Below are 229,361 nucleotides of genomic sequence, written 5' to 3'. Positions count from 1 at the left end.
CGCGACGACAACTGAGCGTCAGCGTTTGAGCAGCCAGGCCAGCACTCCGGGCAGTTGCCGGTCCCAGAACTCCCAGGTGTGCTCGCCCGGCTCGAAACCGGCGTCCAGCTCGACGCCGGCGGTCGCGCACGCGGCCACGAACCGGCGGTTCTGCGCCACCAGGTGGTCGTCGCTGCCGCAGCGCAGCATCAGCCGCGGCAGCGACGACGGATCCGATACCCGTACCAGATGCATCAGATCCTCGTCGCCGCCGGCGACGATCCGGTCGGCGAAGACCCGGGCGACCAGGGCACGGATGTGCGGGCGACGATCATGTTCCTGGATGTACGCCAGATCGAGCGCCCCGGACAGCGAGGCTGCGGCGGCGAACCGCTCCGGTTCGAGCAGCGCCCACTTCATCGCGCCGTAGCCGCCCATCGACAGCCCGGCCACGAAGGTGTCCGCCCGGTGCGTCGACACCCGGAAGAACCGCCCGACCCGCTCCGGCAGCTCGGCCGACAGGAAGTCCCAGAACCGCATCCCGTACGCCTCGTTGGCGTAGAAACTCCGGTCCACCGACGGCATCACCACCGCCACGCCCAGGTCATCGGCGTACCGCTCGACCGAGCTGTACCGGCTCCACGCGGTGTGATCGTCGGTCAGTCCGTGCAGCAGATAGACCACCGGCGGCGGATCCACCGCGTCCCCATCCGGCAGGATCACCGTCATCGCGGTGCCCATCTCCAGCGCCTCGGACCAGAAATCACAGCGGATCAGTGCCATCGGCCCATTCTCCGCCGCGACGACCGGAGATCACTCGACGAACTGCCGGAAGTCGTCGAAGGCCGGCTCGAACCTCTCGTCCGGCAGGCGGATCGCACGGCAGCGCGGATTCCCGGTGACGGTCCCCGAGCCGCGGACCATCTGCTCCCCGGTCACCGCCCCCTCGATCACCCTGGTGCCGCCGTCGAACGCGCCGGTCAGCACGGTCCAGCCGAGGTTGCGCTCGAAGTAGCGGACCGCGGTCCGGATCGACGGCGCCCAGTCGTCGTCGAGGACGATCAGGCCGCCCGGCTTGACGATCTTGCGCAGGTAGTAGAGATCGACGAAGACCTCGTGGAACCGGTGGCTGCCGTCGACGAACGCGGCGTCGGCGACCAGGCCCTCGGCCTGCAACCTCGGCAGAGCCTCGGAGGAGGGCCGGCGGATCAGCTCGGCGATCCGGTCCAGGCCCGCGCGGGTCAGCAGATTCCAACCCACGTCGTGGTACGCGTCCCGCTGAAACGGATCGATGATGACGTGTCGTGGCGTACCGCCGCCGGCGACCAGTGCCTCCCCGATCGCCAGGGCGCTGCTGCCGTAGGCGAGCCCCACCTCGACGACGGTCTCCGCGCGGTCCGCGATCAGCAGGTCGCGCAGCCGATCACAGTCGCGTTCGGGCAGGGTGACCGTGGCGAAGTCGTGCTCCCGCCTGGTCCACTCCGGGCCGTCCTCGGCCAGTCGGCGGCGCGTCTCACGTACCCGATCGATGAGCTCCATGCCCTTCATTCTTCCGCCGGCGGGTCAGCACGGCCGCACCCAGACCTCCTTCTGCACGTACTCGACGTCGGGGTCGTCACGCAGGGCCGTGATCTGCTCGTCGGTGAGCATCGCGAAGAAGGCGCCGAAATTCGTGAAACCGGTCGGTTCGATGTGGTGGCGCTCGGCCACCACGCGTGGCGGGGTCACGTCCTTCACCTCCACGATCCAGCCGTCCGGGCCGTCCGCACCGGCCGAGAGGTAGGGCGCGGGCTCGGCACGCGGTTCGCGGACCATCGCGGCCGCCGTCGCCTCCAGCCGGGCATGTTTCGCCAGGATGTGTCGCGGGGGCCGGCCCAGCCGCTCGACGAGCCGGTCCAGCGGCATGCCGGTGACCGCCCGGCCGCCCCACAGGATGTCTTTCGCGTCCTGCTCCCGCCAGGGTTGATAGGCCATCCGGTAGGTCCGCGCCAGGTCGGTCAGATCGGCGGGAACCGGCCGGAGGTCGAGCCGCCCGGACGTGATGTCATCCAGCCGCACGTGGTGCACGACTCTGGTCTCCCGGTAACCGACACCGTCCTCGGTCAGAGCACAGTGGTCCGGGGGCATCCCGTCGAACACCCCCGAGTCACGCAGGTCCAGGTGGATCCGGCAGTGCCAGTAGACGGTCGGATCATCGGCGTGTGCCTCCGCATACCACGGTGGCGTGCCGGACCGGCGATGGACGGTCGGCTGCCGAAGGTCACCCAGGCGCGGGAAGTGCGGCGGCGTCATCGGCTGGGCTGACTGACGGGCCGCACGCAGCAGCGCCTCCACCCGGTCGGCTCGGGCCAGGATGTGCTCCGGGGGACGCCGCAGGCGCTCCGCGATCTCCTCGGCCGGCTCACCGCCCCGGATCCAGTGGTGGACCGCGATGGTCTCGCCGGACTCCCACATCCGATACGCCCACGGGTACCGCTTCCGCAACTCCGGCAGATCCTCCGGAACCGGTACGACGTCGACGTGGCCGGACGCGATGCCGGTCAGCGGGACACGCTCCTCCGACTCGGGCCCGACCGCCACTCCGTCGGCACGGCCGACCCGGACCCACAGCGCCGGGACGTCGACGACGACGCCCGACGTGAGGTCGAGCCGAACCCGGTAGGGAACGTGCACGGTCCGGTCCGACCTCAGGTCGAAATCGAACCAGGACCACGGATCCCCGGGGTACGGCGACATCGCTCCATTGTGCCCCCGCGGACCCCGGTTTCCGCGTTGGGAATGTCGTACCCGTCGATTAGAATGTATGTACGAAAGAGGGGACCTGAGCTGCGGATCTTCAGGCCTTCGGAGGCCCCTTGCGGCCTGATTTCCGCAGTGCGAGCGAGGAGACGACGTGACTATCTCGACCACCACCCCCGTGCCCGTGATCCCTCCCTACGCGACGATGCTCGGCTTCACCCGCTACGTGTCGCGCACCGGCCCGGCCAAGGCCACGTTCGTCGGCGGCCTGCGCAAGCAGCGGGAGCGCCGCAGCGGTTTCAACCCGCACGGCCAGCTGGTGAAAGCGCTGAAGGCCGACATCGCGTTCCGCACCGGCGGCAGCTACCTCGGTGGCGTCGTCGACGTGGTGAAGGACCGTTGGAAGCCGCTGTATGGGGCTCTGCAGACCGGCGCCCGCACCTACCTGACCTCGCTCGGCGACCCCGAGCAGGTCAATCTCGCCCAGACCAGGGACGCCATCGCGACCGTCGGCCCCCTGGCCGTGAAGATCAATCCGCACTTCGGCCTGCGCTATGACGACGGCCGCCGCGAGGCCGTCCGCATCCACTTCGACGAGGAACCGCCGAGCCCCGAGGCCGCCACGGCGATGCTCCACCTGATGGCCCGCCACATGGACCAGATCCTCCCCAACGCCGAGCCGGTCCTGGTCGACCTGCGCCGGGGCGTCGCCCACCGCATCGACCGGTCGGCCCGCCCGGGCGACGTCGAGAGCTGGCTGGCCGGCGAGGCGGCGGCCTTCACCGCGATGTGGGCCGCCACCGGTTCCCCAGCCGCCTGACCCTCTTCCCCAGTCTCCGGCCGGGCACGAACCACCCCTCGTGCCCGGCCGGCCCCACCGGCCTGCACTCACGCCAGGCACACCCCGCGGCCCGCACCCGCGCAGGCTCACCCCCGCGGCCCGCACCCGCACCCGCGCAGGGCGCACCCCCGCGGCCCGCACCCACCCCAGGCACGCCCGCGGCCCGCACCCGCACCCGCGCAGGGCGCGCCCCCGCGGCCCGCACCCACGCCAGGCACTGCGCGCACCCGCGCAGGCGCACCCGGCGGCCTGCACCCGCGCCCGGGCCACCCCGCGGCCCGCGCCAGGCCCACCCTGCGACCCGCATCCGCGCCAGACTTGCCCTATTTATCCCGCCACGCCGACCCCCTCGACCGCATCGCACCGGCCGCCCGGCCGGAGGTCGGTGCGGCCGGAGGTCGGTGCGGCCGGAGGTCGGTGCGGCCGGAGGTCGGTGGCCCATCGGTGCCCACTCGCGGGGAGAGCCGGGTCGCTGTGGTGCTTGTCGCCCTCTGCGCTGGTGACGCCGGGCAGCGGCTAAGCTGCCGGGCGTGAGTCCCTTCCCCGGCGTTCTTCCGCCGCCGCGCTCCTGACCGGAGCGCTGCCGCGCCGATTCGGCTCTGCCTGATCGGCGGCTCTGCTGTGCGCTCCGTCGCCGTTCTCTGACGACTCACTCTTTTCGGAGCGCATGTGTTCACCTCTTTCTTCTCGTCGGCTGCAGCCGGCGCCCGGCTCAGCCTGATGCAGGTGTCCGCCGCCGGGATCCTCTGGGGCACGGCCGGTGTCGTCGTCCAGATCGTCGCCGAGCAGACCGGGCTCGGGGCGCTGGCGATCGGCTTCTACCGGCTCGCCGTCGCCGCCGTCGTCATGTCCGCATTGGGGTTCCCGGCCCGGCGCCGGATCTGGGCGGCGTTCCGGGCCGCGCCGGTCGCGGTGATCGCGGCCGGTGTCGGGCTCGCCGCCTACCAGGGCCTCTACTTCGTGGCCGTCCGGCTGAGCGGCGTCAGCATCGCCACCGTGGTCAGCCTCGGCATCGCGCCGGTGCTGCTGAGCGCCTGGGAGACCTTCCGCACCAGGCGACGCCCCGGGACCGCGACCCTGCTCGCCTCCGCCGCGGCGATCGGCGGGCTGGTCCTGATCGGCGGCGCGACCGTCGAACCCGGCGCCACCACCGTCGCAAGCCTCGGCCTACTGGCCGCGATCGGTTCGGGCATCGTCTACGCCGCGTCGACCGCGATCAGCCGGCACACCACCCAGGGTATGGAACCACTCATCCTGACCACCCTGTCCTGCGCGATCGGGGCGGTCGCGATCCTGCCGATCGCCGCCGTCGAGGGCCTGGCCTTCACTCCACACGCGGGTCCGATCGCGCTGCTGGTCTACGCGGGCGCGATCACCACGGCCCTGGCCTACGCGCTGTTCTACACCGGCCTGCGGCGGATCTCCGGCAGCGTCGCCGTGGTGGTCACCCTCCTCGAACCCCTCACCGCGGCGCTCCTGGCCGTGCTCCTGATCAACGAGCCGCTCGGTCTCACCACGATCATCGGCGGCCTGCTCCTGCTGGGCGCCGTGGCCACCCTCTACCTGGACGCAGGTGAATCCCGGGAACACGCGGCCCCGGCCACCGACGCAACGGATCTCTCCGGCGAGATCCCGTCGTCCGCGCCGACCCGAGGCTGACCCAGGCTGGTCGGCACCGTTGTCTCGCACGGCTAGAGACAGCGGTGCCGACCAGCCGAGAAGCGCCGGACCGGCGCCGAGTCTGCGCCTGGCCGAGCCGGGCCGGGTTTCCAAGTTGCGGGCCGCGCTTCCGACGCCAGGCCGCGCTTCCGACGCCAAGCCGCACCACCGGACGCCGGGTCGCGCTTCCGACGCCAAGCCGCGTCTCCGGACGCCGGGCCGCGTCTCCGGACGCCGGGCCGCGCTTCCGACGCCAAGCCGCACCACCGGACGCCAGGGCGCGTCTCCGGGTTGCGGGTCGGGAACGGCTTAGGTGCGGGGCGGTTGCGACGATGACTCCTGTTGTAGGTGAACAGAGGCGGGACCTCGGGGGGCGTTCGGCCATGGGAAAGCTGGGTCAGATTGCGGGAACCGTGACGCTGGCGGCGACGGTGGTTCTGGGTGGGTCGCCGACCGCGGCGGTGGCGGCGGAAGCGGCGGCGGGCGCAGCGGGCCGGGCGGGACGGACGGCGGCGGGAGCCGGGCTGCCGGGTCTGGTGGCGTTCGTTCGGGACGGGGACGTCTTCGTCAGCAAGGGACCCGGTGAGCAGCGGCTGACCAGCGGAGGCGGGCATGCCCGGCCGCGGTGGTCGCCGGATGGGCGGCGGCTTGCCGTTCTGAAGCGGGGGCAGGTCTGGGTCATGCGGGCGGACGGGACCGGGCAGCGGCGGCTCACCACCCGGCCGGCGGGCGGGCCGTCGTGGTCGCCGGACGGCGGGTGGATCGCGTTCGCGTCGCTGTCGTGCACCGGCGGGCCCGGGGTGTACCGGATCTCGGCCACGGCTGAGAACGCGCGTCCGGAGGTGCTGTTCCCTCGGGATTGTCGTGGCGCGGAACTGCCGGAGGAGACCACCGCCGGCCCGGTGACCGGGTCGTTGCGGGAGCGGCTCCAGTACGACAACGCGGTGGCCTGGTCCCCGGACGGCGCTCGGGTGGCGTTTCGGGGCGGGGACTGCGAGTCGGTGTACGACGCCTGCCTGAGCATCGGCACGGTGGCGACCGGGGAGGAGCGGACAGTGGCCGCCTTCGGTGGCGGGGGCAGCCAGAACCGGGGGTTCGCGGCGGTGCCGAGCTGGCGTCCGGATGGGGCGCGGTTGTCCTGGACCGCCTACCAGGAGGGCGAGACGGCGACCGAGAACAGGCCGGTCCACCTCGTCGAGTACGACACGGCCACCGGGACGGAACGAACCGTCGGCGGCACACTCGACCGCGAACTCGCCTATGTCGACGCGGGCCGCGCGGTGGTCACCAGTCGCAACAACAAGGGCTCGTGGCTCACCGTGCTCAGCCTGGCCGACGGGAGCCGCACGCTGCTGCGATCCGGCTCCCAGCCGAGCGTCCAGCCCCTGCCCCACTGACCGACCGAATACCGCAGGGCCGACCGAATACCGCAGGGCGGGATTTCGCGGTGGGCCGGGGCGGGTTCTATCGTTGGCCGCGCCATGAGTGACACCGAAACCGCCGCCGCGCGCCCCATTCGTACCTTCCATCCCCGCCGTGGCCGGATGAGTAGCCGCCACGCCGACGCGCACGAAACGCTGTGGCCGAAACTCGGGCTGACGGTGACCGATGGCGACCGTACGCCGCTGGATCTGACCGATCTGTTCGGCCGGGACGCACCGGTGGTCCTGGAGATCGGCTTCGGCATGGGCGACGCGACAGCGGCGATGGCCGCGGCCGACCCCGGCCGTGGCTATCTGGGGGTCGAGGTGCACACCCCGGGTATCGGCAATCTGCTGGCCCTGGTCGGTGAGCTGGGTCTCGACAACGTGCGCGTGGCCTGCGGAGACGCGATGCAGCTGGTGCACCGGATCAGTCCGGCGGTATTGGACGCGGTGCACGTCTTCTTTCCGGATCCGTGGCCGAAGGCCCGCCACCACAAGCGCCGCCTGATCCAGCCGTCGAACGTGGCGCTGCTGCGTGAGCGCCTGCGCCCGGGAGGCGTGCTGCACTGCGCGACCGACTGGCCGGAGTACGCCGAGGCGATGGCCGAGACCCTGGACGCCGATCCGGGCCTACACCGTCTGCCGGCCAACCCGCACGCCCGCCCGGAGACGAAGTTCGAACGCCGCGGCACGCTGGCCGGTCGCCCGATCACCGACCTGCGGTACGAACGACGCCTGCCCCATCGACGCCCTGAAGAACAGCCCTGAAGAACAGCCCTGAAGAACGGCCCTGAAGAACAGCCCAAAGGGTCGGGCGACACCGGCCGACACTGAAGGGTGTGGGGTGGTTGGTTGCGCCCCGGCACGAAGGGGCCGAGAAGGCGTGCCGCGTCATTTGCCGGTTTTAGCCCTTTCGCGCATCTAGGCTTGAGGTGGAGGTCGGCCATGCGGCGAGAAGGCCCCGGCGATGCCGGGCGATCCGGACGGACGCACGCGGCGGAAGCCGCGACTCCCGCGCGCACGGCTGAGCCTTACGGGGGGACGGCCGTCGACGAGCACGCACGCTCGCCGGCGGCCGCCGGTTTTTTCGGGCCCACTCCGCATCGTGGTGTCCTGACCAGCGGATCCGCCGACCAGTTGGCCGCGCTGACGGCCCGGGCCGCGGCCGCGCCCAGCGCCTATGTCCAGTTCGTCGAGGGCGACCGGCTCCGCCTGTACGGCAGTTGGGGTGTGGCCGCCGACTGGGACGAGGTGAACCACACCGACCTGGACTCCTCACTCGGCGGGATCGTGGCGCGTACCGGGCAGACCCTCGTGGTGACCGACGCGCAGGCCGACGACCGGGTGCCGGCCGGAGTGCTGAGTGAGCACGGCGGCGCCTATCTGGGCTATCCGGTGCACGATCGGATGGGCATGGTGCTGGGAGTGTGCTTCGCCTACGACCACCGGCCCCGGGAGTGGACACCCGGGCAGCTCGCCGCGGTGGCCGAGGCGGCCGATGTGGCGACGCTGCTGATCGGCGAGCAACTGGCCCGGCACGAGCTGGAGCAGCAGCACCGGTTTCTGGACGCGGTGCTGGACAGCCTGCACGACGGGGTGACCGCGTGTGACGCCGACGGCCGGGTGGTGTTCGTCAACGAGCGGATGCGCCGGCTGTGGGGCGACTCGCCGGTGGCGGACGTGACCGGGCTGGTCGACGGGTCGGGGGTGTCGCTGCAGCGCGACGAGCTGGGCCTGTTCCGGGCACTGCGTGGGGAACGGGTCCGGGACGAGCCGATCGCCGCACACGGTCGGGGCCGCCGGACCCGGTTCTTCCTGATGGACGCCCAGCCGATCCGCGGGTTGGACGGCCGGGTGGTGGGTGCCGTGCAGGCGGTGCAGGACGTGACCCGGCAGCGACGGGCGGAGCGGTTCCGCAGTTGTGAGCTGGCGGTGACGACGGCGCTGGCCGGGACACCGAGCATCGAGGCGGCCGGCCCGCGGGTGCTGGAGGCGGTGGTCGCGACCCTGGACTGGGTGCACGCCGAGCTGTGGATGGTCGACGACGGGACGATCCGCGCCGCGGCCCGATGGAGCGCCCCCGGCTGGCCGTCCGGGATTCCGGTGCCGGAACGATTGGCGTACGGCCAGGGCCTCGCGGGCCGGGCCTGGCAGGTGGACAAACCGCTGTGGATCCGGGACGTGGGCCGCCCGCAGAGCCTGATCTCCCCGGACACGTCGGCGGACCGGCTGCACACGGCGCTGGCGATCCCAGTGCACGACGGCTCGGGGCCGATCGGGGTGCTCACCGTCTTCGCCGATTCGGTCGAGGACCCGGAGGACGAGCTGGTCGCGCTGATGTCGGGGATCGCCGCGCATCTCGGGCAGTTCGTGGAGCGGCGCCGGGTGGAGGATCTGCAGCGGCAGCTGACCCGGAGCAAGAACGAGTACCTGGCACTGATCGGGCACGAACTGCGCACCCCGCTGACATCGATCAGCGCCTACACCGAGCTGCTGCGTGAGGCGGACGAGCCGACTCTGGTCCGGGACGGGCCGCGCCTGATCGCGGTGATCGAGCGCAACACGAATCAGCTCCGGGAGATCATCAACGAGCTGCTGGAGCTGTCCGCGCTGGACGCCGGGCACGCGGACGTACGGCGTACCCCGATGGATCTCGCCGAAGTCGTCCGTGAGGTGGTGGACCGGGCGCGGGTGGCGATCGACGGCGCCCCCGTGGTGATCGACGCGGACCTGCCCGGCGAGCTGATCCTGCCGGGCGATCGGGACCGGCTACGGCACATCGTGGAGAACCTGCTGGGCAGCGCGGTCCGGTTCAGTCCGGACGGCGGTCACGTGGCGGTGTCGCTGCGCAGCACCGGGCGGGCCGCCGAGCTGGCCGTGTCGGACGCGGCCGGGGATGTCCCGCACGCCGAGCGGGAGCAGTTGTTCACCGGGCACTTCCGGACCGCCCGGGGCCATGACCGGGTGCTGCCGGGCAGCGGGCTGGGCCTGACGCTGAGCCGGGCCGTGGTGGAGAAGCACCACGGCAGCATCGAGTTGACCGGCGGCGACTCGGGCACGACGGTGCTGGTCCGACTGCCGCTGGAGGCCCGTTAGGGTCAGAAGACGGGCCGGGCGAGGCCCTCGATCAGCCGGGTGAGTCGGGTCCGGGTGATCAGGACGTCAGCGATCAGCGCCGCCACTCCGACCGTCCGCACGAGGGCACCGATCCCGGCGGCGGACCTGGTCTCGCCGAGGTACTGAAGACCGAGTCCCACCACGACGGACAGCCACCAGACCCGGATCCCCCACTGGATGACGTAGCTGCGGCTGTCGGCACCGAACTGCTCGACGGTCTGCCGGGTGGCACGGCCCCAGAGCACCGCCGCAACGATCATGACGAGGGTGGCGAGTCCGGCGATGAGCACGAACGGTGCGGTGGTGACCAATGGCGCCCCGGCGAGGTGCAGCGCTCCGAGAACCGCTGTGGAGAGCGCGACGACCACGCCGGCCGTGACGCTCACCCAGGTCGAGACGACCCAGTTGTGCGGCGGCTGGGCGACCGGGACGTACGCCGGCCGGCAGTCGTGGCCTTGACCTGGATGTTCGAGGACGGTTCCGCACCGCTGACATTGCACCGCGGGACATTAACAGAGGTCAGTCGGTGGGGCGGCCGCGGCGCTCGATGTCGCGGTGGACCTCCGGGTCCCACTTCGAGGCGTCCCAGTCGTCGCTGCTCAGGATGGTGCGCGGGCGGCCGCCGAGGTCGGGGCGGCCGGTCTCCCGGCGGATCCGGGCCCGGGTCAGCACCACCCCGGCGATCAGGGCGGCCCAGCCGAGGAGCCGGAGACCGGCCCCGGCCAGCAGGGTCAGCGGCAGGAGATAGCTGAGGCTGAACAGCATCAGGGTCGCGAAGAGGCCGCCGTATCCGGCCGCACCGGGGCCGGTCGGTGACACCTTGTGGGCGCTGACGATCCAGACGATCGTGGAGATCAGCAGCCCGACCAGGCAGACCCAGGTCAGCAGCCCGAGGGCGGACATGGCCAGCACCAGCCCGGCCTGTGTGCCGGGATAGCTGAGGTCGACCGTGCCGCGCTGCACCGCGTTCGTCCCGGCGAGCACGAAGCCGGCGGTGATCAGGACGATCACCAGGAAGCCGATGCTGAAGCGGATGACCCGTCGGGTGGCCAGGCCGAAGGTCTCCAGGTTGCCCTGGTGCGGCGCCATGTTCTCGAAACTCATCGCCTCTCCCCGATCGGTCGCACCATGATGGCCGACCGATCGGGGGGCCGCCAAACTCAGCGGGCCGGCCGGACCACCCCGGCGGCGCCGCCACCTCGGCGGACGGGCTCGGCGGTGGCGATGAACCCGCCGCCCCGGGTGAACTCGATCGCGGTCGCCGCGCCGAGTTCCGGTGCGTCGGCGGCGAACGTGTGGCCGAGCGGGGTGAGCACCGGGCCGTACTGGACGCGGAACGCGGCCTCGGCCTGGATGCCGGCGCTGTTGCGCTGGGAGGCGCGCGGCGCGGCCATCGCCGCGGGCAGGCTCATGCCCAGGTCGAGGCGGTTGAGCAGCAGTTGGGTGACGGTGGTGATGATGGTGGCGCCGCCCGGCGAGCCGAGCGCGAGGAACGGCCGGCCGTCCTTGAGCACGATCGTCGGCGACATCGAGCTGCGCGGGCGTTTCCCGGGACCGGGCAGGTTGGGGTCGGGCGCGGTGCCCTGGGTGGGTGCGAAGTTGAAGTCGGTCAGCTCGTTGTTGAGGATGAACCCGCGACCGGGAACGACCATGGTGTTCCCGCCGGTCGCCTCGATCGTGAAGGTGTACTCGACGACGTTGCCCCACCTGTCGGCGACGGTCAGGTTGGTGGTGCTCTGCCCCTCCTCGACCGGCCGGCCCGCCGCCGCGACCGCGCAACCGGCGCCGTTCAGGTCACCCGGCGCGACCGGTTTGACCAGGGCCTTCGTGCGGTCGATCGAGCAGGCCCGCTGTTCGGCCCAGGGATCGGAGATCAACTTCTTCAGGACCGACGGCGAGGTGTACGCCCCCACGTACCGATTCCGGTCGGCGAACGCCAGGGCCGTCGCCTCCAGGTAGTAGTGCAGCTTCTCGGTCGACGTCGCCGCGGTGGGCAGCCCCGCTTCCAGGATGTTCAGCGCCTCCCCGACCGCGACGCCGCCGCTGGACGGCGTGGACATGCCGTAGACGGTCAACCCGCGGTAGTCGGACCGGGTCGGCGCCGGGTACCGCAGCCGATAGCCGGCCAGGTCCTGGCGGGTCAGCACACCGGGCCGGATGGGGTACGCCCAGGTGCCCCACGGATCGGCGGCGACCGGCGGGTGCTGGACCGTGTCGACGAGGTCGCGGCCGATCGCCCCGCGGTAGAACACCCCGGTCCCCCGCTCGGCGATCAGCCGGTAGGTGGCCGCCAGGTCCGGGTTGCGCTGGACACTGCCGACCGCCGGTGGCGCCCCGCCCGGCAGGTAGAGCTCCCGGCTCGAGGTGAACTGCCCGAACGCGGCGGCGTTGTCGGCGACCTGCTGGCGGAACGTGGCGTCGACGGTGAAGCCGTGGTCGGCGAGCCGGGCGGCCGGTTTCAGCGAGGCGGCCAGCGATCTGGTGCCCCAGCGGTGCAGAGCCGCCTCCCAGGTGGCCAGGGTGCCCGGCGCGCCGGCGGAGAGGCCGCTGACCCGGGCCTCGGTGAAGTCGTACGGCAACCCGTCCGCCGGGTCGATGAAGTACCTGTCGGTGGCCGCGGCCGGGGCGGTCTCCCGCCCGTCGATGGTGGAGACCCGCCCGCTGCGCGCGTCGTAGTACACGAAGAAGCCGCCACCGCCGATCCCGGCCGAGAACGGTTCGGTGACGCCGAGGGCCGCGGCGGCGGCGACCGCGGCGTCCACCGCGTTGCCGCCACGGCGCAGCACGTCCAGCCCGATCGCGGTGGCGTCCGCGTCGACCGTGGCGACCGCTCCGCCGTACCCGATGGCGGTCGGTTCTTTGATGGCACCGCCCGCGAAAGCGGGTGGGGAAGCGGCGACGAATCCCAGGGTGGTGAGTGACAGCGCTGTCAGCGCGGGCAGGAACCGCATCGGCCCTCCAGGTTGGACATAGCCGGTCGTCCATACTTGCCTACCCGGCGGCGACCGGAAGAGCAACGGTCAGCCGACCCCGAACGGCTTCGGCTCGACCGCGGGGCAGGTCAGGTCGGACGGCAGGGTCAGGTCGAGGAGGAAGCGGTCGGCCGCCGCGCTCACACATTCGCTGTGCTTGTAGGCCACGTGCCCCCAGCCCTGGTAGGTGAGCAGCCGCGCGGACGGGCCGAGCTGCCGGGCCACCTGCTGCGCCCAGGGGTAGGCGGTCGCCGGGTCGTACCGGGAGTTGACCACCAGGACCGGTCCGGTGGCCGCCGGGATGGGCCGTTGCGGGTTGACCGGCGTGGCGTCCCGGCCGAGGCAGGAGGAGACGGCGGTCAGCGCGAGCGGTGAGGCCCGCATCTGCGGCGCCCGCTCGGCCAGGGCGCGCAGCCGGTCCCGGTATCCGGTGAAGCCGCCGACCGGCAGCGACCAGTCCTGGCAGATGACGGCCGGGAAGCTGTGCGGGGTGAGGTCCTCCAGGCGGGGTACGGCACGACGGGCCAGCGGGGTGGGCGCCGGGTCGTACGCCTCCTTGATGTAGTGCGCGAACGAGTACCACTGCGGGTCGTAGAACGCGCTGAACGCCGCCGAGATCAGCTCCCAGGCGCCGATCTTGCTGGGCGGGTCGTACGGGTCGACGAGTTCTCCCGTGGTGGCCCGCCGCATCAGCTCGGCCCACATCGCCCGGATGTCCCGCCCGCGCAGCACGCATCTGGTGTCCCGCCCGCACCAGGCGACGAACTGGTCGAACGCCGCCTGTACGGCGTCCGCGGTCTGGCCGAGGAACGCGTCGACCCCGGCGCTGTGGTCCATCACGCTGTCCAGGACCAGGGCACGGACCCGGTCCGGGTGGCGCTCGGCGTAGAGCTGGCCGAGCAGGGTGCCGTAGGAGGCGCCGAAGAAACTGATCCGGTCCGCGCCGAGGGCCATCCGAGCGGCCTCCATGTCGCGGACCACGCTGCCGGTGTCGGCGTGCTCGTAGACCGGCCCGCTCCGGCCGGCGCAGTCCGCGGCCAGTCGCCGGTTGTAGTCCTCGGCCTTCTGGAACTCGGCCTCGGTGGTGTAGAGCGGTGACGGTTTGGCGTCGACCAGGTCCTGGTCGCAGAGGATCGGGGCGCTGCGGCCGACCCCGCGCGGGTCGATGCCGACGATGTCGAACCGACGGCTCACCTCGGGGTCGAAGAAGTCGTGATCGAGGGCCAGATTGACCGCCGAGACCCCGGGGCCACCCGGGTTCACCATCAGGACGCCGAGCTTGCGAGCCTGGTCACCGGCCGGGCTGCGGGCCAGTTGGACGTCGATCTGCGGGCCGAGCGGGACGGTCCAATCCACCGGCACCCGCATCAGGCCGCACTGGACGGTCTCGTCCTCGGGACAGGGCGACCAGCGGATCGGGTCGGCGGCGGCACCGGAACGCAGGCCCCGGGGCGGCACACCGATGGACCGGTCGGCCCGGGCCGGCTGTGGCGCGTACCCGAGAAGGGTTGTGAGGGTGAGGATCGCGGCCGTGACCGGCCGTCCCAAAGCTCGCATCGGACTCATCTTGGTCCGAATCCCGGCGCGGAATACGGCAAACAACATCATTTACCGCAGACGAGTCATGCCGATAGGCCGGGGCCGTGGCACGGTTGGTGGATGACCATCACGCGACTCGCCGCGGCAGCCGCCGGTCTGGCCGTCCTGACCGCCTGTTCGTCCGACGGCTCGTCGGCGGCGCCGACCGTCGCCCCGGTGCCGTCGGTGACCGGCTCGGCGCCGCCCGCCCCGTCGGCCGCCGCCACCGGCACACCCGATCTGGGCTCGCCGGAGACCATCGCGACGGGCATCGACGTGCCCTGGGGGCTGGCTTTCCGGCCGGACGGCAGCGCGCTGGTCGCCGAGCGCAACAGCGGCCGGATCCTGGAGATCGTGCCGGGGAGCGAGCCGCGCGAGGTGTACCGGGTGCGCGGTGTGGAGTCCGGCGGCGAGGGCGGACTGCTCGGCCTGGCCGTGCGCGACGACTGGGTCTATGCGTATTTCACCGCGGCCGACGACAACCGGATCATCAGGTTCAAACCGTCCGGCGGCGACCCCGAGGTGATCTTCGACGGGATCACCCGGGGCGGGCGGCACAACGGCGGACGGATCGCGTTCGGCCCGGACGGCATGCTCTACGTGGGCACCGGCGACGCGAGTGAGGAATCCCGCTCGCAGGACCGCGACGACCCGTCCGGCAAGATTCTGCGGCTCACCCCGGAGGGTCGGCCGGCGCCCGGCAACCCGTGGGCGGGTTCACCGGTGTGGAGCCTCGGCCACCGCAACGTGCAGGGGATCGCCTGGGACACGCAGGGCCGGATGTACGGCATCGAGTTCGGCCAGGACCGCTGGGACGAGGTCAACGTCATCGAGCCGGGGAAGAACTACGGCTGGCCGGAGGTCGAGGGCCGCACCGACGACGACAGGTATGTGAACCCGATCGTGCAGTGGGGCACCGACGACGCGTCACCCAGCGGCGCGGCCGTGGCCGGCGACACCCTCTACGTCGCCGCCCTCAAGGGCGAACGACTGTGGACGGTGCCGCTCGGCGGCGGCTCGACGAAGGCGGAGTTCACCGGGAAGTACGGCCGGCTGCGCACGGTCGCCGTGGCGCCGGACGGTTCGTTGTGGCTGACCACCTCGAACACCGACGGCCGCGGCGACACCCGCGACGGAGACGACCGGATCCTGCGATTCCCGGCGAAATGACGGTTCAGCCGGTGGGTGGTAGTTGGGGCAACGCCGAGATCGCCGTCGCGTACTGACTCACCTGGCGGTTGTTGGGCACGACGCCGTAGACCCGAAGCTGGTCCTGGATGGCCTGCTTGACGGCGTCTTCGGACTGGCCGCGATGCGTTTGCATCACCTTGTTGACGACGTAGTCGACGCGGAGCTGCACCTGCCAGCCGATGGGCCGACGGCTGGCCTCGGTAGCGAGGCCGCTGATTGAGGCGAGGGGATTCATGCCCGGGTAATCGGTCGGACCGGGGCCCGGGTTGACGATTCGCGGGCCCCCTCTAACCCGATCGCAACCCGGGCACACCGAGCCGGTAATCAGGCCGCCTGGTCCGACTCTTTCGCGGCGTCCTCCTCCACCGCCTCCGGCGGCGGGTTCAGACGCAGCCAGAGCAGCATCAGCAGACCCAGCGCGAGCATGCCGAGACCCATCCAGAGATTGATGCGTACGCCCTGCGCCTTCTCCAACTCCGAGGGCCCGTCGAGGACGCCGATCAGGGTGACGATCACGCCGTACACCACGAACAGGCCGCCGATCACCCGCCGCACGTCGAACAGCCGGGCCAGTTTGCGTTCCGCCACGGTTCCGCCTCCTCTACCAGACCGGGATGTACAGGAGAATGGCCAGCACCACGGCGATCACGCCGAGCAGCACCGGGTTACGCCACCACACCCGGTCCGCGGCCAGCACGTCGCCGGTCTCGCCGCCCAGGCCGTAGACCAGACCCTGCAGCTCATCGTCGCGTTTACCGGGAGTGAACGGGGTGATCAGCAGGGCCACCCCGACCGCCACCACGAAGGCCAGGCCGGCACCCCAGAAGCTCTGCTCCAGGTCGGAGTTGAACTTGACGACCTCGGTCAGATGCAGGATGTACAGCACGAACGCGGCCAGGAAGCCGAGGAACAGCGACCAGAAACCGGCCCAGGCCGACATCCGCTTCCAGAACATGCCGACGATGAACGTGGCGAAAAGCGGCGCATTGAACAAAGAGAACAAAGCCTGGATATAGTTCATGATGTTGTCGAAACCGGCCGCGATGAACGCCGTGCCGATACCCACCACGATGCCGGCCACCGTCGCGATCCGGCCCACCCGCACGTAGTAGGCGTCGTCGCGGTCCTTGCGGACATACGCCTGCCAGATGTCGTAGGTGAAGACGGTGTTGAAACCGCTGACGTTCGCCGCCATACCGGCCATGAACGACGCCACCAGACCGGTGACCGCCACCCCGAGCACCCCGTTGGGCAGCAGGTCCCGCATCAGCAGCGGAATCGCGTTGTTGTAGGTGAGGTCACCCTCCTCGGCACCCAGCCCCTGCACCGTGACCAGGGCGATCAGACCGGGAATCACGGTCACCGCCGGGATCAGCAGCTTCGGGAAGGCGCCGATGATCGGGGTCCGTCGAGCCGCGCTCATGTCCTTGGCACTCAAGGCGCGCTGCACCTCGGCGAAGTTCGTGGTCCAGTAGCCGAACGACAGGACGAACCCGAGACCGAAGACGATCCCGATCCAACTCGCGCCGAGCGGGTTGTCGGTGCCGCCGGTGTCGGCCCAGGTGTGCAGGCCCGCCTCGCCGAGAGGGCTCTGCCGTACCTTCTCGAACAGGCCGTCGATCCCGCCCACCTTGACCAGGCCGATGATCGTGATCGGCAGCAGGCCCGCGATGATCACGAAGAACTGCAGGACCTCGTTGTAGATGGCCGAGGACAGACCGCCGAGCACGATGTACGACAGCACGATCGCCGCACCCACCACGATCGACGTCCACAGCGGCCAGCCCAGCAGCGCCTGCAGGATCAGCGCCAGGGCGTACAGGTTCACACCGGCGATCAACACCTGCGCCACCGCGAAACTGACCGCGTTGAACAGGTGGGTGGGCCGGTTGAACCGCAGCCGCAGGAACTCGGGGACGCTGCGCACCTTGGAGCCGTAGTAGAACGGCATCATCACGATGCCGAGGAAGACCATGGCCGGCACCGCGCCGATCCAGTAGTAGTGCAGCGTCATCAGGCCGTACTGGGCGCCGTTGGCGGCCATGCCGACGATCTCCAGGGCGCCCAGGTTGGCCGAGATGAAGGCCAGACCGGTCACCCAGGCGGGCATCGACCGCCCGGAGAGGAAGAAGTCGGCGCTGCTCTTGATCGCCCGACGCGCAGCGAAACCCACGCCGAGAACGGTGACGAAATAGATCGCCAGAATCAGATAGTCGACGAACCCCACGTCGAGCCGGAGTCCCGTCACGGGCCACCTCCATGAGTGTGACCCGCGGGGTACCCCTATCGATGAAGGTTTGAAACCGCTTCGGGTGTCACCTCGGTGACCGCTTTCACCACGAGCGTCGCCCCGGCCAGGGCGTCGTCGGCGGGCGGATAGACACCGTGCGGCACGGCGATCACCGTCAGGCCGGCCGCGGCCGCCGAACGCAGACCGTTGCTGGAGTCCTCGACCGCGGCGCAGACGGCCGGAGTCAGGCCCAGTTTCGCGACCGCGGTGAGGTAGACGTCGGGCGCCGGTTTGCCACGCGGCACCTCCTCGGTCGACAGCGTCACCTCGAACACGTCGGTCAGCCCGGCCGTCGCCAGCACCTGGTCGATCAGGATCCGCGCCGACGAACTGGCCAGCGCCAGCCGGTAGTCGGCGGCGAGCGCCCGGACCGTCTCGACGGAGCCGGGAATCAGTGGCAGGGCTTCCCGATAACGCTCGGCCATCCGGCCCAGGACGTCCGCGGCGACCTCCTCAGCGGTACGGGATACGCCCACCTCGTCGGCCAGGTGCGCCGACCACTCCCCGGTGCTCATGCCCATCATCCGATCCTGGGAGTCGGGGAGGAACTCCCGGCCGTGCTCGGCGACGTAGCCGCGCCTGACCTCCTCCCACACCTCCTCGGTGTCGATGATCACGCCGTCCAGATCGAAGACGACCGCCTCGATGCGTCCCTCGCTCACAGTCCCGCCACCGCTTCCACAGTCCGCTTGAACTCCCCGGTCTTCTCCCACGACTCCCGGACCGGGCCGTGCATCACCGTGACACCCAGCGCGGCCAGCCGACGGGCCTCCCTCTCGGTCTCGGCGAGATCGTCGGTGAACCGGTAGAGCACCGTCTTCTCGATCTCGTCGTAGTCGCGCCCGACCGCGTCGCAATGCCGTTTCAACACGTCCAGCTTGTGCGGCAGCTCGTCGGTGTTCATCAGGTTGCAGGCGTCGGCGAACTCCGCGACCAGCCGCAGCGTCTTCCTCTCCCCACCGCCACCGATCAGGATCGGCGTCCGACGCAGCGGCAAGGGCGAGTTGAGCAGCCGGTCCAGCCGATAGTGCCGGCCCGCGAACGCGGTCTCGTCACCGGCGAACATCTGCCGACAGATCCGCAACGCCTCCTCCAGCCGCTCGAACCGCTCGGCGGTCGGAGGGAACGGCAGGCCCAGCCCGAGCGACTCCTCCTCGTTCCACGCGGCACCGATCCCCAGGATCGCCCGCCCCCCGGACAACACGTCGAGGCTGGTCACCGCTTTGGCGAGCAGGCCCGGCTCGCGGTAGACCACGCCGGTCACCAACGTCAGCAACTGCGCCCGGCTGGTGTGCGCGGCCAGGAAGCCGAGAGCCGTGTAGGCCTCCAGCATCTCCATCTCGGGCGGACCGTTCACGTGGATCTGCCACACGTGGTCCATCACGCTGATCCGGTCGAAGCCCGCCTCGTCCGCGGCGGAGGCGATGTCGGCGAGAACAGGACCCAGACGCTGTGCGCCGCCGGGCCAGCTGAAGGTGGAGATGTGCAGGCCGAGTTTCACATCGATCACCCTACCCAATTTCGGTACGGTCGGTGACGGCCCGGCAACGCACACGGGCCGTCACCGGCGGTTCGGTCCGCGTAGATGATCACCATCAACCGATAGGCCAGGGTGCAGGCCGGTTGCGGGCCGGTAGCTTCGGGCCCAGCAACGCCGCCGAGCCGGGAGCCGTATCACATGTCAGTTCCGCAGTTACCCTCCGTGAGCGTTGTGATCCCCCTGACGACCGTCGGCCGCCTGCCGCTCCTGTTCGCCGGACTGCCCCCGGTGGGCGAGATCATCGTGGTCGTCGGACCGGACGAGGACACCGTCCTGCCGCTGCCCCGGGCCGCCCGGGTGATCCGCCAGACCCGGTACGGGACCGGCAACGCCATCGCCTGCGGAGTGGCCGCCGCGACCGGCGACGTGATCGTCACCCTGCCCGGCGACGGCTCCTGCGATCCGGCCCACCTGCCGCACCTCGTCGAAGCGCTTGCCACCTCCGCCGGCCGGCCCTTCCCCACCGCGGACCCGGCCGCACCCACGGTCCGGGCCGACGTGGTGGAAGGTGTCCGGACCGCCCGGCGTACGGACCTGTTCCTGCTCTGGTTCATGAGCGTGCTGCTCGGCTGCCGCCCGTCCGGCGCGGGCACCGGCTTCCGGGCCTTCCGGCGTGCTCACGCCGACCGGCTGGGCCTGCCGCGCGTCGCCGGAACCGATCCGGTCCGAGGCGACGGCCGGGACGTCGAGGTACTGCTCGCGGCCCGGTCCCGGCGTGCCGGGCTGCGGGTCGCCGAGGTACCCGTCGGGTTCTACCCGCAGCGCGGCGGAACCGCCCTGCCGGCCGGCCTGGCCGCGATCGTCCGGGAACGCCTGGCCCTCCGCCGGGACGGCCACCCGGGAGCCACACCGGACAGCATCGTGGTCCTGACCGGCGGCACGTCCGCCCGGGCGGCCACCTCGGTTTCGACCGGCCCGATCCCGGCTCCGCTGTTCGTCGGTCCGAACCGCCGCGCCGCCACCCCACCGGCCACCGGCCTGACCCGCCGACCCCCCGCACCGTCCGGCCTCGGCCCGGCCCGCCGGAACGCCACGTCCTCCGGCACCGGACCGGCCCGCCGGGAACCCGCGTCCTCCGGCACCGGACCGGTCCGCGGAGACTCGGCGGCCGTCTTCTCGGTACCGGCCCAGCGGGATGGCGCGTCGTTCTTCGCCGGGACGGTCAACGCTCCACGCAAGCCGGGGGCCGACCACCGACCCACCGACCCGGCCCTGCGTCGCTGGCCGGCCCCGAACCGGTCCGCCGCCACGAACCCGGACCACCCCAACAGCGCCGGTATCGGTATGACCGACCGCCGGCGCGGGGCTGATCGGCGCGGCCCGGAACGCCGCCGCACCGACCCCACTCCCGATCGCCGTGCGTCCACCGGCCGCCCCGGCAACGACCGCCCGAACACCGACTCCCCGCACCGCCGCCGCTGGCGCGACGGCCAGAACGACCTGAACCTCGGCCGCCGTCCCGACCTGCGAGTGATCAACGGCGAGGGCACCGGCTCGGGCGGCTCCCGCGGCCACCTCCGGTCGGTGTAGACCCCACCGTCGGGCCGTCGCTCACCGCGGTTTCCGGTATCGGAGGACAGCGCGTTTCCGGTAGCGGAGGACAGCGCGGGGCGACGACCGACGTCCCGGCTCTAGGCGCGCCCGCGGAGCTGCGGGAGGATCTGCTCCGAGTAGAGGCGCAGGAAACGCTCCTGGTCCGGCCCCGGCGCGTGGAAGACCAAGTGCTTGAAACCCATGTCCAGGTACTCGGCGACCTTGGCGACATGCTCGTCCGGGTCGGAGGAGACGATCCACCGGGTGGCGGTCCGCTCGACCGCGAGCGCGTCGGCGAGCCGCTGCATCTCGACCGGGTCCTCGACGCCGGTCTTCTCCTCCGGCGACAGCGCCAGCGCGCCCCAGTAGTGGGTGTCGTTGCGGGCCCGCTCGATGTCGTCGTCGAAGGACACCTTGACCTCGATCAGCAGGTCCAGGTCGTCGATCTTGCGGCCGGCCTTCTCGGCGCCCTCGGTGACGGCCGGGAGCAGCGTGTCGGTGTAGAGCGCGTGCCCCTTGCCGCTGGTGGTGATGAACCCGTCGGCGATGCGCCCGGCGAGCCGGGTGGCGGCCGGGCCGGAGGCGCCGATGTAGATCGGCACCGGCTGATCGGGCTTGTCGTAGATGGTGGCGTTCTCGGTCTTGTAGAACTGCCCCTCGTACGTCACCCGGTCCTCGGCCCACAGCTTCTGGATCAGCAGGACGGCCTCCTTGAGCCGGGCGAACCGCTCCTTGCCGTCCGGCCACTGCGTGCCGAGGAGCACCTCGTTGAGTGACTCGCCGGAGCCGACACCGAGAATGGCGCGGCCCGGCGCGAGGCAGCCGAGGGTCGCGAACGCCTGCGCGACGACGGCCGGGTGGTAGCGGAAGGTCGGGGTCAGCACACTGGTGCCGATCAGCACCCGCTCGGTCCGCGCGGCCAGCGCCCCGAGCCAGGGCAGGGCGGCCGGGGCGTGGCCGCCGTCGTGCCGCCACGGTTGCAGGTGGTCACTGACGAACACCGAGTCGAAGCCCAGCTCCTCCGCCAGAATGCCGTACTTGAGCAGCTCAGCCGGCGCGAACTGCTCCGCCGACGCCTTGTACCCGAACCGAATCATGAACGAAGACTAAACCCGCCCCGGCAGCCTCCGATGTGGAAAGGGTCACCCCGCCGCCCGGTAGGCCTTCCCGGCCGCCGTCGGGCTGTCCGCGTCGAGGTAGAGCCCGAAGTCGACGCTGTCGCCCACGGCGGGCAGCCCGAAGTAGGCGTAACGCTCGACGTACGAGCGTTTCTCCAGTCCGGCGGTGGTGCCCTTGATGAAGGCGACCTTCTGCGCGTCACTGGCGTACTTGGGTGACCCACTGAAGTTGATCAGACCGAACTCGGTGATCCAGATGGGCTTGCCGTACCGCTCGTGCACGGCGTCGACGTAGCCGAGGAACTGGTTGACCGAGGCGGAGCTGAAGTCGGAGCCGTACCAGTGCAGGGCGATCGCGTCGACCCGCAGACCCTTCGATTTCGCGCCGGCCATGAAACGGTCGAGCCAGCCGCCCGCCGTGTCGCCACCGAACGCGACGGCCGGGCTGACCAGCTTCATCCCGGTCGCCTCGAGCTTGGGCCAGGCGGCCAGGGCGGCCTCGACACTCATGTTCGACTGCTCGGCGAGGTCCGGCTCGTTGAAGCCGAGCAGCACGTCGCCCTCGGCCTTGACCTCCTTGAGGGTGGCGTCGGTGACGTTGGCGGCACCCCAGATCATCGGCACGAAGTCGACGTTCGCCGGGCCGGGCACCTCGTTGTCGTCGGCCGACCAGGAGTAGTACCAGGACGCGCCGACATCCTTCAGCGCGCCTTTCGCCCCGGCGAACTTCCACACCGCGGCGCCCTTCTTGGCGGAGACGTTCACCACCGGCGGCGCGGCGGGCGCCGACGGCGACCGACGGGAGGGCGACGGCGACGGTTTGGTCACCGACGGCGACGGCGTGGGCGCGGCCGACGCGGGTGGTGGCGATGCGACGACGGCGGCGTTGGTGATCGGCTCCGCCGGGGTCTGGTACGACCAGACGGCCGCCCCGCCGCCCGCCACCACGCCCGTGGCGAGTAGACCGGCGAGCACCTTCTGGGCCACGACACCGCCCGCCTTGGCCACTATCTGGGCGGGCGCCGCCGCGGTCGTCGCCGCGGTGGAGACGGCGCCGGTAGCCGTACCCCCGAGGGTGTTGATTTTGAAGATCGCAAGTCCCGGAGGCAGTGGGATGAGCGCCATACCGGCCAGCAACCGCTCCGCCTCGACGAGGTTCTGCCAGGCCGGCGCGCAGAGCCGGCAGTCGCGGGTGTGCCGTGCGATGCGTTTGCGCCAGAGCGCGCTGGGATGCCCGTCCCAGGCGGTGAGAACGCCGGCCAGCTCCGCGCAGTGCGGGCCGTGCAGCGCCCGGACCACCGCCCGGGCCGTCTCCAGCTGCGCCTTCATCCGCTGGATGCGGACCGCCGCGTGCTGGCGGCCGAGGCCGCTGGCGTCGACGATCTCATCCCGGGTGAGTTCGCCGGAGGCCTCCAGCCACCAGAGCGAGAGCAGCTCGCGGTTGTCGTCGTCGAGCCAGCGGGTCGCCTCGGCGGTCTCCCGGCGCTGGCCGGAGAGTTCGAGCCGGGTGATCGCCAGGTCGGTGAAGTCGGCGCCCGGATCGCGCAGGTCGGGGTCGAGCGGGTCGGCCGGCGGACGGGCCCGGAAGCGTTCCCGGACCTGGCGCACGGTGATCGCGACCAGCCAGGATCGGAACGCCGTGGGGTCGCGCAGCTCGCCGAGGTTGCGCAGCACCCGGAGCATGACCTCCTGGACCACGTCGTCGACGTCGGCGTGCCCCTCCAGGGCCCGGCCCACGATGGTGTAGACCAGCGGCAGATATCCGGCGACGAGCCGGTCGACCGCCCCCGGATCGCCGGCGCGGGCCGCGATGACGGTCGCCGTGTCAGGTTGTCCCACCATGTCTCTCCACTCCGTGTATCCGCTGCACAGGGAGACGGGCGCGGCAGACATGGATAACACGAATCGGGGACGGGGTCATCGGCGTCACGGTTAGCCGGGCGGCCGATCGGGCACAGAAAACGGCATGCGCATGTCGGTTCGGCTCAATCTGCCCCGCGAGGTGGACAGCGTTCCCGCCGTGCGCCGGCTGTTGCGGTGCGCCCTGACGATCCTTCGTGTGGATCGCCAGGCCGGCGCCGATCTGGAGATCGCCCTCACCGAGGCGTGTGCCAACGTGGTCAAGCACGCCGCCGGGGCGGAGGACTTCGAGGTCCGCCTGGACGTCGGCGAGGACCGCTGTTCCATCGATGTGGTGGATCACGGTTCCGGCTTCGACCCGGCGGCGGACGCCGTACCCTCGCCGACCAGTGAGCGTGGGCGAGGCCTTCTCCTGATCAAGGCGCTGGGCGAGAACGTTCGCATGCACTCCAGCCCGCGCAGTGGAAGCCTGATCCACTTCGAGAAGTCCTTCGCCTGAGGGCTGTCGCGCCGGGCCACCCCTGGGTGGGTTGTCCCGGCGCGATTTGCTTGCCGTATAACAAATAACCGGTTGCTGTCCCTCGCTGCCCGCTGTCGCTCTGCACGTCGCTTCGTGGAAGGAGTCTGGAATGTCTGATCAGCCGGCACCCCTCGGCTCGCTCCTACGGGCCGCGCCGCCCGACCGCCTGCCCGAGATCGCCGCCGAGCACCTGCGGCGCCACTTCTCCGCCGGAGCCGTCGAGGTGCTCGTACCCGACCTCACCGGCACCCGCCTGCATCCGCTGATCGGTGAGCCCGACCCCACCGACGCGACCACCGCCATGCGTTGTTTCGGCAGCCAGCAGCCGAGCACCGAGCGCGCCCCGGCCGGACAGGTCCGGTTACACCTGCCACTCACCTGCTGGGGTGAGCGGGTCGGCGTGCTCCGGGCCGACCTGCCCGCGGCACCCCCCGCGGAGATCGCCGAGCGGCTCGCCGCCGACAGCGACGACCTGGCCATCGCGCTCCGGGCCGCCGAGACCGCCACCGACCGCTACCACCAGGCCCGGCGCCGCGGCCGGCTCACCATGGCCGCCGAGCTGCAATGGGACCTACTGCCCGGCCGGGCACTCGGCGACGATCGGTTCCTGGTCGCCGGTCAACTGGAGCCGGCGTACGACGTCCGCGGCGACCACTTCGACTGGGCGCTGGACGGCGACCGGCTGACCCTGACCGTGCTCAACGGGGACGGCGACGGGATGGAGGCCGCGCTGCTCACCTCGCTGGCCGTCAACGCCATGCGCAACGCCCGCCGCTTCGGCGCCGACATCGTCGAGCAGGCCGAACTCGCCTCCGACGCGGTCCACGCCAGATATTCCGGCGGCGTGCACGCCGCCACCCTGCTGCTGGAGATCGACCTGGTCAGCGGTGGAGTGGCCGCGGTCGACGCCGGATCGCCGCACTGCCTGATCGCACGCGGCAGCGGCATCGAGCAGGTCCCGTTGGAGCAGCAGTTGCCGCTCGGCATGTTCGGTGAGGCCCACTACGAGATTCAGCGATTCCAGCTCGAACCGGGCGATCGGATGCTCGTGGTCAGCGACGGCGTCCACGCCGCGACTCCCACCGGGCTCCCCCGATTCGGGGAATCCGGACTGCTCAGCGCACTTCGCCGGACACGGTTGCAGCCGGCCACCGAGGCGGTCGGTACGGTGTTGCGGAGCCTGCGCGAATATCATGCCGGAGCCGAGCCGGATGATGACGCGGTCATGGTCTGCTTGGATTGGCGTCGCTGATCGTTGTTTCCGGCGCCACCGGACCGGGTATACATGCAGGTTCACGGGTCCGCCGACTGCCGATGACGGGGATACGAGATGAATCGTGCCACCGAGATCGCCGCGGCTGTCGAGTCGTCGGTGGAGGCGCTGGTGGACGTCCTCGAACGGGCCCGGGTCGCACAGCAGCCGACCGTACCGCCCGCCCAGCTGCGGGTGCTGACCATCGTCGCCGGTAACCGGCACACCAACATGAGCCGGCTGGCCGAGGCCCTCGACGTCGTGCCGTCGTCGGCGAGCCGCCTCTGCGACCGGCTGGAGGCGACCGGGCTGCTACGCCGGGTCGCCGACCCACGCGACCGTCGCGAGGTGCGGTTGCTGCTCACCTCGGCGTCCCGGCGGCTCCTGGCCGACCTGCGGGAGCGGCGGCAGGCCGCGCTCGCCGAGGTGCTGGAGCGGATGCCCGCCGCCGCCCGGCAGGACCTGCTCCAGGCACTGCAGGCGTTCGAGTCGGCGGCCACCGTGCCCGGCGACACCGGCCGGCAGGACCGCCGGAGCGCCTGATCCCGTCCCGGTAGGCTTCGGCGGGTGCGTATCGGCATCGTGATCCTTCCCGACCAGCGCTGGGCCGTCGCGAGCCGCCGCTGGCGCCTGGCCGACGAGTTCGGCTTCGACCAGGCGTGGACCTACGACCACCTCGGCTGGCGTGACCTGGTCGACGGCCCGTGGTTCGACCCGGTGCCCACCCTGACCGCGGCCGCCCTGGTCACCACCCGGATCCGGTTGGGTACGTATGTGGCGACGCCGAACTTCCGGCACCCGGTGCACTTCGCCCGGGAGGTCACCGCCCTCGACGACATCTCGGCCGGGCGGCTCGTCCTCGGCCTGGGCGCCGGTGGCATCGGGTTCGACTCGGCGGTGCTCGGGCAGCCGGAGCTCACCCCGCGCGCCCGGGTCGACCGGTTCGCCGAGTTCCTGGAGCTGCTCGACACCATCCTGCGGCAGCCGGCCACCACCTGGTCCGGCGAATGGTTCTCCGCGGTCGACGCCCGCAGCATTCCCGGCCCGCTCCAGACGCCCCGCCCGCCGTTCGTGGTCGCCGCCAACGGCCCGCGGGCACTGCGGCTGGCCGCCCGCTACGGCGACGGCTGGGTCACCACCGGCCCGCAGCAGTTGGACAGCGCGGAACTGTGGTGGAAAGAGGTGACCGTGCTCCGCGACCGGTTCGACGCGACCCTGGAAGCGGCCGGTCGGCCACTGGACTCGGTGGACCGATATCTCAACCTGGACACGTCACCGATCTTCTCGATGAGCAGTGTGGAGGCCTTCACCGACGCGGTCGGCCGGGCCCGGGAACTCGGATTCACCGACGTGATCGCGCACTGGCCGCGCGAGTCGAGCTGGTACACCGGCGACGAGAAGGTGCTGGAGGCGGTGGCCGCCGAACTGCCCCGCCTACGCCTTTGACAGGCGCCTTACCTTTGATGCTCGCCGTCCGGAAAGTATTTCCTCGTCCAATTCGGACTGTTAACGATTCGCCGAAGATCGAGTGGGATTTCTCACCCGGGGCCGGTGGGCAGCGGCGGCCACTCGCCGTGCCGGCGCAGGACCGGCACGGCGACAACGGCGCGAATCAGCGGCCGTGCGCGGCCCGGTACGCGTTGCTGACCTCCTGCGGAATGCGGCCCCGCTCGGAGATTTTGTGCCCGTTGCTGATCGCCCACTCGCGGATCAGCCGGTTCTCGTCGCGAGAGCCGGCGGTGCGGACCGGAGCAGCGCCACGCGACGGGATGCGCCCCGACGTGGTGCGGCCCAGACGAGTGCCCGCGCTGATGAACGGATCCAGAGCCTTACGCAGCTTTCCGGCATTGGACTCGGAAAGGTCGATCGTGTAGCTGACGCCGTCGAGACTGAACTCGACAGTCCGATCCGCCTTGTTGCCGTCCAGATCGTCGATCAGGGTGGTGATTACCTGCCGCGCCATAACGACTCCCGAGAAGAATAATTCAACCGCGCCCAGTCTGGCGCGCAACCGGTCGCCGGCGCAACTCCTGACCGCGATCCGGCAATTCTTTCCCGTCGGTTATCGGAATGGGACCGGGAATGGGAGCCGAATCCGTCAAAGCCCGGTTGGCCGAGGGACAGGTTCCCACGTTAGGGTCGGCGCCATGCAGGACGAGCAGGCCGCCTGGCGGGAGCAGCAACGGCACGCCGTGGCCGTTCGCGCCGCCGCTCTGGAGGCCGACCGGGCCGCGGAGACCCGCCGGGCCGAGGCGCTGCTCGACGACTTCGTCCACCGGGCCGGTGAGCTCGGGCTGCGCCCGCACGTGCTGGTCGCACGCAGCCTCGACGGGCGATCGACGTACAAGACGCATGTCCGCGGGTGGTATCTGAAATCCGATCGGTCGGTCGCCGTCGGCGAGGACGGTGGTTACTACGTGCTCACCGTCGCGCCGTCGCTGCGGGCCCGGTTCGCCGGGGCCGACCTGTCACCGAGCGCCGCCCGCCTGATCGTGGGCGCCGGTGGCGGCGACGGCGACCCGATTCCGCTGGCCACCCTGCTGGAGCGCCGACTGACCGCGGGCGAGCGATGGCCGTGAGGCTCCTGGCGGCGGCCGCTTCGCTGCTCGCCGTCGTGCTGTCCGCCCATCCGGCGGCAGCCGTCGGCCCCGCCACCGCTTCGTTCGCTTCAGCCTCGCGCGACGCCGCCGCACTCGGTTCCGCTTCGCTCGGCGCCGCCGCACTCGGTTCCGCTTCGCTCGGCGCCGCCGCACTCGGTTCCGCTTCGCTCGGTGTCGCCGCTGAGGTGCCGTGTCCCAAGCCGAAGATCGCCAAGCCGAGTGCCCCGCCGCGGCCCACCCCGCCGGCCGAGGTGGCCGAGGACATGGCGGTCGGCGGGCCGGCCCTCGCCACGCACGGGCTGATCGTCCCGGCCGGCAGCCCCAGCCCACCCGCGCTGACCGCGACCACCTGGCTGGTCGCCGACCTCGACACCGGTGAGGTGCTCGGCGCCTGCGGCCCGCACGTGCACCAGACTCCGGCCAGCGTGCAGAAGATGCTGCTCGCCGCGACCGCGATCGATCAGCTCGACCCGACACAGAAGATGCGGGTCACCAAGGGCGACCTGGACATCGAGCCGAACAGTTCGGCGGTCGGCCTGGTGGTCGGCGGCACCTACACGATCTCGACGCTGTGGCTGGGCCTGATGCTCAACTCCGGCAACGACGCGGCCAACGCGCTGGCCCGGCTGGCCGGTGGCGGCGGTGCCGACGGGCTGCAGAAGACGGTCGCCGCGATGAACGCCAAGGCCGCCTCGATCGGCGCGCGCCAGACACACGCGGTCACCCCCTCCGGGCTGGACGGCAAAGGGCAGTTCACCAGCGCGTACGACTTGGCGCTCATCGCCCGGGTCTGCTTCGCGAGCGCCGACTTCCGCAAGTATGTGCTGACGAAGACCGCCCAGATGCCCGCCCAGAAGAACCCGAAGGTCGGCGGCTTCCAGTTCCAGAACGAGAACAAGCTGATCTACAACTACCCGGGCGCACTCGGCGGGAAGACCGGCTTCACCACCCTGGCCCGGCACAGTTACGTCGGCGCGGCCACCCGTGACGGCCGTACCCTGGTGGCCACCCTGCTCGGCGCCGAGGCCCGGCCGTTGCGCGGCTGGGAACAGGGCGCCGCACTGCTCGACTGGGGGTTCGCCCTGCCCGCCGGCACCTCGGTCGGCAAGCTGGTCACCCCGGAGGAGGTCGCCGCCGCCGCGAAGGCCGCGTCGGCCACCCCGGAACTCACCGGCGCCGTCGCGGGTGCCGGCATCCAGGCCGCCCACCCGGGCGGTCCGACCGGTTTCACCGTGATCGCGGCCGTCGCGGTGGCGGTGGCGCTGATCGCGGTGCCCCTGCTGCTCCTGCTGACCCAGCGCCGGCAACGCCGGTTACAGAAATCCGACTGACCCAGCGCCGACAGCGCCGCCTACAGAAATCCGACTGACCCAGCGCCGGCAACGCCGTCCACAGAAAATCCGACTGACCCCGCAACGGCGGCCACCGACTCACCGGATCGGCGACGGGCGGCCGTGGACGACGAGGTGTACTCGCCGGATCGGCGACGGGCGGCCGGTGGACGACGAGGTGTACTCGCCGGATCGGCGACGGGCGGCCGGTGGACGACGAGGTGTGGTCGTCGGGCGGGCTAGGCGAAGGCCAGGCCGAAGAGCCAGAGCACGGCGATCAGTAGGGCCGAGGCGAGTTCCACGAGCAGGGAGAGGCCGACCGCGCCGATCGCGGAGCGGGTCGAGGGCCAGGCGCGGTCCGGGCCGAGACGGCGCAGCTCCATCAGCCAGACGCCGAGGATGAAACCGAGCACCAGGCCCACGAACGGCACCACGAAGAAGCCGATCAGGCCGAGCACCCCGCCGACGATCACGGCCGAGCCGGGCACGCCGGTGTCCTTGAGCTTCTTGCCCGGCCACACGAATTTGACCACCATGCCGATGCCGGCGATCAGCGTGGCGAGCACCGCGACGAGCAGCCGGGCGCTGCCGGAGCCGTCGCTGAGCAGCGCCCAGAGCAGCACCCCACTCCAGGTGAGCAGCAGGCCGGGCAGGATCGGCACGATCACGCCGATCACCCCGGTCAGGATCACCAGGCCGGAGATGAGGGTGATGGCCGCGCTCGTGTCGCTCAATTCCATGCGGCACACCTTGCCCCACCGCCGCCGGAACTCTCAACCGGGCCCCTCCGCCGCCGATGGAAGGGCCATCGCGGAACCGAGCGACCGAGGCCGAGCCGCGAGGCCGAACAAGACCGCGAGCAGGGCCGGATTCGAAGCAACCGGTAGGCAACTGTCCGTGACCGGAACGTGCACCCTCCGCGCTTGAAAGTTTCTCCTGTCAGCCGGTGCCCACCCAGCCAGGGGCGCCGACGAGCAACCGGGGGAAACAAACATGACCAGCACCGTGACGACCGCTGCCGACCTCATCGCCGACACCGCTTCCGCCACGCCCGTGCTCACCGTGCGCGAGCAGGAAGACCTGATCCGCACGCACATGCCGCTGGTCGGCCACCTGGTGCGGGACATGCTCAGCCGGATCCCGAACCACATCCACCGCGACGACCTGACCAGCGCCGGCCTGCACGCCCTGGTCACCGCGGCCCGCGGCTGGGACCCGCAGCGCGGCGTCCCGTTCCACCGCTTCGCCGGCACCCGGATCCGCGGCGCCCTGCTCGACGAGCTGCGCGCGCTGGACTGGGCGACCCGTTCGGTGCGGTCGAAGGCCCGCAACACCGACGTCACCCGTCAGCAGCTGACCACCACGCTGGGCCGCACCCCCACCCCGGAGGAGCTGGCGCAGGCGCTCGGCACCACCACGACCGACCTGCACCAGACCGACACCGACGTGCAGCGGGCGACCGTACTCTCGCTGCAGGGTTTCACCACCAGCAGCGCCGACGACCTGGTCACCGAGCGTGACCCGGGCCCGGAGGAGATGCTGCTTCGCCGCGAGCAGATCGGCTACCTGCACCACGCGATCGACTCGCTGCCGGAGCGGCTGCAGACGGTCGTCAACGAGTACTTCCTTCAGGAGCGCCCGATGGCGGAGATCGCCGCCGACCTGGGTGTCACCGAGTCACGGGTGTCGCAGCTGCGCGCCGAGGCGCTGTCGCTGCTGCGCGACGGCCTGAACACGCACCTCAACCCGGAGATGGCGCCGGTCCCGGACAACCCGGAGAGCATCACGGCTCGTCGCCGCGCCACCTACTACGCGAACATCGCCAGCAACACCACCATGCGCAGCCGCCTGGCGATGACCAACGCGCAGGGTCACACGGCGCTCGGGCGCGGCGTCAAGCCGGCCACCGCCGCCTGACATATCCGACATCGAATGGGCTCGGCGTCTCCGGACGCCGAGCCCGTTCCCCTTCCCCAAGATCAAACCCCTCCGGCGGTACGGCCACGCGCCCCCACCCGACATGAGGCATCGCCCCGTCCCGCGGTGAAGGCGGAAGGCACTCACCCCCATGGCCGACGGCCGGGCCGGGGTCAGCCGAGTTCGAGGGAGGTGACCGCGTAGATGCCCGGGCGGTCGATCTGCGGGACGCCGCCGGTGTACATCCGTGCCGTGTCCCAGGTCGCTTTGAGTCCGGCCCGTTCGGCCAGTCGATTGGCCATCTGATGATCAGCCGGCACGTCGATCATGACCGGAACGTCGTCCCCGGCTGCGGGCACCACACCGCCGCCGAGCAGGGCGGTGCCGCCGCCGATGAGTTCCGCGCCGCTCGGCCGGACACCGCCGGGCACAGTCAAGGCGGCCAGCAGTGTCTCGGCGATCTCCGGCGAGTCGGCGAAGAGCGGCCCGATCCGGTCCACGTCACCGGCCGGTCGACGGGCCGCGAACCCGACGATCGTCCCGCCTCGCCGCGCGACCACGGCCCGCCGCCCGGGCAGAGTGATCCACAGGGCGAGGAAGGCGTCCCGCTCGGCCGGGAAGAACCGCCGATCGTAGGCGGCCAGATCACCGAACCCGACGCTGCGCGCATCGGTCACCTCGATGCCGGAGTCCCGGCGCAGCCCACCGAGGACACCCTGGTAGCGGGTGGTGGTCCAGGCCGCCTGAAAGCCTGACCTGCGGTAGTTGTCCTGCTGGGCGACCACTCCGTCGAGCCCGATGTCGCGTCCGGCGAGCCGCTCCATGCCGGCCTGCCAGGTCCGGTACCCGAACCCGCGCCCCCGGAACTCCGGAACCGTCAGATAAAGCCCGATAAACCCGTGCCCGGTTCCATACCGGATCGCGGAGATCGAGGTGATCGGTCGCCCGTCCAGCCGCCCGACGAGGAACCCGCCCGGGTCCGTCGGGTAGAAGGCGCTCTCGTCACCGTCGCCCGGATTCCAGCCTTCGGCCACCGCCCACCCGGCGATCACGCGCACGTCGTCAGCACTGGCCGCCGACACTCTGAATTCAGCCACCCGGCCACTCTAATTCGCAATACCGACAAACCGGTCAGCCCCGCCGCAACCGGACGCGAGGAGGTGGGGGCACGAAGCGGAACAACGCCATCAACCGGGCGCGAGGAGTGAGGGCGCGAAGCGGAACGACGCCGCGATCCGTGTGGTGGCCTGTGCGGCGGTCCGCGGTACAGGCCACCACCTCGGGTGGTGGTCAGGCCAGGGAGGCCAGGACCTTCGGGAGATCGGTGGTGTGCAGGACACCGAGGCGGCGGGTGGCCCGGGTGACCGCCACATAGAGGTCGGACAGTCCGCGGGGCGACTCGGCGATGATCTCGTCGGGGGCGACCACCAGCACCGAGTCGAACTCCAGCCCCTTCGCCTGGCGAACGGTCATCAGCGCCACGTGGTTGAGCAGGTCGGGCTGCTCGCCGATGGCCGCGCCGGGAACCGCGGCGACCAGGTCGGCGCCGAGCGACTCCTCCAGCCGCTCCGGCACCAGGATGCCGAGACGGCCCTCCTCGATGAGGGCGGCCTCCTTCCGTACCGCAGCGATCAGGTCTTCGGAAAGGGTGTCGGCCGGCACCCGCCGCGCCCATGGGGTGACGCCGGCGGACCGCACCGACCGCGGCGGCCGCAGCGCGGGATCGACCGCGGCGAGCACGTCGGCCGCGACCGCCATCACCTCGGCCGGGGTCCGGTAGTTGACGCTGAGCTCGACGATCCGCCAGCGCTGTGCGACATAGGGCTCGAAGACCTGCTCCCAGCTGTTGGTGCCGGCCAGTTCGGAGGTCTGGGCGACGTCACCGACGGCAGTGACCGAGCGGCTCGGGCAGCGACGCATGAGCAGGCGCCAGGCCATCGGGGACAGTTCCTGCGCCTCGTCCACGATGACGTGACCGAAGACCCAGGTCCGGTCGGCGGCGGCCCGTTCGGCGGCGGTGCGGGTGTCGATCACCTCGTGGCGCTCGACGAACGCGCCCGCGTCGACGACGTCGAGAGCGGACAGGATCTCGTCCTTCTCGGCGCCCTCGTCCTCGAAGTCGAGCGACCGGGAGCCTTCGACGATTTCGAGGACGCCTTCCGCGTACTCGATGGCGGCCTTTCTCTGCCGTTGTTGTTCGCGGACCTTGAGGGTGTCGTCGACGCCGAGGAGTTCGGCGAGTTCGTCGAGAAGCGGGACGTCGGCCGGGGTCCAGCCGGCCGACCGGGCGCGCAGCAGTTCGGCCGGCAGCCCGGCCGACTCCAGCCGGTCGGCGTCGCTGAGCAGATCGCGCAGCACCTGACGCGGGGTGAGGACCGGCCAGAAGTCGAAGAGGGCCAGCTGGACGTCGACGTCTTCGCGTAGTTCGCGGCGGGTCTCGGCGAGGTCGGCCTCGGAGAGCAGGTTGTCGCCGCCGAGCGGGTCGGCGCCGATCCGCTCGGCGATCTGCTGGGAGAGCTGGTGGATGGCCTCGGTGACGAAGATCTGCCGGGCGACGTTGTGCGGGCGTCCGGAGCGGCGGGCCGCGGTCCGGGCGGCGAGCAGCACCTCACGTTCGATGCGCAGCGGGTAGCCGTCGTGGTCGACCTCGACGAAGTCGTCGGGCAGGGTCTGCCGGTCGGCGACCGCGTTCTCCAGGGCGTCGAGCATGTCGGTGCCGCCCTTGATCGCGGCGACCGCCGGTGACTCGGCGGCGTGCGCGCGGACGCCGGGGAACATGTCGCCGAGGGTGGCCAGCAGCACACCGGTCTCGGCGAGGCCGGGCAGCACCTGCGAGATGTAGCGCAGGAAGGTGGTGTTCGGCCCGAGGATCAGCACACCGCTGCGGGTCAGCTGTTCGCGGTAGGTGTAGAGCAGATAGGCCGCCCGGTGCAGGGCGACCGCGGTCTTGCCGGTGCCCGGACCGCCCTGGACGACGAGGACACCGGGCAGCCCGGAGCGGATCACCTCGTCCTGTTCGGCCTGGATGGTCTCGACGATGTCGCGCATCCGGCCGGTCCGGTTGGCGGTCAGCGCGGAGAGCAGCGCCGCCTCGCCTGTCACATCCTCCCGCCCGGTGCCGTCGCCGGCCTCGATGTCGAGGGTCTCGTCGTCGATGCCGGTGAGGACCCGGCCGCGGGTGCGCAGGTGTCGGCGGCGGGTGACCCCCTCCGGGTGCACGGCGGTGGCCAGGTAGAACGGCCGGGCGGCGGGGGCCCGCCAGTCCACCAGGAGCGGACCGGCGTCGCGATCCTCGGCGAAGAGGCCGAGCCGCCCGATATAGCGCGGACTGTCCGCGGAGAAGTCGAGTCGCCCGAAACAGAGGCCGTTCTCGACGGAATTGAACTGCGCCAGTTGTTCGGCATAGTGGGCGCGGGTGGCTTCCCGCTGGGTGCGGCCCTGTGGAGTGCCGCCCGCCTCCAGGAGGATCGCGCGCAGCCGGTTGTCGGCCTGCTCACGCAATTGATCCAGGCGCTGGTAGAGCGTGGTCAAGTACGCCTGCTCAGACTCGATGTCGGCGCTTGAGCTTGACAAAGTCGCCCCTTTTTGTGGTATCATTCCGGCGTTCGGCAACCATTCCTATGGTTGCCTTTTTGTTTGCCCGTAGAGCATTCGGCAAACGACCAGAATAGCCGAGGCGCGGCGGGTTACGGGCTGGGGCGCAAGTGTCCGGAACCCGTCATCGACACGCCGGGGCCGTTACGCCCGATGGGCGGCCGTCATTAACCGGGACATGGACAACAGCCACCCGAAGCTCCTGCGCCTGGGTGCCGTGGCCCTCGCCGCGGCCACCACTCTCACCGTCGCCGCCTGCACCGAGGAGGAGAACCCGGAGCCGGCCGGCAACGCCGCCGCCGCGGTCCAGGGCCGGCAGGCCGCCGGTCCCCAGCCGAAGACGCTGGACGGGGCCAAGGCCGCCGCGCAGACCGTGTTCGACAGGTTCAGCGGCGGCGACTTCGCCGGCGCCTGGGACATGTACACGGCGGCCGGCAAGAAGGCGATCACCAAGGACGACTACGTCAAGCTGAACACCGCCTGCTCCCGCAAGGGCCTGGCGATCCAGCTGACCAGCGCCCGGATGGAGGGCGCCGACAAGGCCGTGGTGATCGCGAAGCAGTTGGTCGCGGCCCAGTCGTACACCATGGTCTACGAGCAGGACGCCTGGAAACTGGAGCCGGCCAAGGAGGGCCTGAGCCTCTACAAGATGGGCGCCACCAAGGCGATCGCCGCCCAGAAGAAGGCCGGCACCTGCGCCAACTCATGAGTTTCGGGGGCCCGCCGCGAACCGCGGCGGGCCCCGCTCTCCCGCGATGTCTAGGCGGCCACCACCGGCAGGCCGTCCGGGCCGGTCAGCGCCAACCGGGTCCGCAGCGTGCCCCGGCTGGCGATCTTGTCGTAGTACGCGGCCCGCCGCCGGGCCACACAGCCCTCCTTGGGCGGGTTCTCCGCCGCCAGGGCCGGGTCCAGGTGGGTGTTCAACCCGTCCCGGAGCAGCAACAGCGCCTCGGCTCGCAACTGCGACACCCGGGACTCGCTGACACCGAGTTCGGCGGCGATCTGGGCCATCGGCCGCTCGGCGTAGAAGTAGCCCTCCACCACTACCCGCAGCCGCTCGGGCAGCGCGTCGACCGCGTGCCGCAGGTAGCCGAACCGCTCCCGGCGCAGCAGCATGTCCTCCGGGCCGAGACCCGGCTCGGTGACGATGTCGTCGGCGGTCGCGGTGGCGAAGCCCTGCAGGCTGAAGACCGTCGCGCGGTGCACGTCGCCCTCGCCGTGCTCGATGTCCTCGACACTGCAGCCGAGCTTGTCGGCCACCTCCTGCACGGTCGGGGTCCGGCCCAGCTCGGCCATCAGCTCCTCACGGGCCGAGTCGGTACGTCGGGCCCGCTGCCGTACCGAGCGGCTGGCCCAGTCCAGACCACGTAGCTCGTCCAGCAGCGCGCCGCGGACCCGGGCCGCCGCGAACCGCGGGAACGGCACACCGCGCTCGGGGTCGAATCCGCGGGCCGCCGCCACCAGCGCGGCATAACCGGCGGACAGCAGATCGTCCCGGTTCACGTGCGAGGGAACCCGGGCCAGCATCTCGCGGACCAGGTGCCCGACGAGCGGCATGTTCGCCCGGACGATGTCCTCGCCACGCCGCTCGATCGCAGGTGTCTCAACACTCATCGGGGGTCTCCTCAGGTACCGGCCGGTCAGGGGGGATGTCCGGCGCTGAGGAGAAAGATGGGGCGCGCTGAGTGCGGACCGGTTCGCCTTCGGGTGCGAAGCGGTTGCAGAGGGTGCCGAGCTAGAATGATCAGTAATCGACCACTCGGAGTTTCCATCTTCATGACTTCCTTCACCGAGCTCGGCGTGCCCGCCGTCCTCAACACGGCGCTCGACCGGCTCGGGATCACCACCCCGTTCCCCATCCAGACGGCCACCCTTCCCGACACCTTGGCCGGCCGGGATGTGCTGGGTCGGGGGCGTACCGGTTCCGGCAAGACGTACGCCTTCGTGATCCCGCTCGTGGCCCGGCTCACCGCCGCGGCCCGCAAACCTCAACCCGGCCGTCCCCGGGCGCTCATCCTTGCGCCCACCCGGGAGCTGGCCACCCAGATCGAGGCGACGCTGCGCCCCCTGGCCGACGCGGCCGGCCTGCGTACCCTCGTGGTCTTCGGCGGTGTCGGGCCCAACCCGCAGATCAAGGCGCTGAAAGCGGGCGTCGACGTGCTGGTGGCCTGCCCCGGCCGGCTCGACGACCACATCCGTGGCGGCCACGCCTCCCTCGACGCGGTCGAGGTGACCGTTCTCGACGAGGCCGACCACATGGCCGACCTGGGCTTCCTGCCGGTGGTGCGGCGGCTGATGTCGCAGACCCCGGCCGGCGGTCAGCGGCTGCTCTTCTCGGCCACCCTGGACAACGGGGTCGACGTGCTGGTGCAGAAATTCATGCGCCGCCCGGTCACCCACCACGTCGACTCGGCCGCCCAGGCACCGATCGAGATGGACCACCACGTGCTGCACGTGCGTGACGACGACCGGTTCGGCATCCTCGTCGAACTGCTCGCGGCGCCCGGGCGGACGGTGGTGTTCACCCGCACCAAGCGGCGTGCCAAGGTGCTGACCCGTCAGCTCAACGCGGCCGGGGTCCCGGCCGTCGAGCTGCACGGCAACCTGGCGCAGAACGCGCGTAACCGCAACCTGTCGGCGTTCTCCGACGGCTCCGCGGGCACGCTCGTCGCCACCGACATCGCGGCCCGCGGCATCCACGTCGACGACGTGAGCCTGGTCATCCACGCCGACCCGCCGGTCGAGCACAAGGCCTACCTGCACCGCTCCGGCCGGACCGCGCGGGCCGGCAACCGCGGCACGGTGATCACGCTGATGACCGACGAGCAGCAGGCCGATGTACGCGATCTGGCCCGCAAGGCCGGCATCCGCCCGGTCACCACCCGCACCCGGCCCGGCGACGCGCTGCTGGCCGAGTTGGCGCCGGGTGAGCGGACCTTCGTGGCACCGGCTCCCCCGGCCGCGCCGTCGACACCGGCCACGCAGTCACGGCCGGCGTCGCCCGAGGACGGCACCGGTTCGGCCGGGCGGTCTCGCTCCCGTCGTCCACGTCGTGGGCGCGGTCGCTCCACTGCGGACGGCGCCACGGCGGCCACCGCGGCGCCCGCGACACCGGCCGCCGGTCAGAACCGGCAGCGCGCCGCGGCCAAACCCGCCGACAACGGGCAGGGTTCTCGTCGGCGGACGTCCGCGTCCGGCTCCGGCCAGGGCCGTGGTTCCGGTTCGGACCATCGCTCCGGTACGCCGCAGCAGCGCACCACTCCGGCCGGCAACGGCACGCGTGCCGCCGCACCACGGACCGCCGCGGCGTCCACCCGTTCCGGTACCTCGGCCTCGCGTTCCGGCACCTCGGCCACGCCGCGTTCCACCTCGGCCGGGGCGGGTGCGGCCGCTTTCTCGGCTCGCGGCGGAGGCCGTCGCGGCGGCCGTTGACCGCCAATCACTGATCGCACCACCGACCGCCGGCCGTCTCCAACGGCCGGCGGTCGCCGTTTCACCCCGCCCAGCCGCGCGCCCTCCCAGAGACCCCGTCCGGCCGCGCGCCCTCCTGAGACCCCGTCCGGCCGCGCGCCCTGCACGCAGGACCTCATCAGGGCTGATGATGGCCGTCTCGGAGGCGGGCCGCCAGCTGGGTGCGGTTGGTGACGCCCAGCTTGGCCAGGGTGTTGCGGACGTGGGTCTCCACGGTTCGTTCGGAGATGTGCAGCCGGGCCGCGATCGCCCGATTGGCCAGGCCCTCGGCGGCCAGCACGGCGATCTCCCGTTCCCGGGCGGTCAGGTCGTCGCGGGACAGGGTGGCGGCCTCGGCGGCGATCGCGGGCAGGTTCAGGCGGCGGGCGATGGCGAGCGCCTTCCCGGCCAGGGTTCGACTACGGTGCGTGTCCGTTTCGTGGACGCTCCGGGCGTACGCCAGAAAAGCGAGTGCGGCGAAAGGCGCGGCACCGGCGTCCCGCTCCAGGGTGATCGCGTCGGTGAAGTGCCGCTCCGCGGCCGCCCGGTCGCCGATCGCGGCGGCGATCGTGCCGAGCGGGCGGGCCAGCACCCCGTAGCAGGCGGTGGTCATGTTGAGGAACCGGTTCGCGAACGGCAGCAACCGTAGGTAGCCGTCGGCGGCCAGATCGACGTCGCCGGTCCAGGCCGCCACCTCGGCCGCGCTCAGCACCACGAACAACTGCCGACTGTCCGGCGGCAGATCCGGCATCATCGTGCGGAACAGGCGGACACAGTCGGCGGCGGTCTCCCGGTCCCCGGCGAGCACCGCCAGCCGGCCGATGTTGGCCGCCGCGATCGGCTCGGCACCGTACCGGGCCGCCGCCTCACGCAGGTCACCCGGCCAGTCGGGCAGCTCACCCGTGAACGGCGCCAGCGAACCGACGAACGCCGAATGCAACTCCCGCATCGGCTGCTCCTCGAACGTCCCGGCCAGCGCGAACGCCTCGTCGGCGGCCTCTCGGGCGGCGACGAGCCGACCGCCGAGGAAACGCCGGGCGGCCCGCGCCCGCAGCAGATGCCAGCGGGCGACCGGCCGGCCGATCCGCTCGGTCAGCACGGCCAGCCCGGACACCTCGGCATCGAAGGATGCCAGGTCACCGAGAGTGAGCAGCCCGTCGAGTCGCCACAGCCGGCCCCACAGTTCGGCGTCGGCCCGCCCGGAGGCGACCGCCAGGTCACGGCTGCGCCGGGCCAGATCGAGCACCTCTTCGGTCGCCGCGTAGGGGTCCAGCACCTCGTGGCGCGCGTGCACCGCGGCGGCGAGCGCACCCGGGTCGCCGATCTGCTCGGCCAGATCCATCGCCTGCCGGCTGACCACCTCGGCCCGCGCATGATCCCTGGTCTCCACCAGCAGATACGCATAGTGCGCTAGCAGTTCGGCGTGGGCGGCGTCCGGATCGCCCGACGGCGACAGGGCCAGGGCGCGTTCGCAGAGGCGCAGGGCCGCGGGAGCGACCTGTCCGCCGTGGCCGCGCACGACCAGGGCCGCGGCCGTGGCGAGTCGCGGATCACCGTCGCTCTCGGCGGTGTCGAGGACGGCGGAGCAGTCGGCGACGGCGAGGGCGAGGCGTCCGTCACGGCAGGCCGCTTCGGCCCGGGCCAGGCGTAGCCACGGGTCGCCCGGCAGCAGATCGAGGGCCTGGCCGAGCCAGGTGGCGGCGGCGTGGTGGTCGAGCCGACGGGTCGCCTCGGCCGCTGCGGCCTCGCAGGCTTCGCGGGCGGCCTGTCGGGACATCTCGTCGACCGCGGACCGCACCCGGTGCCGGGCGGTCTCCTCGGAACGCGCGCCCGACGCGCACAGGACGTCGGCGATCCGGCGGTGGGCGCCGATCCGCTCGGCCCGGCTCAGCCGCGCGTAACACGCCTCCCGGATCAGTTCGTGCACGAACCGCAGCCGGGCCGGCGCCCACGGATCCTCGGCGAGCACCCCGGCCCCGATCGCCTCGGCCAGCAGCGACTCCACGCAGGCATCGGCCGGACGGCCCGGATCGGCGGCGGTGAGGTCGGTCAAGAGGACGGCGTCGACGTCCGGGCCGAGAGCGGCGGCCAGGCCGAGCAACTCGCGGCAGGCCGGGGTGAGGGCCGCGGTGCGACGGCCGGCGAGACGCAACAGACCGTCGGGCAGATCAAGATCGATTGCCGATTCCCGCGGTACGGGCACCAACCTCGCCAGCTCCCGGGTGTAGAGCGGGTTGCCGCCGCCGAGCCGGTGCACCAGCGGCGGCCAGGTGGGGTGTACCGGGCCACCGGCGTGCAGCGTCAGGTAGCTCGCGACGGCCGCCCGGTCCCAGGGCTGCAGGACCAGCGGCACCGGGCCGGCCAGGTCGATGTCGAGGGCGCGAGCGGTCACCACGACGAGCATCGGGATGTCGCTGATCTCCCGGGCCAGGGTGGTCAGCAGGGCCAGCGAGGCGGGGTCGGCCCAGTGCATGTCCTCCAGGACGAGAATCAGCCCGCCGTCACTCCCGGCCGGTGGAGCACACACCGCCGGTTCGAGGCCGTCGGGACAGCGGCGGGCACTCCACCGAAGCGCGGCGGTGCGTAACGCGGCGACCGTGGCGCGGACGGCACGGAACCGGGCGACCGCCGGTGGCTCGCCGGTGTCACCGGTGACGAGAGTCTGCGGTCCGAGTCCGGGCAGCCCGCAGTCGAGCAGGCGCAGCCACGGCCAGAACGCGGGTGCCCCCTCGTCCGGGTCGGCGCGGCCGGTCAACACGACGGCGCGGGCCGCGGTCGCCCGGGACACGAACTCCTCGACCACCGCCGTCTTACCGATACCGGCCTCGCCGATGATCAGCACCACCGCGCCGGACCCGGTGGACGCCTCCGCGCGCAGCCGGTCCAGGGTGGCCACTTCGGCCACCCTGGCGACCAGGCGTGCGGATCCCATGGGCACATCCTGCCGGTGCGGTGGACGCGGAGGACGTACCCGAGCGGGTCTTTCTCGAACGGGCGGTGAGCCGCCCGGGGTCGTCAGATCTCGGGAACGCTGACCGCGATCTCGTCGCCCAGGGCGAAGCCGGCGCAGAGCTCGAGTTCGTCGCCGCTCCAGAAGCGGCCCGGGTCGTACCAGTTGGCCTTGCGGCCGGTCGGCAGCAGGCCCATGTCCTCGTAGGTGACCGCGACCACCTCGGCACAGTACGCCTTCTCCAGGGTGGCCTCGCTCTCCTTGCTCTCCTGCCAGGGCATCCGGATCTGCGGGACCCGGCCGCGCACCCATCTGGCGGCGAGCTGCGACGTCGACGGGAAGGGGGTGCCGTCCAGGCGGGCGACGGTCTTGAGGGCCTTGTCCTCCATCGCCCGGGTGACGCCGGGGTCGAGCTGGCGCAGCCAGCCCCGCTGGCCGTAACGCCGAGCCCAGACGGTGACCGCGTCGCGTAGATCGTGCAGTTGGACGCCGCGCTGGAACCTGCCGGACCACATGTCCGGGAGCGACCTACCGAGCTCGGCGTGCCACATCAGGGGCGGCATGTCGTCGATCACCAGGGACATGCCGACGTGGTTGACCGGGCTGTTGGTGAGGGTCTGGATGGCCCGGTCCGGCCCGGATCGTCCCCGAAAGATCCAGATGTCGCCGGTACGGGTCAGGTCGATGGCCTCATCGAGGCTGAGTTCTGCTCCCACATGTCTATTCTCGGCTGATGCGTTGGTGGAAGATAGCGGGACTGGCGGGGCTGGCGGGAGTCGCGGCGACGGGCGTGGTGGTGGCCCGGGCCGAGCGCAAGCGCCGGGCGTACACACCTGAGGAGATCCGGGGCCGCCTGCATGAGCGGGCGGCCGAGGCAGCGATCAAGCCTGAGCTGGAGAAACCCTAGTTTTTCGGCTTGCGGACGAGCTCTGTGTCGCGCAGCAGCGACCACAGACCGGCACCGTCGGGGGCCGAGAACCAGGTCTTGCCACCGGATGGCACGACCTCGGCGGTCTCCGACGGGCCCGGGATGGCACCGGCGAGCACGGCCTGGGTCGGTGACAGCCGGCGGATCGCCACGGCCGCCACATTTTCCGGGTGCTCGCGGGCGAACTCGGAGTAGATCTCCTGGTCGTGCTGGCCGTCGTCGCCGATGAGCAGCCACCGCACGTCGGGGAACTCCTCGGCGAGGCGGCGCAGTGACTTGCGCTTGTGCTCGCGGCCGCTGCGGAACCAGCGGTCCGGGGTGGGACCCCAGTCGGTGAGCAGGATCGGCCCGGCCGGGTAGAGGTGGCGGCTGAGGAACCGGGTGAGGGTCGGTGCCACGTTCCACGCGCCGGTGGAGAGGTAGACGACCGGGGTGCCGGGATTGGCGTGCACCAGTCGCTCGTAGAGGACCGCCATGCCGGGGACCGCGGCGCGGGCGTGCTCGTCGAGGACGAACGTGTTCCACGCGGCGAGCAGCGGGCGCGGCAGTGTGGTGACCATCACCGTGTCGTCGATGTCGGAGATCACACCGAATTTGACGCCGGGGTCGATGACCCGGATCGGCGCCTCCACCGGGACGGTGCCCTCGGTGGAGAGTTTCGCGCTGCCCCAACCGGGGTCGAGGTCGCCCTTGACGCGGACGTCGAGATAGCCGCTGCGGTCGGTGCGGGCCTCGGTGATCGTGCCGCCGAGCTCGATCCGGACCAGCGCGCTGCTCACCGGGGTGGTGGTGAAGCTGCGCCAACCGCGGACCTTCTCCCGGCGTCGGCGGACCATGCCCGGCCTGGCCAGCAGCACCCGGGCCATCACACGGGCCCAGCCGGGGGCGCCGTAACCGGTGTACGCGGTGATGTACGGCTTCCAGCCGCGACCGCGCAGCCGGCGCTCGACGATCTCGTGGACGGCGTCCTCGATCAGGGCGGCCCGGTGAATCCGGACCACGGGCGAGGATCCACCCGCGGGAGTTATCGTCACCATCGCCTCCTTGCCGTTCCGTACCGCCCGCCCGGCCACGTTACCCGGCGCTTGTCACGGTCCGCTGGGAACGGTCGGCGGATCCAGGGTGGACATCAGGCGGCGGCCGGAAGTTCCGCCGGTGTCCAGTGCTCGGCGAACACCTGCTGCTCGCCGGCCTCGGTGACCGGGCCGTGCAACCGGGCGGCGGCCGCCTCGGCGCGCAGGCCGCGCAGGGTCTCGGCGGCGGCCTCGGCGCTGCGCCAGGTGGCCCGCTCCTTCTCGACGGCCCGCTGGTAAGCGTCGAAGCGGTGCGCCCGGACCGCGTTGAACAGGACCGGCTCCTGCTGGACCGGGTGCAGCCGGGGATTCCAGCCACGGTGCGCGTAGACGTCGTTGAGCTGAGCGATCGACAGGCTCTGGGAGCGGCACAGCTCGGTGGCGGCGCGGTGCAGGTAGCGCTGGCGGTCGACGTTCTCGCCGGGCTTGCGACGGCGGCTCATCAGCGGGAACGCGGTGGTGGCGCCGATCCGGCGGGCGTCGTCGGAGGCCTGCTCGTAGGCGGCCCAGGTCTCGTCGACGGTCTGCTGGGCGGCGAGCCATTCGGTGCGGCGGCGCTCGGCGACTCCGGCGGCCTCGGCGGCGGCCGCCTCCAGCCGGTCGGCGAGCCGGTTCTCCTCGCTCGGCGGTGCCGGTGCGGTCACGCCCCGGGGCAGGGCCGCGACGGCGACCGCGACAGCCAGGACGAGGAGGATGGCGAGCCAGATCACGGTCGCCTGCGGGACCGCGCTCAGAAAGGTTTGCAGGACGGATTCCATGGAGCACCCCAGTGGTAGGTCGATCTACGGCCGGCGGTGACGGGTCCGCTAGGGGCCCGTCAGCGAGCCGGGGGTGCGCGGGGGCCGGTGGCTCCCGGGGTCTCGCCACGCGGGATACGGGTGGTGAACGTCACGGCTGCGGGGGCCTCGGCGGCCTCACCGACCGGCTCCGGCTCGATCCGCTCGGCCTCGTAGACCATCGGGTCGGGGGCCGGCACCTCGGCCGGGGCGACCGCGGCGGCGACCGCCGGAACGGGGGCGGCGGACGCCGCGACCGGGGCCGGAACCGCAGGTCCGGGCAGGCGCAGGGTGACCGCCAGGGCGAGCATGGCCAGCCCGGTCAGGAAACGCAGAATCCGCTGCCCGTCCCAGGGACGAGCGGCCGGCTGCGCCACCGTGATCACGTCCATCAACCTACTCGCCGACCCCTGGGGGCGCATCGGACGAACTCGGCTCCACCACTCGTACGGGTTGCCCGCACGGTCACCCGGACGAGGGACCATGGACGCCATGGACCTCGAGATGGTGGAACAGGTGGCCCGGCTGGACGAGTGGGTCGCCGAGGGCGATGTGGTGGTGCTCAGTGGCGCCGGCCTGTCCACCGACTCCGGGATCCCGGATTACCGCGGGCCGTCCGGGTCGGCCCGGCGCGGTTCGCCGATGACCTACCAGACGTTCACCGGCGATCCGGTGGCCCGGCGGCGCTACTGGGCGCGCAGTCATCTGGGCTGGCGAACGATCGGCGACGCGCGGCCCAACGACGGGCACCGCGCGGTGGCCCGACTGCAGGAGCGGGGTCTGCTGGCCGGGCTGATCACGCAGAACGTGGACGGTCTGCACCAGGCGGCCGGTGCCCGGGACGTGATCGAGCTGCACGGCAACCTGGCCCGGGTGGTGTGTCTGGGGTGTGGCGCGGGTTCCGGTCGCGACGAGCTGGAGGAGCGGCTGTCGGCGGCGAATCCGGGGTTCGCGGCGGTGGCGGCGACCGTCAATCCGGACGGTGACGTGGAGCTGGACGATGCCGAGGTGGCCGGGTTCACCGTGGTGGACTGCCTGGCCTGCGGCGGAGTCCTGAAGCCGGACGTGGTCTATTTCGGCGAGACCGTGCCGCCGGACCGGGTGTCGCGGTCGTTCGCGCTGGTGGCGGGCGCGCGGACGCTGCTCGTTCTGGGTTCGTCGCTGACCGTCATGTCGGGGCGCCGGTTCGTGCTGCGGGCGGTCCGGGACGGGATCCGGGTGGCGATCGTGAACCGGGGTGTGACCCGCGGCGAGCCCTATGCCGACCTGGTGATCGACGCACCGCTCGGGGTGATTCTCCCGAATCTTGCCCCACTTACCGTTTAAGACTGTTTACCGAAGTCGGTTACCGTCTTGAAATCGAAATAGCTCGCTCGGCCCGTTGACGTGACGGCTCTCACTGAGGTTGACTGCCGAAACCGGTCCCGAAACCGGTTCCGAAACCCCGGGGCAATCAACCGGTAGCAACTGAGGGAGCGAGCGTGCCGATCACCATCGCCGACGTGGCGGCCCGGGCGAAGGTCAGCAAGACCACCGTGTCCCGGGTTCTCAACGGCAAGGGTGAGCTGGACGAATCGACCGCCGCGCGGGTCCGCGCGGTGATCGAGGAGCTCGGTTACGTGCCCAGTGCCCGTGCGGTCAACCTGGCCCGCGGCCGCACCCGGGTGGTGGCCATGCTCGTCCCCTCGCTGACCTGGCCGTGGATGGGCGAGGTGGTGCAGGGAGCGGTCGACGTCCTCGAAGCCGAGGAGTACGGCCTGCTGCTGTTCACCTGCAACCGCGGCGAGGACTCGATGCGCCAGTTCGGCGCCCAGGTCGCGGCCAAGTCGTTCGATGGGCTGCTGGTCATCGAGCCGGAGGGCACACTCGACTACATCGCCACCCTGCACGCCCGCGGCCTCCCGATGGTCCTGATCGACGATCGCGACCAGATGTCGGGGCAGATCCCCAGTGTGGGGACGACCAATCACATCGGCGCCGGCGCGGCCGCCCGGCACCTGATCGAGGTGGGCCGGCACCGGCCGCTGATGATCACCGGGCCGTCCCGGTTCGGTTGCACCCAGCAGCGCCGGGACGGGTTCACCGCGGTCTACGCCGACGCCGGCCACCCGGTCGGCGACGAGCGGATCCTGCTCGGCGACTTCACCTTCGAGCAGGGCGCCGAGGGGATCCACCGGGCGATCGCGGCCGGCATCGAGTTCGACGCCGTCTTCTGCCACAACGACGTCTCCGCGGCCGGTGCCATGCAGGCGCTGCTGGAGCACGGTCGGCGGATCCCGGAGGACGTCTCGGTCGTCGGCTTCGACGACATCCCGATGGCGGCGCACACCCAGCCGCCGCTGACCACGGTCCACCAGCCCATGCGCGAGATGGGTGAGGCGGCGGCACGTGCGCTGCTGGCCCATTTCGAGGGAACACCGCTTCCGAACCGCCCGACGATAATCCCGGCGACTTTCACCGTCCGAGAGTCAACGGTCAGCTCCTCCTAGTACGACCCGACACCCGATAACGCATCGACCGGCCGCTGCGACGGCCGGGGATCGGTGGCACCCGGGGCCGGCCGACGGCCGGTCACGCGATGCCGCACGCCCTCGTGGCACCCCTCTCACCCGGTTTCACCTCTCTCACCCCTCTCACCCGCAGATGAATCCTCCGAGGAGAATTTCGATGCAGCGACGCAAGCTCTTCGCGGTCGCCCTGGCCGGCGTGCTGGCCGGTGGCGGGCTCGCCGCGTGCAGCGACTCGCCGAACGCCAACAACAACGCGAACAACGCCAAGCAGGCCGAGTTCCTGTCGATCGGCATGCCGAACGGCACGGTGACCGAGAACAACAACCCGTTCATCGGCACCTCGGCGGGCGCCTCGCTCGGCTACCGGTGGATGATCTACGAGCCCCTCGGCCAGTGGAACAACACCAAGCCGGCCGACCCGCTGACCCCGTGGCTGGCCAGCGAGATCAAGTGGTCCGCCGACTACAAGACCGTCGACCTGACCATCCGGGACGGCGCGACCTGGTCCGACGGCAAGCCGCTGACCGCCGAGGACGTCGTCTACACGTACAACCTCGTGAAGAGCAACGAGGCCCTGAACATCTTCGCCATCCCGTTCGACGCCATCACGTCGGAGGGCAACAAGGTGAAGATCACGTTCACCTCGTCGCAGTTCACCACCCAGCACAAGGTGATCGGGCAGATCCCGATCGTGCCGAAGCACATCTGGGAGAAGATCGCGGACCCGGCCACCGACCCGATCAAGGAGCCGGTCGGCAGTGGCCCGTACGTCCTGAAGTCGTTCAGCCAGCAGGCGACGATTCTCAGCGTCCGTGAGAGCGGTTACTGGCAGGCGCTGCCCAAGGTGAAGGAGCTGCGCTACACCTCCTACGCCGACAACAACGCGATGTCGACCGCGCTGGCCACCGGCCAGGCCGAGTGGAGCTTCGTCTTCATCCCGAACTACCAGCAGACCTTCGTCGCCAAGGACCCGGAGCACTACAAGGTCTGGGCGCCGGGCGTGCTGGGCATCCACGGTCTGTACATCAACACCACCCAGAAGCCGTTCGACGACCCGGCGCTGCGCCGCGCGATGAACATGGTCATCAACCGCAACGACATCTTCGTGCAGGCCGAGGCCGGCTACTTCCACCCGGAGATCAAGAGCGTCACCGGTCTGCCGGAGGGCGCGGGTGACGCCTACATCGCCGACGAGTACAAGGGCAAGACCTTCTCGGTCGACGTCGAGGGCGCCAAGAAGCTGCTCACCGACTCGGGCTACAAGCTGGAGGGCACGACCCTCAAGGACAAGACCGGCAAGCCGGTGTCCATCAAGCTGAGCGACCCGGCCCCGTGGTCGGACTACCAGACCACGCTCGAGATCATCAAGAGCAACCTGGCCGAGATCGGCATCGAGGCGATCGTCGAGAAGCCGAACCAGAACGTCTGGGACGCCAACGTCCAGAAGGGCGACTTCGGCGGCACGATGCGCTGGACCAACGGTGGCTCGACGCCGTTCGACATCTACCAGACGGTGATGGACGGCGACCTGATGAAGCCGATCGGCACCGCCGCCCAGCAGGGCAACTTCGGCCGCTTCCAGAGCCCGGAGGCGACCGCCGCGCTGAAGGCGTACTCCAACGCGACCGACGAGGCGGCCCGTAAGACCGCGCTCGCCACGATCCAGAAGATCTTCGTGGAGCAGGCCCCGATGCTGCCGGTCGGCTCGGACAACGTCGGTGGCGCGTACAGCACCAAGAACTGGGTCGGCTGGCCGTCGGACGCGGACTCCTACGCCCCGATGCAGCCCACGCAGGCCGGCGCTCTGACCGTCGTCCTCAAGCTGCAGCCCGCCAACTCCTGATCGCCCCGCGGGCGCCTCGGTCACCGACCGGGGCGCCCGCCTCAGCATGCAAGAAGGACACCGGCATGACGTCGATCCCGGAAGCCAAGGCGCCGGCCGACGAGGTGGTGCTCGAGGCGATCGGCCTGACCAAGCACTTCCCCGTCCGCCGGCGGTTGCGCGACCTGTTCTCCAACCGGCACGACGCGGTGCACGCCGTCGATGATGTGCACCTCACCCTCCGCCGCGGTCAGGTGGTGGCCCTGGTCGGTGAGTCCGGCTCGGGCAAGTCCACGGTCGCCCGCCTGCTCGCCCAGCTCTACCCACGGACCGGCGGTGACATCCGGCTGCACGGGCAGTCGACGAAGGTCAAGTCGGGCTCGGCGTTCCGCGCCTACTGCGCCCGGGTTCAGATGATCTTCCAGGACCCGTTCGCGTCGCTGAACCCGGTGCACACCATCAGGTACCACCTGACCCGGGCGCTGAAGATCCACGGCAACGCCGGGAAGACCGACGCCGACCTCGAGAAGGCGCTGCACGAGCTGCTCCAGCGGGTGTCGCTCACCCCGCCCGAGCGCTACCTGGACAAGTTCCCGCACGAGCTGTCCGGCGGTCAGCGGCAGCGTGTGGCGATCGCCCGGGCGCTCGGTGCCGAACCGGAGGCCCTGCTCGCCGACGAGCCGGTCTCCATGCTCGACGTGTCGATCCGGCTCGGCGTCCTGAACCTGTTGCGTGACCTGAAGGAACGCTTCAACCTGGCGATCCTCTACATCACCCACGACATCGCGTCGGCCCGGTACTTCGCCGACCAGACGATGGTCATGTACGCCGGCCGGATGGTCGAGGGCGGCGACAGTGAGACCGTCACCCAGTCGCCGGCTCACCCGTACACCCGTCTCCTGATCGACTCCGCGCCGGACCCGGACCGGCTCACCGGTGTGTCCGACGTCGAAGACGAGGACCGCGGCAACGGCGAGCCGCCGAGCCTCATCCACCCGCCCGCCGGGTGCCGCTTCCACCCGCGCTGCCCGATGGCGATGGCGCGCTGCTCGACCGAGACGCCGGTCCCGCTGGAGATCGGTGACGTGCCCGGGCACTGGGCCGCCTGCTGGCTGTACGACTCAAGCGAGGTCGCGAAGTGAAATACTTCCTGCAACGGCTCGCCTTCTACCTGTTCACCGCGTGGGCCGCGATCACCCTGAACTTCTTCATCCCGCGGATGATCCCCGGCGACCCGGTCCAGGCGCTGATCACCAAGTACCAGGGCCAGCTCAGCAGCCAGGCGATCGACTCCCTCTACGTGCTGTTCGGCCTGGACAGGGACGCCAGCCTGTGGTCGGAGTACGTCAGCTACTGGGGGCAACTGCTCTCCGGTGACCTGGGCCTGTCGTTCACGTTCTTCCCGACGCCGGTCTCCGAGATCCTCGCCAAGAGCCTGCCCTGGACGTTGCTGCTGGTCGGCATCACCACGATCATCAGCTTCTTCCTCGGCACCGGCCTGGGCATCCTGGCCGGCTGGCGGCGCGGCTCGTGGACCGACGGTCTGCTGCCGGTCACCACGTTCCTGTCCTCGGTGCCCTACTTCTGGCTCGGCATCATCGCGATCTACCTGCTCACCGGCCCGGACAGCTTCTTCCCGTCATCGGGCGGCTTCGACAACGGCCTGGTGCCGGCCTGGGACCAGTACTTCATCCCGAGTGCCATCCAGCACAGCCTGCTACCCGCCCTGACCATCCTGATCTCCTCGGTCAGCGGCTGGATCCTGAGCATGCGGAACATGATGGTGACCGTGTCGTCGGAGGACTACATCACCGTCGCGCACGCCAAGGGCCTGTCCGACCGCCGGGTGGCGATGAGCTACGCGGCCCGCAACGCGCTGCTGCCGAACGTCTCCGGCTTCGCGCTGTCGCTCGGTTTCATCGTCGGCGGCACGCTGCTGGTGGAGATCGTCTTCTCCTACCCGGGGGTCGGGTTCCAGCTGTTCCAGGCGCTGGGCGCCTCGGACTACCCGCTGATGCAGGGCGTCTTCCTGATCATCACGATCTCGGTGCTGGTGGCGAACCTGCTCGCGGACATCGCGTACCTGCTTCTCGACCCGCGCACCCGCAAGGAGGGCTGAGAGAATGACGATCCCCACCTCAAGCATCGAGCAGGTCATTCCCGGCCAGGGCTCGATGGCCCAGCCCCAGAAGGTCAAGCGCCGCAGCTTCCGCTTCGTGGCCAACAAGAAGGCGGCCACCGGCCTGGTCATCCTCGGCATCTACCTGGTGCTGGCGGTGATCGGCCCGTGGATCACCCCGTACGACCCGGGCGCCCGCGGTAACGACCTGGTCCAGCCGCCGTCGGCCGACCACTGGATGGGCACCACCCACCTCGGCCAGGACGTGTTCAGCCAGCTGCTGGCCGGCACCCGCAGCGTGATCTTCGTCGGGTTCTTCGCCGGCATCGTGGCGACCGTGCTGTCGGTCATCATCGGGGTGACCGCCGGCTACGTCGGCGGCAAGACCGACGAGGTCCTCTCCGCGCTCTCCAACGTCTTCCTGGTGATCCCGGCCCTGCCCCTGATCATCATCATCACCTCCACCCTGGAGAACGCCGAGGACTGGCTGATCGCCCTGGTCATCGGCCTCACCTCGTGGTCCTGGAACGCCCGGGTGCTGCGTGCGCAGACACTGTCGCTGCGGCGTCGAGACTTCGTCGAGGCGGCCCGGGCCAGCGGCGAGCGGACCTGGCGGGTGATCGGTTTCGAGCTGCTGCCGAACCTGACCGCGGTGATCGCCTCCGGTTTCGTCGGCACCGTCATCTTCGCCGTCCTCTCCGAGATCACCCTGGCCTTCATCGGCGTCACCTCGGCCACCACCTGGAACTGGGGCACCATCCTGTTCTGGGCGCAGGGCCAGCAGGCTCTCGCGCAGAGCGCCTGGTGGTGGTTCGTACCGGCCGGTCTGGCCATCGCGATCCTCGGCACCGCACTCGCGCTGGTCAACTTCGGCATCGACGAGTTCGTCAGCCCCCGCCTGCGCAGCGCCGGCAAAACCAAGATCAAGACCGCTTCCGGTCGTACGGTCCGGATGCGCATCGGTTTCACCCCGGTCCTGGACAACCGGGCCCAGCACACCCACGCCACGTCCACGCCGGTGGTGCGGCAGGAGGTCACTCAATGAGCCAGCCGGTGATCGAGATCCGCAATCTCAACGTCGGGTACGGCCTGGGCGACCAAGGGGTCCGCGCGGTCCGTGACGTGAACCTCACCCTGCATCGGGGCGAGGTGCTCGGGCTGGCCGGCGAGAGCGGCTCCGGCAAGTCGACCCTCGCCTACGGGATGACCCGGCTGCTCGCCCCGCCCGGGGTGATCACCGGCGGCGAGGTCATCTACCACCCGGAGCAGGGTGACCCGTACGACGTGCTGTCCCTCTCCGACACCCAGTTGCGGCAGTTCCGGTGGAACGAGACGGCGATCGTGTTCCAGGGTGCGATGAACTCGCTCAACCCGGTGCACAAGATCTCCACCCAGCTCACCGACGTGCTCAAGGCCCATGAGCCGAAGATGAGCGAGACCCAGCGCAACGCCCGCGCCCGGGAGATGCTCAAGCTCGTCGGCATCGCCCCGGACCGGATGGACGCCTACCCGCACCAGCTCTCCGGTGGCATGCGCCAGCGCGTCATGATCGGCATGGCGCTGATCCTCCAGCCGCAGGTCGTGATCATGGACGAACCGACCACGGCGCTCGACGTGGTCATGCAGCGGCAGATCCTCGGCCAGCTCATCGAGCTGCGCGAGCGGCTGGGCTTCTCGGTCATCTTCATCACCCACGACCTGTCGCTGCTGGTGGAGTTCTCCAACCGGATCGCCATCATGTACGGCGGGCGGATCGTGGAGGAGGCGCCGGCCTCGGCCATCTACCGGGACGCGCTTCACCCGTACTCCAAAGGTCTGTTGGGGTCCTTCCCGGCCCTGAAGGGCCCGCGGCGGGAGCTGAGCGGCATCCCGGGCTCGCCGCCCGACCTGAAGGGCATGCCGACCGGGTGCTCGTTCCACCCGCGGTGCCCGAAGGCGTTCGAACCGTGCTCGTCGCAGATCCCGGTGCTCGAACAGAAGGACAGCCGTTCGGTGGCGTGCTGGCTGGTGAACGACTGATGGACTTCACCTGGGGGGTCGCCACCTCGGCCTACCAGATCGAGGGCGCGGCCGCCGAGGACGGGCGGACCGCGTCGATCTGGGACACCTTCGCCCGCGACGTGGTGGGCGAGACCGGGGACGTGGCCTGCGACCACTACCACCGGATGCCGTCGGACGTGCAGCTGATCAAGAGCCTGGGGGTGAACGCCTACCGATTCTCGGTGTCGTGGACCCGGGTCCAGCCGAACGGACGCGGCCCGGCCAACGCCAAAGGGCTCGACTTCTACGACCGGCTCGTGGACGAACTGCTGGCCAATGGCATCGACCCGTGGCTGACGCTCTACCACTGGGACATGCCGCAGGAACTGGAGGACGCCGGCGGCTGGGGAAACCGGGACACCGCCTACCGGCTCGCCGAGTACTCCGAGATGGTCTTCGCTCGTCTGAACGACCGCGTCCGCAACTGGGGCACGGTCAACGAGCCCTGGTGTGTGGCCTATCTCGGCTACGAGTACGGGGTGTTCGCGCCCGGGCGGCGGGAGCCGGCGGTCGCCGCGGCCGCCGCACACCACCTGCTGCTCGCGCACGGCTTGATCGCCGACTCGATCAAGCGGCCGGACAACGACATCTGCATCCCGCTGAACATCGGCACCGCCACCCCGGCCTCGGACGATCCGCTGGACGTGGCGGCGGCGTGGCGGGCCGACGGCAACGTGGCGCGGATCTTCCTCGACCCGCTGAAGCACGGCCGATACCCGGAGGACGTGCTGGCCGACCTGGCCGTCCGGGGCATCGAACTGCCGGTCCGCGACGGCGACCTGGAGATCATCTCCCGGACGCAGATCGACACACTCGGGGTCAACTTCTACTTCGGGCAGGACTTCGCCGGACGCGACCTGGACGGCAACACCGTCGACGCATCCGGGCTGCCGGTGGTGCGGGAGATCAAGCCCGACGTGCCGCAGACCGACCTGGGCTGGCCGATCACCCCGGACCGGTTCACCACGCTGCTGCTCCGACTGCACCGCGACTACGGTTATCCGCTGGTCGTAACCGAGAACGGGGCGGTCTACCCGGACCACCCGGACGCGGACGGCTTCGTCGAGGACACCGAGCGGACCGCGTACCTCGCGGACCACGTCGACGCGGTCGCCGCGGCCCGCGCCCAAGGCGCTGACGTGCGCGGATACTTCGCCTGGTCGCTGATGGACAACTTCGAGTGGGCCGAGGGTTACGCGAAGCGGTTCGGCCTGGTGCACGTCGATTACCAGACCCAGCGGCGTACGCCTAAACGCAGTGCGCTGTGGTTCCGGGATCGCATATCGTCCGCCCCATGACGGACTACCTAGAGATCAACCGTGCGAACTGGGACGAGCGGGCGGCGCCCCACGCGGCGTCGCCCGGCTATCAGGTGCAGAGCTTCGTCGACGACCCGTCCTATCTGAGTGACGTGGTGCGGTTCGACCTACCTCGGCTCGGCGACGTGGCCGGGCTGCGCGGCGTGCATCTCCAGTGCCACATCGGCACCGACACCCTGTCGCTGTCCCGGCTCGGCGCCTCGATGACCGGACTGGACTTCTCCGGGGCGGCCCTGGAGCAGGCCCGGTCCCTCGCGGCCCGGGCCGGCGCCGACATCGAGTACGTCCAGAGCGACCTCTACTCGGCTCGCTCCGCCCTGGATGGCGACTTCGACCTGGTCTTCACCGGCATCGGGGCACTCGGCTGGCTGCCCGACATCAAACGGTGGGCACAGACCGTGGCGTCGCTGCTCGCCCCGGGCGGCCGACTGTTCCTCCGGGAGGGTCACCCGGTGCTGTGGTCGCTCGACTATTACCGCACCGATGGGCTGCTGTCGCTCACCGAACCCTACTTCGAGCAGAAGGAACCGCAGATCTTTGACGAGCCGGGCACCTACGTGGAGTCCGACCACCAGTTCCAGCACACACTCACCCACGAGTGGAACCACGGGCTGGGCGAGATCGTCACCGCCGTCCTCGAGGCCGGGCTCGTGCTGACCGGGCTCGAGGAGCACCAGAGCGTGCCGTGGGAGGCCCTGCCCGGCCGGATGCGCAAACTGGACACCAAGGAGTGGCAGCTCACCGAAAAGCCCGAGCGACTGCCGCACACCTATACCCTGCAAGCCCGCAAGCCCGTTTAGTGATCGCCTCCGCCGGGGTATGAGCCGCTCATCCCCGGTTTGGAGGCTCTCAATGCGTATCGGCGCGGTCATCATCGTCATCTGGCTCGTCCTCGGCGCCATCGCCGCGTACGAGCGGGGCTACTTCTCCGACAGCGAGGACGCCAGCTGCGCGGAGGCCGGCACGGTCATCGTGACCACGGTCGCCGGCCCCCTCAACTGGATGGGCGTCAACCCGAAGATCACCTGTGACGTGCCGGAGCCGAGCAAGTAGGACACGTCACCGCTTTCGCTCACCGCAGGAAACCCCGCTCGTCGATGTGCCGGGTGGGCTCGCCGAAGAACAGCTCCGGATCGGCCGGGCCCACCGCGATGTTCAGGGTGTCCTGCCGGTAGTCCCAGCGGCCGCCGTCGATTCGCGGGCCGGACGACCGGTAGTTCACCTGCCAGCGCAGCCACTCGCCCGGCGCCAGCCAGACTGCCGCCGGGCGGGTTCGCGACAGGTCGCCCCTTCTGGCGTCGCCCAGCCTGGTGTCGCTCAGCCTCGCGGGGAGCAGCTCTACCCGTACCCCCTTGTCCGCCCGGACCAATCGCAGACCGGAACGCGCGAAGCTCGGCTCGCGCTCCGGAGGCTCCGCGCCGAACGACTCGATCGGCCGGAAATCATTACGTTCGGTGATCATCACCTCATGCACCACGCTGCGCCTCCTCCCGGGTAGACGGAAGCCCTGCGGCACCGCGCTGCGTAGTGCCGCTCCCGGACCGCCCCGGGAGCGCCTGGTCCACTCGGTAGTCACCCACTGCGCCACGACGTCCACCGCTCCCCCTTTCCCGCAGGCGCCATCCTCCCTGGTTGAGGCGCGCGGAAGCACGGATTATTCACGTGCTGGACACCTCCGCGCCGACGGCGCGCCGAATCGACAACATGACTTGATCTGGAGCGCGCTCCAGGTTCTACGGTCGATTCGGACAGCCGGGAACGAAGAGGAGAACATCATGGAACAGCGGGCCTTCGGCCGACTCGGCCGTGTCAGTGCGCTCACTCTCGGTGGCGGCGGAATCGGTGGCGTGTGGGGCACCACCAATCGCGCCGAAGCCGTCGCGACAGTCCACGCCGCACTCGATGCCGGCATCACCATGCTCGATCTGGCGCCCAGTTACGGCACCGGATTCGAATCCGAGGTGGCCGTGGCCGAGGCGCTCCGCGGCCGCCCCTCCGCCGCGATGATCACCAGCAAGGTGCAACTGCCGGACGACGACGGCCGCGACTTCGCCGTCCGTATCCGGAGAAGTCTGCACGCCAGTCTCACCCGGCTGGGTCGCGAGCACCTCGACGTGCTCGTGCTGCACACCCAGTTCCGCCGCCCGGGAACCGTCCTCTCCGGAACGATCGACCCGGCCGGATATCGCGACGAGATCGTCCCGGTCTTCGAGTCCCTGCGCGACGAGGGACTCATCCGTGCCTGGGGGATCACCGCGGTCGGCGATCCGGTGCCGCTGCTGGACGCCTTCGGTGCCGCGCCCCGGCCGGACACCGCGCAGATCGTGGTCAACGCCCTCGACCAGAGCGGTGACCTGTGGATCCACGGAGATGGCGTCCGGCCGGACAACGCCGGGCTGGTCCGGGCGGCCGAGGCGGCCGGGGTCGCGGTCACCGCGATCCGGGTCGTCGCCGCGGGCTCGCTCACCGACGGGCTCGACCGCTCGGTTCCCGCCGATCACCCGGCGGCCGCCGACTTCGCGCGGGCCGCGCCGTTCCGCGCCCTGGCCGCCTCGTTCGGTGAGAGCGCGGCCTCACTCGCACACCGCTACGCCCTCAGCGTCCCCGGCGTCGCCACGGTCATTCTCGGCGTCAAGAATCGCGCCGAACTCGCCGAATGCCTGGCCGCCGAGGCCCGGGGCCCGCTCACCGCCGACGAACTCAAGGCGATCGACGCCCTCACCGACTGATCGCCCCGCCCCTTGATCGCCTCACCCTTTGATCGGCCCGCCCTTTGATCGGCCCGCCCTTTGATCGGCCCGCCCCTTGATCGGCCCGCCCCTTGATCGCCCCGCCCTTTGATCGCCCCGCCCCGCCGCGGTGGCCGCTCAGCTCACCCAGGGCGGGGTGATCGTGGTGCCGTCCGGCAGGGTCGCCTCGAAGCCGGCGCTGGTGGTCACCCAGGCCGCGGCGGTCTCGGTCCCCTCGTTGTCCACCCGGAACTCGGTCCCGGACGGCACCAGCAGCACATCCCCGGCGGAGACCCGGCCGGCGACACCGTCGAGGCTGACCGACAGCTCGCCGGCCGAGACCATCAGAACCTCGTCGCGCCCCACCCGGTGCGGCACACCGGACACGCCGGCCGCGATCTCGACCCGCCAGGCGCACAGCTCCCGGCTGCCCGTCGACGGGGACGCGAACGCGTGGAACACGCTCCCGTGCAACCGGTGAACCACTGCTTCGGTACCGCGATAGATCGCCATCTCCACTCCCCAAATTAGTCAAGCTGCTTGACGATATAGTCAAGCAGCTTGACTGCCATGTCAAACTCCTTCCGTGCGCGACGATCTCCACGACCTCCCGGTGCTCCTGCTCAGCGCTGCTCGCGCGCTGGTGGACGGCATCGACTCCGGGGTGCGGGCCGGCGGTTTCACCGACCTGCGGCCCGCACACGGCTTCGCCTTCGCCCGCCTGTCCGGCACCGGCGCCACCGTCACCGACCTGGCCGAGCACCTGGAGATCACCAAACAGGCGGCCAGCCAGATGGCCGAGGAACTGATCCGCAAGGGCTACATCGAACGCCGCCCGCACCCCACCGATGCCCGCGCCCGCCTCCTGGTCCTGACCGAAAAGGGTCACGCCTGCACGCGGGCCGCCGAAGAGGCCGCCGCCCGGACCCTGGCCCCCCTGGCCGCCACCCTGACCCCGGCCCAGACAGCGGCCCTGCGAACCGCCCTGACCCGGCTCGCCACCCCGGGCCGAATCCGCCCCATCTGGTAGCCCCGGCTCCGTCGTCACCGGTGGCCTCGGCTGGCCCTGGGTGCTGTCCCGGCCACCGACCCCCAGCCCGCACAACCAGCCGCCCGGACCGGCCTCGGCCCGCGGGCTCGCACTCAGTCGATGGAGTGGTCGCCGTGGACGGTGCCGGCGTGGGAGGGTTTCGGCATGGGTGAGACTCGTGCTGAATCAGTCGTCCGAGAGCTGTACCGGGAACTACTCACCGCCTGGAACGAGCGGGACGCGGAACGATTCGCGGGCCTGTTCGCGGACGACGGCGTCCTGATCGGATTCGACGGCAGCCAGGTGGACGGGCCCGAGATCGGCAAACACCTCACGCCGATCTTCCAGGACCACCCGACCGCCGCCTACGTGGCCAGGATCCGGGAGATTCGTGTCCTCGGCCCCGGAGCCGTCCTGCTCCGATCGATCGCCGGCATGATCCCGCCCGGCACGGACACGCTCAACCCGGCCACCAACGCGGTTCAGACCCTGGTCGCCGAACGACGGCTCCCCGGCTGGCGCGTCATCCTCTTCCAGAACACCCCGGCTCAATACCACGGCCACCCGGAAGCCACCGCCGCCCACACCGCCGAACTGGAACCGCAGGCCGCCGAAGCCCGACTGCTGACCTGATCGATGACGATCGGCCGGGCGAAGCCGCGCCCGCCCGGCGAAGCCGCGCCCGCCGGGCGGCAGAGAACCGCCCGGCGATCGGTGTTAGAACCCGTCAGTCCCGTTCGATCAGATGCCCGATGAGCTGCGGCCCCATGATGACCGCGTTGCCGGACCCGTCGCGGCGCGCGTCCGGTTCGGGGAGCTCGACCGGATCGCCGGTGTTGGAGGCGCCGACCGGCCGCGGCCCGACCCAGGCGACGACGAGCTGCGTCTCGCCCTTGAGGAACCGCTGCACCCGGACACCGCCGGTGGCGCGGCCCTTGGCCGGGTAGGACGCGAACGGTGACACCTTGACCTGGGTACCGGTGGAGGTGACGACCATGGGTTCGCCGTGGGCGCTGTCGGACGTGACGACCGCGTTGAAGGAGATCACCTCGGCCTCCGGGCCGACGTTGACCCCGGCCATGCCGCCGCCCTTGAGGCCCTGTGGCCGCACCAGTTTCGCCGGGAAGCGAAGCAGGTTGGCGTCGGACGTGACGAAGACGAGGGACTCGGCGCCGTCGGTGAGCCAGGTCGCCTGCAGGACCTCGTCACCCTCCTTGAGCGTGATCACCTCGAACTCGTCGGACCGGACCGGCCACTCCGGGGCGCACACCTTGACGATGCCGAACTTGGTGCCCATCGCGATGCCGGGCGACTCGCCGCCGCCGAGCGGGGCCATGCCGACGACCCGCTCGCCCTTGTGCAGGGGCACCAGCTCGGACGCGGACATGCCGCCGCGCAGCGAGACGGTCCCCGACTGCTCGGGCAGGACCGGCAGGGTGAGCACATCGGTCTTGAACGCCCGGCCCCGGTTGGTGACGAGCAGGATCCGGCCGCGGGCGGTGGAGTGGATGATCGCGCGGACCGCGTCGTGTTTGACGCGACCGCTGCGCTTACGGGCCTCGGTGGACTCCTCGCTCTCGGCCGCGGTCCGGGCGATCAGACCGGACGCGGAGAGGATCACCTGGCAGGGGTCGTCGGCGACCTCGAGCGGACCGGCCGGCACCGAGGCGGCGAGGACCTCCTTCAGGTCACCGTCGATCAGGGTGGTCCGGCGGGCGGCCCCGAACTCCTTGGCCACGGCGGCCAGCTCGTCGGAGACGACCTTCTTGAGGACGTCCTCGTTGTCGAGGATCCGGGTGAGGTCGGCGATCTCGCTGCGGAGCCGGTCCTGCTCGGCCTCCAGCTCGATCCGGTCGAACCGGGTGAGCCGCCGCAACGGAGTGTCCAGAATGTAGGTCGCCTGGATGTCGGAGAGCCCGAACTCGGTCATCAGACCGGCCTTGGCCGCGGCCGCGTCGTCGCTGGCCCGGATCAGCGCGACCACCCGGTCGATGTCGATCAGGGCGATGAGCAGGCCGTCGACCAGGTGCAGACGGTCCTCGCGCTTGGTCCGCCGGTAAAGCGTGCGCCTGGTCACGACGTCGTAGCGGTGCTGCACGAAGACTTCGAGAAGAGCCTTCAACCCGAGCGTACGGGGCTGCCCGTCGACCAGGACCAGGTTGTTGATGCCGAACGAGCTCTCCAACGGGGTGAGCCGGTAGAGGTCGGCCAGCAGGGCCTGCGGGTTGACGCCGACCTTGCACTCGATGACGAGCCGGGTGCCGTGCTCGCGGTCGGTGAGGTCCTTGACGTCGGCGATCCCGGTCAGGCGGGCCGCCTGGCGCTGGCCACGCCGCGGGCCGGAGGTGATGACCTTGCCCTTCACCTCGTCGGTGATCGCCTCGATGATCTTCTCGGCGCCGACGCCGTAGGGCAGCTCGGTGACGGTGATGGCCTGCCGGCCGCGGCCGCCCTCGAGCAGGCCGGTCTCGGCGCGGGCCCGGATCCGGACGACGCCGCGACCGGTCTCATACGCCCGGCGCACCTCGTCGAGCCCGAGCAGCTGGCCGCCGGTGGGCAGGTCGGGGCCGGGCACGAAGCGCATCAGCTCGTCGAGGTCGGCCGCGGGCTTCTTGATCAGGTGCCGGGCGGCCGCCACGACCTCACCGAGGTTGTGCGGGATCATGTTCGTCGCCATCCCGACGGCGATCCCGGACGTGCCGTTGACCAGCAGGTTCGGGAAGGCGGCGGGCAGCACCTTGGGCTCGGTCTCGGAGCCGTCGTAGGTGGGCTTGAAGTCGACGGTGCCCTCACCGAGCTCGCCGACCAGCAGCATCGCCTCGCGGGACATCCGGGCCTCGGTGTACCGGGCGGCGGCCGGACCGTCGTCGGGCGAGCCGAAGTTGCCGTGGCCGTCGATGAGCGGCGTGTTGAGCGAGAAGTCCTGGGCCAGCCGGACCAGGGCGTCGTAGATCGCGACGTCACCGTGCGGGTGGTACTTACCCATCACGTCGCCGACGACGCGGGCCGATTTCACATAGGGCCGGTCGGGGCGCTGCCCCTGCTCGGACATGGACCAGAGGATCCGCCGGTGCACCGGCTTCAGCCCGTCCCGGGCGTCGGGCAGCGCACGTGAGTGGATGACCGAGTAGGCGTACTCCAGGTAGGAGTCCTCCACCTCGGTGGTGAGCGGGTTGTCGATGACCCGGGCGCCCGCCTGGTCGAACGCGGACAGGTCGACGCGCTTGTCGGATTTGCGGCGTGCCATTGGTAGCGGACCTCTCAGGCGTCGATCGTCTCTTGGTCGATCCGGCCCGCGGCCTCGATCAACCAGTTCTTCCGGGGCTCGACCCGTTCACCCATGAGCAGCTCGAGGGTGGCTTCGGCGCGCTCGGCGTCCTCGATGGTGATCCGGCGGACGGTGCGCTCGGCCGGGTTCATCGTGGTGTCCCACAGCTCGTCGGCGTCCATCTCACCGAGACCCTTGAACCGGGGCACCGGTTTCTGCACCTGCCGGCCGGCCCGCTCCAGGCGGCCGACCGTGCTCTCCATCTCCTGCTGGGTGTACGTGTAGAGGGTCTCCGAGTTACGGCCCTTGGTGACCACCTTGTGCAGGGGTGGCATCGCGGCGAAGAGCCGACCGTTCTCGATGACCGGCCGCATGTACTTCGCGAAGAGCGTGATCAGCAGGGTCCGGATGTGCGAGCCGTCGACGTCGGCGTCCGCCATGATCATGACGCGGCCGTAGCGCATCGAGCCGATGTCGAACGTGCGGCCCGAGCCGGCCCCGAGGACCTGGACGATCGCCGAGCACTCGGCGTTGTCGAGGACCTGCTGGAGGCTCGCCTTCTGCACGTTGAGGATCTTGCCGCGGATCGGCAGCAACGCCTGGTATTCCGAGGAGCGGGCCATCCGGGCGGTGCCGAGCGCCGAGTCACCCTCGACGATGAACAGCTCGGACCGGTCGATGCCGATCGCCCGACAGTCGACCAGCTTGGCCGGCATCGACGCGCCCTCCAGGGCGGTCTTGCGGCGGGCCGCGTCCTTCTGCTGTTTCTGGGTGAGCCGGACGCGGGCCGCGTCCACCACCTTCTGCAGGACGGTGCGGGCCTCGGTCTTGGTCCGCCGGCCGTCGATCCACTCCTTCAGATACGCCTCGACCAGGCTCTGCATCACCCGGGCGACACCGGCCGTGGACAGCTCGTCCTTGGTCTGCGAGGTGAACTGCGGCTCCGGCACCCGCACGTGGATGACCGCGGTCATGCCCTCCAGGAAGTCGTCCAGGACGGGCGGCTCCTCCTTGGGCTTGAGCAGCCCCCGGGCGTTGCGGATGGCCTCGGTCAGGGCCCGCACGAGAGCGCGCTCGAAGCCCTTGCGGTGGGTGCCGCCGTGCATGTTGCGGATGGTGTTGGTGAAGCACTCGACGGTGCGCTCGTAGCCGGTGCCCCAGCGGAAGGCCACCTCGACCTGCGCGTGCCGGACGACGTTGGACTGCATCACGCCGTTGGCGTCGGCGGCATTCTCCTTGTAGGTGCCCTCGCCGGTGACCAGCAGCGTGCCGGAGACCGGCTTGTCCGAGGCCGGAGTGAGGAAGTCCACCATGTCGGCCAGGCCGTTGGGGTAGTGGAACGTCTCGGTGGCCGGCTCCTCGGCGCCCGCGTCGAAGAGTGTGTACTGCACGCCGGGGACCAGGAACGCGGTGTTGCGCAGCTTGGTGCGGACGGCGTCGACGTCGAGCCGGGCGCCGGTCTCGAAGTAGCGGGCGTCATACCAATACCGGATCGAGGTGCCGCTGGGCTCGCCCCGCTTCATCCGGCGGGCCACCCGCAGGCCGGGCTCACGGGTGAACGGCGCGTCCGGCCCGGGGCCGTCGAAGACGCCGGGCACGCCCCGCTGGAACGAGATCTCGTGGACCTTGCCGTCCCGCTTGACGGTCACGTCGAAGCGGTGGGCGAGCGCGTTGACCGCGGACGCGCCGACGCCGTGCAGGCCGCCCGACGTCTTGTAGCCGGAGCCGCCGAACTTGCCGCCGGCGTGCAGCCGGGTCAGCACCAGCTCGACGCCGCTCAGCCCGGACTTGGCGTGCACGTCGGTGGGGATGCCCCGGCCGTCGTCGTCGACCTGGACCGAGCCGTCGCTGTGCAGCGTCACGGCGATGCGGGTGGCGTGGCCGCCGACTCCCTCGTCGGTGCAGTTGTCGATGATCTCGTTTGCGAGGTGGTTGATGCCTCTGCTGTCGGTGGACCCGATGTACATGCCCGGGCGTTTGCGGACAGCGTCGAGCCCTTCCAGGTGCGTGAGGTCGTCAGCCCCGTACAAGGTCTCTGGTTGCGCGGTCACGAGGCGGCACTCCCGGTCAAGCCATGGTGGTCAAGGACGGCGCGAGCCTACCCGGCGCCTATGACACTTCTGCCCCAGGCGAGGCAGGTCTAGACCAGTCCGTGGCCAAAATAGGGATGATCCACCCCAAGAAGTGCGCTACGCCACAGTCGCAAAGGACACGGTCTGCGGCTGGAGTGCCCGGAAGAGGTCCAGCGGATAGGGCTTGCCCGGAACCGACACCGGTGGCAGCTCCTGGTAGGCGATGAGCGCGTCGGTCACGTCCCGGGTGGCCGAGCAGACCACGACGGTGTCGTGCGGCGCATAGGCCTGGAGACGGGCCGCCGTACTCACCACGCTGCCACTGATCATCCCGTAACCGCCGTCGAAGGCGGCCATCGGGTCGACGATCACCTCGCCGGTGGCCAGACCGACCCGGGTCCGGACGGGGAACCTGCCGGCCAGGAGACGCCCCCTCAACGACTCCTGAACCGACAGGCCCGCCTGGACCGCGGAGGCGGCCGCCCCCGGCCCGAATCCCCCCTCCGCGGCGCCGAACACCGCCATCACCGCGTCCCCCACGTACTTCTCGACGATCCCGCCGTTGTCACGGACCACGGCCGAGACGGCCGAGAAGTAGTCCCTCTGGAGCGCCCGCACCTCCGCGCAGTCCAACCGGTCCACCAGAGAGGTGAACCCGACGATGTCGATGAACAGCACGGTTACGGTCTGCCTACGCTCCTGAACGGCACTGCTGACGGTGCTCATGTCTTCGCTCCCCCAGATCACTGCGTTGACCGGGAGTACGGTGCCAGCCTCGGACAAGACGCGGATCCGCAGAACGACGTATCTCTGACAGCATCGAATTCCGTCGTTTTTGTGACGCAGAACAGTCCGAACCGACGACATAGTGATAGGCGGATACGGATTAGGCTGCCGGGCATGGCCAGACAGGGGGACGAGGGGCCGCTTGTCGGGCGCACCGGCACGCTGGCCGACGTTCAGTCAAACCTCCGCAACGTCGGTACCGGCGGCACCGCTGCGGTGTTCGTGACCGGGGAGAGCGGTGTCGGTAAGACACGGCTGCTGCACGAGACCGCCGACGCGTTGCGCGAGACGGGCTTCTCGGTGCTGTTCGGCACCTGCCTGGACATCGGTGACGCCTCGCCGCTGCACCCGGTGCTGCAGGCGCTGCGCCGGCTCGACGGCTCGACCCCGGCCGGTGCCGCCGACGACGCCGGGGCGCTGCTCGAACGGGTGTCGCGCGACCTCCGGGCGATCGCCGGTGACCAGCAGCTCCTGCTCGTCCTGGACGACCTGCAGTGGGCCGACCGGAGCACCCGTCAGCTGCTGCTCTATCTGCTCGCCGGGCTCGGTGACGTCCGGGTGTCGGTGCTCGCCGCGATCCGGGCCGAGGCGCTGCACGGCACCCACCCGCTGCGCCGGGTGCTGGCCGAGCTGCGGCGCCTGCGCTCGGTCCGGGTGGTCGACCTGGCCCCGCTGAGTCAGGAGCACACCCACGAGCTGGTGACCGCGATCGTCGGCGGCACGGTGGCCCTGGAGGACGCCGACCGGGTCTTCAAGCGCAGCGGCGGCAACCCGTTCGTGGTCGAGGAGCTCTCCCGTGACCTGCGCGACGGCCGGGTCGAGCTGTCCGACACGCTGCGCGAGATCTTCCTGTCCCGGGTCGACGAGCTGCCGCCGCACGCGCACACCGTGGTGCACGCCATCGCGGCCGGTGTCGAGCCGGTCGAGCACGCGGTGCTGGCCGGGGTGGTCCCGCTGCCGGAGGACCAGCTGATCGAGGCGGTCCGGGCGGCGGTCACACACCGGTTCGTGGCCAGTGACCCGGACGGTTACAAGCTGCGGCACCGGCTGGTCGCCGAGGTGCTGGAGCAGGAGGTGCTGCCGGCCGAGGCGGCGTCGCTGCACCGGCGCTACGCCGAGACCCTGGAGTCGGTGGAGGGCGAGCCGGACAACGCGCGCCTGGCCCACCACTGGCAGCGGGCCGGCGAGCCGGATCGGGCGCTGCCCCCGGTGGTGGCCTCGGCCCGCGCAGCCGAGCGGATGTACGGCTTCGCCGAGGCGCACCGCTACTGGACCATCGCGCTGCAGCTGGCCGGTGAGGCCGACGAGCGCCGCACCGAGTTGCTGGGGCACGCCGCCGAGTCGGCCCACCAGTGCGGCGAGCATCTGCTGGCGCTGGCCCGGCTGGAGGAGCTGGCCGGCCGCCCGGACGCACCCGGCCAGTCCGAGCTGCACCTGCGGCGGGCGCGTTATCTGGCCGCGGCCGGGCGTTCGGCGACCGCCGAGGTGGAGTACCAGCGTGCTCTGGAGGCACCGGACTGCACCCCGCGCCGGCGGGCGTCGGCTGCGGCGTACCTCGCTGAACTGCTCTTGCATCTCGGCCGCTATGCGGACGCCAACCAGCACGCGCGGGAGGCGCTCGAACTGGCCGCGGTGAACGGGGCCACCACCGACCTGGTCCGGGCGAGCGCCGCGCTGGGTTTCAGTGCCGCGTTCCGCGAGGACCCGGACGCCGGGCTGGCCGTGATCAGGCACGCCGTGGAGATCGCCGAGCGGTCCGGGCACCCGGACGACCTGGGCGTGGCCTACCTGCACCTGGCCGAGCTGCTGGCCGGCCCGCTGAACAGCATCGAGGAGGGTGTGCTGGTGGCCCGCCGGGGCGCCGACCTGCTCGCCGCCCGCGGGGTGGGCCGCACCTATCAGACCCGGCTGCTGGCGATCGCCGCCAAGGGGCTGTTCCGGAACGGTCAGTGGTCCGAGGCGTACGCCGTGCTGGAGACCGCCATGCGTTACCACCCGTCCGGCGCCGACGCGGTCGAGTTGCTGCTCGCCCGCTCCCAGCTCTGGGTCGGTTTCGGGGAGGTGGACAATGCCCGCCGCGACCTGGACGCGGTGGCGACCCTGCTGGCCGGTGGCGGAGCGCGGCACGTGCTGCCGATGCTGACGCTGCGGGCCGGCCTGGCGATGTGGCAGGGCGAGCACGCCGAGGCGCGGGCCGCCGTGCAGCGTGGCCTGACCGAGACCCGCTCCGACGACCTGGTGCTGCTCGGCGTGCTGGCCTGGCACGGCCTGCGGGCCGAGGCGGAGGCGCACGTGGCCGGGCAGCCGACCGATCCGGGGGCCATCCGCCGCCTCCGGACGGTGATGGATCGCCTGGTCAAGGGTGTGGGCGAGGCACCCGCGCCGGTTCGTGCGGTGGTCGACGGCTACCTGGACCTGTGCACCGCCGAGCTGAGCCGGGTCGAGGACCGGCAGGATCCCGAGCCGTGGGCCCGGGCGGCCGCCATCTGGGACCGGCGCCAGCAGCCGTACCCGGCGGCGTACTCCCGCCTCCGGCACGCCGAGGTCTCGTTGCAGCGCCGGGTGCGGCGGACGTCGGCGATCACCGGGCTGCGCCAGGCGTACGCCACGGCGACCGCGATGGGCGCCCGCCCGTTCGCCAACGAGATCATCGGGGTGGCGCAACGGTTCCGGGTCACGCTCGGCGACGACGTCCAGGTGCTGCCGGCCGGGCCGGAGCGGGCCGCCGACGAGCTGTCCGCACTGACCGGGCGGGAGCGGGAGGTCCTGGCCGCGGTGGCCGAGGGCTTGACCAATCGCGAGATAGGTGAGTTGCTGTTCATCAGCGAGCGCACCGTCGGCGTGCATCTCGGGCACATCTTCGACAAGTTGCAGGTGCGCACTCGCGTGCAGGCCAGTCGCGTCTATCTGACAGCGGCCTGACCAGGGGATCGTTACGCTGCCGTGACATACGTACACGGAATACGTCGTTCTACCGATCCGATGACGGACCCCCGGTGGAAGTGTAGGCGCCACGGGGGAGCACCGCCCGGCGACAGGCTTCGCCGGGCGGTGCTGGGGGCCCTCCGTTGCCTTTGCATCACCCACGGAGGAACCCATGACCCAGCCCATCTGGGGCCCCGTACAGCAGGAGATGTCCGACCTCCTGCAACGGCACCCCGACGACGTCCCCGGAGTGGTCGACCTACTCGCACAAGTACAGGTCGTGCTGTGCCGAGTGCCACCGTTGCTGGATAGCAACCCGCTGGCCGACTTCAACAGGCTCTATCTCACGATCACCGAGAACGTGCTGGAGCGTCTCTACGCCGGCAAGTTCAAGGACCCGGCCTTCCTGGCCCGGCTCGATGTCGAATTCGCCGCCCGCTATTTCGACGCCCTGCGCTACTGGACCGAGGGCAGCCCGGCCTGCCCGGGCGTGTGGGCCGGCCTGTTCACCCGGATCCCCGGGCCGGACGCGCGTGCTCTGCCCTCGGCGGTCGCCGGGGTCAACGCGCACATCAACTTCGACCTGCCGTTCGCGCTGGTGACCACCTTCGACCACCTGGGCAGCGACCCGGTCGACGGCAGCGACCAGCACCACGACTACCTCCAGGTGAACGACATCTTCGCCGAGGAGATCCCGGGTCTGCGCCGCGGCTATCTGGACCGTTGGCAGCTGCTCATCGACACGATGAACGGTGATCTGGACGACTGGTGGCAGGGCGAGATGGTGGAGTACACGCGCAATGTCGCCTGGCGCAACGCCCAGAAGATCTGGGCGCTCCGACACGATCTGAGCGCGCTCGACAAGGAGCGTCGCCGTCTCGACCACACCGCCACCGGCCTCGGCAAACTGCTGCTGTCGCCGTTCGGCAGCTTCCTCCAGTAAGGGCGTCGGTTCACTTCACGATGATCAGCCGGGCCGTGACGGCCGAGCCGTCACGGACCCCGCCGACGCCCACCTGCACGCCCGCCTTCACCGCGCTGCGCTCGGTCTTCTCGCGATTCTGGGCCACCCGCAGCGGGTCACCGAAGGTCCAGGTCAGCACGTAGCCGTCGGACGACTTCACGGTGAAACCCTTGTCGTCCGCGGTGGTGACCTCACCACGCTGCACCACGATGGTGCGGTCCTCGCCCTCCCGGGTCCGCACCACGACCTCGCCGTGCAGCGTGTTCTGCCGCAGCAGCCGCCGCACGGCCCGAGGCCGCACGCCGGGCGAGTCCGAGGCGGCGGGTCCGACATCTCCGGCGTCTCCGGCGTCGAACCCGACCTCCTGGAGAGCCGCCATCTCGATGGCGGCGTCGGCGACGTGGGCGGGCGCTTGCGCGCCGCATCCGGTCACCGCGAGAGCAACAGCGAAGATCAAAACCTGCACGGATGTACGAGCCATGCGATCGATGTTCGACATGACGCGATCGGGCCGTATCAGGCAGATGTTCGAGTTCGGTAAGAACCCCGCGAGCCGAGGTCGACCACCGCCACGATGACGAACCCACCATCCGGGCCGCATCGGCGAGGCCCGAGGCTACGGCGGTGGGGATGGGCTGGAGCCGGCCGGACGGTAGGGCAGCTCCACCCGGAACATCGCCCCACCCTCGGGGGCGTGAGCCGCGGTTATCCGGCCGCCCAGACGGGTCACCAGGCGGGCCGCCAGGGCCAGACCCAAGCCGCTGCCGACCTTGCGGACACCCCGGTAACGGCGGTTCAGTTCGCCCCGTTCGAAGGCCACGGCCAAGTCGTCGTCGGTGAAGCCGGGGCCGCCGTCGCGTACCTCGATGATGCCGCCCTGATCGCCGGGTCGGACCGCCAGGACCAGTGGCGCGCCGGCCGGGACCACCCGCAGCGCGTTCTCGCACAGGCCGTCGAGGACCTGCCGGATCCGGCCCGGGTCGGTGCCGACGACGACCGGCATGTCGGGGATCTCCACGGTCAGCGTCGGGCCGCCGTCGGCGCATCGCGCGGCCCACGCCTGACCGGCCTGCCGGACCAGGTCGCCCAACTCCACGTCGGTGACGTCGAGCGGCAGGTCGGCGGCCTCCAGACGGGAGAGCACCAGCAGGTCGGAGATGAGCCGGTCCAGGCGCTGTGCCTCGGCCAGGACCGTCGATCCGGCGGCGGTCGTGTCGTCTCCGGTGATCACCCCGTCGGCCAGCGCCTCGGCGTAGCCACGGATCGTCGCGAGTGGAGTCCGCAGTTCGTGTGACACCGACAGCAGGAAGTCGCGTTCCCGGCCCTCGCTCGTCTGCAGGGCGGACGCCAACTGGTTGAACGCGTCGGCGAGCCGGACCGCCTCGGCCGGACCGGCGCGGGCGATCCGCACCGAGCGGTCCCCGGCGGAGAGCCGGCCGGCGGCGGCCGCGGCCAGTCCGATCGGCCGGACCACGAACCGGGCCAGCAGGGCTCCGGCCAGCACCCCGCCGAGCAGACCGGCCACCAGCGCCACCCAGACACCGCTGAGCACCCGCAGCGCGACGCCGGAGGCGACCCGGCGGGTGAGGATCACCCCGGCGGCGGCACCCGGGAGCGGGCGGCCGGCGATGAACGAGGGCCGACCGCCGACCGGGCCGCGGATGTCGACGGTCTCCCCGTCGAGAACCCGGCGGACCACCCGGGGCGGCAGCCCCTCCCGATCGATCCGACCGTTTCTGATCAGGTAGATCTCGATGTCCTGCGCGCGTAGCCGGTCGGTGATCCGCTTGCGGGCGGCCGGCCGCTCGTCGGTCAGCGACTCGACCGCGAGGACCGTCTTGTCCATCAGCTCGGCGCGGATCTGGGTGTTCACCGAGCGGATCGCGATCGGCACGGCGACCAGGGCGGTCACGATCACGGCGACCACCGCGGTCGCGGCGGTGACGAGCACGGCCCGGCCGGTCAGGGTCCGGAAGAAGTCACGCATCGGCGGTGTACCCGACCCCGCGGACGGTCCGGATCAGACCGGCGGACGGGCCGAGCTTGGCCCGCACCTGCGCCACGTGCACGTCGACCGTACGGGTACCGGCATGCGACGCGTAGCCCCACACCGCGGCCAGCAGCTCCTCCCGGGTGAACACCCGACCCGGGCGGCCCAGCAGGTGGGCGAGCAGGTCGAACTCGGTGGCCGTCAGAACCAGCGGGGCGCCGTCCACGGTGACGGCCCGGCGGCCCGGGTCGAGGGTGAGGGGGCCGAGGGTTCGCACCCGATCGGTCTCCCCGGCGACCGCCGCGCGCCGCAGCAGCGCCTTGACCCGGGTCACCAGCTCACGCGGACTGAACGGTTTCGTCACGTAGTCGTCGCCGCCCAGCTCCAACCCGAGGATCCGGTCCACCTCGTCGTCGCGCGCGGTCAGGAAGATCACCGGCGTCCAGTCGCCGTCGGCACGCAACCGGCGGCAGATCTCGGTGCCGTCCAGGCCGGGCAGGGCGATGTCCAGGATGCAGGCGACCGGTCGAAGCCGGCGGGCGGCGGCCAGCCCGGCCGGGCCGTCCCGTTCGACGTGCACACCGAACCCCTCGCGGCTCAGATAGAGCCGAACCAGGTCGGCGATCGGCCGTTCGTCCTCGACCACGAGGACCAACCCTCTGCCCGGCGCGTCCGTCACCGGCCCATCATCGGCCCGCCCGCCTATCGTCACCAGGTCATCATGCCGCCGGGCGGGCCTCCGGAACGTTCGGGGAAGGTAAGGGATCGGCTGACCCGACCGGGTGATGTGTGCGTGTCGCACCGGGCCGGGCGACATCGACCGTCTCCGGGCCATGACCAGCGGACGATCGATCCTGGGCGCGCTCCCAGAAAGACTCGGGAAGCGCTTTCCCAACGTGCTATAAAGGCGACAGCCGGGGCTACGAGCAGGGGCGAGGCGTCGAGCACGGGGGGATGCCTCGCCCCTTTCCCCACCGGATGACCGGTTATGACCGTCACCGGATAACCGGGTATGACCGTCTCCCCGGGCCACCGCCCGGCGGTCGCGTTTCGGCGGTGACCGGCCGCCCGCTCGCGTGGCACACCACGGGCGGAGTGGATTGCGGGTGTGGGCGGCCGACGGCGTACCGGAAAAGGGGGTTCGGGTTCTGTCGTTCGGGAACGATGGACGGCATGGCCTATGTGAATCCGGCGGGTGAGTTCACCCGCGATCAGCGGTACATCGCCACCCGGATCACCGCGGACGGGCGGGATGGTTTTCCGGTCGAAGCGGGGCGTTATCGGCTCGTGGTGGCCCGGGCCTGCCCGTGGGCGAACCGCGCGATCATCGTGCGGCGGCTGCTCGGAATCGGCGACGCGCTGTCGATGGGCATCTGCGGGCCGACGCACGACGAACGGAGCTGGACGTTCGATCTGGATCCGGGCGGACGTGATCCGGTGCTCGGAATCGAACGGCTCCAGGACGCTTTCCTGGCCCGTTTCCCGGATTACGACAAGGGCGTCACAGTGCCCGCGATCGTGGATGTGACCAGCGGAAAGGTCGTCACCAACGACTTCGCCCAGATCACCCTCGACATGTCGCTGGAGTGGACCGCATTCCACCGGCCCGGAGCACCGCTCCTCTATCCGGCGCACCTGCGGGACGAGATCGACGAGGTGAACGAGGGCGTTTTCGCCGACGTCAACAACGGCGTCTACCGGGCCGGCTTCGCGGGCACGCAGGAGGCCTACACGAAGGCGTACGACAGGTTGTTCGCCCGGCTCGATCAGCTCTCGGAGCGCCTTTCCGGACAGCGTTATCTGGTCGGTGACACGATCACCGAGGCGGACGTCCGACTCTTCACCACCCTGGCCCGATTCGACGCCGTCTATCACGGCCATTTCAAGTGCAACCGGTCCAAGCTGACCGAGATGCCGGTGCTGTGGGCCTACGCGCGCGACCTGTTCCAGACGCCCGGGTTCGGGGACACGATCGATTTCACGCACATCAAACGGCACTACTACGAGGTGCACCGGGACATCAATCCGAGCGGCATCGTCCCGTCCGGGCCGGACCCGCGCGGCTGGCTGACCCCGCACGGCCGGGAGGCCCTGGGCGGCCGCCCCTTCGGCGACGGCACTCCCCCGCCACCGCCGCCGCCCTCAGAGGCCGTTCAGAAGGTCGCGTAACAGTTCGCCGATCTGGGCCCGCTTCGCCGGGGGAAGATGGGCCAGCAGGCGCTGCTGCTCGGCCAGGCCGGCGGTGACCGCCTCGTCGGCGATGGCCCGGCCCTCCGGGGTGAGGCGGACCAGGATGCCCCGGCGGTCGTTCGGGTCGGGGGAACGGGCCACCAGGCCGGCCTTCTCCAGCCGGTCGAGGCGGGCCGTGGTGCCGCCGGTGCTCAGCATCATCGACGCGGCCAGCGCGCCCGGCGACAACTGGAACGGGGCGCCTGAACGCCGCAGGGTGGCCAGCACGTCGAAGTCGGCGCGGGCTATCCCGAACCTGGCGTAGGCGCGCTCGGTGGCATCCCCGGCCAGGCGGGACAGGCGGTAGATGCGTCCGAAAACGCCCATCGCCTCGGTGTCCAGGTCGGGGCGTTCGTCGGCCCACTGGGCCAGGATCCGGTCGATGTCGTCGGTCACGTTCTCCATTCTCTTGATGACAAGCTTCTCGGCAAAGTTTATCTTTACGTCGAGATACTTTCTGTCGAGGGAGTTGGGTCTCATGCGGACACTGATGGTCACCGCCCTCACGCCGGTGCTGTGGGGGACGACGTATGCGGTCACCACCGAGTTCCTGCCGCCCGATCGGCCGCTGCTCAGCGGGATGCTGCGGGCGCTGCCGGCGGGTCTGGTGCTGCTCGCCATCACCCGCCGGTTGCCGCGCGGCGCCTGGTGGTGGAAGTCGGCGGTGCTCGGTGCGCTCAACATCGGCATCTTCTTCGCGCTGCTCTTCGTCAGCGCCTACCGGCTGCCGGGCGGGATGGCGGCGGTCCTCGGGGCGGTTCAACCGCTGCTCGTGGCCGGCCTCAGCGTGCTCCTGCTGTCCGAGCGCGTCTCCGGCCGTACCGTCGCCGCGGGTTTGATCGGGGTTTTCGGCGTCTCCCTCGCGGTGCTGACCGCCTCCGCCCGCCTGGACCCGATCGGTGTCCTCGCCGGCCTGGCCGGCGCCGGCTCGATGGCGTTCGGCCTGGTCCTCACCAAGCGCTGGGGCCGCCCCGGCGTCTCATTGCTCACCGTGACCGGCTGGCAATTGACCATGGGAGGTCTGCTGCTGGTCCCGGTCACCCTCCTGGCGGAGGGTCCGATTCCCGCACTGTCAGTGACAAACCTCTGGGGGTACGGCTACCTGAGCCTGATCGGGACGGCGCTGGCCTACACGCTCTGGTTCCGCGGGCTGGATCGCCTACCGGCGGCGCGGGTGTCGCTGCTCAGCCTGTTCGCGCCGCTCACCGCGACGGTGGTCGGCTGGGCCGCGCTCGGCCAGACGCTGACCCCGGTGCAGCTGGCCGGGATGACGCTGGCCTTCGGCGCGGTCGTGTGGGGACAGTCGTCAGTGCATGTCCGCCGTCGTGACGATGCGCTCGACGTAACCGCCGCGGGCGGCACGCAGCATGGCCCGGCCGAGCTCGTCGGTGGTGGTGATGTAGCGCGGCGCGACCCGGCGGATCAGCGGGACCAGCGGCGCGATCACCGTGTAGGCGGTGTCGTACCAGCCGGTCTTCGCGCGCACACCGTGCGTGGGCTGGATGAACCCGGGACGGAAGGCGAAGCCGTTGCGGAACATCGCCATGATCTCCCGCTCGGTGCGGGCCTTCACCCGGGACCACATCAGACGGCTGTCCGCGTCGGTGCCCTCACCGGAGACGTAGACGAAGGTCAGGTCCTCGCCGAGCGGGGCCAGCAGCCGGGCCGCGGCCATCGGGAAGTCGTAGGACACCCGGGTGTAGGCCGCCTCGTCCATCCCCACCGATGACACGCCCAGGCAGTAGAAACAGGCGTCATAACCGGTGAGCTCGCCGGCGATCGGGCTCAGGTCGGCGAAGTCGTCGAGCATCACCTCACGCAGTTTCGAATGCTCGACACCCGTCGGGCGGCGGGTCACCACCAGCACCTCGGTCACATCCGGCGCGAGCAGGCACTCTCGCAGCACACCCTGACCCACCATCCCGGTCGCCCCGAAAACGATCACCCGCACGTCACCAGTGTGCCGCGTGCGGGGGCGGAAAAACGTCGTACCCCGGGCCTAGGGTCGTCGTGTGTCAGTTGAACGGTGGTCCGCCGCCCAGGTCGAGGCGCTAGCGCCCGATCCCGCCTCGCTGCGCAACGCGCGCGGAGCCGCCGGCCAGTTCTCCACCACCGGCCGGACCGGCGACATCCTCTGGGGACTGTGTCGGGGTTACCAGGTCGCCGCCGACCTGACCGGGCCGGCTTTCAAGTGCTCCTGCCCGAGTCGCAAGATCCCCTGCAAGCACGTGCTCGGCCTGTTGTTGCGCTGGTCCGAGTCGGGTGCCGCCGATCTCCCGGCGCCCGACTTCGCCGCCCGGTGGCAGGCCGCACGGGCCCGGCCCAAAGCGACCTCCACCCCCGATCCGGTGGCCGCGGCCAAGCGCGCCCAGGGCCGCGCCGACCGGGTCGCCGGTGGTCTGGCCGAGCTGCGGCGATGGCTCGACGACCAGATCGAGCAGGGTCTGGCGGTGGCCGGCCGGTCCGGTCCGGAGCCGTTCGAGACGATGGCGGCCCGGCTGGTCGACGCGCAGGCCCCCGGGGCGGCCGGCGCGGTCCGTCGGCTCGGCGGCTTCGCCGGGGTCGGGCCACACTGGGCCGACCGTCTGCTCGGCGAGCTGGCGCTGCTGCGGCTGCTGGTCGCCGGTCATTCCCGGCTGGGCACGCTCGATCCGGGGCTGGCGGCCACCGTCCGGTCGCGGATCGGTTTTCCCACCCCGTCCGAGGAGGTGCTGGCCGGGCCCCGGGTCAGTGATCGCTGGCAGGTTCTCGGGCAGGTGGAGACCGACGAGGGTTCGCTGACCAGCCGCCGGACCTGGCTGCACGGTTCGGCCGGGCGATTCGCGCTGGTCCTGTCGTTCGCGGCACCCGGCCAGCCCCTGGCCGTCGATCTGGTCCCGGGCACCGAGTTCCGCGGTGACCTGTGCTTTCATCCGAGCGCGGCGCCGCTGCGGGCGCTGGTCGCCGAGCGCGTCTCGGCGGCCGAGCCGTTCGGCTCCCCCGACGGCGCCGGGTCGATCCGGGCGGGCTTGTCCCGGTCGGCGGCACTCATCGCTGCCGACCCCTGGCGGTACGACGCACCGATGCTGCTGTCCGCGGTCCGACCGACGGCGGACGGCTTCCTGGTCGACGCCGAGGGATCCGCCCTGCCCCTCGCGCCGGGCCACCGCGAGCCGTGGTGGCTGCTCGCGGCCGCCGGTGCCGCTCCGGCCACCGTCGCCGCGGAGTGGTCACCGGCCGGGTTGCGACCACTCGCGGCCTGGGCGGAGGGGCGATTCGTCCCGGCCGCGCCACCGGTGCCGGACTCCGGGGCGCGGCGCTCAGCCGAGTTGCCACCCGAACTGTTGACGGCCGCCCTGCTCGGCACCGGGCGGCGGCCGTGGTCGGCGTCCTCGCTGCGAGTCGGTGCCCTGACGGTCGATCTGGCCTCCGCTTCAGCGGCGGGCCCTCCGCCCGGGGCCAGTGCCGGCCATCCCGCACACTCCGCTTCCCCTGCCACCGCCACCACCTCCCCCTCCGCCTCTGCCGCCTCCGCCACAACCACCTCCGCCACCCCCTCCGCCTCTGCCGCCACCACCTCCGCCGCCACCACCGCCGGCACCGCCACCACCTCCGCCACCGCCTCTGCCGCCGCCACCGCCGCCGCCGCCGCCGCCGCTTCGGATTCTCCGGTCAGTTCGGACTATTCGGCTTCAGTTCGTCCTGGCCTTTCCGGCATTCCGAGCGTCAGCAACCCACCATCACCTGATTTTTCTGGCATTCCCGGCGCCTCTGTATCTGCGGTTCAGGGCCCTTCTCCGTCTGCTCTTGACGGGGATGGGGCTGGAGCTGCTCTTCTCGAGGCGGCGGCGGTGGCGTTGGTCTGCCGACGGGCCGGGGTCGAGCCGGAGAGCGGACGGGTTCCGCTGGCCGCCGCCCCGGCCGAGACCGACACTCCCCTGCCGGCGGCGGCCGGGGCGCGGCTGGCCCGGATCCTCGGCGGCGGGGCCCCCGGCGGTGGCCACCACGAGCAGGAGCTGCTGGCCCAGTGGTTGACCGCCGCCGCGGCGCGGGGTGGTGTCGTGCCGCCGGTGATCCTTCCGGATCTGCTGGAGGCCGGTCGCCGCAACACATCGGTGCGCGCCGACCTGGCCCGGGTCGCCGGGCGGCGCGGGGCCTGGCTGGCCGCGCGGCGCGCCGACTGGCGCTGGCTGCTCAACGAGGCGGCCACGGCCCTGACTTGCGAGTGGACCATGGCGACCACCTCCGAACGCCTCGGTCACCTCACCGCGTTGCGGGCCACCGATCCCGGCCGGGCCCGGGAGTTGTTGGAAAGCACCTGGGCTGAGGAATCGTCGGAGAACCGTGCCCGGTTCCTCGCGACGTTCGGTCCCGGGCTGTCCGCCGCCGACGAACCACTCCTCGAACGCGCCCTCGACGACCGGCGCAAGGAGGTCCGCGAGGCGGCGCTCGATCTGCTGCGGCAACTGCCCGGGGCCGCTCTCGGCAGGCGGATGGCCGCCCGGGCCCACGCCGCGGTCCGGCGCGGCGAGTCCGGGCGGCTGACCGTCGAACCACCCACCGAACTCGACCGTGACCTGCGGCGCGACGGCGTCGGCGCGACGCCGGTCCGCGGCGTCGGTGTGGGGGCGTGGCTCCTCGAGGAGGTGCTGGCCGGCACACCACTCGACACCTGGACCGGCCCCGAACCCGGCCCGTCGGGGCTCGGTGAGGGCCCCGACACGTCAGGGCCCGGCGCGGGCTCCGGTGCGTCGGGGATCGGCGCAGGCCCCGGCACGTCAGGGCCCGCCGCAGGCCCCGGTGCGGCGGGGATCGGCTCGGGCTCCGGTGCGGTGGGGGTCGGGTCGGGTGGGTCGCGGGGCGGTCTGCCGGATCGCCTGGGCGGCGCACGGCTTGAACCCGCCGGGTGGATCGCGGCGGCCCGTGGGCACGACTGGGCCAATCCGCTGCTGCACGGGTGGGCCAAGGCGGCCGTCGTCCAGCGGGACGCCCGGTGGGCTTCGGCGCTGCTCGCGGCCGACAACGGGATGCTGCGGGAGGCCGTCCGGTGGGATCTGCACCTGGTGCTGCCGCCGGATGTGCTGGCCCGGCTCGCCACCGCGGCACTGCGCTCCGAGGACGGTTCGGCCCAGCGGCTGCTCGGGCTGCATCCGGGGCCGTGGCCGGACGGACTCTCGGTGGCCGTCCTGGAGGCGGTCGAGCAGCGGGCCCGTACCGACCGGCACACCTGGCAGCTCGGCGAGCTCTGCCGGGCGGCCGGACTGGCCATGCCACCCGGCTACGCCGACCTGGCCGGGCGACTGGCCGCCGGCCTCGACCAGATCGTCGACCCGGCCCGGGTCCGCCCGGTCGCCGAACTCGCCCGCACTCTCACCTTCCGCCACGAGATGCTTCAGGAGCTCCAGTGAACGACGGCACGACCCCGACCTCGGAGACTCTGCGACCGCACGCCGAGGACCAGTATTCCGAGGAATTGGCCCTGCTCGCGGCGGCCGACGACCGGCCCCGTCCGCCCGGCTGGCGACTGTCGCCGCAGGCCGTCGTCACCTATCTGCTCGGCGACGGCGCCAAGATCACCCCGAAGTACGTGGGGCCACGTCGACTCATGGAGGTGGCCGTCTCCACCCTGGCCACCGACCGGGCGCTGCTGCTGCTCGGGGTGCCCGGCACCGCCAAGACGTGGGTGTCCGAGCATCTCGCGGCGGCCGTCTCCGGTGACTCGACACTGCTCGTGCAGGGCACCGCGGGCACCGCCGAGGAGGCGATCCGCTACGGGTGGAACTATGCCCGCCTGCTCGCCGAAGGACCGACCGACGCGGCGCTGGTGCCGAGCCCGATCATGCGGGCCATGCGGACCGGGTCGATCGCCCGCGTCGAGGAGCTGACCCGGGTGCCGTCCGACGTGCAGGACGCACTGATCACCGTGTTGTCCGAGAAGACGCTGCCGGTTCCCGAGCTGAACACCGAGGTCCAGGCGCGGCGCGGGTTCAACCTGATCGCCACCGCCAATGACCGGGACCGCGGGGTCAACGAGCTGTCCAGCGCGTTGCGGCGCCGGTTCAACACGGTGGTGCTGCCGATGCCGGCCAGCGCCGACGACGAGGTGGAGATCGTCGCGCGGCGGGTCGCCCAGCTCGGCCGGGCCCTGGAACTGCCCGAGGTGCCGGCCGCGATGGAGGAGATCCGCCGGGTGGTGACGGTCTTCCGGGAGTTGCGGTCCGGGATGACGGAGGACGGCCGTACCACCTTGAAGTCGCCGACCGGGACCCTCTCGACGGCCGAGGCCATCTCGGTGGTGACCAACGGGATGGCGCTGGCCGCCCACTTCGGTGACGGCACGCTGCATCCCGGCGATGTGGCCGCCGGCATCGTCGGCGCGGTGATCAAGGACCCGGTGTCGGACGGCGTGGTCTGGCGCGAGTATCTGGAGACGGTGGTCCGGGAGCGGTCCGGCTGGCTCGACTTCTACCGGGCCGCCCGCGATGCCTGAACGGATCTACGGGATCCGGCACCACGGTCCGGGCTCGGCCCGCGCGGTGGTGCGGGAACTCGACGCGCACCCGCCGGAGGTGCTGCTGATCGAGGGCCCGCCGGAAGCCGACGACCTGGTCCGGTGGGCCGCCGACGGCGGCCTGGAGCCGCCCGTCGCCCTGCTCGGCTACGCCGTCGACGACCCGGGGAAGGCGGCGTTCTGGCCGTTCGCGGTCTTCTCACCGGAATGGCAGGCCATCCGATGGGCGGTCCGGCGCGGCGTCCGCGTCCGTTTCTTCGATCTTCCGTACGGCTACCGCGTCGCGCCGTCGGCGGACACCGAGACGCCGCCGGAGGCCGCGACCAGGAGCGCCGTCCGTCCGCCGTCCGGAGTCGCCCCGGACTCCGGCTCGGGCGGTGAGCCCGCCGTCGACGTGGGGCCGGTGCGGCCGGTGGATCCGATCGCGGAGCTGGCGGCCGCGGCCGGGTACGACGATCCGGAGCGCTGGTGGGAGGACGTCGTCGAGCACCGGGGTATGCCGGCGTTCGAGGCGGTCGCCGAGGCGATGGCCGCCATCCGGGAGCACGCGCCGGAGGATCCGGACGATCTGGTGCGCGAGGCGTTCATGCGGTCGGTGCTGCGGGAGGAGCGCCGCCGGCACCACGACATCGCCGTGGTGTGCGGGGCGTGGCACGTGCCGGCGCTGACCCGGAAGGTCGCCGTCAAGGACGACACCGCGCTGCTCAAGGGGCGGCGTAGGGGGAAGGTGGCGTTCACCTGGGTGCCGTGGACCTACGGGCGGCTCGCGTCGTGGTCGGGCTACGGGGCCGGGGTGCGGTCGCCGGGCTGGTATCACCACCTGTTCACCACCGGGGACGACGTGGTCGCCCGCTGGCTGGTGGACGCGGCGGGTGTGCTGCGGGCCGAAGGGGTGCCCACCTCGTCGGCGCACGTGATCGAGGCCGTACGGCTCGCGGAAGCCCTGGCCACGATGCGCGGGCGACCGCTCGCCGGGCTGGCCGAGGTGACCGAGGCCGCCGAGGCGGTGATGTGTGACGGCGAGCCGTTGCGGTCCGAGTTGATCGCTCGTCGGCTGGTCGTCGGCGAGCGTCTCGGGACAGTGCCGGAGGACATGCCGTCGGTGCCGCTGGTGCGGGACCTGACCGCGCAGCAACGGTCGTTGCGGCTCAAGCCGGAGGCCACCGAGCGCCCTCTCGACCTGGATCTGCGGCAGGACAACGACCTCAAACGCAGCCGGTTGCTGCATCGGCTCACGGTTCTGGGGGTGCCGTGGGGGCAGCGGGCCGCGGCCCGGCGCGGGACCGGAACGTTCCGGGAGGAATGGCGGCTGGCGTGGCAGCCGGAGTTCGCGGTCCGGCTGGTCGAGGGCAGCATGTGGGGCACGACCGTGGTGGCGGCGGCGACCGCCCGGGTCACCCGGCGCGCCCGGGAGGCGGCGACCCTGGCCGAGGTCACCGAACTGGTGGAGACCTGCCTGCTCGCGGATCTCGCCGGGGCGTATCCGTCGGTGCTCGCCGCTCTGGACACCCGCGCCGCGCTGGACACCGACGTGCATCACCTGATGGCGGCGATCCCGGCGCTGGCCCGAACCTTGCGGTACGGGGACGTCCGCCGCACCGACGTGGCCGGGCTGGCCACGGTGACGGCGAGCCTGTTGGGCCGGGTGTGCGCGGCGCTGCCGTCGGCGGCCGGTGCACTCTCCGACGAGGCGGCCCGGCAGTTGCGGGACGGCATGGACGGGGTGCACCGGGCGGTCGGGCTTCTCGACGACGAGTCGTTACGGGACCGCTGGCTGGTCACGATCGGATCGTTGGCGTCCCGGCCGGGGCTGCACGGACTGCCCGCCGGGCGGCTGACCCGGTTACTGTCGGACGCCGGCCGGCTGGACGGTGCCGAGGTGCGCCGGAGGCTGCGGCTGCCGCTGACCATCGGGACGCCACCGGCGCACGCGGCGGCCTGGGTGGAGGGGTTCCTGTCCGGGGGCGGGCTGCTGCTGGTCCACGACGAGGCGCTGTTGTCGCTGGTGGACGACTGGCTGGCGGACATTCCAACGGACGCGTTCGACAGTGTGCTGCCGTTGTTGCGGCGTACGTTCGGCGGTTTCGATCCGGGTGAGCGGCGGGCCATCGGCGAGCGGATCGCCGGGGGTGGGGCGGCACGGGCCGGAGTGCTCGCCGAGATCGACCCGGACCGGGCGGCGGCACCGTTGGCGACGCTGAGCGCCCTGCTCGGCCGCCACTTGACTCCAGGCGAGACCGCGTGGTGACCGACGGCGCGACCCGCACCACAAAGCCGGCACGTGCCACAAAGCCGGCACGTGCCACAAAGCCGGAACGTGCCGCTGAGCCGGAACGTGACACAAAGCCGGCAGGTGCCACTGAGCCGGAACGCTCCGGGCTGCGACGGGTAGGGGGTGCGGGTTGAGCGACGACGAGCAGGTGGGTGCGGAGCGGCGGCGCCGGTGGCGGCTGGTGCTCGGCGGGGCCGCGGAGGAACCGCTCGGTAAGGCCGAGGGGCGGGACGGTGCGATGGATGCCGCGATGGCGGCGCTCTACGACGCCGGGGACGCCGATGAGCCGTCGACGAAACGATCGGCGGGGCTCGGTGGCTCGGCGCCGAAGGTGGCCCGCTGGCTCGGCGACATCCGGGAGTATTTTCCGGGCACCGTGGTGCAGGTGATGCAGGCCGACGCCATCGAGCGGCTGGATCTGACCCGCCTGCTGCTCGAACCGGAGATGCTCGCCGCCGTCGAGCCGGATGTGCACCTGGTCGGCACGTTGCTCTCGCTGAACCGGGTGATGCCCGACGCGGCCCGGGAGACGGCGCGACAGGTGGTCCGTACCGTCGTGGCAGAACTTGAACGTCGCATCGCGCAACCGACCCGCACCGCGGTGACCGGCGCACTGAACCGGGCCGCACGGATCAGCCGGCCGCGGCATGCCGACATCGACTGGGACCGGACGATCCGGGCGAACCTGAAGCACTATCAGCCGGAGCACCGGACGGTGATCCCCGAACGGCTCGTCGGGTACGGGCGGCGGGGCACCGCGGTCCAGCGGGACGTGGTGTTGTGTGTCGACCAGTCGGGTTCGATGGCCGCGTCGGTGGTGTTCGCCGGGGTGTTCGCGGCGGTGCTGGCCTCGATGCGGTCGCTGCGCACGTCGCTCGTGGTGTTCGACACCGCGGTGGTGGACCTGACCGATCAGCTGGCCGATCCGGTGGAGGTGCTGTTCGGCACGCAACTGGGCGGGGGCACCGACATCAACCGGGCGATCGCCTACTCGCAGCAGCTGATCACCCGACCACGGGACAGCATCTTCGTGCTGATCAGCGATCTGTACGAGGGTGGCGTCCGGGAGGAGATGCTGCGCCGGGTGGCCGAGATGACCGCGGCCGGTGTGCAGGTGGTGGTGCTGCTGGCGCTCTCCGACGAGGGCGCCCCGGCCTACGACCACGAGAACGCGGCGGCCCTCGCGGCGCTCGGGGTGCCGGCGTTCGCGTGCACTCCGGACGCGTTCCCGGACCTGATGGCGGCGGCGATCGAGCGCCGGGATCTGCGTGCCTTCGCCGAGCGGCCGGCCGAGCCCGCCTCTTGAGCGAGCCCTGGAATGTAACTACCGTAAGGAGTATGAGTGCTTACCTGACGAACCATCGCGAGTGGCAGGAAAGCTGGGACCGACAACAGACCGCCTTCATGCCGGACCGGGAGGAGCGGTTCGCGGCGATGCTCGACGCCGTGGCCGCGGTGACCGATGGCGAGGCGCCACGACTGCTCGATCTGGCCGGCGGCACCGGGACCATCTCGCTGCGTGCGCTGGCCCGCTTTCCCGGAGCACAGGTCACCGTCCTCGATCAGGATCCGGTGCTGCTGACGATCGCCGGTTCCTCGCTGCGGGACCGGGCCACGGTGGTCGACGCCGACCTGGGCGATCCCGGCTGGCGGGCCAAACTGCCGACCGAGCCGTTCGACGCGGTGCTGACCGCGACCGCGCTGCACTGGCTGCCTGCCGAACGGGTCGCCGCGCTGTATGCGGAGATCCGGGAGGTGCTGCGCCCGGGCGGCCTGTTCGCGAACGCCGAGCAGATGGAGGACGAGGGTCTACCGGAGCTGTCTCGCCGGTTGCACGATCACGCCCGGGTGCGGCGCGAGGCGTGGTATGCGACCGGAGCGGCCACCTCCTGGCCACAGTGGTGGGCACTCGTAGCCGCCGACGAGCAGTTGGCGCCGAAGGCGGTCGAACGGGAGCGGATCTACCCGTCGCACCGGCACAGTCAGGAGTGGACGCCACCGGTGTCGTGGCACATCGAGGCGCTGCGCACGGCCGGTTTCCGGGAGGCGGGCATCATCTGGCGCGGCGGCGTCGACGCGGCGGTCGCCGGCCTCCGCTGACCGAACTGATCCCGCCCGGACTCATCGTCGGCCTGCACAAATCGGCGGACGCGAGGCGCGCTGGTCAGGACGGGCCGGGTGGGCGGTCGGTCCAGCGCAGGAAGCGTTCGAAGAGCTCCGAGGCGGGCGTCTGGGGCATGTCCCGGGCGGCCTCCTCCAGGTGATCCCACATGAGGACGGCCAGTTCGACCCGGCCGTTGGCGCCCGCCAGTTGCTCGCGCGCCGGGTCGCACGGCCAGGGACGGCCGCAGGCCCGGCAGTCCCACGACGGCCGGGCCGGATCATGGTCCGCCTGGTCGCCGGTCACCTGCCGCCACCTCCCCACCTGCTGTTTCGGCGGCGGGCAACGACGGATCACCTCCGGATCCGCCCGCCCTCGAACCCGCGTGCCCACACGATGCGCGTGCATCGGCCCGACGGTCAACCGCCCGGACCCGCCCCTCGCCGGTCCGGGTGACGCCCGGCAGAGGCATCGGCACCGGTCGTTCCGATCCGGTCACGCAGGGTCCACCCCGGCGGCTGCCGCCGCATGCTGCGGCAAAGGCGGATTCCGATTCGGGGGTACGGCCGGAGCACGCCCCCACGCCACCCGGCTGACGAGATGCCGACAGTACCTACCGATGATCCGAATCCCGCCCGATATGTACCGTTCTTTGGAAGCATGAGGCAAGTCGACGGGCGAAACCCGAGCCGCGTGACCGGCGCGCTCGAACTCGACAAGATCGCAGAGGAACGGGCGCGGGACGGTGACATGGCCTACGACGAGCACCACGATCACGATGACTACACGGCGCACGAGGGCGGCCTCTACGCCTCCGCGGCCGCGACCGGACCCGACCCGTCGGTCCGACACCGGAGACGGCTGGTCGCCTCGACCACGGTGGCCGCCGTGGCCCTGGTCGCCGCCGGGTTCCTGACCGTCCAGCTGATGAACGAGCAGCAGCCGAGCCTGCCCGAGCCGGAGGCACTGGCGCCGCAGACCGCCCCGGCGACCGCCTCGTCCACTCCGGAGGAGACGGCGCCGGTCAGCCGTACCCCCAAAATCACCAGGCATGCCGCACCCGTCGAATTGAGCCCGGTCCCCTCGGTCGAGGCGAGCCGTCCGGCGAGCCCGGACTCGGCCGAGGCCCGGGCCTCGGCCGCCATCGACGAGTTGCGCGAACGTCTTCGGGTCAGCGAACGCACCAAGATCGTCGAGCATCCCTACGCTGACGGCGAGATGCAGGTCGTCAGCTTCTGGCGGGATGCCACCGGTGAGCCGCTGCTGCGGCTGGCGAGGGACCAGGGCACGCCCGCCGGAAACGGGGTCCGCTGCACGACCCGGATCCGCAACGATCCGGCCCGGGATCCGGGCCCGCCCGCCACGCTGCTGTGCTGGCGCACGTCGGCGTCCCGGAGCGTGGTGGTCGTCTCGACCGCGACACCGGCCGGCGCCGAGGCGGTCGGTGTCGCCGCCACCCTGCTCGAAACCGAATGGCCGAAACCGAACTGACCAGCGGGAACGCGAACCGCGGCGGGACCCGAGGGGTCCCGCCGCGGTTGCTTGCGCGGATCGGTCAGGCGACGAACTCGCCGCTGGTGGCGCCCAGGATCGCGGCGCTGTCGGCGACCACGACGCGGTAGGTCTGGCCCGGCATCAGGCGGGTGACGACGGCCTTGGCCGGCGAGGTCGGCGCGGTGTAGGAGCCGACGGCACGCCAGGTGCCGTTGATCTTCTGCTGGATCTCGGCCGGGCGGCCGATCGCGCCGGTGAGGGTCACCTGCATCTGGCCGAAGCCGGCCTTGATCACGGTGACCGCGGCCCGGACCTGGTAGCCGACCGTGGCCGAGGTGGCCCCGCCGGCCTTGACGACGACCTGGTAGGACGCCTTGGCGGCACGCTCGACCCGGACCTGGCCGAGGTCGTCGGTGCTGGTCTCGGTGCACTGCTGCGCGGCGCCGGACTCGGTCACGCAGACCGAGACGGCCTTGCGGGACCACGCCTGCTCACCGGACTTGACGGCGAACGTGGTGACGGTCGTGGTGCCGTAGATGACGTTCCCGCCGGTGGTGTCCGCGGTGATCACCGGCGCGCCCTTCACCGGGGCGGTGGTGATCGGCGCCTTGGTGGGCGGCGTGGTCGGCGTGGTCGGGGCCTTGGTGGGCGGCGTGGTCGGAGCCGTCGTCGGCGCCTTGGTCACCGGCGCGGTGGTCGGCGGCGTGGTCGGGGCGGTGGTCGCCGGGGCCAGCGCGTTCAGGGCGGCGAGCGCGTCGACACGGCCGTTGCCGAAGTCGTTGTCGAACCCGACCGGGCCCAGGTCCACGGCCGACTTCTCCAGGGTGGCCTCGATCTGGTCCGGGGTGAGCGACTTCTGGTAGCTCTTCAGCAGCGCGGCGAGGCCGGCGACGTGCGGCGACGCCATCGAGGTGCCGCTCATCGTCTTGTACTGGCCGTTCGGGGCGAGGCTGAAGATGTCGGTGCCGGGCGCGGCGACGTCGACGTAGTTGCCGGCGTTCGAGTAGACGCCGACCCGGTCGTTCGAGTCGGTCGCGGCCACGCCGATGACACCGGCGTCGGCGGCCGGGTACGACGTGGGGCTGCCCTGCTCACGGCTGTTGCCGACGGCGGCCACGACGGTGACGCCCTTGCTGCGGGCGTAGGCGATCGCGTTGCTCACCGCGGTGACCTTCTGGGTGCCGCCGAGCGACATGTTGATCACCTGGGCGCCGTGGTCGGCGGCCCACGTGATGCCCTCGGCGGTGTCCGACATGTTGCCGCTGCCGTCGTCGCCGAGCACCTTCACCGGCATGATCTTGACGTCCGGGGCGACGCCGGAGATACCCGTGGCGTTGCCGGTGACGGCGGCGACGGTGCCCGCCACGTGGGTGCCGTGCCCGTGCCGGTCGGTGGTGGTGCCGGCCCGGTCGGTGGTGGCGTCGAAGCCGCTGACCATGTTGGCGGCGAGGTCCGGGTGGGTGCCGTCGACACCGCTGTCGATCACGGCGACGACCACACCGGCGCCGGTCGACTTCTGCCACGCGTCCGTCGTGTGGATCTTCGGGATGTCCCACTGCTTGGCGCGGTACTGGTCCGTGCCGGTCGGGGCGCCCAGGGCGTACACCTTGGCGTCCATCTCCACGCCGATCGCGCCGTCCGCCTTCTGCGCCGCCTCGACCAGCTTGATCGCGGAGGCCTTGTCGGTGGCCTCCTTGACCGTGACGACCGGGCGGCCGTCCTTGTCGATCGTGGTCGAAACGACCCGCGCCGGCTGGGCCTCGGTGACCGTCGCCGGAACAATCCGCTCCGGTGCCGCGGTCAGCCCGTAGCTGACCGGAGCCCAGTCCGCCGACCCGCCCGGGAGGGCGAGGGCACCGACCGCGGCGAGCGCACCAGCAGCGACGGCACCGAAGGCGAACTTACGGATCTGGACGTTCTTCAAAACGGTTCCTCTTCCCCTCGAACAACTGGACTGACATCAGATTCCAGGGGAAGAGTTGTCACCGCCGGTGCCGGGCCGTTGCCGGTCGGGAGCAGGGTCTCAGGCCAGCACCGTCCCGCTCGTGGCGCCGAGGACGGCCGTGGTGTCGGGCACCAGAACCCGGTATCGCTGACCGCTGACCAGGCCGCTCACCGAGACCCGGGCGACCGCCTGGTAACCGGCCACCGTGGTCCAGTCGCGGGTGACCGAGTTGTAGATCTGGATCTCGGCCCGCTGGCCGGCCACCCCGTTGATGGTCACCGTCATGACGCCCCGGCCGGCCAGACTCGCGGCCACCTTCGCCCGGACCGTGTACGTGGTGACCGGTGAGGTCGCGGCCGCGGTCGTCTCGGTCTCGGCCGTCTTCACGTACACCTGGAAGCCGGCCGCAGCCGTGCGGGAGACCGTCACCGTCCCGTTGATGCTGGTCTTGGTGTCGGTGCAGGAGAAACCGGCCCCCGCCTCGGCGATGCAGACCGACGCCGGCTTGTTCGCCCACGGGCTGCCCGCCACCCGGACGGTGAACGTGGTGGCGGTGGCGGTGCCATAGGCCACCTCACGGGTGGCGACGTTCGAGGTGATGAGGGGGTTGAGCTTCGGCTTGGGCGGCGCGGTGGTCGGGGCGGTGGTGGGGCTGGTCGTCGGGGTCGCGGTCGGGCTGTCCGTCGGCGTGCTGGTGGGGGTGGTCGTCGGCGGGGCGGTCGTCGGCGCCGTGGTGGGCGGGGTCGTCGGCGCCGTGGTCGGCGCGGTCGTCGGGGGTGCGACCGCGGCGAGGGCGGCGACGGCGTCGATGCGGCCGTTACCGAAGTCGTTGTCGAATCCCTTCGTGCCCAGGTCGACGGCGGACTTCTCCAGAGCCGCCTCGATCTGGTCCGGGGTCAGCGCGTTCTGGTAGCCCTTGAGCAGCGCGGCGACGGCGGCCACGTGCGGCGACGCCATCGAGGTGCCGTTCAGGGAGGCGTAGGAGCCCTTGTAGGTGCTGATGATGGCGCTGCCCGGGGCGGCCACGTCGACGTAGCTACCGGCGTTCGAGTAGGAGGCGACCCGGTCGGCCGAGTCAGTGGCCGCGACGGCGATCACCCCGGCGTCGGCGCCCGGATACGAGGTCGGGCTTCCGGACGCACGCTCGTTGCCCGCCGCCGCCACCACGGTGACACCCTTGCTCCGGGCGTACGCGATGGCGTTGCTCACCGCGGTGACCTTGCTCGACGAACCCAGCGACATGTTGATCACCTGAGCGCCGTGGTCGGCGGCCCAGACGATGCCCTCGGCGGTGTCCGACATGGTGCCGCTGCCGCTGTCACTCAGCACCTTGACCGGCAGGATCTTCACATCTGGGGCGACACCCGACACCCCGACGCCGTTACCGGTCACCGCGGCGATCGTGCCCGCCACATGGGTGCCGTGCCCGTTGCCGTCGGTGCCGGCCGTCACTCGGTTCGCGATCGCGTCGTACCCCGACAGGACGTTGCCCTTGAGGTCCGGATGCGTCGAGTCGACCCCGGTGTCGATCACCGCGACGACCACGCCGCTGCCTGTCGACTTCTGCCAGGCGTCAGCCACTCGGATCTTCGTGAAATCCCACTGCTGAGACCGATAAGGATCAGATCCCGACGGTACGCCGAGCGCGTGCACAGGAGCATCCATCTCGACGCTGACCGCGCCGTCCGCCTTCTGGGCGTCCTGGACCAGCTTCGCGGCCGACGCCTTGTCGGTGGCCTCCTTGACGGTGACGACCGGCCGGCCGTCCTCGTCGAGCGTGGTACTGACCACCCGGGCCGGCTGCGCCTTGCTGACAACCGCCGGCAGGATCTCGTCGGCGTCCTGGGTCAACCCGTAGGTGACCGGCGTCCATTCCGAACTCCCGGTGGGCAGCGCGTAGACGCCCACGGCGGCGAGCGCACCCGCCGTCACAGCACCGGCGACGTAGCGGAGCAGCTGAACCTTCATCTTCGAAGTCCCTCCCGTTGCGGTCGGGAAGGAGCATCGGCGGCCCTCTGCGGGCGATCATTCTTTTGTGGGTTGCAGTCGGGTAGTAGCGATAGATCAGTACGGCCCGACGGTGAAGGTGGCCCCACTGCTGACGATCGACGCGCCCGCCGCGCTGCCGGCGCTGGTCGACCCGTTCGCCACCACGGTCAGGGTGTAAGCGCCTTCGAAGATCTCCGAGCCCGGAAGCGACGCGCTGGTAACCGGGTTGAGACGGCTGTCGGCGAGGTTGAGGGTGCAGATCAGCTCGGCGTCGCTGATCACCGACGCGTTCTTACATTCGGCGACGCCCCGGTTGGCTGCCGCGTCATAGGTCCCGTTGACGAGGAAGACATGCGCATTGGCGGTCGTCGGGCTGCCGTGGTCGAAACTGAGTTGTGAGAATCCGGCGCCCAGAACGTCGACGGTGACGAGGCTGCCGGCGGCGGCGAGGGTGGGGCTGATCGTTATGCCGTTGGTGTAGCTGAACGGGATCGACGGATCGTCGTCGATACCGTTGTTGTCCGGATCCAGACTGCTCACCGTGCCACCCGGCGTGTTGACGGTCAGTGCCAGCCCGGTGTCCGCGGCCCGCGCTCCCGTGGTCGCCGTGAAGCTCGAGCCGTTCGCCGCAACCTTGATGTTGGTGAGGGCTGTCCCGCCGATCGCCGCGGTTATCGGTGTGGCGAGAGCGGTGAAGCCGGTGCCGTTGACCGTGATCGTCTGGCCACCCGCCGCAGGGCTGCTCGCCGGCAGAATCCCGGTGATCGTCGGGCGGAGGACCACCGTGTACTGCGAGGTGGCGAGCAGAGTGCTGGCCGTCGCGGACTCGCTGTCGTAGACGCAGACGTTCCATTTGGCGGTCTTCTGACCACCGGCCAAAACCAGACCGTTCGGGTTGACGTCCGGCTCCGGATACGGCTCGGTGGGAACGTTGAATGCGATCTTCGTGCCGGAGATCCGCTTCACCTCCTCCGGGTCGACGGTGAGCACACCGCCGGTCGGGGTGGTACCGCTGACAGCGATCTCCTGAACGGCTCTCGCGGTGGTGGCACAGGTGGAAGTGGCCGAAGCCATGTATTGGAATTGAACCGTCGGGAGAACACCCGCAACAAACGTCGCGGGGCCGTTGGAAATCGCGGGAACGGTGCCGATGACGGTGCCGCCGGCGCCACTGGCGCCGCCCGCCCGGCTCAATGTCATCGTTGCAGCGGCCGCACTCGCCGGGGCCGCGGCGACCGCCAGCACCAGGGTCGATATGGCAGCGACAGCAAGGCTGGAACGGATGCTGGGGCGAAACGAACGCTGCGACGTGATCATCGGGATGGCTCCTCTGGATTGGCGTCCGGAGAGAGCGTAACGACGTGACGGACGCCCGACTCGCAGAAGAGAAATCGGGGCAGGCGATTTCCCCGAAAGCCGAAACAAGGGGAAGGTGCTGGTTCCCATGTTAACGATGGGAAGCCGATGACTCGTGACACGTCGGCACAGCCCATAGACCCTCGAGGAATCGTGTGATGCCTGCAGACATGGAGCATGAACCGCACCCGATCAACAACACGACAAGGGCGCGCCACCGACGGCGGATCGTCGCGGGAACCGCTGGGGCGGCTCTGGCCCTGGGCGGAGCGAGCTATCTCATCACCGACTCGTTGGTGCACGGGTCGGACACCGCTCTGGAACCGGAGACCACCACCGCCTCAGCCGGCTCGCCGGCCGGCCCCTCCGCCGGTGTCCTTACGTCAGCACCCCCGACGGCCTTCGCCGAACGGTCCGCCACCAGCACTGCCTCCACCCCGAACGCCACTCAGGGGGCCGAAGCTGGTACCAGTCGAAGAGAAGAGCCTCGTACACGCACCAAAAGCGACCGCGATGACGCCGCTGCGGAGCCTGCCCGGGAGGAGCGGCCGGTGGAGACCCTGACGGAGAAGATCGGCGCGGCCAGCGTGAGCATCATGAAGGCGGATTACGACCTGACCGGGAAGGGATTCGTCCGCTGGGCCGCCGACCAGGGGAATCCCGTGGAGGGCTCGCGGTGCACGAACCGCTTCCGGTTCGCCGGTTCCAAGTCGACGCAGGTCAAACCCAACATGATGTTGTGCTGGCGGGTCTCCGCCGACCGTAGCGTCGCCGCGGTCACCTTCGGCGCCAAGGACAGCCAGACCACAGCAGCGGAGACCGCACAGGTCGTGGCCCGGCATTGGGCTGAGACGCGTTGACGCAGAAACGGAACGAGCCCGGCTCCGTCAAGGAGTCGGGCTCATTCCGTACTGGAGGTTCGTCACTCCTAGTGCATCACTCGTTCAGAGCGGCGAAGATCGTGCTCGGTGTGATGGGGCTGGTCCAGGTGCCGTTGACGATCCGGACGGGGCAAGCGCCACCGTAGACGCCGGTACCGAGGCCGCTGACGCCTGTCACGTTGGGCGTGATCGCGGTGATCTGCGTACCCGCCGTGTTGATGGCAGTGGCCGGGAAGGTCGCGTTGACACCGCAGACCGTCACATTGATCGTGGTTCCGTAGTCGGCGTTCGTCTTGCTGAAGCCGGTGCCGGTGATGACGAGAGTGGTGCCGCCACTGGACTTGCCGGACTCCGGCGAGATGCTCGTGATGACTTCACCGGTGGCGACCTCGACGCCGGTGGCCGCCTTCGCGAACGTCTTGCTCACACCGTTCTGGGTGAGCGTGATGGTGTCGTTCGTCGGATCCATGCCGGTCGTGCTCTTGAAGGTCACATAGTTTCCGACCTGGGCCGTTGCCACCGCGTCCGTGGTGTTGGTGGCGGTCATCTGCGTGTCGGCGTTGAGGCCGCCGGCAGTCGAACCGGCGTAGACCTTGACGTCGGTGGCGTCCTTCCCGCCCAGTGCGACCTTGAGTCCGGCCGCAGTGCGCGGGTCGAAGGTGAATCCGGCCGCCGCCTTGACCCGGACCGTCTGCCCGCCGGTGCTCCAGAACCGCTGGTTCTGCTGGGCAGTCGCGAGACCGGAACTGTTCTCCGCGATGACCGGCTTGTTGGCGACCGCTTCGATGTCGGGCGGGTTGACGAAGGTGATGGCGCTGGCCTTCGTCAGCGAATCACTGCCGAAGTTGATCGTCACACTTTCCGCGCCGTTGGCCGGGCAACCGATGGACGGCGTGGTCGTGGGCGTCTTCACGGTCAGGGTCGTCGAACTGGTGACGACATAACTCGTCAGTCCGATACAGGTGGAACCGAGGTCGACGGAGGTGACTGTCTCCTCCGACAGGGTCGGTGCCCCGGTGCCGGAAACGGTCAGAAGGACCACCTGCTTGGGCGTCCCCGCAGCGAGCTTTCCGCTGGCCGGCGACGTGACGGCGATCGTTCCGGACAGCGGAGCGGCATGGGCGGGTGGGGCCCAGAGATTCACGAGAGAGGCCGCCAGGACTGTCGCACTGGCAGCGGCAGCGACACGAGAACGCCGCCGGGGTCGAACTGATGACATTTAGCAGTGTCCTCTCGGAGCTGCACGGCAGGGGATTTCCGTGCCGCACTTGTCATTTTTGGCCAGCCTCAAACTAACACCACCAAATCATGGCATCACTTAAATCGTGAACTATCAATAATCTGACCTATTCCATCTCCTGACATCGATTCTTCGACCGATCTCGCGGCACCTTGGACGACCGTGCACGCTGACATCCATGTGTCAGCTGGACGACATTCTCGACCCATAATCCGATTTCCCAACAAAAGTCCGACTCGCCGGGGGAGTATAAGAGGAAGGTCCTAGCAACTCAGGCACACAAACACACACTCGGGGTCCAGGAAGATGAGCAGTTCCAATTCGAAGGGAAGCACCTCTGCAACTCCGCCCTCCGCGCGGAAGAAAGCACGAAGGTCGACTGTCCGGACAGCCCTGGGAGTCACCGGCCTAGCGGCGATCCTGGGCGTCGGCGCGTACATCACCACGGCGAATGTCAACCAAACCTCCGGCACCGCAGGCGATGAAGGAGCTTTGGTCATCGCGCCGACGGAGTACTCAGGATTGCAACCCCCCACCCAGGTAGCCGCACAGGCACTGGAGCCTGACAGCGCTCCGACCACACAAACGCCACGACCCAAAGAAGAAGTGGACAAGGAAATCGCAGACACCCGGGCCTCGGCCGCCGCCGATGGGCACCCGTTGACCCGGCCAGTGGAGGCCAGACCGGGCGCGATCCAGGGTGAAATCGATGACCGGGTGGAACAGATCGAGAACGGCACCGTTCGTATCACCACTGCTCGGTTCGACCTCACCGGACATCCTCCGGCCCTGGTGGCCGGCGACCGAGGCAAAGCCGTCGGAGGTGGCGTCCGCTGCACCGACACCGTGCGGTTCGCACAGGGTCAGCCGGCGATCAAGCGGCCCACCGTACTGCTCTGCTGGCGTTTCTCAAAAACCCGGAGCCTCGTGACGATGATGGCGACGCCAAAATCGGAACCCACCCTCAGCCAGAGCATGGAGATATTCCGACGCGAATGGAAAAAGCTGAGCTGAAACACCTTTCAGCCGCGGAGTCCCCGTCCTGGGCACTTTGCGGCTGCCGCATTTCGGCCACCTACCTGGTTGCATTATTCTCAATTCGATACGTCCTTTCTCAGGACTTGCAAGCATGCATGGAGAGCCGCTCAACAGATTCCCCAGAAGGGACGAAATGATGAGAACAGAAGGAAAGTCGGCAAATCGAGCCACAAGTCGCAGCGGAACCGGAGGCCGAATCTTCCGTCACTTCGCGCCAGCAATGGCCGCGGCAACACTTGTCACCCTAGGGTCCTTTGTTATTGCCGAAAGTCAAGCCACACCAGAATTGCGATTGAGCGCCGAAAACTCCAGTGCCCATCCAGAGAGCGCGGGGGAACCGACCAGCCCGGTATCCGAAGCCGCCGCCCGGGAGATCATTGCTCAGATCAAGGTCGACTCCGCACGGACCAGCGTGCCAGTCAAACGGGCCTTAGCCGATCCGGCGGCCTTCGACGTAGACCCCGCTGGGGTGTGGTCTCGGACGTCACGTCACGGCGCCGAGACACTCAACGTCACCTCGGCACGCCAGGACCTGACCGGATATCAGGAGCTCGCTTCCGCGGTGGGCGGCTATCGGTCGGGAAATGCCCAGTGCACCCAGTCGTTCCGGTTCAGTCAGAACGCTCCGGCCAAACAGATCCCCACGTTACTCATGTGCTGGCGCATCAGCGCAGGAAGAAGCGTCTACACCGTCGCCGCGAACCCGGACGGCAGGCCGTCGTTGGCCCGAAGTCTCGCCACGATTGACCGAGAGTGGGCCACGCTGACCTGACCATGAGCCGGTATCGGCATTGGGGTTGCAACAACGGCCCGGAACCTTGGTTCCGGGCCGTTGTGCTTCCTACAGCTATGTTGTGCTATTCCCGGTCAATCAGTAGGCCGCAACCGTGAAAGCGGAGCCACTGGCGATCTGCGAGAAGTCCGTCAGGGCTGCGTCAACGGAGGAGGCGTCCCTGATGACAGCAACCTGGTAAGAACCGGGGCTGACATCCGCGGCTTGGTCAAGATCACCCGCGGTGGCGCCGAAGGTGTTGCCGAGATCGAGCCGGCAGAGCAACTCGGTGTCGCTGACTACCACGACTGCACCGGTGCAGGCCGTGATCGGGTCGGTCGTACCGAATGGGCCACCGGTGTCCGTGCTGGCGAACCAGCCGTTCGTCACCAGGAAGACGCGGCCGAAGGCGGTGTTGTAATCAGCGTCGCTCCCGAAGGAGATGTTCGAGAAGCCCGCACCATTGACATAGATCATGGGCGTGCTGGTGTTGCCGGGCTTGGCCGTGTTCGGCGACACCGAGATACCGAAGTTGTACGTGTACGGGGTGTTGGCCGTCGTCGCGGTACCCGCCATCGTGGTCACACTGACCGCCGCGGCTCCGGCGGCACGCGGCTGCGTGATGCCTGTCAGCTTCGTGGAGCTGATGACCCGGACATCCTTCAGCGGAGTACCGCCGATGGCTGCACTGACTTGCGATTCCGGCGCCGTCGGGAATCCGGTGCCGGTGATGGAGACGAGCTGGCCGCCCTGCGACGGTCCCGAGGTGACGTCGATCGGGGTGGACGCGTCAACCGTGACCGCCGTCGCAACCGAGTAGACCAGGGGCTGCGTCGCCAAAGTGCCGGTGTCCTCTGTGTTGTCACCGTAGATGCAGAGGTTGTAAGCCGTCGCGGGATCGCTTCCCACGATGTTCACCTCAGCCGGTACCAGAACCGAGATCCGGTTGTTCGTCACCTTCGTGACCGTGGCGGAGTCGAAGTTTCCAGCCGGAGTCGTGTCGTAGACATTCGGGCACGGATCAACCGTGAAGATGGCCCCCAGCGCGGTGTGCGCGTTGGTGAGGAAGTTGTTCGGTGACGACACGACCACGGTATTGCCATTGGTGTCAGGACCGACGTTCGGGCTCACCATGGCCCCGGGAACGTTACTGAAAGCCGTGGTGCCCACGAGAGGGCTCGTTCCCACCGTGTTACCCGCGAAGACGCAGACGTTGTAGCTGTTTCCCATGACCAGCCCCGCGGGGATGGTGACCGTCGCGATCGTGTTGGCGGCGTTCTTGGTAGTCGTCGCAGTGATCGCGCCGCCTGTGCCGTAGGTGGTGGGGCAGGAGGTCCCGGAGGCGACAAAAGTCGCGGCGGCGGTCGTCCCCAGGGACAACCAAGCCGTCGTACCCGTGGCCGTGACGGAGGTCACGTTCGGTCCACTCGTGTTGGGCGCCGCCACCGCCGCGGCCGGGGTGATCACAAGATCCTGGTTGTCGGCGGCGTGCCCTTCGAGGGCACTGTTCGCGGCGTTTCCAGCGTATAGACAGGCGCGGTAAGAGCCCGGCGGCGTCGTCGCCGGGATCGTGAATGTGGCGCTGTTGTCGTTGCCGGACACCTTCGCCGCGGTTACCGCGATGTTCGGGCCGCTGCTCACCGCAGTGCCGTAGGCGGCGGGGCAACTTACCGTGTTGTCCGAGCCAGTGACCAGCCGGCCGAAGACGGTTGCCACACCCGTCGTGAGACCGGTGACGGTGCCGGTGAAGGTACCGCCCGCGCCCACGACCATCGGTGTACCCGAGACCGAGGTGAAGGCCAGGTCTGAGGCGAAGGCAGGGTTAGCCGTGCCTGCGACGACGGCTGCTGCCGTCGCCGCCACGGCGACACCGGAACGTACTAGCCGGATGCCGGTTCGTGATTGGGACTTACGCATGCGAGGTCCTCCTACGGGCCTTCGTTGGCCACGTCGCTGGATTTGTCGGGCCCTGGCGTCCGGGCGAACCGTCGCGGGCCATCTCGCGGGAAGCGTAACTATTCGGGACGGTTCGTCAGGGTAGAGTCAGAAACATACTCATATGTCAGACTTCAGCAGCCTCGCCGACTAGGCTGCAGGCCCGGATGGGCCGCCACGACACCGCTCAACACCCAGCGACAAAGCAGGAATTGCATCAGGTTTGGCTTGCCTAAATCGACGAAAGTAAGCCTTGCCTAAACATTCCTGTTTTCTGAGAAATTCGCGCGGAAATGGTGTAGGCGAAAGAAATAATGGTTATGTTCGGCAGGGATATCTGCGACCTGGCCGAAGGAGATCTGTCGTGACTCAGATGATGAACATGCCTCGAGTGCAGACCTGCACCGTCACCGACTGTGGCTACAACCACGACGGCTGCACCGCGTTCGCGATCACTATCAGTGAGATGAACTCCGCCTGCGACACGTTCGCCGGCGCGGGACTCTCCGGTGGAATGGGTATCGCCACCGCTCAGGTGGGCGCCTGCAAGCGGGCCGACTGTACGTACAACAACAACCTGGAGTGTCAGGCTCCGGCCATTACCGTGGGCGCCTCGGCCGACAAGGCGGACTGCCTCACCTACCAGCAATCCTGACCACATTCGACCCGGAAAGCCCGCACCCCGAGCCGGGGCGCGGGCTTTCTTCTTGACACCCGCCGCCATCCACGCTAGGTTCGTCTCAGATCGAGTAGGACTCAACTTGAGAAATACTCAGAGCGAGAAGGACGGCACCATGGATGAGGCGAGTTTCCTGGCGGGATATGACCCGCGGGACTACCCGGCGGTCGCGGTGACCGTCGACGTGGTGGCGCTGACCATCCGGGACGGGCGGCTCTGTGTGCTTCTGGTCGAGCGGGCCGCTCCGCCCTTCGCCGGGCGGCGGGCCCTCCCCGGTGGGTTCACCAGGGAGGAGACGCTCGACGCGGCGGCCGTTCGGGAGCTGGCCGAGGAGACCGGGCTGACCCCGGGCGAGGGTGACCTCGACCGGGTCCACCTGGAGCAGCTCAAGACGTATGGCAACCCGGGCCGCGACCCCCGCATGCGGGTCGTCTCGGTGGCCTACCTGGCGTTCGCGCCGAGCCTGCCCGAGCCGACCGCCGGCAGTGACGCCGCCCGCGCCTACTGGGTGCCCGTCGAGGAGGCCGTCGACCTGGCCTTCGACCACGACCAGGTGCTGGCCGACGGTCTGGAGCGGGCCCGGTCGAAGCTGGAGTACACGCCGCTGGCGACCGCGTTCACCGACCCCGAGTTCACCATCGGCGAGCTCCGGCAGGTGTATGCGGCGGTGTGGGGCGAGGAGCTGCACGCCGGCAACTTCCACCGGAAGGTGCTGTCGGTTCCCGGGTTCGTGGAGAGCACCGGGGAGACCACGACCAAGGGCGGCGAGCGGGGCGGGCCGAAGGCGAAGCTGTACCGGGCCGGCGACGCCCGACTGCTGCACCCGGCGCTGCTCCGCCCGACCAGGGAGGACCGGGTGCGATGAGCGGATTCCGGGCGGCGACGACCGCCACCATGGACCGGGCCGACCCCGGGGCGGAGCTGACGTTCGAGGAGGCGGTGGCACGGATCATCGCCGCCCGGAGCTTCCAGGATCTGACCGACGTCGAAATCGGCGCAGGTCGGGCGTACCGCAAATGGGCTAAATTGATCCACCCGGACGCGGTGAGTGCGCATCGGCGCGCAACCGCGACGGACGCCTTCGCGAAGCTCTCGGCCCTCTATAAGCAAAAAGACGAATGGAGAACCGAGCCCTGGGGCAGCGGCGACATCGCCGACCTGTTCACCGAAGGCGACCGTCTGATCAAGATCCCGCGCTCCCCCGCGGACAACGATCTGATGGAGACCGAGGCGGCCGCGTTGCGCAGGCTGTGGGCCGACGGCGACCCGAGATTCCGTCCCTATGCGCCGCGCCTGATCGAGACCTTCGTCCACGAGGACGACCAGCGCCGACGCCGTCTGGTCAACGTGCTGGAACGGCAGCGCGGGATGGGCAGTCTGGCCGAGATCAAAGGCGATCTGGGGGTACGGGAGGCGGCCTGGATCTGGCGCCGGCTACTGATCGCGCTCGGCTGGGCGCACCGGGCCGGCGTGATCCACGGGGCGGTCCTCCCCGAGCACGTGCTGATCCATCCGAGAAGGCGTGGACTGGTTCTGGTCGACTGGTGCTATGCGGGACATCGACCAGCGGCGATAGTGAAGGCGAGGGAGGACCACTATCCGCCGGAGGTGCGCCACGACCGGACCGCTGGACCCGCCACCGACATCTACATGGCGACGGTGCTGATGACGCGGCTGATGGGCTCGCGGATGCCCGTCCAGCTGCGGCGATTCGCCGCCGGCTGCACCTATGACGCGCCGCGGATGCGGCCGCAGGACGCCTGGGCCCTGTTGGGCGAACTCGACGACATCATCCCCCCGCAGTACCGGAACTGAGGAGCACATCATGGGAAGCGGACACTGGTCCACCGATGTCTACACGGCGGCCGCCGGCTACCGGGCCGCGTCCGGCAAGAGCGCGTTCGACTACAGCGACTCGGGTGCCCGGACCGTCCACCCGGACCTGGACCCGGACGGTGTGTTCATGCGGGAGAGCCGGGACAGCGAGGAGCACCCGTTCAGCACACCGATCGCGGTGCTGTTCGACGTGACGGGTTCGATGGGCACCGTGCCACGGGTGCTGCAGACGAAACTGCCGCAGCTGCTGGGCCTGCTGACCCGGAAGAACTACGCGGTCGACCCGCAGATCATGTTCGGCGCGATCGGTGACGCCACCTGTGACCGGGCACCGCTGCAGATCGGGCAGTTCGAGTCGGACAACCGGATGGACGAGGATCTGGCCCGGTTCGTCCTGGAGGGCGGTGGCGGCGGTCAGAAGCACGAGTCGTACGAGCTGGCCCTCTACTTCATGGCCCGGCACACGATCCTCGACTCGATGGTCAACCGGGGACGGAAGGGCTACCTGTTCATCATCGGCGACGAGATGCCGTACCCGCGGGTGAAGCCGCGCGAGGTGAAGGCGATCATCGGCGACGACCTGTCGGAGCCGATCTCGACCGAGGACATCCTGACCGAGCTCAAGCGCAAGTACGAGGTCTACTACATCCTGCCGACGGCGGCCCACCACAGCGGCGACAAGGAGGTGCTGTCGCGCTGGCGCAAGCTGCTCGGCCAGAACGTCCTGGAACTCGACGACCTGGACGCGGTGTGCGAGACGATCGCGCTGACCGTCGGCCTCGGCGAGGACGCGATCGACCTGGACGAGGGCATCGCCGACCTGACCGATGTGGGTTCGCGGGCCGGCGGCTCGGTGGGGCGGGCGCTGGCGCCGCTGCAGCGGACCACGGTGGTGCGGTCGACGTTCGAGATCGCCGGGGGCCCGGGCGGAAACCAGCGGTTGTGAACGGGCACGTCGCGGTCGTCGACCTCGGGTACGGCGACGCCGGCAAAGGCACGGTGGTCGACTTCCTCTGCTCGGTGAGCAGGCCCAGGGCGGTGCTGCGGTTCAACGGGGGCGCGCAGGCCGCACACAACGTGACCACCGAGGCCGGGCGGCACCACACGTTCGCCCAGTTCGGGTCGGGCACGCTGCGGGACGTGCCGACCCACCTGACCCGGTTCATGGTGGTCGACCCGCTCGCCCTGGCCGGCGAGGCGGCCGCGCTCGGCAATCCGTTCCACCTGCTCACGGTGGATGGGAACGCTCTGCTCGCCACTCCGTGGCATCGCGCCGCGAACCGACGGCGGGAGACCCGGCGAGGTGCGGACCGGCACGGTTCCTGTGGCATGGGCGTGGGCGAGACGATGGCGTACGCCGAAACGCATCCCGATGCTCCCCGGGTGGGTGACGTGCTCTCACCGCCGCGGCTGCGGCAACGGCTGGCGGCGGTGCGGGCATCCCTGGGCGACTGCGGCATCCCGGTCGACGACGTGGTGGACGCGTTCACCGAGTTCGGCGAGGCGGTCCGGATCGTCGGATCGTCGTACACCGAGGAGCTGCTCGCCTCGGGGCCGTGCGTGTTCGAGGGCGCCCAGGGTGTGCTGCTGGACGAGTGGCGGGGCTGGCACCCGCACACCACGTGGTCGACGACCACGTTCGACAACGTGTCGGCCCTCTGCGCCGATTTCACCAGGCTCGGCGTGGTGCGCACCTACACCATCAGGCACGGCGCCGGCCCGTTCGTGACCGAGGATCCGTCGCTGTACCTGCCGGAACGCCACAACGGACGGGATCCGTGGCAGGGCGCCTTCCGGACCGGCCACTTCGACGCGGTCGCCCATCGGTACGCGGTGGAGGTGGCCGGCGGTGTCGACGCCCTGGCGATCACCCACCTGGACGTGCCGGGGCGCTGCCCCGACCTGGGAATCGTCGACGCCTACCGCACCGGTGACGAGATCTGGGACCGGATCGTGCCCGGCCCGCACCGCGACCTCGGGTATCAGGAGGCACTCGGCGCCCGCCTGGCCGCGACCCGCCCCGATCGCACGACACGGCCGGACGATTGGTGTGACGCGATCTCGTCTCGACTGGGTGCTCCGGTGCTACTGGAGTCCTACGGGCCGCTCTCCTCGGACAAGAAGCTCCGCGACTGACTCAGGCAGACCAGGCCCGGACGATGTCGTCGGGACCCCAGATCAGGTCCACCGCCCCGGAGGGCAGGTCGGTTCCCGAGCGGCTGACGACCACCAGACCGCTGGTGCCGGGCTCGAATCCGGGAATCATCGGCGCGTGACGACGTAGGTCATCGAGATGGTGCCGGTCGAACGGGCCGTCCTGCCACTTGATGGAACCCGCGAACGCGATGCGGGAGGCGATCGGGGCGCGGTCGGCTCCGACCAAATCGATCTCAGGGTTTGCCTGGCGGTTCCACCAGCCGCCGACTTCCCATGTGTCGGTCCACCCCAGTTCCCCGGCACCGGCGGCGAGGGCGAGCGCGTCCCGGATGATCGGCTCCACGGCATGACCGCGCCACGTGGACCAGCGTGCTTCGAGCACGGCTCGGGCGGCTGCGATGCGGTCGCGGAGGATCAGTTGGTGCACATCCCGGAGGATGGCCAGGTAGAGGCGCAGGTTGCTGTCGGCGATCCGGTACTGAGCCAGTTTGCTGGGTTTGGTGGACAGCGGTTTGTCGACGGCCAGAATCTTCTTCTCGTCGACGAGCCGGTGAAGTAGCGGGGACAGAGTGCCGGAACTGACCGGCCCACCGCGGTCGCCAGCGGCCGCGGCGATGTTGCTGAAGGTCCGGCCGCCCAGCCCACCGACTGCTTCGAGAACGCGTCGAGCCGTATCCGGAGCGGGGAACTCCGACGCCAGGGACTGCTCGGGGACGGTGAACAATGCCGAAGTCTTGCTGGTGATCTCCGTACTCAGGAAATCGGTGGGTGGGGATCCTGGAGACCACTCCAGACAGATACCGGGCAACCCACCGGTTATCAGGTGGGCGTCGATGGCGTCGGCCCCACTCAGCTCGGTCACCGCAGCGGTTTCGGCGAGGTTGAAAGGCCCGAGGACCATGTTGGCGGCCCGGCCGTAGAACGGCCGGTCGTACTCGGTGAACCGCTGCATCATGTGCAGGTCACTGCCGAGCAGCAGCAGGAGCACGGGCTTGCTCGAAAGGAGCCGGTCCCAGACGACCTGCAGATGCCCGTCGAAGGTCGGGTCCTGCTCGGAGAGCCACGGAAGTTCGTCGAGCACCACGATGCTCGGTGTGTCAGGGAGTACACCGGCGAGGAGTCGCAGCATGTCTCCCCAGCCGCCCGATGGCGGCTGAGAAGGAAGCAGGTCACGACCGGCGGGGGTGAGCAGCGACGAGTCACGCAGGGCGCCGAGGAACTGGCCGACCGCCTCAGTACTCGATGCGCCTTTGACCGCGGTGTAGAAGCAGTAGGGCAGCCCCGCCCGGTCGCACAATTCCTGAACCAGTCGTGACTTCCCGACCTGCCGCCGTCCCCGGACAGCGACGGAACGGCCCCCGCCCGTACGTCGTATGCGGTCAAGGTCCTTGGTGAGCATGTCGAGCTCGGCGCGCCGCCCCACGAACATCCGAGCTCCCGAAGCTAGATTCAATCTTACTTCGAAGCAATCTACCAAGGCCCGGTCCCGTGGATGCGATCGTCGCTCGCGCCCACGGGACCGGGGTCCGTGATCGGATCCGGATCAGGTGCGGGTCAGCAGGAAGACCGGGATGAGCCGGTCGGTCTTCTTCGTGTACTCGTTGTACTGCGGGAAGGCGGCCGCGGCCCGCTCCCACCACACCTCCCGTTCCGCACCGGACAGCTCCCGGGCGGTGTAGTCCTGTTTGACTTCACCGTCCTGGAGCTCGACGAGCGGGTTCTTGCGCAGGTTGTAGACCCACACCGGATTCTTCGGCGCCCCACCGAGCGAGCCGACGACCGCATACTCCCCGTCGTGCTCGACCCGCATCAATGGGGTCTTGCGCAGCAGGCCGCTCTTCGCACCGACCGAGGTCAATACGATGATCGGCTTGCCCATGATGTCGTTGGCCTCGGCACCGCCGGTGGCCTCGTACTTCTCTGCCTGATCGCGCGCCCAGTCGGAGGGACTGGGGGCATATTCACCCGTCAACGGCATGATTCCGATCCTACGCACCCGAACCGCACCCCACCGGACCCTGAAACGCACTTCACTACCCGCACCTTTATCGCCAGGGCCGGCCACGGATGGGTAGGCCCACCGACCGAAGGGTGCTACCAGATGCGGAAGACGGCGCGGCGGAACGTTCTTGCCGGCGGAATCGCGGCGGTCACCGCCGCTGCACTGGGCGCGTTCGCGCTGCCCGCCGGGAGCCAGGCGTTCAGCCCGGTCTCCTACGGACTGGCCCTCCCGGCGACCGTCTCCGCGACCCAGCCGGTCCGGATCGTGACGACCTCGAAGGACGCCACCGGGCGACCGGTCTTCGCGGTCCACGAGGCCTCCGACCGGGTGACCGCCGAGCGGATCATCTCGTCCGCCCGGAAGACCGCCGGCACGATCAGCGTCGAGATCGACCGCCCGGTGCACGCCCTCGACATCCCGGACGACAACGACACCTACCGCGCCGACCAGTGGGACCTCGAGAAGATCAACGTGCCGTCCGCCTGGGAGGAGAGCACCGGCTCCGAGGTGGTCGTCGCGGTGATCGACACCGGCGTCGACGGTGCACACCCCGACCTGGCCGGCAACGTCCTGACCGGATACGACGCGATCGACGACACCGAGGGCGGCGACTCGGACGGCAACGGGCACGGCACCCACGTGGCGGGCACCGTCGCCGCGGTCGCCGGCAACGACGCGGGCATCGCCGGCATCGCCCCGGACGCCAAGATCCTGCCGATCAAGGTGCTCGACGCGAACGGCAGCGGCTACACCTCGGACACCGCCGAGGGCATCGTCTGGGCCGTCGACAACGGCGCCCAGGTGATCAACCTGTCGCTGGGCTCGGACACCGCCACCGACGCCGAGGAGACCGCGGTCGCCTACGCGATCGAGAACGGCGTCACCGTCGTCGCGGCGGCCGGCAACGAGCGTGAGGAGGGCAGCCCGACCAGCTATCCGGCCGCCTACGACGGGGTCATCGCGGTCGCCGCCACCGACGCCGACGACGAGATCGCCGAATACTCCAACCGCGGCGACTACGTGGACGTGGCCGCGCCCGGTAGCGGCATCATCAGCACCTACCCGGGTGACCTGACCGACGACGGCAGCGAGTACGCCGAGCTCAACGGCACCTCGATGGCGTCGCCGCACGTGGCCGCGGTGGCCGCCCTGCTCAAGGCGGTCAACCCGGACCTCACCCCGGACGACGTCCAGAACGCCCTGGAGCGTTCGGCCGTCGACCTCGGCGTGGCCGGCTTCGACTCCGACTTCGGGCACGGTCGGATCGACGCGGCGGCGGCGCTGCAGGAGGCGGCCGGCGGTGGCGACGGTGGCGGCGACGACGAGCGGGTCACGCCGGAGCTGTCCGCTGACGAGGGCGGGCTGGTCTCCTACGGGACCGGCACCGAGACCACGTTCCAGGTGAGCGCCGACGGTGAGTCGTTGGCCGGTCTGGAGGCGGAGGCCTGCGTGTCGGTCGCCGGCGGCCGCTGGGACTGCGACACCGTCGAGTCCGACGAGGACGGCGTCTACTTCATCGAGCACACCGCGACCGGTGCCTTCACGGTACGGGTGACGGTCGCCGAGACGGACACCGTCGCTTCGGTGTCGGAGATCGTCGAGTACACGGTCCGGGCCACCGTCGCGGCGAAGAAGTCGGGCAAGGGCACGCTGACCGTGAAGGCGGCCGGCGCCCCCAGCCAGAAGATGGTGCTCCAGCGCAAGGCCGGCAGCTCGTGGAAGAACGTCAAGACCTACCCGGTCAAGGCCGGCACCAAGATCTCCGGCCTGGCCACCGGCAGCTACCGGGTCGTGGTGGCCGGCACCGCGGCGGTCCAGGGCGTGACCAGCGGCACGGTCAAGCTCTGACCTTCCGATACACGGCGGTCACCCGGGTGGGGTTTACTCGTACCTCATGAGCATCATCTCCCCGGGTTTCGGCGGGCGGCGGCGAGAGCCGTCGCCCGCTCTGCCGCCCGGTCAGTACCTCGCGCACGACTTCCCGGTCCTCTCCGCCGGCCCCACCCCGCGGATCCCGCAGGAGCGCTGGAAGTTCACGATCGTCACCGAGATCGGTGAGAAGCACACGTGGGACTGGGCGGAGTTCACCGCCCTGCCGGCCGAGGAGATCACGGTCGACATCCACTGCGTCACCAAGTGGTCCAAGCTCGGCACCTCCTGGAAGGGCGTCTCCCTGGACACCCTCTTCGAGGACGTGGAGACCGCGGGCGACTTCGTGATGGCGCACAGCTACGGCGGCTACACCACGAACGTCCCGCTTGAGGATCTGCTCGACGGCAAGGCCTGGATCGCCTACGAGTACGACGGCGAGCCCCTGCATCCCGAGCACGGCGGCCCGGCCCGGCTGCTCATCCCCCACCTGTACTTCTGGAAGTCGGCGAAGTGGGTGGACGGGCTCCGGATGATGCACGAGGACGAACCGGGGTTCTGGGAGGACGCCGGTTACCACATGTATGGGGACCCGTGGCGCGAGCAGCGGTATCACGGCGACTGACCTGGCGGGTGGCCACGGTCCGGTCGGCGCGGTGGGAGACGGGTTCGGCCCGCACTCTGGAGCTCGACATTCCGGACTGGCCGGGTCACCTGCCGGGTCAGCACATCGACATCCGCCTGACCGCCGAGGACGGCTATCAGGCTCAGCGCAGCTACTCGATCGCGTCGGCCGGTCCGGGTCCGGTGGAGATCAGCGTGCAGCGCCTCGAGGACGGTGAGGTTTCGCCGTACCTGACCGACGTCGTCGAGGCCGGTGACCAGATCGAGCTGCGCGGGCCGATCGGCGGCTGGTTCGTGTGGCGTTCCGAGTCGACGGCTCCGGTGACGCTCGTGGCGGGCGGGTCCGGGATAGTGCCTCTGATGGCGATGGTCCGGGCCCGCGGTCTGGCTGCGGGCCGTCAGCCGTTCCGATTGATCTATTCGGTACGGACTCCGAGCGACGTTCTCTACGCCGACGAACTACGCCGTCGCGCCCTGTCGGACCAGGGCCTCGACGTGCAGTTCGTCTACACGCGGGCGGTCCCCGACGGGTGGCCGGCTCCCCCGGCCCGGATCTCGGTGGCCACCCTGAACACGCACGGCTGGCCACCCGACTTCGAACCGGACTGTTTCGTCTGCGGCCCGACCTCGTTCGTCGAGACGGCCGCCGACATCCTGGTGGCGCTGGGCCACGACCCGAAACGGATCCGCACCGAACGGTTCGGCGGCGCGTGACCCGCGGCTGGTCGCTGGAGCCGTCCGACGCCCTCGAGACAGCTCTGACGGCCAGCCGGGGTCAGGAGAGCTCCAGCAGGAGGGCCTGTTCGGGGGTCAGGAGTGGGGCCGGCAGGCCCAGCTCGGTCAGGACCCGGCCGGGGAGCGTGATCGAACCGGCGGCCAGCCAGGGCGGTGGGGCGTCCTGCATCGTGCGGGGCGGGACACCGATCGGGCGGACCGTGTAGGAGCGATCCGGGTCGAGGCCGGGGAAACGGATCGGCGGCGGCAGGGCGGCGGCCGGGGTGCCCAGGGCGACCAGGGCGTAGACCGCGTGACTCCGGTCCTGGGCGACCACCCCGTGCAGCAGGTGCGCCGGGTCGGGCGAATCGGCGCGGACCACCCGGCCCGAGTGCAGCAGCGGGCGCAGGCGCTTGTGTTCGGCGATCCACGCGGCGATGTCGGCCTTCTCGGCGGGCGACGCCTCGGTCAGGTTCCATTCGATGCCGGCGCTGCCGAACAGGGCCGTGGCCAGCCGGAACCCGAGCGCCGAGGTCCGGCCGGTGACGTGCGCGACCCCGTCGCCGAGATGACCGCCGAGATACTCCGGCGGGATCAGGATCCCGGTCCAGCGCTGGATCGACTGCCGGTCCAGCGGATCGTTCGTGTCGGACGTCCAGAACCTGTCGACGAGCGGCAGGATGCCCAGGTCGATCCGGGCCCCGCCGGAGGCGCAGCTCTCGATCTCGACGTGCGGGAACGCCGTCTTCAGTGCGGCCAGCAGCCGGTAGAGGGCGCGGGTCTGCCGGTCGGCGGCGCCGGGGGTGAGCAGGTCCCGGTTGTGGTCCCACTTGAGGAACGCGATCGGGTACTCGGTGAGCAGCGCGGTCAGGCGTTCCAGCAGGTGGTCGTAGGCCTTGGTGAGGTCGAGAACACGCTGCCACCGCCAGGTGGGGCCGCTGCCTCCGCCTAGGATCCAGTCGGGGTGTTCCCGGGCCAGGCGGGAGCCGGGGCTGATCATCTCCGGTTCGACCCACAGGCCGAACTCCATGCCGCGCTCGTGCACGCGGGAGATCAGCGGGTGCAGTCCGTCCGGCCACACGGTGTCGTCGACGAACCAGTCACCGAGGGCGCGCTTGTCGTCGCGGCGACCGGTGAACCAGCCGTCGTCCAGGACGAACCGTTCGACACCGACCTCGGCGGCCGCGTCGGCCAGGTCGGTCAGGACGGCCAGGTCATGGTCGAAGTAGACGGCTTCCCAGGTGTTCAGGACGACCGGGCGCGGCCTCTTCAGCGCGGAGGTCGCGCGGATCCACGGATGCAGGCGGTCGGAGAGGCCGTCCAGACCCGCGTCGGAGAAGACCGCGACCAGCCACGGCGTCTCGTAGGACTCGCCCGGTGCGAGACGGACCTCGCCCGGGGCGAGCAGAACGCCCGCGCCGAGGACGCTGTAGCCGAGGGCCGAGCGTTCGGCCCAGACCCGCTTGTCGCCGCTCCACGCCAGGTGGACGGCCCACACCCGGCCGGTCCGGAAACCGAAACCGGGCTCGCCGGCCACCATCAGGAACGGGTCGTCGTGGCCGGGACGGCCGTGCCGGCTCTCCCGACTCCAGATCCCGTGCCGGAGCGGGGCACGCTGCGGGCTGCGCTCGTGCGACCAGAGGCCGGTGAAGTCGAGCAGCTCGGACGCCTCGGCCGGGATCGGCAGCAGCACGTCCAGGTTCGGCAGGACGAACTCGTCGTCGCCACGGTTCGTCAGCCGGTGCCGCACCCGGAGAACGCCCGACGATGACAACTCCAGCCGGGTGGAGACCTCTCGCGTGGCATCGGGGCTCGACGACCGTATCTCGGCGGTGTTGTCCGAACAGTGCGCTTCGGAAAGCCGGAAGTGACCGCTCTCCATTGCGGGCCGCCCGGTCCATCCCTCGAAGAGGGAGGGCAGAAGCGACAGCCGCAGCGGTACGTCGATCGAGCTCGGTGGCACCGCCGGTGCCAGATCGCCCGCGGCCGGGTCGAAATCTCCCAGGTCCGGCCCCCAATGGAGGACCGACGCGGCGGTGCCGCGGGTGTCGAGCACGAGGCTGACACCCGCGGCGCGCAGGTGGAACACGGTCACTCGGCGACCGGGATGGACTGGGCCTTCAGGTCCGCGATGGTCTTGGTCTGGGTGGTCTTGAGCGCGTCGAGCAGCGTGCCGGTGCCGGAGACGACGCCCTTGAAGCCGTCCGAGGCGGTGGCGTAGGTGCTGGTCATGGTCGGTCCCCAGACGAAGTCGGGCGACACCTGGGTGGAGGCCGTCGCGAAGACATCGTAGATCTTCTGGCCGCCGTAGAACTCGACTCCCTCGGACAGCGCCGGGAGCTTCGCGCCGGCCTTGGTCGCCGGGTAGAGCTGCGCCTCCTTGTTGAGCGCGGTCAGCGCCTCCTCCGAGGTGTTCAGCCAGAGGGCGAACTTCGCGGCCTCGTACGGGTGCTTCGAGCCCTTGAAGACCGCGGTCGACGAGCCGCCCCAGTTACCGGCGACGGTGCCACCGGCGGTCCACTGCGGCATCGGGGCGACCGCCCACTTGCCGGAGGTGTCCGGCGCGCCGGACTTGATGGAGTTGGCGCCCCACACCGCGGAGACCCAGGTCCACGCCTGACCGGTGTTGTAGGCGTTGTCCCACTCGGTGGTCCACGGCGGGACGGCCGAGACGAGCTTCTTGCTGATCAGGTCCTGCCAGTAGTTCGCCACCTTGGTGGTGTTCTCGTCCTGCAGGTTCACGGTCCACTTGGTGCCGTCGTTGCTGAACCAGCGGCCACCCGCCTGCCACGACAGGCCCGCGAACTGGCTGATGTCGCTCTGCGAGAAGTTGGTGATGTAGCCGCCCGCGGCCTTCACCTTCTCGGCCGCGGCCGCGTACTCCTCCCAGGTCGTGGGGACCGGGATGTTGTTCTTCTCGAACAGGTCCTTGCGGTAGAACAGGCCCATGGGGCCGGTGTCCTGCGGGATGCCGTAGACCGCGTTCTGCTCACCGAAGGAGACCTGACCCCAGGTCCAGTCGACGAACTGGTCCTTGGCCGCGGTGACCTCGGCGCAGTCGGCGAGGTTGGTCAGGCCGTCCTGGACCCGGAAGCTCGGCAGCGCGTCGTACTCGATGTGGCCGAGGTCGGGGGCGTTGCCGGCCTTGAGCTGGTTGAAGAAGTTGGCGTAGGTTCCGCCGTTGCCGTTCGGGCCGGTCTGGACCTTGACCTGGATGTTCGGGTTCTTGTCGTTCCACAGCTTCACCACGTTCTCGATCCCGGGGATCCAGGTGGTGTAGGTCAGGGTGACCGGGCCGGACGACGGAGCACAGCCGGCGGCTGCCTGCTCGCTGCTTTCGGTGGAGTCGCCGCCCGAGGAACAGGCGCCGAGTGCCAGAGCGGAAACCAACACGAGGCCGAGTGCTGCTCGCATGATGATCCTTTTCTTTGGGAGGGATTACTTGATGGCGCCGGAGCCGAGGCCGTTGCGCCAGAAGCGCTGCAGAAGCAGGAAGGCGATCACCAGCGGGACGATCGAGACGAGAGCGCCGGTGAGCACGAGCATCCGCAGCTCGGGGATCTGGTTCACCTGGGTGTTCCAGGAGTAGAGGCCGAGCGTGACCGGGAACAACTTCTCCTCGCCGAGCATGATCAGCGGGAGCAGGAAGTTGTTCCAGACGGCCACGAAGTGGAAGAGGAAGATCGTCACCAGGGCCGGGAACATCAGCTTGGTGGAGATCGTGAAGAAGGTGCGGATCTCGCCTGAGCCGTCCAGGCGGGCGGCTTCGAGGAGCTCGTCCGGGACGCTCGCGGTGGCGTAGATCCGGGCCAGGTAGACACCGAACGGGTTCACCAGGCTGGGCAGGAAGACCGACCAGAAGGTGTTCGTCGCCTGGAACTGGCTGAAGATCAGGAACAACGGTAGGGCGAGGGCGGTGGCCGGCACAAGTACCCCGGACAGGACGATGTTGAAGATCGCCTCGCGGCCCGGGAAACGGTACTTGGCCAGGGCATATCCGCACATGGCGGCCAGCAGGGTGCCGAGCAGCGCGGCACCGCCGGTGTAGACGACGCTGTTCAGCATCCAGCGCAGGAAGACGCCGTCACGGTAGGCGAACAGCTCGCTCAGGTTGTCGCCGAGCGAGAAGTCGGCGAACCACAGCGGTTCCGTGTTGGTGAACTGACTCCGGCTCTTGGAGGCCGCGACCAGCAGCCACCAGATGGGGATCAGGAAGTAGAGCGTCGCCGCCCCCATGACGGCCATCGGCGCCAGGCGCTTCACTTGTCCCCTCCTCGCTGGGTCACCTTCAGGAAGGCGAAGGACAGGACGCACGTCGCCAGGGCCAGAACCACGGAGAACGCCGCGGCCAGGTTGAAGTTCGGGATGGCCGACGTCGAATAGACCGTCAGGTTCGGCGTGTACGTGCTGGTCACCGCGGAACTGAAGCTGCGGAACACGGCCGGCTCGGCGAGCAGCTGCAACGTGCCGATGATCGAGAAGACGGTGGTCAGCACGATCGCCGGCATCACCAGCGGAATCTTGATGGACCAGGCGGTACGGATCGCCCCGGCGCCGTCGATCTTCGCCGCCTCGTAGACCTCCTGTGGGATCGCCAGCAGCGAGGAGTAGATGATCAGCATGTTGTAGCCGACGTACACCCAGGTCACGACGTTCGCCATGGACCAGAGCACCAGGTCGGCCGAGAGCAGGTCGAAACTGCTGGTGACCGCGGTGAACGGGGACAGGTTCGGCGAGTACAGGAACCCCCACATGATCGCGGCGACCACACCGGGCACGGCGTACGGCACGAAGAAGGCCAGCCGGAAGAAACGCCGCCCCTTGACCAGGCCGGAGTCCAGCAGCAGAGCGAAGATCAGGGCCAGGCCCAACATCACCGGCACCTGCACGATGCCGAACAGCAGCACCCGGCCGATCGACTCCCAGAACGGGCCGTCGGAGAAGACCCGCTGGTACTGGTCGAAACCGCCGAACACCTCGGTGGCCTTACCGAACGTGCCCTTGCGCTCGACCTTGTAGAGCGACTGTTTGATCGCGTACAGGATCGGTGCCAGGTAGAACGCCGCGAAGAGCAGGGCGAACGGGAGGATGAAGAAGGTCAGCGCCTTCCCTTTGCCTTTCACCGGACCTCCTCCCGGACGACCGCCACGCCGCCGCCCTGGACTGTCAGCACGCCGTCGGTTCTCGTCCCGGTCACGAGGTCCTCGCCCCGCACCGGATGCGTGACGGGCTCCGTGCTGTGGTTGATGACGAAGAGGTAGCTGCGGCCGTCGCCACTCCGCCGGACGATCTCTACCTTGTCCGATTTATCGGACACGAGGCCGGTGGCCTCCCGAAGGATTTCGGACATATCTGTTTGGGTGGCGATGTACCAGGCCGTGCCCGCGCCGTGCTGATTTCGGGTGATGGCCGGAATTCCGGGCATCGGGCCGTCCTGGAACGTCGCGACAACCGACGCGGTGGTGGTACGCAGCCGCTCAGTCCAGAGCGTTCCCACCGCCCCGTTGCTCAGACTCACCGCAGCGCCCGGCAGCAGCGGGCCGAACTCCTCGGCCAGCACACCCAGCACCTCGCGGAACGCCCCCGGGTAGCCGCCGAGCCGGATCCGGTCCCGCTCGTCGACGATCCCGCTGAAATAGGTGACCACCAGACGGCCGCCGGCCGCCACGTAATCGGTGATCGCCTGCGCGTCGGTGTCACTGATCATGTAGAGACCGGGCACCACGACCAGCTTGTAGCGGCTCAGGTCGGTGCCCGGAGCGATCACGTCGGTGGTCACGCCGAGTGCCCGCAGCGCCCCGTGAGCCGAGTGCACCTGGTCCAGGTAGGTGACCGCCTGTGACGGCCGGGCCTCCCCCTCGGCCGACCACCACGACTCCCAGCTGAAGAGCAGGGCGACGTCGGACTCGACCTCGGTGCCGGCCACCTCGCCGATCCGGTCCAGCGTCTCGGACAGCTTCAGCACCTCACGCCAGGCGACCGTGTCGGTGCCGGCGTGCGGCAACATCGCCGAGTGGAACTTCTCGGCGCCCTGGGCCGAGGCCCGCCACTGGAAGAAGCAGAGCGAGTCGGCGCCCCGGGCCACGTGCGTCAGCGAGTTGCGGATCATCTCGCCCGGCGCCTTGGTGACGTTGTGCGGCTGCCAGTTGACCGCGCCGGCCGCCTGCTCCATCAGCATCCAGGGCCGGCCGCCGGCCAGGCCGCGGGTCAGGTCGGCGGCGAAGGACAGCTCCGCCACCGGGTCGCCGAGGCGGTGGTCCAGGTAGTGGTCGTTGGCGATCACGTCCATCTCCGGCGCCCAGGACCAGTAGTCCAGGTTGCGGATGTGGGCGGTGACCATGAAGTTCGTGGTCACCGGGACGCTCGAGTGCTTGCGCAACAGATCCGCCTCGGCCCGGTAGTAGCCGAGCAGCTCGTCGGAGCTGAACCGCTGGAAGTCGACCAGCTGGGCCGGGTTGCGCAGGGAGAGCGCCAACCGGGGCGTCTGGATCTCCGACCAGTCCGCGTAGCGCTGGCTCCAGAAGGAGGTGCCCCACGCCTCGTTCAGCGTCTCGATCTTGCGGTAGCGGGCACGCAGCCAGGTCCGGAACGCGTCGGCGCTGGTCTCGCAGTAGCAGAGCGCGTTGTGGCAGCCCAGCTCGTTGGAGACGTGCCAGAGCGCCAGAGCCGGGTGGTTGCCGTACCGGCGGGCGACCCGACCGACCAGGTCGAACGCGCGGTCCCGGAAGACCGTCGAGCTCGGGCACCAGGCCTGCCGGCCACCCGGGAAGCGAACCGTGCCGTCGGCGGCGACCGGCAGTGTCTCCGGATAGCGGCTGCTCAGCCAGGGCGGCGGGGACGAGGTGCCGGTGCCGAGGTTGATTTTGATGCCGTGTGCGTGCAGCAGCTCGATGACCTCGTCGAGGTCGTCGAACCGGTACTCGCCCGGGCTCGGCTCGAGGTTGGACCAGCCGAAGATGTTGACGGCGACCAGGTCGACCCCGGCCCGCCGCATCAGGGCGGCGTCCTCGCGCCAGACATCCGGCGACCACTGCTCGGGGTTGTAGTCGCAGCCCAGGCTGATGCCCGGCACCGGCATACGCACGCTTTTCATAGAACTCCTGGTCAAGGAATGTGTGCACGTGCACACATTTCCGTGAGCCTAAACGGCGGTTACGGATGTGTGAACGTGCACACAGTAGGACTGGCCTGCGACGAGGTCAAGAGCCCGGCGGCTACTGTTGACCACATGTCCCGGCCTCAGCCTCAGAAACGCGCCACGGTGCACGACATCGCGGCCGCAGCCGGCATGTCCCGGGGCACCGTGAGCCGCGTGCTGAACGGTGGATATGTCTCCGCCGAGGCGCGCGCCGCCATCGAGACGGCGATGAGCGATCTCGGCTACGTGCCCAACAACGCCGCCCGAGCGCTGAAGATGCGCAGGTCACAGGCGGTCGCGTTCGTCGCGCTGGAGCCACATTCGCTCTTCCTCGACGATCCGAACATCGGCTCGATCATGCTGGGCGCCAACGCCGCCCTGTCGCTCGCCGACCACCAGATGGTCAGCCTGGTCGTCGAGTCGGCCCGCGACACCGAGCGCGTCGCCCGCTATCTGAGCGGCGGTTTCGTCGACGGCGCCATCGTCGTCTCGGCCCGGACCAAAGATCCGATCATCCGGGTGATCAGTGACCTCGCACTCCCGGCCGCTTTCGTCGGCCACCCGCCCGACCTGGATCAGAACATTCCCTTCGTCGGAATAGACAACGTCGGCTCGGCCCGCGCCATCACCGAGCATCTGGTCACCACCGGCCGCCGCCGGATCGGCATGATCGCCACCGCCCTCGACCGCGACTCCGGCATCGACCGCCTGACCGGCTTCCGCTCCGCACTCGGCGACCTCTTCGACGAGACCCTGGTCGCCGACGTGCCGCACTACGACTACGGCTCGGGCGTGAAGGGCATGCGCGATCTGCTCGAGCGCGACCCGACCCTGGACGGCGTCTTCGCCGCCTCGGACGCGATCGCGGCCGGCGCCCTGGAGGCGCTCCGGGAGGCCGGTCGCAGCGTGCCGGGCGACGTCGGCGTGGTCGGCTTCGACGACAGCACGTGGGCGGTCCGCTGCCAGCCCCAGCTCACCACGGTCCATCAACCGGCCAAGGAGATCGGGTCGTGCGCGGCCCAGTTGATCCTGCGCCAGTTGCGAGGCGAACACCCCGACCCGGGCGGCCAACTGCTGCCCACCCCGCTGGTCCTCCGCGACTCCGCCTGACCCGCCGCCGGCCCGATCCGGTCAGCCTCGTAGGCCCCGGAAACGCTGAGTCAGGCTCGGGGCCGGAGGCGGCGGGACCTTGCGGTGGACTCGGGGCGGCTCGGAACGGCCGATCGGGCGGTCGTAGTCGGCGGCCGCGATGGCCTCGACCGCCTGCTCGTCGGTGAAATCCTCGGAGCCCGGGATGGAGTCGACGAAACCGACCAGAACGCCGTCGCGCATCACCTGCGCCTTGAGAGCGGCACTGCCGTCGTCACCCCAGAGCGCCTCACGGCCGTCGGCGAGCACGACCCGGACGGCATAACCGGAACGCCCGGCACTCGGCAGTTTCAGATGCGCGAACACGTTGCGCGCCCGCAGTTTCTCGACCAATCGGCGGGCCCGGCTCTCTTGCATGATCCGACGCTAGCTCGCATGCCTGTAAGCACGCTGAAGATCCGCTCGACCGGGTCGATTCGCGTACATGAAACATGACCTTGCGTGATAGCCCCAGGTCACATCGATGCATATTACTACTTCTTAACAAGAATTTCACCGGATTCCTTTTCTCAGGCGCCCGGCCTACTGTGCGGTAACCGAAGCGCTTCGGTCCCCGGATCCCCACGTGGAGCATCGGAGGCCATCGATGAGAATCGCCAGTGTTCTCGTCACTTCGTCCGTCCTGAGCCTCGTCCTCGCCGCACCCGCCCAGGCGGCGAGCAGCATCGACTACGTCGCCCTCGGCGACTCGTACTCCTCCGGCGTCGGCGCGTCCGGCCAGTCCGGCACCTGCCTGCGCAGCAACAACGCCTACGGGCCGAAGTGGGCGGCGGCCAACAGCCCCGCGACGTTCCAGTTCCTCGCCTGCAGCGGCGCCACCACCGACGACGTCCGAAACAGCCAGATACCCGCCATGAACGCCGGCGCCGACCTGGTCAGCATCACCATCGGCGGTAACGACGCCGGCTTCGCGCCGACCATCGTCACCTGCCTGACCTCCAGCGATTCGGCCTGCGCGGCCAAGGTCGACAGCGGCCGGGCGTACGTCGAGAACACCCTCCCGGCCAAACTCGACGCCACCTACGCGGCGATCAGAGCGAAGGCTCCCGGGGCTCGGGTGGTGGTGCTCGGCTACCCGCTGATCTTCGACACCTCGTCGGTGCTGTGCGAGATGAGCACCGCCAAACGGAAGTCGATCAACGAGGGCGCCCGGGTCCTCGACGAGAAGATCAAGCAACGCGCTGAAGCGGCCGGTTTCGTCTGGTCCGACGTGCGTGACGAGTTCACCGGGCACGGCGTCTGCTCGTCCCGGGCCTGGATCAACGGTCTCACCATCATCCCGCCGCAGAACTCCTACCACCCCAACGGCAGCGGGTACACCAGCGGATACCTGCCCGCCCTGACCGGCTCGGCCGCCTGACGACGTCAGGTTCTCGCGGTCAGCTCACGGTGCCGAAGCAACTCATCGGCACCGTGAGCGGACCGGCAGCCGCCGCCGAAGGCCGCCACCGTAGTCGTCATGGCCCACCTGAACACGCTGCTCTTCCTGGTCGTCGTCGCGCTCTCGGTGGTGGCGCTGATCGACTGTCTGCTCACCGAGCGGTCGCGTCTCCAGTCGTTCCCGCGCGGCGCCTGGGCCGTGCTGATCCTGTTGTGCCCGATCTTCGGCCCGGTCGCCTGGTTCCGGTCCGGTCGCGCCGCCCCGACCCTCTTCCAGGCCGCCCCGATGGGCCCGGACGACGACCCTGAGTTCCTCCGCCGGCTGGCCGAGTCGCTGCGCGACCGCTGACCTCGCCCCCGGGGCGCTCAGCCCCGCGACACGGGTGGCTGCGGACCGCAGAGCGACCTGATCGCCCCGAGCAGCGTCGACCTGGTGAACGGCTTCTCGAGCAGCATGCTGTTGTCGTCCAGGTGCAGCTGCGGGCCGAGTGACGCCGCCGTGTAACCGGACATGTAGAGCACCGGCAGATCCGGCTGGTGGGTGCGCAGCGCCCCGGCCAGCTCCGGCCCGGTCATCGTCGGCATCACCACGTCGGTGATCAGCAGATCCGGCCGGGCGCCCGCGGCGACCTGGGTGACCGCCATCAGCGCGTCGGTGGCGACCGCGATCTCGTATCCGGCCGGTTCGATCAGCCGACGCACCAGCTGCGCCACATCCGGCTGGTCCTCGACGATCAGCACCCGGCCGATCACCGCGGTCTTCTGCTGCCGCTCCCCCGCCGGTCCGGTCTTCTGCTCGGCCGCCGGCAGATAGATGTGTACGGTCGTCCCGATCCGTGGCTGCGACTCCAGCTCGATGTGGCCGCCCAGGTTGTGCACGATCCCGGCGGTGGTGGCCAGGCCCAGACCGGCCGCGGTCGGGCGAGTGGTGAAGAACGGCTCCAGCGCCCGCTTGCGTACCTCGTCGTCCATGCCCGTGCCGGTATCGGTGACCACCAGGTGCACCAGCTTCCCGGTCGGTGCCCCCTCGGCCAGCTGACCGGGCTCCACCGTCTCGTTGGTGGCGGTCACCCGGACCATGCCGCCGTGCAGCATCGCGTCCCGGGCGTTCGCGGCCAGGTTGACCAGCGCCTGCTCCAGCGGACCGCGTTCGGCCTTCACCGGCCACACGTCCGGGCCGAACGCCAGGTCCAGCCCGATGCGCTCGCCGAGCGTACGACTGAAGAGCGCCTGCACGTCGGTGAGCAGGTCCGGGATCGGGATCACCTCGGGGCGGTGTCCCTCGCTGCGGCCGAACGCCAGCAGCTGGTGGGTGAGGGTACGCCCGGTGCCGACCGCGTCCAGGATGTCCTTCGCCAGCTGGTGGTGCGGCGAGTCCTCGTCGGCGGTACCGAGGATCATGTCGGCCGACCCGGCCACCACGGTCATCAGGTTGTTGAAGTCATGGGACAGACCACCGATCAGATGGCCCAGGCTGTCCAGCCGGCGCAGATGGTCGAGCTGCCGTTTCAGGCCGCGTGCGTCGATGTGGTCGGTGGTGTCGGTGATCATGCACAGCACGCCGGCGAACTCGTGGCTCTCGTCCTGGACCGGCATCATGCTGATCCGTACGCTGCGCCGCGAGCCGTCCGCCCGCATCAGCCGGGTCGCACCGACCGTCGACCGGCCGGTCCGGCACTCGTTGATCCGCCGGTCCAGCTCCTTCTGGCCCACATTGTCGAGGAAGCCGCGCAGCGACACCCCGATCAACTCGGCCCGGGGCATGCCCAGCACCACACCGATCGGCTCGTTCGCGTAGGTGGCCACCCCGTTCGGGTCCAGTTGCAGCACACCCTCCGGGATCGTCTCCAGCACCCGGCGGTACCGCTCCTCGGCGTTGCGCAGCCGTTCCTGGGCCCGGGCCGAACTGACCGCCAGCGACAGTTCGCCGGCGATGTCCCGGGCCAGCTCCACCTCCTGGGTGGAGTAGAGGGCGTCCGGAGTGTGCCGGGTCAGGATCAGATAGCCGGCGTACGTGTTGTCGACGATCACCGGGCAGAGGATGGCGGCGCTCACCCCGAGCTCGGGAGCGGCGAGATCGGCCGCCGACTCGCCGGCCAGCACGATCGGGCGACGGCTGGCGGCCAGCGTGGTGGAGAACTCGTCATCCGGGGTCTGGCCGGCCCGGGACAGATCCCGGGCCAGCGGAGCCGAACGTTCGTTGTCGAGATGGTGGTACGAGATCTCCTCGTAGTGCCCGTCGTCACGGAGCAGTTGCACGCCCGCGCCATCACCGACCATGTCGGCGGCGGCGCGGGCGGCCGTGGACCGCACCTCGGCCGGGTCCGCCGCCGCTCGGCTGAGTGCGAGGGCGAGGTCGGCCAACGCGTACCGGAGGGGGGAAGCCATGACACCCATGAGCATCATGATTCGCGTTTGCCTCGCGATGTGCGGGCGATTCGGCGTAATTAGGGCTAACTGAAGAGGGCGCTGACCGACTCGCCGTTGTGTATCCGCCGAATGGCCTCGGCCAGCGCCGGAGCGATCGAGATGACGGTCAGCTTGTCGGTCGCCTTGCTCTTCGGGATCGGCACCGTGTTGGTGCAGACGATCTCCTCGATCTCCTTCTCCGCGGAGAGCCGCTGCACCGCGTCGTTGGTGAGCAGCCCATGCGTACAGGCCACTCGGACACTGCGCACGTTGCGCTCCCGCAGGCGGGCCAACAGCTCGAACACCGTACTGCCCTTGGCGATCTCGTCGTCCAGCACGATCACGTCCCGGTCGGCGACCTCACCGATCACCGAGCTGATCACCACCTTGTCGTCGGCGAACCGCTGCTTCGCGCCGGCCGCCACCTCGATCCCGAGCATCCGGGCGAACGCCGCGGCCTCCTTCGCGTTACCCAGGTCCGGGGAGACCACCACGGTGTTGCTCAGGTCGTAACCACGGAAGTGGTGGGCCAGCTCGCGCAGTGCGTGCAGGTGATCCACCGGGATGCTGAAGAAACCGTGCACCTGCGGCGAGTGCAGGGTCATGGCCAGCACCCGGTCGGCACCGGCGGTGGTGAGCAGGTCGGCGACCAGACGTCCCCCGATCGAGATACGCGGGGCGTCCTTCTTGTCACTCCGGGCGTACGCGTAGTGCGGCAGCACCACGGTGATCCGGGCGGCCGAGGCACCCCGTGCCGCGTCCAGCATGAACAGCAGTTCGGCCAGGTGTTCCTGGGTCGGCGGGACCAGCGGCTGGATCAGGAAGACGTCACGTTCCCGGCAGTTTCCCTGCAACTGCACCTCGATGCAGTCGTTGGCGAACCGGTCGATCCGGGTCGGTAGCAGCGGTACACCGAGGTGCTCGCAGATCTCCTTCGCAAGATCAGGATGGGCGGATCCGGTGAAAACGGCGATGTCGCGCACGGCCCGAGGATAAGAGGCCCTCCGACGGGGTCGAAACGGTGGTCCGGCCTCGGTTAGTTTGGCAACCATGAACGGGCTCGCCGTAGCTTGCCGTCGTGTCGTCCACATCTACCGCGCCGAGGCCGGTGACGTGGTCGCCCTCGCCGGTGTCGACCTGTCCATCGCCCCCGGCGAGACACTCGCCCTCGTCGGCCCGTCCGGCTCCGGCAAGTCCACATTGATCGCCCTGCTCGCCGGGCTGATGCGCCCGTCCGCCGGCCGCATCAACATCGGCACCTACGACATGGGCAAACTCTCCGACGGCGAGATCTCCCGGCTGCGCGGCACCGAGATCGGCGTCGTCCTGCAGGGCGCCTCCCGCAACCTGCTGCCGTACGCCACGCTGCACCGCAACATCTGGCTCGCCCAGCGCCGGGCAGCACACACCCGGGGTATCGAACTCGACGACCCGGACCGCATCCTCGACCTGGTCGGCCTGCCCGGCCAGGGCCGCCGCCGGCTCGCCGACCTCACCCCCGGCGGCCGTCAGCGCGCCGCGCTCGCCGTCGGCATCGCCACCGGCCCCGGCCTGCTCCTCGTCGACGAACCGACCAGCCGCCTCGACACCGCCGGCCGCGACGAGGTCCTCGACGCGCTGGAAACCGTCAACACCGAACGCCAGACCACCATCGTGGTCGTCACCCACGACAACGAGGTCGGCGCCCGCCTCGGCCGGGCCGTCACCATCCGCGACGGACGCGTCGGCGCCGAGGGCCGCGACGGCCAGGACTTCGCGGTGGTCGCCGGCGACGGAACGGTTCAGCTACCCCCGGAGGTCCTCGGCTCCTACCCGCCGGGGACGCTCTTCACCGTCCAGCACATCGAGGGCGAGGTCACCCTGCTGCCGTCCGGTCACGAGACCCCGGCCTGACGCTTCACCCTTCAGGGGTACGCCCACCGCGCTCCTCGCCCGCCGTTCTCTCCGGCCGCCCAGCGCTCCGCTCAGGGACGGAGCGCTCCGCTCAGGGACGCGGCGCTCGCGGCTCCGCTCAGTGGCGGAGCGCTCCGCTCAGTGGCGAGGCGCTCGCGGCGCTCCGCTCAGGGGCGAGGCCAGGTGACGGCGCCGTCGGCCAGGTGGAGTTCGCGGTCGCAGGCGGCGGCCGCCTCCGGGTCGTGGGTGGCGAAGACGACCGCGGCGCCGCGGACCGCCTCGGCCCGCAGCAGGTCGAGCACCCGCTGCCGGTTGGCGGCGTCGAGTTCGCTGGTCACCTCGTCGGCCAGCACGATGTCACCGCGCAGCGCCAGACCCCGGGCCAGGGCGGTGCGCTGCTGCTGGCCACCGGACAGCTCGTCGATCAACTGGTTCGCCTGACCGGAGAGGCCCAGCGCCTCCAGCGATTCGGCGGTGCGTCGGCGGGCGTCCGCGGGTGTGCCCCCGGTGGCGATCACCGCGACCGACACGTTCTCGGCGGCGGTCAGAATCGCCGCGAGACCGTTGTCCTGCGGGATCAGCACCACGTTGACCGAGACCGCGTGGTCCCGGCCGGTCAGCGCCGCTCCGTCGACCGCCACCGAACCCACGCGTGGACGCAGCACGCCGGCCATCGCGTTGAGCAGCGTGGTCTTGCCCGCCCCGGACGTACCGGTGACCGCCAGCACCTCCCCGGGACGCGCGGTCACGGTCACCCCGGTCAGCACCGGGCTGCCGTCGCCGTACCCGAACTCGGCCTCCTCGACCGTCAGCGTCGCCATGCCCGTCTCCTCCCCGCCGAGTCGCCCCGGCCCACATCGATCACCCACATGAAAACCCCCCGACGGCCGGTCATCGGGACTCGATCCGGCGGCGCAGGTCCCGGCCGCTCAGGATCGCCACGAGGAACTGGGCCGCCAGGACGGCTCCGACCGCCGTCAGCAGCGCCACCGGCCGGGGCCAGACCGGCAGCGGCAGGTCGGGCGGGGTGAGCCCGGCGAGCGGCAATCCCCACCCGGTGAGCCGCCAGGCCGCGGCCGCGACCAACACGCCGACGGTGGTCGCGATGACGACGAGCACCGGGTACGTCCAGAGCGTCGCCAGCCCGGCCGGCCGTGACCGGAGTCCCTGGGTACGCAGGGCGGCGAGGTCTTCGGTGCGACGGGTCCGGTCGACGGCCACCGTGAGGGCGAGCGCTCCGGCTCCGAGCAACCCGGCGAGGATCGCGGCGAGCAGATGGAACCAGAGGGCGACGGCCGGCCCCTGCCGGTCGAGCCCGGCCTTGACCCGGGTCGCGGAACTCTCGGAGACCACCTGAAGGCCATGCTCGCCGAGCCGGTCGAGGATGTCGGCCGGTGCCTGCGAGTTCAGCCAGACCTCGGGCTGCGGCACCAGCTTGGGGGTGACCGAGATCAGGTCGCTGTACTCCAGGTCGACGATGACACCCTGACGCCCGAGAGCGGGCACCGCCGGCAGGGCGACAGCGGCGTCGACCGGGATGGTGGTGGCGCCCGAGTCGATGATCGTCCCGGCCGCGGGCGGGTTCCCCGCATACGCCACCGGCAGCGGGTACGGCGTGGTGACCGGCTGGATCCACGCGGTGTCGGCGACCGCCCCGGTGACCCGGAGATCGGCCCGCAGACCGTCGGGCGCCGCCGACAGCCGGGCCGACCGGGTGCCGCGCCACCGCCCGGCGTCGGTCAGCGGGGCGGAGGTGGCGGCACCCAGCCCACGGATCACCATGTCGCCGGTGGCCTCCACGGCGGTGCCGGTCCCGGACACCCGGATGGCGTTGAGTCGGCACTTGTTCTCGCAGATCGACACGGTCTCCCGGTAGGTGTGCGTGCCGTTCTTCAGGTCGCCGAACTCCAGGATCTGGATGCCGGGCCCGTCCATCGCGGAGAGCGAGACCGCCAACTGCATGGCCCCGGTCGTGGTGGCGGTGACCTCGATCGCGATGTCCGTACCGGGGTAGATGACCGGCGGTGGCGGTTCCGCCGGGTGGAGTACCGCCCGCAGCCCGGTCCGGCTCGGGGCGCCCTCGGCCCAGGCCGGGACCGCGGCCAGGGCCCGGGTGTCCACGGCCAGGCCGGGCGGGGTCCCGGAACCGCCGGGGATGCGGACGGCGGCCATCGCGAATCGGCCGTCCGGGTCGACGGCGCGGACCGCGGTGAGCAGGTCCTGCCGGGTCACCGACTCGACGACGAGGACCCGGTCCGCGCCGGTGCCGAGCGACGCCTCGACGTCCCGGCCGCGGGCCGCCGTGTCGACCGTGCAGGCGGCGTATCCGGCGACCGCGACCGACGCGACCAGCAGCGCGAACAGGCGACCGGCGCCGGGCCGGCGGGACAGCTGGAGACCGGCGAGCGCGACACCGAGCCGGCCCCGGGCCAGCGCGCGGACGGCGTACCGATTGACCAGCGGAAGCAGCAGGCGGGCCGCGATCAGGCCCAGAGCGAGCACGATCAGCGCGGGCGCGAACAGCCCGACCCCGGTGAGCGGGTCGGCGGAGATGAAGTACTGGACGCCTGCGGCGATGGCGAGCACCGCGACGACCGCTTCGGCCGCGGCGAGGCGGCGCCGGTCGGCGGGTGGGGTGCGTCGCAGCAGCCGGGAGACCGGGCTGATCAGCTGTCGTCGTTGGGCGGCCACCGCGGCGACCAGTGCGGCCGCCGCGGCCAGTGGCGCATACCGCAGCGAGGTGAAGGCCGGTGCCGTCCCGGCGCCCGGGAACAGGACCGCGGCGGCACCGTTGACCAGCAACTGTCCGGCCAGGCACCCGGCGACCGCACCGCCCAGCACGGCGACCAGGCTCTCCCCGGTGGCCAGCCACCATCGGGTCCACCAGCGGGCGCCGCGCAGCGCCACCACGGCGAGTTCGCTCTGCCGGCCCTCGGCCCCGTATCCGACGGTCAGGTAGATGGTGAAACAGGCCAGCAGGACGAGCGGCACCGCCAGCACCGGGACCAGCAGCCGGGCGGCGGCGCGGCCCTCGTCGATCCGGTCGAGCAGGTGCGGGATCCCACTGTCGAACTGGAGCGAGTCCTGGAGTTCGGCGGCGGTGGTGTCGAGCCGTTCCATGTCGGCGCGAAGCTGGTCGAGCCGGTCGACGTCGAGGGTGCCGGGCTGGGCGATGCCGTCGATCGCCATGGCGGTGGTGGTCCGCTTCATCGTGTCGAGCGTCCCGGCGGTGGTGAACACCGGTTCGCCGGAGCCGACGTCGGAGCCGGAGACGAAGTAGCCGTGCAGCCCCCAGTACGCGTCGGTGGGGTCGATCGCCCGGTAGACGCCGGCCACGGTGAGTTTCTTGGGTGGGCCGTCGGGATCCCAGGTGGGTGGCCGGGCCAGGCCGTTCGCCCGGGCCGCGGTCAGCGTGATCGGGTCGCCCGCGGCCAGTTCGAGCCGTTTCGCGGTGCCCTCGCCGAGCAGCACGTCACCCTCGCCGGCCAGGCAGCGGCCGCTGAGCACCCGGACGTGGGCGCAGAGTTCCTGGCGGAAGACGAACCGGGTCGGGTGGAAGTTGCCCGGCTCGAGACCGACGGTCGGCACCTCGGCGGAGTGGTAGAAGGTGAACCCGCCCAGCCCGAGCAGCAGCACCCGGCCCACGTCGGGGAACTTGATGCCGACGTTCGGTGACGCCTCCTGGAGGCTGTCGGTGGTACGGCGGGCGACCAGGGTCAGCTCGCTCGTCGACGCGGTGGCGATCTGTCCCTCGGCGACCGCCCGTTCGGCGGCGATCACGAAGGCGGGGGCGGCCACCGCGGAGGCGACCGCGAGCATCGCCAGCAGGGCCAGGGTGACGGCCTGGCCGCGCCGGTTCCAGACCATCGCCAAGACCAGGGAGATCATCGGCCGGCCTCCCCGTCACGCAGGCTTCTCATCAGCGGTTGCAGGGCGAGTCGGCCGGTCACCCCGAGCACCGCCAGCGCCACCGCCACGGCCAGCGCGGTCGTCACCGGGTCGAGCGGTCCGGGTGGTGGCAGCACGGCCCAGCCGTCGGTGAACGGCGGGACGGTCCGGCCGGTCACGTCGACGGCCAGCAGTGCGGCCAGCACCCCACCGGCGAGACCGACCAGGATCAGCGCCGCGGTGCCGGCCCAGCCGATGCTGACGGTGACCCGGCGGGGCAGGCCCTGCAGGCGCAGCGCGGCCAGCTGCTCGGCCAGCGAGCGGCGGTCCACGGTGGCCGCGACCGCGACCACGGCCGCCGCGAGCAGCAGTGCGGCGACCCCGGCGAGCAGCTCGAACCGAACCAGGACGGCCGGGCCCTGGGTGCCGAGGCGGGCGGTGTGCGCGGCCACGTCGGTGTCGGTGCTGACGGTCAGGCCGGCCGCGGTGAGAGCCTCGACGATGTCGGGGCGGGCGTCCGGCGCGAGCCACACCTCGAACTGCCCACCGGGGTCGGCGTCGGCGGCCAGTCGCCGGGTGCTGTCCAGGTCGACGACCAGGCCGGAGCCGCCGACCGCGGGCAGGGCGGCCACGTTTCGCACCACCTGGACCGGGTTCAGCTCCCCGTACCCCGGAAGAAGTGCCTCGTCGTCGCGCCATCGGTCCGGAACCGGACCGGCGAGCAGGGCGGGCAGCGGCAGCAGGTGGTCGGATGCCCACGCCTCGACGCCCACCCGGTCCACCTCGGTGTGGTTGTCGTCGGCCGACAGCCGGAGGGTTTCACCGGCCGCGACCAGGTCGACGGCGGCACCGATGGTGCCGACCCGCCAGCGGCCGATGTCGCCGAGCGTGGTGCCGTCGAGGAGGTTGGCGCCCTGGTCGAGGCGGCGCAGGACGACCGCGGATCCGGTCGGGGCCGGACGGACCCGGCCGTTCGCGCTGGGCGGCGTGGTCAGCTCCCAGCGAACGAGTCGGCAGCCGGGCGCGGCCGTGCAACCGGTGACCGGCACGGTGACGGTCTGGTCGCCGGGGCGCAGCGCGCCGAACGGCACCCGCACCGGCTGGCCCGTCGACTCGTGCTGGAGGTACAGGGTGAGCGCCACCGCCTGATCGCCCTCGCGGCGCACGGCCAGGGTCAGCCGCTCGCCCGTGACCAGCGGCAACGGGGGCAGCGCGGCGGTCGTCACCGCATCCGGCAGGGCACCGGCCGGGCCGTACTCGGGGCGCCAGGCGGCGACCGCGCCGAGCCGGGCGGTGTCGACCTCGAGGACCTGGGCGGTGTCGTTGCGGTTGCGGACCACGGCCATCGCCTCCCGGCCGCCCGGGTCGGCGGCTCGCACCGCGGTCAGCAGGACGGTCCGGTTGGCCGCCGTGACGCTGAGCACCCGGTTCGCGCCGAGCTCGGCGCCGGCGCGGGCGGTCCGACCGGCGCTCTCCGCGGCCCATCCGCCGGCCGCCGTGACGAACAGCGCGACCGCGACGACGACCAGCACGAACAGTCGGTCGGAGCCGGGTGACCGGGAGATCCGCAGTGCGGTCAGGCCGACCCGCAACCGCCCGCCCCGCAGGGCCGCGGCGCCGCCCCGGTCGGCGGCCCGGTTGAGCAGGCGGGCGGCGATCAGGCCGACCGCGAGCGCGACCAGAGCGAGCGCGGCCCGGCCCAGGCCGTCACCGGCGCCGGCCGACCGGACCTGGTAGAGGGCCGCGACGGCGATCGCGAGCAGGACCACGTCGACCAGGGCGGGCCGCCAGGAGCCGCGCCCCGAGCCGGCTCGTTGCAACAGCGCGGAGACCGGCCGGCCGAGCACCGTGGCCTCGACGGTGGCCAGTACCGCGAGGCCGCCGGCCAGCACCGCGCCGACCGCCAGCGCGCTGTAGGCCAGGGCGGTCCGCTGGTCCACGGCGATCGGCACCGGCCCGGCCAGCGCCCACGCCACCAGGTAGCCGAGCGGCGCACCGATCAGCGCGCCACCGATCAGCGGGACGAGATGCTGCCCGAGGGCCAGCCGCAGCCGCCCGAACCGGCTCACCCCGCGCAGTTTGAGCAGGGCGGCGTCGGCCCGGCGGTCGCGCAACGTGTACCAACCGGCGAGACCGAGGGCGAACCAGGTGAGGACCAGCAGCTGTGCGCCGGAGGCCGAGATGCCGTCCAGGATGGTGGCGCGGTCGCGGACGATCGCCAGGTGGAGCGGGGTGGCCTGGCTGTTGAGCCGGAGCTGGGACTGGCCGAGAAGCCGGTCCGACGCGACCAGCGCGGCACTGAGATCGAACCCGCCGTCACCGCGCAACAGGGCGCCGGGGAGCACCACGTCGTACGCCACCGTCGGGCCGGCCAGGTGTTTGTGCTCGAAGGTGCCGGTCACGGTGAACATCGGGTCGGGCCCGGTGACGGACCGGAACAGGCGGCTCGACCAGTACGTCCCGGTGAGGTCGGTCGGGGCGTACAGCCCGGCCACGGTCAGCTTCAGCGGGACGCCCGAGGTGGTGGTCAGCACGGTCAGCACGTCACCGGTGGTGACGCCGAGCCGTCGTGCGGCGTCGTGGCTGACGGCCACCTCACCGGCGGCGGCCGGGCAGGCCCCGTCGAGCCGGACCCGGTCGCAGAACTCGTCCCGGTAGGCGAGGTCGATGGTGGTGCTCGCCGACGACCCGGTCTGCACGTTGATCGACGCGGAGAGGCCGCGGAGACCGCCGTCGATCCCCTTCGGTAGACCGGCCCGCACCTGCTCGGCGAACCGGTCCAGAGCGCCGGTCGGGTCGCCTCGGGTGTCGATGCGGCTGGTCACGGTGACCGTCCGCTGGCTCGCCGGAGCCGCGGACAGGTAGGCGTCGGCGGCCTTGCCCACGGCGGCGAACCCGTACCAGGGCCCGGCCGCGGCGACGGCGGCCGCCAGCGTGGTCAGCACCAGAATGGTCAGCACCTGTGCGGCTCGGGTCCGCACCGCGCCGAAGACGAGCGCGAACATTCACCCCTCCCCCGGTTGCGGGGGACGTTACGCGATCCGGGGCCGCCTCGGGGGCCCTGTGGACAGACCGCGCTTAACCGGTTCACATCCAGCGGCGATGTTTGAGGTAGAGGTACAGCCCGCCTGCCGAGAGCACGATCAACACCGTGCTGACCACGAACCCGGACCACTGCTCGTACCCGGGGTAGGGCAGGTTCTGACCGAAGTAGCCGGTCAGGGCGGTGGGGATGGCGATGATCGCGGCCCAGGCGGCGAGTTTGCGGGTGACCACGTTCAGCTCGTTGCTCTGCTCGGCCAGGTCGTCGTCGAGCAGTTCGGTGATCCGGATCCGGGAGTGCTCGATCAGGTCCAGGGCGAGCCGGGCGTGGTCCTCGACGTCCCGGTAGTAGGGCCGGAGTTGTTCACTGTCGACCAGGGAGCGGGCCACCTCGGGCATCGGGGCCACCGCCCGGCGCAGAGCGGCCAGGTGCCTGCGCAGGGTGAAGCCGTGTCGCCGGACGTCGCGGGGCGCCGGGCCGTCGCCGAGCATCCGGTCCTCGACGGAGTCCATCGCCTCGTCGATCCGCTGGGCGATCCGGTACTGAGTGTCGACCACCAGGTCGAGCAGCGCGTAGACCAGGAAGTCGACGCCGCCGGGCGGCCGCTCGCCATCGGCCCACCGGTCCAGCACCGGCTGCATGTCGAACGGTTCCCGGTGCACGGTGATCAGCGCCTGCGGGGTGATGAACGCGCTGATCCCGGTCTTGCGCGGCTGCTCGTCGAACTCGACGGCGTACACGTTGAGGAACAGGTGGTTCTCGTAGTGGTCCAGCTTGGGTCGCTCATGCTCCTGCAGGGCGTCCTCGATCGCGAGCGGGTGCAGGTCGAACCGGGTGGCGAGGGTGCGCAACTCCTCGTCGGACGGATCGTCGAGGTCGTACCAGAGCACCCCGCTCGGCTCGTCGACGTAACGGCGAGTGGTCACGGCTCAGGATAAGCCGTGACCACGATCGATCAGTTGACGACCGCGCGAGCCGGCAGCGCCTGTTCTTCTTCGCGCTCGGTCGCGGCAGCCTGACGGCGCAGCATCCAGAGGCTGACCGGCACCCCGGCCGCCACCAGCACCGCGGCCACCACCAGGGCGAACTGGTAGCCGGCCAGGAAGTCACCGCCGGCCGCCTCGGTGCGGTTGCTCAGGATGGCGCCGAGCACCGTGACGCCGAGCAGGCCGAACACCTCTCGGGAGACGTTGAGCATGCCGGAGGCGATACCCGCCCGCTGCGGCGGCAGCGCGTCGACGACCACGGTGTTGAGCGGGATCAGCAGGCCGCCGCCGACGCCGTAGAGCAGGAACCACGGAAGCAGGTCGCCGTAGGTGGTCCCCGCGCCGTAACCGGCGATACCGGCGATCGCCGCGGCCATCACGGCAAGACCGAAAGCGGTCACCCGGGCGACGCCGAACCGGATCTCCAGACGGGGTGCGAGGACGGCGCCGACAGCGGTGATGAGGGCCATCGGGATGAACGCCGCACCCGCCTCGGTCGGCGTGAACCCGAGAACGTTCTGCAGGTAGATAGCCATGTAGAAGTAGATGCCGAAGACGCCGAAGGCCCACAGGCCCATCGCCAGGAGACCGCCGGAGAACATCCGGGACCTGAAGAACTTCAGGTCCATCATGGCGTCGACGTTGCGGTTCTGGAGCAGCACGAACACCACGGCCGACACGGCGGCGACCGCGAACGATCCCAGGATGAGCGGCGACGTCCAGCCTTCCGCGTCCCCTTCGATGAGGGCGTACGTGAGAGCGAACAGCCCGATCGAGGAGGAGGCGAGCCCGGCCGGGTCGAGGCGGCGCAGCGACCAGCCGTCCCGGATCGGCCGGCGGGGCACGCTGACCAGGGTCAGGGCGAGGGTGGCGACACCGATCGGCAGGTTGATCAGGAAGATCCAGCCCCACGAGACGTGCTCGCTGAGCACCCCGCCGGTGAACGGTCCGACGGCGAGGGCGAGCGCGCCCACCCCGCCCCAGATGCCGATGGCGGTGGCCCGCTCCTTCGGGTCCGGAAAGAGTTCCTGGAGCAGGGCCAGTGAGGCCGGGGCGAGCAGCGCCGCGCCGATGCCCTGGACCGCGCGGGCGCCGATCAGCAGCCCCTGGGTGTCGGCGAGCCCGGCCGCGACCGACGCGCCCGTGAAGATCACCAGTCCGGCGACGAACGCGAGGCGGGTGCCGAGGACGTCTGCGACGCGGCCTCCGGCGAGCAGCAGCCCGGCGAAGACCAGGATGTACGCGCTGGTGATCCACTCGAGCCCGGCGATGCTGAGGCCCAGGTCCCGCTGGATCGACGGCAGCGCCACGTTGACGACGTTGTTGTCGAGGTAGGTCATGAAGGTGCCGAGCGCTACCGCGACCAGCGCCCACCACCGGCGATTCTTCTCCATCAGATCCCCCTGTACGACGTACTTGTACGGTGTACATGTACCTCGTACATGAGACCCGTACGTCGTATAGTTGTCAAGTGACCGGTGATCGACTGACCAAGGCCGCCGTGGCCGACCGCGCGCTCCGCCTCGCCGACGAGGAGGGGCTGGACGCGGTTACGGTCCGTCGCCTCGCCAAGGAGCTGGGCGTCACCCCGATGGCGCTCTACTGGCACTTCAAGAACAAGGAAGAGCTGCTCCTCGGCATGGTCGATCACCTGCTCACGGATGTGCGGGCCGATGCGAACACCGACGATCCCTGGCAGAAACGCCTACGCAGGGTCGTCGAGACGGTGGTCGGGGTGATGCGCGAGCACCCGTCCCTGCCGGCCCTGCTGCACTCGGTGGACAAGACGCAGACCGAGAGCTTCAACCGGGCGACCAACGACACACTGGCGCTGCTGGCCGACGCCGGGTTCACCGTCGAGGAGGGGTACTGGGTGGCCACGTACCTCTTGAACGGTTGCATGGGCGTGGTGAGCGGCCAGCCGGGCTGCCCGCCGGGCGTCCCGGCCGATCAGGAGCCGGAGTGGCGCCGGCAGAAACGGGTGCAACTGGAGGGCATGCCCGCTCACCGGTTCCCGATGATGATCCGGCTCGCCGAGTCCTATCGCGACGAGCCCGACATGGACCGTTACTACACCTTCGCCGTCGACCTGCTGATCGCCGGCGTGGAGGCGATGGCCCCCCAGCGATAGACAGACTTCCCTGAAGGGGCGTGCCCGCACCGTGCGGCACGCCCCTTCTTGCCGTCCACCATCGGACAGATCGAGACATCTCAGTGCATCTTTTTGCAAGAGGACGGCAGAGACTTCCAGAAATTGAAAGAAGTTGCTAGCTTCCACGTCATGTGAACGCGGGATTACCGATTCGTTGAGCCCGCATCTCCCCCGTTACACCGCCCGTCCCCCGAGGTGGTTGGAGGCCCCGTGTCCCGAATACTCCGCAGAGTGCTGGCCGCGCTCTGCGCCGTACCCCTGCTTCTCATGACCGAACTGCCCGCCGCGCACGCGGCGACCACGGTGACCGTCTACTACCAGGCGCCCACGTCCTGGACGACTGTCAACATCCACTACGCGCCGACCGGCGGCTCCTGGACGACCGTGCCCGGCGTCGCGATGAGCGCCTACACCGGCTGTTCCGGCTGGTATGAGAAGGAACTCGACCTCGGTACCGCCACCGGCATGCAGGTCGTCTTCAACAACGGCTCGGGCACCTGGGACAACAACTCCGGAGCCAACTACAGCGTGGGTACGGGCACCGTCACGATCTCCGGTGGCGCGGTCAGCTCGTCCGTCCCGTGCAGCACGGCGAGCAACTCGGCCACGGTCTACTACAAGACCGCGTGGACGACGACATACCTGCACTACGCGCCGACCGGCGGCTCCTGGACCACGGTCCCCGGCGTGGTCATGAACGAGGAGGCCTGCACCGGCTGGGTCCGCAAGACGGTCAGCCTCGGCACCGCCACCACCTGGGCCGCCACCTTCAACAACGGCTCCGGAACCTGGGACAACAACTCAAGCAAGAACTACGCATTGGGTACGGGTACGAGCACCGTCAACGGCGGCGTCGTCACCGCGAACGCGGCGAACCCGTGTGAGACGGCCCCGGCCGACACCACGGCGCCGACCGCGCCGACCGCTCTGACCGCCACCGCGGCGGGCACCACGGTCACCCTCGGCTGGACCGCGTCCACCGACAACGTGGGTGTCGTCGGATACCGGATCACCCGGGGCAGCACCGTGCTGAGCAGCTCGACCACCGGGTACACCGACCGGGGCCTCAGCGCGAACACCGCCTACACGTACCAGGTGCAGGCGCTCGACGCGGCCGGCAACCTCTCCACCGCCGCCTCGAAGACCGTCACCACCGGCGCGGCCGACCCGGCTCCGGCCGGCGGCGAGATGCTCGGCGGCGACCCGCGCAAGGACAGCATCTACTTCATCCTCACCGCGCGGTTCAACGACGGCGACACCACCAACAACCGTGGTGGCAGCCAGCACACCAAATCGGGCAACGCGGCGAACGACGACCCGATGTTCCGTGGTGACTTCAAGGGCCTGGTCGACAAGCTCGACTACATCAAGGGCCTCGGCTTCTCCGCCATCTGGATCACGCCGGTCGTGCTGAACCGATCCGACTACGACTTCCACGGCTACCACGGCTACGACTTCTACGAGGTCGACCCGCGGCTGGAGTCCAACGGGGCGTCCTACCAGCAGCTGATCGACGCGGCCCACGCCAAGGGCCTCAAGATCTACCAGGACATCGTTCTCAACCACACCTCGCGGTGGGGCGCCAACGGCCTCTACACCCCGACCGTGTACGGCGCGCGGGACAACGACTGGAAGTGGTTCTACAGCGAGAAGGTCGCCGGCAAGACCTACAACCCGCTGGAGGAGCACCAGGGCAACGACTCCACGATGACCGCGGCGCAGAACGCGCTGGCCAAGGGCCGTCCCTACAACGGCGATCTGTGGAGCAGCACCGCGCCGGCCGGCAACACCTGCCCCAACTACGGGGTCGCGACCGGGGGCAAGAGCCCCGAGGGTTTCGCGCTCTACAACTGTCAGTGGCCGCAGCCGACCAACAAGATGTTCCCGTCGACGCTCTTCCACCAGTGCTGGATCGGCAACTGGGAGGGTGAGGACGCCCGGTCCTGCTGGCTGCACGAGGACCTCGCCGACCTGAACACCGAGAACGCTGTGGTCCAGGACTACCTGATCGGGGCGTACAAGAAGTACATCGACATGGGGGTGGACGGCTTCCGGATCGACACCGCCGTGCACATCCCCCGCGTCACCTGGAACCGCCGCTTCCTGCCGGCCTTCCAGGAGATCCTCACCCAGAAGTACGGCGCCACCAAGGCCAAGGACTTCTACATCTTCGGTGAGGTCGCGGCATTCGTGAATGACAAGTGGAACCGCGGCTCGGTCAACCACTCCGCCCAGTTCTTCACCTGGAAAGAGCGGTCGACCTACTCGGCCGACGACGTCACGGCGGCGATCGAACAATTCAACTACGAGAACAATCTGGGTACGGGCAACCAGCCGACCAGTACCAACGCGTTCCTGTCGGGCAACAACTACCACACGCCCGACTATTCGAAGTTCTCCGGCATGAACATCATCGACATGCGGATGCACATGAACTTCAGTGACGCCAACAACGCGTACTGGAACGGCAAGGACTCGGACGACTCGGTCAACGACGCCACCTACAACGTCGTCTACGTCGACTCGCACGACTACGGGCCGAACAAGTCGTCGACCCGCTACACCGGCGGCACCGACGCGTGGGCCGAGAACATGACGCTCATGTGGACGTTCCGCGGCATCCCGACCCTGTACTACGGGTCGGAGATCGAGTTCCAGGCCGGCAAGCAGATCGACTGCGGCCCGACCTGCCCGCTCGCCACCACCGGCCGTGCCTACTACGGCAACCAGATCGCCGGCAGCGTCACCGCCGGCGACTATGGAGTGGTCAGTTCGGCCAGTGGCCAGGTCGCCACCACGCTGTCCCAGCCGCTGGTCAAGCACCTGCAGCGGCTCAACCAGATCCGCCGGGCGGTCCCCGCCCTGCAGATGGGCCAGTACTCGACCGAGGGCGTCAGCGGCAACATGGCCTACAAGCGTCGCTACACCGCCAACGGGGTGGACAGCTTCGCGCTGATCGCGGTCTCGGCCGGCGCCACCTTCAGCGGCATCCCGAACGGCACCTACGTCGACGCGGTCACCGGCGACACCAAGACCGTCACCGGCGGCTCCCTGACCATCGACCTGAACGCCAAGGGCAACCTGCGCGTCTACGTCCTCTCGACGAGCGCCACCCCGGCGCCCGGCAAGGTCGGCACCGCCACCACCTATCTCAAGTAACCGCCCCGTTTCCCCACTCACCGCGCCGGCCGGGCCCCCAACCCGGCCGGCGCGGCCGTTTCCAGCGCCCTCGCACCACCGCAACAGGCCACCCGCATCCGCGCTTCGCTCCAGCAGCCCCCTCACGCCACCCGCATCCGCGCTTTGCTCCGGCACCCCCTCCCCACCGCAACAAGCCACCCACGTCCGTGCTTCGCTCCGGCACCCCCTCCCCACCGCAACAAGCCACCCACGTCCGCGCTTCGCTCCGGCAGCCCCCTCCCCACCGCAACAAGCCACCCACGTCCGCGCTTCGCTCCGGCAGCCCCCTCGCCACCGGAACGAAACGCCCGGTCGGAAGCCGAAACCGGCTTCCGACCGCGTTCGATCAGCTCGGGAACGGTCAGGCGCCGATCAGCTCGGCTACCGCCTCGGCGGTGGCCGGGTATGCCGTGAGCAGCCCCACCACCGCCGCGTCGCCGCCGGTCTCGGTGGTCAGGGGCGTCCAGCCGCCCTCGCAGCCGAGCATGGTCGCCACCGCGTCCGCCGCGGCCGGGTTGGCCGCCAGCAACGCCGCCGCGGCACCCGCCGGACCGGACGGCCCGCTGAGTCCGGCCGCATCGCCCGGTCCGGCCGACGGCCGGGCGCGCGGTGGGGCGTTCCACGGCGCGGTCCACGAGTCCAGAGCGGCCAGCGATCCCGGGAACGTGCGTCCGGCCTCCCGGGTCAGCACCGGCACCAGCTCGGCCGCCTGCTGTTTCAACGTGGTGATCAGATTGGGCAGCCAGGGCAGCAACACCGGGTCGGGCAGCCGCGCGAACGCCTGGGAGAGGGTCTCCACCACGAACGGCGCCAGCCTCGGCACCGGTTCGAGCGCCTGCACGAACCCGCTCACATACTGCGGGAAGGACGGCACCACCAGCGGGTTGCCGAGCAGCTCACCGACCCGGACCCGCAGGTCGGTCAAGGGAAGCACGCCGAGCTGGTGCAACGCCGCCCAGAGCAGCGCGATCTTGGCCGGGGACTCCGGGTGCGACTGCCGGACCGCGATCTCCAGCTGGGTGCGGTCACAGCCCAGCGACAGGGCCAGGCTCTCCATGCTGAACAGGAAGCCGAGCATCGCGCCGACCTGCCGCACCCCGGTCTCCTCCTCGACGAAGGCGGTCGGCAGCAGGGTGCAGTAGTGGGCGTACCCCTCGGTGACGAACCGCCCGCACCATCCGGGCAGCACCGGCGCGGTGGCCCGGTAGTGCCCGAGCAGCCGACGGATCCGGCGCAGCACGTCCGGAGCGTCGTCGACGGTCCGCTCGGCTGCCAGCAGCTCGATCGCACGCGCCCCCAGCTCGTCGGTGAGCCGCGGGCTCTCCAGGAAGAGCAGCGAGTTCTCCACCGCTTTGAGCGCGGTGGCGGCGGTCGCCTTCGGATCCCAGGCGTCACGGCGTAGGCGCTGCTCCAGCACCTGCTCGACGGTGACGCCCTCGTAGCCGAGCTCGATGACGGCCCGCTGGTTACGGCCCAGATCGAGGTCCCAACTCTCCTGGATGTGTCTTTCACCGAGCTTGCGGCTGCCCATGATCGGGCGAACCGCCTGGTCGGGCAGCAGATACCGCAACATCCAGAGCAGCTGCGAGCATCCGGCCAGCTCGGGCCGGGCGGACAGGTCGAGCAGCGCGCGCTGGATGCTGCGCTGTTCGAGGTCGAGCTCGAGTGGGGCCAACCGGTCGTAGACGTCCCGGGCCAGCGGTGGCAGCGCCTCGTAGCCGACCTGCCCGATCCGGTCACCGCCGAGCAGGATCTCGCAGAGTCGCCGCACGTCCCGGCGGCCGGGCACGGTGTCCTTCTCGATGCAGGTGACCGCGGCGTCCTGGAAGTCGTACGGCGTCGGCCGTACCCGCCCGCGCATCCCGGCCAGCAGCACCGACGTCTCGAACACCGCGATCGCGTCGGCTGTGCTGGCGAGATAGCCGTTACGACGGGCGAGCCGGACGATGTCGACGCACCAGCCGCGCAGTTCCTCCTCGTCGAGCCCGTCGAGCACCGGCGGCCCGGCCAGATAGCCGGTGAGGTGGTCGACGACCGGTCCATTCGAAGCGGCCGGCAGCGGCAGCGCCTTCTTCGTCTTCCGGGCGCCTTTCTGCCCCTCCAGCCGGAACGGGGTGAGCCGCAGTTTCAGCAGCTGTTTCTGCCAGGTGGTGGCGGCGATCGACACCGAACCGGGCGCCAGCCCGAACTGTGACTCGATCGCCGAGTGGCTGGACGGGATCAGCCCGTAGAGCCACGTCGTCCCGGTCCGCGGGGTGATCGCGAAGTCCGGGGTGCCGGGCGCCGAACCCGCCTCAGCCACCCGGCTCGCCGCGTGGAACGCCCCGCAGATGTACAGGCAGTCGGCCGGATCGGCGCCGGACCGGCCGAGGTGCTCGCGGATCCGGGTCCACATGTATCGTTCCCGGTCCTCGTCACTGGCATAGCGTTTCGTGTCGTGTGGGGCGAGCCGCCGGAACAGGCTGCCGATCAGCACCATGACCTGCCGGTACGTCTCGTGGTCGGCCCCGGCGAGCGGCTGCTCCACATACTGGTCCCACCACTCCGACCAGTGCCGCACCCGGCCGTGGTGCAGCAGGTGCTCCTCCAGCTCGGCGAATCGGGGTCGCAGGTCACCGATCTCCACCCCGACCGCGTCGCCGTGCAGATCGTCCTCCGGTTCCGGGGTGTCCGCCGGTGACGACACGTCGGGCTGCCACTGGAAGACGTGGTCGGTGGACCTGTCGACCAGGACCAGCTCGACACCCGGAGTGTCCAGGGCGTACGAGATCGCCTGGTACTCGGCGGACGACTCGGTGATCGGCGCGATCACCGAGAGCGGCGCCGACTCCTTGGGGAAGCCGTCCAGCTCGGAGGCGAAGGCCTGCAACGCCACCGGCAGTCGGCAGTTGCGCAGCTCGGTCAGCAGCGGCTGGAGGTCCTCGCAGAGCTCCAGGTAGATCACCTTCGGCTGTTTCTCCCGCAGCCGTCGGAGCATGGCCAGCGCCGAGGCCGGTGAGTGGTGGCAGACCGGGAAGATCTCCAGCGGCTCGCGCAGCGCGTGGTCGACATCGTCGACGATCCCGGCGAGAATCTCCGGCAGCGCGGCCGGCCCGTCCGCCAGGGACTCGGCCGCACCCAGCAGCTGATCTCGGAGCGGGTCGAAAGGGCTGGTCACGACAGGGTCGCGATCGCCTGACGGCCACCGGAGAGGAAGCCCTCCCACTCGCCGCTCTGCTCTCGGCTGCGCGGCTCGATCACACCGTGCCAGTACTTGTTGAGGATCGCCAGGTCCTCCGGGCTACGCCGGGCCAGCGAGCCGACCAGTGACGAGGCGAGCGTCTCCGAGGTGAGGGTCCGGGCGCCGAAGAAGTTGCTGTGCAGGATCGCGTCCTCCAGAACGCCGATCTGCTCGGCGGTGGACAGCGCCGACTCGAGCCGCTCGTCGTCGCTGCCGGCCGAGGCCGCGGCGGCCCGCAGGTCGGCGAAGCTCTGCAGCAACACGTCGAGCAGGGTGGGTGGCACCTCCAGCTCGATGTTGTGCCGGCGCAGCAACTCCTCGGTCCGGAACCGGACGATCTCCGCCTCGCTCTTCTTGTTGGTCACGACCGGGATGCGGACGAAGTTGAACCGCCGCTTGAGCGCCGAGGACAGGTCGTTGACCCCCCGGTCGCGGCTGTTGGCGGTGGCGATGATGCTGAAGCCGGGCTTGGCGAAGACGATGTTGTCGTCGTCGAGCTCGGGAATCGACACGTATTTCTCGGAGAGGATCGAGATCAACGCGTCCTGCACGTCACTGGTGGACCGGGTCAGCTCCTCGAAACGGCCGATCACGCCGGTCTCCATGGCCGTCATGATCGGCGATGGGATCATCGACGCCCGGGATTGGCCTTTCGCGATGACCATCGAGACGTTCCACGAATACTTGATGTGGTCCTCGGTGGTGCCGGCGGTGCCCTGCACGACAAGAGTGGAGTTGCGGCTGATCGCGGCGGACAGCAGCTCGGCCAGCCAGCTCTTGCCGGTGCCCGGGTCGCCGATCAGCAGCAGACCACGGTCAGAGGCGAGGGTGACGATGGCCCGCTCGACGAAGCTGCGGTCGCCGAACCACTTCTGCGCAATCTCCCGGTCCAGGCCGTCGGCGCGCTCGGAACCGAGAATGAACAGCCGGACCATCTTGGGGCTGAGCCGCCAGGAGAACGGCTTGGGGCCGTCGTCGACCGACTCCAGCCAGTCCAGCTCGTCGGCGTACTTGACCTCGGCGGGGGCGCGCAGCATGTCACTCATGGGGACGGTCTCCTAGGGTGAGAGATCAGACGAGGAAGTTCTTGAGCTCGGTCACGAGCTTCTTGATGTGGCCGGACAGGACCGGGGTGCCCTGGTCCTTGAAGCGCTGCCGGAACCACGGGTTGACGCTCTGGTGGCCGCCGCTGCTGACCGAACCGACCGGGATGAACTTGACCCCGGAACGGTGCACGGCCTGCATGCCGTCCCAGACGGCCTGCTCCTGCCACTCGTAGAAGTCGGAGATCCAGACGACCACGGTGTTGCGCGGATCGGTGATCTTGGGCCGGGCCAGGTCGAGCGCGACCGTGCCGTCGGTGCCGCCGCCGAGCTTGGTGTGCAGCAGCACCTCGAACGGGTCGTGCACCCACGGGGTCAGGTCGAGGGCCCGGGTGTCGTAGGCGACCAGGTGCACGTCGACCTTGGGCAGGCCGGCGAAGATCGAGGCGAGGATGGTGCAGTTGACCATCGCGTCGACCATCGACCCGGACTGGTCCACCACCACGATCAGGCGGGCCGGCTCGATCCGTTTCGCGGTCTGCCGGTAGTAGAGCCGGTCGACGTAGAGCCGCTCGTCCTCCGGACTCCAGTTCGGCAGGTTCTTCCAGATCGTGCGGTCCAGATCGAGGTTACGGAAGATCCGTTTCGGCGGCACGGATCTGTCGATCGTGCCGGCGCTGGCCTGGGCGACCTGGGTCCGCAAGACCTCGGCCACCTCGTCGACGAACCGGCGGATCAGCGCCTTGGCGTTGGCCAGCGCCACACCGTCCAGATTGTCCTTGTCACGCAGCAGTTGCTCGATCAGCGACATGCTCGGGGTGAGCTGCCGGGCGAGCCGGTTGTCGGCGAGCACCTCGCGCAACCGCATCCGGCTGACCAGGTCACCCTCGATCCCGGCCAGGGTGGCGCCGAGACCGGCTCCGGCACCCGTACCGGCGCCGGCGGCGGAGCCCGCACCGCCCGCCCGGCCGCGCAGGCCGCCGGGCTCGCAGCCCATCGCCCGCTCGAACCAGCCGGCGTCGGCCTGCCAGCGCTGCAGTTGCTCGGCGGTCACGTTGCCGGAGCCGGTCGCGAAGACGTTGAGCAGCAGTTTCGACACCAGGGCAGCGCGACGCACCTCGCCGTCACGATCGTCGCCGGGATCACTCATCAGCCCGTCGAACTCGGCCTCCAGCTGGGGGAACCGCTGCACCACGGTGTCGATCGAGACGGACGGGTCGAGCAACGTGGCCGGTAGGCCGAGATCACCGACGATCGCCATGCTGCCCGACTCCAGGGTGGGCTGCTCCTCCGGATCGAAAAGCCGGGCCAGCAGCCGCCAGTAGAGGACCTGACGACGGGTCTCCGCAGCGCTCATTTCCGCAACAGCCTTCCCGCGCGCTCACGCAGCACGTCGACGGCGGTGCCGGCGACCGCCTCGGCCTTGGCCGCCTTGGGCTCGGTCGGGCCGAGCGCCCAGTCGCCGGTGTGCGCGACGACGGGCTTCTTACGGACCAGCGCCTGCACGGCGAGCGGTTGCACCGCCCAGCGGCCGGCATCCCAGCGGAGCAGGCCGAGACAGGCGGTGGACGCGGCGACCAGGGCCGGAGTGATCGGGCCGGCCTCGGGCAGCCGGTCGGAGTCGACGGCGAGAGTGACCCCGCCCAGCTCGAACGACTCCGCGCCGGCGGTGTAGCCCTCCAGCAGGACCGGCTCGGCGATGGCCGCCGGATGCCTGTCGAGCGGGGCCACCGGCGAGGCGGTCGCCGCGCCGAGCCGGACCCGGGCGACCGCGAACGGGTCGGCGGGCTCGCCGGGCACCGCCCGTGACTCGTCCCAGAGCAGGTCGCCGGCCGGGGTGAGCGCCATGCCGGACACCTCGACCGTCCGCCGGCCGGCCAGGGCCTCCCGGAACACCGGGAATCCGCTGAGCATCCGCCACGCGGACGACCCGCTGATGGTGTCGACCTTGGCCGCCGCCACGCTCACCCGGACCAGCCGCACCTCGCCACCGGCCGTCTCCAACAGCCCGTGAGCCTGAGCGCGGAAGACCGTCGGGTGCTCGTGCAGGTCGACGCCGAGCAGCAGAAGCCGACCGTCAGCCGCGACGGCCGCAGCAGCCGAGACCACGCCCGTAGCAGAGACGGCCGAGGCCGCCGAACCGGCGGAGGTGGTCGAAGCGGCCGAAGCGGCCGAAGCGGAGGGGGAAACGCCGACGGCCGCAAAAGTGTCCTGGGAGAGCAGGATCGCCCGGGCCCAAAGGTCGGCCCAGCGGCGCACCGGGATCCGGTCGAACGTGGCGACCGGCGCGGCGCTGCGCAGCTCGGCGGCGAAACCGTCGAGCAGCACCGCCAGCCGCCGCCCGGACGGGTCGGCGAGCAGCGCCTGAACCGCCCGGTCGCCACCGCCGGCCAGCTCGTGGTCGACCCCACGCCACCCGGCGAGGGCCAGCTCACGCAGCCAGGACCGGCCACCGGCGAGCAGCGGCCGGGACCGACCGTCAGCGGGCAACGACCCCGACCGACCATCAACGGGCAACGACCCGGAACGACCGTCAGCGGGCAATGGATCGGAAGCGTCCTCGGTGAGCACCGGCCCGGGACGGTCATCGGCGGGCAGTGGCCCGGCGTCGGTGGACGTCGTGGGCCACGCCGGGCGGGAGCGGCCGAGGGCCGAGTCGAGGCGGCCGAGCAGGGCGTCGTGGGCGGCTCCGGTCAGGGCGGCGCGGGCTCCGGCCAGCACGGCCAGGTGCTCGTCGGTGACCGAGCCGGCGACGATCTTGCCGATCGCGTCGGTGACCCGGCCGGACAGCGGTGAGCCGGTGAAGGCGGCCGCGAACGACTCCAGGGCGGCGGCGCGCTCCTCGTCGAGCCGGGCCAGACCGTGGACCAGTGCGTCGTCGAGCCCGTCGATCAGGGTGAACGCCTCGCCGAGACCATCCGGCGGGGTGCGCAGGGCGTCGGCCAGCATCAGCGCACCACCCCGGCGGCCGGGAACCAGTGCAGCTCGGGCAGCGGCTCGACGGTGGCCGGGACCTCGAGGTAGGCAAGGTGGCGGAGGAACCCGCTGAACACCTCGGCGGCCCGGTTGGGCGCGGTCGTCGTGTGCAGCCCGGACCAGAGGTCGTCATCGCCGTCGGCGAGGGTGACCTTGAGGTAGCGGGCGACCCGGTCCACGCCATACTGCGCGACGGCCGCCTCGGCCAGGGCGCGCAGGTGATTGCAGGCCCGGGTGCCGCCGGAGAGGCCACCGCACGGGCGGTTGTTGTTGGTGTTGCAGCTCAGGCCGTGGTCTCCGGCGGTGATCGAGGAGACGTAGACACGCTCCACGTCGGACCCGCTGGACACCACGCCCTGCAACCGGCCCTCGGCCAGCTCCACGAACGGCACCTTCGCCAGCTTGCGTGGCCGCACCGGCGCGATGACCGGCGCCGCGCTGCGTCGCTCATAGGCGACACCTCCGCTTGTCACAACCAGACCTCCTCACGAACAGGTGCGGAAGTTGTATCCCACCGGTACGACAAAACCGCGTCGGCCGAGGTGAGGAGGGAGTTTCCGGAAGACCGGCGGGAGCGGTGGTCACTGATGACGGGCATTGCCGAAGCCATTACGCTAGTCATGAAGGCGCCGGTCGGGGGCGGTGGGCGCGGACGGACGAGTGAGGAAGTGCTTCGTGGTCGCTCAGGTGCCTCAGCCCGAGTTCGGTCGCCGCCTGCGGAGGCTGCGCTCCGACCTGGGGCTGTCCCAGCGCGACCTGGCGTCCGGGGCGGTCAACCAGTCGTACATCTCCCTGCTGGAGTCCGGCGCCCGGGTGCCGACCCTCGACGTGGTCGCCCACCTGGCCAAGGTTCTCAACGTGCCGTTGCGTGACCTGGCCGGGGACATCGACATCAGCACCGGGTCGGAGGACTCCGCGGCCGGTCGGGCCGAGCTGGTGCAGGAGCTGCTCGCCAGCAGCGCCATCGACCAGGGTGACCTGGAGCAGGCCGAGGACCGGCTCGCGAAGATCTTCGCCACCGCGCGTCGGTCCGGCTCTCAGCACGCGATCCTGACCCACGGGCTGGCGCTGGAGCGGGTCCTGGAGATGCGCGGCGACCGCAACGCACGCCATTCGTTGCTGCGCGAGTTGCTGCCGGCGGCCGAGGCCGCCGGGGTGGCCGAGGCGCGGGTCCGGATCCTGGTGTCGCTGGCCGCCGCGGCCCGCGACATCGGCCGCCTGGACGAGGCGTTCACCCACGTGGAGCGGGCCGCCGAGGAGATCGACGGCACCGCCTTCCGGCAGGGCAGCGAGCACATCAGACTGCTGGCCGTGCACATCTCGGTGCTCGCCGACGCCGGTGGCGGTGCGGAGATCGTCCGCCTGGTCAACAGCATGCTGACCATGGCCGAGGCGCTGGGCAGCCCGTCGATCAGCGGCCGGGCGCAGTGGGCGGCGAGCCTGGCGCTGGCCGCGGCCGGTGAGACGGACCGGTCGCTGGAGCTGCTCGGCGGCGCACGCCGGATGTTGGCCGATCCGCGCACCTCGCTGCGGGACTGGGCGCGGTTCAGCCGGGCCGCGGTCTCGACGCTCCTCGACGTCCGGGCCGATCCGGAGATGATCGAGCAGCATATGGCGGCGGCCCGGGCGGCGACGGCGGCCGAGTCGGGCACCGAGGCGAACCGGCTGGCCGCCCTGGAGGTGCGTTACGCGTTCGCGACCGGGGCGCCGGAGCGGGCCGTCGAGATGGCCGCGTCGGTCGACCGGGGGCAGCTGATGGGCCTGGAGGGCGTGCGGTTCCGGCACGCGCTGGGCAGCGCGCTGGCACAGATCGGGCGGACCGCGGAGGCGGTGGCCACGTTGCGCGAGGCGGCCCAGGCGGCCGAGGACATCTCGGCATTCCGGCGGGCCGCGCAATTGTGGCGGGAGCTGAATGAGCTCGGCGAATAGGCCATTCGATTCAAAGTATTCGATGTAGACGCGCTTTCCGGATCGATTCCTGGTGTCGTGGTTCTCAGCCGGCGGGAACAACCCGCCGGCCACCGAGGCCGGCGGGAGCCACCCGTCGCCCACCGAGGCCGGCGGGAGTCACCCGCCGCCCCACTGAGAGGACCCGACAATGAGCGAGAACGACAAGTTCGCCGCCGCCGGTGACGTCGCCACCGAGCTGAGCCTGCAGGAGATCGACCTGGACGCGGCGCAGGAGGCCGGCGGTCTGTGGACGGTGCCCGGAACGAGCACCATCGGCTGGGTGTGCACCGTGTCCTGGGAGTGCTCGGTCCCGAAGCGGCTCTGCGGCACCGGCGACTGATCGAGAAACGGCGACGGCGACCGAATAGAGAATGCCAACGGGGCCCGTGCCGACACGGGCCCCGTGGCCGTTTCCGGATGCGAGTGATGGCATGCGACTGAAAGACGTCCGACCCCTTTTTCCCGAATACACAGATCCCGCGGCGCTGCACGGATTCTTGAGCCGCATCTCCGACCTCCCGGCCGATGACGGCGATGGGGAAAGGCCAGACCGCACCGGCGACCTGGCCGCTCTCGCCGCCGACACCACCTGGCGGGACATCGACGGGCCCGCCCACTTCGACTCGTTCGCACGGGCCTGGGCCGATCGTCATCGGGCCGCCGCCGAGCTGGTGTTCGCCGGTTCCCCGCTGACCGCGCACCGGGCCGGGGAGTTCGCCGACGGGCTGGCCCGCTGGCTGGCCGGCCGGATTCAGGACGCCTCCGTCCGTACCCTCGTGGTCGCTCTGGATCTTTTGCGGCGGTCCGGCGCACTGCCCGGCGAGACCGCCGAGGAACGTCTCTGGCATTTCTGTGACCTGGCCGGACGGGACGGGTTCCGGGTGACGTTGGGTGAGGTCTTCCCCGAGTTGCGGCGGCAGCTCGGCGTGCTGACCCGCAACACCCTGCGGCACGCGCGGCGAATGCTGGCGGCGACGACCGCCGCGGTCGGTGACGGCACATTGCCGCCTTCGGCGACCGGCGGGGGCCTGGTGCAACTGCACGACATCGGGTACGGCCTGGGCGACACCCACGCCGGCGGGCAGACGGTGTGCCGCCTGACCTTCGGCGGCGACCGGGTGATCGTCTACAAACCGCGATCGATGGCCGCCGAGCTGGCCTACAACACGTTGGTCACCCGGATCGGCGCGGCGGCCGGCTTCGACCTGCCGGTGCTCCAGGTGTGGTGCGGCAGCGGCGTCGGTTGGCAGGAGCACGCCGACCGGGCGCCCGCGATCGAGCAGCCCGGCTATTTTCGGGCGGCCGGCCGTCTGCTCGGTGTCCTGCATCTACTGCGGGCCGGCGACATGCACTACGAGAACGTGCTCAACCACCGTGGGCTGCCGGTGGTGGTCGACGCCGAGTCGCTGTTCAGCGTGAACCAGCGGGCCGGTGGGACGGGAGCCGGCTCGGCCGGTGAGACGCTGGCGCACACCGTCTTCTCCACCGGCTTCCTGCCGACCCGGATCTCCGACCCGGCTGATCCGTCCACCTCGATCGACATCGGTTTCCTCGGCTACGTGCCGGGCCAGCGGGCGGTCACCGCGATGCCCGCGCTGGAGGACTTCGGGACCGACCGGCCCCGGGTGACGATGGTGACCGGCTCGGTGGACACCCCGGCGGTCCGCCCGTCGACCGTGTCCCGGGCCGTGGAACTGACCGAACTGTGCCGCGGTTTCGCCGAGTGCTGGGACTGGGCCGCCGCCGACCGTGGCCTGGTCGAGTCGTGGCTGCGTGAGCTCTTCGCCGATCTGCCGACCCGGGCCGTGCTGGAGACCACCGGTAAGTACTACAAGCTGCTGCGGACCGCCGCGCATCCGGCGTTCCAGCAGGACACCGCCGCGAAGCGGATGCTGCTGCACCGGGTCGGGCTGGGCCGGGTGGAGCACTTCACCCCGGCCGTGGTCCGGGCCGAGATCGACGATCTGTTCCAGGGCGACATCCCGTTCTTCACACTGCGTACCGGTTCGACCTGGGTGCATCACCGGGGCCGGCCGATCGCCGACGTGCTCAGCGAGACTCCGCTGGACCAGGCGGTCGCCGGACTGCGGGCGATGTCCGGCGCGGACCGGGAGCTGAACCTGCGGGTGATCCGGGCGGCGTACGCGGACCTGACCGGACCCGAGGCGGACGCTCCGGCGTACCTGCCGGCGATGCGCCGCGCGTCCCGGGCCGGAGTGCCCGGGCGGATCCGGCAGACGGTCGGGGACATCGCCGCCGAGGTGCACGACCGGGCCGGGTTCGCCGGTGGCCGTCCCGGATGGGTCGGCGCGACCATCCGGGACACCACCCAGGAGCACCCGTGGCGGGTCGACGAACTGGGCGACGACCTGTACGCCGGGGTGCCCGGCCTGGCGTTGTTCCTGGCCGCCGCCGGGGTGTTCCTGGACGAGCCACGGTATCGGGAGCTGGCCCGGGCGGCACTGGTACCGCGGGTGCGGGCGCTGCTCGACGACCCGGTCCGGCGGCGCCGTGAGGTGGCCGGCGGGCTGTGCGGCGGCTATCCCGGGGTGGCGTTCGCCGCGCTGGAGGCGGGCCGGTTGACCGGCTCGGCCGAGCTGAGCGAGATGGGCACGGCACTGTGGGATCTGGTGCCCGCCGACCTTCCGGCGATGGCCGACAACGACTTTCTGATGGGTTCGGCCGGGCTACTGTCCGCGGCACTCACGGCCGGTCGGCCGGCGGTGATCGAGGCGGCGTTCCAGCATCTGACCGGGACACCGACCGACGGGAAGTCCCGGTACAGCGGGTTCGCGCACGGCACCAGCGGCACGCTGGCCGCCCTGGCCCGGTACGGCGTGCGCAGCCCGGAGCTGTCCGCCGCCCACGACGCCCTCTGGAACCACGACGAGCAGCACTGGGCGATCAGCGACCGGGCGCCGGAACGGGCCGCTCGGGGCTGGTGCCACGGGACCCCCGGTGTGCTGCTCGGCCAGATCGAGCGACTGGCCGCCGGCGAGGACGTGCCGTCCGGCCCGGGCGCGGACGTCACCCGGCTGGCCGAGACGGTGGCGGTGGACGGCTTCGGGCTCAACCTTTCGCTCTGCCACGGTGACGTCGGCAACCTGCTGATCCTCGCCCGGTCGGCGCGTTGGGACACCTCCGGGCGGGCCGCCGAACGGGCCGAGGACCGCCGGGCGCAGCTGGTCACCCGGGTCCTGCCGCGGGCGCTTCGGGCCCGGACCGGCAAGTCGGTGCTGAACGACTCGCTCTACGTGGGCCTGGCCGGCGTCGGCATGGGCCTGATCCTGAGCACCGGCGAGGTGGACGTCGCCTCACCGCTGACGTTCCGCCGGGACCGGCCGTGACCCGGCTGGTCGAGCAGCTCGGCCCGACCGAGTGCGGCCTGTGCTGCTGCGCCATGCTCCTGGAGGCGGCCGGGGCCGGGGTGCCGATGCACGACCTACGCACCCGCTACCGGGTCGGCCGGGATGGTCTGACCGTCGCCGACCTCGCCGCGGTGCTGCGGGAGAACGGGGTACGCCCACACGTCTACCGCACCTCCCCGGCCGGTCTGGCCGCACTCGGCCGGCCGGCGATCTGCCATTGGAAACGGTCGCACTTCGTGGTGGTGACCGGCTTCGACTCCGGTGGCGTGACCCTGCTCGACCCGGGTGCGGGCCGCCGCCGGGTCAGTGCCGAGGAGTTCGCCGAGAGCTTCTCCGGGCTGGCCGTCACCGCCGATCCGCTGTCTCGTCGGGTGCGGACCCGACCGCCGTCCGGGCTCCGGATGCTGGGCCGGTTCGCCTGGCAGCGCCGTGGACTGCTCGGCCTGGTGCTGGTCCTGTCGCTGGTCAGCTCGATGGTGCCGCTGGGAATCCCGTGGCTGTTGGAGCGGCTGTTCGGCGATCAGGCGGGCGGGCTGTCGGCGGGGCCGTTGCTGGCCGGGGTCGGCCTGGCGTTCGGGCTGCTGCTGTTCGTCCGCACGGTGGCCGGCATCGTGGCGTCGGCCGCGGTGGGACGGTCGCTGGCGGGGGCCGTGTTCGATCGGCTGCTGCGGTTGCCGTACGCCTTCGTGGAGAACCGTGGTCCCGGCGACCTGATGTTCACCCTGGAGTCGGTGCACCGCCTGCGTGCCCTGCTCTGTAACGACCTGATCGTGGCGCTGGCCGCGCTGGTGGTGACGGGGGTGCTGCTGGGCTGGCTGGCCGCCGTGTCGGTGGCCGCGCTGGTGACCACCCTGCTGCTGATGGCGGCGCTGGCCGTGGGCACGCTGGCGGCGGCCCGTACCGTCCGGCGGCTGGCCCACGCGCAGACCCGGGCGCAGGCGGAGTTGCAGGCCACTCAACTGTCCGCGATCTCCGGCCTGGAGCTGATCAAGACGAACGGCATGGAGGCGGTGTACGCGGCCCAGTGGCGGCGGCGCAGTGACGCGGCTCAGCGGCAGTCCGACCGGCTGCAGACCGTGCAGGGCGTCTTCGACGCGGCGCTGGCCGGGGTGATGTTCGTCGGTCCGGTGGTGATCCTCCAGCAGGCGCTGGCCGGGCAGGCCGCACCCGGTGTCTCGCTGGTGGTGTCGGTGCAGGCGCTGACCGGGCTACTGCTCGGCCAGGTGAACGTGCTGGCCGGCTCGATCACCAGGCTGGCGCAGGCCGGGTCGCTGCTGGCCCGGATCGCCGACGTGCTGCTGCGCCCGGCCGACGACCTGTTCCGTGGCGAGACGGCGGCCCGACCGTCCGGCGACGTCGTGGTCGAGGGGGTCTCGTTCGGCTATGGCACGTTCGGCCGCCGGGTGCTCGACGGCGCCGCGCTGCGGGTCCCGGAGGGTGCCAAGGTGGCGATCGTCGGCCCGTCCGGCTGCGGCAAGTCCACTCTGGCCCGTCTGCTGGTCGGCCTGCACCGGCCGGACACCGGGCGGATCCTGATCGGCGGCACCGAGCTGGGCGATCACGACCGGGACCGGTTCTACCAGGCGGTCGCCTACGTGCCGCAGAACGTGGTGCTGGAGTACGGGACGGTCCGCGACAACATCGCCTGGGGCACCGGTGATCCGGAGGAGGAGCGGGTGCACGAGGCGGCCCGACGGGTCGGGTTGCACGACGAGATCAGGGCGCTGCCGCTGGGCTACGACACCCCTGTCGCGTCGCTCGGGCAGAACTTCTCCGGCGGCCAACGGCAGCGGATCGCGCTGGCCCGGGCCGCTTTCAAGGAGGCGTCCATCGTGGTGCTCGACGAGGCCACCAGCTCGCTGGACAACATCTCCGAGTCGACCGTGACGGCGTTCTTCAACAGTCTGCGGGCGACCCGGATCGTCATCGCGCACCGGCTGACCTCGATCCTCGACGCCGATCTGATCGTGGTGATGGATCACGGCCGGGTGGTCGCCGCGGGCACTCACGACGAGCTCTGCCGGAACGCGGGCCTGTATCGATCGCTGTACGAAGAAGCATTACCGCTGTCATCGTAGTTATGCGCTATGATGACTTCAGTAAATCCGCATGACCAGACACCACGGGGGTTGTCATGAACGAGCGGGAACTGCAGGCTTTCGTCTCCGTCGCCCAGCACGGCCGGATGGATCTGGCCGCGAGGTCGCTGGGCTACTCACAACCGGCGGTCAGCTACCAGATCAAGTGTCTGGAGCAGACGCTCGGCACCCGGCTGTTCGCCCGCAACAGCAACGGTGCGGCGCTGACCCGGGCCGGGCGGCTGATGCTCCCGTCCGCACAGGCCGTGCTGGTGCTGATGGCCGGCATCAAGACCACCACCGTGAACGTTCCGGTCGCGGCCTGACCCACCCCGATTTCCGTTCCGACGACTGGAAGGTTCGATGAGCGCAGCGATCGAAGTACGAAACCTGACCAAGAGGTACGGCCGGACCACCGCCGTCGACGGTCTCTCCTTCGAGGTCCGGCCCGGCCGGGTCACCGGCTTCCTCGGCCCGAACGGCGCGGGCAAGTCCACCACGATGCGCGCGATCGTCGGCCTGGACCGGCCGACGTCGGGCGAGGTGCTGGTCGCCGGCAGCCGTTACGACCAGCTCGACCAGCCGCTGCGGCACGTCGGTGCCCTCCTCGACGTCTCGGTCCACCGTGGCCGTACCGTCCGGGCGCATCTGACCGGCCTGGCCCGTAGCAACCGCATCCCGGCCGCCCGGGTCACCGAGGTTCTGGAGATCGTCGGCCTGACCGCGGTGGCCGACAAGCGGGCCAAGGGCCTGTCCCTCGGCATGGCGCAGCGCCTCGGCGTGGCCGCCGCCCTGCTCGGCGACCCGCAGGTGCTGCTACTGGACGAGCCGGTCAACGGTCTCGATCCGGAGGGCATCCTGTGGATCCGGGCGTTGATGAAACGACTGGCGGCGGAGGGCCGGACAGTGTTCGTCTCCAGCCACCTGATGAGCGAGATGGCACTCACCGCCGACCATCTGATCGTGATCGGTCAGGGCCGCCTGCTCGCCGACAGCTCGGTGACCGAGTTCGTGAGCCGCAACTCGCGCTCGTTCATTCTGATCCGCACACCCGAGCCGGAGAAGGCGCGCGACGCGCTGGGCGGAGCCGGCATCCAGGTCGCCGACGGCCCGGACGGCACCCTCGAGGCGCTGCACACCACGCTCGAGGAGGTCGGCGCGCTGATCGCCCGGCACCAGATCACGGTGTACGAGATCAGCCCCCAGGTCGCCTCCCTGGAAGAGGCGTTCATGCAGTTGACGGCCGATGCGGTGGACTACCGCGCGAAGCAGGAGGTGTGACGGTGGCGGACTTCGGCGCGGCCCTGTCGTTCGAGTGGTACAAGATCCGTACGCTGCGGTCCACGTTCTGGAACCTCAGCGCCTTCCTGGCGGTGAGCCTGGCACTGGCGGTGCCCTCCGGCTGGTATCTCCACAAGACGTACACCGAACTGGACGCCGCGGAACGGGCCGCCTTCGACCCGATCGGCTCGGGACTCAGCTCGGTACGCCTCGGACTGCTCGCCCTGGTGATCTTCGGTGTGCTGACCGTGACCACCGAGTACACCTCCGGCACGATCCGCAGCTCACTGGCCGCGGTGCCGCGCCGGGGCACGTTCTTCGCCTCGAAGGTGGCCGCCGGCAGCCTGGTGGCGCTGGCCGCCTCGACGGTGGTGGTGATCGCCACGTTCGCCGCCACCCAGGTCATGCTCGGTGAGCACGCGGTGAGCCTGTCCGATGACGGCGTGCTGCGCGCGATCGTCGGCGGCATCGTCTACACCACGCTGCTGTGTGTCTTCGCCATGGGATTGGCCGCCGTGCTGCGCAGTTCCGCGCTGACCATCGGCCTGCTGTTCCCGCTGTTCTTCATGATCTCCACGATCCTGACCAGCATCCCCAAGGTCGGCCAGGTGGCACAGTTCCTGCCGGATGTCGCGGGCGGGCAGATCCTCTACCGGGAGCCGCAGGGCGACACGATCCTGAACGGATGGACCGGCCTCGCGGTGCTCGTCGCCTGGACTGTCGCCGCGCTCGCCGCGGGTTATCTGGCGGTGCGCCGCCGGGACGCCTGATCACCGAGACCTGACGATATGGAGGCCGGGCATCCACGGGGGAGAATGCCCGGCCCGCATAGATGAAAGCACACGAACCGGTGCCCCCGCCACGCGGGATGGCCCGGTCGGGCGATTCGCCGGTTCACCTGCGGGCCTGCGGCATGGAGTATCGTCCTCCGTCGATTACGTCGACCACGGGGACCGCCATGCCATTCGATGGTTTCATCTCGTACAGTCACGCCGCCGACGGGCGGCTCGCGCCCGCCGTACAACGGGGTCTGCATCGACTGGCGAAGCCATGGCACCGGCGCCGCGCCCTGTGGATCTTCCGGGACCAGACCGGCCTGTCGGTCACGCCCAAACTGTGGACGTCCATTCAGGACGCGCTCGACGGCTCCAGGCACTTCGTGCTGCTCGCCTCCCCCGAAGCGGCCGCCTCGCCGTGGGTGAACCGGGAGATCGAGCACTGGCTCGCGACGAAGTCCGCCGACCGCATCCTGCCGGTGGTGACCGACGGTGAGTGGAGCTGGGACCCGGCCGCTCGCGACTTCACCGCCGACTCCACCGCGGTGCCGCACGCGTTGCGGGGCGTCTTCGCCGAGGAGCCGCTCTACCTGGATCTGCGCTGGGCCCGCGACGATCTGCACCTGAGCCTGCAGCACGTCCGGTTCCGCGACGCCATAGCGCAGCTCGCCGCCCCGATGCACGGAGTGAGCAAGGACGAACTGGAGGGCGAGGATGTCCGGCAACACCGGCGGGCCCGGCGACTGTCCGTGGTGGCGGTGGCCGCGCTGGTCCTGCTGACCCTGGTCACGTCGCTGACCGGAGTGGTCGCGGTCCACAACGCGGAGCGGGCCACCCTGGCCGCGAACGAGGCCCGCCTCCAGGAGGAACTCGCCTCGGAGCAGCGCGACACCGCGGAACGGGCCACCGCCGAATCGCAGCGGCAGCAGGCGAACGCGCTGGCCCAGGAGGAGAACGCGCGGGTCCAACTGGAGAACGCCCGGGAGCAGGAGGCCCGGGCGCAGGCGGCGACGGCCGAGACCGAACGGCAGGAGCAGCTGGCCCGGCAGCAGCAGGCACTGGCCGAGGAGGCGTCCGCGGAGGCCCGGCGGGAGCAGGCCAACGCCGAGCGGTTCAAGGCGAGCGCGGCCACCCAGCAGGCCAACGCGGAACGACAGCAGGCGAAAGCCGAACAGCAGCAGAAACTGGCCGGCGAGGCCGCCGCGGAAGCCGCCCGGCAGAAGACCAACGCCGAGCGGGAGAAGGCCAACGCGAAGCACCAGCAGGAGCTGGCCGACCAGGCCACGGCCCGGGCCAAGGAGCAGGAGCGGATCGCCGAGCACCACCGCGAGCTGGCCCGGCTGGCCGAGGAGGAACGCAAGCGGCAGGAGCAGCTGGCCCGGGAGGCGTCCGAGGAGGCCCGCCGCCAGCGCGAGGCCGCCGAGCTGCAACAGCGCATCGTGATCAACCAGCGGCTGATCACCCGGGCCCGCGGGATGATCGGTGACGACCCGCGCAAGGCCCTCCGGCTGGCCGTGGCCGCGCAGAACCTGCACGACGACGCGGCGACCCGTGAGCAGGTCAGTCACCTCACCATGGCGTCGACGTACTCCGGCTATCTCAATGACGTGATCGACGTCGAGGCCCTCACCGATCAGATGGTCGCCACCACCGGCGCCAGTGGGACGGTGTCGCTCTGGGACACCACGGCCCCGGCCGAACCGGTCCGGGTCGCCTCGCTGCCCGCCACCGGGACCGCGGAGAAGTCACTGGCGGTCAGCCGCGACGGACGGACCCTCGTCGTCTTCGACGGAAGCGCCGAGGCGACCCGGTGGGACGTGACGAAACCCGCTGATCCGGTACGGCTGACGCCGCTCACCGACGACGCCGGCATCACCGCGGTGAACTTCAGCCCGGACGGGCGTACCGTCGCGGTGAGCAACCGGGACAAGAACACCGTCCTGTGGAACGTCACGGGTACGACTCCGGCCCGCCTGTCCACGCTCACCGGCGGGTACCCGCTGAAGTTCGGCCCGGACGGGCGGACCGGCGTCACCAGCGGCACCGACGTGGTCGGCTGGGACCTGAGCGATCTCAGCGCCCCGGTACGGCACGCGGTCCTCGACCCGGGCTGGGGCACCAAGGTCCCGGACGCCGCCATCGAGTTCAACCCGACGCTGCCGGTCGTCGCCATGCAGGGGCCGAGCGACTACGTCTACCTCTTCGGCATGGCCGACCTGGACGATCCACAGCCCTGGGACTCCCGCACGGCCGGTCCCGGCGACAGTGACTTCTCCACGATGGTGTTCAGCCCGACCGGGGACATGCTGGCCATCGGGAACTCCGACGGAACCTCGGTCGTGGTGAGCATCGACTACAACGACAACTGGCCGTCGATGAACACCGAGATCACCGCGCTGACCGCTCGCGGCGCCCCGGTCCGGTCGATGGCCTACAGCCAGGACGGCCGGACGCTGCTCACCGCCGGCGACCGCAACATCGCGACGCTGTGGAGCCCCAAGGGCCGTTACGCCCGCGGGCCGGTCACCACGATCCGCGGCCCGTTCCCCGCGCAGCTCGCCGGCCTGGCCTACCGCCCGGACGGCTCGCTGACCGCGGCCCGCCGCGACAGCAACGCCATCACGTACGACCTGACCGTCCCGTCGGCACCGGTGGCCGGGCCCACCGTGCCGCTGCAGAGCGGCGAACTGGTGGGGATGATGGCCACCGGCGACGGCGCGACCATGTACGTCATCGGCACCGACAACGTCACCACGCTGCTGGACGTGAGCCGGACCGACCAGGCCACCGTCGTGTCCCGGATCAACGACCCGGGTGTCGCCGTCTGGGTGGCGACGATCAGCCAGGACTGGCGCACGCTGGTCGTCGGGCGGGCGGACGGCAAGACGGCGGTGTACGACGTGTCCGACCGGACGAAACCCACCAAGCTCGCCGACCTCGCCTTCGGCAACCGGACGTTGAGTTCGATGACGTTCACCCCGGACGGGAAGACCCTGGCGGTCGCCGACGGCTACAACATCTCGATGTGGGACATGACCAACCGGTCGGCCCCGGCCCGGGTCGCCTCGATCCCGGTCTCCGACTACAGCAGCACCATGGCGACGTCCATCGAGTTCAGCCCGAACGGGCGGATCCTGGCGGCGGGCACCAACGACAGCGGGACCACCTACCTGTACGACGTGGCCGACCCGACCCAGCCGGCCCGGATCAGCACACTCCCCGCCAACGGCAGCTTCATCCTCTGGGCGTCGTTCGCCCCGGACGGGCACACGCTGGCCACCGCCGCCCTGGACAACTCGATCATGCTGTGGGACATCACCGACCCGAGCACCCCGATCCGGTACGCCGTACTCAAGAACTCCGACCTGCAGAACGTCTACATGGTCTTCAGTCCGGACGGGCGGAGCCTGGCCGCCGGTGGCTCGCTGGGCATCGTCCCCAGCCGGACCATCACGTTCTGGGACACCGCGATCCCGGCCGAGGTCACCGCCGATCCGGTCGCGCACGCCTGCACGATCAGCGGGCGCGGCCTCACCGCCGACGAATGGGCCCTCTACGTTCCGGAACTCCCGTACCGGTCGACCTGCTGACGATCACGTGCCCCCCGCACACGGCCGGGAGGCCGTATCGTCAGGTTGCTTCGTACGGAGGTCAATGTGCGGTTCGGTGTCACCGGTCACCGGGTCCTTCCACCGGGCATCGCCGAACGGGCGATGGACCACTGGCGGCGGGTACTACCCACCGGCGCCGGGCTGCTCGGGGTGTCGAGTCTCGCCGACGGCGCCGACCAGCTGTTCGCCGCCCATGTGCTGGCGGCCGGCGGCACGCTGGAGGCGGTTCTGCCGTGGGCCGACTACGGCGGTTCGCTCACCGACGGCAGCCGGGCCCGGTTCGAGGATCTCGTCCGGGCCGCGGCCACGGTGATCACCGTCCCCGGTGGCGAACCGTCCGACGAGAGCTTCCTCGCCGCCGGTCAGGCCCTGGTGGACCGCTGCGACCACCTGTTCGCCGTGTGGGACGGGCAACCCGCCCGCGGGCTGGGCGGCACCGCGGACGTGGTCGCCTACGCCCGGGCCCGCGGCTGCCCGGTCACCGTGCTCTGGATCGACGGCGTCCAGCGGGACTGATCACCGAGCCGGGCCGGACTCACCCGCCGGGCCCGCCTCACCCGCCGGTCACGGCCACTTTCGCGGCCGGTACCGCCAGCTCGGCGAAGAGGCGCCCGGCCCGGTCCGCGTGTGCACCGGCCGGTTCGGTCGCACCGAGATCCCGGGACGCCGCCGCCATGCCGTCGTGGGCGCGCGCCTGTTCGTACCGATCCCCGATCTCCTCGGCCAGCGCGAGCGCCTGACCGTGCTGGGCCTGCGCGTCGGCCGCGTCCCCGGCCGCGCACAGCACCTGACCGAGATCGTTGAGGGCTTCGGCCTCGCTGGCCCGGTCACCGATCCGGCGCAGCAGCACCAGAGCGCGGCGCAGGTGACCGGCGGCCTCGGCGAGGCGGCTCTGGCGGGCGTGGATCGCGGCGAGATCGGTCAGCACGTACGCCTCCGCGGTGCGGTCACCGGTGCGGCGGACCGCCGAGAGGCTCTGGTCCAGATGTGCCTCGGCCTGCTCCAGCGAAACCGGACCGTCCGGCAGTCGGGCCAGCAGCGACAACACATACGCCTCGCTGAACCGGTCGCCGAGTGTGGCGTACAGGTCGAGGGCCGATCCGAACCGACCGGCCGCCCGGTCGTGATCGCCCAGCCGGGCGTCGATCAGCCCGAGCCGGACCAGCGCGTCGGCCCGCCCGTCGTCGTCCCCCAGATCCCGGCACAACGCCTCGGCCCGCCGGTAGTGGTCGGCGGCCGGACGGTAGTCGCCGCGCCGCCAGTCGACGCTGCCCAGGTTGCGCAGCACCAACGCCTCGGCCGCGGGCTCGCCGAGGTCGGTGTAGAGCAGCAGCGCCTGCCGGTAGGTCTCGGCGGACTCGCGGAGCCGGCCCTGCCGCCGATGCAGCCGGCCCAGATTGGACAGCGCCCGCGCCTGTGCGCCCGGGTCGCCGACGGCCCGGGCGGCGGACACCGCGGACGCGGTCACGGTGACCGCCTCGGCCACCGGCCCGCCCGCGTCGAGATAACGGAACATGGTCCCGGCGAGCTCGATGGTGTGCCGGTACCAGCCGTGCGCCGCGCCGTTCGTGCAGACCGCGGCGAGGTTGGGGCGCTCCGCCTCGATCCAGGCGCGGGCCGCGTCCGGGTCACCGGCCGGTGCCGAGCCGTCCGGGTACAGCGTGGCCATCGCCGTGCCGGCGCCGGCCAGGTAGTGGTCGAACAGGCGGGTCAGGGCGGCCCGCCGATCGGTCTCGGCGTCGTGCTCGGCGGCGAGCTCCGCGGCGTACGCCCGGAGCAGATCGTGCATGCCGTACCGGCCGCCCCGGCCGGGCTGGACCAGGCTGGCCCGGCCCAGCACGTCCAGCAGCCGCCGGGTCTCGCTCGCCCGGGCACCGATCAGCGCGGCCACCGCGTCGACGTGCGCGGTCTCCCCCGGGTGCAGGCCGAGCAGCCGGAACGTCCGGGCCGCGCCCTCCGGCAGGTTCTGGTACGACCAGGAGAACACCGCCCGGACCTCGGCCCGGGGGTCACCGCCCGCGTCCAGCAGGTCCAGCCGTACCTGATGGTCGCCCAGCTCGGTGACCAGCTCGGGCAACGGCACATCGGAGCGTTCGGCGGCCAACTCGGCGGCGATCCGCAGGGCCAGCGGCAGCCGGGCGCACGCGGCGGCCATCGCCTCGGCGGCTTTCGGGTCACGGTCCACCCGGGGGCCGATCAGCTTGCGCAGCAGCCCGATCGCGTCGTCCGGCGGCAGCAGGTCGAGGTTGACCCGTTCGGCGCCGTCGACCGCCACCATGCCGCGCAGCGAGTCACGACTGGTGATCAGCACCAGACACGAACCGGTGCCGGGCAGCAGCGGTCGGACCTGCTCCACCGAGGACGCGTTGTCCAGCAGGATCAGCATCCGCCGGCCGGTCAGCTCGGACCGGTAGCGGGCGGCGCGCTCGTCGGTGCCCGGCGGGATCTCCGGGGCGCGGATGCCCAGCGCGGTGAGGAACCCGGCCAGCGCGTCGGCCACCGCCACCGGCTGCTCGGCGTCGTAACCCCGCAGGTTGACGTAGAGCTGCCCGTCCGGATAGGCCTCCCGGACCCGGTGCGCCCAGCGGACCGCCAGCGCCGACTTGCCGACTCCGGCGGTGCCGCACAACAACGCGACGGTGAGCGGTGGCTCGTCGCCGTCCGGCGGCTCCAGCAGGCGATCAAGGGCGGCGAGCTCCCCGGTACGTCCGGTGAACGCCCGCACGTCGGCCGGCAACTGCGCGGGCACCGTGACCGAGACCGCAGGCGTCACCCCGGCCTGGGCACGGGCGTCCCCACCCGGCACGGACAGCACCGGATCGGCCGCGAGCACCTGCTCGTGCAGCCGGCGCAGCTCGGCGCCCGGATCGCTGCCCATCTCGTCGGCCAGCCGGCGGCGGATCCGCCGGTACTGCTCGTCGGCGTCGGCCTGGCGCCCGCACCGGTACAGCGCGAGCATCGCCTGACCGGCCAGCCGCTCGTCCAGGGGATGCTCGGCGACGGCGGCCAGCAGCGCGGGCAGCAACTCGCCGTGGCGCCCCAGCCGCAGCAGCACGTCGTTGCCGTCCAGCTCGGCGGCGAACCGCTCGCCGAGCAGGGTGCGCCTGGTCGCGGCCAGCCACGGGGTGTCCAGGCCGACGAACGGGTCGCCCCGCCACAGCCCCAACGCCTGCTCGATCAGGCCGGCCGCGGACCGGTCCGACTCGGCCGCCCGGGCGGTGGTGACCAGTCGCCGGAACCGGTGCAGATCCACCGCCTGCGGATTGACCGTCAGCAGATAGCCACCGGGCTCGCGTCGGATCTCCGCGCCGTCCGCGTCCGCGACCGCGCGCCGCAGCCGGGACAGATAGCTGTAGAGAGCGCCGGCGGCCCGCTGCGGTGCGTGCTCGCCCCACACCCGGTCGATCAGCTGGTCCGGGGTGACCGGCCGACCGGCCTCCACGAGCAGCACACCCAGGACACATCGCTGTCGGGCATGCCCCAGATCGGCGGGGCGGCCGTCGATCAACGCCTCCACCACACCGAGAACACCGAACTCCGCCGCCAACTGACCTCCGTACGCCCATGGTTTGACCAGGGGATTGCCCCTGCTCCTGACCAGGGGATTCAAGAAATCCACAAGGTCCGCTACAAGTCTCCCATGTTTCGTACAAGGTGCGGCGACGAGCATTGACGTCGTTGAAGGGAACGGATCGCCCTCGCCCGGTTACGAAAGCGTACGGGGGAATCGGGACGCCACATGGAAGCCCGATGGCGACGGATGGTCCGACCTGCGACAAAGCGCGGCCCCCACGGCCGCACGAGGGGAACAGAGAGATGCCCGCCGGCAAGTAACGGGGGACGGCGGGCATCTCCACACCTCGGCTGATCTCTCAGACCGGGACCGGGACCGGGCGCTCGGAGCGCAGGCCCAGCCGGCCGCGGGTCGCGACGATCAGGATGAGAGCGGCCGCCGCCGAGGCGATGAGCTGACCGTGCAACGGATCACGGGCGATGTCGAGGGTCGGGTAGACCTCACCCCAGACCAGCGAATACGTGCTGTTGATGCCGGCGTGCAGCAACATGATCAGCGGCACACTCTGGCCGCTGCGGTTGAACACCCAGGTCATCACCAGGCTCAGCGGGACACAGATGATGACGAACTCGACCGGGTCGAGCCAGGTCGGGTTCGGGCCGCCCCACTCGGTCAGGTAAAGCGGCAGGTGCCAGGCGCCCCACAGCAGGCCCAGCAGCGAGGTGCCCAGAACCGGCCCGAACCGGTCCTGCATCCGGGGTAGGGCGAAGTCGCGCCATCCCGGCTCCTCTGCCGCGGCGGTGGTGACCAGTTGCATGAGCAGCATCGGGACGTAGGCGAGCAGGATCACCGCGCTCGGCATCGTGATGTGCCCCCACGTCTTCGGCAGCGCGAGCGGCGCGACCAGGATGACCGCCGGGACGACGAGCAGCACCGCGAGGAACCAGCGCCACCCGACCCGCCAGTGCTTCAGCCGGTGCGCCCACTCCCGCAGCCCCGACCGCCCCTCGGTGATCGCGGTGACCAGGAAGGCGGCGCCGAGCGGTCCGAGATAGGCGCCGGGCAGCACACCGACCAGCTGGCCGGTACCGAGCACCTCCGGAATCCGGATGTCCGGCTCGAGACCCAAACCATGATCCGACAGGATGTACGGCGTCCAGCAGAACCAGCTGAGTCCGAAGGCAAGCGTGAAGAAGGCCGATACCGGATAGCGCCGGACCAGCGAGAACAGGGCGTCCACGAGATCTCCGATCAGGACTGTCAGGGGGATGACGACAGTCCATCAGCGGAGCCGCTCAAGGTCATTGCAGTACGCGAGACCTTCCGGGTACAGCCTGCTACACCTGACGCGGTGGTCGCTCAGCGCCCGATGTACCGGTTCGATTTTAATCCTGGCCTCAGGTTGACCCGGGAGAATGAGCGGCAAAGGCATCGATGGGAAGGGGAAGGGCCGACGTGCGGATCCTGATCGCGGATGATGACGCCGCCATCCGTGAGTCCCTGGAGCGGGTGCTCCAGGTCGAGGGTTACGACACCAGCACCGTCGCCAACGGTCTAGCCGTGCTCGACGGGGTCGGTGAGGCCGGCGAGGACACGCTGGATCTGCTGATCCTCGACGTGATGATGCCCCGCCTGGGCGGATTGGAGACCTGCCGGCGGTTGCGGGCTGCGGGCCGGGATCTGCCGGTGCTGATGCTGACCGCCCGGGACCAGGTCTCCGACCGGGTCACGGGGTTGGATGCGGGCGCCGACGATTATCTGCCCAAGCCGTTCGCCACCGAGGAGTTGCTGGCCCGGGTGCGTGCTCTGCTGCGCCGGCGCACGCCGGCCGACGAGGAGTCGCAGATCCTGTCGTTCGCCGACGTCCGGCTCGATCCCGACAGGTTCGAGGCCTGGCGGGGCGGGCGCCCGCTGCGCCTGACCCGGACCGAGTTCTCCCTCCTGCAGGTTCTCCTGCGCAACGCGACCCGGGTCCTGACGCGTGACGCGCTGTTCGAGGCGATCTGGGGCTTCGACATGAGCACCACCGCCAACAACCTCCAGGTGTACGTGAGCTACCTGCGCCGCAAGATGGAGGCGGAGGGTGAGCCGCGTTTGATCTACACGCTGCGCGGCCTGGGATACACGTTGCGGGAGACGCCTCCGTGAGCCGACCGGACGGGCCGGAACCGCGCCGGCTGACCCGATGGTGGCGGCGGCGGTCCCTGCGGACCAGGCTGACGGTGATCGCGGCGACGGCCATCGCGGTCAGCGTGTTCATGGCCTTCCAGGTGGCCAGCGAGCTGATGGACTGGCAGCTGCAGGACACCACCGAGAATGAGCTGCGCGCCGAGGCCCACGTCCTGGCGACGACCGCGGAACGCGCAGGCCTGGCGCAGGTCTGGCTACCGCCCTATCCGGGATCCGGTCGGCTGGTGCGGGTCGTCCTGCCCGACGGCTCGACTCGGACTCCGGCCGGTCAACCGGAGCTGCCCCCGGTCAGCGAGCAGGCCGGGCGCGTGGTGCGGGGCGCGTCGGCCGACCTGATGGAGTCGAACGACAGCGACGACGACGGCCATCTCGTCTACACGCTGCGGGCGGGTGACGGCGCGGTCCAGGTGGCCCGCGTCGCCGACGACACCTCGATCAACCAGTTCGGGTTCGGCATGTTGCTGATCGGGCTGCTCTGTGTGGTCGGGGGTGCCCTTGTCGGGCGGACCGTGGCGCGGACCGGGCTGGCACCGATCGACCGGCTGACCGCCGCCGCGGTACAGGTCGCGCGTACCCGGGATCTCGACGCCGACATCCCGGACGAGGGCGGTGGGGAGATCCGGCGGCTGATCCAGGCGATCAACGACATGCTCGCCGCGCTCCGGGACTCCCGGCAGGCCCAGCGGCTACTCGCCGAGGACGCCGCCCACGAACTCAAGACCCCGCTCACCAGCCTGCGCCTCAACATCGAGCTGCTGGTCCGGCTCGACCGGCGCGGCACCCTCGACACCGCCCTCACGGCGGAGAGCCGGACCCGGCTGCTCAACGATCTCGGCACCCAGGTGGCCGAATTGAGTACCCTCGCCGCCGAGCTGACCGATCTGGCACGCGGTGACGCCGGCGACGAGAGCACCGAACTGCTCGACCTCGCCGACGTGGTGGTGGCCGCCACGGCCCAGGCGCGTTCCCGCATGCCCGACCTCGAGGTCGCGCTCGACGTGGCCACCGTGTGGGTGAGCGGGCGTCCCGCCGCTCTCCAGCGAGCGGTGCTCAACCTCGTCGACAATGCCGGCAAGTGGTCCCCCACGGATCAGCCGGTGCAGGTCCGGCTCCGGGCCGAGGGCGCGTCGGCGGTGCTCGAGGTCGACGACGCCGGGCCCGGTATCGACGCCACCGACGTACCGCGGGTGTTCGACCGGTTCTACCGTGCCGAGACTGCCCGGGCGTTGCCGGGATCCGGGCTCGGGCTGTCGATCGTGCAGCGGGTCGTGCACGCCCACGGCGGCCGGGCCACCGTCGCCCGGTCCGCGCGCGGTGGCGCGCTGCTGCGGATCGACCTTCCGGCCACAGCCCCGGCCACCCCGGTCGCGCGGCTCACCGCCGGGGAGGACAGCACGCCGCGCTGACCTGCCCCGGCCGATGAGGTCCGTACCGCCGCGCTCATCGTTGCAGCGCGAGCTCCTCGTCCTCGGCGACTGGCTGTGGCCCGGTCGGCGGCTCCGCCGCCGGTCGGGACAGCCGGCTCGGCCACCAGATCCGCCGACCGATCAGCAGGGTGAGGGCGGGCACCAGGACCGACCGCACCAGGAGGGCGTCGAGCAGCACACCGAAGGCGACCAGGAACCCGACCTCGATCAGCATCACCAGCGGAAGTGTGGTGAGGACCGCGAACGTTGCCGCCAGAACCAGGCCGGCCGAGGTGATGACACCGCCGGTGGCGGACAGGGCTCTGAGCATGCCCTCTCTGGTGCCGAGACGCACGGTCTCCTCCCGCGCCCGACTGGCCAGGAAGATGTTGTAGTCGACGCCGAGCGCCACCAGGAACAGGAATGCCAGCAGCGGCACCGAATAGTCGACGCCCTTGAACCCGAAAATCGTGTCGAAGATGAACACGCTGCCGCCGAAGGCTGCGGCGAAGGAGACGATCACGGTGGCCATCAGGACCAGTGGGGCCACGATCGCGCGCAACAGCAGCCCGAGGACGATCAGGACGACCACCAGCACCAGCGGGATCACGACCTTCTCGTCGCGGCTGGTGGTGACCTCGGTGTCGAGGTTCTCCGCGCTCGGCCCGCCGACGATCGCCTGTGCCCCGCTCACCGCGTGCACCGCGGTGCGTACCCGCTCGATCGTGTCGTATTCCGCGGTGGTGTCCGGCGCGTCGGTCGGGAAGACGGAGATGTCGGCCCAGCCTCCGCTGGTCTGACCCGGGACGGCCATGGCCACGCCGGGAGTGCCCTGGACGACGTCGAGCACCCGATCCTGGTACGCCGGCCGCGTGAAGACCGTCATCGGCTGACCGCCGAGCTCCGGGAAGTGCTGCCGGAGAACGGTGAAGCCGGTGACCGACTCCGGGGCGGACAGGAACTGGTCCTGCTCCCGCAGCGCGCCGGTGTTGCCCGTCAGGCCGATGGCGAGCACTCCGAGGATTCCGAACGAGCCGAGCGTCGCCACCCATCGGCGGCGGCTGATGGCGGTGCCGAGCCGACCCCACAGCCCCGGCTTCTCCACCACAGCCGTACTGAACCGTGGGATGGCCGGCCAGAAGATCCGCCTGCCCAGCACCACCAGCACCGCCGGGAACAGCGTCAGCATGGCCACCAGCGCGCACAGGATGCCGGCCGCACCGATCGGGCCTAACCCGCTGGTGCTGTTCAGGTCGGCGGCGAGCAGGCAGAGCAGGCCGGCGACCACGGTGGCGGCGGACGCGACGATGGCCGGCGCCGCGCCGCGCAGTGCGTGGACCATCGCGACCCGGACGTTCTCGTGCTGGTGCAGTGCCTCCCGATACCGGGCGATGAGCAGCAACGCGTAGTCCGTTCCGACACCGAACACCAGGATCGTCAGCAGCGCCGAGTTCTGGTCGTTGACCACGATCCCGAAGCCCTTGACGAGCAGGTAGACGGTCGCCATCGAGGTCAGCGCGGCAGCGCCGACGACCACGAGCGGGATGAACCACAACACCGGGCTGCGGTACGTGAGGACGAGCAGCACCGTGACGACGATGACGGTGGTGAGAAAGACCTGCAGGTCGATGCCATCGAAGACGGCGTCCATGTCGCCGTCGATCGCGGCCGGGCCGGTCACGTCGAGTTCCAGGCCGGCGGGGCGTTCCTTCGCCGCGTCCCGCAGCGGGCCGACGACGGCCTCCGGAGCGCCGTAAGTCGTGCTCACGTCGAGGGTGAACATCATCGCTTCGCCGTCGGCGGAGAGCTGCGTCGACGGGCCCTCCTCGTCCGCACCGGCCGCCGCCTTCGGCGGGTACCGCTTGGCGAGGGTGGCGTAGTGGCGCTCGACCGTCGCGCGGTCGGCGTCGGTCACGCCGCCGGCACGGTGGTACACGAAGACGAACGTGTTGTCCTCACCGCCGGGGAGACTGTCCTCCAGCACCGCCACTCTGGTGGACTCGGCACCGGCGGGCAGGGTGTCCACGGCCCGGTCGGTGGTGACCGAGCTCAACTTCCCGCTCAACGGCACCATGACCGCCGCCAGCGCCATCCACAAGCCGATCACCAACCACGGCACCCAGCGGCCGGGCGGCGCTTTCCTGGGCGGCGCTGCGTTGACTGACATGAATAAGCCTCCTACGTAGGCGATACATCGCTTGTCCGAGGCCGAATTCGTACCGAGCGAATCTGAGACGACCATTAATGCGGCGCTCAGATCGGTTGACCGTGCGGGAAGGTGGTACCGCGGTACCGCCCCATTCCCGAGAATGACGACCGCGGTACGACGAAACCGGACGGAATCACTCCTAGCGTTCGGGCCATGAGGAAAGCTGACAGTCCAGGGTGGAAGATCGCGGCCGGCGTCATGACGCTGGTGGCAGCGTTGGCCGCCGTCGCCGCATGTGGGTCGGACGCCGACCGGAGCGCGGCGCCCCCGGCGGTCGACGTGCACAGCGCACACGCGGGCGCGTCGTCGGCTCCACCACAGCCGCTGCGCGCCGGCGAGCGGTTCGTCGACTTGAGGATGGCCCAGGCCTACACGCCCACGCCGCCGGAGGGCGGCGGCACGGACGAGTACCGGTGCCAGATCATCGACCCGCAGCTGTCCAAGGCGGCGTTCCTGACCGGGACCCAGTTCATCCCGGAGAACGTCGCCATCGCCCACCATGCCATCGTCTACGCGATCCCACCGGGCGGGGCCGCCGAGACCCGGGAACAGGACACCAAGACCCCTGGTCTCGGCTGGCAGTGTTTCGGCGGGACCGGCGTCAAGGGCGCCGAGGTCGAAGAAGGTGAAGCGGCGTGGGTGGACACGTGGGCGCCGGGTGCGACGGAGACGCTGCTGAACCAGGACGCCGGCTTCAAGCTGGAGCCGGGCAGCCTGCTCGTCCTCCAGATCCACTACAACCTGCTCGCGACCGACGGCAAGCCGGCCGGTCCGGACCGCTCGGCGGTGCGGCTGCGACTGACGGACGGCACACCGAAGACCCGGGAACTCGAGACGCTGTCGGTCGACGCGCCGACCGACCTGCCCTGTGCGGCCGACGAGTCGGGGCCGCTCTGTGACCGGGCCGCCTCGGTCGCGGACGTGACGAAGCGATTCGGCGACGATGTCGGCGGAATGGGCGATCGTCAGGTCGAGGAGTGCGGCCGGGGAACGCCGAAGCCCGGCCCCGTCCAGACCTGCGACCATGAGGTCGAAGCGCCGATGACCGTGTACGCCGGCTTCGCCCACATGCACATGCTCGGGCGGGCCCTGAAGGTCGAGCTCAATCCCGGCACGCCGAAGGCCGAGGTTCTGCTGGACGTGCCGCAGTTCGACTTCGACGATCAGCGACTGACACCACTGGCGAAACCGAAGGAGATCGGCCCGGGCGACGTGCTGCGAGTGACCTGCACCCACGACGCGGGACTACGCAAGCAGGTGCCCCAGCTCAAGAAGCTGCCGCCGCGTTACGTGGTGTGGGGCGACGGCACCAGCGACGAGATGTGCATCGGCATCATGACGGTCTCCCCCCGCGAGTCCTGACGAAGCGCCGCACGGGTGTGAGCCGAGCCCACACCCGTGCGGCATCGTCGTGGCCCGACGGATCACTGGACCGGCCGGGCGAGTCTCAAGTCGTAGGCGAGGATGACGGCCTGGATCCGGTCTCTTGCGCCGATCTTGGCGAGGACCCGCCCGACGTGTGTCTTCACCGTCGACTCCGACAGCCTGAACCGTCGCGCGATCTCACCGTTGGTGAGGCCGTGGCCGATGGCGACGAGGACCTCACGCTCGCGGTCGGTCAGGAATCTCAGGCGGGGATCCTCCCGCACGGGCCCGCAGAGGTCGTCGTCCAGCCGGTCGGCGAACGCGTCGAGCAGTCGCCGAGTCAGCGCCGGCGCGATCACCGCGTCCCCGGCCGCGACGGCCCGGATACCGGCGAGCAGATCCTCCGGGCGGATGTCCTTGAGCAGGAAACCGCTCGCCCCGGCCCGCAGCGTGGCGAACGCATACCGGTCCACGTCGAACGTCGTCAGCACCAGGATCCGCGACCGTCCACCGCCTGCGACGATGCGCCGGGTCGTCTCGATCCCGTCGACGCCCGGCATGCGGATGTCCATCAGCACCACGTCGGGACGCAGCTCAGTGGCCCGCCGAACGGCCTCGGCGGAATTGTCGGCCTCGCCGACGATCTCGGTGTCGGGGGTGCTCTCCAGCAGCATGCGTAGCCCGAAGCGCTGCAGCGGCTGGGAGTCCACCACGAGCACGGAGATCATGAACGGCCACCCTTCAGGTCGCGTAGATGGTCCGGCCGCCGTCCGGCGCGGGCCGTGCCGCCGGAGTCCGCGACGCGTCCGGCCATGACGTCGAGGCCCGGCCCCGCGTCGCCCACTTCCTACCGAGCAGACCTGAGACGATCGTTAAAACGGCGCTCAGGCCGGTCGGCCACCGGCACCCGACGCTGCTGAACGCCGTTCGACGTTGTCGATATCAACCCCGGCCTGCTCCCCGTCCGATCGCCGGTCTTGGAAAGCGCCGCACCACCCACCCCGACGTCGGATACGAGCAAGTAGACGGCTACGTCAACCGCAACGGCCTCGGCGGCATCGCCCTGCCCTTCGACCCCACGGTGGTCAACGGCCCGGCCACCCTGACGGTCCGCTCCTACGACACCATCGGCAACCTGGCCGAGCACACCCGCACCGTCAGCCTGGTGAACGCTGTTCGACATTACGGTCAGCGAGCCTCCTCGGAGGAGGTCTCCTCGGGAGCCAAGACGCTGCCCCCACAAGCATGACAAAACGCCCGGCCTCGTGGATCACAAGACCGAGCGTTTTCGCAGTTCGAATGCTGGTGGGCGATACTGGGATCGAACCAGTGACCTCTCCGGTGTGAACGGAGCGCTCTCCCGCTGAGCTAATCGCCCTCAACGAGATGGAACTCTACTAGACCGCCGCACCGGTTTGCGAACCAGGGGGTCATCGGGTCCGCAACCAGTCCAGACTGACCTGGATCAGGTCGACGTGCAGGCTCACCTTCACGCTCGCCCAGACCACCGCGCTGATGAAGAGCATGCCGACCACGCCGATCAGGGCCCGCAGCGGTAGGGACTGGCGGGCTATCCAGTGGGTCCAGCTCTGGACGTGGCGCTTGGTGAAGGCGAGGACACCGCGGGCCCAGTGGAACTCGACGGCCAGGATCGCCAGGCCGAGGATGACGATCGCCCAGCCGGGGCCGGGGAACGGGATCAGGATGATGCCGATGGCGACCACCAGGCCGCCGACGATGCCGACGCCGATCTTGAGGGCCAGGCGGCCGGTGGAGTTGGACCGAATACGGTCAAGCACACGCACGTCTGAGAACCCCGTCGTCCGGTTTTAGGTTCATTTCATCCCCCAGTGTCCGGGAGCCCCGTCACTACCCGGGAGGAATGGACGTTACCGGAGTAAGTCAACTGCTGGACCACTGATGCCAGGCGGAACCGAGTACACGGGCAGAACAGGACAAGATATCGCTTTACGTCCTGCACGGAAGGGTTTTCGGAACCGCCTTCCCACTACTGGGTGAGATCAGCGTATGGCGGAGCGTAACTACAAGGATCACCTGAGTATGGGAACCGCGGGGTTCACCAGCCTCGCAGCGGTGCCGGGGGGAGTTCGTCCATGAGTACCATTCGTCCAACGACCGTCGAGGTCGAAACCTCGCTGCGGCTCGTAGCGCCTGACGCGACGGCACTGCCGGTACGCGCCAGTCTGCGTTACGACCCAGCCGACCCGTATGCGGTTCACGTGTTGTTCCACGCAGAATCAGCCGGTGGGGAAGCCGTGAGCTGGTCCTTCGCGCGGGAGCTCCTCGTGACCGGGCTCGACGAGCCGGCCGGGATCGGCGACGTCCGGGTGTGGCCGTGGGCCACGCCGCGGGGCGATTTCGTCGCACTGGCCCTCTCGTCGCCGGACGGGAACGCACTGTTCGAGGTGCCGCGCAGCGTCCTGGTCCGCTTCCTGCGGCGCACCTACGTGGTGGTGCCTCGCGGGCGCGAGTCCGATCATCTGGACGTCGACGCGGCGGTCAACAGGTTGCTGGCGGGGCGCTAGCCGTCAGCGAACATCAGCGAAGTCGGGGCGACCCGCGCGGACACTGCCGGTCCGCGCGGGTCGCCCTTTATAACCGGAAAAATAATCGATCTCCGAAAAGGGATCGGAATCGGACGTATAGCGAATACCGAGCTTGAAATCGGACATTTACCTCAGTCGGTGCGCTAGTGGATGCGGAAGCATCCATCGACGACTACCGTCAGGCGCGATGTCAGTACTCATTCAACACACCGAGCCGGCGCCGACCCGTCTTCCACCGGACTGGTCGGGGATCCACGGCTGCGCCCTGCCGGTGGCGCCAGGCGCTGCCACCGGCCTGCTGGACGTTCACGCTCTCGTGCTGACCGTCACCGGACCGTTGCTCGCCGAGGTGGATTTCACCGAACACCTCTGCGGACCGGGTACGGCGCTCTGGATCCGTCCGGGGCAGGCGGTGCGGTTCGGCGAGCCACCCGGAGAGGGCCGGCCATCCCGAGAAGGCGAGCCACCCGGGGAGACCGCCACGATCGTGTTCCGGCGTGGCCTGTTCGGACCGGAGGAACTGCCGGACCTGGTGCCGGACGATCCATCCGGTCCGGCCGCCCGGCCACTGGCACTGCCCGCTCCGGACGTGCTCCGGGCCGCCTTCGCCCACCTGACCGCGGACGCCGACGGCGACGCCGGGCCGATCGCCGCCGCCATGCTGCGACATCAGCTAGCCGCGGTGCTGCTGCGCCTGCGGACACTGGAGCCGCCGCTCGATCCGGCCGGTCATGTCGAGGGCCGGACCTTCGAGCGGTTCCAGCGCCGACTGGAGGAGGGCTATCCGCACACCAGGCGGGTCGAGGATTATGCGGCCGAGCTGGGTTGTTCGGTGCGCACCCTCACCCGGGCCAGCCTCGCGCTGACCGGCCGTACCGCCAAGCAGGTGGTCGACGACAGGGTCGCTTTGCAGGCCCGCCGCCTGCTCGCCGCGACGCCGCTGTCGGTCGCCGAGGTGGGCCGAATCCTGGGCTTCGGGGAGCCGACGAACTTCGGCCGCTTCTTCCACCGGGAGACCGGGCTGAGCCCGGGCCAGTTCCGGGGGCGGTACGCGGCCGGGTCGGACGGCGGCATCCCGGTTCAGCGGCAGGCCGTCGACTGAACCGTTTTCGACGTGGCGGAGACCCGGAGGACCGGGCCGACGCCGGGTCGGAGAGGGTTCACCGACTGCGAATTCCCATAACTCCCTGGGGTATGTGCATCCGGGATGCGCGGGCGGGGCATGATAGTCAGGTGCAGATCTCCGCGCGCGGTGACTACGCGGTCCGGGCCGCCCTCAGTTTGGCGCAGGCCTACCCCGCACTGATGTCCGCCCAGGCCATTGCCCAAGACCAGAACATGCCCCGGAAGTTCCTCGAGGCAGTGCTCGCCGACCTGCGCCGGGCCGGCGTGGTCCGGGCGCAACGTGGTGCCGAGGGCGGTTACACGCTGTCGCACCCACCGAGGGACGTGACGATCGGCCAGATCATCCGCGCGGTCGACGGGCCGCTGGCCGGTGTGCGCGGCCTCCGTCCGGAGGAGACGCAGTACACGGGCGCGGCGGAGAACCTGCCGAACCTGTGGGTGGCGGTGCGGGCGGCGGTCCGCGAGGTGCTCGACGAGGTGAGCCTGGCCGAGCTGATCAGCGGGCGGATGCCGGCGCATGTGCGCAAGCTGACCACCCGGCCGGACGCCTGGCAGCCACGCTGACGTTTGTGAATCGGCCCCATCGGGAATCGTCGGGTCCATCAGAAACTAGATGGGAGAGGTTCCGATGGGCATCGTCTACCGCAGCCGGAAGAAGATCGGTCCGCTGGTGCTGAACTTCACCGAGAACGGCTACTCGTCGTGGAGCCTGAAGATCGGCCGCTGGTCGTGGAACTCCAAGACCCGCGCACACCGCGTCGACCTGCCCGGCCCGCTGTCGTGGAAGCAGGACAAGAGCCGCTCCCGCTAGGTCCCGGCTCCGCGGATCGCCGACGATCCGCGACCGGGCTAGAGGCGGATCACGACGTCGCCGCCGAGCCGGCCGTGTGCCGGCTCGCGGGCGACGGCTCCACTGTCGATCAGCGTGTGCAGGACCCGGGTCGCGTCGGCGGCACGATAGACGGTTTCGGTGAGTGCGAAGGTGCGCAACTCGGTCACCGTCGCCTCACCCACCCGTTCCAGGTGCGCGAGCATCTCCCGCCGCAGCGGGCCGGGGTGCGGGCTCAGCGAGATGTCGATCAGGTGCCGCTCCGGATCGCCCGGGTCGCGTAGCCGTACCCCAGCGAACTCGTCGACCGCCCAGAGCGCCTCCTTGAAGCTCTCCAGACTCTTCCCCGAGGTGGTGGCGAAGGCCACCACCTCGCCGGGTTCCGGCCCGGTGGCCAATTCGGCGGCGGTGAGCAGCGGGAGACCCAGGCCCCGATAGGGGTCGATCGGGCTGCCGGGCGGTAGCACCAGCAGGACCTCGGCCGGTTTCCCGGCCGCCAGCGCGGCGACGGTGGTCACCGCGGGCGGAGCCCCGGCGCTCGTCGCATCGAGAAAACCCAGCAGGGGTACGCGGGACGCGCCGGCCGCCTTCAGCGCGACCGGGAGCCGCTCGTCGGTCCCGCCGCCGACCGGAAGCACGGTGAGCCCGGCCGCCGCCCCGGCGTCCCGCTGAGCCGCCCCGATCCGCCGGCCCACCCCGGTGACGTCGCCGCCGACCGCCACCATGGACAGTTCCCGTCCACGGGCCAGGCCGGGCAGATCGGCGAGGGCCCGGACCGCCTCCTCGGCCGCCTCCCCGCCGTCGCCGTCGGCGTAGCCGTGCACATAGGTGGCACGGCGGGCGTGATGAAGCGCACCGGCCGCCCATGCCTGCAGGTGGCGGACCAGAAGCTCACGTTTGACTACGGCGATAGCGGACACATCGTGTTTCTACACCTGTCCACTTCGGTACCGGAAACTTGTACCCATGGTGTTCGCGTGAGCACTATGGGATACATGGCCCCTCCACTCGCTGAACTGACCGCCCAGGCGCAGACCCTGTCGTCGGCCGGTGACCTCACGGGTGCCCGGGCCGTTCTGGACGACGTCCTGCGTACCGCCGATGCCGACCCGCGCCGCGCCACCGCGGACCTCGCCGTCGCCGCCGCGCTGCACGCCCGTGTCCTGATCGCCCTCGGCGATCCCGAGGCGGCCCGGCTCTGGGCCGCCTTCGCGCACTCCGCCGAGGAGCGTCTGCACGGCTCCCGTGACGAGCGCACCATCGCGGCCGCCGCCATGCACGCGGCCGTGCTCCAGCGGATCGGTCAGCACGGCCGGGCCTCGTCGGTCTACCACGACCTGGTCGGCGAGCTGGCCTCGATCGAGGGCCCGGACTCGCCGCGGGTGCTGGCCGCCGAGGCCGACCTGGCCACCGCCGAGCACGCGGCCGGTCACTGCTCGACCGCCCGGTCCCGGCTGGCCCGTGCCTGGCGGCGACACAGCCGGGTGCACGGCGACGCGGCCCCGGCCGGGATCAAGATGCTGGCCCGGCTCGGCGCGATGGAGCGCGAGTGCGGACTGGACGCCGAGTCGGCCGAGCACCTGGCCCAGGTCGGTGAGCTGTGCGCCCGCCACCTGCCGGCCGGTCACCCGCTGGCCCGGCAGGCCGCCGCGCTCGTCGCCGGCCGGGCGTCCGGACGGCACACCTGCGGCCGGCGCGACACCACCGGGGGCAAGCCGTTCCGCCCGTTCCCGAGGCGGCCCACCGTCACCGATCCGTCCGGAGCCCAGCCGGCGGCGTTCCCGGCCCACGCGCCCGGTCAGCCGCCGCCCGACGACCGGCCCACCGACCCGCTCGGCACGGTCTACCCGGTCGACGAGGATGCCGACGACCCGCTGCCGGACAACCGGCCCACCGACCCCAACGGGACCGTCTACCAGCAGCCGCTCTACCTCAGCGACGTGCACCGGCTGCCGGGCGACCCGACCGGCCGGCACGCCCGGGCCGACACCCCACCGCCACTGCCCGGCAATCGGGCGCCCGACTACGGCGAGGACGGCCGACCCCTTCCGGTCGGGACCGCGCAGGCCGACACCCGTACCGATCCGCCCAACTCGCGGCGCGTGCCGGCACCGGCCCGGCGGTCCCGGGCCGGGCATCCGCTGCTGTTGGCCACGCTCCTGGCCGCCGGAGTCGCGGCGGCCGCGGCGGTGGTGATCCTGACGCTGCCCGGCGCCGACGGGGCGACCACCCCGCCGGTCCAGTCGGCCACCGGCGGGGCCCAGCCACTGGCCGCCACCGCCGACCCGGGCTCTCCGCAGAACGTGCGGTTGCGCGACGACGGGCCGAGTGTGTCCCTCCAGTGGGACTATCCGCGCGACGCGAAGGGTGAGGTGCTGATCACGGTGACCCGTTCGGACCGGCCCCCGGTCACCGTCGCCGAGTTGCCCGCCGGAGCCACCGACTACGTCGTCTACAGCCTCAGCGAACGCTACGACTACTGCATCACGGTCGGGATACGCCAGAGCGGGCAGAAGATCGCGGCCGCCGCGCCCGCGTGCACCGCCCGGTGACCGGCTCGACCAGGTCCGGCCGCCCGCTACCGATCCGCAACCCGCCGCGACCCGGAAAGCTACCGGCACACCGGAATGTGAGGCGTCACGGCGGCGACAGGAAAGCAGGGACAGTGACGACGGAAACGGCGAGCCGTGTCCCCACCGAGCCCCATCCGGAGCTCAGCGCACTCGAATCCGTCGCGGCGGAACTCGAGGGACGGCCGTTGTCGGCGTTCCGCACCCTCTGGGAGCCCGCCGAGGAGCTCCGGCAGCGTGCCGCCGAGCAGGGCTCCGAGCGGCTCGTCCAGCGGGCGACCCTGCTTCAGGCCGGGGTGCTGCTCCGGCAGGGGCGGACCGGCGAGGGCGGCCGGCTCGCCCACCAGGTACGCGTCTGGGCCGAACAACACGAGGATCACCTCCTGCTGGCCCGTACCCACCGGGAGTTGTCGGTCTTCTTCCGCCATGTGGGTGATTTCGCGGACTCGCTCACCCACGCGCTCCAGGGCGTCGCCTTCCTCCCCGACGACGTGCCGCCCAGCCTGCGGGCCCGGCACCTGATGACGCTCTCGGTCTCGCTCGACGACACCGGCTCGCACGCGGACGGCAAGATCCGTGCGCGGGAGGCTCTGATGCTGGCCGTCGAGGCGGGCGATCACGAGGTCACCTCGTCGGTCCTGAACAACATGGCGTACACCGCGGTCGAGATCGGCGACGAGCCCGAGGCCCGGATGCTCGTCGATCAGATGCGTGACCTCCAGGCCCGTACCGGAATCCGGTTCACCGCCAACGAGCTGGACACGATGGCACAGGTCGAGCTGATGGGCGGCCGGTACGACGCGGTCGAGGAGTTGCTCTCCCCGGTGCTGGCCGACCTGGTCGCCGCGAATGAGGGGGACGCGGTCGCCGAATGCCGGCTCACCCTCGCCCAGGCACGCCGGATGGCCGGCCGGCACGAGGCGGCGCAGGAGGCTCTGGACGACACCCGGGCGGTGTGTGCCGAACGTGGTCTGGCCGGCATCGGCGCCCGGGTCCGGCAGGAGCAGGCCGCCCTGTTCGCCGACACCGGGCGGTTCGCCGAGGCGTACGAGGAGCATCGCGCCTTCCACGCCGCCACGACCGCGCTGCAGTCGGTCCAGCGGGACGCTCGGGCCCGTGCCCTGCAGGCCGTCTTCGAGGCCAACGAGGCACGCCGGGTCAGTGAGCACTTCCGGGAGATGGCCCACCGGGACGCGCTGACCGGGCTCTACAACCGGCGGTACGTCAACGAGCGGATGCCGGCTCTGCTGCTGGAGTCGGCAGCACGCCGCCGCCCGCTGTCGCTGGCCATCGTCGACCTGGATCACTTCAAGCGGGTCAACGACACCCTGTCGCACGCCACCGGTGACGCCGTGCTGCAGCACGTGGCCGAGTTGCTGGAGGAGGCGGCACCCGGGTCGGCGTTCGCGGCCCGGATGGGTGGCGAGGAGTTCCTGCTGGTCTATCCGGGGGTGGACGCCGAGGAGGCGCTCACCCGCTGCGAGCGGCTGCGGTTGCGGATCCGGGCGCACGGCTGGGAGACGGTCACCGGGACTCTTCCGGTGACCACGAGCATCGGGGTCACCACGGCGCCGGAGGGCCGGAGCACGTTCTCCGCGCTGCTCTCCGCGGCCGACCACAACCTGTACGCCGCGAAGCGCTCCGGCCGCGACCGGGTGATCGCCGGCTGAGGTCGGAACCGGTCGTCATTCGCCGGTCGGGACGCCGGCCGACTCCGCGACGATGTCCAGGTGGCCCACGTGGCGGGCGTACTCCTGGACCAGGTGGAGACAGACCCGCTCCAGGGTGGCCGGGTCGGCGCCGGACCAGCGTGGCCCCGGTACGCCGACCGCGTCCAGGTCGTTGCCGGTGATCGCCGCGGTGGTGTGCGTCCCCTGGGCCCGCAGTTCGGCGGTCAGGCCGGCCAGGGTCTCCGAGTCGTCGACGTGCCAGCGGTCGTCGCGCTGGTCGGCCCACGGGTCGGGGATGTCCCGCCCTTCGAAACCCCACTCGATCCAGCGCCGTTCCACGTGCCGCAGGTGTTTGACCAGTTCCAGTGGGGTCCAGCCGGAGGGCAGCCGGCTGGTCCGGAGCTCGGTCTCGGGCAGTGCGGCGGTCTTCACCAGGAGCGTCTCGCGGAAGTAGTCCAGGTAGCGGGTGAACACCTCGGCCCGGTTCGCGGCCGGGATCGTGGGCGACGGGAACTCGATCGTCATACCGCGAGGTTAGAGCCGGCCGTCAGAGATCCATGTCGGCGCGGACCGGATAGTGGTCGGAGGCCTGCTCGGTGGTCTCGTCGCGGATCACCCAGGCCCGCTCGGCTCGGGCCGCCAGCGCCGGACCGGCCAGCAGGTAGTCCAGGCGCATCGTGCCGAACTCGCGGCCGGCGAAACCGGTCGGCACGGTACGCCCGTCGCCCTCCCCCACGGCGGCCCACAGGTCGGTGAACCCGCCCGCACGGAACGCCACCAGGGCCCGGGTGTCCGGGGTGCCGTCCGGGCCGAGGTGCCGCTGCCGGTAGAGCGAGTGCACCCGGTCGAGCGTGGCGGTGTGGTCGGTGTCCGGGTCGAGGCCGTTCATGTCGCCGGCGATCAGCGTCATCCCGCGGCCGGACCCGTACCGGGCGGCCAGCCAGCGGGCCTCACGGTAGCGGCGGTACGGGGAGAACGGGTTGAGGTGGGCGCTGACCACGGTCAGCGGGCCGGCCGTGGTCTCCACGACCGCGATCGCGACCGCGTGGTGCAGCCGCCAGCGGATCGCCGACCGCCGGAGGATCCGCCGGGGTGGGCGCACCAGGACCGCGACCGGCTGCGCGAGCCCGGCCGGCGCAAGGTGGACGGTCATGCCCGCCTCTTGCGCCAACCGGTGCAGACGTCGACCGTACCGATGGAAGTGTTGAAGCTCTTGCAGACAGACGACGTCCGGCTGCTCGCGGCGGATGACCCCGGTGATGGCCGGCAGGCGGTCTCCGCCGCCGTTCTTGATGTTCCAGGTCATCAGCCGCAGCGTCATCCGACGGTCACCGGGTGGCGCCGGGTCGCCTGCTCGGCCTCGGCGGCCGCCTCGGAGGCCGTCTCGGCATGTGCGTTCGGGCGGACCGTGAAGTAGAGGACGGTGAGCCAGCCGGCGGTCAGCAGGGCCGCGCCGAGCACGTCGGTGGGGTGGTGCATGCCGCGGTACATGCGGGAGAGCGCCACGATCAGCGGCATGATCACCGCGAGGGCCGGGAAGATCCAGCGCCACGGCTGCCGGACCCGGGCCAACACGATGATCGCGATGGCCGCCCAGAGGCACATGGTCGCGGCGATGTGCCCGGACGGGAACGACGACGTCGGCATCTGGCCGTCCAACTGCTCGACCGACGGACGGTCCCGGCCGACCGCGGCCGCCGCGCAGAGGAAGAGGGTCAGCTCACCCATCATGGTCAGGGCCAGGAACAGGACCGGCCGCCACTGCCGCCACAGGGCCAGCGCCAGCGGGCAGAAGATCAGCGAGATGATCAGGATGGCGTGGGTGTCGCCGGCCTTGCTGGCCAGCCAGCTCAGCTCATCCAGCGACGGGGTGCGGAAGGTCTGCAGCCAGCGCGGGAAACCGTCGTCGAAGGGCGGCTCCCACCTGTTCACCGAGTAGCCGACCAGGTAGAGCAGGCCGAACACGAACACCCAGCCGACCAGGATCTCGGCCGCCTTCGCCCACGGGTGCGGCAGCACGGCCTCCTCGGCCGGGGCGGGACGCAGGTCCGGACCGGCCTCCGGCTCCAGGCCGTCGGCGAGCGCCGGGACCGGCCGGCCCGCTTCGCGACGCCAGATCCGGAAGGCGTACGCGGTGACGCTGATCCAGGCCACCCCGAGCAGCCATCCGCCGATCACGTCGGAGAGGAAGTGCACACCCAGGGCGATCCGGGTGAACCCGACCGCGGCCACGATCACCGCGGCCAGCCCGGCGAACCAGGGCCGCCACCGCCGCCGCATGGCCGGCAGGAAGACCAGCACGATCATCCCGTAGACGACCATCGAGCCGAGCGCGTGCCCGCTGGGGAAGCTGTTGCCCGGCGCGGTCGCGACCGGCACCTCGACCACCGGGCGCAGCCGTCCGATCAGCGCCTTCAGCGACGGGTCCAGGATCAGCGCGCCGGCTCCGGTCACCACCAGGTACAGCGCCGGGCGGGGCCGCCGCCGGATCAGCAGCACCGCGACCAGCAGGGCCACCAGCGGGATCATGAAACCGCGGCCGCCGAACGAGGAGATCTGGTTCAGGACCGCCACGATCGTGTCCGAGCCGGACGCCCAACTGTTGAGGCCGTCGGCCACCGACCGGTCCAGCCCCAGCAGCGGCTGCCAGTGGAAACGCACGAGCAGTAGCAGGGTGCCGAAGGCGAGGCCGACCGCCGTCACCGCGGCCAGACCCAGCACGCTGCGTTCAGCGAAGTGTCGTACCGGCGCCCAGCGGGCTCGCTTCTCGGTCACGGCGTACTCCTGATTCGTCCGGGAGAGGTGCGCCGTTCTTACCCGGTCGGCTCCGCGGATACACCGGGGTCGCGCTGTGCCGGAATCTCCGGCTCCGGATCGGGCTCCCAGCGGTCCTCCAGAGCAGGCCGTCGTACGCCCACCCGCCTGGCCTCCAACTGGGCCGCGAAGGCCAGCCCGAGGAAGAGCGCGATCCCGGTCAGATTGGCCCACAGCAGCAGCGCCATCATGGCGGTCAGCGGGCCGTAGGTGGCGCCGAACCCGTCGCTGAACCTGATGTACCCGGCCAGGAGCAGGCTCGCCAGCCACCACAGCACCGTCGACACCACGGCACCGAACAGCAGCCAGGACAGGGCCGGCTGGTTACGCCGTACCGAATGCCGGAACAGCAGGCCCACCGCGAAGACGATCAGCAGCAGGCTCAGCGGCCAGCGGACCACGTCCCAGGCCACCCGCAGGCCGGGGCTCAGCCCGAAATGTCTCTCCGCCGAGTCACCGGCCGCCCGCCCGGCCACCAGCAGCAGGAACCCGAAGAGCGCGGGTAGACCGGCGATCACCGCGAGCACCGCGGCCCGCAGGTACTTGCGCAGGGCCGGCCGGTCGCGTTCCACCCCGTAGATGCGGTTGGCGCCGCGCTCGATCTGGGCCATCGCGCTGGTCAGCGCGAACAGGCCGGTGATCAGACCCAGGGTCAGGGCCAGTTCGCCCGCCTCCTCGGTCCGGTCGTCGTCCATCAGCAACTCGGTGACCAGCGGCTCGCTGGCGCCCGGGGTGAGCGCGATGACGGTGTCGGCGACGATCCGGCCGCCGTCCTCCACCCCCAGGTCGGTGGCCAGGCCGGAGAGCGCGATCAGGAACGGGACGATGGCCAGGCACAGCTGGAAGGCGAACGCCCGGGAGTGGCTGAACCCGTCGCCGTACCGGAACCGGACGAACGCGTCGTGCAGCAGCGGCCAGCGCCCGTAGTGCCACAACGCGTGGAAGGCGTCGTCGGCGGACAGCTTGTCACCCGGCATCATCCGGGTCTCGGGGACCGGCTGGGTGCTGCTCAAGCCTTCTCCTTCGCACGACGGGCGACGGCGGAGGCGTCGTACGCCAGGTCCGGGTCCGCGTCCGGCTGCGGCACGCAGAGCAGCAGGGCCCGCGGCCGGAGGTGGATCTTCATGACCTTGCCCGGGGCGATGGTGTCACCGTCGAGCTGACGCGCCTGTGCCCGGTTGCTGTAGATCTCAACCCGCGATGCGGTGTACGTCTCCATCAACGGCACCCGCTCCCGACGGCTCACCACCGCCCAGGCCAGGGCCGCCCAGTGGGCCAGGTTGGTCGGGCTGAGGATGGCCACGTCGAACTTGCCGTCGTCCGGCTCGGCCTTGCTCAGCAGTCGGACGCCGCCCTGCAGCCGGCCCACGTTGCCGACGATCACGGCGGCCGGGCGTCGGGGCATCGGCGGACCGCCGTCCAGCCGGATCCGGGCCCGCATCGGCCGGTCCAGCAGGTGTTTCGCGGCCCCGCCGACATACGCCAGCCAGCCGATCCGCTTCTTCGCCTTCTCCGAGGTGTCCTCGAGCATCTGGGCGTCGAAGCCCATCCCGGCCATCACCACGAAGCACCTGTCGTCGATCACGCCGACGTCGATGCGCCGCCGGCCGCCCTCCAACGCCACCTCCAAGCCGGTGGCCGGGTCGTTGCCGAGGCCGAGGTTCGCCGCCAGCAGGTTGCCGGTGCCGGCCGGCAGCACGGCCAGCGCCACATCCGACCCGGACAGGGCGGTGACGACCGCGGTCACCGTGCCGTCGCCGCCGCACGCGAAGACCAGCTCGGCGCCGTCGGCCACCGCCTTCTTCGCCTGGCCGCGGCCCGGGTCCTCGGGTGTCGTCTCATACCAACGCGGCGCGGGCCAGCCGGCACGGGCGAGCCCCTGCTCGACGATCCGGTGCAGCTGATCGGGATCGGCCACCTTGGTGGGGTTCACCACGACGGCGCAGCGGGGTCCAGTCACGTCGCTCAGTGTGCCGGAGTCATGTCACGGCGGCGACTCGACCGACGGTGCCTGCCGGAAGAAGGGCACACTGCACGAGTGACCGAAGTTACCTATCCGCATGTCGGGTTCACCCGTACCGGGCGGCTCCCGTCCGGCTACCGCCATCTGCGCCATCGCACCGCGATCGGCGCCGGTGAGGAGACGCTGGCCCGGGCCGGTGAGGCGATCCTGACCTTCCGCATGCACCGGGCCATCGGCGCCCGGATCAGCGCCGACGCCGGTCGGGCCGCGCCCGGGGTGCTGCTCACCGTCGGCCTAGGCCCGCTGCGGGCCCCGTGCGAGGTGGTCTGGACCGTCGAGGAGGGTGACCGGATCGGGTTCGCCTACGGCACCCGTCCCGGGCATCCGGCGACCGGCGAGGAGGCGTTCCTGGTGGAACGGGACGAACACGACCGGGTGTGGTTCACGGTCGTCGCGTTCAGCCGCCCGGCGAGCACCCTGATGCGGGTGACCGGCCCGGCCGCGGTGTTGTTCCAGCACGCCTTCGCCCGCGCGTGCGGGTTGGCCCTGCGGCGCCTGGGTAACGTGGGGCGGTGAGCCGGACCGAGATCACCTGGTGGGGGCACAGCACCGTGTGGCTCGCCGACTCGGGTGTCACCCTGCTGACCGATCCGGTGCTCACCGGCCGGCTCGCCCACCTGCGGCGGATGGCCGGTCCGGCGCCCCGCCTGCCCGGCGCGCCCGACGCGATCCTGCTGTCGCACCTGCACGCCGACCACTTTCACGTGCCGTCGCTGCGGGCGGTGCCCGGCGATCCGGTCCTGGTGGTGCCGCGCGGCGCCGCGGCTTTCGCCGCGCGAGCGATCCCCGGTGCGGCGCGGCGGTGCGTCGAGCTGGGGCCGGGCGAGGAGACCAAGATCAAGGGGGTACGGGTGAGAGCCGTCCCCGCCCGGCACGACGGACGCCGTGGACCCTGGTCCCGGGAACGGGCCGAGGCGATCGGTTTCGTGGTCGAGGGCGCCTCCCGCACCTGGTACGCCGGTGATACCGGCCTGTTCGACGGGATGGGTGAGCTCGGCCCGCTGGACCTGGCACTGATCCCGGTCGGCGGCTGGGGGCCGACCCTCGGTGCGCACGGTCACCTGGACGCCCGGGACGGCGCCGAGGCGTTGCGTCGGGTGCGGGCGTCGTGGGCGGTGCCGGTGCACTACGGGACACTCTGGCCGGTCGGGATGGGTCGCGTCCGCCGGCACATGTTCGACGAGCCGGGCCCTCGGTTCGCCGAGTTCGCGGCCGAGGCGGCACCGGACAGCCGGGTGCGGGTGCTCACCCACGGCGAGACCTTCGGCGTGCCCGCGTGATCGACACCCTCAGCGCCTCGGGCTGGCTGTTCCTGGTGGTGGCGTTCGGGGCCATCGTGCCGATCGTGCCCACCGGGGCGGCGGTCAGCGCGACCGCGGCGTACGCGTTCCACCAGCATGTGTATGCGGTCGTGCCGGTGATCCTGGCCGGAGCGGCCGGAGCCTACGTGGGCGACCTGGTGATGTATGCGATGTGCCGGTTCGGCGGTGAGCAGATGGCCCGCCGGCTGCGGTGGATGCGTGACGAGCACCGGCTGGCCGCGGTGACCGAGCGGCTGCGCGGGCGGGAGGTGTCGGTGCTGCTGGTGTCCCGGCTGATCCCCGGCGGCCGGGTGCCGGTGCTGCTGGCCGCCGCGTTCGCCGGGCTCCCGTGGCGCACGTTCGTGGTCGCCAACCTGCCGGCCTGCGCGCTCTGGTCGGCCGTCTACGCCATGATCGGGCTGCTCGGCGGTTCGCTCTTCCCCGAGCCGTGGCAGGGCGTGCTCGCCGCCGTGGTGCTCATCCTGCTGGTCAACCAGTGCCTGAGCTGGTTCTCGAAACGGCGGAACGCTAGTACTTCAGATGCGTCCGGGTGAGCTTCGCGACCTTCTCCACCAGGCTCTGCCCGGCGGGCATCGTCGAGTTGGTGTGTGACAGGACGGCGATCGACACGTCGGTGTCGTCGTCGGTGATCTGACCGACCGTGTTGATGATCCACAGGTTGCTCTCGGTGGACCGCTGGAGCCAGCCGTTCTTCACCGTGGCGTCCTCGCCCTCCTGGGCCGCGGCCGGGACACCCCAGTCCTGGTCCGAGGCGACGGTGCTCATCAGCTTGTGCGCGTACTCCCGGGAGGCCTCGGACAACTCGCTCTTCTCGTCGACCAACTGGGAGAGCAGGACCACCTGATCCTTCACGGTCGTCCGGGTGAGGCCCCAGGAGCCGCTGACCTTGGTCTGGGTGAGGCCGAGGCGCTTGTTGCAGGCGGTCAATCCACCGATCTTGCCGACCTTGCCGTAGAGCGAGGTGGTCGCGTCGTTGTCGCTGTACCGGATCATCTTGTCCGCCAGCGCCTTCTCCGAGCTGGTCAGCTTCCGGTCGTCGTCCTGCGCGGTGAGTAGCAGGCAGGCCAGCACCTGCACCTTGACCACACTCGCGGTCTCGTACTTCTCGTCGCCGCGGTAGGCGTACGTCTCGCCGGTCTTGCGGTCGAAGACGGCGACCGAGAACTCGGGCTTACCGGTCGCGTACTTCTTCAGCGCCGCGTCGAGGGCCTTGACCCGCTTGGCGCGCTCGATGGCGGCCAGCTCCTCCGGGGTGGGGCCGGTCGGGGTGGCCGATGCCTTCGGCTCCTCCTGGAAGACTCCGGCCAGGGCGCCGCCACCGGAACCGCCGGTGCCACTGTCGGCCAGGAGGCCCTTCGCCACCAGGACCGAACCCCCGAGGATACCGAGAGCGGCCGCCGTCACGATGAGATTCCGGGTACGTCGCACCCATGCATACTGCCGTGTCGGACGCCCGGATGGCTCACCGGATTCCTGTGTATTCCCGACTTTCGACGCTCGGCTCCGACATCGACACAGCCCGTCACCGATCGAAGGGTGCGGAACCGGCGCACAATGGGTGCATGTTCTCTCTCGTGTCCGGTGCTCTCCAGATGACCACGGCGGCGGCAGGCAAGGTGATCGAGACGGCGGCCACCGCGGCGACCATCCCGGTGCGGGCCGTCTCCCTGATCGGCCAGACGGAACTACTGGTCAACCGGATCACACTGGCCGTCGGCCGGGCCGAGGAACTGATCGAGCGGGTGTCCGCGGTGGCCACCGCGGCGGAGGCGGCGGTGGCCGAGACCCGGGCCATCACGACGGCGGCCGCGATCGCCGTCGACGAGGTCACCGCCATCACGACCCGGACGAGCACCGCCATCGACGGAGTGACCTCCATCACTACTCGCGCGAACACGGCCGTCGACGGGGTCACCGCCATCGTCACCCGAGCCGACTCGGTGGCGGGCGAGGTCGAGGGGCTCGTCGGCGACTACTCCCCCACGCTGCGCCAGGCCGCCCCGCTCGCCGCCCATTTCGTGTCCGAGCTCACCCCCGACGAGGTGACCGCCGCGATCCGGATGATCGACGAGCTGCCGGCCCTCCAGCGGCACCTGGTCCACGACGTGATGCCGCTGCTGGGCAAGCTCGACCAGGTCGGCCCGGACCTGCACAAGCTCCTCGAGGTGACCGAGGACCTGCACCTGGCGATCGCCGGCCTGCCCGGACTGAAGATGCTGCGCCGCCGAGGCGAGGAACGCACCCACGACTAGACCGCGAGGATCAGGCCCTTTATCTCGTAGGAGGCGATGTCGGGGCGGATCGTCACGGTGGGTTCCCGGATCATCCGGAGGCCCGGCATCGCGAACAGCCTGCTGAGGAAGATGTCGGTCTCCTGGATCGCGATGTGGGCGCCCGGACACTTGTGCGCGCCGTCGCCGAAGGACAGGCCCGGGCCGACCGGGCGGCCCGGGCAGACCGCTCGGGGCTGGTCGCCGGCCTCGGCCGGGTCCAGGTTGGCCGCGGCCACTGCGACCTCGACCCGGGCGCCGGACGGGATGGCGACGTCGCCGACCGTGACGTCCGCGGTGGTCCAGCGGAGCAGGTCGCCGACCACCGGTTCGAGTCGCAGGATCTCGTGCAGGACGGCCACCCGCGCGGCCTGATCACCCCCGGTGTACTGGGCGCGCAGCGTCTCGTCGGTGAGCAGATGCCAGGCGGCGACGGTGATGAACTCGCGGGTGGTGACCATGCCGGCGGCCGCGAACGTGACGCATTCGCCGAGGATCTCGGGCAGGCTGCACCCCTGGTCGATCAGGTGCGAGATCAGGTCGTCGCGGCGGTGGCGGCGGCGGGCCGCGACGGCCGGGCGGACGTCCCGCCAGAGGAACGACAGCAGGACGAAGTTGTTGAACGCCTTCTGCCGGACCGCGGACAGTCCACGCGCGTCGGGGTCGGGGATGGCGAAGAACCGGTCCAGCCGCTGCGGCATCCCGGGCGCACTGTCGGTGAGACCGACCACCTCGGCGGCGACGGCGACGGCGAGCTGGAAGGAGAGCGCCGACAGGTCGGCCGCCCCACGCCGTCGCAGCACCTCGCACTGCTGGTCGGCGAGCCGGTGCATGAGTTCCCGATAGGCCGACTCGACCCGTTTCGGGGTGAAGTAGCGGGCCGTCTGCCGCCGCTGCTCGCGGTGCTCCGGCCCGTCCCGGTAGAGCATCGGCAACCGCATCCGATGCTGGTGGCGCAGCGCGTTCTCGATGCCGAGGCCGGCCTGCCGGGTGTCGTTGTGCCGCAGGAACCGCCGTGCGGTGGCGTAGTCCTGGATGTGCCAGACGCCGTCGTCGCCGACCCGGACGGGACAGCCCGGCGCCTTCGCACCCCGGTGCACCTTGCGGCCGTTGTTCACTGTGGTCATTCATCGATTGTGATACACGACACCCGCCCCCGATCAAGTGGATCGGGGGCGGGTGTCCGTATCGGCCCGGCCCTGTTCGGAGAGCTCACGGTGTGGGCGTCACCGCCGGGCCGCAGGTGTGTGTCAGAAGACCGAGACGCCGTACGCGCTCAGGGCCTCCACGACCGGCTGGAAGTAGGTGACGCCACCGCTGGTGCAGTTGCCGCTACCGCCCGAGGTCAGGCCGTGCGCGGTGGTGCCGGAGTAGAGCGAGCCGCCGCTGTCGCCGGGCTCGGCGCAGACGGTGGTGCGGATCAGACCGGAGACCGAGCCCTCGGCGTAGTTCACCGTGCTGTTGAGCGCGGTGACCCGGCCGGAGCGGGTGCCGGTGGTCGAGCCACGACGGGTGACGGTCGCGCCGACGGCCGGGGTGGCCGCCGAGGTGATGTCGACCGAGGTGCCGACGCCGCCGGTCTTGGTGATCGTCGTGTTGGTGTAGCGGACGATGCCGTAGTCGTTGCCCGGGAAGCTGGTGCCGGCCCGGGTGCCGAGCGTGACCGAACCGTTGGTCCAGGTCGAGGAGATGTTGGTGCAGTGGCCGGCGGTCAGGAAGTAGTTCGTGCCGGCGCTGTTGCGGACGTTGAAGCCGAGCGAGCAGCGGCCGCCGCTGGGGGCGTAGATGGCGTCGCCACCGGAGATGCGCAGGCTGAGCTTGCCGGGGACGCTCTCGACGCGGGCGGCGTCGCCGAGCTTGGCGACGGTCGCCTGGACCGCGGCGAGCTTGGCGCCGGTGATGCTCTCGTCCACCGAGACGACGACCTGGTTGGTGACCGGGTCGATGGCGAACGCCGTGCCCGGCGTCTTCAGGTTGACCTTCAGGTTCTCGTCGGCGGCGGCGAGCGTGGCGCCGCTGCGGGCGACGTAACGCGCGGTGGCGCCGGTGGCCTTCACCTCGGCGGCGGTCGCGGCGTCGGTCACGTTGACGACGAGCCGGCCGGCGTCGTCGATATAGGAGCCCGCGTCACGGACGCCGAGACGGGCGTCGAGGGTGTTGGCGAGGGCCGTCGGGTCGGCGATCGGTGCGGCCGCGGCGGGGGTGGCGGCGAGTCCGCTTCCGACGAGGATGCCCACGGCAAGGCCGACGATCGGTCGGCGAAGCTTCGGGTTTAGCACGTTTCCTCCCAGGGGGAACGGGTAGGGGCCGGTACGCCCGATCCGGCGTACCGCGTGCTCGCAAGTATTTAAATCTCTCAATCGACTGGCAAGAGCTGTGAACGATCACCGAATGGCGATCAACAGCGCCGTGAACTGCGGAAACACGCCTTGCATATCGCGGACCTATTACCCGTTCGGGATGAAGCTGGAGGAAACGCAACCGGCCGGTGACCCGAGGTCACCGGCCGGCGCGGCGGCTACATCGACACACGTGAACGGCCTGCTTACCGCTCGACGACGACGATCGGGGCGTCGTCGGCGAGCCGGTAGCCCAGGCCGTACACCGTGGTGATCAGCTCCGGGTCGTCGAGTTTGGTCCGCAGGCGGCTGACGTGCACGTCGACCGTGCGGTTGGTGGTGTGCCGGTGCCCCCAGACGTGGGTGAGCAGCTGCGAACGGCTGAACACCTGACGCGGGTGCCGGGCGAGGAAGAGGAGCAGGTCGTACTCCAGGCGGCTGAGCTCCAGCAGCCGGCCGCCGCGGAACGCGGTGCGCGCCCGCGGGTCGAGACGGATCTCGGCGGCGTGCTCGACGGCCGGCGCTGAGACGCCGTCCACCTCGACAGCGGCGGCACCGGCCGCGTCCACCAGCTCACGCAGCGCCGCGAGCACCCGCTCACGGCCACCGACCCCGCCCGCGATGCTGATCGTCAGGGTGACGGGCGCCTGGTCATCGTCCACTTGCTGCTCCGGCGGCGGATCGGGCACGGGCCGTAGCAGGACCGGGCGGGGGTACGTGGCGTGCGGGTGGGCGACAGCGAGAGCGGACACGGCTTACTCCTTCACGGTGGGTGGGGCAAGGATACATTTCCTATCAGTTAGATAGGCAGTGGCAGGCATCATATCCTCCGTGGTGACAATTCCCTATCGGATAACTAGGATATGGCGTACGCGCCTGGTCCTCGACCGGCACTCCAGAGAGGTCGCACCGACATGACGGGAATCGTGGTGGTGTCCGGCAACCCCCGGACCGGATCCAGGACGTCGACGCTGGCCGTCGCGGTCGGCGAGGCCATCGCCGAGCAGCTCGGCTCCCCGCAGCCGCACGTCATCGAGGTCGGCTCGCTCGGAGCCGGCCTGCTCACACCGGGCGACGAGGCGACGAAAGCCGCCGTCGCGGTGATCAGCGAGGCGAATCTGCTGGTCGTCGCCACTCCCACCTACAAGGGCGGTTACACCGGCGTGCTCAAGGTGCTGCTCGACCAGCTCCCGGCGCAGGCGCTGTCCGGCAAGCTGGCCGTCCCGGTGGTCACCGCCGGTGTCGCTCCGCAGGCCACCGCGGCCGAGACGCTGCTGCGCCAACTGCTGGTCGAGCTGGGCGCCATCGTGGTCCGGCCGGGTCTCCCGGTGGTGGAGAGCGACCTGCCGGAGTCCACCGCCATCGCACAGAAATACGCCGCCGCCCTCGACTGGTGAGGGCGACGGCGTATTCGCGGAGTCAGCGTGCGGTCAACGTGTAGGTCCGTTCGGCCGCCTGGTTCCACACGTCGGTGAACCGGATCGTGAAGGTGTAGGTGGCGCCCGCCGGGCTGGTCGACAGGCCGCTCAGTAGGCCGTCCATCGACAGGCTCAGCCCGGCCGGCAGCTCACCGGACGCCAGCGTCCAGACCCCGTCGCGGCCGTCGGCGAGCTCGAACCGCTGCTCGAACTCGACGTCGTCGATCAGGTCGGGCAGTACCTCGGTCTGGATCACCGGCAGGTCCGCCACCACCGGGATCACCACCCGCCGGGTGACCGCCTGCGGCACGTAGTCGGTGAACCGGACGGTCACCGTGTACCGGCCCGCCTTCTCCGGTGTACCCGAGATCACCCCGGACGAGGAGAGCGAGAGACCGGCCGGCAGGGTGCCGGAGTCGAGTTTCCAGCCGCCCCGGCGCCCGGCGGTCAGCGCCAGCCTCGTCGAGTAGGGCACACCCACCGCGGCCTGTGGGGTCTGACCGGTGGCGATCACCGGCGCCTTGGGCGGGGCGGGCACGAACAGGAGCCGGTTCGGCGACCCGGCGCGGTCGGTGACCTTGCCCTTCGTCGCGTTGGCGATCAGCTTGGCCTGCACCTGGGCCGGAGTCAGAGCCGGGTCGGCGTCCAGGAGCAGCGCGGCCGCCCCGGCCACGTGCGGTGACGCCATCGACGTACCGCTGTATTTGGCGGTCGCGGTGTCGCTGGTCGAGACCGCGGACTTGATGCCGACACCGGGTGCGAAGAGGTCCACCCCGCCGCCGTAGTTGGAGAACGACGCACGCCGGTCGCGGCTGTCGGTCGCTGCCACGGTGATCGCCTGCGGCACGCCGGCCGGGCTGCCCAGCCGGGCGTCGACGTCCTCGTTGCCGGCCGCCACCACGTAGGTGATTCCGGCCGCGATCGACTCCTCGACGGCCCAGTCCAGCGCCGGGCTGTAACCGCCGCCGAGGCTCATGTTGGCCACCGCCGGCAGGTCGGCGTTCTGGGTCACCCAGTCGATGCCGTCGATGATGTCCGAGATGAAGCCCTCGCCGGCACAGTCCAGCACCCGGACCCCGACCAGCTTCACCTTCTTGGCCACCCCGTACGTGGATCCGCCGATCGTGCCGGCGACGTGCGTACCGTGGCCGTTGCAGTCGTCGGCGTCCGTGTCGTGGCCGACGAAGTCGTAACCGGAGACGGCCCGCCCGCCGAACTGCCGGTGACTGGTCCGCAGGCCGGTGTCGATGACGTAGGCGTGCACGGAGTCGCCGTCGGCGGACGGCCGGTAGCTCTTGGAGAGCGACTTCCCGCGCTGGTCGATGCGGTCCAGGCCCCAGGCCGGGTTCTTCTGGGTGCCGGTGAGGGCGACCTTGCGGTCCGTCTCGACGTGCCGCACCGACGGATCGTTGGCCAGCCGGCGGGCCTGGGTGGCGGTCATCTCGGTGAGGTAGCCGGGGAAACTGCGGAACTGACGCAGCAGACGACCGGCGAGCAGGCCGGGCGCACCGTCCCGCAACGTGACGATGTAGCGGCCGGTCGGCTCGGAGTCGGCGGCGTGCGCCGGTACCGGGGAGACGATGACGGAGGCGGCCACCGCCGCGGCGATCCACTTACGCATGCCTGGGGTGATCGGACGCCGCACGCCCACCTTGAGAAGAGCCTTGAGAGGAGCCTTGCGAGCAGGCCTCGAGAAGTCAGGCGCGATGGGCGAGCAGAGCCAGGCGGACCCGGTTGGGGCTGCCGGTCTTGGTCATCAGCGCGGCGATGTGGGTCTTCACCGTGGTCACGCCGATGTGCATCCGCTCGGCGATCTCGGTGTTGCTCAGGCCCTCGCCGACCAGGCCGAGCACCTCCTGCTCGCGGGCGGTCAGCCCGTCGACCCGGCCGCGGGGCTCGGGGCGGGCGTCGACCGCCCGGCGGACCAGCCGGCGCAACACGTCCTGGCTGAACGGGCTCTCCCCGGTCGCCGCCTGTCGGATGCCGTGCAGCAACTCCTCCGGCGGGGCGTCCTTGAGCAGGAAACCGCACGCGCCGGACTGGAGAGCCGGATAGAGGTGGTCGTCGTCACCGAACGTGGTGAGCACCAGCACCCGGGCCGACGGACGGGCCGCGATGATCCGGCTGGTCGCGGTGATCCCGTCGACACCGGGCATCCGCAGGTCCATCACGATCACGTCGGGTAGCAGGCGGGCGGCCGACTCGACCGCGGCCCGCCCGTCACCCGCCTCACCGACCACCTCCATGCCGGGCTCCGCGTCACAGAGCATCCGCAACCCGGCCCGGATCAGCTGCTGGTCGTCCACGAGCAGCACCCGGATCATCCCGGCAGCACCGTGCTCACACGCCATCCCTTCCCCTGCGGGCCGGCGGTGAGGGTCCCGCCCAGCACCTCGACCCGCTCCCGCATACCGGTGATGCCGTGACCGCCGCCGAGCGGGACGTCCCGCGGGCCGGCCGGCACGCCACCGTCGTCGGACACCGCCCATTCCACACCGGAATCGGACCGGGCCACCCGCAACGCGGCGGTGGCGGCCGGGCCGGCGTGCTTGGCCACGTTCGTCAGTGCCTCCTGGGTGAGGCGGAGCACGGCCAGACCGCGAACCGCGTCCAGCGAGCCGATCGCCGGGTCGATCTCCGCCTCCACGATCACCCCGGCCAGGCGGGCCTTCTCCACGGCGCCGGCCAGTGCGGCGGGCAGCGCGGACGGTTCGATCGCGGTCAGCGCGGCGTCACCCCGTACCCCCTCCGGGTCTCGAAGAACCGCGACCAGCTGCCGCAGATCGGTCAACGCCTCCGTCCCGGTCCGGTGAACGTCGTCGAAGACGGCGGTCACCAACGGATCGAGATCCGGAAGGACATGCCGGGCCACGCCGACCCGCAGCACCACCGACGCGATGTGGTGGGCGACCACGTCATGCAACTCGCGGGCGATGGCGGCACGCTCGTCCGAACGGGCCGCACGCTGCTCCGACTCGGCTCGGCGGGCGGCCTGCAGGCCCAGCTCGTGGGTGGTCCGGCCGACGATGCCGAGCAGGATCGGCAGGCCCAGGCTGGTGCCCAGGCCGACCAGCGCCTCACCGGCGCCGACCCCCGAGCCGGGCAGCCCGAACGCCAGGTAGACCGCCGAGACCAGGCCGGCACCGGCCGCCACAAACCAGAACCGGGGCGCCCAGAAGGCCAGCTCACCGAGGGCCCACGCGGTGCCGACCTGGTTGATCGTCGAGTCCTCCAGCGTGGCCAGGGCGACCCCGAAGAAGAAGGTCTGCACCAGCAGATTGATCGGCTGCCGGCGGTGCAGCAGGATGCCGGACGCGAAGGCGAGCCCGGCCAGCACCCACTGCGGCCCGGTCGGTGGCGTCTGGGTGCCACAGATCACGAGCAGGTACGCCACCCCGCTGAGGATCAGCAGCAGCATCCGCGGGAGTGTCTCCCGCGCGTTGAAGAGGCGGCCCGCCCAGCTCATGCCGGTCAGCCTAGGCGTTCCGGCCAGCGGGGCCGCACCGCGAGGTAGGCGGCCAGCCCGAGCGGCCCGAGCATGATGGTGAGGAACAGGATCGGGGCCATCAGCAACACCGGAATCCCGCGCTCCCGGCTGTCCAGGTAGGACCAGCGGCCGACGAACAGGTCGAAGGCGATCATGTGGGCCCATCCGGCGGCCGCCCCGGCCGGGGAGCCGAGCAGTCCGGCCACCCCGTCCAGGGTCGGGTTCGACACACTGGCCCAGACGTTCGCGAAGTCCGGGACGATCAGCGCCGCGTAGATCGCCACGATCGGCAGCACGATCAGCGGGCTGCGCACGATCCGGGTGGTCCACGACCATTTCGGCAGCAGGATCATCAGCGCCCAGAACGGCGCCGCCAGCAGGAACGTCAGATCGAACAGGGTTCCGGTCACGCCCGGCTCCGGGTGGCGACGAGACTCGCGACGGCGGTCACGGCCGCCAGTGCGGCGAACGCGGCGAGGGTGAGCCCATCGGGTTTCAGCAGCGGTTGCGCACGGAGCGCCTGCCAGGTCAGAAGCAGCACCAGTACGGCGTACGCGCTCCCGCCGATCAGCACAAGCCGCGACCGTGCCGTGTCCGCCAGCCGGGTCCACCGGGCGAGGCCGTAGGCGAGCAGCGGAATCACCTGCAGGGCGTGCAGCCCGACGAAGTGGCTGATCCGCAGATCGCCGCCGGTGGTGCTCCACCCGGTGAGTGGCATACCCGGCCCACCGTCGGCGACGCCGACCGAGTGCGCCCCGATCAGCCCGCTGTCGGTCATCTGCGAGGTCATGATGAACGCCAACGCCATACCGAGCAGCGAGACACCGAGCCCGAGCCGGATCGCGTAGGAGGCGGCCCGATCGGGGATCCGCTGCCGGAGCGCGGCGACCGAGATGACGACCTGCGCGATGAAGAGCACCATGATCGAGGCGCCCATGATGTCCCACAGCACCTCGTTGAACGGCGTGCTGACGTTGTAGTGGCTGGTCGTCCCGCGGATCACCTGGGTGACGATGATGGCCAGCTCGGCGACCGCCACCCCGACGATGACGATCCCCGAGATCTCGGCCGGGCGGCTGCGCCGGGGCAGGACCGCCAGCATCCAGGCCAGCGTCCAGCCGTAGACGACGAACGAGACCGCGAACTTGAACGGCTTGAGCCAGATCGGGACGCCGGTGAGGATCCGGTCGTCGATGAAGATCCCGGCCAGGGAGACGATGGCCAGCACCGCCGACGCGGCGGTGAGCCAGAGCAGTGGCCGGTTCCAGCGGACCGGGCTGCGCAGGGCGGGCAGGCTTCCCGCGGTGAGCGAATCGATGGTGGTCATGGGCTTACGTTCGCCCGTCCCGGCGCCGGAATCGTCCGTCCGGGGGCCGCATCGGCGGCCGGGCGAAGGAGGGCTTCTCCTCCTCTGGTAGGAGGCGGTGATACTGGCCCGGTGGATCACACCGCCCCCCTGATCAACTTCCCCTCCGACGACAACGGACGACGTTCCAGCACCGCGTTCGGCCGGGCCGTGGTCGCCGACGCCCTCCGTAGCGTGGACCCGGCCGCCGCGGCGGCCGCCGAGCGCGAGAGCGACTGGCGACGCGGCTACCTACGCCATTTCAAAGCCCTGGTGGAGGCCGGTCTGGCCGATGACGGCCGGGCCGGTTACGCGATCGCCGAAGCCGGCCTGGCGTCGGTGCAGGCCCGGATCCGGTTCCGCCGTGACGACGGCGAGTTCACCCTGGCCCAGGCCCTGCTGGCGGCGCCGGACCGTCCTCTGGAGACGGTCGAGGTCAAGGGGGACGCACGGCCGGAGACCGAGGTCGTCCTGCCATACCGGGGCGAACTGCTGCGCGGTGACACCCTGCTGCGTCGGCTGGACGCCTGGGTGGCCGGCGGAGTGATCGAGGAGTCGTGTGCCGACGCGGTCCGCGAGGTCGCCGGTTCACCGGACTGGCTGGACCTGAGCGATCAGACCCTGGTCGCGGCCGGGGCCGGCACCGAGATGGGGCCGGTCGGCTCGTTCCTCGGCTGGGGCGGCACGGTCCTGGCCCTCGACCTGCCCCGGGCGGACCTGTGGCAGCGGGTGCGGGGCAAGGTGACGGCCGGTCGGCTGCTCGCCCCGGCCAGTGGCTCGACTCCCGGTGCCGACCTGCTCGGTGACCTCGGCGCGGTGGCGCAGTGGGTACTCGGTTTCGACGGGCGGCTGATCCTGGGCAACTACGTGTACGCCCCGGGTGGCGCGTACCCGCTGCTCGCGGCGTCGGTCGACGCGCTCGGCACGCACCTGCGACAGCATCGGCACGACACGGCGCTGGCGTTCCTGGCCACGCCGACCGACGTGTACGCGACGCCGGCCGCGGCGGTCACCCACGCCCGGGAGCGGTACGCCGGCCGCTCCGGTCGGGCGAAGCTGGGGGCGGTGGTCTCCGGGGGCCGCCTCCTGCGCCCCAACTACGTGCACGACGGGGTGCCCGGGATCAACGACAGCCTGGTCCCGCAGCAGGGGCCGAACTACGCGCTGGCCAAGCGCATCCACCGGTGGCGGTCCACGCTCACCCGGCGCGACGGGGTGGTCAGCTTCGCGGTGGCACCACCCACGCGTACCCGATCGGTGATCAGCAACCGTCTGCTCGCCGCCGCCTACGCCGGTGCCCATCTGTTCGACGTGGAGATCTTCGAGCCGGAGACGGCGAGCCGGTTGATGGCGCTGCTCCTGGTGCACCAGATCCGCAAGCCCCGGTCGGCGGCTCCGGCGGCCTGGGCGGACGAGGCGGTCGCGGCGGCGCACGGCGGGCTGTGGCGGACCGCCTACCACCCGCGGACGGCGCTGCCGCTGGCCGCGGTCCGGGGTCTGGCGCTGCCGCGATGACGGTCGCGGGGCTGGTGCTGGCGGCCGGGGCGGGCCGGCGTTACGGCATGCCGAAGGCGCTGGTCCCGTACCAGGGACGGCTCCTCGTGCAGTGGGCCGCGGCCACGCTGCACGAGGCCGGCTGCGCATCGGTGACGGTGGTGCTCGGTGCGGCGGCCGACGAGGTCCGGGCCGCCGCACCGGACCTGCCGGCCACCGTGGTCAACCCGGACTGGGCGACCGGGATGGGTTCGTCGCTGCGGGCCGGCCTGGCCGCACTCGCCGGCACCGGCGCGACGGCGGCCGTGGTGCTGCTGGTCGACATGCCCGGAGTCTCGGTCGAGGCGGTCCGCCGGATCCTGGCCCACGCCGGTCCGGGCGCCCTGGTGACCGGCGGCTACGGCGAACGGCGTGGGCATCCGGTGCTGCTCGGTCGCGACCATTGGGCCGGAGTGTCAGCGTCCGCGACCGGCGACCGCGGGGCCCGCGACTACCTGCGGGCCAACGCGGTCCGGGTGGTGCCGGTCGGTGACGTCGCCGACGATTTCGACATCGACGTTCCGTAGTCGTACAGTCGCGCAAAATTACAGGCAACCTTTCCGCTCCGAGCACACACTTAATCAGTGGAATGCATTTCTCCATCCATTTTCAATTCGCCGGTTAATTTATTGATTAAGCGAGTTGACAGGGGTTGGTAATGGGGGTCAGCATTTATCCCGTTCCCCCATTCCCCATATCCCCTCGGAAAGGCCGATCGTGTTCAAGAATCTGCGGAACCGGTGGCGTGCCGGCGTGGTGGCGATCGCCGCGCTCGGGCTGGGCCTCGGTGCGGTCGTCTACACGCAGGGCGCCTCCGCCGCGACCTGGCCGACCGCGACCGGCACGGTCAAACTGACCGCGACCAAGGCGGTCTCCGGCACCCTCGACGGCGGCTTGAAGCGTTACGTCGGCAGCGGCGCGCTCGGCACCGACGACCAGGACGAGGGCCAGGACCCGCTGTTCACCCTGGCCGACGGCGCGACCCTGAAGAACGTCATCATCGGCTCCCCGGCCGCGGACGGCGTGCACTGCCTCGGCTCCTGCACCATCTCCAACGTGTGGTGGGAGAACGTCGGCGAGGACGCGGCCACCTTCAAGGGCGGCTCCAGCGCGAAGTACACGGTCACCGGCGGTGGCGCGAAGGGCGCCGACGACAAGGTGTTCCAGCACAACGGCGGCGGCACGCTGACCATCAGCGGGTTCGCGGTCAGCGACTTCGGCAAGCTCTACCGGTCCTGCGGCAACTGCAAGACCCAGTACAAACGGGCCGTCGTACTGAAGAACATCGAGGTCACCGCGCCCGGCTCCAGCCTGGTCGGGATCAACTCGAACCTCGGTGACACCGCCACCTTCTCCGGCATCACGATCAAGGGCGACAGCAGCAAGAAGATCGCCATCTGCGTCACCTTCAAGGGCAACAACACCGGCGCCGAACCCACCAAGGTCGCCACCTATAAGGCCAGTACCGGCGGTGACGGCACCAATTGCAAGTTCACCACCGCCAACGTGACCTACAAGTAATCGGTTCGCCGCCCCGCGGAGCGACCCCCCATCGCTATCCCCCCGCGTGAGCGCGAACCACCGATGAAACGGCCGGGCCCGATGCCAGACGGGCCCGGCCGTTCATTTCATTCTGGTGCGGCTCATTTCATTCCGGTACGGCCGACCGATCCCAGAGCTGTCCCGCACGTATTCCGGCAGCCCGGAGAGCAGGCCGGGTTCAGCGGGAGCGTAGGCGGCGGAGTATCCGGGCGTCGGTGAAACCGACCGTGCGGGCGGCGGCGTCGGTGGTCGAGCCGTGGCCGATCAGGTACTCGGCGCGTTCCAGGCGGAGCAGCTGCTGGTAGCGCAGCGGTGTGCGGCCGGTCGCGGCGGTGAACAGGCGGGTCAGGGTGCGTTCGCTCACCCCGGCGCCGGCGGCCAGGTCGGCCAGCGGCAGCGGCGCGGCGAAGTCGGCGTCGATCCGGTCCTGCACCCGGTGCACCACGTCACTGAGGTGGGCACGGTGCCGGAGCATGGCGCTGTTCTGCCGTTCGTCACCGTTGCGGCGGGCGTAGACGACCATCTCGCGGGCCACCCGGGCCGCGGTCGCCGGGCCGTGCCGCTGGGCGACCAGGTGCAGGGCCAGATCGATGCCGCTGGCGATGCCGGCCGAGGTGACCACCCGGTCGTCGCAGACGTAGAGGACGTCCCGGGTGACCGTGGCCTTCGGGTAGCGGCGGGCGAACGCCTCCTGCAGATCGTGGTGGGTGGTGCACCGGCGGCCGTCGAGCAGACCGGCCCGGCCCAGGGCGTCCGCACCGGCGCAGACGCTGGCCACGGTCCCGCCCGCGGCGTGGTGGGCGGCGATCCGGTCCAGGGTGGTCGGGGTGAAGAACCCGTAGCCGCTGCGCCAGCCCGGGACCAGCAGCAGGTCGCCGGGGTCCAGGGCGGGCCACTCCAGCTCGGCGCAGAGCGGGACGCCCTGCCAGGTCGGGACCGGCGACGCCTCGGCCACGTAGTGCAGCCGGTAGCCCGGCGCGGTGGAGAACACCTGGGCCGGGCCCGCCAGGTCGAGCAGGTGCACCTGCGGCGTCAGGACGAACAGCACCCGGCTCACGATCCGGTCACCCCCCCCCCACTCCCGCCGAACGATCCGGAGGGTCAGCCGCCGATGATCTCGGCGACGGTCTTCACGGTGGCGAAACGGCCGGACAGAGCGTAGACGGTACGGGTCGCCACGTCTGCCGCCGACAGCGTACGGGGGTCGGCCAGCAACTCCTCGACGGTCTGGTCGTCCGGGGCGTCCGGGTGCGGGATCGGGTTGGTGGCGGTCGCGTCGATCGCGAACGTCACGTCATAACCGAGGTCGGAGGCGACCCGGGCGGTGGTCTCCACGCACTGTTCGGTTCGCAGACCACAGACCGTGATCGACCGGACCCCGGCCGTGGTGAGCAGGTGCTGGAGGTTGGTCGTGGTGAACGCGTTGTGCACGGTCTTGGTCAGCAGCGGCTCGTCCGCGGCCGGCGACAGCTCGTCCATCACCCGTACGAACCCGCAGGCCGGGTCGAAGGTGTTGCCGGTGCCCGGTTCCGCGTGGACCACCCAGATCACCCGGTCGCCGGCGGCACGGGCGGCGTCGACGAGCTGCCCGACCTTCTCGACCACGCCGGGGTTGTCGGTGGTCGCCCAGAGCGGCCGGGCCCGGAAGGACTCCTGAACGTCGATCACCACGAGTGCGCTTGTCATACCTGAATCCAACGCGGCCGGTGCCGGGCGCAGAAGGCACCATCACGCCCGGCACCGGAACGATCCGGTCAGCTCACCGCTGCCGGGCCGCCGACCGCTTCCGCGCCCGGTCCAGCAGGCGGGTCACCTCATCGGCGGTGGCCGGGCCGGGAGTCACCACGCAGGCCCAGCCCTGCACCGCATAGGCCGGGTGCGGCAGGAGCCGGTCCGGCTCGGCGAAGTCGATCTTCTCCTGATGTGCGGCGAACTCCTCCGGGCCGTAGCCGAACAGGCTGCGGAACTCGTCCCGGCCCACCTCGATGTTGAGGCGGTACCGGCCGTCGGCGGAGAGCGCGGAGCGCTCGTCGAAGTCCGGGATGTCATGGCCGACGATGGTGGCGAACGGGCGCATCCGATCCTCACCGGCGAAGAAGAACCGATCACCCCAGGTGTACGGCGGCATCTCGGAGCCGTGCTCGATGCCGGTCTCGGTCACGCCGGGCAGGCCACTGATCCGGGCGGCGACAGCGGCACCCGGCCCGTGCCCGATGTGCAGGATCGCATCGCCGGCGCCGACGATCCCGGCTTCCAGCGCGAAGTGGCCGAGCAGCTCATGGGTGCGTTCCCGTAGTTCACCGGCCGGCGGCGGGAAGATGCCGGTCTCCGCGCCGAGCCGCTCCTCGTAGGTGCCCGGCTCCGGCGCGTCCAGCCCGACCTGCGAGCTGGCGCCGAGACTGCCGGCGACGAACACGTAGCGGTCGCCGAGCAGGCTCGACACGATCGCACCGGCCCCGGACCACTCGGCCGCGTAGTCGACACCCTCCCAGTGGGTCTCCCACCGGCTCGGGCCGCGCTGGAGATGGGAGTTGTGGGCGGCGACCAGGACCGGGCCGCGGTCCCGCTCGACGGCCACGATGTCGAGCAGGTTCTGCGCCATCAACGCGTCCCGGGTCTGCAGGAGGCGGGCGACCCGCTCCGACTGGGTGCCCGGATCGGCCATCGCCGCGTGGTACGTGAGCAGCCCGATCGCCGTGGACGCCAGCACCCTCGCGTGTTGCCAGGCGCGCGAGGAGGTCTCCTGGATGAGGCGGGGCGCGTGGCCGTACAGAATGGTCGTCAAATCCTCCGCCAGACCTCGCAGCGCGGCCGCCTCCGGTGAGCGGCCGGGTGATCGCGTGGCGTCGTACATGATCTCCGGCGCCGTCCATCGGGCGTCGTCGCCGGCGAGGTCGTCGATCCCGGGCGCCTCGACGCCCAGGTAGTCGCGAAGTCTCCGCAGGTAGGGGGCCGGACTCGGGGCGGCCTCGATCTCGGTCGGGGCATCGAAGCCGTGGAACGTGACGCGCTCCGCCGGTGGGTGGACGGCATTGTGGGCGCGCAGCTGGTCGATCAGATCGCGGGTGGCCGGATGGGCGCCCCAGCCGTGGCTGATGCCGGTGGCCAGGTCCAGTTGGTCGGTGCGACCCTGCACGTAGTCGTCGACGGCGAGCGCGGCGGCCCGGTCCGATTCGATCGCGATCGAGCGGAAGCCCTCGCCGACGAGGGTCTCGAAGATCCGGTTACGGAGTCCGGGGAACGCCGGCTCACCGTGGTAGGGCTCGCCCAGGCCGAACAGGAGCGGGCGGCGCGCGGAGATCAGGGATCGCAGCTCGGTGTCGAAAGCCATGACCTCAACCGTATCGTTGAACCAGCGGTTGAAGCTTTCGATCGATTCTGCTGGGGAGATCCTGCTGAAGTCTCAAAACGGGGTTCATCGGCCGGTGGATCTGGCGCGGGTGCACGGGCTGTCCGCGCAGGCGGTGCGCAACTACGAGGAGGCCGGGGTGATCCCACCGGCCGGGCGCACGGCGAGCGGTTACCGGGTCTACACCGACGACCACGCCGGTGCGCTCGCCGCCTACCTCGGGCTCCTTCCGGGGTACGGCTATCCGGCCGCCGGCGAGATCATGCGAGCGGTGCTCCGCGCCGATCTGGACGCCGCGCTGGCCGTGATCGACGCCGCCCACGTGCAGTTGCGCCGCGACCGGGACACCGTGACCGCGGTCGCCGCCGCCCTGGTCGAGACCCCGGCGCCGGGGCACCTCCCGGACCGGCCGGTGTCTGTCGGCGTGCTCGCCCACCGGCTCGGCGTCACCCCGGCCACGCTGCGCAAATGGGAACGCGCCGGGATCCTCGCGCCGAGCCGGGCCCGGACCGCCCGGGTCTACTCCCCCGACGACGTCCGCGACGCCGAGCTGGCCCACCTGTTACGCCGGGGCGGCTACCTGCTCGGGCACATCGCGACCGTGATCGAGCAGGTCCGCGCGGCGGGCGGACCAGGACCGCTGGCCGCCTCGATCGCACAGTGGCGGCAGCGGCTCACCGCCCGCGGGCGGGCCATGCTGACCGGTTCCGCCCGGCTGTCGGACTACCTGGACACACACGCCGCCCCGCCCGTGGGGGATACGGGCGGGGCGGCGGTCTCAGGCGAGGATCAGCGAGGGTAGTCGCGGTAACTACCGGTGTAGTAGTCGCCGACCTGCTCCCGGTACTCCGGCGTCTCGAAGGTGTCCTTGTCGTACTCCGGAGAGCTCTTGATCTGCTCCTTCGTACGGTCCACGTACACCTTCCGCTCGTCGTGATCGAACGTCTGGACCGTGCCGGCCGGGAGGAGGACCTTCCGCCCGAAGATCCACGGTCCGGTGTCGACCACCAGGAACGAACTGCCGACGTCGTAGCTGGCCTTGTCGATCGAGCCGATGTGGCCATCGGTGGCCTCGACCTTGTAGCCGACCAGGTCCACGCCGGTCGTCCCGTACTCCTCGGCGGCCTCCGCGGTCACCGGGTCATTGCCCAGCGGCGACGGTTCGCGCCATGTCCACGGAGTGAACGGCGTCGGTTGCATAACGGCCTCCTCAGATCGATGAATTCGCCGTTGTGGAACCGGTACCCGCTCCCTTCGCGGCCTAACCCACCGAATCAGCGGAGAATGTCGCCACCGCCGAGTGCGCCCAGCTCAGCGCGGTCGGGCAGCCCCTCACAATCACCCGGGACGGTGACCGCGAACGCGCCGGCCGCGATCGCCGTCCGCAGCCGCCGCCCCGCGTCCGCCCCGGCCAGCCGGTCGGCCAGGTAGCCGGCCACGAACGCGTCCCCGGCCCCGACCGTGTCGACAGCCGTCACCGTCAGCGCCGGAACCGCATGCCGTTCCCCGTCGATCAGGGCCACACAGCCGCGCGCGCCGTCCTTCACGATCACCTCGGCCGGGCCCAGCTCGGCCAGCCCGTCCACCGGATCGTCGGAGTCCACGAAGAGCGCCGCCTCCTCCGGCGAGGCGAACACCACGTCGGCCCGGGTCACCAGGTCACGCAGCACCGGCGCGGCGTCGAACACCGACCACAGCTTGCCCCGGTAGTTGACGTCCACCGACACCGGCACCCCCGCCGCGCGGGCCTCCTCGACGGCGTGGAACACCGCCGCCCGGCAGGTGTCACTCAGCGCCGGGGTGATGCCTGTCACGTGCACGATTCCGGCCGCGGTGATCTCCGCACGGGGCACGTCGGCCGGTGTCAGGCGGGAGCCCGCGCTGCCGGCCCGGTGGTAATCGGCCTGGATGAACCGGCTCGACCGCTGGTAGCGGATCATCAGGCCGGTGTGCGCCTCGTCGGGGACGGCCAGGACGCGTATGCCCGCGGCGCGCATCCGAGCCGCGATCAGTGCGCCCGTCGCATCCGGGCCGAGCCGACCCAACCAGGTCGCCTCCCCACCGAGGCGGGCCACGCCGATCGCCACGTTGCTCTCCGCCCCGGCCACCCCCAGGGTGAAACCACGAGCCCGGTCGAGCGGGCCGATGCCGTCGGCGACGAAGATGCCCATCGACTCGCCGAGGGTGAGCAGGCCGGTCATGAGCGGGCGTAGGCCACGGCGTCGACCGCGTGCCGGGCCCGGGCGGCCAGGGCGGTGAGACTGCCCCCGGTGGCGGCATCGCCGATCAGCGGCCCGCCGACCCCCACCGCCACCGCACCGGCGCTCAGCCACTTCGCGATGTCGTCCAGGCCGATGCCGCCGGTCGGCATGATCTTCACGTCCGGCAGCGGGCCACGCAGGTCCTTGAGGTAGCCGGGGCCGAGGCCGCCGGCCGGGAACAGTTTGATCAGCGAGGCGCCGGCCCGGTGCGCCGCATACACCTCGGAGGGGCTGAACGCGCCCGGATAGAACGGCACCGGCTGCGGGCCGAGACCACCGACCGGCGCCACCAGGAAAGCCGCGCCCGCACCGACCGCGGCCTTCGCGTCCTCCTCGGTCAGGATGGTGCCCGCGCCGACCACCACCGAATCGGGCAGCTGCCGCCGCAGGCCGGAGATCGCCTCCAGCGCACCCTTCGAGGTGAGGGTCACCTCCAGCGCGGTGACACCGGCGGCGACCAGGACGTCGGCCACCGCCGAGAAACCGTCGGCGGTCGGCGCGCGCAGGACGGCGACGAGCCCGCTCTCGGCGATGGCGGCGGACACGGGATCGAGTGCGAGTTGATCGGTCACGGCCTCGATAGTGCCCGATGCAAACGTTTGCAGAAAGAGGGCGTCTCAGTTCTGCTCGGTGAGGTCGGACGGATCACGCAGCCGGGACCGCCCGTTCAGCGACGGCCTCGGCGGCGTCGCCACGATCCCCAACTCGTCCCGGATCGCCGCCTCGAACTGCTGCATCACCAAGGGCACCTGCGCCAGCAACTCCCGGAAGTGGGTCTGCGGCTGCACCCCGACCACCCCGGCCGGATTCATCTCACCGTGCAGACGTTCCAATTGCAGATGTACGGCCAGAGCCGCGCTCCGCACCGGCCCGGAGGCGAGCAGGCGCACCGGCATCAGCGCCGGGCCGACCTGGTCGACGTAGACGATCGCCGCCGGCGGTTTCTCCCCGGCGTCGAAACTGGTCCGCAGCCGGTGAATGGCGTGCTCGAACGCGGCGAGCAAGCGGACATACGCCTCCTTGCGTTCCTCATACCACTGCCGGTCCCGGCGAGCCCGGATCAGCAGGGCGTTGTTACGGGTGAAGACGAAGTGCGCCGCCGCGGCACCGACGAGTGCGAACACGACCGCCACGAGAGGCAGGCCCCACCACGGGATCTGAGACACCCGCTTACCGTATCGAGCCGCGCGGACGAGCGGCCCGTCAACCACACCCCTGGGCGAGCGTCACATCGATGGCCCGAGCCGCCGCCTCCGTCGCCCGAGCCGGTCCCAGCAGCTCACCATGCCTGCGCAGGACCGCCACCCGCTCCGAGCCGAGCCGCTCCGCCACCGCCTCCCGGGCGCGCCGCAGCCGGGCCGCCTCCGCCGGATACACCGCGGCCACCGGAAGCGCCCCGTCCAGCACGGCCGCCGCCTCATCCGCCCCGACCCGGGCCAGCAGCACCAGCAGATTACGCAGCGCGGCCGTGTGCAGGGTGTCGTTGCCGGCCCGCCGCCACAGGCGCAGCACCTCCCGGAACTCGGCCAACGCCGGCCCCGGCTCGCCGTGCCGGCTACGCACCGCCACCGCCGCCGTCCCGGCCGCCGCCTGAAACAGCCTGTCGTCCACCGGCCCGGCCAGCTCGACCGCCTCGGCCAGCAACGCCAGCGCACACACCGGGTCGGTGTCGCCGAGCGCCTCGCCCAGCCCGTACCGCGCCTCAGCCCGTGCGCTCGGATTCCCCGTCGCGTCAGCCAGCAGCACCGCCTCACCGGCCACCGCCGTCGCCTCCGCCACCCGGCCCGACCAGGCCAGCACCAGCGCCTCCCCGACCAGCCCGGACACCCGGTGCACCGGATGCCCGTCCATCGCCCGGTAGTGCGCGAGCGCGGTGTCCGCCTCGCACGCCACCAGGGCCACGTCACCGAGTACCTCGTGCGCGGCGGCACCCGGTGGATCGGCACGCCCGGCCAGCTCCCGGGCCTCCGCCAGGTCACCCCGGCCCCAGGCGTGGGTGGCCGCGGCGGCGAACGCGTCCGGATGCGGCGGGCCGTCCAGTGCGGCACGACCCCAGGCCAGCACCTCGTACTGCTGGCAGCGGTATCCGTACCGGTACATGGCGGCGGCCAGCCGGACCCGGACGGCCGGTTCGCCACGTGCGAACGCCAGCCGCAGGTCGGGCAGCAGGGCATCGACCTCCCGCACCGCGGCGGCCTGATCCGGCCCGCGCATCCGCCCGTCGAGATCGATTGCGGCGGCGGCCATCGCCTCGGCGTGCCGCGCCTCGGTCGCCGCCCGATCGGCGCCGGGACTCTCCGACGCGAACGCCCGGACGGTCTCCAGCAGCCGGAACCGCCCCGGCCCGTCCCGGACCACGAGCGACCGGTCGACCAGCCCGGCGAGCAGAGCCGCGACCGGCGCACCCGACGCCGATCGGGACGCCGACACCGCCTCGGCCGCGGCGACCGTGAACGTCCCGGCGAAGACGGCCAGCCTCTGGAGCAGGCCGGCCGAAGGCTCGTCGAGCAGGCCGAACGACCACGCCACGACCGCCCGCAGGGTCCGGTGCCGGGGATCGGCGGCGCGTGAGCCCCGGCTCAGCAGGTCCAGCCGGTCGTCGAGCCGGGCGTGCAACTCGGCCACCCCGAGCGCCGCCGCCTGGGTGGCGGCGAGTTCGATCGCGAGCGGTAGCAGATCGAGCCGCTCGACGATCTCGCCGACCAACTCCGACTCCGGCGCCCCGGCCCGCTCGCAGAACAACCGTCGACCCACGTCGGCGGCCAACGGCCCGAGCCGGAGCACCTGTTCACCATCCACCCGGAGACTCTCCTGGCTGGTCACCACGAGCCGGACCCCGTGTAGGGCCACCGCCAGATCGGCCGCCGTCCCGAGCACGTGCTCACAGTTGTCCAGCACCACGATCCGATGCCGGGCGGCCGCCGCGGCGATCACCGCGAACGGATCGTCGGCTGGAGCGACGCGTGCCCCCACGCCGACGGCCAGCGCCTCGACCAGGTCCTCCGCCCGAACCCCGGCGGCATCCACCCAGGCCACCCCGGCAACGGCCCGAACGGTCTCCGCCACCAGCCGGGTCTTCCCCACGCCGCCGGGCCCGACCACGCTGACCAGTCCCGGCCCGGCCAACAGCGCGGCGAGCCGTTGCTGCTCCTCAGCCCGCCCGAGAAACGAAGAGAACCGCAGCGGTACGCCCGAACCCGCCCCCGCCAACCCCGGACCGCCCCCGGGAGCCGCCCCGACCGCCCCGAACGGCCCCTGAGAACCGGCGGGCCCGCCGACCCCCGGAGCCGGCCGGGTGGAGAGCGGCGAGGGCGGCGCCGGAGTGCCGGGGAGAAGCGCGGACAGCTCGGCGGCGGCCGGAACCGAGGTGGGCGACGCCGCGGCGAGCACGGGCTCGGGTGGGGCTACGGCGGTGCCGACAGGCGCGGATGGTTCTGCGGCGGCAGGAAGAGGCGGGCGGAGGATCGTCAGCTGGGTTTGGCGCACCTGGGCCGAAGGGTCCAGGCCCAGGCGGTCGATCACCGCGTCGGAATGTCGGCGTAGCACCTCCAGCGCGTCGGCTCGGCGGCCGGCGGCCGTCAGCGCGCCGGCGAGGGTGACCGCGCCCTCCTCCCAGCAGGGGTCCGCGTCGACCGGCGGCTGAAGTAGCGTCGCCGCCTCGGTGGCGGTCAGTGCGGCGGCGTGTCTGACCAGCATCGTTCGGTACAGCCCGGTGAGGCGGGCGGCGGCGGCCCGGAACGGGTCGCCGGGGAACTCCGGGAGTGGATCGCCTCGCCACAGCGCGACCGCCTCGGCGGCACCGGCCGGATCGTGGGCGAGGTCTTCCAGGTGGAGGGCGTCGACGTGGGACCGGGGCAGGTCCAGGCGGTAGCCGGCCGGGCCGAGGGTGATCCGGCCCGGGGTGGCCAGGCGGGAACGCAGCCGGGCCACGTGGGACTGGAGGCTGTTGCGGGCCGACGCCGGTGGCGACTCGGGCCACAGTGCGTCGGCCAGAGCGGACACGGTGACGGGTCGGCCGGCGTTGAGGGCGAGGGCGGCCAGGATGACGCGCTGGGACGCGCCGGCGAGGACGACCGGACCGTCCTCGCCGTCCACCTCGAAAGGCCCCAGCACTCGCACCAACACGAGAACGACGGTAGGGCCGGCCCCTGGGGCAGGCGCAACCCGGAATCGGGGACCGGACAGACCGATCAGGTGACACCCCGGAAAGCGGCCGGATCAGCGCTCAACAACGACCGGATCAGCGCTCGACAAAACCGGATCGGTAGAGTGAAGAAGATGCGGCAACCAGGTCAGCGCAGGCGATAGAAGCGCCAGAAGTCGTTCTCGACGGGGAGGACCGAAGGCTCCGCGAAACCCGCGTCGCGCGCCCACCCGAGCAGCGTCGGCGCCCGCAACACCGTGCCGTTGGCGATGACCGGGTTCTCGGCGCGGGTGGCCGGCAGGCAGTGCAGGACGCTGAAGGCGTACTGGAGCCGTTCCACCTCTCCGGCCGGCGCGGTGAACTCGTCGGCCACCCGCTCGTCGGCGACCAGCACGCTGCCGCCGTCGGTGAGCAGGTCGCGGGCGTTGCGGAGGACCCCGACCGGGTCGCCCATGTCGTGCAGGGCCTCGAAGATCGTGATCAGGTCGTAGGCGCCGCCGGCCGCGGCCGCGTCACCGGTGGTGAACGTGACGCGATCGGCGACGCCGCCCTCGGCCGCGACCCGACGTGCCGCGGTGATCGAGTCCTCGTCGAGGTCGACGCCGCGGACGGTGATCGCCGGGTAGGCGCGGGCCATCGCCACCGACGAGTGCCCCATGCCGCAGCCGAGGTCGAGGACGGCGGCCCCGGGCTGGGCGCGCAACCGCCGGTCGATCTCCGGCACGGCCGGCAGCCATTCCCCGGTGAGCAGGTGGGTGAACATCGGCCGGTTGAACCCGGCGATGCCGTGTCTGATGTGCCGGTACTCGGAGTAGGGCACACCGGCCCCGGTCCGGAACGCGTCGATCACGGTCGGCGTGAGCAGGGCCGCCCCGAGGGCGAATTCGGCCGCCGCGCCCGCGTAGTCCGCCCCGTCCTCGTCGAGCAGAACCGCCGCGGTGCCGGGTGGGAGGGTGAAGACCCCGCTGTCCACGGTCAGGAATCCGGCGGCGGCCTGCTGTTCCAGCCACTCGCGGGCGTACCGCTCGTCGATGCCGGCGGCTTTGGCGAGTCCGGCCGGGTCGTGCGGCCCGTCTCGGAGCGCCGTGTAGAGGCCGAGTTCGCGCCCGAGCTGAACGGTGAGGAGTTCGGCGGCGCCGATGAGGGCGTCGAAGAGCCGGGTGGCGAGATCAGGTGAGGTCATTCGCCGAGCGTGCGCCCTCCGGCGTGCAGCGCGCGTGCAGAACGCTTGACCTCAAGCTTCATTCAGCTTGCAGACTGCACCTCATGAGAGCTGCTGTCTTCGATGAGTACGGGCCGCCAGCGGTGCTCCGGATCGCGGAGCTGCCGGATCCGGTGCCGGGGCCGGGCGAGGTGCTGGTCCGGGTGCGGGCGGCCGGTGTCCAGCCGTTCGACGTGGCCGTGCGGCGCGGAACGATGCCGTGGGTGCAGGCGAGATTCCCACAACAGATCGGGCAGGAGTACGCCGGAGTGGTCGAGGCCGTGGGCGAGGGCGTCGACACTTTGACTCCCGGCGACGAGGTGCTCGGTTCGACGATGTTGAACGGCGTGGCCGAGCTGCTGACGGTCCCGGCCGGGAACGTGGTCGGCAAGCCGGACGGCCTCGACTTCCCGACCGCGGCGGGCCTGGTCGCGGCCGCCCAGACGGCGAGTGGCGCCCTGCTCGAACTGGGCGTGACCGCCGGTGACGTGCTGCTGGTGCACGCCGGGGCGGGCAGTGTGGGTACCGTCGCGATCCAGCTGGCGAGGCTCGCGGGCGCGACCGTGATCGGCACGGCGAGCGTGGGCAATCACGACCACCTCCGGCGACTGGGGGCGGTCGGTGTCCCGTACGGCAGCGAATTGATCGAAGCGGTGACCGAAAGCGGTCTGAAGCCGACGGTCGCTCTCGATGCCGCCGGAGGCGAGGCGATCGCGCAGTCGATCGCTCTGGGGGTCGCGCCGGAGCGGGTCGGCACGATCGTCGACGACAAGGCCGCAGCCGAGCACGGCGCCGCGGTGGTTCGGGCCGGCCGTTCACCGGAGCGGCTGGCCAGTGTGATCGCGCTGGCCGCGGCCGGGCAGGTGGTGATGCCGGTGCGCGTCTACCCGTTCGAGGAGATCGTGGCGGCGCACGCGGCCGTCGAGTCCCGGCACGGCCGCGGCAAGGTGGTCGTGACGGTCACCGATTGATCCACACCTCCAGCCCGTCCCGGTCGCGATCACCCTCCGCGATTATCCGGTGTTCGCCGGTCAGCGCAGGTAGACCAGCCCGTCCAGCACCACCGACGGTCGACCCGAGGTGCCTTCGGCCTGCACCCGCACGGTGTGCGTGCCACTGCCGCGCCACGATCGTGTCCACACCGCGCGCCCGTTCCCCGCGTTCGCCGAGCGCAGATCCACGACGCCCGCGAACTCCTCGTCGACATAGATCCGCACCCGCCCGGAGGCGTCCGTCCGGCTCGCCACGACGGACGCCGAACTTCCGGTGAAAGTCCAGCTCAGCGACGCTCCGGCGGCCGATCCGGCGACGGCTTCGCCGCCGAGGAATCCCTGGTCCCGCACCGTCCGCCAGGTCCCGGTCCGGGTCGCCTCGGCCTCGGTCAACAGCACGGGGGTACGGGTGACCGAATCGCTCGACGAGTTTCCGGCGCGGTCGGTGGCCGTGACCGCCCAGGTCGACGGCTCGCCGAGTCGGGCCGTGGCGGTGTGCTGCCGGGTGCCGCCGGACAGGTTGGTGGTGTCCGCGCCGGTGACCCGTACCGACTTGAGGCCAGAGGTGTCGGTGGCCGCCCAGCCGACCCGCACCGGGGCCGACGCACCGATCACGCCCTCCCGCAGTGCCACCAGCGGCGGCTGGCCGAACTGTGGGGCCACCGGGTCGACGATCACCTCGGCGCTCGTGGTGGCCACCTTGCCGGACAGGTGCACGGCCTTCACGGTGACCTTGTGCTCACCCGGCTCCATCGGCGCCGCGACCTGCCGGTGCCCGCTCGGCGCCGCCGCCGACAACCGGCCGTCGACCCACACCTCGAAGCGGTCCATCATCCGGGTCGGCGTGGTCAGGTCCCACGCCGGTCCGGCCGGGCCCTTCGTGTAGAACTTCCCGCCGTACGCCGTCGCGCCGTTGACCTTGCGGAATCGCAACCCGGCCGGTGCCGCGCCGGCCGCCGCCCGGATCGCCGGGAGTTGCGCGTACAGCGCGTTTCCGGGGCACTCGGTGCGCCCGGTATCACGGTGGCCGGAGATCCGGTTCAGCAGCGCGGTGCGGCCGGCCGGAAACCTGTCACTGCCGCCGGAGACCAGGCCGACCCGGCCCAGGGGCGGATTGCTCCAGGCGCCCAGTTTGTACGCGGCCAGCTGCGCCACCGACGCGCGGGCCGCCGTCGGGATCGCCGTCGACCGGTAGTCGCCGATCACCGCGACGGCGCTGGCGTTCGCGTTGAAACCGAGGGTGTGCGCGCCCAGGACGGACCGGTGCACCCCGCCGCCGCGACCCTCGAAGATCCGTCCGCACTTGTCGACCAGGAAGTTGTAGCCGATGTCGTTCCAGCCCTTGCTCTTCACGTGGAACCGTTCGATGCCCCGGACGATGCTCGCCGATTCGGTGCAGTCGTAGCCGTTACCGGTCGCCGTGTGGTGCACGAAAACGATGTGCACCGCGCCCGTGTACTCCGGTGGCTCCTTCACGATCGACTCGTCGGCGGCCCAGCCGGATCGGGTCACCAGCCGGGGAACCGGGCGGACCGGGAGAACCACCGGGACCTCGGCCGTCTTTCCGGCCGGTCGGTCCGCGCTCCCCGACGGTTCCTGACGGGCGACCGGGGTCATCGCCGGGGGCGCGTCGGTCTCGGGGGCGTCCGGGTTGATCAGGTCGACCCGGAGTCCGGCCGGCATCGCGGTGTCGCCGATGGCGGTCATCCGGGCCTGGACGCCGTCGGACGGGCCCACCCAGAGCGGGTCGCTGCTGCCGCGTACCCCCGGTCCACCCGCTGAGGCGTCCGGGTTGTCGGTCTCCAGGAGCCGCCAGGTGGACCAGGTGCCGGTGCCGAGACGCCTCGTCCGTACCTCGATGGTTCCCTTCGGCATCGAATCCGGATCCGCCCAGGTGACGCCGACCAGGCTGAACGGCGCGGTGGTCCGCCGGGCGAGTTCGGCGGTGCGCGGCGCCGCCGGGGCCACCGCCGACCTGGCCGCGATGGTGTGTCCCCCGGTCAGGCGCATGCCGGACTCCGCCAGACCGAAGGTCTGCAGGACCGGATCGGGCCCCGCGGTTCGGGTGGCGGTGACGGGTGACCGCATGGCGGCACCGGATCCGGCGATCACGACGGTGAGCGCCGGAAGCAGGGCGACAAGACGTGCGGTGGGCCGTGAGCGGCGCATATGAACTCCCCGGCCACCGGCATAAGGGGTCATTTCGGATGCGCCGGCGACCACAAGCCACCCTGCCGGTTACCGGCGGGACAGGTGGGGAGTTCTGTGAAAAAAGCTCAGATTATTTGTTCATCAGCCAGATCGCGGTGTTCAGGGCGGTCGCGAACGTGACCCACGCCCAATACGGCAGCAGCAGACCGGCCGCGGCCCGGGAGATCGGCCGGAACTTCCACACCGTGACACCGATCAACACCCAGAGAACCACGATGTCGGCCAGCGCGAGCCCGTATTGCCCGAAGCCGAAGAAGATCGGCGTCCAGATCCCGTTGAGCACCAGTTGCGCGGCATACCAGTTGAGCGCCGTCGACCATCCGGTACGCCGCCAGACCAGCCAGCCGCTGACCGCGATCATCACGTAGAGCACGGTCCAGACCGGCCCGAACACCGCCGACGGCGGTGCCCACGCGGGCTGGTCCAGCCCCTGGTACTCGTCGGCGGTCCCGGCCACCCCGAGCCCACCGAGCAGAGCGGCGACAGCCACCGCCACCCCGAACCCGGCCAGCCCCCACCAGGCCGAAACCCGATGACCACGCATCACATGACTCGTCATGCGTATCCGGATACCCCGGATCCGCTTCGATATCGCACCCGGCACGGTCCGGCTTCAGGCCATGGCGGCCCGTCGGGGTGTCCGGAGCAGCGCGGCGCAGGCCAGGCCGAGGGCCAGCTCGACCACGGCGGCGAACAGCAGGCCGCCGCCCGGTGAACCGTCCGCCGCCAGGCTCACCAGCCGGGCCAGCGCGGTCACCAGGTAGCCGACCGCACCGACGGCGGCCGCCGTCCGCGCGAGCCGGGGCACGAAGGCGCCGAGCAGCACGGTCACTCCGGCGGCGAGCAGAAGTGCGCCGGCCGCCCGGGTCTCGCTGAGCAGGGCGACGTCCGGCCCCATCCGGATGCCGTTGACCTCCCGGAACCACACCGGCGTGAACAGACCGGCCGCACCGATCAGGACGATGACCAGTCCGGAGACCGCCAGAACGATCCGCTGCGGCAGGGTCGTCACCAGGACCACACCCCGGTCGCGGCAGCGGTCCGGCAGAAGGCGGTGAAGTCCCGAGGCTCCCGGCCCAGCGCCTCCTGGATTCCCTCGCCGGGCTTCTCGTTGCGGCCGTCGAAGACCTCGGCGCACAACTGGACGAACATCTCCGCCTGGTCCGGGCCGACGTGCGGGATCAGCAGTTCCCGGAAGTCTTCGAGCCCCACCGGCGCGTACCGGACCGGCCGCCCGGCAGCGCGGCCGATCTCCTCGGCCATCTCGTCGAAGGTGAACAGCCGCGCACCCGTCACGTCGTAGAGCCGCCCGTCGTGCCGGGAATCGGTGAGCGCCGCGGTGACGACATCGGCGATGTCCTCCGCGTCGACGACCGGTTCACGGACCGTCCCGGCCGGCAGCGCGAACACCCCGCCACCCGCACCCGGATGGAGCAGCCCCTCGGTGAAGTTCTGCGCGAACCAGCCGGCCCGCACCACGGTGTGCGCGAGCCCGGAGTTCTGCACGGCCTTTTCGGAGAGTTCGGCGTTCGTCTCGCCGCGGCCGGAGAGCAGGACCAGCCGCTGCACCCCGGCGGCTGTCGCGGCCGCGACGAATTCCTCGATCACCGCGGGCGCTCCGGTCGCGGCGAGTTCCGGATGCACGATGTACGCCGCACGCACCCCGGCCAGCACGGCGGTCCAGGTGTCCGGCCGTTCCCAGACGAACGGCGGCACACTGCCGCGCCCGACGGCCCGGTAGTCATGACCGGCGTCGGTGAGCCGATCGATGACCCGACGCCCGGTCTTGCCGCCGGCCCCAGTCACAAGAATCATGCGTTCCCCCAGATCGTGTTGAGCGATGACTCCATGATTGCGACTCTGCTCTGGACGCTCAATCATTCACAGTCCAGTTCACTATGCAGATCGTCCAAGTATCCGGATGATCTGCAATGATCTGAGGATGACCGATCCACTCGGCGAAGCACTGCACCAACTCAGGCTCAGCGGCACCCTGTACTGCCGTACCGACCTCACCGCGCCCTGGGGAATCGCCGTTCCCGAACTGGCCGGCCGCCTCGCCCTGGTCGTGGTGACCGCCGGTTCCTGCCGCCTGGAGATCGACGGGAGCGAACCGCTGCATCTGGCCGCGGGCAGCCTCACCCTGCTGCCGCACGGCACCCCGCACGTGTTCCGCAGTGGGCCGGACGTGCCCGCCGATCCGTTGTTCGAGCTGCCCGTCGAGATGCTCAGCGACTGCTATGAGCTGTTGCGACACGGTGGCGGCGGTGAGCTGACCCAGGTCACCTACGGGGTGCTGCGGTTCGACAACGCGGCCGGTGACCGGTTGGCCCGGCAGCTGCCGCCGGTTCTGCACATGGACGGGTGGGACGCCGACGACGCCGGCTGGCTGCACAGCACGCTGCGCCTGATCGCCCGGGAGGCCCAGGAGTTGCGGCCCGGCGGCGAGACGGTCCTGACCCGACTCGCCGACGTGCTGGTGATCCAGGCGATCCGGGCCTGGCTGGCCGGTGCGCCGGAGGCCCGGCAGGGCTGGCTGGCGGCGCTACGGGACGACCACGTCGGTCGGGCACTGGCCGCCATCCACCGGTCCCCGGGGCGGGACTGGAGCCTGATCTCACTCGCCCGCGAGGCCGGCATGTCCCGTTCCGCGTTCGCCGAACGCTTCACGGCGCTCGTCGGCGAATCCGCCATGCGCTACCTCGCCGACTGGCGGATGCAGTCCGCCCGCACCCACCTGCACGCGACCACCGAGCCGCTCTCGGCGGTGGCGCACCGTTTCGGCTACCAGTCCGAGGCCGCCTTCGGTCGCGCTTTCAAACGAACCTTCGGCGTCTCCCCCGGAAGCCTCCGAACCTAGGGGCGGACCGCGGCGGCCGCGGCGTCGAACAGGGACTCCAGGGGAACCTTGCCGTCGGCCCGGGTCCAGGCCTCGCCGGCCACGTCCAGACAGGTGATGACGGTGGCCACGAGCGCGTCCGCCCGTACATCCAAGGGGTTTGCGGGATCGGCGCCGAGCCGCCGCCGGACCTCCGGGGTGAGCAGCGCCTGCCATTGCAGGTGTTTCTCGATGCTGCGGGCACGCAGCGAGGGTGTCTCGTGGACCATCCGGAAGATCTTCAGCATCGTCTCGGAGTCGTAGGCGGTGTCCTTGACGGTGTGCAGCGCGTTGCAGAGCGCGGTCCACGCGTCCTCGTCGGCTGGCCGGGCCTCCAGGGCCTGCCGGATCAGATCACCACTGGCGATGAGATCGCCGAGGACCACGTCCTCCTTGGTGCCGAAATAACGGAAGAACGAACGCCGGGAGATGCCGGCCGCGGCGGCGATGTCGTCGATCGTGGTGGCGTCGAAGCCGCGGGTGAGGAAGAGCTCCATCGCGGTCCTGGTGATCTCGCCGTAGACGGCGTTGCGGGTCCGGGACCAGAGCGACGACATGCGGGAACCCTAACATGCCGTGCCCGATTGACACTCAGTGCCACATCGGCATAGCGTGACAACCATGGCCGTCGACTTTCGTAACCAGACCACCCTGATCACCGGCGCGAGTTCCGGGCTCGGCGCGCTCTTCGCCCGCCGCCTGGCCGCCCGCGGCTCGAACCTGGTGCTCGTGGCCAGGCGCACCGACCGGCTGGACGCGCTGGCCGCCGAGCTGCCCGGCGTGAGCGTCACGACGATCGGCCTGGACCTGGCCCAGCCGGGTGCGGGCACGAAACTCGCCGCCGCGGTGGCCGAGCGAGGCATCACCGTGACCAGCCTGATCAACAACGCCGGGTTCGGCACGCACGGGCTGTTCCACGAGGCCGACCCGCAGCGGATCACCGACGAGATCACTCTCAACGTGACCACGTTGACCGAGGTCACCAGGGCGTTCATCGAGCCGCTCCGGGCACACGGCGGCGGCGTGCTGGTCAACGTGGCGAGCATCGCCGGCTACCAGCCGAGCCCGACACTGGCGGTCTACGCGGCGACGAAGGCGTTCGTCCTCAACTTCACCGAGGCGCTCTGGGCCGAGTCGCGCGGCACCGGGCTCACGGTGATGGCACTGTCGCCGGGCGCCACCGAGACCGAGTTCTTCGACGTGGCCGGCCAGGGCGCCGACGGCGGGACGGCCCGGATGCGCCCGGACACCGTCGTCGACCTGGCCATCCGGGCCCTGGACCGGCGGAACACGCCGCCCAGCCTGATCACCGGCGCCCGAAACCGGATCATGATGGGCGCCAGCCGGCTGGCCGGGCGGCGGATCACCCTGGCCGCGCTCGGCGCGATGATGCGTCAGACCGAGCGGCGATAGACCACGGCCTGCCAGGGAGCCAGCGTCAGGTCCTTGGGCGGCTCCTCCAGATTGTTGATCAGCAGCTCGGCGCCGTCCCAGCCGTCGATCCCGGCCGGCGCCTCGACACCGGAGAAGTTGCCGATCACCAGCAGTTCGGTGCTCCCGAGGCGGCGGGTGAAGGCGTACAGCCGCTCGTCCTGCGGCAGCAGCATGGTGAAGTCGCCGTGGGCGACCGCCGGTTCGGTCTTCCGCAACTCGATGAGCCGCCGGTAGTGGTGGAAGACCGAATCCGGATCGGCGCGCTGCGCCTTCGCGTTGACCTCCCGATAGTTCGGATTGACCGGCAGCCAGGGCGTCCCGGTGGAGAATCCGCCGTTCGGCGAGTCGTCCCATTGCATCGGCGTGCGGGCGTTGTCCCGGCCGCGGGCCCGCAAGACCGTCAAGACCTCTTCGGCGGTACGGCCTTCGAGCTCGACCGCCTGCCGGTACTGACCGAGCGCCTCGATGTCGCGGAACTCGCTGATCGCGCCGAACGGGTAGTTCGTCATGCCCAGCTCTTCGCCCTGGTAGACGTAGGGCGTTCCGCGGTGCAGGTGCAGAACGGTGCCGAGCATCTTCGCCGAGGCGACCCGGTGGGCGGGACCGTCGTCGCCGTACCGGGAGACGACCCGCGGCTGGTCGTGGTTGTTCCAGTAGAGGCTGTTCCAACCGGCTTCGGCCAGCCCGGCCTGCCAGCGCCCGAGGATCGCCTTGAGTTGGGTGAGCTGAAGCGGCACGAGCCGCCAGGGGTCGGGTCCACGGTCCACCCACACGTGGTCGAACTGGAAGACCATGTCGACCTCGTGCCGATCCGGATCGGTGTGCAGGATCGCCTCGTCGACCGTGACGCCGGGCATCTCGCCGACGGTCAGCAGGCCCGCACGCCCCTCGAAGACCTCCCGGTACATCTCCTGCAGGAACTCGTGCAGGCGGGGGCCGCCGATGAAAGCGGCGGAACCGTCGGCGTAGGCGGATCCGGCGTTCAGCCGCCCGTCCGGCAGGGCCAGGTCCTTGGAGATCATGTTGATGACGTCCATCCGGAAGCCGTCCACACCCCGGTCCAGCCACCAGCGCATCATCGCGTAGACGGCCTGCCTGACCTCCGGGTTCTCCCAGTTGAGGTCGGGCTGCTTGCGGGAGAACAGATGCAGGTAGTACTCGCCGGTGGTCTCGTCGAACTCCCAGGACGAGCCGCCGAAGACCGAACCCCAGTTGGTCGGCTCGGCGCCGGGTGTGCCGGGTTCCATGCCCGGCCGCGCCGGCCGCCACCAGTACCAGTCCCGTTTCGGGTGATCCTTGGCCGACCGGCTCTCCCGGAACCACTGGTGCTCGTCGGAGCTGTGGTTCACCACCAGGTCCATGATGATCTTCATGCCCCGGTCATGGGCTCCGGCCAGCAGCTCGTCGAAGGTCGCCAGGTCACCGAAGAGCGGCTCGATGTCCTGATAGTCGCTGATGTCGTAGCCGTTGTCGTCCTGCGGGGACGGGTAGACCGGGGACAGCCAGAGCACGTCCACACCCAGCTCGGCCAGGTGGTCGAGGTGGTTGATGATCCCGCGCAGGTCGCCCATGCCGTCGCCGCCGGAGTCCGCGAAACTGCGCGGATAGATCTGGTAGACGACCGACTTCTTCCACCACGAATCCGTCATTCGTCTTCTCTAACACGAGAACGCGTGGCTCACCGGCGATGCATACTGACCACGTGGTTATGGGCGAAAAATCAGGTTTGTCATGAAGATCGCACTACTGGGCCCCATCGCGTGGCGTACGCCGCCGGTGCACTACGGCCCCTGGGAGCTGATCACCAGCCTGCTCGCCGAAGGGCTTGTCGAGCGCGGGATCGACGTGACGCTCTTCGCGACCCTCGACTCGGTCACCAAGGCGACGCTCGACGGCGTGGTCCCGGCCGGATACGAGGAGAGCGACGAGATCGACGGCCGGGTCTGGGAGGCCATCCACGTCAGCCACGCGTTGGACCGGTCGGGCGAGTTCGACCTGATCCACAATCACCTGGACTGGCTGCCGCTGGCCTTCTCGGCGCACTGCCGCACGACGATGCTGACCACCGTGCACGGTTTCTCCGGACGCAACATCCTTCCGGCGTACCGGCGGGCGCGGTCGCACTTCGTGTCGATCTCGGACAGCGACCGGTCCCCCGACCTCGACTATCTGGCCACCGTGCACCACGGGGTGGATCTGGCAGGCCTGCCGTTCCACGCCGACGGCGGCGAGGATCTGATCCTGTTCGGCCGAATCCACCCGGACAAGGGCACCGACATCGCGATCGAGATCGCGCGCCGGGCCCGCCGACGGCTGGTGATGTGCGGGATCGTGCAGGACCGGGACTATTTCGCCGAACATGTGGAACCCCTGATCGACGGCGACCGGGTCGTCTATCTCGGTTCGGTCGGACCGGACGAACGGGGCGCCATTCTCGGATCGGGGGTGGCGCTGTTGCATCCGATCCGGTTCGCCGAGCCGTTCGGGCTCTCCGTGGTGGAGTCGATGGCCTGCGGGACGCCTGTCATCGCGTACCGGAAAGGGTCAATGCCCGAGGTTGTCGACGAAGGTGTCACCGGCCGCCTGGTCGACTCGGTCGACCAGGCGGTTGCCGCAGTGCAAGGGATCGCGGAGATCAACCGGGCCGCCTGCTCAGCGCGTGCCCGGGAACGCTTCTCGGCGGAACGGATGGTCGACGAGTACCTGGCGATTTACCGAAAAATCATCAGTTGATTAGCTAGATCTTGTTAACGTCGCAATGTGAATTGCGCGTTAAACGGACCATATTTTCTGGACCGTGTTTACGCCGCTCACCCGCGGTGTACGGCACCGTGCCCGCGCGCGCTGAGTCCGTGCTGCGGGTAGGCAGCCCGGCCGAGGAGAAAGGCCCAGTCATGCCCGCGACATACGGGTTTTTGAGCACTTATCCCCCCACTCAATGCGGTTTGGCGACATTCAATGCGGCTCTCGCCACACATCTCACCGGCGGCGCCGGCGGATCGGGAGTGGTACGGCTGCTCGCCGGCGACAACACCAGTGGCGGGATCGCGCTCGACCGGGCCGCGCCGCGGGTGGTGCACACGTGGAACACCGACCGCCCCGGCGGCTGGGTCGCCGCCGCCACCGCTTTGAACCGTTTCGACACGGCGATCATCCAGCACGAGTACGGCATCTACCCCGGTGACGCGGGCGCCGAGGTGCTGCCGGTCCTGCGCGCGCTGCGGATCCCGTCCATCGTGGTCCTGCACACCGTCCTCACCCACCCCGACCCGCTGCAACGTGCCGTCCTGGAACAGATCGCCGCGGCCGCCGACGCGGTGGTGACCATGACCGACACCGCCCGGCAGCGGCTCACCACCCACTACGACGTGAACCCGCGCAAGATCACGGTGATCCCGCACGGCGCCGGCACCCACACCGGCACTCCACGCGAGGGCCACGACCGGCCGTACCTGCTCACCTGGGGGCTGCTCGGGCCGGGCAAGGGCATCGAGTGGGCGCTGCGCTCGCTCGCGTTCCTCGAGGACCTCGCACCCCGGCCGGTCTACACCGTCGCCGGGCGTACCCATCCCAAAGTGCTCGAACAGCAGGGCGACGTCTACCGCGACTCCCTCAAGGAACTCGCCGCCGACCTCGGTGTCGACGACTGTGTGCGCTGGGCGGACGTCTATCTGGAACCGGCCGAGCTGTCCCGGCTGATCCGGTCGGCGGACGCGGTGGTGCTGCCGTACGACTCCACCGAACAGGTCACCTCCGGAGTCCTGATCGAGGCGGTCGGCGCCGGGGTGCCGGTGGTCGCGACCGAGTTCCCGCACGCGGTGGAGCTGCTCGCGGACGGGCCGGGTCTGCTCGTACCCCATCAGGATCCGGAGGCGATGGCGATCGCCATCCGCCGCGTGCTCGCCGAGCCGGGCCTACCCGGGCGTCTGACCGGTCTAGCCGGCGGCCCGACCCTGCGCTGGCCCGCGGTGGCCGCGCGGTACCAGTCGCTGGCCGCCCGCCTGATCGCCGACCGCCGACCGCTCGCGGCCGCGACGATCCCCGCCTAGGCATGGCGCAGACCCTGCGGCTGATCCCGCCGCCCATCCAGTTGCGTGACATGCCCGAACCCCGCTGGGACCACGTGTTCCGGCTCTCCGACGACACCGGGCTGCTCGAACACGCTCGCAACGCCATCGCGCGGCGCGAGCACGGCTACTGCGTCGACGACGTGGCGCGCGGCCTGCTCGTCGCCGCCCGCGAACCGCGGCCCTGGCCCGAACTCGTCCGGCACGCCGAGCGCTACCTGGCGTTCCTCACCCACGCGCAGGGACCGGACGGAGCCTTCCGCAACCGGATGAGCTGGGAACGCGGATGGGCCGACGAGCCGTCGCTCGGCGACTGGTGGGGCCGGGCGATGTGGGGGCTCGGCACCGCCGCCGCCCGCGGAACGTCCCCGTGGATCCGGCGGGAGGCGATGAACGCGTTCCGGCAGGGCCTGCGATGCCGGTCGGCCTGGCCACGGGCGATGGCGTTCGCCGGGCTGGGCGCGGCCGAGGTGTTGCGCTCCGGGCCGTACGACCGGGCCGTCGCCGATCTGCTCGGCGACGCCGCCACCGTGATCGGGTCCCCCGGCCCGGACCCGGAGTGGGTGTGGCCGGAACCCGAACTCACCTACGCCAACCCGTCGGTGGCCGAGGTGGTGATCGCCGCCGGGGACCTGCTCGGCGACGAGGGCCTGCTCACCGACGGGCTTCGGATGCTGTCCTGGCTCTGCCGGATGCAGGAGGAGCGGGGACACCTCTCCACGGTCCCGGTCGGCGGCTGGCGACCGGGAGTGCCGAAGCACCGTTTCGACCAGCAGCCGATCGAGGCGGCGGCCACCGCGGACGCGTGTGCCACGGCCGCCGCGGTCACCGGCGACGAGCACTGGGACGCCCCACTCTTCCAGGCCATCGCCTGGTTCTTCGGGGACAACGACACCGGAACGGTGATGTACGACGCCGAGACTGGCGGATGTTATGACGGATTGACGGTCAATGGTCCTAATCTGAACCAAGGAGCCGAATCCACCCTCGCGCTCGTCTCGACGCTGCAGCATGCGCGCACGCTGACGAGCCGGAGCGCGACCCGACCCTCAGGCGGCCTAGCGTGACAGCAACGGTGAACACCACCGACATCACCCGTCACAACATCACCATGGCGCCGGACGGCCGGCGCGTCGTGATCAAACTTTTCGTCCCCGGTGAGGACGCGCACGCCATCCACAACCGGGCGTCCAGCCTGATCGAGCGGATCCTGCAACTCGACGAGGGCGACATCAACACGCTGCTCGACGACGTGCTCAACCGCTTCGCCGGGCGGCACCACGACATCCTCGGTGTCTTCCAGCACCACTACGAGGTCGTCCAGCACCGGGTGCCGAACGAGATCGAGCTGTCCCCGGCCGCGCGGACACTGATCGGCGCGTACTTCAGCCACGAGTTCTCGGTCGAGGCGGCCGCCCTCTGCAACCCGTCGATGGTGCCGCACCCGGACCAGAGCGAACTGCTCCCGGGCGAACTGCGGGTGGCGATCAGCCTGCGCCAGATCGGTGAGGGGCACATCTCGTCGATCGGCTTCTGCAGCGCCATCATCGGACCCGGCGCGGCCATCCGGATGGAGGACCGCGACGGGCCACTGATGATCGGCCAGCGGGTCGGCGCCAAACACATGCGGCACCAGCTGTGCGCGGCACTGGCCGAGGAGGAGATCGACAACGAGGCCTCGGCGTACGTGGTGTCGGCGCTGCCGGAACGCTACGACGACCACGAGTTCGAGGAGATCCTCGGGCACCTGCCGGCCGAGCTGCTGGCCCGGCCCACCACACCGACCGCGCTGGAGGCGATCCGGCGCATCGTCGGCTCCGACTACGCGGTCACCTTCCCGGCCACCATCCCGATGCACCAGCGGGTGCTCTGGCCGTCCACCCCGACCGAGTCGCGGGGTATGGAGGACGCCCGCTTCGTGCAGGTGCTCGACCCGGACGGGCGGACGGCGTACCAGGCCACCTACACCGCCTACGACGGGTTCAACATCGCCGGCCGGGTGATCTTCACCCGGGACCTGCGGCACTTCGAGGTCACCACACTGCACGGGCCGGCCGCCCGCAACAAGGGCATGGGCCTGTTCCCGCGGTACATCAACGGCAAGAAGTACGCGCTGTGCCGGTCCGACGGCGAGACCCTGGGCCTCAGCGTGCGCGACGAGCAGCACCGGTGGCAGCACGTCGGGCCGATCCTCGTCCCGCACCGGGGGTGGGATCTCATCCAGGTCGGCAACTGCGGATCGCCGATCGAGACCGAGGCCGGGTGGCTGGTGCTCACCCACGGTGTCGGGCCGATGCGCCGGTACGCCATCGGGGCGATGCTCCTCGACCTGGACGATCCCTCGCGGGTGATCGCCGACCTGCCCCAGGGCCTGATCGATCCGGACGAGATCGAGCGTGAGGGGTACGTGCCGAACGTGCTCTACTCCTGCGGCGGGCTCGTGCACGACGGGCGGTTCTGGCTGCCGTACGCCTCCAGTGACGTTCGGATCAGCTTCGCCAGCATGCCGCTGGACCGCCTGCTGCACCGCATGCAGCCGGTCTAGTTCCGGTTTCCGGTGCCAGATCGGTTTCGGTGCCGGGCCGGTTTCGGTGCCGGGCCGGTTTCGGTCTAGTTCTTGGTGCCGACTGCCACCCAGATCGTCAGGACCGCCAGGAAGGTGCCGCTCTGCCCGGCCGCGTCGACGCAGGCGAGCCACTCGTCGCGCAGGCCGGGCGGGGTCGCCCAGGCGGCCTCCGGCACCCGCGGATTCACCATCGGCAGAATCACGGCGGCCGACTCCGGGCTGGTGAACAGGCAGGTCACCGGCGTCGTGGTGACGTCACGCAGACCGGCCGCCACCAGCCGGCGCCGCAGTGTCCGGCCCATGTCGAACTGCCTCGGGGTGAAATGGCCGTTCACGTGGGCCATCACCACCGCGCCGAGGCCACCCGGCATCCCGTCGAAGGCGAGCGAACCCCAGTCGGTGTCGACCAGGCAGAGCCGGCCGCCCGGCCGGGTCACCCGGAGCAGCTCGCCGATCGTCGCGTCGGCGTCGTCGACGTGCTGGAGGACTCGCTCGCACCACACCCCGTCGACGCTGTCGGCGGGCAGGTCGAGAGCCGCCACGTCACCGGTCAGGTAGCGCACGTTACTGCCGTCGTGCCGGCCCACCGCGGCCGCCGTCACCGCCGACGAGTGGTCCACGGCCAGGACCTCGCCCGCGCCACCGACCCGGGCGGCGAGCAGACGGGCCACCTCGCCACTGCCGGAACCGGCGTCGAGCAGCCGCTGCCCCGGTGCCGGGCGAAGCATGTCGAGAGCCGTCTGGCGAATCCGCAGGATCTCCGGATGCCGAGCCATCTCGGTGATGGCCTCGAGCACGATTTCCGACATCTGGTCAGAAAGACCGTCGATGTCGGAAAAGGGCGTCCGGTCCTTCTGCGCGGGTTCCATCCCGCAATTGTTCATGGCGAACGCTCCGATCGGCCGTCGCCGTCATCCATCCGACAGGCGCGGCACCTGCCCTTTCGCTAGATCAAGCCGCAGATGTGCGCGATCCGCACACGTTGCGGCCGCAAAATCAAGCCGTACGCTCAGTGATGTCTTGCGCATCACACGTCACTGGGGAAATCAGTGGCAACAGGCCGGCAACCGATGTGTAAAACTTCCGGACATGATCGAACGGGTTAGGTTCGGGCTGGTCGGCTACGGCACCGGCGGCCGGGTGTTCCATGCGCCGCTGATCGCGTCCGCGGCAAACATCGAGTTCGCCGGCGTGGTCACCACGTCGCCCGAGCGCCGGGCCCAGGTCACCGAGCAACTGCCGGGCGTCGAGACGTACGACTCGATCGCCGCGCTCGCCGCCGACGGTGTTCAGGCGGTGGCCATCTCCACCCCTGCCGCCACCCACGCCGCCCTCGCGGTCGAGGCCATCGAGGCCGGGCTCGCGGTCGTCGTCGACAAGCCGTTCGCACCCGACGCCGACGCCGCCCGCAAGCTGGTCACCACGGCCGAGGAGGCCGGGGTGCTACTCACCGTCTACCAGAACCGACGGTGGGACTCGGACCTGCTGACCATCCGCAAGCTGATCGAGAACGGTTCGCTCGGCGCGATCCGGCGGTTCGAGTCCCGGATGGAACGGTGGGCCCCCGAGCGGCTCCCCGGTGCGGCCGGCGGTGGCACCCTGCTCGACTTCGGCTCGCACCTCGTCGACCAGGCACTGCAGCTGCACGGCCCGGCCGACCGGGTGTACGCCGAGGTGCACGGCCCGGACGGCGGCCTCGACGACGACTGGTTCATGGCCCTGCACCACACCGGTGGCGTCGAGTCGCACCTGTGGGGTTCGTGGCGCCAGGCCGGTCCGGGCCCCCGTTTCCGGGTCACCGGCACCGCCGGGACGTTCATCTCGCCCGAGCTCGACTACCAGGAGACCCTCCTGAAGGCTGGTAAGTCCCCGGCTCGTCTCGGCGACCGCTGGGGTGTCGAGCCGGAGCACCGCTGGGGCCACCTGTTCCGCGGCGCCACCGGCGCACCGGTGGAGAGCTGCCGCGGCCGGTGGGACACGTTCTACCCGGCGGTGGCCGCCGCCGTGCTGGGTGAGGGCCCGCTCCCGGTCGACCCGTGGGACTCGGTCCGCGCCATGGAGATCCTGGACGCGGCCCGTGAAAGCGCCACCACCGGTACCGCCGTCGCCCTCTGACTGACCCATCCGCCGCGCATGTCGCATGGTGATGTGCGGAGCGATTCCGCGCCGCCCATCACCATGTGCGCCTGAGGCCCCGGCCGTGTTTGCGGCCGGGTCATGTCGTGGGCTACGCGGCGTCCAGGACCTGCGCGGTGGCCAGGATGTCGGCGAACCCCGCCGAGCTCAGGTCGAGGCCGCCCTCGATCCAGGAGACCGTGTAGCTGCCGGTTTCGGTCATCGCGATCAGAACCTCGTCGGGCGTCAGACCCGCCGACTGGAGCAGCTGGATCTCGCGAACGTTGACGCCGGTCGGCAGCGGCCCGTTGCCCAGGTCGGTTCCGTAGCGGACGGTCCCACCGTGCTCGACGAACCGCCTCAGGTTGTCGACGGCGATCTCGCGGGCCGGGTCGCCGGGCGCACCCCAGCCGTGAATGTCCAACGTGCTGATCCAGCGCATGCTCTTCGCGCAGCCCTGCAGCAACATGTCGTCGATCCGCTCGGTCCACGGCGTGTGGGCCAGCACATCGGCTCCCGCCGCGAACGCCGCCGCGACCGTTCCCGGCCCCTCGGCGTGCACCACGACCGGCAACTCGGCCGCGTGCGCCGCGGTGACCAGCGCCGTCAACACCGGAAGCGGGAGCTGCGGCCCACCGGCGTGCGCGGTCACCTTGATCAGGGAGGCGCCCGCCGCCCACGACTCGGCGACGGCCGAACCCGCGTCCTCCGCGCTGCGGATCTCCCGCCAGCTACCGGCCGGTGCCCAGGATCTGTCGCTGGGATAACCACCCGGAGCGATCAGAAACGGTCCCGCATAGCGAACCCGTGGGAGGTTCGAACCGGCCTCCCGCGCCCGCGCGGCGAGCTCGGCGACGGTCGCCGGGACCCCGCCGAGATCCCACACCTCGGCGATCCCGCCGGCCCGGACCGTGTCCAAATCGACCAGCGCCGAATGCACGTGCGCGTCGACCAGCCCTGGCAGCAGTGTCCCCCGGAGCCGGCGGGTGTCGTCGCCACCTGGCGCCAGTTCCGCCGGAACCGGTTTGACCAGCCCGTCCGGCGCGATCCGCAGAGCGACACCCGCCCGCAGGCGTCCGCCCCACCAGACCGAATCCGCCAGCAGCCACCGAACCCGACCCGTCACCGGCGCGGACGCCGGGATCGGCGTCTCCTCGGCGACGGTCACCGTGGGCCGCGGGCCGGCCGATCGTTTCAGGGCCGAGAGCGCACACCCGGCACCGCCACCAGGCCCGCCGCAGCAGGCCGCCGCCGCATCATCCCCACCCGACGAATCAGCCGAGGTCTCACACAACTCCGGCGCCGCCGAAGAGCCCGTCCCGGTCGAGGTTGGCGCAGTCGAAGCCACCCCGGGTGGGGTTGGCGTGGCGGAGGGTGGCGCGGAAGAGGTTGCCACGGACGAGGATGGCCCGATGGAAGAGGCCGCCCCGGTCGGGGATGGCGCGCCCGGGGATGGCGCGGCGGACGATGGATCCGTGCTCACCGGCTGCTCTTCTCCAGCAGTTCGCGTAGGAGCGTGAGCCCCTGGCACACCTCGCCGAAACTGGTGCTCAGCGGCGCGGGCCCGATCCGCAGGCCGTCCGGCCGCCGGTAATCCGGAATCACCCCGCTGTCCCACAACGGTTCCAGGAACTCCTTGAACCCTTCCCGCCGCAGCGTCACGTGCCCGCCGCGCTGTGCCGGCTCCCGCGGGCCGGCTACGACCACCCCGTACGGCGCTAGCCACTCGTCGGCGAGATCCAGTACATAGCCGGTGAGCAGGAGCGACTTGGCCCGCACCGCGGCGATCCCGGCCGACTCCAGCATGTCCAGGTTGGCCTGCAACGGCACCATCGCCAGGATCGGCGGCGTCCCGCTGAGCAGCGCCCGGATCCCGGCCGCGGCCTCATAGCCGGGCCCCATCTCGAACGCCGCCCGATGCCCCATCCAGCCCTGGATCGGCTGCCGCAGCTCGCCCTGGAGCTCGCTGCGCAGATAGGCGAAGGCCGGCGCGCCGGGCCCGCCGTTCAGATACTTGTAGGTACAGCCGACGGCCAGATCGACGCCCCACTCGTCCAGCTCGACCGGCACCGAACCGGCCGAGTGGCAGAGGTCCCACATGGTCAGTGCCCCGACCGCGTGCGCGACCCGGTTGATCGCGGCGACGTCGGCGAGCCAGCCCGACCGGTAGGCGACGTGGCTGAACAGCACCAGAGCGGTGTCGTCGTCGACCACCTCGGCCACCTGCTCCGGCGTGATCCCGGCGGCCGGATCGGTCTCGATCCACACCAGGCGCAGCCCTCGCTCGGCGGCGATGCCCTCCAACACATACCGATCGGTGGGGAAGTTGTCGGTGTCGAGCACGACGGTCCGGCGGCCGGGACGGGCGTCGACCGCGGCCCGCGCCAGCTTGTAGATCAGCACCGTCGTCGAATCGGCGATCACGGTCTGTCCGGGGCCGGCGCCGAGCGCAATCGACCCGAGCCGGTCGCCGAGGGTCAGTGGCCACTCCAGCCAGCCCTCGTCCCAGCCGCGGATCAGCCGGCCGCCCCACTGCTCACGGATGAACGAGTCGACCAGCTGTGCGGTCGCCTCCAGCGGGCGGCCCAGCGAGTTTCCGTCGAGGTAGGAGAGCAGCTCGGCCGGCGGCGGGGTGATGAACCGGGCCCGCAGCTCCGCGAGGGGATCGGTCGCATCCAGGGCGGCGGCGCGGGCGGGCAGGTCTTGGGTCAACGGGGCACCCCGATCTCGGTCCGGACGGCGTAGAGCTCGGGGAAGAATGTCAGATCGAGCGCCGCCCGCAGGAAGGAGACCCCGCTGGAGCCGCCGGTGCCGCGTTTGAAGCCGATCGTCCGCTCCACCGTCTTGAGGTGCCGGAACCGCCACAACTGGAAGTTCTCCTCCAGGTCGACGAGCTCCTCACAGGCCTCGTAGACGTCCCAGTTCTGTTCCGCCTTCTCGTAGATCTCCTGGAAGACCGGCACCAGGTCGGCGTGGTACTCGTACGCCGCGGTGACGTCCCGGTCCAGGATCGCGTGCGGCACCGGATGCCCACGCCGGGCCAGGAAGTGCAGGAACTCGTCGTAGACGCTCGGCGTGGCCAGGGTGTCCTCGAGCAGTGCCCGCGCGCCCGGCTGGTCGTCGAAGATCTGGAGCATGTCCCGGTTCTTGTTGCCGAGGAGGAACTCGACCGCTCGGTACTGGAACGACTGGAACCCTGACGACGTGCCCAGGAAGGAGCGGAACTCCGCATACTCCGTCGGGGTCAGGGTGGCCAGCACCGACCACTGCTCGGTCAGCGTGCGCTGGATGTGTTTGACCCGGGCCAGGCCCTTGAGCGCCGGCCGCAACTCGTCCGTGGCCAGATACTGCTGCACCGCCCGCAGCTCGTGGACCATCAGTTTCAGCCACAGCTCGGACGTCTGGTGCTGCACGATGAACAGCAGCTCGTCGTGGTGCTCAGGCACACTGACCGGGTGCTGCGCGCCCAGGATGTCGTCCAGGCGCAGATATGCCCCGTACGAGAGATTGACCTTGAAGTCCCTGACGATGCCGTCCTCAAGCGGCCGCTCTGCCGACATGACGAACCCACCTCCCCTTCCAGCACATCACAACGGTCCCCAGTACACCCAACGGCCGTCGTGCCGGGTGAACCGGCTCTTCTCCGCCATCACTCCGGGCCGGCCGCCGTCGCTGAAGTGTGCCCGGAACTCGACGATCCCCTCGGCGTCGAACACGCCACCGCCGCTGTGCTCCAGCACCTCCAGGCGCGTCCAGCGCAGCGACGGGTCGGCCTCGATCGAGGCGGGACGGGTCTCCGGATGCCAGGTCAGGAGGACGTAATCACTGTTGTCCAGCGCATACGCGCTGAAACGCGAGCGCATCAACGATTCCGGATCGGCCGCGGCCTTACCGTCGTGCAGAGGAGCACAACAGCTCTGGTACGGACCACGCCCGCACGGGCACACGGAAGAGGCGGTCCGGGGCTTGGGGGATCTGCGAGCCATGGCGCCCAGTCTCCCCCACCGCTCCGGCCGCCCCGGAGGTTATCCACATTCCCCGGCCGTCCACAGTCGGGCGGGCCGTCGCCGCACCGGCCGCGGTACTCATGACGGCATGTCGAACTCAGCCGGCCTGCTGCTCCACCACGATCCCGCTGATCACCTTCTGGCAACGGTCCAGTTCCTCGATCAGCCCCTGCATCTCCTCGATCGCGGAGACCGCGTTCTGGGTGTCCGCCCGGATGCCGCCGACCTGGGTGCCGATCTCGCTGGTCGCGGTGGCCGTCTCGTTCGCCAGGTCCTTGACCTCGCTGGCGACGACGGCGAAGCCCCGGCCCGCCTCGCCGGCCCGGGCCGCCTCGATGGTCGCGTTCAGGGCGAGCAGGTTGGTCTGCTTGGCGATCGTCGCGATCAGCTGGACCACCTTGCCGATCTCGGTGCTGCTCGCCTCCAGCCGCTGGATCACCTGGACGGCGGTCTCGGCCGCACGGACCGCCGCGTCGGTCGCCGCCGCCATGTCGTTGCTCACGTTGGCGAGCCGGTGCACCGAGTCCCGCTGCCGGTCCTGGGCGGACCAGTCGCTCTGACCGCTTCCCGACGACCAGCCCTGCTGATCCGTCGACGACCAGCCGTCATTCTGATCCCAATCGGACATGGTGACAGCGACCCCTCTCTACCGGCCTCCGCAAAACATCCCATCTCGCCCACCGGCCGCGGAGCGTTTTCCGCCATTTCGGCACAACCGGCGGTTTCGTCCGGCAAGGCGTTCTGCTGCTCGAGGGTTCCCGGTCGACCGGCGGCCTGTCGGTCACCGGCGCCGGCCGGAAACGCCGCAACGGAGTCAGACCGGCCACCGCGTCAGGACGGCACGAAGACAGGCATCATGCCGGCCGGAAACGCCGCAACGGAGTCAGACCGGCCACCGCGTCAAGACGGCACGAAGACGGGCGTCATGCCGGCCGAGTCGGGGGCGGGCCTGCTCCAGGAGGGCGGGCAGAATCGCCACATGCTCCCGGTCGACACCTGACGGAGGCGCTGGCTCGAGGAAGCGGTCGGCGAGGACGAAGATCAGGCCGACCGCCGCCATCCGGCCTCGATGGGCCAGTACCGCGTCCGGGTCGACCGCGAGAGTGAGGGCTGCTGTCAGCCGGACGATCGGGTGGTGGGCCGTGAGCAGACGGAAGCCGCCGAGGCGGACCTCCGGTCGTGGATCGGCCAGCAGCGTCCAGGGCAGTTCCGCGGGCAGCCGACGGGGGTAGGTCCGCAGGGCGATCGAAGCCTCCCGGACGACGTGGCGGTGCGGATCGGTGAGCAACGGCACGGTCTCCTCGATCGGAACGGAGTCGAGTAGGACGAGACCCCGCACCGCCGCGGCCCGGAGGCGGGGTGCGCGATGCCTCAGGAACGGGTGGAGCAACGGCGCGTCCCGGCGGTCGCCCATCTCGGCGAGACCGAGGATCGCCCCGCAGACGACGTCCACCGGGGAGTCCGGCGGGATCTGATCGGAGGAGAGGAGCATGCGGTAACGCTCCGCCGGGCGAGTGGCCCGGCTACGCGCGAAGGCCCTGATCAGTGGGGCCGGATCGGTCAGGGTGGCGGCGACCTCGTCGTCGTGGCCCAGCTCGGCGAGACCGGCCAGAGCGAGCGAACGGACGGCGACGAAACGCACACCGGCCAGCTCCCGCAGCGCGTCGGCGTCCCGCCGGTCGACCGCCGCACGGGTGACGAGACGGGCCGCTTCCAGCCGTACCGCCGGGTCCGGTTCGCGGGTGGCGAACCGGATCAGATCGGCGTACGCCCAGCGGTCCTGCCTCTGACCCACGGTGAAGGCCAGGCGCCGGCCACGTCGGTCCCGGTCGTGCAGGAGCAGCGGGGCGTACCGGGCGAAGTCGTCCTCGACCAGCAGCTCGATGATCCGCAGTGCCATTCCGCCACGACGGCGGCCGGACAGGTGGGCCGCCATCGGCAGCGCTACCCGCAACTGGTGCTCCGGGCGTTCCCGCAGGGCCTCGGTCAGCGCCTCGGCGGCCGCTCCACGTACCCGGGGAACCCAGTCGTCGCAGCGCAGCGCCAGGAACGGCAGGTGCTCGGGTCGCCGGAGCCCGGCCATCGCGGAGACCGCCCGTTCCCGGCGGCGGCCGTCGGGGTCGGTGGCCGCGAGCGCCACGGCGATCGGCCCGGCGCTCGCGGGGTCGGAGTCGAAGGCCGCCACCAGGTCCCGGACGGCGTGCCACGGGTCGTCCGGCCGAGTTTCGGCGACCCAGCGGCCGTCCCGCCACGAGCGGGTGGTGAGTCGCCAGGCCGCACCGCGTGACCGTTCGTCCAGGCGGACCAGCAGGCGGGGGCGGCCGGCGAGTGGCATCAGCGTCAGCATCTCCAGCCGTTCGCCGGTGGTCGCCACGCCCTCGAGCACCGGATCGGCGCCGATCCGGGCCAGTCGGCCGGCCAACAGGTCCACGGCCTCGCTCGCGCCAGGCTCACCGGCGTCCCGAAACAGCTGCCACAGCGGAGTCTCACCCATGGCCCCATCCTGCCCGGCGCCCGCACCACCCCGCCGAGCCGCGACGGTGGAACGCGGCGGCCGACAGCAAGGCGATGACGGCGGCGACACGTGGCAGAAGAGGCCTCCGTGAATGAAACCGGCTGGAAAGTGCTGACGTGCGTTGCGTCGCGCAGAGCGATGACTTAACCGCTTCACGACCTCGACCATCACCACGCCGCGTGAAATATGCTCACCAAGGGGCGTCGGACCCGTCAGCGCCTTCGCAAGTGAGCGCAAAGCGACAGCTAACCTCAGTTCTGTTTTTGCAAGAAACTGACGTAGGATTCCGTGGTGACCAAACGACTCGCCGAGGTGGCGAAGAAGGCCGGGGTCAGCGAGGCGACCGTCAGCCGGGTGCTCAACGGACGCAGCGGCGTCTCGGAGGCCACCCGCACATCGGTGCTCACCGCGCTGGACGTGCTCGGCTACGAGCGACCGACGAAACTGCGCGGCGAGCGGGCCCGGCTCGTCGGGCTGGTGCTGCCCGAGCTGCAGAACCCGATCTTCCCGGCGCTGGCCGAGGTGGTGACCAGCTCCCTGGCGCAGCGCGGGTTCACCCCGGCGCTGTGCGCCCGCACGATCGGCGGCGTGCCCGAGTCCGACTACGTGGAGATGCTGCTGGACCATCAGGTCAGCGGTGTGATCTTCGCCGGCGGGTCGTATGCGCTGGCCGACGCCTCGCACGAGCACTACCTGCGGCTGACCGAGCGCGGGCTGCCGGTGGTGCTGGTCAACGCGGGTGTGGACGAGCTGGGCTTCCCCCGGGTGTCGACCGACGACGCGGTGGCCGTCGAGCAGGCGTATGGGCATCTGCGGTCGCTCGGGCACGATCGGATCGGCATGGTGCTCGGCCCGGAGGGGCACATCCCGTCGCGCCGCAAGCTGCTCGCGATGATCCAGGCGGCCGACACCGAGGCCGAGGTGGAGCGTTCCAGCTTCTCCATGGAGGGCGCCCGGGTGGCCGCCACCAAGCTGCTGGAACGCGGCGTGACCGGCATCATCTGCGCCAGCGACGTGCTCGCCCTGGGCGCGATCCGGGCGGCCCGCCGGCTCGGTAAGGCGGTGCCGGCCGACGTCTCGGTGGTCGGTTTCGACGATTCCGCGTTCATGACCTGCACCGATCCGCCGCTGACCACGGTCCGGCAGCCGATCGAGACGATGGGCCAGGCCGCGGTGGACCTGCTGGTCAGCCAGATCGACGAGGCCCGTGAGTTCTCCGACGAGCTGCTGTTCGAGCCGGAGCTGGTGGTCCGCGGCTCGACCGCTCCGGTACGAAGGTAGAAACCGACAAATAGTCGCCGGCCCCGAAAGGGGCCGGCTTTTTTGTGCCCAAAACAGACACGTGCACAAAACAACAAGGCACAGTCGTGTTTTTTCAGAGCACGATCGAAACCTTGCGGCAACATGGCCCCGTAGTTACAGTGACTCCACTCACTACGGGAAACAGTCCTGACCGTAGTGACGACAACGCGATTCAGCGATGGCCATGGATAACCCGTTCCCGAAGGGATGGACAGATGTCCGTACCGCAGTACCGGAAGGTTGCGGCGCTAGCGCTCGTGGCCGGCCTCGGGCTCAGCCTGACGGCGTGCTCCACGAAGAGTGACGACGACGGCGGGGCCGACGCCGCCGGCAAGGTCACCATCACGGTCGACTGCCAGCCGGTCGCCGCCCAGAAGGAGCTGCTCGACAACTGGAACGCCGATGTCAAGGCGTTCCAGAGCGAGAACCCGAACATCGTGATCAAGAGCATCAGCGTCGGTCAGCAGTGCAACAACCCGCCGGACTTCACCGCACGCCTGGCCGGTGGCACCACGACCGACGTCTTCTACGGCTACATGACCGACCTTCAGCAGGTGCTGGACTCGGGTCAGGCGCTGGACATCACCCAGTACGTCAGCAAGGACACCATCTCGACCTGGGACAGCGTCGACCCGGCGCTGAAGGAGGTCTTCACCGATGGCGGCAAGCTCTACGGCGTACCGGTGAAGAATTATTCGATGGGTCTGGTCTATAACAAGACCCTCTTCGCGAAGGCCGGCCTGGACGCCGCCAACCCGCCCAAGACCTGGGCCGAGGTGCGCGAGGCGGCCAAGAAGATCACCGCCGCCGACAGCAGCGTGGCCGGTTACGCGGAGTACAGCGCCGGGAACACCGGTGGCTGGCACTTCACCTCGCTGCTCTACTCGCAGGGCGGTCGGGTCCTTTCCGAGGACGGCAAGAAGGCCGCCTTCAACACCGCCGAGGGCAAGCAGGTCCTGCAGAACCTCAAGGACATGCGGTACGGCGACAACTCGATGGGCGCCCGCCAGCTGCTGCAGTGGGGCGACCTGCTGACCAATGCCGCCGCAGGCAAGGTCGGCATGTTCATCGGCGCGCCGGACACCACCCAGGCGATCGTCAGCCAGTTCAAGGGCAAGTTCGAGGACTGGGCGGTCGCTCCGCTGCCGGGTCAGACCGACCTGGCGAAGGGCACGCTCGGTGGTGGCGAGGGCTACTTCTTCAAGAAGGACCTCACCAAGGAGCAGGTCGAGGCGGGCCTGAAGTGGATCGCCTACCAGAAGCTCACCCCCGGTAAGGGCCAGTTCGACTACGTGCGGGCCAAGCCGCAGAACTACCCGGTCGGCCTGCCCCAGCCGCTGCTGTTCGCGAACGGCACCGAGGCGCAGAAGCAGGAGTTCGACCTGCGCAAGGCGAACGCGAACGTGCCGGTGGAGAACTTCGCGCTGTTCGAGGCGAAGCAGCTGCCGATCGTGGGTGAGCCGCGGGACGCCCAGGCGATCTACGCGATCCTCGACTCGGCGATGTCGGGTGTCCTGACCGACCCGAACGCGAACGTCGACAGCCTGCTCAAGACCGCTGAGGAGAAGGTCAACCAGCTGCTGGCGGCCGGTAGCTGAGGATGGCCGTCATCACCGCCCCCGCCCCGGTGAAAGCCGAGGCGGGGGTCTCCTCGAAGACCAGCCGCAAACTGCGGGACAACCTGACCGGCCACGCGTTCCTGATCGGGGCGGTCCTCTGCTTCGGCCTGTTCATGTGGTTCCCGATGATCCGCGGCATCGTGATGAGCTTCCAGCGGACCCGTCGCGGTGTGACCACCTGGGTGGGCTGGGACAACTACGTCCGGATCATC

General features: G+C 70.7%; 198 protein-coding genes, 1 tRNA gene and 1 pseudogene (2 of these 200 running past the window's edge). 97 read left to right on the top strand and 103 right to left on the bottom strand.

The window, feature by feature from the left end; genetic code table 11:
* Positions 1–15, top strand: partial view of a proteasome assembly chaperone family protein gene (locus tag Q0Z83_RS52640; protein ID WP_317791100.1) — the end only. 891 nt of this gene lie to the left of the window's left edge; 15 of the gene's 906 nt are visible here — the last part of the coding sequence; its start codon lies beyond the left edge, outside the window; it ends in the stop codon at positions 13–15.
* Between the two features lie 3 nt (positions 16–18).
* On the opposite strand, the gene Q0Z83_RS52635 is transcribed toward Q0Z83_RS52640, so the two are convergent.
* From Q0Z83_RS52635 to Q0Z83_RS52625, 3 genes are read right to left on the bottom strand one after another with little or no spacing between them, the layout of a single operon-like run.
* A complete protein-coding gene (locus Q0Z83_RS52635; protein ID WP_317791099.1) occupies positions 19–762 on the bottom strand; it encodes an alpha/beta hydrolase in 744 nt (247 codons plus the stop codon).
* A 30-nt stretch (positions 763–792) separates the two neighbouring features.
* Positions 793–1,518, bottom strand: a complete 726-nt coding sequence (locus tag Q0Z83_RS52630; RefSeq protein ID WP_317791098.1) for a class I SAM-dependent methyltransferase — start codon at positions 1,516–1,518, stop codon at positions 793–795.
* Positions 1,519–1,542: 24 nt separating this feature from the next.
* Entirely contained in the window at positions 1,543–2,715 is a 1,173-nt protein-coding gene (locus Q0Z83_RS52625) for a hypothetical protein (protein ID WP_317791097.1), read from the bottom strand.
* Between the two features lie 208 nt (positions 2,716–2,923).
* Here Q0Z83_RS52625 and Q0Z83_RS52620 point away from each other — a divergent pair, with 208 nt between their 5' ends.
* The 5 genes from Q0Z83_RS52620 to Q0Z83_RS52600 all read left to right on the top strand — a co-directional run bounded on the left by Q0Z83_RS52620 (position 2,924) and on the right by Q0Z83_RS52600 (position 9,738).
* Positions 2,924–3,538, top strand: coding sequence for a hypothetical protein (locus Q0Z83_RS52620; protein WP_317797365.1), 615 nt, complete (start codon positions 2,924–2,926; stop codon positions 3,536–3,538).
* Positions 3,539–4,228: 690 nt separating this feature from the next.
* Positions 4,229–5,218 carry a DMT family transporter gene (locus Q0Z83_RS52615; RefSeq protein ID WP_317791096.1) on the top strand — a complete coding sequence of 330 codons (990 nt, stop codon included), beginning with the start codon at positions 4,229–4,231 and terminating at the stop codon, positions 5,216–5,218.
* A gap of 383 nt (positions 5,219–5,601) precedes the next feature.
* On the top strand, positions 5,602–6,615 hold the full coding sequence (locus Q0Z83_RS52610) for a TolB family protein (protein ID WP_317791095.1): 1,014 nt from the start codon (positions 5,602–5,604) through the stop codon (positions 6,613–6,615).
* Positions 6,616–6,699: 84 nt separating this feature from the next.
* Positions 6,700–7,410 (top strand): tRNA (guanosine(46)-N7)-methyltransferase TrmB, encoded by a 711-nt coding sequence (gene trmB, locus Q0Z83_RS52605; protein WP_317791094.1) that lies wholly within the window; start codon positions 6,700–6,702, stop codon positions 7,408–7,410.
* Between the two features lie 369 nt (positions 7,411–7,779).
* Positions 7,780–9,738: a sensor histidine kinase gene (locus Q0Z83_RS52600; protein WP_317791093.1), complete on the top strand. Its 1,959-nt coding sequence runs from the start codon at positions 7,780–7,782 to the stop codon at positions 9,736–9,738.
* Between the two features lie 2 nt (positions 9,739–9,740).
* Here Q0Z83_RS52600 and Q0Z83_RS52595 read toward each other — a convergent pair whose 3' ends face one another.
* The 4 genes from Q0Z83_RS52595 to Q0Z83_RS52580 form a co-directional block, all read right to left on the bottom strand.
* A complete protein-coding gene (locus tag Q0Z83_RS52595) occupies positions 9,741–10,259 on the bottom strand; it encodes a hypothetical protein (protein WP_317791092.1) in 519 nt (172 codons plus the stop codon).
* Between the two features lie 19 nt (positions 10,260–10,278).
* On the bottom strand, positions 10,279–10,863 hold the full coding sequence (locus tag Q0Z83_RS52590; protein ID WP_317791091.1) for a hypothetical protein: 585 nt from the start codon (positions 10,861–10,863) through the stop codon (positions 10,279–10,281).
* 56 nt (positions 10,864–10,919) lie between these two features.
* Entirely contained in the window at positions 10,920–12,710 is a 1,791-nt protein-coding gene (gene ggt, locus Q0Z83_RS52585) for a gamma-glutamyltransferase (RefSeq protein ID WP_317791090.1), read from the bottom strand.
* A 69-nt stretch (positions 12,711–12,779) separates the two neighbouring features.
* The gene (locus Q0Z83_RS52580) at positions 12,780–14,288 is read right to left on the bottom strand and encodes an alpha/beta hydrolase (RefSeq protein WP_317791089.1); all 1,509 of its coding nucleotides are present in this window, start codon (positions 14,286–14,288) and stop codon (positions 12,780–12,782) included.
* Between the two features lie 102 nt (positions 14,289–14,390).
* Here Q0Z83_RS52580 and Q0Z83_RS52575 point away from each other — a divergent pair, with 102 nt between their 5' ends.
* Positions 14,391–15,479 (top strand): PQQ-dependent sugar dehydrogenase, encoded by a 1,089-nt coding sequence (locus Q0Z83_RS52575; RefSeq protein WP_317791088.1) that lies wholly within the window; start codon positions 14,391–14,393, stop codon positions 15,477–15,479.
* Positions 15,480–15,483: 4 nt separating this feature from the next.
* Here Q0Z83_RS52575 and Q0Z83_RS52570 read toward each other — a convergent pair whose 3' ends face one another.
* The 5 genes from Q0Z83_RS52570 to Q0Z83_RS52550 all read right to left on the bottom strand — a co-directional run bounded on the left by Q0Z83_RS52570 (position 15,484) and on the right by Q0Z83_RS52550 (position 19,300).
* Positions 15,484–15,735, bottom strand: coding sequence for a hypothetical protein (locus Q0Z83_RS52570; RefSeq protein ID WP_317791087.1), 252 nt, complete (start codon positions 15,733–15,735; stop codon positions 15,484–15,486).
* Between the two features lie 89 nt (positions 15,736–15,824).
* The gene (locus Q0Z83_RS52565; RefSeq protein ID WP_317791086.1) at positions 15,825–16,088 is read right to left on the bottom strand and encodes a hypothetical protein; all 264 of its coding nucleotides are present in this window, start codon (positions 16,086–16,088) and stop codon (positions 15,825–15,827) included.
* Between the two features lie 13 nt (positions 16,089–16,101).
* Complete coding sequence (locus Q0Z83_RS52560) at positions 16,102–17,748, bottom strand: sodium:solute symporter family protein (RefSeq protein WP_317791085.1); 1,647 nt, start codon at positions 17,746–17,748, stop codon at positions 16,102–16,104.
* 35 nt (positions 17,749–17,783) lie between these two features.
* Positions 17,784–18,452, bottom strand: coding sequence for an HAD family hydrolase (locus tag Q0Z83_RS52555; protein WP_317791084.1), 669 nt, complete (start codon positions 18,450–18,452; stop codon positions 17,784–17,786).
* Positions 18,449–19,300, bottom strand: a complete 852-nt coding sequence (locus Q0Z83_RS52550; RefSeq protein WP_317791083.1) for an LLM class F420-dependent oxidoreductase — start codon at positions 19,298–19,300, stop codon at positions 18,449–18,451. The genes Q0Z83_RS52555 and Q0Z83_RS52550 overlap by 4 nt, the downstream gene beginning before the upstream one ends.
* Before the next feature lie 192 nt (positions 19,301–19,492).
* On the opposite strand from Q0Z83_RS52550, the gene Q0Z83_RS52545 reads away from it, so the two are divergent.
* Complete coding sequence (locus tag Q0Z83_RS52545) at positions 19,493–20,860, top strand: glycosyltransferase family 2 protein (RefSeq protein ID WP_317791082.1); 1,368 nt, start codon at positions 19,493–19,495, stop codon at positions 20,858–20,860.
* 101 nt (positions 20,861–20,961) lie between these two features.
* Here Q0Z83_RS52545 and fgd read toward each other — a convergent pair whose 3' ends face one another.
* Entirely contained in the window at positions 20,962–21,960 is a 999-nt protein-coding gene (gene fgd, locus Q0Z83_RS52540) for a glucose-6-phosphate dehydrogenase (coenzyme-F420) (protein WP_317791081.1), read from the bottom strand.
* 45 nt (positions 21,961–22,005) lie between these two features.
* On the bottom strand, positions 22,006–23,823 hold the full coding sequence (locus tag Q0Z83_RS52535; RefSeq protein ID WP_317791080.1) for a sigma-70 family RNA polymerase sigma factor: 1,818 nt from the start codon (positions 23,821–23,823) through the stop codon (positions 22,006–22,008).
* A 124-nt stretch (positions 23,824–23,947) separates the two neighbouring features.
* Between Q0Z83_RS52535 and Q0Z83_RS52530 the strand changes: the two genes are divergently transcribed.
* The 4 genes from Q0Z83_RS52530 (at position 23,948) to Q0Z83_RS52515 (ending at position 27,059) form a co-directional block, all read left to right on the top strand.
* A complete protein-coding gene (locus tag Q0Z83_RS52530) occupies positions 23,948–24,340 on the top strand; it encodes an ATP-binding protein (RefSeq protein ID WP_317791079.1) in 393 nt (130 codons plus the stop codon).
* Positions 24,341–24,470: 130 nt separating this feature from the next.
* The gene (locus tag Q0Z83_RS52525) at positions 24,471–25,613 is read left to right on the top strand and encodes a PP2C family protein-serine/threonine phosphatase (RefSeq protein WP_317791078.1); all 1,143 of its coding nucleotides are present in this window, start codon (positions 24,471–24,473) and stop codon (positions 25,611–25,613) included.
* A 78-nt stretch (positions 25,614–25,691) separates the two neighbouring features.
* Positions 25,692–26,156 carry a MarR family winged helix-turn-helix transcriptional regulator gene (locus Q0Z83_RS52520; RefSeq protein ID WP_317791077.1) on the top strand — a complete coding sequence of 155 codons (465 nt, stop codon included), beginning with the start codon at positions 25,692–25,694 and terminating at the stop codon, positions 26,154–26,156.
* A 24-nt stretch (positions 26,157–26,180) separates the two neighbouring features.
* Positions 26,181–27,059 (top strand): LLM class flavin-dependent oxidoreductase, encoded by an 879-nt coding sequence (locus tag Q0Z83_RS52515; protein ID WP_317791076.1) that lies wholly within the window; start codon positions 26,181–26,183, stop codon positions 27,057–27,059.
* A gap of 166 nt (positions 27,060–27,225) precedes the next feature.
* On the opposite strand, the gene Q0Z83_RS52510 is transcribed toward Q0Z83_RS52515, so the two are convergent.
* The gene (locus Q0Z83_RS52510; protein WP_317791075.1) at positions 27,226–27,576 is read right to left on the bottom strand and encodes a histone-like nucleoid-structuring protein Lsr2; all 351 of its coding nucleotides are present in this window, start codon (positions 27,574–27,576) and stop codon (positions 27,226–27,228) included.
* A 184-nt stretch (positions 27,577–27,760) separates the two neighbouring features.
* On the opposite strand from Q0Z83_RS52510, the gene Q0Z83_RS52505 reads away from it, so the two are divergent.
* Both Q0Z83_RS52505 and Q0Z83_RS52500 read left to right on the top strand, forming a co-directional pair.
* Positions 27,761–28,192, top strand: a complete 432-nt coding sequence (locus Q0Z83_RS52505; protein ID WP_317791074.1) for a hypothetical protein — start codon at positions 27,761–27,763, stop codon at positions 28,190–28,192.
* Entirely contained in the window at positions 28,183–29,544 is a 1,362-nt protein-coding gene (locus Q0Z83_RS52500) for a D-alanyl-D-alanine carboxypeptidase family protein (protein ID WP_317791073.1), read from the top strand. Before Q0Z83_RS52505 ends, Q0Z83_RS52500 begins: the two co-directional genes overlap by 10 nt.
* Positions 29,545–29,783: 239 nt before the next feature.
* On the opposite strand, the gene Q0Z83_RS52495 is transcribed toward Q0Z83_RS52500, so the two are convergent.
* Positions 29,784–30,284 carry a DUF456 domain-containing protein gene (locus Q0Z83_RS52495; RefSeq protein WP_317791072.1) on the bottom strand — a complete coding sequence of 167 codons (501 nt, stop codon included), beginning with the start codon at positions 30,282–30,284 and terminating at the stop codon, positions 29,784–29,786.
* 253 nt (positions 30,285–30,537) lie between these two features.
* Between Q0Z83_RS52495 and Q0Z83_RS52490 the strand changes: the two genes are divergently transcribed.
* Positions 30,538–31,461 carry a sigma-70 family RNA polymerase sigma factor gene (locus Q0Z83_RS52490; protein ID WP_317791071.1) on the top strand — a complete coding sequence of 308 codons (924 nt, stop codon included), beginning with the start codon at positions 30,538–30,540 and terminating at the stop codon, positions 31,459–31,461.
* A 173-nt stretch (positions 31,462–31,634) separates the two neighbouring features.
* Here the strand turns inward: Q0Z83_RS52490 and Q0Z83_RS52485 are convergent, their stop codons facing one another.
* Positions 31,635–32,558 carry a GNAT family N-acetyltransferase gene (locus Q0Z83_RS52485; RefSeq protein WP_317791070.1) on the bottom strand — a complete coding sequence of 308 codons (924 nt, stop codon included), beginning with the start codon at positions 32,556–32,558 and terminating at the stop codon, positions 31,635–31,637.
* 193 nt (positions 32,559–32,751) lie between these two features.
* A complete protein-coding gene (locus Q0Z83_RS52480) occupies positions 32,752–35,058 on the bottom strand; it encodes a HelD family protein (RefSeq protein ID WP_317791069.1) in 2,307 nt (768 codons plus the stop codon).
* A 175-nt stretch (positions 35,059–35,233) separates the two neighbouring features.
* Here Q0Z83_RS52480 and Q0Z83_RS52475 point away from each other — a divergent pair, with 175 nt between their 5' ends.
* Positions 35,234–35,764: a hypothetical protein gene (locus tag Q0Z83_RS52475; RefSeq protein ID WP_317791068.1), complete on the top strand. Its 531-nt coding sequence runs from the start codon at positions 35,234–35,236 to the stop codon at positions 35,762–35,764.
* 50 nt (positions 35,765–35,814) lie between these two features.
* Here the strand turns inward: Q0Z83_RS52475 and Q0Z83_RS52470 are convergent, their stop codons facing one another.
* Complete coding sequence (locus tag Q0Z83_RS52470) at positions 35,815–36,669, bottom strand: sigma-70 family RNA polymerase sigma factor (protein WP_317791067.1); 855 nt, start codon at positions 36,667–36,669, stop codon at positions 35,815–35,817.
* A 162-nt stretch (positions 36,670–36,831) separates the two neighbouring features.
* Here Q0Z83_RS52470 and Q0Z83_RS52465 point away from each other — a divergent pair, with 162 nt between their 5' ends.
* Positions 36,832–38,487 (top strand): DEAD/DEAH box helicase, encoded by a 1,656-nt coding sequence (locus Q0Z83_RS52465; RefSeq protein ID WP_317791066.1) that lies wholly within the window; start codon positions 36,832–36,834, stop codon positions 38,485–38,487.
* A gap of 157 nt (positions 38,488–38,644) precedes the next feature.
* On the opposite strand, the gene Q0Z83_RS52460 is transcribed toward Q0Z83_RS52465, so the two are convergent.
* On the bottom strand, positions 38,645–41,437 hold the full coding sequence (locus tag Q0Z83_RS52460; RefSeq protein ID WP_317791065.1) for a helix-turn-helix transcriptional regulator: 2,793 nt from the start codon (positions 41,435–41,437) through the stop codon (positions 38,645–38,647).
* An 83-nt stretch (positions 41,438–41,520) separates the two neighbouring features.
* Complete coding sequence (locus Q0Z83_RS52455; protein ID WP_317791064.1) at positions 41,521–42,171, bottom strand: hypothetical protein; 651 nt, start codon at positions 42,169–42,171, stop codon at positions 41,521–41,523.
* A 17-nt stretch (positions 42,172–42,188) separates the two neighbouring features.
* Here Q0Z83_RS52455 and Q0Z83_RS52450 point away from each other — a divergent pair, with 17 nt between their 5' ends.
* Entirely contained in the window at positions 42,189–42,362 is a 174-nt protein-coding gene (locus tag Q0Z83_RS52450) for a hypothetical protein (protein ID WP_317791063.1), read from the top strand.
* On the opposite strand, the gene Q0Z83_RS52445 is transcribed toward Q0Z83_RS52450, so the two are convergent.
* The 3 genes from Q0Z83_RS52445 to Q0Z83_RS52435 form a co-directional block, all read right to left on the bottom strand.
* The gene (locus Q0Z83_RS52445) at positions 42,359–43,420 is read right to left on the bottom strand and encodes an App1 family protein (protein ID WP_317791062.1); all 1,062 of its coding nucleotides are present in this window, start codon (positions 43,418–43,420) and stop codon (positions 42,359–42,361) included. The genes Q0Z83_RS52450 and Q0Z83_RS52445 overlap by 4 nt on opposite strands.
* A 92-nt stretch (positions 43,421–43,512) precedes the next feature.
* Positions 43,513–44,214, bottom strand: coding sequence for a hypothetical protein (locus Q0Z83_RS52440; protein WP_317791061.1), 702 nt, complete (start codon positions 44,212–44,214; stop codon positions 43,513–43,515).
* A gap of 59 nt (positions 44,215–44,273) precedes the next feature.
* Complete coding sequence (locus Q0Z83_RS52435) at positions 44,274–44,618, bottom strand: hypothetical protein (protein WP_317791060.1); 345 nt, start codon at positions 44,616–44,618, stop codon at positions 44,274–44,276.
* Positions 44,619–44,715: 97 nt separating this feature from the next.
* Here Q0Z83_RS52435 and Q0Z83_RS52430 point away from each other — a divergent pair, with 97 nt between their 5' ends.
* The 10 genes from Q0Z83_RS52430 to Q0Z83_RS52385 all read left to right on the top strand — a co-directional run bounded on the left by Q0Z83_RS52430 (position 44,716) and on the right by Q0Z83_RS52385 (position 55,095).
* Positions 44,716–45,558, top strand: coding sequence for an NAD-dependent protein deacetylase (locus tag Q0Z83_RS52430; RefSeq protein WP_378079032.1), 843 nt, complete (start codon positions 44,716–44,718; stop codon positions 45,556–45,558).
* A 155-nt stretch (positions 45,559–45,713) separates the two neighbouring features.
* On the top strand, positions 45,714–46,721 hold the full coding sequence (locus tag Q0Z83_RS52425; RefSeq protein WP_317791059.1) for a LacI family DNA-binding transcriptional regulator: 1,008 nt from the start codon (positions 45,714–45,716) through the stop codon (positions 46,719–46,721).
* Between the two features lie 178 nt (positions 46,722–46,899).
* Positions 46,900–48,585: an ABC transporter substrate-binding protein gene (locus Q0Z83_RS52420; RefSeq protein WP_317791058.1), complete on the top strand. Its 1,686-nt coding sequence runs from the start codon at positions 46,900–46,902 to the stop codon at positions 48,583–48,585.
* Between the two features lie 65 nt (positions 48,586–48,650).
* Positions 48,651–49,706: an ABC transporter ATP-binding protein gene (locus Q0Z83_RS52415; RefSeq protein ID WP_317791057.1), complete on the top strand. Its 1,056-nt coding sequence runs from the start codon at positions 48,651–48,653 to the stop codon at positions 49,704–49,706.
* Positions 49,703–50,683 (top strand): ABC transporter permease, encoded by a 981-nt coding sequence (locus tag Q0Z83_RS52410; RefSeq protein WP_317791056.1) that lies wholly within the window; start codon positions 49,703–49,705, stop codon positions 50,681–50,683. Before Q0Z83_RS52415 ends, Q0Z83_RS52410 begins: the two co-directional genes overlap by 4 nt.
* 4 nt (positions 50,684–50,687) lie before the next feature.
* Positions 50,688–51,728: an ABC transporter permease gene (locus Q0Z83_RS52405; RefSeq protein WP_317791055.1), complete on the top strand. Its 1,041-nt coding sequence runs from the start codon at positions 50,688–50,690 to the stop codon at positions 51,726–51,728.
* The gene (locus Q0Z83_RS52400; RefSeq protein WP_317791054.1) at positions 51,725–52,702 is read left to right on the top strand and encodes an ABC transporter ATP-binding protein; all 978 of its coding nucleotides are present in this window, start codon (positions 51,725–51,727) and stop codon (positions 52,700–52,702) included. Before Q0Z83_RS52405 ends, Q0Z83_RS52400 begins: the two co-directional genes overlap by 4 nt.
* Positions 52,702–54,021 carry a GH1 family beta-glucosidase gene (locus tag Q0Z83_RS52395; RefSeq protein WP_317791053.1) on the top strand — a complete coding sequence of 440 codons (1,320 nt, stop codon included), beginning with the start codon at positions 52,702–52,704 and terminating at the stop codon, positions 54,019–54,021. The genes Q0Z83_RS52400 and Q0Z83_RS52395 overlap by 1 nt, the downstream gene beginning before the upstream one ends.
* Positions 54,018–54,842 (top strand): class I SAM-dependent methyltransferase, encoded by an 825-nt coding sequence (locus Q0Z83_RS52390; RefSeq protein ID WP_317791052.1) that lies wholly within the window; start codon positions 54,018–54,020, stop codon positions 54,840–54,842. Before Q0Z83_RS52395 ends, Q0Z83_RS52390 begins: the two co-directional genes overlap by 4 nt.
* Positions 54,843–54,894: 52 nt before the next feature.
* Entirely contained in the window at positions 54,895–55,095 is a 201-nt protein-coding gene (locus Q0Z83_RS52385) for a hypothetical protein (protein ID WP_317791051.1), read from the top strand.
* A 19-nt stretch (positions 55,096–55,114) separates the two neighbouring features.
* Here Q0Z83_RS52385 and Q0Z83_RS52380 read toward each other — a convergent pair whose 3' ends face one another.
* Complete coding sequence (locus Q0Z83_RS52380) at positions 55,115–55,519, bottom strand: hypothetical protein (protein WP_317791050.1); 405 nt, start codon at positions 55,517–55,519, stop codon at positions 55,115–55,117.
* Between the two features lie 298 nt (positions 55,520–55,817).
* On the opposite strand from Q0Z83_RS52380, the gene Q0Z83_RS52375 reads away from it, so the two are divergent.
* Positions 55,818–56,771 (top strand): aldo/keto reductase, encoded by a 954-nt coding sequence (locus Q0Z83_RS52375; protein ID WP_317791049.1) that lies wholly within the window; start codon positions 55,818–55,820, stop codon positions 56,769–56,771.
* Positions 56,772–56,909: 138 nt separating this feature from the next.
* Here Q0Z83_RS52375 and Q0Z83_RS52370 read toward each other — a convergent pair whose 3' ends face one another.
* Positions 56,910–57,284 (bottom strand): cupin domain-containing protein, encoded by a 375-nt coding sequence (locus Q0Z83_RS52370; protein WP_317791048.1) that lies wholly within the window; start codon positions 57,282–57,284, stop codon positions 56,910–56,912.
* 73 nt (positions 57,285–57,357) lie between these two features.
* On the opposite strand from Q0Z83_RS52370, the gene Q0Z83_RS52365 reads away from it, so the two are divergent.
* Entirely contained in the window at positions 57,358–57,801 is a 444-nt protein-coding gene (locus tag Q0Z83_RS52365; RefSeq protein WP_317791047.1) for a MarR family winged helix-turn-helix transcriptional regulator, read from the top strand.
* A gap of 165 nt (positions 57,802–57,966) precedes the next feature.
* A complete protein-coding gene (locus Q0Z83_RS52360; RefSeq protein WP_317791046.1) occupies positions 57,967–58,434 on the top strand; it encodes an SgcJ/EcaC family oxidoreductase in 468 nt (155 codons plus the stop codon).
* 94 nt (positions 58,435–58,528) lie between these two features.
* On the opposite strand, the gene Q0Z83_RS52355 is transcribed toward Q0Z83_RS52360, so the two are convergent.
* From Q0Z83_RS52355 to Q0Z83_RS52345, 3 genes are all read right to left on the bottom strand, one after another.
* A complete protein-coding gene (locus tag Q0Z83_RS52355) occupies positions 58,529–61,048 on the bottom strand; it encodes a DNA gyrase/topoisomerase IV subunit A (RefSeq protein ID WP_317791045.1) in 2,520 nt (839 codons plus the stop codon).
* Positions 61,049–61,062: 14 nt separating this feature from the next.
* Positions 61,063–63,120, bottom strand: a complete 2,058-nt coding sequence (locus tag Q0Z83_RS52350; RefSeq protein ID WP_317791044.1) for a DNA gyrase/topoisomerase IV subunit B — start codon at positions 63,118–63,120, stop codon at positions 61,063–61,065.
* Positions 63,121–63,258: 138 nt separating this feature from the next.
* On the bottom strand, positions 63,259–63,867 hold the full coding sequence (locus tag Q0Z83_RS52345; protein ID WP_317791043.1) for an adenylate/guanylate cyclase domain-containing protein: 609 nt from the start codon (positions 63,865–63,867) through the stop codon (positions 63,259–63,261).
* Between the two features lie 174 nt (positions 63,868–64,041).
* Here Q0Z83_RS52345 and Q0Z83_RS52340 point away from each other — a divergent pair, with 174 nt between their 5' ends.
* Both Q0Z83_RS52340 and Q0Z83_RS52335 read left to right on the top strand, forming a co-directional pair.
* The gene (locus Q0Z83_RS52340; RefSeq protein ID WP_317791042.1) at positions 64,042–66,849 is read left to right on the top strand and encodes a helix-turn-helix transcriptional regulator; all 2,808 of its coding nucleotides are present in this window, start codon (positions 64,042–64,044) and stop codon (positions 66,847–66,849) included.
* Positions 66,850–67,024: 175 nt separating this feature from the next.
* Positions 67,025–67,795 carry a DUF5995 family protein gene (locus Q0Z83_RS52335; RefSeq protein WP_317791041.1) on the top strand — a complete coding sequence of 257 codons (771 nt, stop codon included), beginning with the start codon at positions 67,025–67,027 and terminating at the stop codon, positions 67,793–67,795.
* 10 nt (positions 67,796–67,805) lie between these two features.
* On the opposite strand, the gene Q0Z83_RS52330 is transcribed toward Q0Z83_RS52335, so the two are convergent.
* From Q0Z83_RS52330 to Q0Z83_RS52320, 3 genes are all read right to left on the bottom strand, one after another.
* On the bottom strand, positions 67,806–68,297 hold the full coding sequence (locus Q0Z83_RS52330; RefSeq protein WP_317791040.1) for a hypothetical protein: 492 nt from the start codon (positions 68,295–68,297) through the stop codon (positions 67,806–67,808).
* A 135-nt stretch (positions 68,298–68,432) separates the two neighbouring features.
* Positions 68,433–69,803, bottom strand: a complete 1,371-nt coding sequence (locus Q0Z83_RS52325; RefSeq protein ID WP_317791039.1) for a HAMP domain-containing sensor histidine kinase — start codon at positions 69,801–69,803, stop codon at positions 68,433–68,435.
* Positions 69,796–70,485 (bottom strand): response regulator transcription factor, encoded by a 690-nt coding sequence (locus Q0Z83_RS52320; RefSeq protein ID WP_317791038.1) that lies wholly within the window; start codon positions 70,483–70,485, stop codon positions 69,796–69,798. Before Q0Z83_RS52320 ends, Q0Z83_RS52325 begins: the two co-directional genes overlap by 8 nt.
* A 485-nt stretch (positions 70,486–70,970) precedes the next feature.
* On the opposite strand from Q0Z83_RS52320, the gene Q0Z83_RS52315 reads away from it, so the two are divergent.
* The gene (locus tag Q0Z83_RS52315) at positions 70,971–71,975 is read left to right on the top strand and encodes a glutathione S-transferase family protein (RefSeq protein ID WP_378079031.1); all 1,005 of its coding nucleotides are present in this window, start codon (positions 70,971–70,973) and stop codon (positions 71,973–71,975) included.
* Here the strand turns inward: Q0Z83_RS52315 and Q0Z83_RS52310 are convergent.
* Complete coding sequence (locus tag Q0Z83_RS52310) at positions 71,949–72,440, bottom strand: MarR family winged helix-turn-helix transcriptional regulator (RefSeq protein WP_378079030.1); 492 nt, start codon at positions 72,438–72,440, stop codon at positions 71,949–71,951. The genes Q0Z83_RS52315 and Q0Z83_RS52310 overlap by 27 nt on opposite strands.
* Here Q0Z83_RS52310 and Q0Z83_RS52305 point away from each other — a divergent pair.
* Positions 72,343–73,317, top strand: a pseudogene (locus Q0Z83_RS52305) (EamA family transporter); the annotation flags it as partial. The gene Q0Z83_RS52310 and the pseudogene Q0Z83_RS52305 overlap by 98 nt on opposite strands.
* A gap of 24 nt (positions 73,318–73,341) precedes the next feature.
* On the opposite strand, the gene Q0Z83_RS52300 reads toward Q0Z83_RS52305, so the two are convergent.
* Positions 73,342–73,986, bottom strand: a complete 645-nt coding sequence (locus tag Q0Z83_RS52300; protein ID WP_317791035.1) for an NAD-dependent epimerase/dehydratase family protein — start codon at positions 73,984–73,986, stop codon at positions 73,342–73,344.
* A 61-nt stretch (positions 73,987–74,047) separates the two neighbouring features.
* Here Q0Z83_RS52300 and Q0Z83_RS52295 point away from each other — a divergent pair, with 61 nt between their 5' ends.
* The 5 genes from Q0Z83_RS52295 to Q0Z83_RS52275 all read left to right on the top strand — a co-directional run bounded on the left by Q0Z83_RS52295 (position 74,048) and on the right by Q0Z83_RS52275 (position 82,897).
* Positions 74,048–77,422 carry an SWIM zinc finger family protein gene (locus tag Q0Z83_RS52295; RefSeq protein ID WP_317791034.1) on the top strand — a complete coding sequence of 1,125 codons (3,375 nt, stop codon included), beginning with the start codon at positions 74,048–74,050 and terminating at the stop codon, positions 77,420–77,422.
* Positions 77,419–78,504, top strand: coding sequence for an ATP-binding protein (locus tag Q0Z83_RS52290; protein ID WP_317791033.1), 1,086 nt, complete (start codon positions 77,419–77,421; stop codon positions 78,502–78,504). The genes Q0Z83_RS52295 and Q0Z83_RS52290 overlap by 4 nt, the downstream gene beginning before the upstream one ends.
* On the top strand, positions 78,497–80,773 hold the full coding sequence (locus tag Q0Z83_RS52285) for a DUF5682 family protein (protein ID WP_317791032.1): 2,277 nt from the start codon (positions 78,497–78,499) through the stop codon (positions 80,771–80,773). The genes Q0Z83_RS52290 and Q0Z83_RS52285 overlap by 8 nt, the downstream gene beginning before the upstream one ends.
* A 154-nt stretch (positions 80,774–80,927) precedes the next feature.
* A complete protein-coding gene (locus tag Q0Z83_RS52280) occupies positions 80,928–82,103 on the top strand; it encodes a VWA domain-containing protein (RefSeq protein ID WP_317791031.1) in 1,176 nt (391 codons plus the stop codon).
* Positions 82,104–82,135: 32 nt separating this feature from the next.
* A complete protein-coding gene (locus tag Q0Z83_RS52275; RefSeq protein WP_317791030.1) occupies positions 82,136–82,897 on the top strand; it encodes a class I SAM-dependent methyltransferase in 762 nt (253 codons plus the stop codon).
* A 64-nt stretch (positions 82,898–82,961) separates the two neighbouring features.
* On the opposite strand, the gene Q0Z83_RS52270 is transcribed toward Q0Z83_RS52275, so the two are convergent.
* Entirely contained in the window at positions 82,962–83,204 is a 243-nt protein-coding gene (locus Q0Z83_RS52270; RefSeq protein WP_317791029.1) for a hypothetical protein, read from the bottom strand.
* 354 nt (positions 83,205–83,558) lie between these two features.
* Here Q0Z83_RS52270 and Q0Z83_RS52265 point away from each other — a divergent pair, with 354 nt between their 5' ends.
* Complete coding sequence (locus Q0Z83_RS52265; RefSeq protein WP_317791028.1) at positions 83,559–84,389, top strand: dihydrolipoyllysine-residue succinyltransferase component of 2-oxoglutarate dehydrogenase complex; 831 nt, start codon at positions 83,559–83,561, stop codon at positions 84,387–84,389.
* A gap of 64 nt (positions 84,390–84,453) precedes the next feature.
* On the opposite strand, the gene Q0Z83_RS52260 is transcribed toward Q0Z83_RS52265, so the two are convergent.
* From Q0Z83_RS52260 to Q0Z83_RS52250, 3 genes are all read right to left on the bottom strand, one after another.
* Positions 84,454–86,316: a S8 family peptidase gene (locus Q0Z83_RS52260; RefSeq protein WP_317791027.1), complete on the bottom strand. Its 1,863-nt coding sequence runs from the start codon at positions 86,314–86,316 to the stop codon at positions 84,454–84,456.
* A 99-nt stretch (positions 86,317–86,415) separates the two neighbouring features.
* Positions 86,416–88,305, bottom strand: coding sequence for a S8 family peptidase (locus Q0Z83_RS52255; protein ID WP_317791026.1), 1,890 nt, complete (start codon positions 88,303–88,305; stop codon positions 86,416–86,418).
* A 96-nt stretch (positions 88,306–88,401) separates the two neighbouring features.
* Complete coding sequence (locus tag Q0Z83_RS52250) at positions 88,402–89,772, bottom strand: IPT/TIG domain-containing protein (protein ID WP_317791025.1); 1,371 nt, start codon at positions 89,770–89,772, stop codon at positions 88,402–88,404.
* A gap of 68 nt (positions 89,773–89,840) precedes the next feature.
* Between Q0Z83_RS52250 and Q0Z83_RS52245 the strand changes: the two genes are divergently transcribed.
* Positions 89,841–90,542, top strand: a complete 702-nt coding sequence (locus tag Q0Z83_RS52245) for a hypothetical protein (RefSeq protein WP_317791024.1) — start codon at positions 89,841–89,843, stop codon at positions 90,540–90,542.
* A 76-nt stretch (positions 90,543–90,618) separates the two neighbouring features.
* On the opposite strand, the gene Q0Z83_RS52240 is transcribed toward Q0Z83_RS52245, so the two are convergent.
* Positions 90,619–91,707: an IPT/TIG domain-containing protein gene (locus tag Q0Z83_RS52240; protein ID WP_317791023.1), complete on the bottom strand. Its 1,089-nt coding sequence runs from the start codon at positions 91,705–91,707 to the stop codon at positions 90,619–90,621.
* A 402-nt stretch (positions 91,708–92,109) separates the two neighbouring features.
* Here Q0Z83_RS52240 and Q0Z83_RS52235 point away from each other — a divergent pair, with 402 nt between their 5' ends.
* Both Q0Z83_RS52235 and Q0Z83_RS52230 read left to right on the top strand, forming a co-directional pair.
* Positions 92,110–92,817, top strand: a complete 708-nt coding sequence (locus Q0Z83_RS52235; protein WP_317791022.1) for a hypothetical protein — start codon at positions 92,110–92,112, stop codon at positions 92,815–92,817.
* A gap of 316 nt (positions 92,818–93,133) precedes the next feature.
* Positions 93,134–93,613, top strand: coding sequence for a hypothetical protein (locus Q0Z83_RS52230; protein ID WP_317791021.1), 480 nt, complete (start codon positions 93,134–93,136; stop codon positions 93,611–93,613).
* A gap of 99 nt (positions 93,614–93,712) precedes the next feature.
* On the opposite strand, the gene Q0Z83_RS52225 is transcribed toward Q0Z83_RS52230, so the two are convergent.
* Entirely contained in the window at positions 93,713–95,530 is a 1,818-nt protein-coding gene (locus tag Q0Z83_RS52225; RefSeq protein ID WP_317791020.1) for an IPT/TIG domain-containing protein, read from the bottom strand.
* Between the two features lie 382 nt (positions 95,531–95,912).
* On the opposite strand from Q0Z83_RS52225, the gene Q0Z83_RS52220 reads away from it, so the two are divergent.
* From Q0Z83_RS52220 to Q0Z83_RS52200, 5 genes are all read left to right on the top strand, one after another.
* Positions 95,913–96,203: a DUF1540 domain-containing protein gene (locus Q0Z83_RS52220; RefSeq protein ID WP_317791019.1), complete on the top strand. Its 291-nt coding sequence runs from the start codon at positions 95,913–95,915 to the stop codon at positions 96,201–96,203.
* A gap of 139 nt (positions 96,204–96,342) precedes the next feature.
* Positions 96,343–97,092: an NUDIX hydrolase gene (locus tag Q0Z83_RS52215; RefSeq protein ID WP_317791018.1), complete on the top strand. Its 750-nt coding sequence runs from the start codon at positions 96,343–96,345 to the stop codon at positions 97,090–97,092.
* The gene (locus Q0Z83_RS52210) at positions 97,089–98,042 is read left to right on the top strand and encodes a molecular chaperone DnaJ (protein ID WP_317791017.1); all 954 of its coding nucleotides are present in this window, start codon (positions 97,089–97,091) and stop codon (positions 98,040–98,042) included. Before Q0Z83_RS52215 ends, Q0Z83_RS52210 begins: the two co-directional genes overlap by 4 nt.
* Before the next feature lie 10 nt (positions 98,043–98,052).
* Positions 98,053–99,009 (top strand): hypothetical protein, encoded by a 957-nt coding sequence (locus Q0Z83_RS52205; RefSeq protein WP_317791016.1) that lies wholly within the window; start codon positions 98,053–98,055, stop codon positions 99,007–99,009.
* On the top strand, positions 99,006–100,199 hold the full coding sequence (locus Q0Z83_RS52200; protein WP_317791015.1) for an adenylosuccinate synthetase: 1,194 nt from the start codon (positions 99,006–99,008) through the stop codon (positions 100,197–100,199). Before Q0Z83_RS52205 ends, Q0Z83_RS52200 begins: the two co-directional genes overlap by 4 nt.
* Position 100,200: 1 nt before the next feature.
* Here the strand turns inward: Q0Z83_RS52200 and Q0Z83_RS52195 are convergent, their stop codons facing one another.
* Complete coding sequence (locus Q0Z83_RS52195; RefSeq protein ID WP_317791014.1) at positions 100,201–101,649, bottom strand: ATP-binding protein; 1,449 nt, start codon at positions 101,647–101,649, stop codon at positions 100,201–100,203.
* A 114-nt stretch (positions 101,650–101,763) separates the two neighbouring features.
* Positions 101,764–102,198 (bottom strand): nitroreductase family deazaflavin-dependent oxidoreductase, encoded by a 435-nt coding sequence (locus Q0Z83_RS52190; protein ID WP_317791013.1) that lies wholly within the window; start codon positions 102,196–102,198, stop codon positions 101,764–101,766.
* Between the two features lie 123 nt (positions 102,199–102,321).
* On the opposite strand from Q0Z83_RS52190, the gene Q0Z83_RS52185 reads away from it, so the two are divergent.
* Genes Q0Z83_RS52185 through Q0Z83_RS52175 form a run of 3 tightly spaced genes read left to right on the top strand, consistent with a single transcriptional unit; the run spans position 102,322 to position 105,429 of the window.
* The gene (locus tag Q0Z83_RS52185; RefSeq protein WP_317791012.1) at positions 102,322–104,070 is read left to right on the top strand and encodes a S8 family peptidase; all 1,749 of its coding nucleotides are present in this window, start codon (positions 102,322–102,324) and stop codon (positions 104,068–104,070) included.
* Between the two features lie 46 nt (positions 104,071–104,116).
* Positions 104,117–104,716 carry a sulfite oxidase-like oxidoreductase gene (locus Q0Z83_RS52180; RefSeq protein WP_317791011.1) on the top strand — a complete coding sequence of 200 codons (600 nt, stop codon included), beginning with the start codon at positions 104,117–104,119 and terminating at the stop codon, positions 104,714–104,716.
* Entirely contained in the window at positions 104,686–105,429 is a 744-nt protein-coding gene (locus tag Q0Z83_RS52175; protein ID WP_317791010.1) for a ferredoxin reductase, read from the top strand. Before Q0Z83_RS52180 ends, Q0Z83_RS52175 begins: the two co-directional genes overlap by 31 nt.
* Before the next feature lie 61 nt (positions 105,430–105,490).
* Here the strand turns inward: Q0Z83_RS52175 and Q0Z83_RS52170 are convergent, their stop codons facing one another.
* From Q0Z83_RS52170 to Q0Z83_RS52150, 5 genes are read right to left on the bottom strand one after another with little or no spacing between them, the layout of a single operon-like run.
* Positions 105,491–107,524 (bottom strand): alpha-galactosidase, encoded by a 2,034-nt coding sequence (locus Q0Z83_RS52170; RefSeq protein WP_317791009.1) that lies wholly within the window; start codon positions 107,522–107,524, stop codon positions 105,491–105,493.
* Positions 107,521–108,843 (bottom strand): ABC transporter substrate-binding protein, encoded by a 1,323-nt coding sequence (locus tag Q0Z83_RS52165; protein ID WP_317791008.1) that lies wholly within the window; start codon positions 108,841–108,843, stop codon positions 107,521–107,523. Before Q0Z83_RS52165 ends, Q0Z83_RS52170 begins: the two co-directional genes overlap by 4 nt.
* A 24-nt stretch (positions 108,844–108,867) precedes the next feature.
* On the bottom strand, positions 108,868–109,692 hold the full coding sequence (locus Q0Z83_RS52160; protein WP_317791007.1) for a carbohydrate ABC transporter permease: 825 nt from the start codon (positions 109,690–109,692) through the stop codon (positions 108,868–108,870).
* Positions 109,689–110,552 carry a carbohydrate ABC transporter permease gene (locus Q0Z83_RS52155; RefSeq protein WP_317791006.1) on the bottom strand — a complete coding sequence of 288 codons (864 nt, stop codon included), beginning with the start codon at positions 110,550–110,552 and terminating at the stop codon, positions 109,689–109,691. The genes Q0Z83_RS52160 and Q0Z83_RS52155 overlap by 4 nt, the downstream gene beginning before the upstream one ends.
* A complete protein-coding gene (locus tag Q0Z83_RS52150) occupies positions 110,549–112,522 on the bottom strand; it encodes a beta-galactosidase (protein WP_317791005.1) in 1,974 nt (657 codons plus the stop codon). The genes Q0Z83_RS52155 and Q0Z83_RS52150 overlap by 4 nt, the downstream gene beginning before the upstream one ends.
* Before the next feature lie 135 nt (positions 112,523–112,657).
* On the opposite strand from Q0Z83_RS52150, the gene Q0Z83_RS52145 reads away from it, so the two are divergent.
* Entirely contained in the window at positions 112,658–113,677 is a 1,020-nt protein-coding gene (locus Q0Z83_RS52145) for a LacI family DNA-binding transcriptional regulator (protein ID WP_317791004.1), read from the top strand.
* 21 nt (positions 113,678–113,698) lie between these two features.
* On the opposite strand, the gene Q0Z83_RS52140 is transcribed toward Q0Z83_RS52145, so the two are convergent.
* Positions 113,699–114,073 carry a hypothetical protein gene (locus Q0Z83_RS52140; protein ID WP_317791003.1) on the bottom strand — a complete coding sequence of 125 codons (375 nt, stop codon included), beginning with the start codon at positions 114,071–114,073 and terminating at the stop codon, positions 113,699–113,701.
* 229 nt (positions 114,074–114,302) lie between these two features.
* Between Q0Z83_RS52140 and Q0Z83_RS52135 the strand changes: the two genes are divergently transcribed.
* Positions 114,303–115,076, top strand: a complete 774-nt coding sequence (locus Q0Z83_RS52135) for an SGNH/GDSL hydrolase family protein (protein ID WP_317791002.1) — start codon at positions 114,303–114,305, stop codon at positions 115,074–115,076.
* A 99-nt stretch (positions 115,077–115,175) separates the two neighbouring features.
* Positions 115,176–115,445 carry a PLD nuclease N-terminal domain-containing protein gene (locus tag Q0Z83_RS52130; RefSeq protein ID WP_317791001.1) on the top strand — a complete coding sequence of 90 codons (270 nt, stop codon included), beginning with the start codon at positions 115,176–115,178 and terminating at the stop codon, positions 115,443–115,445.
* A gap of 17 nt (positions 115,446–115,462) precedes the next feature.
* On the opposite strand, the gene Q0Z83_RS52125 is transcribed toward Q0Z83_RS52130, so the two are convergent.
* Together Q0Z83_RS52125 and Q0Z83_RS52120 are read right to left on the bottom strand one after the other, a co-directional pair.
* The gene (locus tag Q0Z83_RS52125; protein WP_317791000.1) at positions 115,463–117,484 is read right to left on the bottom strand and encodes a hybrid sensor histidine kinase/response regulator; all 2,022 of its coding nucleotides are present in this window, start codon (positions 117,482–117,484) and stop codon (positions 115,463–115,465) included.
* A gap of 65 nt (positions 117,485–117,549) precedes the next feature.
* Positions 117,550–118,488 carry a ribose-phosphate diphosphokinase gene (locus Q0Z83_RS52120; RefSeq protein ID WP_317790999.1) on the bottom strand — a complete coding sequence of 313 codons (939 nt, stop codon included), beginning with the start codon at positions 118,486–118,488 and terminating at the stop codon, positions 117,550–117,552.
* A gap of 67 nt (positions 118,489–118,555) precedes the next feature.
* Between Q0Z83_RS52120 and Q0Z83_RS52115 the strand changes: the two genes are divergently transcribed.
* The gene (locus Q0Z83_RS52115; RefSeq protein ID WP_317790998.1) at positions 118,556–119,398 is read left to right on the top strand and encodes an ABC transporter ATP-binding protein; all 843 of its coding nucleotides are present in this window, start codon (positions 118,556–118,558) and stop codon (positions 119,396–119,398) included.
* Between the two features lie 167 nt (positions 119,399–119,565).
* On the opposite strand, the gene Q0Z83_RS52110 is transcribed toward Q0Z83_RS52115, so the two are convergent.
* The 5 genes from Q0Z83_RS52110 to Q0Z83_RS52090 all read right to left on the bottom strand — a co-directional run bounded on the left by Q0Z83_RS52110 (position 119,566) and on the right by Q0Z83_RS52090 (position 128,709).
* The gene (locus Q0Z83_RS52110; protein WP_317790997.1) at positions 119,566–120,219 is read right to left on the bottom strand and encodes an ABC transporter ATP-binding protein; all 654 of its coding nucleotides are present in this window, start codon (positions 120,217–120,219) and stop codon (positions 119,566–119,568) included.
* Positions 120,220–120,289: 70 nt separating this feature from the next.
* The gene (locus tag Q0Z83_RS52105) at positions 120,290–123,286 is read right to left on the bottom strand and encodes an FtsX-like permease family protein (RefSeq protein ID WP_317790996.1); all 2,997 of its coding nucleotides are present in this window, start codon (positions 123,284–123,286) and stop codon (positions 120,290–120,292) included.
* The gene (locus Q0Z83_RS52100) at positions 123,283–126,291 is read right to left on the bottom strand and encodes an FtsX-like permease family protein (RefSeq protein WP_317790995.1); all 3,009 of its coding nucleotides are present in this window, start codon (positions 126,289–126,291) and stop codon (positions 123,283–123,285) included. Before Q0Z83_RS52100 ends, Q0Z83_RS52105 begins: the two co-directional genes overlap by 4 nt.
* 82 nt (positions 126,292–126,373) lie before the next feature.
* Positions 126,374–127,255, bottom strand: coding sequence for a magnesium transporter CorA family protein (locus tag Q0Z83_RS52095; protein WP_317790994.1), 882 nt, complete (start codon positions 127,253–127,255; stop codon positions 126,374–126,376).
* A 29-nt stretch (positions 127,256–127,284) separates the two neighbouring features.
* A complete protein-coding gene (locus Q0Z83_RS52090) occupies positions 127,285–128,709 on the bottom strand; it encodes an MFS transporter (RefSeq protein WP_317790993.1) in 1,425 nt (474 codons plus the stop codon).
* A 77-nt stretch (positions 128,710–128,786) separates the two neighbouring features.
* Here Q0Z83_RS52090 and Q0Z83_RS52085 point away from each other — a divergent pair, with 77 nt between their 5' ends.
* Positions 128,787–129,446 carry a TetR/AcrR family transcriptional regulator gene (locus tag Q0Z83_RS52085; RefSeq protein ID WP_317790992.1) on the top strand — a complete coding sequence of 220 codons (660 nt, stop codon included), beginning with the start codon at positions 128,787–128,789 and terminating at the stop codon, positions 129,444–129,446.
* 231 nt (positions 129,447–129,677) lie between these two features.
* Positions 129,678–132,626 (top strand): carbohydrate binding domain-containing protein, encoded by a 2,949-nt coding sequence (locus Q0Z83_RS52080; protein ID WP_317790991.1) that lies wholly within the window; start codon positions 129,678–129,680, stop codon positions 132,624–132,626.
* 382 nt (positions 132,627–133,008) lie between these two features.
* Here the strand turns inward: Q0Z83_RS52080 and Q0Z83_RS52075 are convergent, their stop codons facing one another.
* The 5 genes from Q0Z83_RS52075 to Q0Z83_RS52055 are packed head-to-tail and all read right to left on the bottom strand — an operon-like array spanning position 133,009 to position 140,359.
* Complete coding sequence (locus Q0Z83_RS52075) at positions 133,009–135,804, bottom strand: DUF5682 family protein (RefSeq protein ID WP_317790990.1); 2,796 nt, start codon at positions 135,802–135,804, stop codon at positions 133,009–133,011.
* Positions 135,801–136,913 (bottom strand): ATP-binding protein, encoded by a 1,113-nt coding sequence (locus Q0Z83_RS52070; RefSeq protein ID WP_317790989.1) that lies wholly within the window; start codon positions 136,911–136,913, stop codon positions 135,801–135,803. The genes Q0Z83_RS52075 and Q0Z83_RS52070 overlap by 4 nt, the downstream gene beginning before the upstream one ends.
* A 25-nt stretch (positions 136,914–136,938) precedes the next feature.
* A complete protein-coding gene (locus Q0Z83_RS52065) occupies positions 136,939–138,267 on the bottom strand; it encodes a vWA domain-containing protein (RefSeq protein WP_317790988.1) in 1,329 nt (442 codons plus the stop codon).
* The gene (locus Q0Z83_RS52060) at positions 138,264–139,859 is read right to left on the bottom strand and encodes a hypothetical protein (protein ID WP_317790987.1); all 1,596 of its coding nucleotides are present in this window, start codon (positions 139,857–139,859) and stop codon (positions 138,264–138,266) included. The genes Q0Z83_RS52065 and Q0Z83_RS52060 overlap by 4 nt, the downstream gene beginning before the upstream one ends.
* Positions 139,859–140,359, bottom strand: a complete 501-nt coding sequence (locus Q0Z83_RS52055) for a hypothetical protein (RefSeq protein WP_317790986.1) — start codon at positions 140,357–140,359, stop codon at positions 139,859–139,861. Before Q0Z83_RS52055 ends, Q0Z83_RS52060 begins: the two co-directional genes overlap by 1 nt.
* A gap of 202 nt (positions 140,360–140,561) precedes the next feature.
* Between Q0Z83_RS52055 and Q0Z83_RS52050 the strand changes: the two genes are divergently transcribed.
* The 9 genes from Q0Z83_RS52050 (at position 140,562) to Q0Z83_RS52010 (ending at position 153,466) form a co-directional block, all read left to right on the top strand.
* A complete protein-coding gene (locus tag Q0Z83_RS52050) occupies positions 140,562–141,815 on the top strand; it encodes a helix-turn-helix domain-containing protein (protein ID WP_317790985.1) in 1,254 nt (417 codons plus the stop codon).
* A 169-nt stretch (positions 141,816–141,984) separates the two neighbouring features.
* Positions 141,985–142,176, top strand: coding sequence for a hypothetical protein (locus tag Q0Z83_RS52045; protein ID WP_317790984.1), 192 nt, complete (start codon positions 141,985–141,987; stop codon positions 142,174–142,176).
* Between the two features lie 157 nt (positions 142,177–142,333).
* Positions 142,334–145,183 carry a type 2 lanthipeptide synthetase LanM family protein gene (locus Q0Z83_RS52040; protein WP_317790983.1) on the top strand — a complete coding sequence of 950 codons (2,850 nt, stop codon included), beginning with the start codon at positions 142,334–142,336 and terminating at the stop codon, positions 145,181–145,183.
* Entirely contained in the window at positions 145,180–147,282 is a 2,103-nt protein-coding gene (locus Q0Z83_RS52035) for a peptidase domain-containing ABC transporter (protein WP_317790982.1), read from the top strand. The genes Q0Z83_RS52040 and Q0Z83_RS52035 overlap by 4 nt, the downstream gene beginning before the upstream one ends.
* Before the next feature lie 56 nt (positions 147,283–147,338).
* Positions 147,339–147,608 carry a helix-turn-helix domain-containing protein gene (locus Q0Z83_RS52030; RefSeq protein ID WP_317790981.1) on the top strand — a complete coding sequence of 90 codons (270 nt, stop codon included), beginning with the start codon at positions 147,339–147,341 and terminating at the stop codon, positions 147,606–147,608.
* Between the two features lie 37 nt (positions 147,609–147,645).
* The gene (locus Q0Z83_RS52025) at positions 147,646–148,563 is read left to right on the top strand and encodes an ABC transporter ATP-binding protein (RefSeq protein WP_317790980.1); all 918 of its coding nucleotides are present in this window, start codon (positions 147,646–147,648) and stop codon (positions 148,561–148,563) included.
* Positions 148,560–149,333 carry an ABC transporter permease subunit gene (locus Q0Z83_RS52020; protein WP_317790979.1) on the top strand — a complete coding sequence of 258 codons (774 nt, stop codon included), beginning with the start codon at positions 148,560–148,562 and terminating at the stop codon, positions 149,331–149,333. Before Q0Z83_RS52025 ends, Q0Z83_RS52020 begins: the two co-directional genes overlap by 4 nt.
* A 188-nt stretch (positions 149,334–149,521) precedes the next feature.
* Entirely contained in the window at positions 149,522–152,929 is a 3,408-nt protein-coding gene (locus tag Q0Z83_RS52015) for a TIR domain-containing protein (protein WP_317790978.1), read from the top strand.
* Positions 152,930–152,995: 66 nt separating this feature from the next.
* A complete protein-coding gene (locus tag Q0Z83_RS52010; RefSeq protein WP_317790977.1) occupies positions 152,996–153,466 on the top strand; it encodes a hypothetical protein in 471 nt (156 codons plus the stop codon).
* 37 nt (positions 153,467–153,503) lie between these two features.
* Here Q0Z83_RS52010 and Q0Z83_RS52005 read toward each other — a convergent pair whose 3' ends face one another.
* Both Q0Z83_RS52005 and Q0Z83_RS52000 read right to left on the bottom strand, forming a co-directional pair.
* Entirely contained in the window at positions 153,504–156,497 is a 2,994-nt protein-coding gene (locus Q0Z83_RS52005; protein WP_317790976.1) for an AfsR/SARP family transcriptional regulator, read from the bottom strand.
* 325 nt (positions 156,498–156,822) lie between these two features.
* Positions 156,823–157,704 carry a CPBP family intramembrane glutamic endopeptidase gene (locus Q0Z83_RS52000; protein ID WP_317790975.1) on the bottom strand — a complete coding sequence of 294 codons (882 nt, stop codon included), beginning with the start codon at positions 157,702–157,704 and terminating at the stop codon, positions 156,823–156,825.
* A gap of 194 nt (positions 157,705–157,898) precedes the next feature.
* On the opposite strand from Q0Z83_RS52000, the gene Q0Z83_RS51995 reads away from it, so the two are divergent.
* Entirely contained in the window at positions 157,899–158,612 is a 714-nt protein-coding gene (locus Q0Z83_RS51995; RefSeq protein ID WP_317790974.1) for a response regulator transcription factor, read from the top strand.
* The gene (locus tag Q0Z83_RS51990; RefSeq protein ID WP_317790973.1) at positions 158,609–160,060 is read left to right on the top strand and encodes a HAMP domain-containing sensor histidine kinase; all 1,452 of its coding nucleotides are present in this window, start codon (positions 158,609–158,611) and stop codon (positions 160,058–160,060) included. Before Q0Z83_RS51995 ends, Q0Z83_RS51990 begins: the two co-directional genes overlap by 4 nt.
* A 34-nt stretch (positions 160,061–160,094) precedes the next feature.
* Here the strand turns inward: Q0Z83_RS51990 and Q0Z83_RS51985 are convergent, their stop codons facing one another.
* Complete coding sequence (locus tag Q0Z83_RS51985) at positions 160,095–162,227, bottom strand: MMPL family transporter (protein ID WP_317790972.1); 2,133 nt, start codon at positions 162,225–162,227, stop codon at positions 160,095–160,097.
* A gap of 195 nt (positions 162,228–162,422) precedes the next feature.
* Here Q0Z83_RS51985 and Q0Z83_RS51980 point away from each other — a divergent pair, with 195 nt between their 5' ends.
* On the top strand, positions 162,423–163,631 hold the full coding sequence (locus Q0Z83_RS51980; protein ID WP_317790971.1) for a monooxygenase: 1,209 nt from the start codon (positions 162,423–162,425) through the stop codon (positions 163,629–163,631).
* A 62-nt stretch (positions 163,632–163,693) separates the two neighbouring features.
* Here the strand turns inward: Q0Z83_RS51980 and Q0Z83_RS51975 are convergent, their stop codons facing one another.
* Positions 163,694–164,362, bottom strand: coding sequence for a response regulator (locus tag Q0Z83_RS51975; protein WP_317790970.1), 669 nt, complete (start codon positions 164,360–164,362; stop codon positions 163,694–163,696).
* 26 nt (positions 164,363–164,388) lie between these two features.
* On the opposite strand from Q0Z83_RS51975, the gene Q0Z83_RS51970 reads away from it, so the two are divergent.
* Positions 164,389–164,883, top strand: coding sequence for a hypothetical protein (locus tag Q0Z83_RS51970; RefSeq protein ID WP_317790969.1), 495 nt, complete (start codon positions 164,389–164,391; stop codon positions 164,881–164,883).
* A gap of 54 nt (positions 164,884–164,937) precedes the next feature.
* Here Q0Z83_RS51970 and Q0Z83_RS51965 read toward each other — a convergent pair.
* Positions 164,938–165,012: transfer RNA gene (locus tag Q0Z83_RS51965), tRNA-Val, on the bottom strand.
* Between the two features lie 52 nt (positions 165,013–165,064).
* Positions 165,065–165,439, bottom strand: a complete 375-nt coding sequence (locus Q0Z83_RS51960) for a TIGR02611 family protein (RefSeq protein WP_317790968.1) — start codon at positions 165,437–165,439, stop codon at positions 165,065–165,067.
* Between the two features lie 309 nt (positions 165,440–165,748).
* Between Q0Z83_RS51960 and Q0Z83_RS51955 the strand changes: the two genes are divergently transcribed.
* The 4 genes from Q0Z83_RS51955 (at position 165,749) to Q0Z83_RS51940 (ending at position 168,137) form a co-directional block, all read left to right on the top strand.
* Positions 165,749–166,180 carry an SsgA family sporulation/cell division regulator gene (locus Q0Z83_RS51955; protein WP_014446635.1) on the top strand — a complete coding sequence of 144 codons (432 nt, stop codon included), beginning with the start codon at positions 165,749–165,751 and terminating at the stop codon, positions 166,178–166,180.
* Positions 166,181–166,388: 208 nt separating this feature from the next.
* Positions 166,389–167,303, top strand: coding sequence for a helix-turn-helix domain-containing protein (locus Q0Z83_RS51950; protein ID WP_317790967.1), 915 nt, complete (start codon positions 166,389–166,391; stop codon positions 167,301–167,303).
* Positions 167,304–167,434: 131 nt separating this feature from the next.
* On the top strand, positions 167,435–167,890 hold the full coding sequence (locus tag Q0Z83_RS51945; protein ID WP_317790966.1) for an RrF2 family transcriptional regulator: 456 nt from the start codon (positions 167,435–167,437) through the stop codon (positions 167,888–167,890).
* A gap of 64 nt (positions 167,891–167,954) precedes the next feature.
* Positions 167,955–168,137 carry a DUF4236 domain-containing protein gene (locus Q0Z83_RS51940; RefSeq protein ID WP_043522949.1) on the top strand — a complete coding sequence of 61 codons (183 nt, stop codon included), beginning with the start codon at positions 167,955–167,957 and terminating at the stop codon, positions 168,135–168,137.
* A gap of 38 nt (positions 168,138–168,175) precedes the next feature.
* Here Q0Z83_RS51940 and Q0Z83_RS51935 read toward each other — a convergent pair whose 3' ends face one another.
* A complete protein-coding gene (locus tag Q0Z83_RS51935) occupies positions 168,176–169,075 on the bottom strand; it encodes a hypothetical protein (RefSeq protein ID WP_317790965.1) in 900 nt (299 codons plus the stop codon).
* 75 nt (positions 169,076–169,150) lie between these two features.
* On the opposite strand from Q0Z83_RS51935, the gene Q0Z83_RS51930 reads away from it, so the two are divergent.
* Both Q0Z83_RS51930 and Q0Z83_RS51925 read left to right on the top strand, forming a co-directional pair.
* Positions 169,151–170,707: a fibronectin type III domain-containing protein gene (locus Q0Z83_RS51930; protein ID WP_317790964.1), complete on the top strand. Its 1,557-nt coding sequence runs from the start codon at positions 169,151–169,153 to the stop codon at positions 170,705–170,707.
* A 113-nt stretch (positions 170,708–170,820) separates the two neighbouring features.
* The gene (locus tag Q0Z83_RS51925) at positions 170,821–172,395 is read left to right on the top strand and encodes a tetratricopeptide repeat-containing diguanylate cyclase (RefSeq protein ID WP_317790963.1); all 1,575 of its coding nucleotides are present in this window, start codon (positions 170,821–170,823) and stop codon (positions 172,393–172,395) included.
* A 15-nt stretch (positions 172,396–172,410) separates the two neighbouring features.
* Here Q0Z83_RS51925 and Q0Z83_RS51920 read toward each other — a convergent pair whose 3' ends face one another.
* Genes Q0Z83_RS51920 through Q0Z83_RS51900 form a run of 5 tightly spaced genes read right to left on the bottom strand, consistent with a single transcriptional unit; the run spans position 172,411 to position 177,169 of the window.
* Positions 172,411–172,920 (bottom strand): DinB family protein, encoded by a 510-nt coding sequence (locus Q0Z83_RS51920; protein ID WP_317790962.1) that lies wholly within the window; start codon positions 172,918–172,920, stop codon positions 172,411–172,413.
* A 22-nt stretch (positions 172,921–172,942) separates the two neighbouring features.
* Positions 172,943–173,716: an endonuclease/exonuclease/phosphatase family protein gene (locus Q0Z83_RS51915; protein WP_317790961.1), complete on the bottom strand. Its 774-nt coding sequence runs from the start codon at positions 173,714–173,716 to the stop codon at positions 172,943–172,945.
* Positions 173,713–175,170, bottom strand: coding sequence for a phosphatase PAP2 family protein (locus Q0Z83_RS51910; protein WP_317790960.1), 1,458 nt, complete (start codon positions 175,168–175,170; stop codon positions 173,713–173,715). The genes Q0Z83_RS51915 and Q0Z83_RS51910 overlap by 4 nt, the downstream gene beginning before the upstream one ends.
* Positions 175,171–175,208: 38 nt before the next feature.
* Positions 175,209–176,222 carry a YihY/virulence factor BrkB family protein gene (locus tag Q0Z83_RS51905; RefSeq protein WP_317790959.1) on the bottom strand — a complete coding sequence of 338 codons (1,014 nt, stop codon included), beginning with the start codon at positions 176,220–176,222 and terminating at the stop codon, positions 175,209–175,211.
* The gene (locus Q0Z83_RS51900) at positions 176,219–177,169 is read right to left on the bottom strand and encodes a diacylglycerol/lipid kinase family protein (RefSeq protein WP_317790958.1); all 951 of its coding nucleotides are present in this window, start codon (positions 177,167–177,169) and stop codon (positions 176,219–176,221) included. Before Q0Z83_RS51900 ends, Q0Z83_RS51905 begins: the two co-directional genes overlap by 4 nt.
* 78 nt (positions 177,170–177,247) lie before the next feature.
* Here Q0Z83_RS51900 and Q0Z83_RS51895 point away from each other — a divergent pair, with 78 nt between their 5' ends.
* From Q0Z83_RS51895 to Q0Z83_RS51885, 3 genes are read left to right on the top strand one after another with little or no spacing between them, the layout of a single operon-like run.
* Positions 177,248–177,748: a DUF1990 family protein gene (locus tag Q0Z83_RS51895; RefSeq protein WP_317790957.1), complete on the top strand. Its 501-nt coding sequence runs from the start codon at positions 177,248–177,250 to the stop codon at positions 177,746–177,748.
* Complete coding sequence (locus Q0Z83_RS51890; protein WP_317790956.1) at positions 177,745–178,512, top strand: MBL fold metallo-hydrolase; 768 nt, start codon at positions 177,745–177,747, stop codon at positions 178,510–178,512. The genes Q0Z83_RS51895 and Q0Z83_RS51890 overlap by 4 nt, the downstream gene beginning before the upstream one ends.
* The gene (locus tag Q0Z83_RS51885) at positions 178,509–179,087 is read left to right on the top strand and encodes a DedA family protein (RefSeq protein ID WP_317790955.1); all 579 of its coding nucleotides are present in this window, start codon (positions 178,509–178,511) and stop codon (positions 179,085–179,087) included. The genes Q0Z83_RS51890 and Q0Z83_RS51885 overlap by 4 nt, the downstream gene beginning before the upstream one ends.
* Here the strand turns inward: Q0Z83_RS51885 and Q0Z83_RS51880 are convergent.
* Positions 179,062–179,982, bottom strand: coding sequence for a serine hydrolase (locus Q0Z83_RS51880; RefSeq protein ID WP_317790954.1), 921 nt, complete (start codon positions 179,980–179,982; stop codon positions 179,062–179,064). The two genes, Q0Z83_RS51885 and Q0Z83_RS51880, sit on opposite strands and share 26 nt — an antisense overlap.
* A gap of 134 nt (positions 179,983–180,116) precedes the next feature.
* Between Q0Z83_RS51880 and Q0Z83_RS51875 the strand changes: the two genes are divergently transcribed.
* Positions 180,117–180,806, top strand: a complete 690-nt coding sequence (locus Q0Z83_RS51875) for a hypothetical protein (RefSeq protein WP_317790953.1) — start codon at positions 180,117–180,119, stop codon at positions 180,804–180,806.
* Here the strand turns inward: Q0Z83_RS51875 and Q0Z83_RS51870 are convergent.
* The 3 genes from Q0Z83_RS51870 to Q0Z83_RS51860 form a co-directional block, all read right to left on the bottom strand.
* Positions 180,803–181,951 carry a cytochrome P450 gene (locus Q0Z83_RS51870; RefSeq protein WP_317790952.1) on the bottom strand — a complete coding sequence of 383 codons (1,149 nt, stop codon included), beginning with the start codon at positions 181,949–181,951 and terminating at the stop codon, positions 180,803–180,805. The genes Q0Z83_RS51875 and Q0Z83_RS51870 overlap by 4 nt on opposite strands.
* 123 nt (positions 181,952–182,074) lie before the next feature.
* A complete protein-coding gene (locus Q0Z83_RS51865; protein ID WP_317790951.1) occupies positions 182,075–183,103 on the bottom strand; it encodes a S1 family peptidase in 1,029 nt (342 codons plus the stop codon).
* A gap of 266 nt (positions 183,104–183,369) precedes the next feature.
* The gene (locus Q0Z83_RS51860) at positions 183,370–183,915 is read right to left on the bottom strand and encodes a winged helix-turn-helix domain-containing protein (RefSeq protein WP_317790950.1); all 546 of its coding nucleotides are present in this window, start codon (positions 183,913–183,915) and stop codon (positions 183,370–183,372) included.
* Between the two features lie 162 nt (positions 183,916–184,077).
* On the opposite strand from Q0Z83_RS51860, the gene Q0Z83_RS51855 reads away from it, so the two are divergent.
* Positions 184,078–184,560 (top strand): NADPH-dependent FMN reductase, encoded by a 483-nt coding sequence (locus tag Q0Z83_RS51855; RefSeq protein WP_317790949.1) that lies wholly within the window; start codon positions 184,078–184,080, stop codon positions 184,558–184,560.
* 22 nt (positions 184,561–184,582) lie between these two features.
* On the opposite strand, the gene Q0Z83_RS51850 is transcribed toward Q0Z83_RS51855, so the two are convergent.
* From Q0Z83_RS51850 to Q0Z83_RS51830, 5 genes are all read right to left on the bottom strand, one after another.
* A complete protein-coding gene (locus Q0Z83_RS51850) occupies positions 184,583–186,202 on the bottom strand; it encodes a S8 family serine peptidase (protein WP_317790948.1) in 1,620 nt (539 codons plus the stop codon).
* Between the two features lie 76 nt (positions 186,203–186,278).
* Positions 186,279–186,905: a response regulator transcription factor gene (locus Q0Z83_RS51845; protein WP_317790947.1), complete on the bottom strand. Its 627-nt coding sequence runs from the start codon at positions 186,903–186,905 to the stop codon at positions 186,279–186,281.
* Positions 186,902–188,047, bottom strand: coding sequence for a sensor histidine kinase (locus tag Q0Z83_RS51840; RefSeq protein ID WP_317790946.1), 1,146 nt, complete (start codon positions 188,045–188,047; stop codon positions 186,902–186,904). Before Q0Z83_RS51840 ends, Q0Z83_RS51845 begins: the two co-directional genes overlap by 4 nt.
* A 5-nt stretch (positions 188,048–188,052) precedes the next feature.
* Positions 188,053–188,478, bottom strand: a complete 426-nt coding sequence (locus Q0Z83_RS51835; RefSeq protein ID WP_317790945.1) for an ABA4-like family protein — start codon at positions 188,476–188,478, stop codon at positions 188,053–188,055.
* Positions 188,475–189,395 carry a hypothetical protein gene (locus tag Q0Z83_RS51830; RefSeq protein ID WP_317790944.1) on the bottom strand — a complete coding sequence of 307 codons (921 nt, stop codon included), beginning with the start codon at positions 189,393–189,395 and terminating at the stop codon, positions 188,475–188,477. The genes Q0Z83_RS51835 and Q0Z83_RS51830 overlap by 4 nt, the downstream gene beginning before the upstream one ends.
* Positions 189,396–189,506: 111 nt before the next feature.
* Between Q0Z83_RS51830 and Q0Z83_RS51825 the strand changes: the two genes are divergently transcribed.
* The 3 genes from Q0Z83_RS51825 (at position 189,507) to Q0Z83_RS51815 (ending at position 192,467) form a co-directional block, all read left to right on the top strand.
* Positions 189,507–190,928 (top strand): hypothetical protein, encoded by a 1,422-nt coding sequence (locus Q0Z83_RS51825; protein WP_317790943.1) that lies wholly within the window; start codon positions 189,507–189,509, stop codon positions 190,926–190,928.
* The gene (locus Q0Z83_RS51820) at positions 190,925–191,473 is read left to right on the top strand and encodes a nucleotidyltransferase family protein (RefSeq protein WP_317790942.1); all 549 of its coding nucleotides are present in this window, start codon (positions 190,925–190,927) and stop codon (positions 191,471–191,473) included. The genes Q0Z83_RS51825 and Q0Z83_RS51820 overlap by 4 nt, the downstream gene beginning before the upstream one ends.
* A gap of 190 nt (positions 191,474–191,663) precedes the next feature.
* Positions 191,664–192,467 (top strand): pectate lyase, encoded by an 804-nt coding sequence (locus Q0Z83_RS51815; protein WP_317790941.1) that lies wholly within the window; start codon positions 191,664–191,666, stop codon positions 192,465–192,467.
* A gap of 199 nt (positions 192,468–192,666) precedes the next feature.
* On the opposite strand, the gene Q0Z83_RS51810 is transcribed toward Q0Z83_RS51815, so the two are convergent.
* From Q0Z83_RS51810 to Q0Z83_RS51800, 3 genes are all read right to left on the bottom strand, one after another.
* Positions 192,667–193,545 carry a GlxA family transcriptional regulator gene (locus Q0Z83_RS51810; RefSeq protein ID WP_317790940.1) on the bottom strand — a complete coding sequence of 293 codons (879 nt, stop codon included), beginning with the start codon at positions 193,543–193,545 and terminating at the stop codon, positions 192,667–192,669.
* Positions 193,546–193,589: 44 nt separating this feature from the next.
* Positions 193,590–194,174, bottom strand: coding sequence for an isochorismatase family protein (locus Q0Z83_RS51805; protein WP_317790939.1), 585 nt, complete (start codon positions 194,172–194,174; stop codon positions 193,590–193,592).
* A gap of 73 nt (positions 194,175–194,247) precedes the next feature.
* A complete protein-coding gene (locus Q0Z83_RS51800) occupies positions 194,248–195,819 on the bottom strand; it encodes a DUF6194 family protein (RefSeq protein ID WP_317790938.1) in 1,572 nt (523 codons plus the stop codon).
* Positions 195,820–195,877: 58 nt separating this feature from the next.
* Between Q0Z83_RS51800 and Q0Z83_RS51795 the strand changes: the two genes are divergently transcribed.
* A complete protein-coding gene (locus Q0Z83_RS51795; protein ID WP_317797363.1) occupies positions 195,878–196,639 on the top strand; it encodes a MerR family transcriptional regulator in 762 nt (253 codons plus the stop codon).
* Here the strand turns inward: Q0Z83_RS51795 and Q0Z83_RS51790 are convergent.
* The 6 genes from Q0Z83_RS51790 to Q0Z83_RS51765 form a co-directional block, all read right to left on the bottom strand.
* Positions 196,627–197,037, bottom strand: coding sequence for a PRC-barrel domain-containing protein (locus tag Q0Z83_RS51790; RefSeq protein WP_317790937.1), 411 nt, complete (start codon positions 197,035–197,037; stop codon positions 196,627–196,629). The two genes, Q0Z83_RS51795 and Q0Z83_RS51790, sit on opposite strands and share 13 nt — an antisense overlap.
* Before the next feature lie 74 nt (positions 197,038–197,111).
* Entirely contained in the window at positions 197,112–198,038 is a 927-nt protein-coding gene (locus Q0Z83_RS51785; RefSeq protein ID WP_317790936.1) for a sugar kinase, read from the bottom strand.
* The gene (locus tag Q0Z83_RS51780) at positions 198,035–198,670 is read right to left on the bottom strand and encodes a bifunctional 4-hydroxy-2-oxoglutarate aldolase/2-dehydro-3-deoxy-phosphogluconate aldolase (RefSeq protein WP_317790935.1); all 636 of its coding nucleotides are present in this window, start codon (positions 198,668–198,670) and stop codon (positions 198,035–198,037) included. Before Q0Z83_RS51780 ends, Q0Z83_RS51785 begins: the two co-directional genes overlap by 4 nt.
* Before the next feature lie 45 nt (positions 198,671–198,715).
* Positions 198,716–199,264, bottom strand: a complete 549-nt coding sequence (locus Q0Z83_RS51775) for a hypothetical protein (protein ID WP_317790934.1) — start codon at positions 199,262–199,264, stop codon at positions 198,716–198,718.
* Positions 199,265–199,301: 37 nt separating this feature from the next.
* The gene (locus Q0Z83_RS51770) at positions 199,302–202,223 is read right to left on the bottom strand and encodes an AfsR/SARP family transcriptional regulator (protein ID WP_317790933.1); all 2,922 of its coding nucleotides are present in this window, start codon (positions 202,221–202,223) and stop codon (positions 199,302–199,304) included.
* Positions 202,224–202,390: 167 nt separating this feature from the next.
* Complete coding sequence (locus Q0Z83_RS51765) at positions 202,391–203,425, bottom strand: SAM-dependent methyltransferase (protein ID WP_317790932.1); 1,035 nt, start codon at positions 203,423–203,425, stop codon at positions 202,391–202,393.
* A gap of 83 nt (positions 203,426–203,508) precedes the next feature.
* Here Q0Z83_RS51765 and Q0Z83_RS51760 point away from each other — a divergent pair, with 83 nt between their 5' ends.
* The gene (locus Q0Z83_RS51760) at positions 203,509–204,414 is read left to right on the top strand and encodes an NADP-dependent oxidoreductase (RefSeq protein WP_317790931.1); all 906 of its coding nucleotides are present in this window, start codon (positions 203,509–203,511) and stop codon (positions 204,412–204,414) included.
* Between the two features lie 60 nt (positions 204,415–204,474).
* Here the strand turns inward: Q0Z83_RS51760 and Q0Z83_RS51755 are convergent, their stop codons facing one another.
* From Q0Z83_RS51755 to Q0Z83_RS51740, 4 genes are all read right to left on the bottom strand, one after another.
* Positions 204,475–206,604: a peptidoglycan recognition protein family protein gene (locus tag Q0Z83_RS51755; RefSeq protein WP_317790930.1), complete on the bottom strand. Its 2,130-nt coding sequence runs from the start codon at positions 206,602–206,604 to the stop codon at positions 204,475–204,477.
* Between the two features lie 112 nt (positions 206,605–206,716).
* On the bottom strand, positions 206,717–207,205 hold the full coding sequence (locus Q0Z83_RS51750; protein WP_317790929.1) for a TspO/MBR family protein: 489 nt from the start codon (positions 207,203–207,205) through the stop codon (positions 206,717–206,719).
* A gap of 54 nt (positions 207,206–207,259) precedes the next feature.
* Complete coding sequence (locus Q0Z83_RS51745) at positions 207,260–207,658, bottom strand: DUF4345 domain-containing protein (RefSeq protein ID WP_317790928.1); 399 nt, start codon at positions 207,656–207,658, stop codon at positions 207,260–207,262.
* Positions 207,655–208,461: an NmrA family NAD(P)-binding protein gene (locus tag Q0Z83_RS51740; RefSeq protein WP_317790927.1), complete on the bottom strand. Its 807-nt coding sequence runs from the start codon at positions 208,459–208,461 to the stop codon at positions 207,655–207,657. Before Q0Z83_RS51740 ends, Q0Z83_RS51745 begins: the two co-directional genes overlap by 4 nt.
* A 127-nt stretch (positions 208,462–208,588) precedes the next feature.
* On the opposite strand from Q0Z83_RS51740, the gene Q0Z83_RS51735 reads away from it, so the two are divergent.
* Positions 208,589–209,506, top strand: a complete 918-nt coding sequence (locus tag Q0Z83_RS51735) for an AraC family transcriptional regulator (RefSeq protein WP_317790926.1) — start codon at positions 208,589–208,591, stop codon at positions 209,504–209,506.
* On the opposite strand, the gene Q0Z83_RS51730 is transcribed toward Q0Z83_RS51735, so the two are convergent.
* Positions 209,503–210,081 carry a TetR family transcriptional regulator gene (locus Q0Z83_RS51730; protein ID WP_317790925.1) on the bottom strand — a complete coding sequence of 193 codons (579 nt, stop codon included), beginning with the start codon at positions 210,079–210,081 and terminating at the stop codon, positions 209,503–209,505. The genes Q0Z83_RS51735 and Q0Z83_RS51730 overlap by 4 nt on opposite strands.
* A 64-nt stretch (positions 210,082–210,145) precedes the next feature.
* Between Q0Z83_RS51730 and Q0Z83_RS51725 the strand changes: the two genes are divergently transcribed.
* Entirely contained in the window at positions 210,146–210,937 is a 792-nt protein-coding gene (locus tag Q0Z83_RS51725; RefSeq protein ID WP_317790924.1) for an SDR family NAD(P)-dependent oxidoreductase, read from the top strand.
* Here Q0Z83_RS51725 and Q0Z83_RS51720 read toward each other — a convergent pair.
* Positions 210,919–212,607, bottom strand: a complete 1,689-nt coding sequence (locus Q0Z83_RS51720; RefSeq protein WP_317790923.1) for an alpha-glucosidase — start codon at positions 212,605–212,607, stop codon at positions 210,919–210,921. The two genes, Q0Z83_RS51725 and Q0Z83_RS51720, sit on opposite strands and share 19 nt — an antisense overlap.
* Positions 212,608–212,689: 82 nt before the next feature.
* Between Q0Z83_RS51720 and Q0Z83_RS51715 the strand changes: the two genes are divergently transcribed.
* The 4 genes from Q0Z83_RS51715 to Q0Z83_RS51700 all read left to right on the top strand — a co-directional run bounded on the left by Q0Z83_RS51715 (position 212,690) and on the right by Q0Z83_RS51700 (position 217,570).
* Positions 212,690–213,691: a glycosyltransferase family 4 protein gene (locus Q0Z83_RS51715; protein ID WP_317790922.1), complete on the top strand. Its 1,002-nt coding sequence runs from the start codon at positions 212,690–212,692 to the stop codon at positions 213,689–213,691.
* Between the two features lie 161 nt (positions 213,692–213,852).
* A complete protein-coding gene (locus Q0Z83_RS51710; protein WP_317790921.1) occupies positions 213,853–215,007 on the top strand; it encodes a glycosyltransferase in 1,155 nt (384 codons plus the stop codon).
* Between the two features lie 2 nt (positions 215,008–215,009).
* A complete protein-coding gene (locus Q0Z83_RS51705; RefSeq protein ID WP_317790920.1) occupies positions 215,010–216,092 on the top strand; it encodes a glycosyltransferase in 1,083 nt (360 codons plus the stop codon).
* Positions 216,089–217,570 (top strand): glycoside hydrolase family 130 protein, encoded by a 1,482-nt coding sequence (locus tag Q0Z83_RS51700; RefSeq protein WP_317790919.1) that lies wholly within the window; start codon positions 216,089–216,091, stop codon positions 217,568–217,570. Before Q0Z83_RS51705 ends, Q0Z83_RS51700 begins: the two co-directional genes overlap by 4 nt.
* A 65-nt stretch (positions 217,571–217,635) precedes the next feature.
* Here Q0Z83_RS51700 and Q0Z83_RS51695 read toward each other — a convergent pair whose 3' ends face one another.
* Positions 217,636–218,460, bottom strand: a complete 825-nt coding sequence (locus Q0Z83_RS51695; RefSeq protein ID WP_317790918.1) for a methyltransferase domain-containing protein — start codon at positions 218,458–218,460, stop codon at positions 217,636–217,638.
* A gap of 220 nt (positions 218,461–218,680) precedes the next feature.
* On the opposite strand from Q0Z83_RS51695, the gene Q0Z83_RS51690 reads away from it, so the two are divergent.
* Positions 218,681–219,706 carry a Gfo/Idh/MocA family protein gene (locus Q0Z83_RS51690; protein WP_317790917.1) on the top strand — a complete coding sequence of 342 codons (1,026 nt, stop codon included), beginning with the start codon at positions 218,681–218,683 and terminating at the stop codon, positions 219,704–219,706.
* A 112-nt stretch (positions 219,707–219,818) separates the two neighbouring features.
* Here the strand turns inward: Q0Z83_RS51690 and Q0Z83_RS51685 are convergent, their stop codons facing one another.
* The 6 genes from Q0Z83_RS51685 to Q0Z83_RS51660 all read right to left on the bottom strand — a co-directional run bounded on the left by Q0Z83_RS51685 (position 219,819) and on the right by Q0Z83_RS51660 (position 226,207).
* On the bottom strand, positions 219,819–220,874 hold the full coding sequence (locus Q0Z83_RS51685; RefSeq protein ID WP_317790916.1) for an amidohydrolase family protein: 1,056 nt from the start codon (positions 220,872–220,874) through the stop codon (positions 219,819–219,821).
* Between the two features lie 311 nt (positions 220,875–221,185).
* Positions 221,186–222,418 carry a kynureninase gene (gene kynU / locus Q0Z83_RS51680; protein ID WP_317790915.1) on the bottom strand — a complete coding sequence of 411 codons (1,233 nt, stop codon included), beginning with the start codon at positions 222,416–222,418 and terminating at the stop codon, positions 221,186–221,188.
* Positions 222,415–223,266, bottom strand: coding sequence for a tryptophan 2,3-dioxygenase (locus Q0Z83_RS51675; protein ID WP_317790914.1), 852 nt, complete (start codon positions 223,264–223,266; stop codon positions 222,415–222,417). Before Q0Z83_RS51675 ends, kynU begins: the two co-directional genes overlap by 4 nt.
* Positions 223,267–223,293: 27 nt before the next feature.
* On the bottom strand, positions 223,294–223,692 hold the full coding sequence (locus Q0Z83_RS51670) for a YchJ family protein (protein ID WP_317790913.1): 399 nt from the start codon (positions 223,690–223,692) through the stop codon (positions 223,294–223,296).
* A gap of 118 nt (positions 223,693–223,810) precedes the next feature.
* Entirely contained in the window at positions 223,811–224,341 is a 531-nt protein-coding gene (locus Q0Z83_RS51665; protein ID WP_317790912.1) for a methyl-accepting chemotaxis protein, read from the bottom strand.
* Between the two features lie 255 nt (positions 224,342–224,596).
* Entirely contained in the window at positions 224,597–226,207 is a 1,611-nt protein-coding gene (locus tag Q0Z83_RS51660) for a hypothetical protein (protein ID WP_317790911.1), read from the bottom strand.
* 312 nt (positions 226,208–226,519) lie between these two features.
* Here Q0Z83_RS51660 and Q0Z83_RS51655 point away from each other — a divergent pair, with 312 nt between their 5' ends.
* The 3 genes from Q0Z83_RS51655 to Q0Z83_RS51645 form a co-directional block, all read left to right on the top strand.
* On the top strand, positions 226,520–227,509 hold the full coding sequence (locus Q0Z83_RS51655) for a LacI family DNA-binding transcriptional regulator (protein WP_317790910.1): 990 nt from the start codon (positions 226,520–226,522) through the stop codon (positions 227,507–227,509).
* 236 nt (positions 227,510–227,745) lie between these two features.
* Positions 227,746–229,128 carry an ABC transporter substrate-binding protein gene (locus tag Q0Z83_RS51650; RefSeq protein WP_317790909.1) on the top strand — a complete coding sequence of 461 codons (1,383 nt, stop codon included), beginning with the start codon at positions 227,746–227,748 and terminating at the stop codon, positions 229,126–229,128.
* Between the two features lie 2 nt (positions 229,129–229,130).
* Positions 229,131–229,361 carry the 5' end (the start) of a carbohydrate ABC transporter permease gene (locus Q0Z83_RS51645; RefSeq protein ID WP_317790908.1) on the top strand. 699 nt of this gene lie beyond the right edge of the window, so 231 of the gene's 930 nt are visible here — the first part of the coding sequence; the start codon lies at positions 229,131–229,133; its stop codon lies beyond the right edge, outside the window.

This window comes from Actinoplanes sichuanensis (assembly GCF_033097365.1).
Lineage (GTDB): Bacteria > Actinomycetota > Actinomycetes > Mycobacteriales > Micromonosporaceae > Actinoplanes > Actinoplanes sichuanensis.
This window is presented reverse-complemented; position numbering and strand designations above follow the sequence as displayed.

What these genes read in the sequence shown, in the direction of transcription:
- Q0Z83_RS52635 (WP_317791099.1), bottom strand. Translation starts at nt 762, where the DNA reads ATGGCACTGATCCGCTGTGATTTCTGGTCCGAGGCGCTGGAGATGGGC.
- Q0Z83_RS52630 (WP_317791098.1), bottom strand. Translation starts at nt 1,518, where the DNA reads ATGGAGCTCATCGATCGGGTACGTGAGACGCGCCGCCGACTGGCCGAG.
- Q0Z83_RS52625 (WP_317791097.1), bottom strand. Translation starts at nt 2,715, where the DNA reads ATGTCGCCGTACCCCGGGGATCCGTGGTCCTGGTTCGATTTCGACCTG.
- Q0Z83_RS52620 (WP_317797365.1), top strand. Translation starts at nt 2,924, where the DNA reads ATGCTCGGCTTCACCCGCTACGTGTCGCGCACCGGCCCGGCCAAGGCC.
- Q0Z83_RS52610 (WP_317791095.1), top strand. Translation starts at nt 5,602, where the DNA reads ATGGGAAAGCTGGGTCAGATTGCGGGAACCGTGACGCTGGCGGCGACG.
- trmB (WP_317791094.1), top strand. Translation starts at nt 6,700, where the DNA reads ATGAGTGACACCGAAACCGCCGCCGCGCGCCCCATTCGTACCTTCCAT.
- Q0Z83_RS52590 (WP_317791091.1), bottom strand. Translation starts at nt 10,863, where the DNA reads ATGAGTTTCGAGAACATGGCGCCGCACCAGGGCAACCTGGAGACCTTC.
- ggt (WP_317791090.1), bottom strand. Translation starts at nt 12,710, where the DNA reads ATGCGGTTCCTGCCCGCGCTGACAGCGCTGTCACTCACCACCCTGGGA.
- Q0Z83_RS52580 (WP_317791089.1), bottom strand. Translation starts at nt 14,288, where the DNA reads ATGCGAGCTTTGGGACGGCCGGTCACGGCCGCGATCCTCACCCTCACA.
- Q0Z83_RS52575 (WP_317791088.1), top strand. Translation starts at nt 14,391, where the DNA reads ATGACCATCACGCGACTCGCCGCGGCAGCCGCCGGTCTGGCCGTCCTG.
- Q0Z83_RS52570 (WP_317791087.1), bottom strand. Translation starts at nt 15,735, where the DNA reads ATGAATCCCCTCGCCTCAATCAGCGGCCTCGCTACCGAGGCCAGCCGT.
- fgd (WP_317791081.1), bottom strand. Translation starts at nt 21,960, where the DNA reads ATGATTCGGTTCGGGTACAAGGCGTCGGCGGAGCAGTTCGCGCCGGCT.
- Q0Z83_RS52535 (WP_317791080.1), bottom strand. Translation starts at nt 23,823, where the DNA reads ATGGTGGGACAACCTGACACGGCGACCGTCATCGCGGCCCGCGCCGGC.
- Q0Z83_RS52530 (WP_317791079.1), top strand. Translation starts at nt 23,948, where the DNA reads ATGCGCATGTCGGTTCGGCTCAATCTGCCCCGCGAGGTGGACAGCGTT.
- Q0Z83_RS52525 (WP_317791078.1), top strand. Translation starts at nt 24,471, where the DNA reads ATGTCTGATCAGCCGGCACCCCTCGGCTCGCTCCTACGGGCCGCGCCG.
- Q0Z83_RS52520 (WP_317791077.1), top strand. Translation starts at nt 25,692, where the DNA reads ATGAATCGTGCCACCGAGATCGCCGCGGCTGTCGAGTCGTCGGTGGAG.
- Q0Z83_RS52510 (WP_317791075.1), bottom strand. Translation starts at nt 27,576, where the DNA reads ATGGCGCGGCAGGTAATCACCACCCTGATCGACGATCTGGACGGCAAC.
- Q0Z83_RS52505 (WP_317791074.1), top strand. Translation starts at nt 27,761, where the DNA reads ATGCAGGACGAGCAGGCCGCCTGGCGGGAGCAGCAACGGCACGCCGTG.
- Q0Z83_RS52500 (WP_317791073.1), top strand. Translation starts at nt 28,183, where the DNA reads ATGGCCGTGAGGCTCCTGGCGGCGGCCGCTTCGCTGCTCGCCGTCGTG.
- Q0Z83_RS52495 (WP_317791072.1), bottom strand. Translation starts at nt 30,284, where the DNA reads ATGGAATTGAGCGACACGAGCGCGGCCATCACCCTCATCTCCGGCCTG.
- Q0Z83_RS52490 (WP_317791071.1), top strand. Translation starts at nt 30,538, where the DNA reads ATGACCAGCACCGTGACGACCGCTGCCGACCTCATCGCCGACACCGCT.
- Q0Z83_RS52480 (WP_317791069.1), bottom strand. Translation starts at nt 35,058, where the DNA reads ATGATACCACAAAAAGGGGCGACTTTGTCAAGCTCAAGCGCCGACATC.
- Q0Z83_RS52475 (WP_317791068.1), top strand. Translation starts at nt 35,234, where the DNA reads ATGGACAACAGCCACCCGAAGCTCCTGCGCCTGGGTGCCGTGGCCCTC.
- Q0Z83_RS52470 (WP_317791067.1), bottom strand. Translation starts at nt 36,669, where the DNA reads ATGAGTGTTGAGACACCTGCGATCGAGCGGCGTGGCGAGGACATCGTC.
- Q0Z83_RS52465 (WP_317791066.1), top strand. Translation starts at nt 36,832, where the DNA reads ATGACTTCCTTCACCGAGCTCGGCGTGCCCGCCGTCCTCAACACGGCG.
- Q0Z83_RS52460 (WP_317791065.1), bottom strand. Translation starts at nt 41,437, where the DNA reads ATGGGATCCGCACGCCTGGTCGCCAGGGTGGCCGAAGTGGCCACCCTG.
- Q0Z83_RS52450 (WP_317791063.1), top strand. Translation starts at nt 42,189, where the DNA reads ATGCGTTGGTGGAAGATAGCGGGACTGGCGGGGCTGGCGGGAGTCGCG.
- Q0Z83_RS52445 (WP_317791062.1), bottom strand. Translation starts at nt 43,420, where the DNA reads ATGGTGACGATAACTCCCGCGGGTGGATCCTCGCCCGTGGTCCGGATT.
- Q0Z83_RS52440 (WP_317791061.1), bottom strand. Translation starts at nt 44,214, where the DNA reads ATGGAATCCGTCCTGCAAACCTTTCTGAGCGCGGTCCCGCAGGCGACC.
- Q0Z83_RS52430 (WP_378079032.1), top strand. Translation starts at nt 44,716, where the DNA reads ATGGACGCCATGGACCTCGAGATGGTGGAACAGGTGGCCCGGCTGGAC.
- Q0Z83_RS52420 (WP_317791058.1), top strand. Translation starts at nt 46,900, where the DNA reads ATGCAGCGACGCAAGCTCTTCGCGGTCGCCCTGGCCGGCGTGCTGGCC.
- Q0Z83_RS52415 (WP_317791057.1), top strand. Translation starts at nt 48,651, where the DNA reads ATGACGTCGATCCCGGAAGCCAAGGCGCCGGCCGACGAGGTGGTGCTC.
- Q0Z83_RS52405 (WP_317791055.1), top strand. Translation starts at nt 50,688, where the DNA reads ATGACGATCCCCACCTCAAGCATCGAGCAGGTCATTCCCGGCCAGGGC.
- Q0Z83_RS52400 (WP_317791054.1), top strand. Translation starts at nt 51,725, where the DNA reads ATGAGCCAGCCGGTGATCGAGATCCGCAATCTCAACGTCGGGTACGGC.
- Q0Z83_RS52395 (WP_317791053.1), top strand. Translation starts at nt 52,702, where the DNA reads ATGGACTTCACCTGGGGGGTCGCCACCTCGGCCTACCAGATCGAGGGC.
- Q0Z83_RS52390 (WP_317791052.1), top strand. Translation starts at nt 54,018, where the DNA reads ATGACGGACTACCTAGAGATCAACCGTGCGAACTGGGACGAGCGGGCG.
- Q0Z83_RS52385 (WP_317791051.1), top strand. Translation starts at nt 54,895, where the DNA reads ATGCGTATCGGCGCGGTCATCATCGTCATCTGGCTCGTCCTCGGCGCC.
- Q0Z83_RS52375 (WP_317791049.1), top strand. Translation starts at nt 55,818, where the DNA reads ATGGAACAGCGGGCCTTCGGCCGACTCGGCCGTGTCAGTGCGCTCACT.
- Q0Z83_RS52370 (WP_317791048.1), bottom strand. Translation starts at nt 57,284, where the DNA reads ATGGCGATCTATCGCGGTACCGAAGCAGTGGTTCACCGGTTGCACGGG.
- Q0Z83_RS52360 (WP_317791046.1), top strand. Translation starts at nt 57,967, where the DNA reads ATGGGTGAGACTCGTGCTGAATCAGTCGTCCGAGAGCTGTACCGGGAA.
- Q0Z83_RS52355 (WP_317791045.1), bottom strand. Translation starts at nt 61,048, where the DNA reads ATGGCACGCCGCAAATCCGACAAGCGCGTCGACCTGTCCGCGTTCGAC.
- Q0Z83_RS52345 (WP_317791043.1), bottom strand. Translation starts at nt 63,867, where the DNA reads ATGAGCACCGTCAGCAGTGCCGTTCAGGAGCGTAGGCAGACCGTAACC.
- Q0Z83_RS52340 (WP_317791042.1), top strand. Translation starts at nt 64,042, where the DNA reads ATGGCCAGACAGGGGGACGAGGGGCCGCTTGTCGGGCGCACCGGCACG.
- Q0Z83_RS52335 (WP_317791041.1), top strand. Translation starts at nt 67,025, where the DNA reads ATGACCCAGCCCATCTGGGGCCCCGTACAGCAGGAGATGTCCGACCTC.
- Q0Z83_RS52330 (WP_317791040.1), bottom strand. Translation starts at nt 68,297, where the DNA reads ATGGCTCGTACATCCGTGCAGGTTTTGATCTTCGCTGTTGCTCTCGCG.
- Q0Z83_RS52325 (WP_317791039.1), bottom strand. Translation starts at nt 69,803, where the DNA reads ATGCGTGACTTCTTCCGGACCCTGACCGGCCGGGCCGTGCTCGTCACC.
- Q0Z83_RS52315 (WP_378079031.1), top strand. Translation starts at nt 70,971, where the DNA reads ATGGACGGCATGGCCTATGTGAATCCGGCGGGTGAGTTCACCCGCGAT.
- Q0Z83_RS52310 (WP_378079030.1), bottom strand. Translation starts at nt 72,440, where the DNA reads ATGGAGAACGTGACCGACGACATCGACCGGATCCTGGCCCAGTGGGCC.
- Q0Z83_RS52285 (WP_317791032.1), top strand. Translation starts at nt 78,497, where the DNA reads ATGCCTGAACGGATCTACGGGATCCGGCACCACGGTCCGGGCTCGGCC.
- Q0Z83_RS52275 (WP_317791030.1), top strand. Translation starts at nt 82,136, where the DNA reads ATGAGTGCTTACCTGACGAACCATCGCGAGTGGCAGGAAAGCTGGGAC.
- Q0Z83_RS52265 (WP_317791028.1), top strand. Translation starts at nt 83,559, where the DNA reads ATGAGGCAAGTCGACGGGCGAAACCCGAGCCGCGTGACCGGCGCGCTC.
- Q0Z83_RS52255 (WP_317791026.1), bottom strand. Translation starts at nt 88,305, where the DNA reads ATGAAGGTTCAGCTGCTCCGCTACGTCGCCGGTGCTGTGACGGCGGGT.
- Q0Z83_RS52250 (WP_317791025.1), bottom strand. Translation starts at nt 89,772, where the DNA reads ATGGGAACCAGCACCTTCCCCTTGTTTCGGCTTTCGGGGAAATCGCCT.
- Q0Z83_RS52245 (WP_317791024.1), top strand. Translation starts at nt 89,841, where the DNA reads ATGCCTGCAGACATGGAGCATGAACCGCACCCGATCAACAACACGACA.
- Q0Z83_RS52235 (WP_317791022.1), top strand. Translation starts at nt 92,110, where the DNA reads ATGAGCAGTTCCAATTCGAAGGGAAGCACCTCTGCAACTCCGCCCTCC.
- Q0Z83_RS52225 (WP_317791020.1), bottom strand. Translation starts at nt 95,530, where the DNA reads ATGCGTAAGTCCCAATCACGAACCGGCATCCGGCTAGTACGTTCCGGT.
- Q0Z83_RS52215 (WP_317791018.1), top strand. Translation starts at nt 96,343, where the DNA reads ATGGATGAGGCGAGTTTCCTGGCGGGATATGACCCGCGGGACTACCCG.
- Q0Z83_RS52210 (WP_317791017.1), top strand. Translation starts at nt 97,089, where the DNA reads ATGAGCGGATTCCGGGCGGCGACGACCGCCACCATGGACCGGGCCGAC.
- Q0Z83_RS52205 (WP_317791016.1), top strand. Translation starts at nt 98,053, where the DNA reads ATGGGAAGCGGACACTGGTCCACCGATGTCTACACGGCGGCCGCCGGC.
- Q0Z83_RS52195 (WP_317791014.1), bottom strand. Translation starts at nt 101,649, where the DNA reads ATGTTCGTGGGGCGGCGCGCCGAGCTCGACATGCTCACCAAGGACCTT.
- Q0Z83_RS52190 (WP_317791013.1), bottom strand. Translation starts at nt 102,198, where the DNA reads ATGCCGTTGACGGGTGAATATGCCCCCAGTCCCTCCGACTGGGCGCGC.
- Q0Z83_RS52185 (WP_317791012.1), top strand. Translation starts at nt 102,322, where the DNA reads ATGCGGAAGACGGCGCGGCGGAACGTTCTTGCCGGCGGAATCGCGGCG.
- Q0Z83_RS52180 (WP_317791011.1), top strand. Translation starts at nt 104,117, where the DNA reads ATGAGCATCATCTCCCCGGGTTTCGGCGGGCGGCGGCGAGAGCCGTCG.
- Q0Z83_RS52165 (WP_317791008.1), bottom strand. Translation starts at nt 108,843, where the DNA reads ATGCGAGCAGCACTCGGCCTCGTGTTGGTTTCCGCTCTGGCACTCGGC.
- Q0Z83_RS52150 (WP_317791005.1), bottom strand. Translation starts at nt 112,522, where the DNA reads ATGAAAAGCGTGCGTATGCCGGTGCCGGGCATCAGCCTGGGCTGCGAC.
- Q0Z83_RS52145 (WP_317791004.1), top strand. Translation starts at nt 112,658, where the DNA reads ATGTCCCGGCCTCAGCCTCAGAAACGCGCCACGGTGCACGACATCGCG.
- Q0Z83_RS52140 (WP_317791003.1), bottom strand. Translation starts at nt 114,073, where the DNA reads ATGCAAGAGAGCCGGGCCCGCCGATTGGTCGAGAAACTGCGGGCGCGC.
- Q0Z83_RS52135 (WP_317791002.1), top strand. Translation starts at nt 114,303, where the DNA reads ATGAGAATCGCCAGTGTTCTCGTCACTTCGTCCGTCCTGAGCCTCGTC.
- Q0Z83_RS52130 (WP_317791001.1), top strand. Translation starts at nt 115,176, where the DNA reads ATGGCCCACCTGAACACGCTGCTCTTCCTGGTCGTCGTCGCGCTCTCG.
- Q0Z83_RS52125 (WP_317791000.1), bottom strand. Translation starts at nt 117,484, where the DNA reads ATGGCTTCCCCCCTCCGGTACGCGTTGGCCGACCTCGCCCTCGCACTC.
- Q0Z83_RS52115 (WP_317790998.1), top strand. Translation starts at nt 118,556, where the DNA reads ATGAACGGGCTCGCCGTAGCTTGCCGTCGTGTCGTCCACATCTACCGC.
- Q0Z83_RS52110 (WP_317790997.1), bottom strand. Translation starts at nt 120,219, where the DNA reads ATGGCGACGCTGACGGTCGAGGAGGCCGAGTTCGGGTACGGCGACGGC.
- Q0Z83_RS52105 (WP_317790996.1), bottom strand. Translation starts at nt 123,286, where the DNA reads ATGATCTCCCTGGTCTTGGCGATGGTCTGGAACCGGCGCGGCCAGGCC.
- Q0Z83_RS52100 (WP_317790995.1), bottom strand. Translation starts at nt 126,291, where the DNA reads ATGTTCGCGCTCGTCTTCGGCGCGGTGCGGACCCGAGCCGCACAGGTG.
- Q0Z83_RS52090 (WP_317790993.1), bottom strand. Translation starts at nt 128,709, where the DNA reads ATGGAGAAGAATCGCCGGTGGTGGGCGCTGGTCGCGGTAGCGCTCGGC.
- Q0Z83_RS52070 (WP_317790989.1), bottom strand. Translation starts at nt 136,913, where the DNA reads ATGAGTGACATGCTGCGCGCCCCCGCCGAGGTCAAGTACGCCGACGAG.
- Q0Z83_RS52065 (WP_317790988.1), bottom strand. Translation starts at nt 138,267, where the DNA reads ATGAGCGCTGCGGAGACCCGTCGTCAGGTCCTCTACTGGCGGCTGCTG.
- Q0Z83_RS52060 (WP_317790987.1), bottom strand. Translation starts at nt 139,859, where the DNA reads ATGCTGGCCGACGCCCTGCGCACCCCGCCGGATGGTCTCGGCGAGGCG.
- Q0Z83_RS52045 (WP_317790984.1), top strand. Translation starts at nt 141,985, where the DNA reads ATGAGCGAGAACGACAAGTTCGCCGCCGCCGGTGACGTCGCCACCGAG.
- Q0Z83_RS52030 (WP_317790981.1), top strand. Translation starts at nt 147,339, where the DNA reads ATGAACGAGCGGGAACTGCAGGCTTTCGTCTCCGTCGCCCAGCACGGC.
- Q0Z83_RS52025 (WP_317790980.1), top strand. Translation starts at nt 147,646, where the DNA reads ATGAGCGCAGCGATCGAAGTACGAAACCTGACCAAGAGGTACGGCCGG.
- Q0Z83_RS52015 (WP_317790978.1), top strand. Translation starts at nt 149,522, where the DNA reads ATGCCATTCGATGGTTTCATCTCGTACAGTCACGCCGCCGACGGGCGG.
- Q0Z83_RS51995 (WP_317790974.1), top strand. Translation starts at nt 157,899, where the DNA reads ATGGGAAGGGGAAGGGCCGACGTGCGGATCCTGATCGCGGATGATGAC.
- Q0Z83_RS51985 (WP_317790972.1), bottom strand. Translation starts at nt 162,227, where the DNA reads ATGTCAGTCAACGCAGCGCCGCCCAGGAAAGCGCCGCCCGGCCGCTGG.
- Q0Z83_RS51980 (WP_317790971.1), top strand. Translation starts at nt 162,423, where the DNA reads ATGAGGAAAGCTGACAGTCCAGGGTGGAAGATCGCGGCCGGCGTCATG.
- Q0Z83_RS51975 (WP_317790970.1), bottom strand. Translation starts at nt 164,362, where the DNA reads ATGATCTCCGTGCTCGTGGTGGACTCCCAGCCGCTGCAGCGCTTCGGG.
- Q0Z83_RS51970 (WP_317790969.1), top strand. Translation starts at nt 164,389, where the DNA reads ATGGTCCGGCCGCCGTCCGGCGCGGGCCGTGCCGCCGGAGTCCGCGAC.
- Q0Z83_RS51955 (WP_014446635.1), top strand. Translation starts at nt 165,749, where the DNA reads ATGAGTACCATTCGTCCAACGACCGTCGAGGTCGAAACCTCGCTGCGG.
- Q0Z83_RS51950 (WP_317790967.1), top strand. Translation starts at nt 166,389, where the DNA reads ATGTCAGTACTCATTCAACACACCGAGCCGGCGCCGACCCGTCTTCCA.
- Q0Z83_RS51940 (WP_043522949.1), top strand. Translation starts at nt 167,955, where the DNA reads ATGGGCATCGTCTACCGCAGCCGGAAGAAGATCGGTCCGCTGGTGCTG.
- Q0Z83_RS51930 (WP_317790964.1), top strand. Translation starts at nt 169,151, where the DNA reads ATGGCCCCTCCACTCGCTGAACTGACCGCCCAGGCGCAGACCCTGTCG.
- Q0Z83_RS51920 (WP_317790962.1), bottom strand. Translation starts at nt 172,920, where the DNA reads ATGACGATCGAGTTCCCGTCGCCCACGATCCCGGCCGCGAACCGGGCC.
- Q0Z83_RS51915 (WP_317790961.1), bottom strand. Translation starts at nt 173,716, where the DNA reads ATGACGCTGCGGCTGATGACCTGGAACATCAAGAACGGCGGCGGAGAC.
- Q0Z83_RS51875 (WP_317790953.1), top strand. Translation starts at nt 180,117, where the DNA reads ATGTTCTCTCTCGTGTCCGGTGCTCTCCAGATGACCACGGCGGCGGCA.
- Q0Z83_RS51870 (WP_317790952.1), bottom strand. Translation starts at nt 181,951, where the DNA reads ATGACCACAGTGAACAACGGCCGCAAGGTGCACCGGGGTGCGAAGGCG.
- Q0Z83_RS51855 (WP_317790949.1), top strand. Translation starts at nt 184,078, where the DNA reads ATGACGGGAATCGTGGTGGTGTCCGGCAACCCCCGGACCGGATCCAGG.
- Q0Z83_RS51850 (WP_317790948.1), bottom strand. Translation starts at nt 186,202, where the DNA reads ATGCGTAAGTGGATCGCCGCGGCGGTGGCCGCCTCCGTCATCGTCTCC.
- Q0Z83_RS51845 (WP_317790947.1), bottom strand. Translation starts at nt 186,905, where the DNA reads ATGATCCGGGTGCTGCTCGTGGACGACCAGCAGCTGATCCGGGCCGGG.
- Q0Z83_RS51840 (WP_317790946.1), bottom strand. Translation starts at nt 188,047, where the DNA reads ATGAGCTGGGCGGGCCGCCTCTTCAACGCGCGGGAGACACTCCCGCGG.
- Q0Z83_RS51830 (WP_317790944.1), bottom strand. Translation starts at nt 189,395, where the DNA reads ATGACCACCATCGATTCGCTCACCGCGGGAAGCCTGCCCGCCCTGCGC.
- Q0Z83_RS51820 (WP_317790942.1), top strand. Translation starts at nt 190,925, where the DNA reads ATGACGGTCGCGGGGCTGGTGCTGGCGGCCGGGGCGGGCCGGCGTTAC.
- Q0Z83_RS51805 (WP_317790939.1), bottom strand. Translation starts at nt 194,174, where the DNA reads ATGACAAGCGCACTCGTGGTGATCGACGTTCAGGAGTCCTTCCGGGCC.
- Q0Z83_RS51800 (WP_317790938.1), bottom strand. Translation starts at nt 195,819, where the DNA reads ATGGCTTTCGACACCGAGCTGCGATCCCTGATCTCCGCGCGCCGCCCG.
- Q0Z83_RS51790 (WP_317790937.1), bottom strand. Translation starts at nt 197,037, where the DNA reads ATGCAACCGACGCCGTTCACTCCGTGGACATGGCGCGAACCGTCGCCG.
- Q0Z83_RS51785 (WP_317790936.1), bottom strand. Translation starts at nt 198,038, where the DNA reads ATGACCGGCCTGCTCACCCTCGGCGAGTCGATGGGCATCTTCGTCGCC.
- Q0Z83_RS51765 (WP_317790932.1), bottom strand. Translation starts at nt 203,425, where the DNA reads ATGACCTCACCTGATCTCGCCACCCGGCTCTTCGACGCCCTCATCGGC.
- Q0Z83_RS51760 (WP_317790931.1), top strand. Translation starts at nt 203,509, where the DNA reads ATGAGAGCTGCTGTCTTCGATGAGTACGGGCCGCCAGCGGTGCTCCGG.
- Q0Z83_RS51755 (WP_317790930.1), bottom strand. Translation starts at nt 206,604, where the DNA reads ATGCGCCGCTCACGGCCCACCGCACGTCTTGTCGCCCTGCTTCCGGCG.
- Q0Z83_RS51750 (WP_317790929.1), bottom strand. Translation starts at nt 207,205, where the DNA reads ATGACGAGTCATGTGATGCGTGGTCATCGGGTTTCGGCCTGGTGGGGG.
- Q0Z83_RS51740 (WP_317790927.1), bottom strand. Translation starts at nt 208,461, where the DNA reads ATGATTCTTGTGACTGGGGCCGGCGGCAAGACCGGGCGTCGGGTCATC.
- Q0Z83_RS51735 (WP_317790926.1), top strand. Translation starts at nt 208,589, where the DNA reads ATGACCGATCCACTCGGCGAAGCACTGCACCAACTCAGGCTCAGCGGC.
- Q0Z83_RS51730 (WP_317790925.1), bottom strand. Translation starts at nt 210,081, where the DNA reads ATGTCGTCGCTCTGGTCCCGGACCCGCAACGCCGTCTACGGCGAGATC.
- Q0Z83_RS51725 (WP_317790924.1), top strand. Translation starts at nt 210,146, where the DNA reads ATGGCCGTCGACTTTCGTAACCAGACCACCCTGATCACCGGCGCGAGT.
- Q0Z83_RS51720 (WP_317790923.1), bottom strand. Translation starts at nt 212,607, where the DNA reads ATGACGGATTCGTGGTGGAAGAAGTCGGTCGTCTACCAGATCTATCCG.
- Q0Z83_RS51715 (WP_317790922.1), top strand. Translation starts at nt 212,690, where the DNA reads ATGAAGATCGCACTACTGGGCCCCATCGCGTGGCGTACGCCGCCGGTG.
- Q0Z83_RS51710 (WP_317790921.1), top strand. Translation starts at nt 213,853, where the DNA reads ATGCCCGCGACATACGGGTTTTTGAGCACTTATCCCCCCACTCAATGC.
- Q0Z83_RS51705 (WP_317790920.1), top strand. Translation starts at nt 215,010, where the DNA reads ATGGCGCAGACCCTGCGGCTGATCCCGCCGCCCATCCAGTTGCGTGAC.
- Q0Z83_RS51695 (WP_317790918.1), bottom strand. Translation starts at nt 218,460, where the DNA reads ATGGAACCCGCGCAGAAGGACCGGACGCCCTTTTCCGACATCGACGGT.
- Q0Z83_RS51690 (WP_317790917.1), top strand. Translation starts at nt 218,681, where the DNA reads ATGATCGAACGGGTTAGGTTCGGGCTGGTCGGCTACGGCACCGGCGGC.
- Q0Z83_RS51675 (WP_317790914.1), bottom strand. Translation starts at nt 223,266, where the DNA reads ATGTCGGCAGAGCGGCCGCTTGAGGACGGCATCGTCAGGGACTTCAAG.
- Q0Z83_RS51670 (WP_317790913.1), bottom strand. Translation starts at nt 223,692, where the DNA reads ATGGCTCGCAGATCCCCCAAGCCCCGGACCGCCTCTTCCGTGTGCCCG.
- Q0Z83_RS51665 (WP_317790912.1), bottom strand. Translation starts at nt 224,341, where the DNA reads ATGTCCGATTGGGATCAGAATGACGGCTGGTCGTCGACGGATCAGCAG.
- Q0Z83_RS51660 (WP_317790911.1), bottom strand. Translation starts at nt 226,207, where the DNA reads ATGGGTGAGACTCCGCTGTGGCAGCTGTTTCGGGACGCCGGTGAGCCT.
- Q0Z83_RS51650 (WP_317790909.1), top strand. Translation starts at nt 227,746, where the DNA reads ATGTCCGTACCGCAGTACCGGAAGGTTGCGGCGCTAGCGCTCGTGGCC.